The sequence below is a fragment of the Bacillus sp. VA15 genome, assembly GCF_055721145.1.
On sequence record NZ_JBVQPQ010000003.1, the window covers coordinates 57,672 to 288,357 of the forward strand.

The 230,686-nt window shown below is 43.3% G+C and carries 220 protein-coding genes, 7 tRNA genes, 4 pseudogenes and 2 riboswitches (2 of these 233 only partly in view); of the genes and pseudogenes, 72 read left to right on the forward strand and 159 right to left on the reverse strand.

From position 1 onward, the window contains the following. Positions 1 to 346, reverse strand: partial view of a two-component system response regulator YdfI gene (gene ydfI, locus AC0DBE_RS10015; protein WP_014112807.1) — the 5' portion only. 296 nt of this gene lie to the left of the window's left edge; only the first 346 of its 642 coding nucleotides appear in the window; its start codon is at positions 344 to 346; the stop codon falls past the left edge of the window. Then, the gene (locus tag AC0DBE_RS10020) at positions 339 to 1,562 is read right to left on the reverse strand and encodes a sensor histidine kinase (protein WP_087941762.1); all 1,224 of its coding nucleotides are present in this window, start codon (positions 1,560 to 1,562) and stop codon (positions 339 to 341) included. The genes ydfI and AC0DBE_RS10020 overlap by 8 nt, the downstream gene beginning before the upstream one ends. A gap of 271 nt (positions 1,563 to 1,833) precedes the next feature. On the opposite strand from AC0DBE_RS10020, the gene AC0DBE_RS10025 reads away from it, so the two are divergent. From AC0DBE_RS10025 to AC0DBE_RS10035, 3 genes are all read left to right on the forward strand, one after another. Further along, positions 1,834 to 2,004, forward strand: coding sequence for a hypothetical protein (locus tag AC0DBE_RS10025; protein WP_014112805.1), 171 nt, complete (start codon positions 1,834 to 1,836; stop codon positions 2,002 to 2,004). Beyond that, a complete protein-coding gene (locus AC0DBE_RS10030; RefSeq protein WP_072183088.1) occupies positions 2,001 to 2,177 on the forward strand; it encodes a hypothetical protein in 177 nt (58 codons plus the stop codon). The genes AC0DBE_RS10025 and AC0DBE_RS10030 overlap by 4 nt, the downstream gene beginning before the upstream one ends. An 88-nt stretch (positions 2,178 to 2,265) precedes the next feature. Next, entirely contained in the window at positions 2,266 to 2,709 is a 444-nt protein-coding gene (locus AC0DBE_RS10035) for a carboxymuconolactone decarboxylase family protein (RefSeq protein WP_014112803.1), read from the forward strand. Between the two features lie 64 nt (positions 2,710 to 2,773). On the opposite strand, the gene AC0DBE_RS10040 is transcribed toward AC0DBE_RS10035, so the two are convergent. Then, complete coding sequence (locus AC0DBE_RS10040) at positions 2,774 to 3,454, reverse strand: ArsR/SmtB family transcription factor (RefSeq protein ID WP_072183089.1); 681 nt, start codon at positions 3,452 to 3,454, stop codon at positions 2,774 to 2,776. Positions 3,455 to 3,543: 89 nt separating this feature from the next. Between AC0DBE_RS10040 and AC0DBE_RS10045 the strand changes: the two genes are divergently transcribed. Then, on the forward strand, positions 3,544 to 4,167 hold the full coding sequence (locus AC0DBE_RS10045) for a flavin reductase family protein (protein ID WP_072183090.1): 624 nt from the start codon (positions 3,544 to 3,546) through the stop codon (positions 4,165 to 4,167). 118 nt (positions 4,168 to 4,285) lie between these two features. On the opposite strand, the gene AC0DBE_RS10050 is transcribed toward AC0DBE_RS10045, so the two are convergent. Beyond that, positions 4,286 to 5,734 carry an aminotransferase-like domain-containing protein gene (locus AC0DBE_RS10050; RefSeq protein WP_072183091.1) on the reverse strand — a complete coding sequence of 483 codons (1,449 nt, stop codon included), beginning with the start codon at positions 5,732 to 5,734 and terminating at the stop codon, positions 4,286 to 4,288. A gap of 134 nt (positions 5,735 to 5,868) precedes the next feature. Here AC0DBE_RS10050 and AC0DBE_RS10055 point away from each other — a divergent pair, with 134 nt between their 5' ends. From AC0DBE_RS10055 to AC0DBE_RS10080, 6 genes are all read left to right on the forward strand, one after another. Beyond that, positions 5,869 to 6,771 carry a DMT family transporter gene (locus AC0DBE_RS10055; protein ID WP_061186276.1) on the forward strand — a complete coding sequence of 301 codons (903 nt, stop codon included), beginning with the start codon at positions 5,869 to 5,871 and terminating at the stop codon, positions 6,769 to 6,771. Positions 6,772 to 7,004: 233 nt separating this feature from the next. Then, positions 7,005 to 7,706 carry a response regulator transcription factor gene (locus tag AC0DBE_RS10060; RefSeq protein ID WP_472962228.1) on the forward strand — a complete coding sequence of 234 codons (702 nt, stop codon included), beginning with the start codon at positions 7,005 to 7,007 and terminating at the stop codon, positions 7,704 to 7,706. Between the two features lie 3 nt (positions 7,707 to 7,709). Continuing rightward, positions 7,710 to 9,161: a sensor histidine kinase gene (locus AC0DBE_RS10065; protein WP_472962001.1), complete on the forward strand. Its 1,452-nt coding sequence runs from the start codon at positions 7,710 to 7,712 to the stop codon at positions 9,159 to 9,161. Continuing rightward, complete coding sequence (locus AC0DBE_RS10070) at positions 9,158 to 10,291, forward strand: WD40 repeat domain-containing protein (RefSeq protein WP_472962003.1); 1,134 nt, start codon at positions 9,158 to 9,160, stop codon at positions 10,289 to 10,291. The genes AC0DBE_RS10065 and AC0DBE_RS10070 overlap by 4 nt, the downstream gene beginning before the upstream one ends. 248 nt (positions 10,292 to 10,539) lie before the next feature. Further along, positions 10,540 to 11,370 carry a polysaccharide deacetylase family protein gene (locus AC0DBE_RS10075; RefSeq protein WP_061186274.1) on the forward strand — a complete coding sequence of 277 codons (831 nt, stop codon included), beginning with the start codon at positions 10,540 to 10,542 and terminating at the stop codon, positions 11,368 to 11,370. Between the two features lie 212 nt (positions 11,371 to 11,582). Next, positions 11,583 to 12,470, forward strand: a complete 888-nt coding sequence (locus AC0DBE_RS10080) for an LCP family glycopolymer transferase (protein WP_472962005.1) — start codon at positions 11,583 to 11,585, stop codon at positions 12,468 to 12,470. Between the two features lie 78 nt (positions 12,471 to 12,548). Here the strand turns inward: AC0DBE_RS10080 and AC0DBE_RS10085 are convergent, their stop codons facing one another. From AC0DBE_RS10085 to AC0DBE_RS10105, 5 genes are all read right to left on the reverse strand, one after another. Continuing rightward, complete coding sequence (locus tag AC0DBE_RS10085; RefSeq protein ID WP_014112793.1) at positions 12,549 to 13,328, reverse strand: GNAT family N-acetyltransferase; 780 nt, start codon at positions 13,326 to 13,328, stop codon at positions 12,549 to 12,551. 217 nt (positions 13,329 to 13,545) lie between these two features. Further along, the gene (gene arsC / locus AC0DBE_RS10090) at positions 13,546 to 13,965 is read right to left on the reverse strand and encodes an arsenate reductase (thioredoxin) (protein WP_268393581.1); all 420 of its coding nucleotides are present in this window, start codon (positions 13,963 to 13,965) and stop codon (positions 13,546 to 13,548) included. 15 nt (positions 13,966 to 13,980) lie between these two features. Continuing rightward, a complete protein-coding gene (locus AC0DBE_RS10095; protein WP_472962007.1) occupies positions 13,981 to 15,288 on the reverse strand; it encodes an arsenic transporter in 1,308 nt (435 codons plus the stop codon). Between the two features lie 12 nt (positions 15,289 to 15,300). Continuing rightward, the gene (locus tag AC0DBE_RS10100) at positions 15,301 to 15,615 is read right to left on the reverse strand and encodes an ArsR/SmtB family transcription factor (protein ID WP_472962230.1); all 315 of its coding nucleotides are present in this window, start codon (positions 15,613 to 15,615) and stop codon (positions 15,301 to 15,303) included. Between the two features lie 347 nt (positions 15,616 to 15,962). Continuing rightward, entirely contained in the window at positions 15,963 to 16,559 is a 597-nt protein-coding gene (locus AC0DBE_RS10105; RefSeq protein ID WP_072565795.1) for an NAD(P)H-dependent oxidoreductase, read from the reverse strand. 109 nt (positions 16,560 to 16,668) lie between these two features. Here AC0DBE_RS10105 and AC0DBE_RS10110 point away from each other — a divergent pair, with 109 nt between their 5' ends. Then, positions 16,669 to 17,055, forward strand: a complete 387-nt coding sequence (locus AC0DBE_RS10110; protein ID WP_041520865.1) for a winged helix-turn-helix transcriptional regulator — start codon at positions 16,669 to 16,671, stop codon at positions 17,053 to 17,055. Between the two features lie 178 nt (positions 17,056 to 17,233). Here the strand turns inward: AC0DBE_RS10110 and AC0DBE_RS10115 are convergent, their stop codons facing one another. Further along, complete coding sequence (locus AC0DBE_RS10115) at positions 17,234 to 18,106, reverse strand: YitT family protein (protein WP_014112786.1); 873 nt, start codon at positions 18,104 to 18,106, stop codon at positions 17,234 to 17,236. A gap of 254 nt (positions 18,107 to 18,360) precedes the next feature. On the opposite strand from AC0DBE_RS10115, the gene AC0DBE_RS10120 reads away from it, so the two are divergent. Both AC0DBE_RS10120 and AC0DBE_RS10125 read left to right on the forward strand, forming a co-directional pair. Continuing rightward, positions 18,361 to 18,690 (forward strand): winged helix-turn-helix transcriptional regulator, encoded by a 330-nt coding sequence (locus AC0DBE_RS10120; RefSeq protein WP_072183267.1) that lies wholly within the window; start codon positions 18,361 to 18,363, stop codon positions 18,688 to 18,690. A gap of 83 nt (positions 18,691 to 18,773) precedes the next feature. Beyond that, positions 18,774 to 19,346, forward strand: coding sequence for an alpha/beta hydrolase (locus tag AC0DBE_RS10125; RefSeq protein ID WP_072183268.1), 573 nt, complete (start codon positions 18,774 to 18,776; stop codon positions 19,344 to 19,346). 52 nt (positions 19,347 to 19,398) lie between these two features. Here AC0DBE_RS10125 and AC0DBE_RS10130 read toward each other — a convergent pair whose 3' ends face one another. Continuing rightward, a complete protein-coding gene (locus AC0DBE_RS10130) occupies positions 19,399 to 19,824 on the reverse strand; it encodes a MaoC family dehydratase (RefSeq protein WP_014112784.1) in 426 nt (141 codons plus the stop codon). A gap of 267 nt (positions 19,825 to 20,091) precedes the next feature. Further along, positions 20,092 to 21,483: a MocR-like pyridoxine biosynthesis transcription factor PdxR gene (gene pdxR, locus AC0DBE_RS10135; protein WP_457895710.1), complete on the reverse strand. Its 1,392-nt coding sequence runs from the start codon at positions 21,481 to 21,483 to the stop codon at positions 20,092 to 20,094. Positions 21,484 to 21,644: 161 nt separating this feature from the next. Here pdxR and AC0DBE_RS10140 point away from each other — a divergent pair, with 161 nt between their 5' ends. After that, positions 21,645 to 22,508, forward strand: a complete 864-nt coding sequence (locus AC0DBE_RS10140; RefSeq protein WP_014112782.1) for a DMT family transporter — start codon at positions 21,645 to 21,647, stop codon at positions 22,506 to 22,508. A 153-nt stretch (positions 22,509 to 22,661) separates the two neighbouring features. Here AC0DBE_RS10140 and AC0DBE_RS10145 read toward each other — a convergent pair whose 3' ends face one another. Continuing rightward, positions 22,662 to 23,072 (reverse strand): Lrp/AsnC family transcriptional regulator, encoded by a 411-nt coding sequence (locus tag AC0DBE_RS10145; RefSeq protein ID WP_061186302.1) that lies wholly within the window; start codon positions 23,070 to 23,072, stop codon positions 22,662 to 22,664. Positions 23,073 to 23,341: 269 nt separating this feature from the next. On the opposite strand from AC0DBE_RS10145, the gene AC0DBE_RS10150 reads away from it, so the two are divergent. Then, the gene (locus tag AC0DBE_RS10150) at positions 23,342 to 24,103 is read left to right on the forward strand and encodes an MBL fold metallo-hydrolase (protein ID WP_472962011.1); all 762 of its coding nucleotides are present in this window, start codon (positions 23,342 to 23,344) and stop codon (positions 24,101 to 24,103) included. Positions 24,104 to 24,523: 420 nt separating this feature from the next. Here AC0DBE_RS10150 and AC0DBE_RS10155 read toward each other — a convergent pair whose 3' ends face one another. Next, complete coding sequence (locus AC0DBE_RS10155) at positions 24,524 to 25,069, reverse strand: TetR/AcrR family transcriptional regulator (protein WP_472962013.1); 546 nt, start codon at positions 25,067 to 25,069, stop codon at positions 24,524 to 24,526. Between the two features lie 333 nt (positions 25,070 to 25,402). Between AC0DBE_RS10155 and AC0DBE_RS10160 the strand changes: the two genes are divergently transcribed. From AC0DBE_RS10160 to AC0DBE_RS10180, 5 genes and pseudogenes are all read left to right on the forward strand, one after another. Beyond that, positions 25,403 to 25,678, forward strand: coding sequence for an HPr family phosphocarrier protein (locus tag AC0DBE_RS10160; RefSeq protein WP_472962015.1), 276 nt, complete (start codon positions 25,403 to 25,405; stop codon positions 25,676 to 25,678). A 249-nt stretch (positions 25,679 to 25,927) separates the two neighbouring features. Next, positions 25,928 to 26,634 (forward strand): annotated as a pseudogene (locus AC0DBE_RS10165) (SDR family oxidoreductase). Positions 26,635 to 27,050: 416 nt separating this feature from the next. Then, positions 27,051 to 27,764, forward strand: a complete 714-nt coding sequence (locus AC0DBE_RS10170) for a hypothetical protein (protein WP_072183273.1) — start codon at positions 27,051 to 27,053, stop codon at positions 27,762 to 27,764. A gap of 608 nt (positions 27,765 to 28,372) precedes the next feature. Beyond that, the gene (locus AC0DBE_RS10175; protein WP_165762157.1) at positions 28,373 to 28,546 is read left to right on the forward strand and encodes a hypothetical protein; all 174 of its coding nucleotides are present in this window, start codon (positions 28,373 to 28,375) and stop codon (positions 28,544 to 28,546) included. Between the two features lie 131 nt (positions 28,547 to 28,677). Further along, entirely contained in the window at positions 28,678 to 29,286 is a 609-nt protein-coding gene (locus AC0DBE_RS10180; RefSeq protein WP_205635537.1) for a CPBP family intramembrane glutamic endopeptidase, read from the forward strand. A 194-nt stretch (positions 29,287 to 29,480) separates the two neighbouring features. On the opposite strand, the gene AC0DBE_RS10185 is transcribed toward AC0DBE_RS10180, so the two are convergent. Then, a complete protein-coding gene (locus AC0DBE_RS10185; protein ID WP_087987659.1) occupies positions 29,481 to 30,074 on the reverse strand; it encodes a YdeI/OmpD-associated family protein in 594 nt (197 codons plus the stop codon). 385 nt (positions 30,075 to 30,459) lie between these two features. Beyond that, on the reverse strand, positions 30,460 to 30,834 hold the full coding sequence (locus AC0DBE_RS10190; RefSeq protein WP_472962018.1) for a hypothetical protein: 375 nt from the start codon (positions 30,832 to 30,834) through the stop codon (positions 30,460 to 30,462). A gap of 499 nt (positions 30,835 to 31,333) precedes the next feature. Between AC0DBE_RS10190 and AC0DBE_RS10195 the strand changes: the two genes are divergently transcribed. Continuing rightward, on the forward strand, positions 31,334 to 32,206 hold the full coding sequence (locus tag AC0DBE_RS10195; RefSeq protein WP_472962020.1) for an AraC family transcriptional regulator: 873 nt from the start codon (positions 31,334 to 31,336) through the stop codon (positions 32,204 to 32,206). A 400-nt stretch (positions 32,207 to 32,606) separates the two neighbouring features. On the opposite strand, the gene AC0DBE_RS10200 is transcribed toward AC0DBE_RS10195, so the two are convergent. The 3 genes from AC0DBE_RS10200 to AC0DBE_RS10210 all read right to left on the reverse strand — a co-directional run bounded on the left by AC0DBE_RS10200 (position 32,607) and on the right by AC0DBE_RS10210 (position 35,706). Further along, a complete protein-coding gene (locus tag AC0DBE_RS10200) occupies positions 32,607 to 33,392 on the reverse strand; it encodes a helix-turn-helix domain-containing protein (RefSeq protein ID WP_072183280.1) in 786 nt (261 codons plus the stop codon). Between the two features lie 416 nt (positions 33,393 to 33,808). Next, the gene (locus AC0DBE_RS10205) at positions 33,809 to 35,017 is read right to left on the reverse strand and encodes a CynX/NimT family MFS transporter (RefSeq protein WP_472962021.1); all 1,209 of its coding nucleotides are present in this window, start codon (positions 35,015 to 35,017) and stop codon (positions 33,809 to 33,811) included. Continuing rightward, positions 35,014 to 35,706, reverse strand: a complete 693-nt coding sequence (locus AC0DBE_RS10210; protein WP_472962023.1) for a FadR/GntR family transcriptional regulator — start codon at positions 35,704 to 35,706, stop codon at positions 35,014 to 35,016. The genes AC0DBE_RS10205 and AC0DBE_RS10210 overlap by 4 nt, the downstream gene beginning before the upstream one ends. A 434-nt stretch (positions 35,707 to 36,140) precedes the next feature. Here AC0DBE_RS10210 and AC0DBE_RS10215 point away from each other — a divergent pair, with 434 nt between their 5' ends. Beyond that, positions 36,141 to 36,602, forward strand: a complete 462-nt coding sequence (locus AC0DBE_RS10215; RefSeq protein ID WP_041521131.1) for a CarD family transcriptional regulator — start codon at positions 36,141 to 36,143, stop codon at positions 36,600 to 36,602. 778 nt (positions 36,603 to 37,380) lie between these two features. Here the strand turns inward: AC0DBE_RS10215 and cspC are convergent. Continuing rightward, on the reverse strand, positions 37,381 to 37,584 hold the full coding sequence (gene cspC / locus AC0DBE_RS10220; RefSeq protein WP_061186258.1) for a cold shock protein CspC: 204 nt from the start codon (positions 37,582 to 37,584) through the stop codon (positions 37,381 to 37,383). A 467-nt stretch (positions 37,585 to 38,051) separates the two neighbouring features. Continuing rightward, on the reverse strand, positions 38,052 to 38,219 hold the full coding sequence (locus tag AC0DBE_RS10225) for a molecular chaperone TorD family protein (protein ID WP_080490478.1): 168 nt from the start codon (positions 38,217 to 38,219) through the stop codon (positions 38,052 to 38,054). A gap of 113 nt (positions 38,220 to 38,332) precedes the next feature. Between AC0DBE_RS10225 and desA the strand changes: the two genes are divergently transcribed. After that, positions 38,333 to 39,361: a Delta(5) desaturase DesA gene (gene desA, locus AC0DBE_RS10230; protein WP_087987666.1), complete on the forward strand. Its 1,029-nt coding sequence runs from the start codon at positions 38,333 to 38,335 to the stop codon at positions 39,359 to 39,361. A 362-nt stretch (positions 39,362 to 39,723) separates the two neighbouring features. On the opposite strand, the gene AC0DBE_RS10235 is transcribed toward desA, so the two are convergent. The 12 genes from AC0DBE_RS10235 to AC0DBE_RS10290 form a co-directional block, all read right to left on the reverse strand. Beyond that, positions 39,724 to 40,098, reverse strand: coding sequence for a DUF1304 domain-containing protein (locus AC0DBE_RS10235; RefSeq protein WP_472962026.1), 375 nt, complete (start codon positions 40,096 to 40,098; stop codon positions 39,724 to 39,726). A gap of 119 nt (positions 40,099 to 40,217) precedes the next feature. After that, positions 40,218 to 40,844, reverse strand: a complete 627-nt coding sequence (locus tag AC0DBE_RS10240; RefSeq protein WP_072565783.1) for a LysE family translocator — start codon at positions 40,842 to 40,844, stop codon at positions 40,218 to 40,220. A 96-nt stretch (positions 40,845 to 40,940) separates the two neighbouring features. Continuing rightward, positions 40,941 to 41,573 carry an MOSC domain-containing protein gene (locus tag AC0DBE_RS10245; RefSeq protein WP_014112759.1) on the reverse strand — a complete coding sequence of 211 codons (633 nt, stop codon included), beginning with the start codon at positions 41,571 to 41,573 and terminating at the stop codon, positions 40,941 to 40,943. 75 nt (positions 41,574 to 41,648) lie between these two features. Next, positions 41,649 to 42,539, reverse strand: a complete 891-nt coding sequence (locus tag AC0DBE_RS10250) for a LysR family transcriptional regulator (RefSeq protein ID WP_472962028.1) — start codon at positions 42,537 to 42,539, stop codon at positions 41,649 to 41,651. A gap of 94 nt (positions 42,540 to 42,633) precedes the next feature. Beyond that, the gene (locus AC0DBE_RS10255; protein WP_472962232.1) at positions 42,634 to 43,881 is read right to left on the reverse strand and encodes a CynX/NimT family MFS transporter; all 1,248 of its coding nucleotides are present in this window, start codon (positions 43,879 to 43,881) and stop codon (positions 42,634 to 42,636) included. A gap of 154 nt (positions 43,882 to 44,035) precedes the next feature. Continuing rightward, entirely contained in the window at positions 44,036 to 44,833 is a 798-nt protein-coding gene (locus AC0DBE_RS10260; RefSeq protein WP_472962030.1) for a dihydrodipicolinate synthase family protein, read from the reverse strand. A gap of 885 nt (positions 44,834 to 45,718) precedes the next feature. Further along, positions 45,719 to 46,312: a GNAT family N-acetyltransferase gene (locus AC0DBE_RS10265; RefSeq protein ID WP_076791483.1), complete on the reverse strand. Its 594-nt coding sequence runs from the start codon at positions 46,310 to 46,312 to the stop codon at positions 45,719 to 45,721. After that, positions 46,302 to 46,733: a MarR family winged helix-turn-helix transcriptional regulator gene (locus AC0DBE_RS10270; RefSeq protein ID WP_239693173.1), complete on the reverse strand. Its 432-nt coding sequence runs from the start codon at positions 46,731 to 46,733 to the stop codon at positions 46,302 to 46,304. Before AC0DBE_RS10270 ends, AC0DBE_RS10265 begins: the two co-directional genes overlap by 11 nt. A 638-nt stretch (positions 46,734 to 47,371) precedes the next feature. Continuing rightward, positions 47,372 to 48,115 (reverse strand): SDR family oxidoreductase, encoded by a 744-nt coding sequence (locus AC0DBE_RS10275; protein ID WP_105955148.1) that lies wholly within the window; start codon positions 48,113 to 48,115, stop codon positions 47,372 to 47,374. A gap of 49 nt (positions 48,116 to 48,164) precedes the next feature. Beyond that, a complete protein-coding gene (locus AC0DBE_RS10280) occupies positions 48,165 to 48,536 on the reverse strand; it encodes a nuclear transport factor 2 family protein (protein ID WP_167559269.1) in 372 nt (123 codons plus the stop codon). A gap of 35 nt (positions 48,537 to 48,571) precedes the next feature. Next, positions 48,572 to 49,600, reverse strand: coding sequence for an NADH:flavin oxidoreductase/NADH oxidase (locus AC0DBE_RS10285; protein WP_105991452.1), 1,029 nt, complete (start codon positions 49,598 to 49,600; stop codon positions 48,572 to 48,574). Between the two features lie 151 nt (positions 49,601 to 49,751). Beyond that, entirely contained in the window at positions 49,752 to 50,171 is a 420-nt protein-coding gene (locus tag AC0DBE_RS10290) for a MarR family winged helix-turn-helix transcriptional regulator (protein ID WP_101670025.1), read from the reverse strand. A gap of 214 nt (positions 50,172 to 50,385) precedes the next feature. Here AC0DBE_RS10290 and AC0DBE_RS10295 point away from each other — a divergent pair, with 214 nt between their 5' ends. Further along, positions 50,386 to 51,033 carry an SDR family oxidoreductase gene (locus tag AC0DBE_RS10295; protein ID WP_105955151.1) on the forward strand — a complete coding sequence of 216 codons (648 nt, stop codon included), beginning with the start codon at positions 50,386 to 50,388 and terminating at the stop codon, positions 51,031 to 51,033. 441 nt (positions 51,034 to 51,474) lie between these two features. Next, positions 51,475 to 52,239, forward strand: a complete 765-nt coding sequence (locus tag AC0DBE_RS10300) for a TSUP family transporter (RefSeq protein ID WP_167559272.1) — start codon at positions 51,475 to 51,477, stop codon at positions 52,237 to 52,239. A 325-nt stretch (positions 52,240 to 52,564) separates the two neighbouring features. Here the strand turns inward: AC0DBE_RS10300 and AC0DBE_RS10305 are convergent, their stop codons facing one another. From AC0DBE_RS10305 to AC0DBE_RS10315, 3 genes are all read right to left on the reverse strand, one after another. Continuing rightward, the gene (locus AC0DBE_RS10305; RefSeq protein ID WP_326225900.1) at positions 52,565 to 53,740 is read right to left on the reverse strand and encodes a Rap family tetratricopeptide repeat protein; all 1,176 of its coding nucleotides are present in this window, start codon (positions 53,738 to 53,740) and stop codon (positions 52,565 to 52,567) included. A gap of 374 nt (positions 53,741 to 54,114) precedes the next feature. Beyond that, complete coding sequence (locus AC0DBE_RS10310) at positions 54,115 to 55,632, reverse strand: ATP-binding protein (RefSeq protein ID WP_472962036.1); 1,518 nt, start codon at positions 55,630 to 55,632, stop codon at positions 54,115 to 54,117. Positions 55,633 to 55,797: 165 nt separating this feature from the next. Then, a complete protein-coding gene (locus AC0DBE_RS10315) occupies positions 55,798 to 56,184 on the reverse strand; it encodes a cystatin-like fold lipoprotein (RefSeq protein WP_472962234.1) in 387 nt (128 codons plus the stop codon). Between the two features lie 250 nt (positions 56,185 to 56,434). Here AC0DBE_RS10315 and comI point away from each other — a divergent pair, with 250 nt between their 5' ends. Beyond that, positions 56,435 to 56,533 carry a competence inhibitor ComI gene (gene comI / locus AC0DBE_RS10320; protein WP_186437250.1) on the forward strand — a complete coding sequence of 33 codons (99 nt, stop codon included), beginning with the start codon at positions 56,435 to 56,437 and terminating at the stop codon, positions 56,531 to 56,533. A 349-nt stretch (positions 56,534 to 56,882) separates the two neighbouring features. Here the strand turns inward: comI and AC0DBE_RS10325 are convergent, their stop codons facing one another. From AC0DBE_RS10325 to xis, 17 genes and pseudogenes are all read right to left on the reverse strand, one after another. Beyond that, the gene (locus AC0DBE_RS10325; protein WP_326225897.1) at positions 56,883 to 57,389 is read right to left on the reverse strand and encodes a hypothetical protein; all 507 of its coding nucleotides are present in this window, start codon (positions 57,387 to 57,389) and stop codon (positions 56,883 to 56,885) included. A gap of 14 nt (positions 57,390 to 57,403) precedes the next feature. Beyond that, positions 57,404 to 58,393, reverse strand: a complete 990-nt coding sequence (locus tag AC0DBE_RS10330) for a bifunctional lytic transglycosylase/C40 family peptidase (RefSeq protein ID WP_326225896.1) — start codon at positions 58,391 to 58,393, stop codon at positions 57,404 to 57,406. Next, complete coding sequence (locus AC0DBE_RS10335) at positions 58,390 to 60,837, reverse strand: CD3337/EF1877 family mobilome membrane protein (protein ID WP_326225895.1); 2,448 nt, start codon at positions 60,835 to 60,837, stop codon at positions 58,390 to 58,392. The genes AC0DBE_RS10330 and AC0DBE_RS10335 overlap by 4 nt, the downstream gene beginning before the upstream one ends. Before the next feature lie 3 nt (positions 60,838 to 60,840). Further along, positions 60,841 to 61,167 (reverse strand): YddF family protein, encoded by a 327-nt coding sequence (locus tag AC0DBE_RS10340; protein WP_095292607.1) that lies wholly within the window; start codon positions 61,165 to 61,167, stop codon positions 60,841 to 60,843. 17 nt (positions 61,168 to 61,184) lie between these two features. Beyond that, entirely contained in the window at positions 61,185 to 63,680 is a 2,496-nt protein-coding gene (gene conE, locus AC0DBE_RS10345) for a VirB4-like ATPase ConE (protein ID WP_472962040.1), read from the reverse strand. Continuing rightward, positions 63,568 to 64,092, reverse strand: coding sequence for a conjugal transfer protein (locus AC0DBE_RS10350; RefSeq protein ID WP_326225892.1), 525 nt, complete (start codon positions 64,090 to 64,092; stop codon positions 63,568 to 63,570). The genes conE and AC0DBE_RS10350 overlap by 113 nt, the downstream gene beginning before the upstream one ends. Before the next feature lie 12 nt (positions 64,093 to 64,104). Continuing rightward, positions 64,105 to 64,353: a transposon conjugation system subunit ConC gene (conC, locus tag AC0DBE_RS10355; RefSeq protein ID WP_003328173.1), complete on the reverse strand. Its 249-nt coding sequence runs from the start codon at positions 64,351 to 64,353 to the stop codon at positions 64,105 to 64,107. Positions 64,354 to 64,365: 12 nt separating this feature from the next. Next, the gene (locus tag AC0DBE_RS10360) at positions 64,366 to 65,430 is read right to left on the reverse strand and encodes a conjugal transfer protein (protein ID WP_326225891.1); all 1,065 of its coding nucleotides are present in this window, start codon (positions 65,428 to 65,430) and stop codon (positions 64,366 to 64,368) included. Then, a complete protein-coding gene (locus AC0DBE_RS10365; protein ID WP_072183617.1) occupies positions 65,420 to 65,728 on the reverse strand; it encodes a hypothetical protein in 309 nt (102 codons plus the stop codon). Before AC0DBE_RS10365 ends, AC0DBE_RS10360 begins: the two co-directional genes overlap by 11 nt. A gap of 9 nt (positions 65,729 to 65,737) precedes the next feature. After that, positions 65,738 to 66,025, reverse strand: a complete 288-nt coding sequence (locus tag AC0DBE_RS10370; RefSeq protein WP_472962043.1) for a hypothetical protein — start codon at positions 66,023 to 66,025, stop codon at positions 65,738 to 65,740. 266 nt (positions 66,026 to 66,291) lie between these two features. Then, positions 66,292 to 67,350, reverse strand: a complete 1,059-nt coding sequence (gene nicK, locus AC0DBE_RS10375) for a DNA relaxase NicK (protein ID WP_326225890.1) — start codon at positions 67,348 to 67,350, stop codon at positions 66,292 to 66,294. Beyond that, the gene (gene conQ / locus AC0DBE_RS10380) at positions 67,343 to 68,785 is read right to left on the reverse strand and encodes a coupling conjugation protein ConQ (RefSeq protein ID WP_044430172.1); all 1,443 of its coding nucleotides are present in this window, start codon (positions 68,783 to 68,785) and stop codon (positions 67,343 to 67,345) included. Before conQ ends, nicK begins: the two co-directional genes overlap by 8 nt. A 54-nt stretch (positions 68,786 to 68,839) precedes the next feature. Further along, a complete protein-coding gene (locus AC0DBE_RS10385) occupies positions 68,840 to 69,199 on the reverse strand; it encodes a YdcP family protein (protein ID WP_472962047.1) in 360 nt (119 codons plus the stop codon). 47 nt (positions 69,200 to 69,246) lie between these two features. After that, positions 69,247 to 69,364: pseudogene (locus AC0DBE_RS10390) on the reverse strand (hypothetical protein). 202 nt (positions 69,365 to 69,566) lie between these two features. Beyond that, positions 69,567 to 69,827 (reverse strand): hypothetical protein, encoded by a 261-nt coding sequence (locus tag AC0DBE_RS10395; RefSeq protein ID WP_095292588.1) that lies wholly within the window; start codon positions 69,825 to 69,827, stop codon positions 69,567 to 69,569. Positions 69,828 to 69,880: 53 nt separating this feature from the next. Beyond that, positions 69,881 to 70,132, reverse strand: coding sequence for a hypothetical protein (locus tag AC0DBE_RS10400; RefSeq protein ID WP_472962049.1), 252 nt, complete (start codon positions 70,130 to 70,132; stop codon positions 69,881 to 69,883). Further along, the gene (gene xis, locus AC0DBE_RS10405; protein WP_095292582.1) at positions 70,098 to 70,328 is read right to left on the reverse strand and encodes an ICEBs1 excisionase; all 231 of its coding nucleotides are present in this window, start codon (positions 70,326 to 70,328) and stop codon (positions 70,098 to 70,100) included. Before xis ends, AC0DBE_RS10400 begins: the two co-directional genes overlap by 35 nt. 154 nt (positions 70,329 to 70,482) lie before the next feature. Here xis and AC0DBE_RS10410 point away from each other — a divergent pair, with 154 nt between their 5' ends. Genes AC0DBE_RS10410 through AC0DBE_RS10420 form a run of 3 tightly spaced genes read left to right on the forward strand, consistent with a single transcriptional unit; the run spans position 70,483 to position 72,517 of the window. Further along, complete coding sequence (locus AC0DBE_RS10410; RefSeq protein WP_003328156.1) at positions 70,483 to 70,866, forward strand: helix-turn-helix domain-containing protein; 384 nt, start codon at positions 70,483 to 70,485, stop codon at positions 70,864 to 70,866. 17 nt (positions 70,867 to 70,883) lie between these two features. Next, positions 70,884 to 71,399 (forward strand): ImmA/IrrE family metallo-endopeptidase, encoded by a 516-nt coding sequence (locus AC0DBE_RS10415; RefSeq protein WP_084992052.1) that lies wholly within the window; start codon positions 70,884 to 70,886, stop codon positions 71,397 to 71,399. 11 nt (positions 71,400 to 71,410) lie between these two features. Then, the gene (locus AC0DBE_RS10420; protein ID WP_095292579.1) at positions 71,411 to 72,517 is read left to right on the forward strand and encodes a tyrosine-type recombinase/integrase; all 1,107 of its coding nucleotides are present in this window, start codon (positions 71,411 to 71,413) and stop codon (positions 72,515 to 72,517) included. Positions 72,518 to 72,616: 99 nt separating this feature from the next. On the opposite strand, the gene AC0DBE_RS10425 is transcribed toward AC0DBE_RS10420, so the two are convergent. From AC0DBE_RS10425 to AC0DBE_RS10460, 8 genes are all read right to left on the reverse strand, one after another. Further along, positions 72,617 to 72,700, reverse strand: a tRNA-Leu gene (locus tag AC0DBE_RS10425). Between the two features lie 81 nt (positions 72,701 to 72,781). Next, positions 72,782 to 72,863, reverse strand: a tRNA-Leu gene (locus AC0DBE_RS10430). 11 nt (positions 72,864 to 72,874) lie between these two features. Beyond that, positions 72,875 to 72,950, reverse strand: a tRNA-Lys gene (locus AC0DBE_RS10435). A 27-nt stretch (positions 72,951 to 72,977) separates the two neighbouring features. Continuing rightward, positions 72,978 to 73,052 (reverse strand) — tRNA-Gln (locus AC0DBE_RS10440). 12 nt (positions 73,053 to 73,064) lie between these two features. Continuing rightward, positions 73,065 to 73,136 (reverse strand) — tRNA-Glu (locus tag AC0DBE_RS10445). A gap of 29 nt (positions 73,137 to 73,165) precedes the next feature. Further along, positions 73,166 to 73,256: transfer RNA gene (locus AC0DBE_RS10450), tRNA-Ser, on the reverse strand. Positions 73,257 to 73,260: 4 nt separating this feature from the next. Then, a tRNA-Asn gene (locus tag AC0DBE_RS10455) sits at positions 73,261 to 73,335 on the reverse strand. Positions 73,336 to 73,457: 122 nt separating this feature from the next. Then, complete coding sequence (locus tag AC0DBE_RS10460) at positions 73,458 to 73,910, reverse strand: SprT family protein (RefSeq protein WP_014112738.1); 453 nt, start codon at positions 73,908 to 73,910, stop codon at positions 73,458 to 73,460. Between the two features lie 103 nt (positions 73,911 to 74,013). Between AC0DBE_RS10460 and cmpA the strand changes: the two genes are divergently transcribed. Beyond that, positions 74,014 to 74,127 (forward strand): cortex morphogenetic protein CmpA, encoded by a 114-nt coding sequence (gene cmpA, locus AC0DBE_RS10465; RefSeq protein ID WP_003225207.1) that lies wholly within the window; start codon positions 74,014 to 74,016, stop codon positions 74,125 to 74,127. Between the two features lie 9 nt (positions 74,128 to 74,136). On the opposite strand, the gene AC0DBE_RS10470 is transcribed toward cmpA, so the two are convergent. The 14 genes from AC0DBE_RS10470 to acpS form a co-directional block, all read right to left on the reverse strand. Further along, positions 74,137 to 76,296: a Tex family protein gene (locus tag AC0DBE_RS10470; RefSeq protein ID WP_072565779.1), complete on the reverse strand. Its 2,160-nt coding sequence runs from the start codon at positions 76,294 to 76,296 to the stop codon at positions 74,137 to 74,139. 184 nt (positions 76,297 to 76,480) lie between these two features. Further along, positions 76,481 to 77,080: a phosphoserine phosphatase RsbX gene (gene rsbX, locus AC0DBE_RS10475; RefSeq protein WP_014112736.1), complete on the reverse strand. Its 600-nt coding sequence runs from the start codon at positions 77,078 to 77,080 to the stop codon at positions 76,481 to 76,483. Continuing rightward, entirely contained in the window at positions 77,080 to 77,868 is a 789-nt protein-coding gene (gene sigB, locus AC0DBE_RS10480) for an RNA polymerase sigma factor SigB (RefSeq protein WP_003240361.1), read from the reverse strand. Before sigB ends, rsbX begins: the two co-directional genes overlap by 1 nt. Beyond that, positions 77,834 to 78,316: an anti-sigma B factor RsbW gene (gene rsbW, locus AC0DBE_RS10485; protein ID WP_003234299.1), complete on the reverse strand. Its 483-nt coding sequence runs from the start codon at positions 78,314 to 78,316 to the stop codon at positions 77,834 to 77,836. The genes sigB and rsbW overlap by 35 nt, the downstream gene beginning before the upstream one ends. Beyond that, positions 78,313 to 78,642, reverse strand: a complete 330-nt coding sequence (gene rsbV, locus AC0DBE_RS10490; RefSeq protein ID WP_003225196.1) for an anti-sigma factor antagonist RsbV — start codon at positions 78,640 to 78,642, stop codon at positions 78,313 to 78,315. The genes rsbW and rsbV overlap by 4 nt, the downstream gene beginning before the upstream one ends. 61 nt (positions 78,643 to 78,703) lie before the next feature. Then, positions 78,704 to 79,711 carry a phosphoserine phosphatase RsbU gene (gene rsbU / locus AC0DBE_RS10495; protein WP_003225194.1) on the reverse strand — a complete coding sequence of 336 codons (1,008 nt, stop codon included), beginning with the start codon at positions 79,709 to 79,711 and terminating at the stop codon, positions 78,704 to 78,706. 11 nt (positions 79,712 to 79,722) lie between these two features. Further along, positions 79,723 to 80,124: a serine/threonine-protein kinase RsbT gene (gene rsbT / locus AC0DBE_RS10500; protein WP_014112733.1), complete on the reverse strand. Its 402-nt coding sequence runs from the start codon at positions 80,122 to 80,124 to the stop codon at positions 79,723 to 79,725. A gap of 3 nt (positions 80,125 to 80,127) precedes the next feature. After that, positions 80,128 to 80,493: an RsbT antagonist protein RsbS gene (gene rsbS / locus AC0DBE_RS10505; RefSeq protein WP_003225190.1), complete on the reverse strand. Its 366-nt coding sequence runs from the start codon at positions 80,491 to 80,493 to the stop codon at positions 80,128 to 80,130. Between the two features lie 4 nt (positions 80,494 to 80,497). Then, the gene (rsbRA, locus tag AC0DBE_RS10510) at positions 80,498 to 81,322 is read right to left on the reverse strand and encodes an RsbT co-antagonist protein RsbRA (RefSeq protein ID WP_003240350.1); all 825 of its coding nucleotides are present in this window, start codon (positions 81,320 to 81,322) and stop codon (positions 80,498 to 80,500) included. A 116-nt stretch (positions 81,323 to 81,438) separates the two neighbouring features. Beyond that, the gene (gene ndoA, locus AC0DBE_RS10515) at positions 81,439 to 81,789 is read right to left on the reverse strand and encodes a type II toxin-antitoxin system endoribonuclease NdoA (RefSeq protein WP_003156187.1); all 351 of its coding nucleotides are present in this window, start codon (positions 81,787 to 81,789) and stop codon (positions 81,439 to 81,441) included. A gap of 4 nt (positions 81,790 to 81,793) precedes the next feature. Then, positions 81,794 to 82,075: a type II toxin-antitoxin system antitoxin EndoAI gene (gene endB / locus AC0DBE_RS10520; RefSeq protein ID WP_003225183.1), complete on the reverse strand. Its 282-nt coding sequence runs from the start codon at positions 82,073 to 82,075 to the stop codon at positions 81,794 to 81,796. A gap of 115 nt (positions 82,076 to 82,190) precedes the next feature. After that, entirely contained in the window at positions 82,191 to 83,360 is a 1,170-nt protein-coding gene (alr, locus tag AC0DBE_RS10525; RefSeq protein WP_472962057.1) for an alanine racemase, read from the reverse strand. Between the two features lie 114 nt (positions 83,361 to 83,474). Beyond that, positions 83,475 to 84,491: a LolA family protein gene (locus AC0DBE_RS10530; protein ID WP_072181690.1), complete on the reverse strand. Its 1,017-nt coding sequence runs from the start codon at positions 84,489 to 84,491 to the stop codon at positions 83,475 to 83,477. A gap of 164 nt (positions 84,492 to 84,655) precedes the next feature. Further along, positions 84,656 to 85,021, reverse strand: coding sequence for a holo-ACP synthase (gene acpS, locus AC0DBE_RS10535; protein ID WP_014112730.1), 366 nt, complete (start codon positions 85,019 to 85,021; stop codon positions 84,656 to 84,658). 94 nt (positions 85,022 to 85,115) lie between these two features. On the opposite strand from acpS, the gene AC0DBE_RS10540 reads away from it, so the two are divergent. Further along, complete coding sequence (locus AC0DBE_RS10540; RefSeq protein ID WP_003225175.1) at positions 85,116 to 85,715, forward strand: rhomboid family intramembrane serine protease; 600 nt, start codon at positions 85,116 to 85,118, stop codon at positions 85,713 to 85,715. Here AC0DBE_RS10540 and AC0DBE_RS10545 read toward each other — a convergent pair. The 5 genes from AC0DBE_RS10545 to AC0DBE_RS10565 form a co-directional block, all read right to left on the reverse strand. Further along, complete coding sequence (locus tag AC0DBE_RS10545) at positions 85,712 to 87,193, reverse strand: PH domain-containing protein (protein ID WP_472962060.1); 1,482 nt, start codon at positions 87,191 to 87,193, stop codon at positions 85,712 to 85,714. The genes AC0DBE_RS10540 and AC0DBE_RS10545 overlap by 4 nt on opposite strands. Next, a complete protein-coding gene (locus AC0DBE_RS10550) occupies positions 87,183 to 87,662 on the reverse strand; it encodes a PH domain-containing protein (RefSeq protein WP_014112728.1) in 480 nt (159 codons plus the stop codon). The genes AC0DBE_RS10545 and AC0DBE_RS10550 overlap by 11 nt, the downstream gene beginning before the upstream one ends. Before the next feature lie 171 nt (positions 87,663 to 87,833). Next, the gene (gene cshA / locus AC0DBE_RS10555) at positions 87,834 to 89,318 is read right to left on the reverse strand and encodes a degradosome RNA helicase CshA (protein WP_014112727.1); all 1,485 of its coding nucleotides are present in this window, start codon (positions 89,316 to 89,318) and stop codon (positions 87,834 to 87,836) included. Between the two features lie 400 nt (positions 89,319 to 89,718). After that, positions 89,719 to 91,092, reverse strand: coding sequence for a UDP-N-acetylmuramoyl-tripeptide--D-alanyl-D-alanine ligase (locus AC0DBE_RS10560; protein ID WP_472962062.1), 1,374 nt, complete (start codon positions 91,090 to 91,092; stop codon positions 89,719 to 89,721). A gap of 74 nt (positions 91,093 to 91,166) precedes the next feature. Continuing rightward, a complete protein-coding gene (locus AC0DBE_RS10565; protein WP_061186244.1) occupies positions 91,167 to 92,252 on the reverse strand; it encodes a D-alanine--D-alanine ligase in 1,086 nt (361 codons plus the stop codon). Between the two features lie 153 nt (positions 92,253 to 92,405). Here AC0DBE_RS10565 and AC0DBE_RS10570 point away from each other — a divergent pair, with 153 nt between their 5' ends. Continuing rightward, a complete protein-coding gene (locus tag AC0DBE_RS10570) occupies positions 92,406 to 92,726 on the forward strand; it encodes a thioredoxin family protein (protein WP_003225161.1) in 321 nt (106 codons plus the stop codon). Between the two features lie 14 nt (positions 92,727 to 92,740). On the opposite strand, the gene AC0DBE_RS10575 is transcribed toward AC0DBE_RS10570, so the two are convergent. Beyond that, a complete protein-coding gene (locus AC0DBE_RS10575; RefSeq protein WP_079288464.1) occupies positions 92,741 to 93,613 on the reverse strand; it encodes a cation diffusion facilitator family transporter in 873 nt (290 codons plus the stop codon). 245 nt (positions 93,614 to 93,858) lie between these two features. Between AC0DBE_RS10575 and AC0DBE_RS10580 the strand changes: the two genes are divergently transcribed. Continuing rightward, positions 93,859 to 94,023: a Fur-regulated basic protein FbpA gene (locus AC0DBE_RS10580; protein WP_003225157.1), complete on the forward strand. Its 165-nt coding sequence runs from the start codon at positions 93,859 to 93,861 to the stop codon at positions 94,021 to 94,023. Continuing rightward, positions 93,977 to 94,156, forward strand: coding sequence for a Fur-regulated basic protein FbpB (gene fbpB, locus AC0DBE_RS10585; RefSeq protein WP_072565771.1), 180 nt, complete (start codon positions 93,977 to 93,979; stop codon positions 94,154 to 94,156). The genes AC0DBE_RS10580 and fbpB overlap by 47 nt, the downstream gene beginning before the upstream one ends. A 24-nt stretch (positions 94,157 to 94,180) precedes the next feature. Here fbpB and AC0DBE_RS10590 read toward each other — a convergent pair whose 3' ends face one another. From AC0DBE_RS10590 to dctS, 9 genes are all read right to left on the reverse strand, one after another. Then, positions 94,181 to 95,326: an acyl-CoA dehydrogenase family protein gene (locus AC0DBE_RS10590; protein ID WP_079288466.1), complete on the reverse strand. Its 1,146-nt coding sequence runs from the start codon at positions 95,324 to 95,326 to the stop codon at positions 94,181 to 94,183. A 129-nt stretch (positions 95,327 to 95,455) separates the two neighbouring features. Next, positions 95,456 to 95,791: a hypothetical protein gene (locus AC0DBE_RS10595; RefSeq protein WP_003225151.1), complete on the reverse strand. Its 336-nt coding sequence runs from the start codon at positions 95,789 to 95,791 to the stop codon at positions 95,456 to 95,458. A 94-nt stretch (positions 95,792 to 95,885) separates the two neighbouring features. After that, complete coding sequence (locus AC0DBE_RS10600; protein ID WP_014112721.1) at positions 95,886 to 96,653, reverse strand: ABC transporter permease; 768 nt, start codon at positions 96,651 to 96,653, stop codon at positions 95,886 to 95,888. Next, a complete protein-coding gene (locus AC0DBE_RS10605; RefSeq protein ID WP_061186239.1) occupies positions 96,646 to 97,572 on the reverse strand; it encodes an ABC transporter ATP-binding protein in 927 nt (308 codons plus the stop codon). Before AC0DBE_RS10605 ends, AC0DBE_RS10600 begins: the two co-directional genes overlap by 8 nt. Before the next feature lie 91 nt (positions 97,573 to 97,663). Next, a complete protein-coding gene (locus tag AC0DBE_RS10610) occupies positions 97,664 to 98,902 on the reverse strand; it encodes a dicarboxylate/amino acid:cation symporter (protein WP_014112719.1) in 1,239 nt (412 codons plus the stop codon). Positions 98,903 to 98,975: 73 nt separating this feature from the next. Beyond that, positions 98,976 to 99,106: riboswitch (cyclic di-AMP (ydaO/yuaA leader) on the reverse strand. Between the two features lie 48 nt (positions 99,107 to 99,154). Continuing rightward, complete coding sequence (locus tag AC0DBE_RS10615; RefSeq protein ID WP_061186238.1) at positions 99,155 to 100,207, reverse strand: AI-2E family transporter; 1,053 nt, start codon at positions 100,205 to 100,207, stop codon at positions 99,155 to 99,157. 149 nt (positions 100,208 to 100,356) lie between these two features. Further along, on the reverse strand, positions 100,357 to 101,622 hold the full coding sequence (gene dctP / locus AC0DBE_RS10620; protein ID WP_003225140.1) for a C4-dicarboxylate transporter DctP: 1,266 nt from the start codon (positions 101,620 to 101,622) through the stop codon (positions 100,357 to 100,359). Between the two features lie 120 nt (positions 101,623 to 101,742). Continuing rightward, positions 101,743 to 102,423 carry a two-component system response regulator DctR gene (dctR, locus tag AC0DBE_RS10625; RefSeq protein WP_326199791.1) on the reverse strand — a complete coding sequence of 227 codons (681 nt, stop codon included), beginning with the start codon at positions 102,421 to 102,423 and terminating at the stop codon, positions 101,743 to 101,745. Continuing rightward, the gene (gene dctS / locus AC0DBE_RS10630; protein WP_326199793.1) at positions 102,413 to 104,020 is read right to left on the reverse strand and encodes a two-component system sensor histidine kinase DctS; all 1,608 of its coding nucleotides are present in this window, start codon (positions 104,018 to 104,020) and stop codon (positions 102,413 to 102,415) included. The genes dctR and dctS overlap by 11 nt, the downstream gene beginning before the upstream one ends. Positions 104,021 to 104,089: 69 nt before the next feature. Here dctS and dctB point away from each other — a divergent pair, with 69 nt between their 5' ends. Continuing rightward, positions 104,090 to 105,142 (forward strand): C4-dicarboxylate TRAP transporter substrate-binding protein DctB, encoded by a 1,053-nt coding sequence (gene dctB / locus AC0DBE_RS10635; protein WP_472962069.1) that lies wholly within the window; start codon positions 104,090 to 104,092, stop codon positions 105,140 to 105,142. An 85-nt stretch (positions 105,143 to 105,227) separates the two neighbouring features. Further along, on the forward strand, positions 105,228 to 106,049 hold the full coding sequence (locus tag AC0DBE_RS10640; protein ID WP_014112714.1) for a manganese catalase: 822 nt from the start codon (positions 105,228 to 105,230) through the stop codon (positions 106,047 to 106,049). 36 nt (positions 106,050 to 106,085) lie between these two features. On the opposite strand, the gene AC0DBE_RS10645 is transcribed toward AC0DBE_RS10640, so the two are convergent. The 4 genes from AC0DBE_RS10645 to AC0DBE_RS10660 all read right to left on the reverse strand — a co-directional run bounded on the left by AC0DBE_RS10645 (position 106,086) and on the right by AC0DBE_RS10660 (position 108,234). Further along, positions 106,086 to 106,445 (reverse strand): YdbC family protein, encoded by a 360-nt coding sequence (locus AC0DBE_RS10645; RefSeq protein WP_014112713.1) that lies wholly within the window; start codon positions 106,443 to 106,445, stop codon positions 106,086 to 106,088. 8 nt (positions 106,446 to 106,453) lie between these two features. Beyond that, positions 106,454 to 106,780, reverse strand: a complete 327-nt coding sequence (locus tag AC0DBE_RS10650) for a cupin domain-containing protein (RefSeq protein ID WP_014112712.1) — start codon at positions 106,778 to 106,780, stop codon at positions 106,454 to 106,456. A 135-nt stretch (positions 106,781 to 106,915) separates the two neighbouring features. After that, a complete protein-coding gene (gene gsiB, locus AC0DBE_RS10655; protein ID WP_014112711.1) occupies positions 106,916 to 107,287 on the reverse strand; it encodes a glucose starvation-inducible protein GsiB in 372 nt (123 codons plus the stop codon). 128 nt (positions 107,288 to 107,415) lie between these two features. After that, positions 107,416 to 108,234 (reverse strand): EcsC family protein, encoded by an 819-nt coding sequence (locus AC0DBE_RS10660; protein WP_014112710.1) that lies wholly within the window; start codon positions 108,232 to 108,234, stop codon positions 107,416 to 107,418. A gap of 117 nt (positions 108,235 to 108,351) precedes the next feature. On the opposite strand from AC0DBE_RS10660, the gene AC0DBE_RS10665 reads away from it, so the two are divergent. The 4 genes from AC0DBE_RS10665 (at position 108,352) to AC0DBE_RS10680 (ending at position 111,014) form a co-directional block, all read left to right on the forward strand. Then, positions 108,352 to 108,804 carry a DUF2188 domain-containing protein gene (locus AC0DBE_RS10665; protein ID WP_461719652.1) on the forward strand — a complete coding sequence of 151 codons (453 nt, stop codon included), beginning with the start codon at positions 108,352 to 108,354 and terminating at the stop codon, positions 108,802 to 108,804. Positions 108,805 to 108,881: 77 nt separating this feature from the next. After that, entirely contained in the window at positions 108,882 to 109,139 is a 258-nt protein-coding gene (locus AC0DBE_RS10670) for a GlsB/YeaQ/YmgE family stress response membrane protein (protein ID WP_014112708.1), read from the forward strand. A 228-nt stretch (positions 109,140 to 109,367) separates the two neighbouring features. Next, positions 109,368 to 110,645 carry an Nramp family divalent metal transporter gene (locus tag AC0DBE_RS10675; protein WP_087987686.1) on the forward strand — a complete coding sequence of 426 codons (1,278 nt, stop codon included), beginning with the start codon at positions 109,368 to 109,370 and terminating at the stop codon, positions 110,643 to 110,645. Positions 110,646 to 110,747: 102 nt separating this feature from the next. Further along, complete coding sequence (locus tag AC0DBE_RS10680) at positions 110,748 to 111,014, forward strand: hypothetical protein (protein ID WP_041521127.1); 267 nt, start codon at positions 110,748 to 110,750, stop codon at positions 111,012 to 111,014. Positions 111,015 to 111,314: 300 nt separating this feature from the next. On the opposite strand, the gene AC0DBE_RS10685 is transcribed toward AC0DBE_RS10680, so the two are convergent. The 10 genes and pseudogenes from AC0DBE_RS10685 to lrpC form a co-directional block, all read right to left on the reverse strand. Then, a complete protein-coding gene (locus AC0DBE_RS10685; protein ID WP_472962074.1) occupies positions 111,315 to 113,039 on the reverse strand; it encodes a pyruvate oxidase in 1,725 nt (574 codons plus the stop codon). A gap of 66 nt (positions 113,040 to 113,105) precedes the next feature. Continuing rightward, positions 113,106 to 113,556: pseudogene (locus AC0DBE_RS10690) on the reverse strand (NUDIX hydrolase). A gap of 57 nt (positions 113,557 to 113,613) precedes the next feature. After that, the gene (gene kimA, locus AC0DBE_RS10695) at positions 113,614 to 115,437 is read right to left on the reverse strand and encodes a potassium transporter KimA (RefSeq protein WP_072181707.1); all 1,824 of its coding nucleotides are present in this window, start codon (positions 115,435 to 115,437) and stop codon (positions 113,614 to 113,616) included. A gap of 193 nt (positions 115,438 to 115,630) precedes the next feature. Next, positions 115,631 to 115,775: riboswitch (cyclic di-AMP (ydaO/yuaA leader) on the reverse strand. Positions 115,776 to 115,909: 134 nt separating this feature from the next. Further along, complete coding sequence (locus tag AC0DBE_RS10700; RefSeq protein ID WP_472962077.1) at positions 115,910 to 118,021, reverse strand: cellulose biosynthesis cyclic di-GMP-binding regulatory protein BcsB; 2,112 nt, start codon at positions 118,019 to 118,021, stop codon at positions 115,910 to 115,912. Between the two features lie 5 nt (positions 118,022 to 118,026). Then, positions 118,027 to 119,289, reverse strand: a complete 1,263-nt coding sequence (locus AC0DBE_RS10705) for a glycosyltransferase family 2 protein (RefSeq protein ID WP_014112700.1) — start codon at positions 119,287 to 119,289, stop codon at positions 118,027 to 118,029. Beyond that, the gene (locus AC0DBE_RS10710; protein ID WP_472962236.1) at positions 119,282 to 120,991 is read right to left on the reverse strand and encodes a DUF2334 domain-containing protein; all 1,710 of its coding nucleotides are present in this window, start codon (positions 120,989 to 120,991) and stop codon (positions 119,282 to 119,284) included. Before AC0DBE_RS10710 ends, AC0DBE_RS10705 begins: the two co-directional genes overlap by 8 nt. Positions 120,992 to 121,001: 10 nt before the next feature. Further along, positions 121,002 to 121,853: a cyclic-di-GMP receptor EpsK gene (epsK, locus tag AC0DBE_RS10715; RefSeq protein WP_472962080.1), complete on the reverse strand. Its 852-nt coding sequence runs from the start codon at positions 121,851 to 121,853 to the stop codon at positions 121,002 to 121,004. Then, the gene (locus AC0DBE_RS10720) at positions 121,834 to 122,922 is read right to left on the reverse strand and encodes a glycosyl hydrolase family 8 (protein WP_072565759.1); all 1,089 of its coding nucleotides are present in this window, start codon (positions 122,920 to 122,922) and stop codon (positions 121,834 to 121,836) included. The genes epsK and AC0DBE_RS10720 overlap by 20 nt, the downstream gene beginning before the upstream one ends. 202 nt (positions 122,923 to 123,124) lie before the next feature. After that, a complete protein-coding gene (locus AC0DBE_RS10725) occupies positions 123,125 to 125,311 on the reverse strand; it encodes a DNA topoisomerase III (RefSeq protein WP_472962083.1) in 2,187 nt (728 codons plus the stop codon). 64 nt (positions 125,312 to 125,375) lie between these two features. Next, positions 125,376 to 125,810: a transcriptional regulator LrpC gene (gene lrpC, locus AC0DBE_RS10730; RefSeq protein WP_472962086.1), complete on the reverse strand. Its 435-nt coding sequence runs from the start codon at positions 125,808 to 125,810 to the stop codon at positions 125,376 to 125,378. 185 nt (positions 125,811 to 125,995) lie between these two features. On the opposite strand from lrpC, the gene AC0DBE_RS10735 reads away from it, so the two are divergent. After that, a complete protein-coding gene (locus AC0DBE_RS10735; RefSeq protein ID WP_072565758.1) occupies positions 125,996 to 126,289 on the forward strand; it encodes a DUF3817 domain-containing protein in 294 nt (97 codons plus the stop codon). A gap of 40 nt (positions 126,290 to 126,329) precedes the next feature. Here AC0DBE_RS10735 and amj read toward each other — a convergent pair whose 3' ends face one another. From amj to AC0DBE_RS10760, 5 genes are all read right to left on the reverse strand, one after another. Then, a complete protein-coding gene (gene amj / locus AC0DBE_RS10740) occupies positions 126,330 to 127,139 on the reverse strand; it encodes a lipid II flippase Amj (RefSeq protein WP_003225092.1) in 810 nt (269 codons plus the stop codon). 505 nt (positions 127,140 to 127,644) lie between these two features. Next, positions 127,645 to 128,067 (reverse strand): pyridoxamine 5'-phosphate oxidase family protein, encoded by a 423-nt coding sequence (locus tag AC0DBE_RS10745; RefSeq protein ID WP_061186218.1) that lies wholly within the window; start codon positions 128,065 to 128,067, stop codon positions 127,645 to 127,647. A 77-nt stretch (positions 128,068 to 128,144) separates the two neighbouring features. Then, complete coding sequence (locus tag AC0DBE_RS10750; RefSeq protein WP_079288477.1) at positions 128,145 to 128,696, reverse strand: GNAT family N-acetyltransferase; 552 nt, start codon at positions 128,694 to 128,696, stop codon at positions 128,145 to 128,147. An 87-nt stretch (positions 128,697 to 128,783) separates the two neighbouring features. Then, positions 128,784 to 129,287, reverse strand: coding sequence for a D-lyxose ketol-isomerase (lyxE, locus tag AC0DBE_RS10755; protein WP_079288478.1), 504 nt, complete (start codon positions 129,285 to 129,287; stop codon positions 128,784 to 128,786). 15 nt (positions 129,288 to 129,302) lie between these two features. Then, a complete protein-coding gene (locus AC0DBE_RS10760; RefSeq protein WP_014112690.1) occupies positions 129,303 to 130,163 on the reverse strand; it encodes an SDR family oxidoreductase in 861 nt (286 codons plus the stop codon). A 150-nt stretch (positions 130,164 to 130,313) separates the two neighbouring features. Here AC0DBE_RS10760 and AC0DBE_RS10765 point away from each other — a divergent pair, with 150 nt between their 5' ends. Continuing rightward, the gene (locus tag AC0DBE_RS10765; RefSeq protein WP_472962091.1) at positions 130,314 to 130,910 is read left to right on the forward strand and encodes a class I SAM-dependent methyltransferase; all 597 of its coding nucleotides are present in this window, start codon (positions 130,314 to 130,316) and stop codon (positions 130,908 to 130,910) included. 18 nt (positions 130,911 to 130,928) lie between these two features. On the opposite strand, the gene AC0DBE_RS10770 is transcribed toward AC0DBE_RS10765, so the two are convergent. The 4 genes from AC0DBE_RS10770 to pbpC all read right to left on the reverse strand — a co-directional run bounded on the left by AC0DBE_RS10770 (position 130,929) and on the right by pbpC (position 137,941). Continuing rightward, on the reverse strand, positions 130,929 to 132,440 hold the full coding sequence (locus tag AC0DBE_RS10770) for a class I adenylate-forming enzyme family protein (protein ID WP_087987693.1): 1,512 nt from the start codon (positions 132,438 to 132,440) through the stop codon (positions 130,929 to 130,931). Positions 132,441 to 132,651: 211 nt separating this feature from the next. Next, a complete protein-coding gene (gene mtlR, locus AC0DBE_RS10775) occupies positions 132,652 to 134,742 on the reverse strand; it encodes a mannitol operon transcriptional activator MtlR (protein WP_472962094.1) in 2,091 nt (696 codons plus the stop codon). A gap of 189 nt (positions 134,743 to 134,931) precedes the next feature. Continuing rightward, positions 134,932 to 135,834 (reverse strand): aldo/keto reductase, encoded by a 903-nt coding sequence (locus tag AC0DBE_RS10780; protein WP_014112686.1) that lies wholly within the window; start codon positions 135,832 to 135,834, stop codon positions 134,932 to 134,934. A 100-nt stretch (positions 135,835 to 135,934) separates the two neighbouring features. Next, positions 135,935 to 137,941, reverse strand: a complete 2,007-nt coding sequence (pbpC, locus tag AC0DBE_RS10785) for a penicillin-binding protein 3 (RefSeq protein ID WP_472962098.1) — start codon at positions 137,939 to 137,941, stop codon at positions 135,935 to 135,937. A 151-nt stretch (positions 137,942 to 138,092) separates the two neighbouring features. Between pbpC and AC0DBE_RS10790 the strand changes: the two genes are divergently transcribed. Continuing rightward, positions 138,093 to 138,380, forward strand: coding sequence for an antibiotic biosynthesis monooxygenase family protein (locus AC0DBE_RS10790; protein WP_019257494.1), 288 nt, complete (start codon positions 138,093 to 138,095; stop codon positions 138,378 to 138,380). A 5-nt stretch (positions 138,381 to 138,385) separates the two neighbouring features. On the opposite strand, the gene AC0DBE_RS10795 is transcribed toward AC0DBE_RS10790, so the two are convergent. From AC0DBE_RS10795 to AC0DBE_RS10835, 9 genes and pseudogenes are all read right to left on the reverse strand, one after another. Then, positions 138,386 to 138,631 carry a YczI family protein gene (locus AC0DBE_RS10795; RefSeq protein WP_014112683.1) on the reverse strand — a complete coding sequence of 82 codons (246 nt, stop codon included), beginning with the start codon at positions 138,629 to 138,631 and terminating at the stop codon, positions 138,386 to 138,388. 173 nt (positions 138,632 to 138,804) lie between these two features. Next, complete coding sequence (gene lipC, locus AC0DBE_RS10800) at positions 138,805 to 139,446, reverse strand: spore germination lipase LipC (protein ID WP_472962102.1); 642 nt, start codon at positions 139,444 to 139,446, stop codon at positions 138,805 to 138,807. A gap of 63 nt (positions 139,447 to 139,509) precedes the next feature. Next, positions 139,510 to 140,262, reverse strand: a complete 753-nt coding sequence (locus AC0DBE_RS10805) for an IclR family transcriptional regulator (protein ID WP_472962104.1) — start codon at positions 140,260 to 140,262, stop codon at positions 139,510 to 139,512. A 15-nt stretch (positions 140,263 to 140,277) separates the two neighbouring features. Continuing rightward, positions 140,278 to 141,097, reverse strand: a pseudogene (locus tag AC0DBE_RS10810) (5-oxoprolinase subunit C family protein). Beyond that, entirely contained in the window at positions 141,094 to 141,816 is a 723-nt protein-coding gene (gene pxpB / locus AC0DBE_RS10815; protein WP_072181718.1) for a 5-oxoprolinase subunit PxpB, read from the reverse strand. The pseudogene AC0DBE_RS10810 and the gene pxpB overlap by 4 nt, the downstream one beginning before the upstream one ends. A gap of 45 nt (positions 141,817 to 141,861) precedes the next feature. Further along, a complete protein-coding gene (locus AC0DBE_RS10820) occupies positions 141,862 to 142,653 on the reverse strand; it encodes a putative hydro-lyase (protein ID WP_284438226.1) in 792 nt (263 codons plus the stop codon). A 5-nt stretch (positions 142,654 to 142,658) separates the two neighbouring features. Beyond that, positions 142,659 to 143,873, reverse strand: a complete 1,215-nt coding sequence (locus AC0DBE_RS10825) for an NRAMP family divalent metal transporter (protein WP_014112677.1) — start codon at positions 143,871 to 143,873, stop codon at positions 142,659 to 142,661. Positions 143,874 to 143,887: 14 nt separating this feature from the next. Next, on the reverse strand, positions 143,888 to 144,661 hold the full coding sequence (gene pxpA, locus AC0DBE_RS10830; RefSeq protein ID WP_014112676.1) for a 5-oxoprolinase subunit PpxA: 774 nt from the start codon (positions 144,659 to 144,661) through the stop codon (positions 143,888 to 143,890). 205 nt (positions 144,662 to 144,866) lie between these two features. Further along, positions 144,867 to 145,616 carry a Cof-type HAD-IIB family hydrolase gene (locus AC0DBE_RS10835; protein WP_003225050.1) on the reverse strand — a complete coding sequence of 250 codons (750 nt, stop codon included), beginning with the start codon at positions 145,614 to 145,616 and terminating at the stop codon, positions 144,867 to 144,869. Between the two features lie 132 nt (positions 145,617 to 145,748). On the opposite strand from AC0DBE_RS10835, the gene AC0DBE_RS10840 reads away from it, so the two are divergent. Then, positions 145,749 to 145,913: a hypothetical protein gene (locus AC0DBE_RS10840; RefSeq protein WP_061186203.1), complete on the forward strand. Its 165-nt coding sequence runs from the start codon at positions 145,749 to 145,751 to the stop codon at positions 145,911 to 145,913. Between the two features lie 34 nt (positions 145,914 to 145,947). Here AC0DBE_RS10840 and AC0DBE_RS10845 read toward each other — a convergent pair whose 3' ends face one another. Beyond that, positions 145,948 to 146,340: a 3-hydroxyacyl-ACP dehydratase FabZ family protein gene (locus AC0DBE_RS10845; protein ID WP_461719646.1), complete on the reverse strand. Its 393-nt coding sequence runs from the start codon at positions 146,338 to 146,340 to the stop codon at positions 145,948 to 145,950. An 84-nt stretch (positions 146,341 to 146,424) separates the two neighbouring features. On the opposite strand from AC0DBE_RS10845, the gene AC0DBE_RS10850 reads away from it, so the two are divergent. After that, positions 146,425 to 147,033 carry a dienelactone hydrolase family protein gene (locus AC0DBE_RS10850; protein ID WP_472962108.1) on the forward strand — a complete coding sequence of 203 codons (609 nt, stop codon included), beginning with the start codon at positions 146,425 to 146,427 and terminating at the stop codon, positions 147,031 to 147,033. Here the strand turns inward: AC0DBE_RS10850 and AC0DBE_RS10855 are convergent. The 5 genes from AC0DBE_RS10855 to AC0DBE_RS10875 all read right to left on the reverse strand — a co-directional run bounded on the left by AC0DBE_RS10855 (position 147,019) and on the right by AC0DBE_RS10875 (position 151,712). Continuing rightward, entirely contained in the window at positions 147,019 to 148,083 is a 1,065-nt protein-coding gene (locus tag AC0DBE_RS10855; RefSeq protein WP_472962110.1) for a tartrate dehydrogenase, read from the reverse strand. The genes AC0DBE_RS10850 and AC0DBE_RS10855 overlap by 15 nt on opposite strands. A gap of 90 nt (positions 148,084 to 148,173) precedes the next feature. Beyond that, entirely contained in the window at positions 148,174 to 149,295 is a 1,122-nt protein-coding gene (locus tag AC0DBE_RS10860; protein ID WP_014112671.1) for a mannitol-1-phosphate 5-dehydrogenase, read from the reverse strand. Between the two features lies 1 nt (position 149,296). Next, positions 149,297 to 149,728, reverse strand: a complete 432-nt coding sequence (locus AC0DBE_RS10865; protein ID WP_014112670.1) for a PTS mannitol transporter subunit IIA — start codon at positions 149,726 to 149,728, stop codon at positions 149,297 to 149,299. Positions 149,729 to 149,752: 24 nt separating this feature from the next. Next, positions 149,753 to 151,186, reverse strand: a complete 1,434-nt coding sequence (locus tag AC0DBE_RS10870) for a PTS mannitol transporter subunit IICB (RefSeq protein ID WP_461845822.1) — start codon at positions 151,184 to 151,186, stop codon at positions 149,753 to 149,755. A gap of 172 nt (positions 151,187 to 151,358) precedes the next feature. Then, complete coding sequence (locus AC0DBE_RS10875; RefSeq protein ID WP_461719643.1) at positions 151,359 to 151,712, reverse strand: hypothetical protein; 354 nt, start codon at positions 151,710 to 151,712, stop codon at positions 151,359 to 151,361. 165 nt (positions 151,713 to 151,877) lie between these two features. Here AC0DBE_RS10875 and ycnK point away from each other — a divergent pair, with 165 nt between their 5' ends. Genes ycnK through AC0DBE_RS10890 form a run of 3 tightly spaced genes read left to right on the forward strand, consistent with a single transcriptional unit; the run spans position 151,878 to position 154,738 of the window. Beyond that, a complete protein-coding gene (gene ycnK, locus AC0DBE_RS10880) occupies positions 151,878 to 152,450 on the forward strand; it encodes a copper uptake transcriptional regulator YcnK (protein WP_014112667.1) in 573 nt (190 codons plus the stop codon). Between the two features lie 34 nt (positions 152,451 to 152,484). Beyond that, positions 152,485 to 154,110: a copper transporter YcnJ gene (ycnJ, locus tag AC0DBE_RS10885; RefSeq protein WP_327816495.1), complete on the forward strand. Its 1,626-nt coding sequence runs from the start codon at positions 152,485 to 152,487 to the stop codon at positions 154,108 to 154,110. Between the two features lie 13 nt (positions 154,111 to 154,123). Continuing rightward, complete coding sequence (locus AC0DBE_RS10890; RefSeq protein WP_327816494.1) at positions 154,124 to 154,738, forward strand: YcnI family copper-binding membrane protein; 615 nt, start codon at positions 154,124 to 154,126, stop codon at positions 154,736 to 154,738. Positions 154,739 to 154,781: 43 nt separating this feature from the next. Here AC0DBE_RS10890 and gdh read toward each other — a convergent pair whose 3' ends face one another. The 4 genes from gdh to gabT form a co-directional block, all read right to left on the reverse strand. Further along, complete coding sequence (gene gdh / locus AC0DBE_RS10895) at positions 154,782 to 155,567, reverse strand: glucose 1-dehydrogenase (protein ID WP_014112664.1); 786 nt, start codon at positions 155,565 to 155,567, stop codon at positions 154,782 to 154,784. An 18-nt stretch (positions 155,568 to 155,585) separates the two neighbouring features. After that, positions 155,586 to 156,449 carry a glucose uptake protein GlcU gene (gene glcU, locus AC0DBE_RS10900; protein WP_014112663.1) on the reverse strand — a complete coding sequence of 288 codons (864 nt, stop codon included), beginning with the start codon at positions 156,447 to 156,449 and terminating at the stop codon, positions 155,586 to 155,588. A gap of 123 nt (positions 156,450 to 156,572) precedes the next feature. Continuing rightward, the gene (gene gabD / locus AC0DBE_RS10905) at positions 156,573 to 157,961 is read right to left on the reverse strand and encodes a succinate-semialdehyde dehydrogenase (protein ID WP_014112661.1); all 1,389 of its coding nucleotides are present in this window, start codon (positions 157,959 to 157,961) and stop codon (positions 156,573 to 156,575) included. A gap of 68 nt (positions 157,962 to 158,029) precedes the next feature. Then, on the reverse strand, positions 158,030 to 159,340 hold the full coding sequence (gene gabT / locus AC0DBE_RS10910) for a 4-aminobutyrate--2-oxoglutarate transaminase (RefSeq protein ID WP_472962115.1): 1,311 nt from the start codon (positions 159,338 to 159,340) through the stop codon (positions 158,030 to 158,032). A gap of 105 nt (positions 159,341 to 159,445) precedes the next feature. Here gabT and gabR point away from each other — a divergent pair, with 105 nt between their 5' ends. Beyond that, positions 159,446 to 160,885: a MocR-like transcriptional regulator GabR gene (gene gabR, locus AC0DBE_RS10915; RefSeq protein ID WP_079288489.1), complete on the forward strand. Its 1,440-nt coding sequence runs from the start codon at positions 159,446 to 159,448 to the stop codon at positions 160,883 to 160,885. A gap of 1 nt (position 160,886) precedes the next feature. Here the strand turns inward: gabR and AC0DBE_RS10920 are convergent, their stop codons facing one another. Continuing rightward, positions 160,887 to 161,201, reverse strand: a complete 315-nt coding sequence (locus tag AC0DBE_RS10920) for an ArsR/SmtB family transcription factor (RefSeq protein WP_014112658.1) — start codon at positions 161,199 to 161,201, stop codon at positions 160,887 to 160,889. Positions 161,202 to 161,341: 140 nt separating this feature from the next. On the opposite strand from AC0DBE_RS10920, the gene AC0DBE_RS10925 reads away from it, so the two are divergent. From AC0DBE_RS10925 to AC0DBE_RS10940, 4 genes are all read left to right on the forward strand, one after another. Then, the gene (locus AC0DBE_RS10925) at positions 161,342 to 161,629 is read left to right on the forward strand and encodes a putative quinol monooxygenase (protein ID WP_003240208.1); all 288 of its coding nucleotides are present in this window, start codon (positions 161,342 to 161,344) and stop codon (positions 161,627 to 161,629) included. 16 nt (positions 161,630 to 161,645) lie between these two features. Continuing rightward, a complete protein-coding gene (locus tag AC0DBE_RS10930) occupies positions 161,646 to 162,395 on the forward strand; it encodes an NADPH-dependent oxidoreductase (RefSeq protein ID WP_072181728.1) in 750 nt (249 codons plus the stop codon). A gap of 162 nt (positions 162,396 to 162,557) precedes the next feature. Further along, on the forward strand, positions 162,558 to 163,436 hold the full coding sequence (locus AC0DBE_RS10935) for a TetR/AcrR family transcriptional regulator (protein WP_041520858.1): 879 nt from the start codon (positions 162,558 to 162,560) through the stop codon (positions 163,434 to 163,436). 19 nt (positions 163,437 to 163,455) lie between these two features. Beyond that, positions 163,456 to 164,874 (forward strand): MDR family MFS transporter, encoded by a 1,419-nt coding sequence (locus AC0DBE_RS10940; RefSeq protein ID WP_014112655.1) that lies wholly within the window; start codon positions 163,456 to 163,458, stop codon positions 164,872 to 164,874. A gap of 45 nt (positions 164,875 to 164,919) precedes the next feature. On the opposite strand, the gene yclQ is transcribed toward AC0DBE_RS10940, so the two are convergent. Genes yclQ through yclN form a run of 4 tightly spaced genes read right to left on the reverse strand, consistent with a single transcriptional unit; the run spans position 164,920 to position 168,540 of the window. Continuing rightward, the gene (gene yclQ, locus AC0DBE_RS10945) at positions 164,920 to 165,876 is read right to left on the reverse strand and encodes a petrobactin ABC transporter substrate-binding protein YclQ (RefSeq protein WP_472962119.1); all 957 of its coding nucleotides are present in this window, start codon (positions 165,874 to 165,876) and stop codon (positions 164,920 to 164,922) included. Positions 165,877 to 165,897: 21 nt separating this feature from the next. Then, on the reverse strand, positions 165,898 to 166,656 hold the full coding sequence (yclP, locus tag AC0DBE_RS10950; RefSeq protein WP_014112653.1) for a petrobactin ABC transporter ATP-binding protein YclP: 759 nt from the start codon (positions 166,654 to 166,656) through the stop codon (positions 165,898 to 165,900). Then, the gene (gene yclO / locus AC0DBE_RS10955) at positions 166,650 to 167,597 is read right to left on the reverse strand and encodes a petrobactin ABC transporter permease YclO (protein WP_072181731.1); all 948 of its coding nucleotides are present in this window, start codon (positions 167,595 to 167,597) and stop codon (positions 166,650 to 166,652) included. The genes yclP and yclO overlap by 7 nt, the downstream gene beginning before the upstream one ends. Further along, positions 167,590 to 168,540: a petrobactin ABC transporter permease YclN gene (yclN, locus tag AC0DBE_RS10960; protein WP_439846181.1), complete on the reverse strand. Its 951-nt coding sequence runs from the start codon at positions 168,538 to 168,540 to the stop codon at positions 167,590 to 167,592. The genes yclO and yclN overlap by 8 nt, the downstream gene beginning before the upstream one ends. Before the next feature lie 385 nt (positions 168,541 to 168,925). Here yclN and AC0DBE_RS10965 point away from each other — a divergent pair, with 385 nt between their 5' ends. After that, positions 168,926 to 170,290, forward strand: a complete 1,365-nt coding sequence (locus AC0DBE_RS10965; protein ID WP_072181732.1) for an aspartate kinase — start codon at positions 168,926 to 168,928, stop codon at positions 170,288 to 170,290. 152 nt (positions 170,291 to 170,442) lie between these two features. Then, positions 170,443 to 170,550, forward strand: a complete 108-nt coding sequence (locus AC0DBE_RS10970; protein WP_041520857.1) for a YjcZ family sporulation protein — start codon at positions 170,443 to 170,445, stop codon at positions 170,548 to 170,550. A 98-nt stretch (positions 170,551 to 170,648) separates the two neighbouring features. On the opposite strand, the gene phrC is transcribed toward AC0DBE_RS10970, so the two are convergent. The 4 genes from phrC to yclJ form a co-directional block, all read right to left on the reverse strand. After that, the gene (gene phrC / locus AC0DBE_RS10975) at positions 170,649 to 170,771 is read right to left on the reverse strand and encodes a phosphatase RapC inhibitor PhrC (RefSeq protein ID WP_003224994.1); all 123 of its coding nucleotides are present in this window, start codon (positions 170,769 to 170,771) and stop codon (positions 170,649 to 170,651) included. Next, on the reverse strand, positions 170,755 to 171,903 hold the full coding sequence (rapC, locus tag AC0DBE_RS10980) for a response regulator aspartate phosphatase RapC (RefSeq protein ID WP_014112649.1): 1,149 nt from the start codon (positions 171,901 to 171,903) through the stop codon (positions 170,755 to 170,757). Before rapC ends, phrC begins: the two co-directional genes overlap by 17 nt. A gap of 161 nt (positions 171,904 to 172,064) precedes the next feature. Next, positions 172,065 to 173,486, reverse strand: a complete 1,422-nt coding sequence (yclK, locus tag AC0DBE_RS10985) for a two-component system sensor histidine kinase YclK (protein ID WP_072565741.1) — start codon at positions 173,484 to 173,486, stop codon at positions 172,065 to 172,067. Continuing rightward, a complete protein-coding gene (gene yclJ / locus AC0DBE_RS10990; protein WP_472962125.1) occupies positions 173,473 to 174,156 on the reverse strand; it encodes a two-component system response regulator YclJ in 684 nt (227 codons plus the stop codon). The genes yclK and yclJ overlap by 14 nt, the downstream gene beginning before the upstream one ends. A 212-nt stretch (positions 174,157 to 174,368) precedes the next feature. Here yclJ and AC0DBE_RS10995 point away from each other — a divergent pair, with 212 nt between their 5' ends. Both AC0DBE_RS10995 and AC0DBE_RS11000 read left to right on the forward strand, forming a co-directional pair. Further along, on the forward strand, positions 174,369 to 175,835 hold the full coding sequence (locus AC0DBE_RS10995) for an ABC transporter permease (RefSeq protein WP_472962127.1): 1,467 nt from the start codon (positions 174,369 to 174,371) through the stop codon (positions 175,833 to 175,835). A 15-nt stretch (positions 175,836 to 175,850) separates the two neighbouring features. Continuing rightward, on the forward strand, positions 175,851 to 176,531 hold the full coding sequence (locus tag AC0DBE_RS11000) for an ABC transporter ATP-binding protein (RefSeq protein WP_061186186.1): 681 nt from the start codon (positions 175,851 to 175,853) through the stop codon (positions 176,529 to 176,531). 102 nt (positions 176,532 to 176,633) lie between these two features. On the opposite strand, the gene AC0DBE_RS11005 is transcribed toward AC0DBE_RS11000, so the two are convergent. From AC0DBE_RS11005 to gerKA, 3 genes are read right to left on the reverse strand one after another with little or no spacing between them, the layout of a single operon-like run. Further along, the gene (locus tag AC0DBE_RS11005; protein ID WP_014112644.1) at positions 176,634 to 177,758 is read right to left on the reverse strand and encodes a spore germination protein; all 1,125 of its coding nucleotides are present in this window, start codon (positions 177,756 to 177,758) and stop codon (positions 176,634 to 176,636) included. 24 nt (positions 177,759 to 177,782) lie between these two features. Then, positions 177,783 to 179,006, reverse strand: a complete 1,224-nt coding sequence (locus AC0DBE_RS11010) for a Ger(x)C family spore germination protein (protein ID WP_014112643.1) — start codon at positions 179,004 to 179,006, stop codon at positions 177,783 to 177,785. Next, positions 178,996 to 180,630, reverse strand: a complete 1,635-nt coding sequence (gene gerKA / locus AC0DBE_RS11015; protein ID WP_472962130.1) for a spore germination protein GerKA — start codon at positions 180,628 to 180,630, stop codon at positions 178,996 to 178,998. The genes AC0DBE_RS11010 and gerKA overlap by 11 nt, the downstream gene beginning before the upstream one ends. A 125-nt stretch (positions 180,631 to 180,755) precedes the next feature. On the opposite strand from gerKA, the gene AC0DBE_RS11020 reads away from it, so the two are divergent. After that, positions 180,756 to 180,977 carry a YczF family membrane protein gene (locus tag AC0DBE_RS11020; RefSeq protein ID WP_014112641.1) on the forward strand — a complete coding sequence of 74 codons (222 nt, stop codon included), beginning with the start codon at positions 180,756 to 180,758 and terminating at the stop codon, positions 180,975 to 180,977. Positions 180,978 to 180,993: 16 nt separating this feature from the next. Here the strand turns inward: AC0DBE_RS11020 and AC0DBE_RS11025 are convergent, their stop codons facing one another. After that, a complete protein-coding gene (locus AC0DBE_RS11025) occupies positions 180,994 to 182,748 on the reverse strand; it encodes a right-handed parallel beta-helix repeat-containing protein (protein WP_061186182.1) in 1,755 nt (584 codons plus the stop codon). 279 nt (positions 182,749 to 183,027) lie between these two features. Here AC0DBE_RS11025 and AC0DBE_RS11030 point away from each other — a divergent pair, with 279 nt between their 5' ends. Beyond that, a complete protein-coding gene (locus AC0DBE_RS11030) occupies positions 183,028 to 184,506 on the forward strand; it encodes a peptide MFS transporter (protein ID WP_072183609.1) in 1,479 nt (492 codons plus the stop codon). A gap of 41 nt (positions 184,507 to 184,547) precedes the next feature. On the opposite strand, the gene AC0DBE_RS11035 is transcribed toward AC0DBE_RS11030, so the two are convergent. The 5 genes from AC0DBE_RS11035 to AC0DBE_RS11055 form a co-directional block, all read right to left on the reverse strand. Then, entirely contained in the window at positions 184,548 to 185,393 is an 846-nt protein-coding gene (locus tag AC0DBE_RS11035) for an alpha/beta fold hydrolase (RefSeq protein ID WP_372402425.1), read from the reverse strand. 67 nt (positions 185,394 to 185,460) lie between these two features. Beyond that, positions 185,461 to 185,925: a pyridoxamine 5'-phosphate oxidase family protein gene (locus AC0DBE_RS11040; protein ID WP_472962133.1), complete on the reverse strand. Its 465-nt coding sequence runs from the start codon at positions 185,923 to 185,925 to the stop codon at positions 185,461 to 185,463. Beyond that, on the reverse strand, positions 185,922 to 186,149 hold the full coding sequence (gene bsdD, locus AC0DBE_RS11045) for a phenolic acid decarboxylase subunit BsdD (RefSeq protein WP_019257455.1): 228 nt from the start codon (positions 186,147 to 186,149) through the stop codon (positions 185,922 to 185,924). The genes AC0DBE_RS11040 and bsdD overlap by 4 nt, the downstream gene beginning before the upstream one ends. A 16-nt stretch (positions 186,150 to 186,165) precedes the next feature. Continuing rightward, positions 186,166 to 187,587: a phenolic acid decarboxylase BsdC gene (gene bsdC / locus AC0DBE_RS11050; protein ID WP_326197776.1), complete on the reverse strand. Its 1,422-nt coding sequence runs from the start codon at positions 187,585 to 187,587 to the stop codon at positions 186,166 to 186,168. Between the two features lie 2 nt (positions 187,588 to 187,589). Continuing rightward, positions 187,590 to 188,204, reverse strand: coding sequence for a non-oxidative hydroxyarylic acid decarboxylases subunit B (locus tag AC0DBE_RS11055; RefSeq protein WP_029316764.1), 615 nt, complete (start codon positions 188,202 to 188,204; stop codon positions 187,590 to 187,592). 89 nt (positions 188,205 to 188,293) lie between these two features. On the opposite strand from AC0DBE_RS11055, the gene bsdA reads away from it, so the two are divergent. The 6 genes from bsdA to AC0DBE_RS11085 all read left to right on the forward strand — a co-directional run bounded on the left by bsdA (position 188,294) and on the right by AC0DBE_RS11085 (position 193,273). Next, positions 188,294 to 189,166: a transcriptional regulator BsdA gene (gene bsdA / locus AC0DBE_RS11060; RefSeq protein WP_014112633.1), complete on the forward strand. Its 873-nt coding sequence runs from the start codon at positions 188,294 to 188,296 to the stop codon at positions 189,164 to 189,166. Positions 189,167 to 189,281: 115 nt separating this feature from the next. Then, complete coding sequence (tcyA, locus tag AC0DBE_RS11065; protein ID WP_061186179.1) at positions 189,282 to 190,088, forward strand: cystine ABC transporter substrate-binding lipoprotein TcyA; 807 nt, start codon at positions 189,282 to 189,284, stop codon at positions 190,086 to 190,088. Beyond that, complete coding sequence (gene tcyB / locus AC0DBE_RS11070) at positions 190,075 to 190,779, forward strand: cystine ABC transporter permease TcyB (protein WP_014112631.1); 705 nt, start codon at positions 190,075 to 190,077, stop codon at positions 190,777 to 190,779. The genes tcyA and tcyB overlap by 14 nt, the downstream gene beginning before the upstream one ends. A gap of 13 nt (positions 190,780 to 190,792) precedes the next feature. Beyond that, the gene (gene tcyC / locus AC0DBE_RS11075; RefSeq protein WP_014112630.1) at positions 190,793 to 191,536 is read left to right on the forward strand and encodes a cystine ABC transporter ATP-binding protein TcyC; all 744 of its coding nucleotides are present in this window, start codon (positions 190,793 to 190,795) and stop codon (positions 191,534 to 191,536) included. A 310-nt stretch (positions 191,537 to 191,846) separates the two neighbouring features. Continuing rightward, on the forward strand, positions 191,847 to 192,494 hold the full coding sequence (locus AC0DBE_RS11080; RefSeq protein WP_014112627.1) for a YczE/YyaS/YitT family protein: 648 nt from the start codon (positions 191,847 to 191,849) through the stop codon (positions 192,492 to 192,494). Between the two features lie 104 nt (positions 192,495 to 192,598). Further along, complete coding sequence (locus AC0DBE_RS11085; RefSeq protein WP_472962138.1) at positions 192,599 to 193,273, forward strand: 4'-phosphopantetheinyl transferase family protein; 675 nt, start codon at positions 192,599 to 192,601, stop codon at positions 193,271 to 193,273. On the opposite strand, the gene AC0DBE_RS11090 is transcribed toward AC0DBE_RS11085, so the two are convergent. Continuing rightward, complete coding sequence (locus AC0DBE_RS11090) at positions 193,268 to 194,602, reverse strand: aminotransferase-like domain-containing protein (RefSeq protein ID WP_472962139.1); 1,335 nt, start codon at positions 194,600 to 194,602, stop codon at positions 193,268 to 193,270. The two genes, AC0DBE_RS11085 and AC0DBE_RS11090, sit on opposite strands and share 6 nt — an antisense overlap. Before the next feature lie 123 nt (positions 194,603 to 194,725). On the opposite strand from AC0DBE_RS11090, the gene AC0DBE_RS11095 reads away from it, so the two are divergent. Both AC0DBE_RS11095 and AC0DBE_RS11100 read left to right on the forward strand, forming a co-directional pair. Further along, positions 194,726 to 195,664 (forward strand): DMT family transporter, encoded by a 939-nt coding sequence (locus AC0DBE_RS11095; RefSeq protein ID WP_472962140.1) that lies wholly within the window; start codon positions 194,726 to 194,728, stop codon positions 195,662 to 195,664. 53 nt (positions 195,665 to 195,717) lie between these two features. Continuing rightward, complete coding sequence (locus tag AC0DBE_RS11100) at positions 195,718 to 196,275, forward strand: YcxB family protein (protein ID WP_014112623.1); 558 nt, start codon at positions 195,718 to 195,720, stop codon at positions 196,273 to 196,275. 14 nt (positions 196,276 to 196,289) lie between these two features. Here AC0DBE_RS11100 and AC0DBE_RS11105 read toward each other — a convergent pair whose 3' ends face one another. From AC0DBE_RS11105 to hxlR, 6 genes are all read right to left on the reverse strand, one after another. Further along, positions 196,290 to 197,516 (reverse strand): MFS transporter, encoded by a 1,227-nt coding sequence (locus tag AC0DBE_RS11105; protein ID WP_472962141.1) that lies wholly within the window; start codon positions 197,514 to 197,516, stop codon positions 196,290 to 196,292. 100 nt (positions 197,517 to 197,616) lie between these two features. Beyond that, positions 197,617 to 198,345 carry a surfactin biosynthesis thioesterase SrfAD gene (gene srfAD / locus AC0DBE_RS11110; protein ID WP_472962142.1) on the reverse strand — a complete coding sequence of 243 codons (729 nt, stop codon included), beginning with the start codon at positions 198,343 to 198,345 and terminating at the stop codon, positions 197,617 to 197,619. Positions 198,346 to 198,372: 27 nt separating this feature from the next. Continuing rightward, positions 198,373 to 202,200 (reverse strand): surfactin non-ribosomal peptide synthetase SrfAC, encoded by a 3,828-nt coding sequence (gene srfAC, locus AC0DBE_RS11115; RefSeq protein WP_472962143.1) that lies wholly within the window; start codon positions 202,198 to 202,200, stop codon positions 198,373 to 198,375. A 36-nt stretch (positions 202,201 to 202,236) separates the two neighbouring features. Beyond that, positions 202,237 to 212,988 carry a surfactin non-ribosomal peptide synthetase SrfAB gene (gene srfAB, locus AC0DBE_RS11120; RefSeq protein WP_472962144.1) on the reverse strand — a complete coding sequence of 3,584 codons (10,752 nt, stop codon included), beginning with the start codon at positions 212,986 to 212,988 and terminating at the stop codon, positions 202,237 to 202,239. A gap of 12 nt (positions 212,989 to 213,000) precedes the next feature. Then, on the reverse strand, positions 213,001 to 223,764 hold the full coding sequence (srfAA, locus tag AC0DBE_RS11125; RefSeq protein WP_472962145.1) for a surfactin non-ribosomal peptide synthetase SrfAA: 10,764 nt from the start codon (positions 223,762 to 223,764) through the stop codon (positions 213,001 to 213,003). Between the two features lie 570 nt (positions 223,765 to 224,334). Continuing rightward, complete coding sequence (gene hxlR / locus AC0DBE_RS11130) at positions 224,335 to 224,697, reverse strand: transcriptional activator HxlR (protein WP_014112618.1); 363 nt, start codon at positions 224,695 to 224,697, stop codon at positions 224,335 to 224,337. A gap of 232 nt (positions 224,698 to 224,929) precedes the next feature. Here hxlR and hxlA point away from each other — a divergent pair, with 232 nt between their 5' ends. From hxlA to nin, 5 genes are all read left to right on the forward strand, one after another. Further along, positions 224,930 to 225,562 carry a 3-hexulose-6-phosphate synthase gene (gene hxlA / locus AC0DBE_RS11135; RefSeq protein ID WP_014112617.1) on the forward strand — a complete coding sequence of 211 codons (633 nt, stop codon included), beginning with the start codon at positions 224,930 to 224,932 and terminating at the stop codon, positions 225,560 to 225,562. A 4-nt stretch (positions 225,563 to 225,566) separates the two neighbouring features. Continuing rightward, positions 225,567 to 226,124, forward strand: coding sequence for a 6-phospho-3-hexuloisomerase (gene hxlB / locus AC0DBE_RS11140; protein WP_072182406.1), 558 nt, complete (start codon positions 225,567 to 225,569; stop codon positions 226,122 to 226,124). Between the two features lie 111 nt (positions 226,125 to 226,235). Then, positions 226,236 to 227,960 carry a methyl-accepting chemotaxis protein TlpC gene (gene tlpC / locus AC0DBE_RS11145; RefSeq protein WP_079288197.1) on the forward strand — a complete coding sequence of 575 codons (1,725 nt, stop codon included), beginning with the start codon at positions 226,236 to 226,238 and terminating at the stop codon, positions 227,958 to 227,960. A gap of 173 nt (positions 227,961 to 228,133) precedes the next feature. Further along, positions 228,134 to 228,583 carry a DNA-entry nuclease gene (gene nucA / locus AC0DBE_RS11150; RefSeq protein ID WP_120698809.1) on the forward strand — a complete coding sequence of 150 codons (450 nt, stop codon included), beginning with the start codon at positions 228,134 to 228,136 and terminating at the stop codon, positions 228,581 to 228,583. A 22-nt stretch (positions 228,584 to 228,605) separates the two neighbouring features. Continuing rightward, a complete protein-coding gene (gene nin / locus AC0DBE_RS11155; RefSeq protein WP_014112613.1) occupies positions 228,606 to 229,004 on the forward strand; it encodes a DNA-entry nuclease inhibitor in 399 nt (132 codons plus the stop codon). A gap of 35 nt (positions 229,005 to 229,039) precedes the next feature. On the opposite strand, the gene bglC is transcribed toward nin, so the two are convergent. Beyond that, entirely contained in the window at positions 229,040 to 230,473 is a 1,434-nt protein-coding gene (bglC, locus tag AC0DBE_RS11160) for a 6-phospho-beta-glucosidase (protein ID WP_472962146.1), read from the reverse strand. 153 nt (positions 230,474 to 230,626) lie between these two features. Continuing rightward, on the reverse strand, positions 230,627 to 230,686 hold the final stretch of the coding sequence (locus tag AC0DBE_RS11165) for a YckD family protein (RefSeq protein ID WP_472962148.1). Its footprint extends 273 nt past the window's final position; the window shows 60 of its 333 coding nt (coding positions 274-333); the start codon falls outside the window, past its right edge; its stop codon occupies positions 230,627 to 230,629.

Genomic DNA, 230,686 nt, shown 5'->3' on the forward strand with positions numbered 1-230,686 from the left:
CATCCATTGTATGAAAGAGGGTTTCTGAACTCGTATCCTTCAATAGATATCCTTTCGCCCCTAATTCAATTCCTTCGATCATTAAGTGATCTTCATTATACGTAGTCAAAATAATGATGGGGATGTCGTGTTTTTCTTTTATTTGTTTAATGGCTTCTAACCCGCTCATCTCAGGCATATACAAATCCATGAGAATGATATCCGGTTTTAATTCATCTGCAAGGCGGACTGCTGCTTTGCCATTTTCCGCCTCTCCTATGATGGTGTAGTGATCATTCGTTTCAATTAAAAGCTTCAGACCTTCCCTCACGACAAGATGGTCATCAACGACTAAAACCTTATTCATCCTGCATCTCTCCCTGAATTGGTACGTTAATCTCGATGTGTGTTCCTATAGATTTTGTACTCTTTATATTGAATTGGCCATTCATTGCTCTGACGCGTTCTTGTATACCAAGAAGCCCATAATGTCCTCTCTTTTTCTTTCCCTTCTCAACATTAAATCCTTTGCCATTGTCCTTGACAGTTAGATGCAGTCTCCCTTTTTCATCATCCCAAATGGATACCCAGATCGTTTCTGCTTCGGCATGCTTTGCTGCATTCGTTATGCATTCTCCAATGATGTAATAGCAGTTTTCAGCTGTACGAACGTCTAACACCTGATGTAACCTGTAGTCTACAAAACAAGCCGTGCCTGTTGACTCCTGAAAATGATCCATTAAAGAGGTAATTCTTTCTTTTAAAAAACCGATTTCTTCTGATTTGCTGCGCAGATCGTCAATCGCTGAACGTGCATCAGCTAATGTGCTTTTCACTCTATTCATAGATTGTTGAACGATTTCTTTTGCTCTCTCTGTGTTGTCTTTGGCGAGATGAACATGAATCGCATCCAGCTGCATGTTTAAACTAACCAGCCCTTGAGCAAGCGTATCATGTAAGTCCCGGGCCATACGCTGTCTCTCGTTTTGCAGTGTCAGCTGTTCTACCTGCTGATGGGCAAGCTCCAGCCTTTCAAGAGTCAGCTGCGCTTTTATCTTTTCATCGACTTGGGCAAATAATGTAGCGGCATAAGTAATAATCACGCTCATAATAGGTACGGCAATGACAAGAAAATGCAAATATTCACCTTTGTGAATCTGATGTGGTACATTGATTGACAGCAGAAGCAATAAATAAAGGATGAGGAACGTCTTTCTTCTGTCTGCCATTCCTGCAATCTGTCCAATCAAAAATGCATAAAGGCCAATGATGATCAGCACTAAGAAGCCAGTCATGACATTAGCCAGTGTAAAAGTGATCAAACCTTGCAGCACAAAATATAGAATGACCCTTTTTTTAACCCAGCGATATGAATGCCAATGCAGCAAAGCAAAAATGGCGGTCAATACTGTAAACACATGAAGCAATAAAATGGACCAGCTCCCAATAATAAATTGCAGCACGATAGAGGCTATATAGATCATGAGAATAAAAGCCAGTCCTGGAACTCTGAGTGCAAGCATATTTAATGCCCGCCTATCATGTGAGTGGTATTTTTCTTTGAAAGGATTCCTTCTAAACAAACCTCATCCACTTCCTTTAACTGTTTACCGAACCGATCCTAATGACAGCGGCACACCATTTATTTGAACGTGCAACCCATACTTTTATCCACTCATTTTATAGGAAGAGCAGGAACACAACAATACCAAGATACAGTGAATAACTAGAGTTCCTGACATGTGACCATTGCCCAAAAGTACATAAGCGTTCTGCCTTTATGTACGTTTTATCTTTCCAAATTTACAGTTAAAATAATGAGGAACTCACTATTCATTGAAGGAATGATCATCATTGAAATCGATTGATCTCACAATTTTATCATTAAAAAGAAAAGGAATCCGAACTGAGAAAGTGTTAAAAAATCAGTGCCCTGATCGATTAAGCAATGTGAACCAAAAAACAGACAAGCATAGAAACAAAAATGCTCAATCAAAGAACACGTGTAAAGAAAAAGAGGAATGAATATGTATTGGTTTTTAGGCGCTTTATTATATTTTCTCATCGGTACTTGTATATTCATTGGAGTCATTAGAGACAGTCACTCAGGCTCATGGATACTCCTTGCATTAGCAGCTCCACTCATCATTGTTGGCTATCCTTACTTTTATTCAAAGCAGCTTCTTGCCAAAAGATAATGAAATAGACGCCATACAAACTGCACATTGGTAAAATGGTCAATGTCGGGATACAATTTATGTATCTTAAGGAAAGGAGTCTTGCCTTATGAGTCAAAGAGTGTCCTACTATGATGTTGCACCTGAAGGTATGAAGATGATGATGGATATGGAGAAATACACGAAACAATCTTCAATTAACCGAACGACGAGAGAGCTAATTAAAATCAGAGTTTCTCAAATAAACGGCTGTGCTTTCTGCTTAGATATGCATACTTCTGATGCCCGCAAAATGGGCGAAACTGAACAGCGAATTTACTGTTTACATGCTTGGAATGAATGTGATTTTTATTCACCTGAAGAGAAAGCAGCGCTCGAACTATCTGAACACATCACGCTCATTCCCTCTAAAAGGGTTCCTGATGAGCTGTATCATCGAGTGCGAGAACATTACGATGAAAAACAATATGTTGACCTTGTTCTCATCATCAATCAAATAAACAGTTGGAATCGCATCTCTATTGCAATGGGTAATCAAGCAACTTCGAGATAATGAGAAGGAGTAAGATTTTAACGAATCTTACTCCTTCTTTCTCATTCTCTTATTAAAAAGTTCCCTAAATATTCACTTTGAAGTATTTCTCAAATGCGGTTTTCCCGCTTTGTGTCATCCTAACCGCTCTCGTTTTCGGCATACGAACGATCCATTCTTCTTCTAACATGCGCACCAATAAGGCGTTTCCTAACGCCCCTGCAATATGATGCTGCCGCTCACTCCAATCCAAACAGCAGCGGGCAAATGCTCTCCTCTTATGTCGTTGGTGCTCTTCATTGATGCCTAACTTCGAAAAGAACAAAGAACCCTCTGAAGTCACCTCAAAGTTTAAATCGACTTTTTTTAATATTCCCTGCTCAACTAGTGAATGTGTCATTTGCACACCCACATAACCTGCCAGATGATCATAACAGGTGCGGGCGAAATGCAAGTCACTTTTCTCTTTTGAATCTTTTAAAGATGTGACTTTGGCTTTAGGCGCAATACGAAGCAATTGCTCAATCATGTTTGCAGTATCAGAGTTAGACAATCTGTAATACCGATGTCTTCCATGCTTCTCTACACTGATCAGCTTTTCTTCAAGCAATTTTTTCAGGTGAAAACTTGCGGTTTGAGGTTTAATGTTCGCGAGATATGCAAGCTCTCCCGCAGGATGTATCCTTCCATCCATTAGGGTGAGAAGAATGGAAGAACGGGAGGGATCAGATAGCAACGATGAGATTTTTGCGATATTAGGATTCATGATTTTCCTCCTTACATTCATATTTCGATGATAGTTGAAATGTTAAACCTTTACAATATGAATATAAGGATGACAAGGAGGAATAAACGTTGGACATTGAAAAACAAGATACTCTTCATTTTAAAGAAATCAAACCAAACATCATGTATTATGGTACCTCTACATTTCTTCTTACCACATTGAATGAAGATGGAACCACTAATATCAGTCCTATGTCTTCTTCTTGGGCTCTTGGAAATTATATTGTCCTTGGAGTTGGGCTAGGAGGAAAAGCCATTGAAAATTTGGAAAGACACAAAGAATGCGTCATAAACTTGCCTGGCCCGGAATTATGGGAAAACGTTGAAAGAATTTCGTCTTATAGCGGAAAAAAGAATATACCGCCTTTGAAGAAAGAGCTCGGGTTTACATATAAAAAAGAAAAATACGAGTCAGCAGGCTTAACACCTTTACAATCAAAAACAGTTTCACCAACACGCATTAAAGAATGCCCTATTCACATTGAAGCCGAAGTCAAACATATTCGGTTCCCAGAATATGAGCCATCATTTGCGATTGTAGAGACACAGGCACTACATTTTCACGCCGAGGAGAGTATCATATTGAACGAAAACCATATCAATCCTTCAAAATGGAGTCCGCTGATCTATAACTTTAGACATTATTTTGGTTTAGGAAGAGAAATAGGAAAGACCTTTCGTTCAGCAACATGACCCTTTTTAAGACCGAGCCATGATTTGATCTATTCTAGTAACCCTTGTTATTATCAGATCAAGCGATCATTAGGCTTGGTCTCTTTTTTAGTGAAACATCCATTTAAGGATATAAAAGTTACTTACTTGCCAATTCTTTTATCATTAAACCCAACTCATAAATCCCCTTTTGAAGATCTTCAAGGGATGCATAAGCATATGATAAGCGAACATAATTCCCTTTTTCCTGAGCATAGATACTGCCGAGATTGAGAAGAATCCCTTTTGATAAAGCTTTAGTATAAAGTAATTTCATTGATATTAAAGGCAATATTTTTATCCAGACAAAGAACCCTCCCTTTGGCATGTTCCATGTCGCAACATCCTTCAAATGGGTTTCTAATGCACTCAAGGCCAATTCTCTTCTCACCTTTAATTGCTGTCTAACCTTTTCTAAATGCTGCTGGTATTGGCCGGATGTAAACCACTCCGCCGCTACTCTCTGGGATAATGAACTGGATCCGTAATCTGTTTGCATTTTAATGTCAGATAAACGTTCAATCACCGGTTCTGGTCCGACTATCCACCCAATCCTCAAGCCCGGACTTAATGTTTTCGATAAACTGCCTATGTATAGCACATGCCCATTTTTATCTATTGTTTTAATAGGATAGGGCGGAATTTCATCTATCCATAACTCGCGATAAATGTCATCTTCAATAATGGGAAGCTGTGTATTCTCACTAGCTGCAATGATTTCTTCCCGCCGCTTTTGCGACATTAAAATACCGGTCGGATTATGAAAACAAGGATTTGTATATAATATAGCCCTTCCCCGTTCCCCTCTTGTGATATGAAGATTTCCCGGCAAAAGTCCCTCATTATCCATAGGAAGCCCAGTCAGTTTCATGCCAGCTGATTGAAATACGTGTAATGAATAAAGGTAAGATGGCTGATCAAGATAAACGGTTGATCCTCTTTGCAAAAGCCCCATCGATATCAGCTGCAGGGCTTGCAATGCTCCCGAAACAATTAGAATGGAAGAAGATGAGGCATTGATGCCAAAGGTTCTTAAATAGTTGCTTAATGCCTCTCTCAACGGAAAATATCCTTTTGGTTCCTCATATCCGAATGCTTCCATGTTTTGAGATACCTTGCCCATCATCTCTTTCATAGCAGTTAAAGGAAAAATCTCAGTTGAAAGTTCGCCTTTACTGAGCTGTATAAGATCCATATTTGATTCTGATTGGTTTATCTCCTGTACGATTTTTTGGCTAGGCTGCTGAATTCCAGAGGTTACATATTGATCCCAATTAGGAGCAGAATTCTTAGCTAATAGTGTCCATGTATTGTTGATAACAACTGTGCCTTTCCCCATTCTGCCTTCTATTAACCCATCTGCCATTAATTCCTCTAAGGCCGTAATCACTGTGCTTCGATTTACCTGAAAGTCTTTTGCAAGCGTGCGCTGGCTTGGAATCTGGCTTCCAATCGGCCACTCTCCATTTCCTATTTTCTCCTTAATAAAATGAACGATTTGTCTGTACTTAGGAAGTTTTTTCGTCTTTTTTTCTTCTGGAAAGCTCATGAAAGCAGTCTCCTCACAACTTAAATTGGTTGGGTCAAAATTCGTTTAACTGGTTGAAGTCATATCACCAAATCTTTATTAGTATAGAAACACATTAAATAACTGGTTGGTTTTTGTAAAGAGGAGTGAGAAATATGCGAAAGAAAACAGTTCAAATGATCATATCTAACAGTCTGATGATCGGTTTGTGGGCATCAGCTTTTCCGGGAATTCGCGCAGGTCTGGAAGGGTACACACCAGAACATCTTGCTTTATTTCGTTTGTTAATCGGCTCTATGGCATTATTGCTTTTTGCTGTTTTGACTCAGATGCGCTTGCCTGACATGAAAGACATTCCTGCCATTTTTCTGTTAGGGTTTTTAGGTTTTGCACTCTATCACATTTTGCTGAATATCGGTGAAAAAACAGTTAGTGCTGGAGTTGCAAGCTTACTCGTCACCACAGCACCGATCTTTTCTGCCATGTTATCCCGCCTGTTTTTTAGAGAGCATTTTGGATTTACGAAATGGATTGGCTCTATGATCAGTTTATTGGGTGTGTCATTGATTGCATTTGGGTCTGGAGACTATACCTATTCAATGAAAGGTATTTTGTTCATCCTGCTGGCCGCTTTTTCGGAGAGTATTTATTTCGTTTTTCAACCCCGCTATATAAAAAAATATGGCTTTATCCGATTCGTTACATTTTCAATTTGGGGCGGAACAATACCTATGCTTATATTTCTGCCAGGCTTAGGCGGAGAGATGATAAACGCTTCCATGAACTCAACACTGTCTATTGTTTATTTAGGTTTGCTGCCAACAATCGTGCCTTACTTTGCCCTTGCATATGTCACTTCACTCGTCGGCTCATCAGAAGCAACCCTTTCGCTTTATGCAACACCGGCTTTAGCCTTGCTTATTTCTTGGTTGTGGATAGGTGAAATACCCGCATTCATTTCTCTGCTAGGCGGAGTGGTGACAGTCGGCGGGGTGTGTTTCACCTATTTAAGGCAAAACAAAATGAATTGGTATGGAAACGCTCTTAGACACAAATAAAGAGAAAATACCAATATGGTTTGGTATCTTCTTCTTAAGTATCAAATAGAATTGTATCTCCCTAATGCTCTAATCCAACTCCCCCCATTATGTGAATATGGTGAAAATATCCAATTATAGTATGATCTGAAGTTATTAATAATCTATATTAAAGGATGCTATAATGAATTGATAATATACACTCCAGGATAGATATATTCAATATAATCATGAAATAGGGAATGAATGAAATGATGGATAAAACTAAAATACTTATTATTGAAGATGACGAAGCAATAGCTGATCTACTTTCATACGGGCTTGCGCAGGAAGGTTTTCAAACGTGTACTGAGGCTAACGGCGCTTTAGGGTTGAAACAGCTAGATCAATTCAAACCCGATCTTCTGCTGCTCGATTGGATGCTGCCAGATTGCAGCGGATTGGATATCTGTAAAATAGTGACCCATCGCTATAATATCCCTATCCTTATGATCACCGCAAAGTCAGACATCACCGATAAAGTACTTGGGTTGGAATTTGGGGCCGATGATTATATTACAAAGCCATTTGACTTACGCGAGGTTATTGCTAGAATTCGTACGATACTTAGGCGTCTTGAACAAGCTAACCACGTTCATGATCGAGGAACGTCTAATGAGGAACCTATTCAGTTTAAAAATATTGTGATCATCCCAGACGAAAGAATAGTAAAAAAAGACGGGATCATTGTTGATTTGACTCCTAAAGAATTCGATCTGTTTAAGACGTTGATTGACCATCGGGGGAAAATCTTTACACGTTCAGAGCTGTTGGAATTTATCTGGGGATATGATTTTGCCGGGGATACACGTACGGTAGATACTCATATTCAAAGACTCCGTAAAAAACTGAATGCAAGTGACTTGATTAAAACAGTATTTGGCATCGGATATAAATGTGAGAAGCAGGAGCAGTAGAGAGTGTTACGGACCATCAAGGGTAAATTCATTATTGGTTTTTTTCTGATTTTCTCTCTCTCTTTCCTTGTGCTCAATCAAACGGTCAAGAGCGTCATTAGGTCAAGTAATGAAAAAATTGTGACCTCAGATTTAATAGAGTTGAAAAAAAACAGTATCGTGTATATCAACCAAGCGTTTTTAATCAATCATTATAAAAACAATGAACTATACTTCGGCGATATGGCTGATGAAATAGTGGAAAGTTTAACTCATTCAACCGGAAGCAATGTAGGTGTTTATAGCGTGGATGGCAATTTGTTGTCTTCTTCTAATAAAACGGTGTTTTCGCAAGGTATTGATGAGGACCTAGAAAAAGCGATTAACGGAAAAAATGCTTATCACATCACCTATGATCGAAATAAAGCACAGGTATTTTTCTCTTATCCAGTTGTCATTGATGGTGCAAAAGTTGGCATATTACGCTTTTCTAAAGATTTTAATCTGCTTTACAAACAAAGTGGAGAGATTTTAAATATTATTTTTTATATCGCCCTTGCGATATTTGTGGCGGCGTTCCTTTTCTCTTATATACTTTCCAGACATATCACGATACCAATCGTCAAGCTGACAGAGGCTACCTCAGAAGTCAAAAAAGGAAAGCTGGATGTGGATATCCACTTTCCTAGAAAAGATGAAATTGGCCAGCTTACTATTAATTTCAATGATATGATTACCAGAATTCGAGATCAAATTTCAACCATCGAAAAAGATCGGGATCGGTTGAAGGAACTTAACGAGCAGGAAAAACGTTTTTTTGACAATATGACCCATGAGCTGAAAACACCTTTGACTTCTATTCAAGGCTATGCGGAAATCATAAAAGAAAAAGGGGAATCAGATCCGAAGTTTTTTAATAAAGGAATGAATCATATTGTTGAAGAAAGCCGGCGTCTGCACAATTTGGTCATAAAACTTCTTGAGGTATCTCGAGAAACATCTAAAGATCGTCATTTCGATAGGATCGATGCAGGAACAATTTTGAAAGATGTATGCGAATCTATGAAATTTCGTGCAGAACGATATAACAAAAGGATCATCTGTGAAATGGACGAAGGCCTCTATGTGTATGGCCAAACGAATAGACTGCGCCAACTTTTTATTAATCTTCTGGACAATGCAATCAAATACAGTTTATCGAATTCAAAAATCATGATTAAGGCTAAAGCTGTTGGAGATCAGGTTCTTTTTATATTCAAGAATCCAAGTGATCCATATGATGACACCCAATACACTAAAGTGTTTCAGCCTTTTTATTCGATTAACCAAAAGGTCACGGAAGAAGGAAGTTTAGGCTTGGGTTTAAGCATAGTGAAAACAATTGTTGAGGAACATCGGGGAACAATCAAGATGTTCTACAAAGAAAACCATACAATAATCACGATTGAACTAGCTTACATGAAGGTTGAGAAATGATCATGAAGAACAAACAGTTTATTATTTTATTAGGAATTCTACTGATTTTCGTGATTTTTGTATCCAGTTATAATATGGGAAAAAGATCGGAAACCATTATCATTCCAAACAAGGAAGAAAATCAGAGTGAGGATGATCAGAAGTCCGGCTCCTTTCAAGTGAAGAAGATATATCGCCTCCCCAAAGCTGACCAGTTGCTTGGATGGTCTTCATCGAACGCTATAGTTGGTTTTTTCAAAGGAAATGACTCAACTGAACGTGCAGCGCATCATCTTCAGCGTCTTCCCTTTCCCTTTGAAAAACCTGAAACCCTGAAGAGCATCGAAAGCAATACTGCTAACCTAAAGATGTCTCCCGACGGGAAAAGTATCGTCGGATTAACGATGTCATCGGATAAGACAACATTAAATCTGATGTCATTGACGAACAGAAACAAAAAGGAAATAGCAAGCTTTCCTAGCAAGGATGCCTATGTACAAGATGTTTCATGGTCAAATAATAGCAAATACATTTGTTATCTTGTCATTGATCCTGCGAAAAATGGCCAGACTGCGGTCAATGTATTTCATATAGATTCTGGAACTCTCAAAACGTATCCATTGAAGAATCTTGATGACAAAGAGTCGCCTACAGCAGCGGCAATTTCTGATAATGGACGCAGTTTGCTGTTTACGATGTTACACGGGCAACAATATCGCATTATGACGGGGACCATTAGCGGTGATGGCATCACCATTCAGAACAAGCGGCAGAATAGCTATGACGGGCCTGTTTGGTTAAACAATGACAAATTTGTATTTTTAGGTACCGGAGAAACCTTATACGAATACGATCTCAGAAACAATGAGCTTTCTGTCCTGCTCGAAAATGTAGCTGTTTTCAAGATCTCAAACGACCGAAAGAAAATCGCTTACTCTTTATCTAATAAGGACAATACGTATGCAGGAAAACTGCAAGGGAAAAATATCCTGTACGCAGAACCAATATACCATGGCCCCAATCCATCAGAAATATATTGGAGTCCTGATGGCAGCAACCTGCTCGTTTATAACCAGAATCAGTATGCCTCAATAGAAAATTCATCAGTGCGATTTTTTGACGCTCACTCTTATATCATTACATTTAAATAATCTATGATTTAAAACCTTATTTCTGTTGAATACGGAAATAAGGTTTTTTTATTGTGTCAGCAAGAGAATGAAAAAGTCCCGCTGCAGTATTCCTGCTTTTTTTGACATTTTGTTTACAAGTTGATCAAACTTCTGCGATATCTTCTATTTATAGTAAAAGAGCATCATTACTATCAAACTTTGTTTCCAAAGTTTCATTCTTATCTATGTGACTAGTTTTGATATTTACAATTGAGGAGTTGGAAAAAGTGTCAAATTCACCAAGAAGGGACCGTAAATTAAATCAAATAGGCAAAATAGGTTTTGGGATATTGATTATTCTGGGTGTCACTTTATTATGCATTTCTTGGAAAGCACTTGCTGGTCCAAAGCAGGAACCAATAAAAGAAAGTGCCGCTACTTCTGAGCAAATGCACAAAGATAAGAACAAAAATACAGCACAGAAAAAGGAGGAACAAAAAACATCACCTGAAATCGGAAAGGTGGTCTATTTAACATTTGATGACGGACCAAACCCTGCTGCATCAGAGAAAATTATGGATTTGCTCCATAAATACAATGCTAAAGGAACGTTTTTCATGTTAAAACCTAATATCGAGCGAAATCCTGCTCTTGTGAGAAAAATGGTAGAAAGCGGTCACTCTGTGGGGTCTCACGGCGTGACGCATCAGGTTTCCGAAATCTATAAATCCCCTGAAAGCTTTGCGACAGAAATGAACGATACGCTGGACTATATCAAAGATACAACCAAAGTCAACACACATTTGATACGAGCACCTTACGGGTCAAAGCCTTACATTACAGGCCCATTTAGAGAAGTTGTTAAGCGTGATCATTTTAATCTATGGGATTGGACAGTTGATTCAGAAGACTGGAAATACACTCACGGCGAATTTGTAAAAAATACAATTCAACAAGTAAACAATCTTGTAGGGAAAGAGCCGCTTGTTGTATTAATGCATGAAAAACCGACTACTGCGGCATATCTAGAAGAATTATTAAAATATTTCCGCGAAAGCGGCTACGACATGAAAGCAATCCATGATTCAATAAAGCCGGTACAATTCAGATTCAATTGAAGTAAAAGTCTAAAGTATCTTATATGAACTAAAAAATATCACGGAGATAAAGGAATTATTTATAAGAGAACCGTTAACCTGTATACCACAATTTCATTCCAAAAATATCTGAGATACGAAGCATAAGATACAGTGCATAACAATTTGTATTAGAATCTACCAATTGTTTAGAAAGGATTATGATAGTGAAAATCGGGAGAAGGAAACTGAAAATGCATAGTATTATATTGTTTATTCTAGCCCTCTTGTTAACCATTGGAGGCCTGACTTGCTACAGTATTTACCGCAACGTAGCAAAATCAGTCAATCATATGTATGAGCCTCTAGATAAAGATTCCAAGCAACAAGATGCTGATATCGGGCATGACCCTATATCCATTCTTTTGCTGGGAATAGATGAGCGTCCCGGTGATAAGGGACGCCCTGATTCGATGATCGTACTGACGGTAAATCCAGAGACGAAAACATCGACAATGGTAAGTATACCGCGTGATACCAGGGTATTTATGCGATCAAAGAATACCAATATTAAAATGAACTCAGCATATACTTATGAGGGAATTGAAGGTACCGTTCAAACCGTCGAACAATTTTTAAACATTCCAATCAATTACTATATCAAAGTAAATATGGAAGGTTTTAAAGATATTGTAGATGCCATTGGCGGAATAACAGTGCATAATGATTTCCCTTTCACCCTTGAAGGAGTGCATATACCAAAAGGGGAACAGCACCTTGATGGAAAGGTTGCTCTTACATATGCACGGATGAGAAAAGAAGATCCCCGCGGTGATTTTGGGCGCCAGCAGCGGCAGCGTGAAATTATTAATGAAATTATTCACGAAGGCGCACAATTAAAATCACTAAAAAACTATCAAGGAATTCTAACTGCCTTAGAAAAAAATATTCAAACAAACTTAACACTTGATAAAATGATCGATATTCAACGTTCTTATAAAGAAGCCGTTCAACATGTGAAACAGATCGAAATAAAAGGTGAGGATAAAAAAATAGATCACTTATGGTATCATGTTGTAACTGATGAAACGAGAAAGGACTTATCGAAAAAACTTCGCCAGCAATTAAATCTAGAATCTTAAAATAAATGTATTCATAAAACCGCTTATTCAGATATTGAGAAGAGTTCTTATCTCTTCTCTCTTTTTTAGATTAATGTTTTACGATTTCCCGGAATAAAAAATAGAGTATTCGCTTACTGGCTTAAAGCCTAATTTAGCTGCCAATGTAATGGACGCATTGTTGCAAACATCACAATCCCAGCTAGGAATAATCCCGTTCTTCAGACAAAATTCTATAAATTCGCTTGCTACGCAATAAGCTAAACCCATACCTCTATATTCTTCAAGTGTATAGATATCCATTTCCGCACGATTATGTCCTAAAAATATAGAGGTACACTCACTTACAACATGATTGCCATGTAATACGGCAAACCCAAAGCCTTTTGATGAAAAATGTGAGACAGAATCCCAATATTCCTCATAATAAGCTCTGTTAAATTCTGTGCTGTTTGAAATGACGTCTTCATCTATTCTTTTCAGTTCAAGCCCCTTTGGAACCATATCTGTTTTAGAAGGTTTTTGCTGATAAGAAAATGCCACTCTTTTCATTTGATTCAAATCGTCTTTCAGTATTGTGTTCATTACTCTATCCCATGTATCGTTAGAAGAAAACAAGGTAAATCGTTTTGTGGATCTCGCTTGCTCTTCATAATATCCTGCAATGAACTCATTAAAAGCTCGATTCCCTTGGTTTCCTGCAATAAAATAAATTCCTGATTCAGTCCCTATTAAAAACGATCTAGGGAATGTTTGGTCATCTACATAAACAACTCCCGGAATGGTTTGTTCTAATATTGAATAGACAAATGTTGGGCAAAATGTTTCATCAAACAATGTTTTTAAGCCGTTATATTTTTCTTTTGTTAATTCCTGCAAACTGACAACTCCTTTAAAAACAGCGTCTCCTTCATGATTCTGTTAACAAAATCAATTTTCCTCTGTCACAAGCTAAATAACTTCCCTTTTAAGCAGGCAGTTCACGGATCACAGATAAGTTAAACCAAAAACAGGTGTCTGCACTAGCCCGCAGACACCTGTTGAACAACACATTGAACTTATATAAACCAAAGAAAAAGCTGAGTATATCTATTAATTATTCCCCAGTTTCAGCAAACTGTTTTAAGCGGTCTCCAATTTCATCACGCACTCTTTGGAAAAATGCCCATTTTTCTTCGTCTGTTCCTTGTGCTTTTGCCGGATCATCAAATCCCCAGTGCTCGCGTTTTACATTCGGCGGCGTCATTGGGCACTTGTCAGCTGCATCACCACAGAGAGTAATAACTAAATCAGCATTGTTTAAAATGTTCGGATCAATTCTATCTGAGGTTTGATTGGAAATATCAATCCCCGCTTCTTTCATTGCTTTGACAGCATTAGGGTTTAATCCATGAGCCTCGATTCCTGCGCTGTACACGTTCCACTTATCACCAAGGTACTTTTTCCCCCACCCTTCAGCCATTTGACTGCGGCAAGAGTTTCCGGTGCATAAAAAGTAGATTGTTTTCTTTGACATGTTTATCTTCTCCTTTTAGAAACATGAATGGATGATCATCAGCCAAAGATACAGGCCGACAAGTGTAATAAATAATGTTGGGACTGTCAAAATGATTCCTGTTTTAAAATACGTGCCCCAGGAAATCTTCACACCTTTTTGTGAAAGGACATGAAGCCATAATAATGTCGCCAAGGAACCAATCGGCGTTATTTTAGGTCCTAAATCTGAACCAATGACATTTGCATATATGAGCGCTTCTCTCATCATTCCATGCGTATCTGTGCCGGCAATAGCCAGTGCATCAATCATGACAGTCGGCAAGTTATTCATAATGGAAGAAAGAATCGCCGCGATAAAGCCCATTCCAATTGTACCTGCGAACATCCCTTGATCAGCCACGGCTTGAATTACATCTGAAAGGACATCTGTCAATCCAGCATTACGGACACCGTACACAACAACGTACATGCCAATTGAAAAGAACACGATAGCCCACGGCGCTCCTTTCAGTACTTTCTTTGTTTGAACGGCTGGGCTCTTTTGCGCAGCAACTAAGAAAAAGATTGCAATGATACCTGCTACAACTGATACAGGAATAGAGAAAAATTCACTGGCAAAATATCCAACTATCAGCAGCCCCAAGATATACCATGATAGCTTGAACATGTTTTGATCTTTTATGGCTTCTTCAGGTTTTTTAACCTCAGTCAGATCATAACGTTTGGGTATGCTTTTTCTAAAGAAAAGGTAAAGTACAATGATACTCGCCAGTAGCGAAAACAAGTTGGGGACAATCATTCTGGATGCATAATCAATAAACGTAATATGAAAATAGTCTGCTGAAACGATGTTGACCAAATTGCTCACTACTAATGGAAGCGAAGTCGTATCTGCAATAAACCCGCTGGCTATGATAAAAGGAAAAACTAATTTTTCATTGAAATGTAATGCTCTGACCATCGCTAATACAATTGGTGTCATTATAAGAGCCGCACCGTCATTTGCAAATAATGCGGCGACGATAGCTCCTAATATAGATACATATATGAACATCCGCACACCGTTTCCTTTTGCAGCCTTAGCCATATGAAGCGCTGCCCATTCAAAGAAACCGATATTATCAAGGATTAACGATATAATAATAATTGCCACAAATGCCAATGTCGCGTTCCACACAATCCCTGTCACAGTTAATACATCATGAAAATTGACAACTCCGGCTATTAGAGCTAAAACAGCTCCTCCACAGGCTGACCACCCAATAGACAAGTTTCTCGGTTGCCATATGACCAAAACCAAAGTTTCTAAAAATATCAATAACGCCAAAATCACTGAAGTCAATCTAATGCCTCCTTACTGGCAACACGTTTGAGTTTCCTTTTGTTTGATCTGCTTTAACAATTTGTCCTCCTGATCGATTTGAAGTAAAACAAATTTCAATGTATCAAACTCAGGACATGAACTATTTATTGAATAATAGCGCCATTGCCCTCTTCTGTCCTCATTTACAAATCCTGCATTTTTTAATTTTCGCAAATGCTGGCTTATGGCAGGCTGACTCATTTCAAACATATCAACCAATTGACAGACACAATATTCTTTTTCAAGAAATAATTTCATCATCATAAGCCTTGTTTGATCACTAAGTGTTTTTAAACAGCGGGTCATCGTGGCAACTCCTATTTTTGTATCAACAGCCAAATGAACTCCTCCTTCCAAAACAATATAATTAAATCATTATAAATGAGCCAATTCATTATTTATATCACTCCGACATTATATAAGTCATTGTTTATATAAACAATAACTTATATTTGAAACATTAAATAAAATTGATTTGCTTAATGTCACATCTCATGATGAGAATCCTCACTTTGCATACCTTTCGTCATTATAAAAGCTGCATATAGCCTCTTTCATTCATTTCCCTTATGTATAAACTAAGGCAGTTTGCAAAACAAGAAAAAATCCTGTCTGATGAGAACAGGATTTCCGATAATTTTTCACACATTACATCATGATTTTAAATCAACACTCTCCAGTTGCTTTAAATACCTTTGCAGGCGAACCTTAGGGTTTAATTCTATATTTGTTATATGCTTTACATAGCGATTCGCACTTTCGGCGATTTCTTGGTCACTGATTCGATTAGCGCGATATTCAGCAAAGGAAGGCAGATAAGTCATGCCTACTAAATTGGCAGATGCTTGGAACGGCTTTGTCAGTTCGCTTATTGAAAATAAGTTATATCCTCCGGCTTGATAAGAATGTTCAGGTGAACCGATGGACATTGCAGTCACCCACTCTTTTCCATTCAATTTCGTTCCGCCAGGGCCATGAGCCCAGCCAAAAGTAAACACTTCATCAAACCACTGTTTTAACAGCGGGGGACTGCTGTACCAATATAACGGAAACTGAAAAACAATACGGTCATGGGCAAGAAGCTGCTGTTGTTCAAATTCCACATCAATCGGTTGATTGCGATATTTTTCATAGAGATCATGAACAGTTACATCCGGTTCACTTAAAACCGCTTCTTTCCACTTTTTATTTATACGAGAGGATTCGATGTTCGGATGTACAACGAGTACTAATGTTTTCATATCATCCATTCCTTTCTTTCCTTTGATGTGAATCATTATATGATGTATATTAAGATATAAAAAGTACGCACATTGATTGTATATAGTATCAAAAAGTATACTATTAGGAGTGAACAGCTTGAGAAATAGAAAACTTGGTATTGATTATTCTTCGGATGACTTTGAAGGATGCCCCGTGGAGACAACATTAGATATCATCGGGGGTAAGTGGAAAGGCATTCTCCTTTATCATCTCATTGACGGTAAAAAGAGGTTTAATGAATTCCGAAGATTATATCCTAAAATTACCCAACGCATGCTTACTCTACAATTAAGGGAATTGGAACGGGATGGCGTGATTCACCGCGAGGTTTATAAACAGGTCCCTCCAAAAGTGGAATACTCTTTAACCGAGTTTGGAAGAACGTTAGAACCTGTTATCCTGCACATGAAAGACTGGGGAGAAAAGTACAGAGACAGAATCAATAAAATTGAAACAACACGTAAAGCTGAAGAAGAAATCTAAATTCAGCAAAATGCAAAAAATACCAAGGGCGTTAAAACCCTTGGTATTTCTATGATTGAGACCCTCACCGATTATTCATCCGCAAGACCTCAATAAAGCGTTTTTGATTATATCATTGGCGGCATGTCTAAACGTATGGTGGCAAAGAGGGCTACCGTTAAAAAGGTCATTCTTTTTTCTAATGATTATTAAGCTTTCTAAAATTGCTGCCCTTCACTTCAGCTACGTCATATACGGTAACAAAGGCAGTTTTATCAATATCATTAATAATTTCCTTTAGTTTGGTTTCTTCTAAGCGGTTGATGACACATGTGATTTCTTTAAATTTCTCGTGGGAAAAACCCCCGTAAGCTTCTTTATATGTGGCGCTTCGGCCTAATTGATCACGTATGGTCTCTACCATCAATTCAGGTTGGGTTGTAATAATTTGAAACATTTTAGAACCGCTTAAGCCTTCCTCAACGACATGTATGACTTTCGATGCAATGTAGTAAGCAATGACTGAAAGCAATGCCCCTTTCAAGCCAAATACAGTGGAAACAAAAATAAACACAAAAAGGTTTAAGAATAAAATGAGATCGCTCGTTCCAAATGGCAGTTTTCGGGATAGCAGCACAGCAAGCATATCAATCCCATCTAATGCGCCGCCATTACGCAGCGCCAACCCCATTCCGAATCCAAGGATAATCCCGCCAACAACGGTGATTAACAAAGTATCTCCCTCTATAATAGCGGGTGTGTGGTGGAAAAAGCTTGTCCCCGCGGCGAGTGATATGATTCCGATAATTGATAATAACGCAAAGCTTTTCCCAATTTGCTTATATCCTAACCAAACAAACGGAATGTTAATGACAGCAATAAGAATCCCCAGCGGCAAATTGAATAGCTGTGAACCAACAATGCTGAGGCCTGTCACCCCTCCATCAGAGACACTGTTCGGAATCAAAACTGTTTCTAATCCATATGCCGCTATGATTCCTCCAATAATGACCATGATGACTTGCAGTATCTTTTTCACTTTAAATTTCTTATGTTTTTCGATTCTATTCATACCATTCCTCATTTCTCAAATATTTCGTTATATTTAAATATACCATAAGAGATATTTTCAGCTAAAAACATGCGTTTTTTTAAATAAATTAATTAACAGTAAGGTAACCCCTCTTTGACTTAGAACATTCATGTGCAGTGCCGCCTGTTGAGCAAGCGGCCCTTTCAGTTCAGATCGTGAATCGCCCTCAAACTTCAACACCGAAAATCCTAATTTATTCTGATATGATACTTAAAAAAGGAGGTTTGATTACAATGAATAGCCTGTGCCGCAGTAAACAAGCCCCATTTGAATACACCTTATCTCTTATAGGGGGCAAATGGAAAATGAGAATTCTCTATGAGTTAGGGTGTGAAAAAACGATGAGATACGGCGAGCTGAAAAGGGCTATGCCTTTCATCACACATAAAATGTTAAGCGCACAACTTAAGGAATTGCAAACTGACGGCCTTATTCATCGGTCTGAGGTTTCTCAAATCCCACTGAAAGTAGAGTATTCGTTATCTGACAGAGGGCTGTCTTTGTATCCCCTCATAGATGAAATGTGTAAGTGGGGAATAGCACAAGGAATGCCTCATATGTAAAAGCTACTTACAAAAAAGTGCGTACTTGTTTCCCAATGAGGGGAATTTTATACTGAATGAAAATACTTCGTTAGGAGGAAAAAATGACAAAACAAGTCTATATCATTCATGGCTACAGAGCCTCTTCAACAAATCATTGGTTCCCTTGGCTGAAAAAACGTCTGCTCGCAGATGGGGTCCAAGCAGACATTTTAAACATGCCTAATCCGCTCCAGCCAAGACTTGAGGATTGGCTGGATACACTCTCTTTTTATCAACACACTTTACATGAAAATACGTATTTGGTTGCGCACAGCTTAGGGTGCCCCGCCATTTTGAGATTTTTGGAACATATTCAATTACGAAAACAACTTGGCGGAATCATACTTGTTTCCGGCTTTGCCAAATCATTGCCCACTTTAAAGATGTTAGATGAATTTACACAGGGATCGTTTGATCATCAAAAAATCATCGAGTCCGCGAAGCACCGTGCTGTCATTGCTTCTAAGGACGACCAAATTGTTCCATTTTCATGGAGCAAGGATCTGGCACAACAAATTGACGCTGCGTTGTACGAAGTCCAGCACGGGGGCCATTTTCTAGAAAATGAAGGGTTTACTTCTTTGCCTATTGTTTATGATGTTTTAACCTCTTATTTTTCAAAAGAAACTCGCTAAAATCTTTCACCCATCTGCTTCACTCGAGCCCGCGAAAAACGGGCTTTCTGAGTTATTGTTTCATCAATACAGATAACTCACCTTCAAATACTTTTTCTTCTTTTTGATTATAAGTAGATAACAATACAGTGAGTATTCCCAATTCATTTCTCTTTGGCTGCTTATCAAGAACCTCAACAATTGTGTGCAGTTCATCATCAGGATATACGGGTTTTATAAATTTAATGTTATTCATTTCTGTTCCGGCAATCACATCGTCTCCATAGAAACCTTCTTCAATCCAAAGTTTAAAAGAAATGCCCAGCGTTTGTATTCCGGAAGCGATAATTCCATTAAATCTGCCTTTATTCGCTTTTTCTTCATCTAAATGCATATACTGAGGGTCAAATTCACCCGCAAACCGCATAATATCATCTTTTGTTACTTTTAGTGATTTCGTTTTGAATACCTGACCAATTGTAAACTCATCTAATTTCATCCTTACACCTCTATTTTGTCAATTATGTACTTGTTTATTTTAGCACTGCCAAAACAGTTAATAAAAAAATCGCTCCGGAATTTTTTCATCTCCCTATCCTCCAAAGCGTTTCATGAAGACGTAAGGTTATAAGAAGTATTTATTCACAATAAAAAAGAGAAAGAAAAAGATGGATCAATTGCATGAGACAATATTTCACAACCAGAGAAACCGCTATCCTTTCGAATATCAGAGTATTTTATTTTATAATCTAACCTGAAAGCACCCTCATATCTTCCAGGCAGCTTTCAGTTTTTTTATGCCTTCCTGTATGTTGAATTCAGAAACCCCTGCAAATCCAAGTGAGACCGTTTTTGTAGGAGGATGGTCTTTATAGGAAAGAGATACAGGATAAATTTTTACTCCATGTTCCTTTGCCTTCTCAATTAACTCTTTTTCACTAAATGGCAAATAAACGTCAAGTAAAATGCGAAGTCCAGAGTTTTCTCCGCGAATTCTGACATGCTCCCCTAATTCTCTTTGCACAGTTTCAAGTAAAATGGCTCTTTTTTTACGGTAAAGCTTTCTCATTCTGTTGATGTGTTTTTGCCACTCTCCATTTTTTATAAAGTCAGCTAGCGTGAGCTGACTGTGGCAGGATACCGTTTGCTTATATAATGACGTGATTTCATGGCCTTTTTTTAAAAGAGGCGAAGGAAGAATCATATAGCTGATGCGCAGCGAGGGAAGAAGAGACTTGGAAAAAGTGCCCATGTAAATGACACGGTTATGCTGATCTAGCCCTTGTAAGGAAGGAACCGGCTGTCCTGTGTATCTAAATTCCCCATCATAATCATCCTCTATGATAAAAGATTGATTTTCAGCCGCCCATTTGAGCAGTTCAATTCTTCTGTTAATCGTCATAATGGTTCCCAGCGTAAATTGGTGGGATGGCGTGACATATACAAGGTTTGGCTGCTGCTCTTTGATCTTCTGTATACAGATTCCTTCATTATCAACTGGTATAGGAAGAATACTCATACGATTGGCTTCAAAAATCTTGCGTGCTCTTGGATAACCTGGATCCTCATATCCTATAAAAATATTCGGCTCAAAAACCTGGCACAAGATTTGCAGAAGAATAGGGTTCCCGGCACCTATGATGACTTGTTCAGGGGCACAATGAACACCGCGTGATTGATACAGGTACTCTGCAATGAGTGTTCTTAGCTCAAACTCTCCTAAAACATGTCCCGGCCGATAAAGCTCGTGGCCATATTGGTCTAAACTATTGACCATGCTTCTTCGCCATGCAGAAAAAGGGAAGTAAGAAGAATCTACATTTCCATAGTGAAAATCAATCCATTGTTTATGTTCTTGGGCTTTTTCTTCACTTGGTGATGCGATTGGCATTTTACGATAGGCAAAATCAGAATCATGATAATCAGCAAACCATCCGCTTCTTGGCTTGCTTATGATATAGCCCTCAGCAGCAAGCTGTTCATAGGCACGTTCTACAGTCGTTTGACTGATGGAAAGCTGACTCGCCAGGAGTCTTTTGGAAGGGAGCTTCATTCCTTTTTGAATACGCCCCTGATGCATGTTTTCTTTGAAATAGCGATAGAGCTGCTGATAAAGCGGAATATCCAGATTTCTATTCAAAAAAGGCGTGATATCCATTTACACATTGTTCTCCTAACTGGTATGCATTTTTTTATGAAAACTGGCTGTTTATAAAAGGTCAATTCCAGTTTATAGTCATTGTAATCCTTAGATACCTTGTTTGTTAAGAAAATTCAGATCAATAGTGAAGGAAAAGAAACATATTTGGAGTGATTGTCATGAACAAAACAACAAATGGCTGGATAAATGGTTTTATAGGCGTACTCATTTTCAGCGGCTCGCTGCCTGCAACCCGCTTGGCGGTGACGGACTTCAACCCATTGTTCCTCACCGTATGCCGCGCTGCGATAGCTGGTGTATTGGCTGGATGTCTCCTACTCATCTTCCGGCAGCAGCATCCTGCCAAAAGAGACATCATTTCACTATTGGTGGTAGCATTCGGCGTGGTAATCGGTTTCCCGTTGCTGACAGCCTTAGCGCTTCAGTATGTCACATCCGCACATGCCATTGTCTTCGTTGGGCTTCTTCCGCTCGCGACGGCGATTTTCGGTGTACTGCGCGGAGGCGAACGCCCCCGCCCAGTCTTCTGGATTTTCTCAGCTGCTGGCAGCTTACTAGTAGCAGGGTTCGCTCTGATCCAAGGGGGAGGATCATCCCCGCTCGGCGACGCGTACATGCTGGCTTCTATCGTCGTATGCGGTCTTGGTTATGCAGAAGGGGCTAGGCTTTCACGGCGTCTGGGGAATTGGCAGGTGATCTCTTGGGCACTCGTTCTGTCGCTTCCTCTTATGCTGCCTTTGTCGTTCTTTTTTACACCGGACTCATGGTCAGGCATCGGCGTTCCTGCGCTGCTCAGTCTTGCCTATGTGTCCTTATTCAGCATGCTGATCGGCTTCGTGTTCTGGTATCGAGGTCTCGCCCAAGGCGGAATTGCGGCGGTTGGTCAGCTGCAGCTTCTCCAGCCTTTCTTTGGACTGCTGCTTGCCTCAGTGATTCTGCACGAGAAAGTGGGCTGGGCGCTCGTGGCAGTGAATATCGCCGTTATCATGTGCGTGGCTGCTGCTCGGCGATTTGCAAAGTAAGGCAGGCCATTTTAAAAAAGGCCGATGAGTAAAAATAAATGAAGGTATGAAAAATACCAAGGGCCGCAGCCCTTGGTATTTTTCATGCGGCCGAGAGGACTTGAACCTCATGGGTTAATTGTCCACTAGCCCTCAATACAGTAAAAGGTCTCTCTACTTGTTAATCACAATCGATAATTTATAATTGACATGCTTGTTTAATTCTACTAAAAATTGATCTAACATTTCATTAGACGGAAATCTGCATTCAAGCAGATAACAGCCATCGCCGCTAATTTTATAATTATTGATTACAAATTTCTCTTGTGTTTTGATAAATGACAGATATGGCTGATGATGGGTGCTTTTTGTATAGATATTAAGCAAAGCATGTATATAACACCCTAATTTCACTTGGTTCACTTTAATTGTATATCCCTCAATCACACCGTTGTCTTCTAATTTCGCAACCCTCGAGGCTGCTGCTTGCCCTGTTAAATGAACTTTTTCTCCTAATTCTTTCATCGTAATACGGCTATTTTTAGATAACTCTTCTAATATTTGCATGTCTGTGTGATCCAACATGAAATCAAATCCCTTCAATATTCGTTAAGAATAAAATCCTCCTGTTCATCCTCTCTCTAAAAAGGTGCAGTCCTGCACATTACTTTAAAAATTCGTTTTCTTATCCGTGCTTTAAATTACCCTGATTCTACTTTAGTGACAATTTATACAAAATAAAATACATACTTTCAAAAATCAAGTCAATCGACTGAAAGACTTGATTAGTTCCATGTATTTATTCAGCGGCTGTATGTAAACTATACACATATTAGAGAAAAGGAGTTTTATACATGAACATTCAACAAATTCGTAATGCTACACTTGTTGTCGAATATGCAGGCAAAACGTTTTTAATAGATCCAATGTTAGCTGAGAAAGGTGCTTACCCTCCATTCCCAAATGCGCCAAGACAGGATCAAAACAACCCTTTGGTTGAATTGCCAACTTCTGTCGACAATATTATCCATCATATTGATGCTGTCATTGTAACTCATTTACATGATGATCATTGGGATGAGGCAGCTAAAGAGTTATTGCCAAAAGATATCAAGTTGTTCTCCCAAAATGAAGACGATGCAAAAGAAATACGAAATGCCGGATTCAAAAACGTCGAAGTTTTAACAAAGGATACAGTCTTTGAAGGAATTCAATTAATCAAAACCAAAGGAGAACACGGAAGAGGAGAAATTTTGAAACTTGCAGGCCTTGTATGCGGCGTTGTGTTCAAGCACCAAAGTGAAAAAACGTTATATGTAGCCGGAGATACAGTCTGGTATAATGCGGTTCAAGAAGAGATTGATACACATCAGCCAAAAATCATTGTAGTGAACGGCGGAGATAATCAATTCTATGAAGGTGGTTCTCTCATCATGGGTAAAGAAGATATCTATGAAACGTATAAGGCTGCTCCAAAAGCAAAAATCATCGTGAGCCACATGGAAGCTGTCAACCATTGGGGATTATCAAGAGAAGAATTAAAATCCTTTATTCATGAAAAAGCAATCTCCTCTCATGTGTTAGTGCCTGATGATGGCGAATCATATTCATTTTAAATGTTACTGCTTTAAGGAGAGATCTGAGAAGAAAAACTATGATGCTTTCCAAGATTTCAAAATGCTAATTTAAGCGAATATGGCTGTAGGGACTGCCTTGTAGCTGTTTATTTTATACTTGAAGCCAAGCATCAAGAAACTCGATTTACTGATGTCCCTGCAAATTGGGAAATTCGTTGCATTTTCTCTTATGATTTTATTGCGTATTGAAGAGTAAAACCATTGAACAAAGATCATATCAGATGTGCACGATATTCTTCATCATCAGCTTGGCATTCCTTCGCTAGTGAGAGAAATATATCAACTGGATCAAGCAATGGCTTGGTCTTTTTTTCATCTGTATTCCCGTTGAGATCGTAAAAGCGCAACTCTTGCTCGTAATCATTCTTCGTGGCATTAATGCCCCACCATCTATTGCCATTATACAATCCTCTCTAACAATTCTCCCACTTTTTCTGCCATGACATGCGGCGGATAAGGCATTTCGTTTTTTAACCACCATTCCACTACTCCTACGTAAGCATTTGCAACAAATTCAACAATGACTTCTTCACTTTGGCCATGATTTTTTCCTTTCGTTATATCGACATCTTTCTTGAACTCTTCGATATTAAACTTAAGGAACTGACTGCGAAAATATCGAGCTCCTTCACTGGCTAACATCGTGGAAAAGAATAAATAATTACTCTCAAGGTATTCCATGCAATGTACGGTCGATTCAATCCAGTCCATTTCAGTTGCCGATTCACAAAAATTCCCCATATTGTTGATATGCTCTTCCATAATCTTTTCTAATAGATCAAATTTATCTAAGTAATGAAGATAGATAGTTCCCCGGTTCACATTTGCCCTGTCGGAAATTTCCTTGATCGTAATATGATCAAAACTTTTTTCAGTCATCAGCTCAATCAGAGCCCTTTTAATAGCCTCTTGGCTTTTGGTTATTCTTCTATCCACTTTGGACATAGCTTTTCACCTAACTTTCTTAAGATAATCAACAATTTAGAGTGGAATGTTGAATAATCAACAAATCGCTTGAATTTAACCATTGTACGCACCATGTTTCTATTTACAATAATAAACAAATGTTGATTAATGAATCATGTTTTTTTGGATGAAGTCAATGTCCATTTTAGTGACAAGAGAATTATTTTGTAAACACAAAGAAAGGGCGTTATGTCAAAATACAGAGAAAATGATGGAATGAGTCCGCTTATCTAAATTCAAATTTGACCCGCAACCCAACGATAAATCCGTCAAGAAGCAGACTTGTATCAAAAATATCTTATGAGGTGAAGAATGATTAAAAGACAATTTACGATCATTAATGAAACAGGATTTGCGAGACCAGCTACCCTATTAGTCAGTTTGGCTCATCGGTTTACATCTGATATTTTTCTCGAACATCAAGGGAAAACTGTCAACCTCAAACAAGCACCAAAATCCATCATGGACATTATGGATTTAGGAATTAAACCCGGAACCGAAATATATATATACGCTCATGGAGCCGACGAAGCGAAGGCTATTCAAAAAATGAAAGAGCATTTAATAAAAAACGCTTATATACAGTAATCAATGTTCAATTCATGCCATCATATCAAATATAGCCCAGCGTCTGTTTTGTTTTTGGTACAGCCGCAGACGGTTCTTCATATCAAAACCAGACACACAATGATCGATGGTCATAATGTTGGCTAAGAAAGCTTTTATCGTTCGACAAAACAGCTTTCCAGATCACGATTTCATTTTTCTTCTGGTTATGATTCAACCAGAAACAGAGAAACCAAAAAATGATCACAAGCAAGAATGGGGGATTTATATATGTCACAGGACAAACAAGTTGTACTTGTCACCGGCGGAAATCGCGGAATTGGATATGAACTGGCCAAGCAATTAGGTGTGAATGGGTTTAAGGTCATTCTGGCAAGCCGAGATCCAGTGTTAGGTCCTGAAGCGGCACAAAAACTTAGGGCTTCAGGTCTTGATGTTTCATTTGTGCTGATTGATGTAGAAGATAAAGAAAGCATCCGGCAAGCTGTGATTACAGTAAATGAGCAATATGGAAGATTAGATGTGTTAATCAATAATGCAGGTGTGTATTTAGATAAGAATGAAAAATTATTGTATATGGACCCTTCCATCCTAGAGAAAACGATGGCAATTAATTTCTTCGGCGCTTATCATGTCATGCGGTCCTTTATTCCTCTCATGGAAAAACAGGGCTACGGGAGAATTATTAATGTTTCTTCAGAATATGGAGCTGTGAGCGAAATGTCTGACCAAGGAGTCGGGGCTTATAAGTTATCCAAACTTGCACTAAATGGATTGACACGATTGGCCGCTGCAGAAATCAAGGGCGATATCAAAATAAACGCGGTCGATCCGGGATGGGTAAGTACAGATATGGGTGGGCCATCTGCTCCGAGAACGCCTAAGGAAGCTGCCGAGTCTATCCTTTGGTTAGCGACGATTGGGCCAGATGGACCTAAAGGGGATTCTTCAGAGACAGAAAACGAATTGATTGGTAATCAAAAATATATTTTATGATCGTTTATTATTTAAAGGCTTACCTCAATTAAAGAACGTTTAGGACGCAGTTCGGTTGCCTTTATAATGAATGCCGCCGGGCATCTTTCTGCATAAGAAAATAACCCCAAGGGCAGTTATACCCTTGGGATTGTTGGATGCCGAAAGAATAACAGACGTTTCATATCTAATCTCTCCATTTGTTTTGCATTTTTAATCCTACTTTACATTCAAAACCTGAAGAAAAAGGGGCAAAAGTTCTTAGGAATTCTTAAGTTTTGGCAAGCTAACAGCCGGGCCCTAGGATTGATCTAAAAATCGTTTCCTCTTTTTAAACAAATTTCAAAACGATCATATCTATTACATGGTAATATTTAGATACATAAACTTTTATATATTGATGGAGAGGAATGAAAGAATGAAGAAACTTAGAAAGGTATTTTATAGTAATGTTGCCCTGTTGCTTCTCGCCTTATTGCTTGTTGGATGTACGGGCAGTAAGAACGAAGTATCAAAACAATCTTCAAATCATGATGCTGCTGCACAATCTGATGAAAATCATAATGGGACTGAAGATAGCACCAAAATAGACAAAGATGAATCGGAGCCAACAACAGAATCAGAAGAATCCGTAACAAAGGCTTCAAATGAACATCCTTCAAAAGAAACCGCAGCGGATGAATCAAATGAAACTTCATCAAAAGAAGTAAAAAACGAAGAGGAAGGTAAAGAAGGCAATGTATTGGCGGCATACTCTTCTGAAAAAATCGAATATGCCCGAGTTTGGCTCCAGCTTGGACCCAATCAAGAGATAGATGAATTGAATGTTCGACACATTTCAGCTGGCGAACTGATTAATCCTAATGATGATACAAGTGCGAGCTATCCAGAAGATGTGATCCAGTTAGCTGGTTCTCGATTAGTGGATGGATCAGTCACTTATCATGGAAATGGAGATGGCACGATTCATGTATACAATGTCCCTTTACGCTGGGATTCCGCTGATGATCTCGATCAAGGCGTGATGCGGGAAGTGACTGAGAATATCATTAAAAATATAAAAAAAGTGTACGTTGATCCAGGTGACAATGAAAAAATCAAGCGACTCATTGACATCATGGTTATTCATTAATCAGTAATCGTTTGTCTACAGCAGACAACGCGCTTTTTCACCTGAATCTCCTTTTATAAATAATGGATAATAAGGAAAAAGTATGATACATTACTATTGAGCAAAGTTTGGAGTGTGATCACTTGCTGAAAAATCTACCGATTCTATTAGCTATCCTATCAGTTGGAAGCATTCTAAATGTGATGAGTCTTACCCTAAAATTATCAGAGCCTTTTCACTGGATCGTATTATTACTAGGTGTTGCATTATTATTTTATAGCGCTGTATGTCTAGTAGCATACAATATTAATCAAAAAATAACATCTTAGTAGTAAATGAATGATGTCTTAAGAAAAACAAGCATATAACAATATGCTTGTTTTTCTTCTACATACAGTAGCTAATTCCTTCAAACTCTGACTCCATATTCAGCCTCTTAGATCTTAAACGTGGTTGAACTATTACATTCACGTTATCTATAACAGCAAACTATAATTCTTTTGAGCAACATCACAGTAAAAAACGTGTTCCATTATTTGTTTGCTCGGGCCTTATTAACCTTTTTGAGATGCGGTATCCAGCAACATAATGTATAATTCTTCCTATCTACTTGCAGGAGGCATTACATCATGAAAATTAGAGTTACTGGAATTTTAGTTGGTATTACTTTATTTATTACTGGTATTCTTTTGCCAGAAGCAAAATTTGATTACCCTCAGTGTATTAGTTTTGCTGGAGCTTTTATAGCATCAACATCTATTGGAAGTCTCATGAAACTCAAAAAGCAATCGGCAACTAACTAACTTTTGAATGTCTCCTTCCTAGAAAGAGGCAGGGGGCACGAAACGGGCACTGTTTTTCGGCGAGTGCCTTCTACAAAATAGAGATATAAAGTGTTTTTCATTCATCTAAAAATACAGAAAAGAAGGTAAACATGGAAAATATAAAAGACGAAACCAAGAAAATAAAAAAGGATTTCAATCCAAAAGACGCTGTTTTCGTATTCTCTTCTTTTACATTCATTTGCGTGGCTATCATTTTTATGCTAATGGTTTATAATGTACTCACGATTCAAAATTTCCTGTCATTCGATAAACCAATCAGAATGATACTGCATGTATTTATTGCTTCATTTGCTCTGCTTTTGTTTGGTGTAATTTTATCGCTTTCCATTCCCTCCAAATATATTGACGATACAAACAAGAGCTATCAAAATTATTCACTGTTAAGTATTGTTACCTTTATGTTTGCAGGTGCGTTATTTGAAGAACTTTTGTTCAGGGGAACTATTCAAAATTTGCTTTTTATATTCATAGAGAACCAATGGATTGCAATTATAACTGCCACTCTAATTTTCTTAGGTTTTCATATCCAATACTTTCAAAAGCCTATGATGCTCATAAATATAAGCATCCCAAGTTTGACTTTCGGGTGGATATATTTTGACACGAACAATATTTTAGTACCTTTTGTTGTACATTTTCTAATGAACTTAGGCATAACGCTTTTATTTAAATACAATATATTACGGATGAAAAGATAACGCATATAACTTAATTTATTGATATTTGGGCCTTGATTAACTTTTAATTAAGGTTTTTTTACACATTCCTCGACATTTCAGCGTATCTATTTTTTCAATGCCACACACTAATTATTGCTTCTTTCGAATCTTTTTTGTTTTTAGGAATCCGAAGAGTTCGAGTAACTAGTAATACTTAGAGTTACGGAAAATTACTAATCCTTTAATCCCTTTCCATCGAGAATTTTTTGCAAATATTTTTCGACTCTCGATTCTCGGGTTTTGGATTGTTTGGCTTGAGAAAAATGAAGAATATATGCTCTTTGCCGTCCTGGCGTCAATGCTTCAAAAGCTGTTTTCAAGGCAGGGATTTCATCGAATTTATTTTGAAGTTCTTCAGGAATTTTATATTCTGTATTCTTTTTTAAATCCACTTCCAACCCGGCTTTTTCAACTTCAATGGCCTCATGAATATAGGCTTTCAAGATCGTTTCCATTTCATCAATTTCCTGAACATTGGTGAACCGGATCTGGCGTGCCGCCTGTACATTCTCCGTTTGTTGGATGAGAATCCCATGGGCATCCTGTAACAAGGCACCTTTGTGAAACAGAAGCGCACAATATTCTTTAAATCCATGTATTAAAACGATGTTCTTATTATTAAGCGTGTAGCAAGGATGCTTCCACTTAAATTCTTCGGTCAGCTCACAGTCAAGAACGATAGCTCTCAACTTCTCATATTCTTCCTTCCACTTTTTCGCTTTACTTAAAAATTCATCAACCTTAGGATTCGTTCTGCTATTTGTCATGAAGGAATTCCCCTCTTTCCAGGCATTTTTATAAAGGCTTAATGGTTCGTCATACATTTACGTGAATTAACACTAATGAAGTCCAGTTTTATTTTTGACATCTCGGTATTTATTTTATTCTTCTATAGGTTCCTTCTCTTATTATTCAATAGATTAAGCTTAAAGTGGAGATGATGCAACAACAAAAAACACAGGGATTCATATGACGGACATCTTATAAGATATGCCCGGGTACACTTTGCTTGCCGAGTATCTATATCCAAACAGCAACAGCAGTCATCAAGGGTTATATCCATGTCCACAATATAAAAAAAGAAGGCCAATATAGCCTTCTCACCTTGTTTTATTACTTCACTGTCAATCTGAAAAAGTAACAATTCTATTATTATGTAACTTTTTTATTCTTGCCAACGCATAAGGTTACTGCAACACTAGCTATACTGACTAAAGTTCCTGCAATAGAAACAAGAATTGTCAAAAAGCCATTGGGAATAAGAAATCCAATTGGAATGAGTCCCAGAAAAGTTAAAACGATAACACATTGATATACTCCTGAAATTATTCTTACAACCAAGTTACCAAAAAAGGACATGGCTAAAGGAGGGATGAATAAAAATATAACGATCCCAATTGAGATCATTAAAATAATAGGCTCATCAAATGAAATGACATGATCTCCAGGTGAATCTTTACCAGCTACTAGTAAAACAATGATAGACATAATCAGTGTAAGAAAAACCAAAGAAAACCTTTTTAACAACGTTATAACTCCTTTTTCAAATGTACTAAAAACGGGTATCCTGCTTTTTTTCAATTTCCATAACCATTTTATGTTATTCACTGCAGAATATGAATGCAATTCTATTTTTCATTAATTCTTCTAGTGAATTCTGTATTTTTCGCTTATTTTCATTATCCAAGCAATATCAATTCGTTTACATTGCCTCTTGACAACCTCACTCTCTTTTCGCCAAATTATGTATTTAAACCTTTATCTAACAATATAACAATTTAATGGAAATCAGGCAATTTTGAACTTACATCACTGCTAGATCAATAGGAGCAAAAGAAATTTCAAAATAAACAACTGAATAATTGTTGCAGTATGCACATGTCTTTATAGAATGTTTAAAAAACCTGTACAAATACAGGTGAAGAACTTACTTTATTTCATATGAGTTATCCTGCAAAACGGTGCACGGAATGTCGGGTAGATACATTTCACTCCTGTTATTCTTTTGTTAAAGGAGGTCAAATAAATGGATTCGCTTAAAAGGATGAATAGAGCATTAAAGTATATTGAAGAAAACCTCACAAATGATATTGATTTTAAAGAAGTAGCAAAGCTTGCTTTCTGCTCTGAATATCATTTTAAAAGGATGTTTTCCTTCCTTGCAGGTATTTCATTATCGGAATATATTCGTCGCAGACGTCTTACTCTTGCAGCTTTTGAACTGAAAGACAGCAATGTAAAAGTGATTGACATTGCAATAAAGTACGGTTATAACTCACCAGATTCTTTTGCGCGGGCATTCCAGAATTTACATGGTATAAACCCATCAAAAGCCAGACTTAATGGCCATTCCCTTAAAGCCTATCCACGAATGACCTTCCAGCTATCAATCAAAGGAGGAAATGAAATGAATTACCGTATTGAAGAAAAAGAGGCATTTCGCATCGTTGGCATTAAAAAAAGAGTTCCTGTTATTTTCAATGGGATTAATCCGGAAATTGCATCTATGTGGGAAAGTTTAGATGAAAAAGCAATAAATAAACTAAAAGAGCTTTCTAATGTAGCACCATCAGGACTCATTAGTGCATCCACGAATTTTTCTGAAGGTCGGATGGAGGAGAATGGAGAGCTTGATCACTATATTGGCGCAGCCACAACGAAACAGTGTCCAGATAACTTATCACGGCTTGAAGTTCCTGCCTCAACGTGGGCTGTATTCGAAGCAATCGGACCATTTCCGAATACACTGCAAGACGTATGGGGACGCATTTATTCCGAATGGTTTCCATCATCAAATTATGAACAAATAGAAGGTCCAGAAATACTGTGGAACGAGCATAAGGATGTAACATCGCCATCTTTTAAAAGTGAAATTTGGATACCGGTTTCAAAAAAGTAATATATTTTACGATGAAGTAAGAGGAATTGAAGGGTCTTTAAGGAAGGGGCTAATCCCTTCCTCTTTATGCACCAACTCGATCTGCGGCAATTTTGAAAAGCGCTGTCTGCATCTTCAAAGTGAGTAAATATTGAGATACCACTTAGAATTCGGCTGATCTTCATTTATCATCTCCCCTTTTTTATGTTTCATCTCGCCTCAATGCTCATATGATACTAATCATTTGATAGCTCTTCATTTCCACGGATAATGAAAATATCAGGTGATCTCCTATGAACCTAGGTCAGAAATATCTGTCTGTAAGCTTCCTATCTTTTTTTCTCCTCTATAATGAAAAAAGAACCTTTTTAGGCTCTTTTTAATCACGATTTTCCTGAATAAAATTGGTTAGCACCTATTATTAGAAATCATCCACTCTTTTTCTCACTTTCTTACTTAGCTTAAAACCGAATCTATTTATATACTCTTCATTTTTAGCCATGATTTGATGAGCTTCGATTATTGGCAAGGTGCGAATTAAAATGTACGCACCAATAGCGATCAAAACCACACAAACCGGATAGTAGGCATTGAAACCTGAGACTATATGTTTTCTTTCCAGAAAAAAAGGAATTCCGCCTGCTACAATTGAACAAACACCAGCAACCATGACAGCAGCATACCGTCTTTTCATATCTTTATATTTTACTGTCAGTTCTTTATGATGATTTTGGTCAAAAATCAGAGCTTCTTTCTTGAGTACCTTGTATTTATCTTCTACCGTAATCAATCCTGTCACAATAGCCCCAATGCCGAGTACAGCTATGATCATGATAAGGAGTGTATAGATGGCTGGTTCTTGTTTAAAAACCAAATAAGGGACAGTGGATAAAATAAGCAGGCTCAGTCCGAAAGAAACATATTTGGAAACTTTGCGTTCATGCAATAAAAAGCCATCTGCCATTTCCCTGCTTACATAATATCCTTCTTTATTGTCACGATGCGGCTCAACAGAATCTTTTAACAAATAATCAATTGACACTTCAAAAATGTTTCCAATCATTAAAAGTTTCTCGGTTTCAGGAAACCCTTGCCCATTTTCCCATTTGCTAATCGCCTGCCTTGTCGTGTTTACTTTTTCAGCTAAAGCTTCCTGAGACAGTCCTTTTTCTTTTCGTAACTTAAAAAGTTTTTCACCAAATGTCATAGTTTAGAACTCCTTTGCTTTGATGACTACATTTTATGAAAACAACGCTCCCCGTTCTATCTTCCAGCAAATGCACTTTGTCAACTTACGGTTGCAACGATGTTATACATTGTTGTTTATTTCTGTTCAGACCATGTCTTGAACAAAAAAGAGTAAATGTTTTCAAAAATAAACATCCAATTCCTTTTTATTCTTTAGTATAGATAAACAACTCATTATTTTCCACTTTTTATCGATTCCCCTTAACTTGTGATGTTCACTCCTAGTTATTTCATTCGTCCAAAGAAACATAAAAAAACCAAGGATCTATAACCCTTGGTTTCATTGATACGGCTAAGAGGACTTGAATTTCCACGGGGTTGTCCCCACCAGGAAATTCATGGGTTCTTAAGAGCTTTACTGAAGCAAAGCCCCTTTTATACCGTGTGATTTTTTGACGCACCCAGGCCGAATATGAACAGTAGAATGCTGACCATAAGCAACAGTAATATTGGGAAGTTCCAGCTTGCCGTGACGTCATGGAGCAAACCAAACAATGTCGGTCCTGTTGCAGCCAGCAAATATCCAACAGATTGCGACATACCGGACAAAGAAGCCGCATCGGAGGCATCTTTCGTCCGCAAGCTTAAAAAGATCATAGCCAAACTGAACGCACATCCCCCAGCAAACCCGAGTAAAATTGTCCATAACAAAATCAGTGCATTATCGCCGAAATAAAGGCCACCCAATGAAACAAAAAACAGGACAGTCATCATGACAACCAATAAACGCTGATTCTTCATGCGTCCCGCAACGATCGGTACGATGAATGATACGGGAAGCGAAGCGAATTGAAATAGCGATAGCATCCAACCAGCGCTGTCTTCACTCAAGCCCCGGCTTGCCAAGATTTCAGGTAACCAAGCGATCAAAACATAGAAAAGCAGAGACTGCAATCCCATAAAAAGTGTAATCATCCAGGCCAGCGGTGAACGCCACAGATTTCGCCGCGTCGACGTACCGCTAGTAGTTATCATGGCTGACGCGTGACTCGCCCGCACTTTAGGAAACCAGAATAGTGCGGCTACCAGAGCGAGCAGGCCCCAGATTCCAAGTGCGCCATTCCAGCCAAAACCGAGATTGCGGGCGAGCGGGACACTTACACCGGAGGCTATCGCACCGCATAAATTCATCGACACTGAATACAGCCCTGTCATAAGACCGACATTATGAGAAAAATCCCGTTTAACAAGACCTGGGATTAGCACGTTGCACACCGCAATCGCGAGCCCAAGCAAAACGGTGCCTGCAAATAAAGGGACTGTTGCGGTCAGCGAGCGGACAATAATACCTGCCATGAGAAGAACCAATGCATAAAGTATGATCCGTTCCATCCCGAAGCGGCGCGCCAAGATAGGCGCGAAGGGGGAAAGAAGCGAGAAAGCAAGCAACGGCAATGTCGTGAGCAAGCCTGCCGCGGTATGCGATAATCCAAGGGACTCGCGAATCGATCCTACCAGTGGGCCTACCGATGTTAGCGGTGACCGCATCGTCAATGATATAAGGACGATGCCTATGATGATCGGCCAACTCAATGAGAGCGAACGCTTTAACCCAGTTGGTTTGGTATCACTTTGTACGCTCATAACCGCTCCCCCTCTTCAACAGCGATAACATCCTTCGATTCCTGGATATAACGATGAACTGCTTCCACGGCACGATCTGCGTCCTGACCGACAATCGCTTCGACCAGTTGTCGGTGCATTTCCAAAAAATCCGTATCGACTTCAAAACTAGTCAGGCTTGTAATCGAATCTTGTAACGCTTCAGCGATATGGTTGTATATTTCGATCAGTATTTCATTATGCGACGCCTTGACAATGCTTTGATGTAGACGGATATCCGCCGTTACAAAGTCATCAATGTTACCGAGTTCTGCCGCTGCCTCGCAGCGTTCCAGTTGGAGAAGAAGTTCGCGGGCCTCGTCGTCGGTTCTGCGTTGTGCAGCAAGATGGGCCCCCTCACGTTCGAGAGCATACCGAACTTCTAATGTTTGCAACGTATCGGTACGCGAAATGCGTTTTTTCAACACGACTCCCAAAGCACTTGAAGAGCAGACATAAGTTCCGTCACCTTGTTTCGTCTTCAAGAGTCCTGCATGTATCAATGCCCGAATTGCTTCCCTTAATGTATTGCGGCTAACATTCAACTCGTTCATCAACTCCGGCTCGGCCGGAATGCGCATCCCGACACCCCACTTGCCTGATTCGATCAAACTTTCCATTTGTAGAGCGACTTGCTCAACCAGCGTCTGCCGGTTTGTTTTCTGAAGCATGTGTTTATCCTCCTGTAAAGCACTTATCAAACATAGGATGTTTGGTTAATCGGTATTTTATCACGCCTCTGAAATTAAGACAAGAAAATAATAAGCCAATGAAAGGGGCAGGGAATCTTGCTGCTCATGTAAAGATATTGAATTTAACAGCAATACAGAAATCCCTTACAAAAAAGATACCTAAAAAGGAGATTTAATAACTCATTTTCAATGAAAAACTGATTGATGTTAATTAGTCGGGTTTCAGGATATACACGGACCATTGCCCTTTCCTTTATTGGGAATCCTACACGTTCCCTATTGTTTTTGCTTGATATGATTTTCTAAAAAAGTTATTGACAACAAAAAATTGATCATGTTATTATTAAAAGTTTGATATTCCACCTCCATATATGGTAATCTTAAGAAGGTTACCATACATGGAGGTGGATGATATGTTTCAAATTGGCGATAACATTGTTTATCCAATGCACGGAGCAGGTATAATTGAAGCCATAGAAGAAAAAGAAATCTTAGGGAAAAAACAACAGTATTATGTCATAAAGATGACGATTAGTAATATGCAAGTTATGATTCCAACGCGTAAAATATTGAGCTCAAGTATACGACCAGTTACTGATATACGTGCATTAAAACACATTATACACATTTTTCAACATGGAGAATCAGATAGGTTACTGCCGTGGAAGCAAAGGTATATAGTAAACACGAACAAAATAAAAACGGGTGAAATACAAGAAGGCGCTGAAGTTGTACGTGATTTACTGCGTATGAAGAAAGAAAAAGCACTTAATGCAAGCGAAAAAAAAATGTTGGATAATGCATATGAATTTTTGATTAGTGAACTGGAAGTAATTAAAGGAATCACTGAAAAACAAATAAAAAGTTTTTGTTAAGGTTAATTATAGAGAATGTATCGCATGAAAATCCCGAATTTTTTGATAATATCACGATAAAAAGTAAAGCCATTTCAAAAACGTTCAACTTCTTCAACTTACTAATAAAACATTAACCTCTTTTGTTATTCCTACAATCTAATCCATTTTTATTATTTACATTTTTTCTACAACATTTGAAGTTTTATCAAAAAAACTCGATGAAATAGTCACTTGATGTTTGTAATCCTGATTCACACTGGCACGGACAAGGAGCCGTAAGGATGGAAGAGAGGTAGGGCTTTCATTGTTTTAGGTATCTCTAAGTGATTATTTCTTGTAGATAAAACATTCAATTTCCACTCTATCTTTAAGAATTTCTTATATCCACTGCGACAGTGAATAGTAATTGTGTATCTTCTTTTCATAAAAGAGATACACGGGTTGTTAACATTTAAATATATGGCCACAATAAAAAAATGACGAAGTTCTAGAACTAGAAATCATTTTTATGATTCATTTAATCTTGTAGTTAAATTAACGGGCAGGTTAGTGAAAAAAGAATGAATAAAATGCAGTTGTATTCGAAAAGAAAAGTAATTAATTTATATACATTCCGCATATTGTCAATCCAGTATGTTATACTGTAAACAAACCTTTGAAGTTTTAAATCTTTTTCTATTACCTTGTAGCATCTCCCTACTCGAACGTTGAGTAGGGTTTTTTATTGAGAATTATTAAGAGAACATAAAAAAAACAGGCCCTATAGAAAGAGCCTGTTTGTATAAACGATTGAAGATTAAGCAATTTTTTGAACGTTAGCAGCTTGAGCTCCACGAGCACCTTGCTCAACGTCAAACGTTACTTTTTGACCTTCGTCTAAAGATTTGAATCCGTCACTTTGGATTGCAGAGAAGTGTACGAATACATCGTCTCCGTTTTCACGTTCGATGAAGCCAAAACCTTTTTCTGCATTAAACCATTTCACTGTACCTTGTTCCATTTTTGTTGCCTCCTAGTGTGTAACCACACAGTGTATACTATCCTTGCCCAAAGTATCATCAAGACGAAAAGTCAATATTCATACTATCCTTTACACCGAACAAAAATAATTCTTCTTTATCATAACACGAAACGGAAATAACTGCAAATTAATATTGTCGTTTTATTCATGGCATTATTTGTTAAACATATGGATGCCAGTGCGAATAAGAGGCCTATTAATAACTATGGTTTGAAAACACTGTGAAAATGAATCACGAGTGTCTTCAAACCTTTTTCTTTGCTTAATAGTACTTCATTAATGACTGTCAAAAAGCTCAGCTGTTTCTTGTTCAAGTAAAAGATAATCTTTTAAAGGCAGGGCTGTTCACTTGTAAAACTTTGTTACTGCAGATGTTTCCAAACAGTCACTCATGGATATCCCCATTACTTCATTATCACTTTCCAAAACCTTTTCACCTCAAACAATCAATGTTCACGATCTAAATAAATCGATTCCCATAGGGGAGCAGTGAGCGAGTTTGGCCCGATAAAGAGCCGGGTATAATCTTCATACACCATTTGTATCCCGGCTGGCTCTGCTAATAAAGATGTAATTGAACTGGAAATCAGTTTATCATTTCCAATAATTTTCACAGATAGATGGGAAGAATACTTATCATATATGTGGTGTATGACGTTGGGCCTTCAAAGGCTATAAAACGTTTTCTACACTTAGAAGATCAACAGGGAAGGAGAAACTTTTAAAAATGAAAGAACAAAACCTAAGGACTTTGAGAAAACTGGTTACACCTTATGAAAAGTCCGATTTACAAAAAAGTATTTGTCAAATCATTAACACATTGGTACCATTTTTCCTGCTATGGTGTTTGGCATATAAGAGTTTGTCGATTTCTTATTTCCTTACATTAGCGATTTCTGTCGTTGCGGCAGGTATTTTAGTAAGAACCTTCATCATCTTTCATGATTGCTGCCACTATTCCTTTTTTAAGAACAGAAAGGCGAATCGAATCCTTGGAACAATAACAGGAATTCTGACTCTGCATCCCTTTGATCATTGGGCACACGACCATTCTGTCCATCATGCAACAAGCAGCAATCTGGACAAACGCGGTACAGGCGATATTTGGGTACTGACCGTTGAGGAATATAAGAAAGCCTCAACTAAGACAAAAATAAAGTACCGTTTGTACAGAAATCCGTTTGTTATGTTTATGATTGGGCCGATTTACGTCTTCGGAATTACCAATCGGTTTAACCGTAAAGGGGCAAAACGCAAAGAACGGATGAATACGTATGTAACGAACCTGGGGATCGTCGCTTTGGCAGCACTTTTATGTTGGGCTATTGGCTGGCAAAACTTCCTGCTGGTTCAGGTGCCAATTTTTATGATGTCGGGATCTCTCGGAATTTGGATGTTTTATATTCAGCATACGTTTGAGGATTCTTATTTTGAAGAAGATGATCATTGGGAATATGTAAAAGCAGCAGTTGAAGGAAGCTCTTTTTATAAGCTTCCAAAAGTCATGCAATGGCTAACAGGCAATATCGGTTTCCATCATGTTCATCATTTAAGCCCGAGAGTCCCAAACTATAAGCTTGAAAAAGTGCATAACAACACTGAGCCATTGCAAAACGTTCCGACCATTACACTGGCAACAAGTCTCAAGTCGTTAAAGTTCCGCCTATGGGATGAAGAAGGCAAAAAATTTGTTGGTTTTAGCCACTTAAAAAAAGCTTCTAAAGGCCAAGTATCAGCGCGGCTAACAACAGATTAAATAAACTCCCCATAATCGATGATAAGGGACAGTGTATCTTGCAGAATAAAAGTGCAGACTCGCGCAACGGTTTTGTGCAGAGGTCAGCACTTTTTTAGTGACTCGACAATGTGGTACATTTGTTGCCGTATTTTCCGCAAAAAAATAATATCAAAGGTGATTAAACCCTGGGTATTATTGGGATGCGGCCGAGAGGACTTGAACCTCCACGGGTTATTCACCCAGCCTTAGAATAATCAATACATACTCATTTGATTTCATAAAAAAGTTGCCAATTAAGGAACATCATAATTGACAACTCAATGCTTACATTTTCTGTACTTTTTTCAAAAAAGGGCTCTTGTTATTAAAATGCTTGGGATCTAATACATCACAGATAAAAGGGTAACTAGTGCTAAAATAGCTGGAAGTCTTTGTTTCACAATAATTGATTTATTTGATGTGAAACCTCCGAAAATGGCTGCTACTACCACACAAATTACGAAAAATAATTGAATCATATAGCCAATTGGATTGAGCCCAAGTATAAGTCCCCAAATGAGACCAGCAGCTAGAAATCCATTATATAAACCTTGGTTTGCAAACATAACGGCTACGTTTCGATCTCCTTCTAAATGCCTTGGCAATTTGAACGCGCGTTTTGCCGCCTTTGAATCAATAAAAAACATTTCAAGGATCATAATGAATAAATGTTCTAATGCTACGATCCCTACTAAAATAGTTGCGATTATTTCCACATTATTCTCTCCCCTATACTCCCTAATATTAGTTTTATATTTTTGAACTAAGGAGACGATATGACATATACTTGGACAGCTGCTTTAAGGAGTAGACATTTATGTCTACTCCTTAAAAATTATTTTTGACTAACCATCAACTTACACCCAAGAGCAATAAATACTGTTCCAGAGACTTTATTGAGAATATTATTAAATTTATTGTTGTCTTTAAGTGTTTTTGTGGCCATAGTTGAAAAGTACGTGACTAAAATGTACCACAATAAAGCTATAACGGCGAAGATGCTCCCTAAAATAAGAAATGACAATGATACAGTCGACCCTGATGTTGATGCAAACTGAGGCAAAAACGATAAATAGAACAGAATGTTTTTAGGGTTAGCGATGTTTGTAATAACCCCCTGGATATAATGTTTTTTAAGCGTCTCGTTAGCTGCATCCTTTAAAGTTATTCCGTCATTTTTCTTAAGAAGTGCTTTCATTCCAATGTAGATTAAATATAGCCCTCCCACAAGTTTTATAGCAGTAAACAGAACAACCGACTTAGCTAAGATAATAGATAATCCAACAGTAGCAAGTATTGTGTGAACAAAAGCACCGGTAGCAATTCCAGCAGATGCAGCAAAACCACTTGCTCTGCCATTTGAGATACTTCTGCTTAATACAAACACAGCGTCTATGCCAGGAGCAGCTATAAAAACAAATGATGACAATACAAACAAAAAAAGATCATGAATTCCAAACATATATTTCAACTCCTAAAATTCCACATTCCATCTACGAAAATTTCAATAACTAAATTTCAACGAATCAAATTTTTTGAACAACTCCATGCTAGGAACTCATAACAGTTTTAAAAACCTTTTCCGCCAATCCTCTGCGAGAGCATCGATTTTCAATATTTCTTCAATTGATTTTTTATCCTCTTTTTGATGAAAAAGAACTTGTGTGGCAGAAAGTACAGATATTTCACATGGGTCCTTTTCAACAAGCTCTATTTCTGAACTAGACTCAATCGTCCCTTCTTTTAGCACCCGAAAAAAATAACCGGTTAGACATGTTTCAACCACTTTCTTCAGAAAATCTCTCTCTTCATTGTATTTCGATATAGTTGCACATGGCACTCTTCCTTGTGTTACCTGAATGATGGTACTACCTATTCTATACACATCACCTATACAAACCTGTTCTTCCAACATGCCTGTTGCAGTAATATTTTCTCCAAAAATAGGCGGAGTCATTTTTTTATTAAACATTCGTTCCCAATAAGAATAATGCTCAAATGGGTATAAACATACTGCTCGATCAACACCACCGTGGAACTTGTGGTTAGCAACATCATCACCAACGAAACCGGATTTTTTCAGCTCAATAGATGATACAGTAGACTTACCTATCGCGGACATTTCTTTTCTATTATTCCAATCATATTCCTTAGGTTTTCCAACAGCTAAATGAATGATTTGTCTATTCATGATACCCCTCCAATCGCCATTTGTTGATCTGAGTTAGTTTGTCCTGTATTCAAAACAAATCAAGGTCTCCACTAGTTAATTTGAATGAAATACAGTTTCTTTAAGAGCACTAATAAAAGCGTGAGTTACAGCACTCAAATATTTATCTTTTCTATAAACAACTCCAATTTCACGAGAAAGATTAGATTTTAAAATTGGAATGATTCTTATATTAGGATGATTAAGGTACTCTAAATAAGGTTTAGGAAGTATTGTTACTCCTACCCCTTTAATAACCATATTAATTAAAGATTGCATGGTTGTAATTTCAAAAATCGGCTTAGGAAAGAACCCTAAGTCTTTACAAGCTTCATCTATAAGTTTCCTAATAAAATAATGTTGAGGGAGTAAAATCGAGGGTGTTGTCTTTAGCACCTCTACATCTAACATTTCCTGATTCTCTAACGGGTGACCTTTAGGCACTGCAAAAGCCATTTCCTCTGTGGATAAAGAAATTGATTCTAATTCATCGCCTTTCATAGGTAAGAATACAATCCCCAAATCCAACTTATTTTCTATGAGTTGTTTGTGAATGTCCCCAGTACGCAGCCCAAAAACGGATATCTTCACACCAGGGTATTTTTGATGAAAATTCAGTAAAGTAGGCGTGATAATGTAATCCTCGACTGTCAACAAAGTTCCAACCAAAATTGTCCCTCTTTGAAGCCCATTCAATTCATCTATTGAGGTTTTAGCCTGTTCTACCTCGTAAAAAATTTTGCGAGTATACTTTAAGAGAAGCTTTCCTGATTCAGTAAGTGCTGTTTTTTTACCAATACGATCGAATAAAGGAGTGCCAATTTCATGTTCCAATAATCTAATTTGTTGACTTAAAGAAGGCTGAGAAATTCCTACTTTTTCAGCTGCTCTTGTAAAATGAAGTTCTTGGCATACTGCATAGAAATATTCAAGTTGTTTTAATTCCATCTAGTGCCTCCTTTAGGAAATGAATAGATACAGTTTGAAAAGGGGCATAAGAGTGTACAATTATGCACCTGTTCTACTTTTTAGTCTGTCTCTATTATAGTGACTTTAAACTCGATCCCTTGATGGGTACAAATTCGTTTTTCGCTGCCCCTATACCCGAGATCCAAACAATAACTGAAGTAAAAACTAACATAAGTAAAGAAACAGTCCAATTATGTGTAATGTCGTGTAACCATCCAAATAAAACAGGCCCTATAGCAGATAGAAGATAACCTAAAGATTGAGCCATACCTGAAAGTTCAGCTGCCTCGTTAGCATTTTGAGTACGCAGACTAAAGAACATCATAGCTAAACTAAATGCAAATCCAATTCCGATTCCAATTATGATCATCCATAAAGGCATAAGGAGTTTATCCCCATATATGATAGCAACAAACCCAAAAATTAGTAGAGAAGCAGATGCAGCTACTAATAACCGCTGGCTTTTTAAACGTCCAGCTAAAATAGAAACGAGAAATGTTACAGGAAGCATAGCAAGTTGCATTAAAGACAACGTCCAGCCAGCTTCATGAGTGTTTAACCCTTTCTCTTCAAGAATTTCAGGTATCCATGTAATCACTGTGTAGAAAATGAAAGATTGAAACCCCATAAATAACGTAACATTCCAAGCTAGCTTTGAACGCCATAAGCTTATTGCTTTAACTTCCTCCCTAGTTTTTTCAACCTGAACAGACTTTTGTTGATATTGCAGTTGTGGTAGCCAAATGAAAATGGTGAGCAGAGATAAAAGTCCCCAACATCCAAGGGCTCCTGACCACCCCAAACCCAAAGATGACGAAATGGGAATACTTATACCAGAGCCAACAGCTCCAAATAAATTCATAGATACTGCATAAAGTCCTGTCATCATACCTATTTTCTTCATAAAGTTATATTTGATAAGACTGGGTAATAAAACATTGCAAATGGCAATAGATGATCCGATTAAAACAGTTCCTATAAATAATGTTTCTTTTCCAACAAAAGAACGTACTCCAATCCCAATTGTTAATATTACTAAAGAAATTAATAAGGTTAACTCCATACCAAAACGCCGAGCTAAATTGGAAGCAAAGGGGGATAAAAATGCAAAAGCAAGTAAAGGTATTGTGGTTATGACTCCTGCCAGTGTATTAGAAATCCCCAAGTCATCACGAATTGCAGCTACTAGCGGACCAACTGATGTTAGTGAGGCTCTAAGGTTTGCGCCAATTAGGATGATACCTAAGATAAGCCATCCTATCCTAGGCTTTAAATCCAACCGCGATTGTCCTACGTAATTTGTTAATTGTGAATTACCCATGATCAATATTGACCCTCCGTATAACCCAATGACACCTTAAGTTGCAATATGTTTACTGCTTCAACTGCACTTGTGTTTCATCAATATAATAAGATTACAAGCAGTGAAATCGTAACTGGTTTGTAAGTATATAAATACTAAATCACTCTTATAATCAATTAATTGGGGAACGACATGGCCCTACTTTTATTCCCAAAGAGTTATAGTGATTCTTTATATTCATTATTGCTTGACGGCTTGTAACTTCAATAATTAAATCGTTTAATTTCCTAAGATCAACTGGTTTATTCAAAATTAATTGATTAAATAGTTGTTTAATCTCCTTTGGATATACATTCCCAACCATACTGGACAGCCCATTACAACCATTAAGTATTTTTTCCGGAAGATTGATATCACCACCAGCGAACATCACAAAGTCATCCGGTAAGTTTGTACTTGAATGACGTTTGGCATCGCTCTCTTCTTTAAGTCCTACAAGATTTGAATGTTTTTGATTGATAAGAGTTTCAAATGATTCAGCACTTAGCTCAAATCCTGTTCTAAAAGGATTATTATAAAGCACTACATTTTTAGTTGTGTGTTGCAGCAACTCATTAATATAGCTAATGGCCTGTTTTTGAGTTGGTTGAATATAAGGTGGGAACTGAATTAGAATTGCGTCAAAGACAGAATCCTCAAGCTCCTTAATTAGTTTTATTGCATCTTTGGTTCTTGTTGCTGACACACCAAACATAAGTTCAACATTTTTGAATTTTTTTTGATTAAAATAATTAATAATCTGGATTCGTTCTTCGATGCTCATTGAATTTTGTTCACCAGTTGTAGCAGATACAAGTACAGAATCTATCCCATTTTCTGTCAAGTAGTCCAGAATGTCATTAAAACCTTCTAAATATAAACTCTCATCATTATGAAATGGAGTTGGAATAGCAACATTAAAATTTTTCATGAAATACCTCCGTGTTTTTTTCGAAATTAGCATTTAACAATTGCCTTATACCTTGATGCTTTCTAAGCAAAGTCAATTTTCAATAAAAGTATAGGTCAGCTTTACTTATAATACAATTCAATTATTTATATAGAAATGATAGGTAAAAACTATCGTTTGTAATCACAAAAATAAAGCTAAACTGACTAAATCGTTAAAAAGCGCATTGAATTCACAGGACAATCATTTTATAGAGAGAAAAAAAGAGGAGCAAACACATGGTTACTCCTCTTACTTAATATCTTTACCTTTTGCTTCTTCATAGTCTGGTGTTTTCTTTGATAAGCCAAGACGACTATTTTCGCCAGTTCTTGACATGTCTTCTAACCTTGTATATTCATCCCTTTGCTTTTCGCAGTAAGAAAACGAAGATATTTATCATTAAAATCTTTAGGCGTATAAAAAGCAACTTTATTTTTCACCACCAAAAACTTTAACCAAGGCATTATCTGTTGTTATATCGTAATTTGGATTATTCACTTCTCTGTTTTCTTTATATTGGTTAATTACATCATCCAAACAAAAGGAAACGGCTGATAAATAGTTGATTACCTTTAGGTAACTGGGCAGTAGACAATTTAAAAATAAGCACAAAAAATACCAGGGGTCTACAACCCTTGGTATCATTGATGCGGCCGAGAGGACTTGAACCTCCACGGGTTATTCACCCACTAGGCCCTCAACATAGTAAATCCGTATCATTGGTTATGGAAGCTTGTTTTCACTACAATCCTTATATTCATTTGCCATCATTTCTATACGTTTATATCAATTATGGTTAAAAAATGGTGAGCCAAAACAATATCCGTCCTAACTTTCCCATCTAGATGTAGGGTTCTTTTAATTTTATCGATTTTTAAGTGTAAATGTAGACAAAGGCACTCCGCAAATTCGATAAACACGATTGTACAAATTCCGATAAAATTTAAGCCAGTCCTGATTAGGAGGATTAAAATTGGTCATCACTCGAATAGCATAACCAAAATGACTAAACTTCACATCATCAATAAGATGAAAATCATTCCTTTGATAAAAAGTGATGCGACGAGTCTGAATCGCCAATTCTTCTTCGCTCTTCGCCGTTTCAGGGTCTTCCACTTCTAAAATGAGGCCATTCTCTGCTATTCCATTCAAACGAGCAAGAAGAACACTACCTAATCCAGTCGAACGGTACTCAGGCAAAACTGCAAGAAATAGAACATGTATACAATTCAACTTGGGCACATCTTGATATAGAGCATATCCAAATATGTCAGACCCATTCGTGAGATATACCGGGTGTAAAATACCTTTTTTTATAGCAGAGTTTATGATTCTTGAAGGAAAAGTACCCTTCAAGAAAGAAAAATCCATGTAAACATAGTTGAATAGAGTTTGGAGATTATTAATAGGCACTTTTTGAAGGTAGATATCATTGTGATTCAATACATTACTTTTCATACTTATCCCCTCTCGTATAATGCTTTTGAATAATTTCAAGCATTTCTGTAAATGCCTTAATTTCTTCCTTGCTATAAGTCTGTTCAATTTCTTTCGTGGCAGCTAGTAAGGAATCGTCAATTCTTATATAATCTTTAGCAACTGCAGGACTGACTTTCAAGTAGCTTACACGTTTATCTGTTTTACTAGGTGTTTTGATTACCAAACCTTTAGAGACTAACTCATTAATTTTCACAGTTACAGCTGAACGAGCCACATGGAGTGTATCAGCTAAAAAACTAGCTGTACAATTTTCGTTGTATAGAATCATCTCTAAATATAATAAGCTGTTATAGGTTAGGTTCTTATAGACATTATCTTTATTCATTGCACGGAGATTTTTCAAAGCCCATTCGTAATACGATTTATCTAGTGCATGCATGAGATTCACCAAATCACCCCTATAATTAAGTCAATTTAATTATAATCACTTAACTAAATTTAATCAACTGATACTCCTTATGAGACGACTTCTGTTCTAGACAAAGTTTTATCTAATTAATGATACCAAATACAGAGATTGAATAATGTAAAAGCACAAATAAAAAAGATACCAACACTGCTTGGTATCCCCTCATATATGGAAAATGATTTTCTTTCTATATATTAAAATAAAAACTCTTAAATTGGGAAGAATAATCTTCCCATTCCAAATAAAGTTGTTTTGGGATTGAATAATTATAATATAAAAAACCATACCGAGATGTTTTGGTATGGTTTTCTAAGTTAGACCCTCAATAAAGTGGAAGTATATTGTCAGTTACAAAAGCCTGTTATTTCAAGCATTTGAAGTCATTCATTACACTCATTTACATCATTTTATATTCATTTTGGGCACAAAATGGGCACTGTTTTCCAGACAGTAATCCACTGAATATTGTGTAGTTATGCATATGTCACTCAAGTCTCTTCATGGGTGTTCCTAAAGGGGCTTAATAAGTCTAAGAAAAAGAAATGATATTCCCAACAATAAAGAAACCCGTTTAAACTTAAAAAATATGTTTAAACGGGGCAATAGACTTACCACTCTTGAGCAGTAGGTGTAACTAATACATCATTTATCAATACATCAGAAGGCTGATCGACAACAAAAGCAATTGTCTTCGCGACATGCTTTACATCAATAGCTACTTCATCCAGGTTATTCAATACACCTTTCACGTCACTGTCTGTGACAGTATCTTGCCAATTAGTAGCTATAACACCAGGGGAAACCATGGATGCCTGTATGTTATACTTAACAGATACCTCTTTGCGCAAGCTTTCAGTTATTGCCTTCACAGCAAACTTTGTTGCGCTATAGACACCATGCCCCTCTCCTACTGCATGTCCTGCAATAGATCCAACATTTATGATTTGTCCTTTTCCTTGCTGTTTCATATGCGGCAGTACTGCTGCGATACCGTACAGAGTACCTTTCAGGTTTAAGTCAATCATTTTTTCCCACTCATCTACATGCGCATTGTCCCACATAGAAAACAACATGAGACCAGCGCAGTTGATTAGCGTGTCAACTCTATCGAATTTTTCAATAGCATAGTCGATTAAGGCTTGGACGTCTTCTTTATTGGTAGCGTCCGTTGCTTTGTATACAGCAATCCCGTTATTACTTGAAATACGATTTACAATCTGCTGAAGCTTATTTTCACTTCTTGCAGCCAATACAACCTTTGCACCATTTTCAGCAAGATAGCTTGCTGTTGCCTCACCTATTCCGCTTGATGCACCTGTAATGACAACAACCTTATCTTCAATATATGACATGACAAAAAAACTCCTTTTTGTACGTGATTCCTTATTTTCACAAACCCGTTTATCCGTGTAAATGAAATACCTTACCAATCACTTTCCATTCTCCATTAACTTTAAGCAACTGATGATAGTCTGTGTAGGACTCTCCGTAAGCATCATTTTCTAGGCTAATACGAGCTGTGGCAATTGTGCCTTCTACATCTAAAATGTCGATTCTTGAATTGAGATCTGGCGCGGCGCCTGCTTCATCAACAAAATCCCATAAATTCTTAATGGTGCCTCCGAGAAAACCATTAGAATTATATCCATACATTGTCGCATCTTCGTGGAAAGCTGGCTGCATAACTTCTTTCTTTCCAGTCACAAGTCCTTCTACATACTTGCCGATCACCTCAACTATTTGGTTATAATCCTTGATTGGTGTTTTACTCATTTTCTATTCCTCCTTATGTTATAGATTGAAATGAATTAAAAACGGAAACCATCAGTATACTGTTTTGGTACAGATGTCTCTTTTCTCAATTGTTTAGCAGCTTCAAGAGTCCAGTAAGGATTTCTTAGCATACCTCGTCCAACAGCGATAAGATCTGCTTCTTCATTGCCGATGATCGCATTAGCTAATTTTGGATCATCGAGTCTTCCTACAGCGATTACTGGAACTTGTAACGCTTCTTTGATTCTTCTTGCAAGTGGAGCTTGGTAAGCTGCGTGTGTTCCTGGTCGTCCCCAAGCAGCAATCTGTCCTTCACCACCAGAGGAGATATCAAACATATCCACTCCTGCTTCTTGATAGGCTTTAGCGAATTCGATGCTTTCTTCTATGCCATATCCGCCCTCAACATATTCTTTTGCAGAGATACGCATTAGTAATGGCATTTCGGCAGGCATTTCTTCTTTAGCAGCCTGAATGATTTCTCGACCAAATTTAGTCAAGTCTTTACCATATTCATCATCTCTTTTGTTTGTAAGTGGAGAATGGAACTGATGAATCAAATAGCCATGCGCCCCATGGATTTCGATCGTATCAAAACCAGCTTTGATTGCACGTCTTACCGCTAAACGGAATTTTTCTACCATTCCTTTCACTTCTTCGGTTGAAAGCGCTCTTGGTGTTTTAGATTTCTCATCAAAAGGGATTGCGGAAGGTGCAACCGGTACATCTGCATCTTCAGCTTTACGTCCAGCATGCGCAATCTGGATCCCCACTTTAGCTCCATGCTTATGAATAGCTTCGACAATTCTTGCAAGTGCCGGGATTTGTTCATCGGACCACAAACCTAAGTCATAGTCGGAAATTCTTCCATCAGGTTCTACATCGGTCATTTCAATCATGATAAACCCAGTTCCACCAACTGCACGGCTTACGTAATGCAAATAATGCCAATCAGTTGCAACACCGTCTTTCTTGTCGACAGAGTACATACACATCGGAGACATGACAACGCGGTTCTTCAGCTCCAAATTCTTAATTTTAAAAGTACTAAATAGATCTTGCATGTTTAAACATCCTTTCTTCCTAAAATAAATGTATGTGTCATACATATAAAATAACATATGCATGCATCATGCATACAATTTATCTCTAAATCGTTAAAAAGTCAAATCAAAGAGCTTTTAAAATTTCAAGCCCTTTGACAGATAAAGCTGTTTATAGTTCATTTATTAGCTCTTTCACTATTGTATCCAAGTTATGCGTTTTTAAATGCTTTTGTAAGATCTCATGGAAAACCTGAAGACTTTTCTGAAGTTTATTTTCCCCCAGTTCCGTCAATCTGGTATAGGTGCCCCTGCGATCATCTGAACAAATATGTTTCTCTAAGGCACCACAACTGTTGGCCTCCATGTTCCCCACCAGTCTGGAAAGAGCACTTTGGCTTAAACCTATCTTTTCCTGCAACTGTTGCAGCCTAAGGCTTTTGTCCGGTGACTTAGAAAGATAATAAAGAACATAGAACTCTTTAATCGAAAGGCTGAATTCAGCCTGTAATATGCTTTCCAATTCCTTTTTTATTGTATTTTGTATAGTATCCAGCGATAACCACTGATCCATGAACTCATTTGTATTCATAACTTAACTTCCCACCAGTCGCTCAAGTATATTCTTTTTTAAGTATATGACAAGCAGACTTTTTACTCAAATCATTAATTATATGTATGCAGCAAGCATATATTTTGATACATTTGTATTTACATGGGATATTGGAAACAAAAGAAGGAAAATCTAACTTTAAGTTCTTCTTGGGAAGTTATGCTGAATTTTTTATTTGAAATGAGGGATTAATTTGAGCAAAGTATTCATTATTGGAGCGAACGGGAAAGTTGGTAAAAATCTAGTCAATGTCTTGAACGAAAAAAAGGAACATGATGTAGCCGTCGGATTAAGGAAAGAAGAGCAATTTTCTTACTTTGAGGATAAAGGTGTTCAACCAATTCACCTAAATTTAGAAGACGATATAGAAACAATAACCGAAGCCATCAAAGAGTTTGATGTTGTTGTCTTCACAGCAGGATCTGGCGGACATACAGGTCCAGATAAAACACTTATGATCGATTTAGATGGAGCAGCAAAGGCTGTTGAGGCAGCTGAAAAAACTGCTGTAAAGCAATTCATTATGGTCAGCAGCATTGATTCAGACCGACGGGATTATTGGAAACCAGAGAGTATGAAACCTTACTTTATTGCGAAACATTATGCTGATAGAATTCTTAAAGAAAGTAATCTGAACTACACCATCTTACGACCAGGTGTTCTTTCTGACGAAAGAGGAACTGGAAAGATAACCACTGACCCTGCTGGTTCAGAAACCTCTCGTATATCCCGAGAAGATGTGGCACGCGTTATAGAAGCATCAATTGGAAACGAGAGAGCATACAGAAAAATCGTAACGCTTTTAGAAGGAGACACCCCCATAGAATCATTGTACAAATGATTTAAAATACTTGGGAAAAAGGGCCTTATGCTGGGCTCTCTTTTTCTGATGATATAAATAAATGATTATCTCAAATTCTTTTAATACTATACACTAATTCCAACCTTGGTTGGCTTAATATAAACTTTCAAGGGGATTTTGTTATGAAAACTACCTGTTCTTTAGAAACGCTATATTATCTTACAACTGAACAGAAATCACTTCTCTCGAGATGCTATCCATTGTGGGTGAATTGTCTAATAACAAGTAGGGATTTTGCTAACAAGCTAAAGGTAACAAAAGCTTGTTTTGAAGAAATCATCACGGTTTACGATTCTCTTGTATAGTTTACCAATTCTGATAATACGTAAGATAGGCTAAATTCTGAAAGTCCGTGAGACAGAAAAAGCAGAAATAAGGATATGCTTAAAACCATTTCAAACTTTCTAAGGAGGAAAAGTTATGGAGGACATTAACATTTACACAGTGCTGCTTGTCATTTGTTTTGGTTTTTTAGCTGCGTTTATTGATTCTGTTGTAGGAGGAGGCGGATTAATCGCATTACCTACATTGTTATTCTTAGGATTGACCCCAGCTCAGGCTGTTGCTACAAACAAATTAGCCGGAACAATAGGATCATTAACAAGTACATTTATGTTTTACCGTTCTGGAAAGATTGACTTTAAATCCATTTCCAAGTTATTCCCACTCGTTTTCATCGGTTCGATGGCCGGGGCATGGACAGTCCATTTAATGGACCCCGAATTGCTTAAACCTTTAATGCTGGTTATGCTGGCAGCTGTCGCAGTTTATACCATCCTTAAAAAGGATTGGGGAAGTATCTCAACCTATAAAAAACTATCTGTCCGCCATTTTATTATTTTTATCCTTTTAATTTTTGCAATCGGTTTTTACGATGGATTTCTCGGACCAGGAACAGGTTCATTTTTAATGTTTGCTTTCTTAATGATCGGATTTGATTTTTTAAAAGCTGCAGGCAATGCAAAGTTTTTGAATTTCGGCAGTAATATTGCTGGCTTGCTGATGTTTATGTACCTAGGGCAAGTCAACTATACATATGGTTTGCTAATGGGACTTGCACAAATTGCTGGCGCAGTTTGTGGCTCAAAGTTTGCAATTAGAAGAGGTAGTAGTTATGTGCGTACTTTATTCATTGTGGTAACCTGCTTGCTGTTAGTTAAAAACGTGTATGATTATATTCATTGAAAGTCTCTCGTTACTTAATAAAAGAGGCTTTCTCTTTCAAAAAGGCAACGCCCCCTTTTTTAATACAAGGTCTTCTAATTGCACTTATTTTGAAAAATACGCCATAGACCTTTCATTTGCCTACTGAATAATTTACGACAAAGCAAGCAACCTCTAAATCCTTTAATATGGTTGAAGTAAGGACCCTATTTCAATATTTCGTTCAAATAAAAGAGGAAGGGTTCTAATCCCCCTACCTCTTTATGCACCAACTCGGTCTGCTGCAATATTGAAACCACCATTTGAAGCATTGTCTGTATCTGAAAAGTGAGTAAATGCTAAGATGCTACTTAACACCATTACTGTCAATAGAATTCGGCTGATCTTCATTTATAATCTCTCCTTTCTTTATTTTTCGTCTCGCCTCAATACTAATACGATAATACTCATTTGATAGCTCTAAATTTCCCCGATGATGAAAATAATGCCCAATTTCGGTTGCAAAATTTTCAACGTCAGCAAACATTTTTCTGTCTGCAAGATAAGAAAATGCTTCATTAATTAAATGATATTCACCATTAGTAAAATAAAGTCCTTCCAAAATTTTAAACTTTGCTGTGTATTCCTTATCATTGTGCTTTTCAGCTACCTCTTTACCCTGCAAGTAATACTCCTGAGCAACATTAAAATTATTTCTTTTCGCCTCAACATGAGCCATAGCAAATAAAGCTTTCGTTAAAAAACTGTGTTCAGATTTTTCAAAAATTTTAATTGATAAATCCAGATGATTAGCAGCATTATCGTAATCCTTTAATTCCTCATAACAAATTCCAATATTCATGTGAGACATACCAATCAAATGATGAATTTTTATATCCTCTGCAATATCTAAAGCCTTTAAAAATTGCTGTAAAGCCATTTCAAACTCCAAAGAATCAATTAAATTACCTGCAACAATAAATTGACATCGTAATGTCTGGACAGCATATTCATCATATTTTTTAAATATCTTTAGCGCGCGATTAGCATAGTTCATTGAGAAATAAGTCTGTTTCATATAATAATAAACGTACGATACTTTGAAGAAAAATTCTGCCCTTTCTATCTCATCCTCAACCTGGTATAACTTAGTTTCAGCAATCCTATAAGCACTTATAGCACTTGTTAATTCTTTTCGTCTAAATTCGTACATACCCAAGAAAAAGAAATAATAATATTCAAGCATTCCTGTCAATTGCCCCTGCTCTTCTATTTCCTTTATTGTCTCATAAGCACTATTTAGGTCATCTATTTCTTTGGATTCCATATAGGATAGCATTATCTCATGCCTGAATTCTAACAGTTGATAATATAACAGAGCGTCTTGGTTCTCTTCCATATTTACTAATTCCACTTCTACTTCTTTTTTTATTCTCTCTGCTTTTTCAACTTGATCATTCTTTATCGAAGTGTACCAAGTATTTAATTTTTTCGTAACTAGATCATACGGAATTTTAGTTTTATCTAAAAGAAACGGACGCAAGAAATATCCCCCACCCTACATAAATTATTATATTTTTTACATTAATTGTATTATGTCAGATCAAACTTTTCTTGACAAAGTTAAATTGCAAAAGGGTACGAATTGTCTATTGAACAAATTATTCTTTTCGTCATTATTGCGGTTATTGTAAGCCTTTTGTTTCTTGACAAGGGTTCATAACATAAAAAAAGAGCAGACACATAGTCTACTCAAAATAACCTTCCCCGTTTGTCAATCTAGTCCGACTTCTTGTCAAGGGAATTCACCTCTCCCTCAACACTGTTTACGGCATTTGCATTACAACTAAGTTTTGATAAGACACAAAAAGACAAGAGGCTTAGTACCCTTGGTTTTGTTACAATGACTAAAATCGCTTACGCATGATTATTTTTTATATCTAAGATTTTGAGACAGTGTTGCAGAACTGATTTATTATCAATAATAATAAGTTTTAACTTCTTTCTTGCTCTAGTGACAATTTGAAAGAGCATTTTAGTAGGGTGATAATATGGATTATTACCCCACCCCTTTGTCGATAAACTTCCATCTTCAGTATAATAAAAGTATTCATCGATTACTGCTATAACATTATCAAATTCTTGACCAATAACCTTATGGGCATTACATCCGTTACGTACCAAGTAATGATCATATGGATAAACAACACGGGACGATTCAGTGTAATCAATTATTTGCCATTCACTATTCGAAAGATGGTTCTGAAGATAGAGTTTTGCCTTAGTTGGTGTCGAGAAATATTGAATTTCTATATTTGAATACTTTTGTTTTTTACTAACTCTCTTGCAATTAAATAAGTTTTTAACAAACTCTGCAAGCTCCTTATTAGTTCTAATCTTTTCAGACAGTGTAAATGAATGTTCATTAGGAACAATGTCTTTTATTAAATTTGGGATGTTATTTCTTATTTCATTACTTCTTAGACACTGTTTAGGGTCGTAAGCAAAAAGACATTTACATCCTGACTCAGAATTTCTTATCTCATCTACGATGTTATTAAACTGATTCAAATAAATTCTCTGTACTTCATCTAATAGAACCAGTTTATATCTATTAAAATCGTAGTTAGCATAGTTTTTTATAGAGTCAATATTCCATCCTTTCTCTTTTAAATATCTATGACCATCATTCAAAATTCCACAATGAAGCACTAATATTTCATACTCTCTTAGTTTTAATTCCTTTATAATATCATACGCTAACAAGGACTTACCCGTACCAGCATTTCCTTCAATAGAAAAAAAATCTGAATTGGGCAGTGCAATTTCTTTCAAAATGAATTTCTTAATGTTCTCTTGATGATCTGTTAAAAAATAGTTGTTTGTAAGGAATTTCTCAGTTGAGTTAAAAGGTGAAACAAGATAATTTGTTGGATCAAATAAAGAATTAATATCTTTAATATCTTGTAAATCTTGATCTTTTAATTTTGATATTAGAACATCAATGTCTACTTCCCCAATTTCATTATTCTCACTTAATAAAAATAACTTATTTTCATCGACAACATAAGTGAAATTATGTATTTCTTTATCTAAAAACTTCAAGTAATATCTATTTTTAACAAGCTGATCTTTCATCTTCTCCCCTGTATTTTTACTTTTAAGTTCAACATTAACAATACTATCCTTTCCTATTCTTAACAAATCAAATTCTTTACTTATTTGATCAATTGTATATCCCCAAAAATAATTATCTACTAAACTTGTTTCGGTCGAATGTCCCAGAATTTCTTTTGTTAATTTTTTTATACCTTCCCATTCCTGATCTTTCACCTTACTTTGGTCAATTCCAAAATTAGCTAGGTATGAGTTGAGCAAGGATACCTCTAAATCTTTTTTTGCATTTATTAGTGACACCAAATTAACAGATTTCATAGTTACTGTTAATAATCTCCCTTCGGATAATAAAATTTTAAAAACTCATCCAAAAGGATTATAACACAACCATTTATTGTAATATCAAATCACTCTAAATTTTATGAGCCCTCTTTGTATTAAATAAATAAAACTAACCCTAATAAAAAAGAGCAGACATAATGTCTACTCCTCTAACTTTGTCTCTTCACCTTTTGCTTCTTCATAGTCTGGTGTTTTCTTTGATAAACCTAGTCTATCATTCTCTCCGTTTCCAGGCATGCTATCCATTTCTTCATATTTATCACCTAGTTTTTCAAAGTAATCATATGGTGAAAGTTCACGAGAATGATCTTCTGGAAGATAAAAAGCAACTTGAATATACTTTCCTCCATCATACACACATATTAAAGCATTTTCTCTTGTATATATACTGGTATCAGCGCCCAATTCTTTTGCGCTTTTTTTGTCTAGATTAATAACTTCATTAATCGCATCATCATACTTGTTTCCACCACATGCAGTTAGAACAAACATCATCATCAAACTAAGAAAAATAAAAAGGTTTTTCAAAACAATCATTCCCTCCTTTTTCAATATTTAGTATAAACAAACAATTCGTTCTTTTCCACTTTTTATCCAGAATGATGACACGATTGAGTATGTCTTAAAAGACATGATTGAGTAATTCTGAGTATTTGTAAAAACAACTTTGCTACTTGTATTCTCCATTAAGTTCCTATAAAGTAAAACTTAGCGATAGATCGGCTTTTGTAGGGGCGTTCGGCTCACCTCCACGTTTGGAAAGAAGGGAGGTGAGAATATGGCAGTAGAAAGTGCAATTCAGTTGATGCTTTCTTTTGGAATCCTAATTGTAGCGATTCTGACGTTAGCCTATAATTTCACAAACAAAAAAAAGTAAGAACGCCCCAGACTCCTACATCTTAGCGTTCCTACTCATAAATTAGACTTTTGGAAAAAAGCCGACTCCCTTGCAGGAGCTATTCTATTGCAGATCGGAGATGTTACCAGCATCTTCGATCTTTTTTATTCACAGTATACTCATTAAAACAAATTATATTCCCGACACACTGTATATTATAAACCTATAAGCGTGTACTGACTGTCATTACACTATATGATATCATAATTATATCATAACGATGCTGTAATTACAGTGTACCCACATTGAATATACATTGCAACAATTAGTTCTCTAAGAGAATAAATTCCCTTAAGAGAACTTCGCTCTCTGACAGACCGAGGAAACTTTATCCATTCCCCTTGACCTGCACATTATCAACTAACCAACCATCTTTTTCTTTCTTCATAGTCGTTTGAACAATCAACACTTGATTCGTAGTGACTGAATTTGCAGTCGTTGAGATTTCAACAATGTTTAAAAACAATTCCCGGGACTTATCTACCGGCTTTGAATAGCTCTCTAATGAAAGTAATTCACTTTGCACGCTGACTGTGTGTTTTTGATCAGAACGAGAAGGGAATGCATAGTCAAATCCTTTTTCAGTTGTATACTTCTTAACTGTCTCATATCTCTTATCTATGTCCGAGTAATTAAAAAATGCTTCAAAAAATGCCTTGTTTTTCGAAGCACTGCTTGTTGATTCTATATGGTTCAATTCCTTGATTTTTTCTGTCAAAACTTCATTCTTATCCTTTAACTTTTCAATCTTATACGTTTGCTGTCCATTCGTGAAAAATCCAGTTAACATGACTAATAATAAACAAGCCAAAACCCATGCAATATGTGTTTTCATATTTTCACTCCTAGTTATTTAATACGTCCAAAGGATACAAGGTGATCTCTCCAATAACCAGATTTCAGATCAGAATATTCGATTCCACTGTCATTTGAATTAAACATTCTGCCATTCCCTACATAGATGCCAACATGAGTAATAGCTTTGCCTTCATATGTGCCGCCAAAGAACACTAAGTCTCCCGCAGTCGCTTCTTTTTCACTTATTTTCTTAGTCGCTCCATGTTGTTCTTGTGCTGTTCTTGGAAGAGTAATTCCGGCTTTTGCAAAAGACCACTGAACAAGGCCCGAACAATCAAATCCAGTTTTCGGGTTTGAACCGCCCCAGGCATACGGTTGCCCTTCATACTTCAAAGCTTCTTTCAAGACTGTTTCATAAAAGTCCATAGAGCCATTCACAGGCGCTACATTCTTATCAGAACCTTTTACATATCTCATGACGTGATCAACATAACTTGGATCACCATAGCTTTTCCAGCCCATTTTAAATGCTTGCAATCGGCTAAAATCAAGTGCCAATTTCTTTGTGTATTTCCCGCCATTCTTTTTCACATAGTCTATAAATCCAGAACCGAAGTTGTATGCCTGTAAGGTTAAACGAACATCACCGCCAGCCTGTTTAAAAACCTTCTTAAAATGTTTAATGCCGACTTCAATTGAGTATTCTGGGTCAGTTATGGAGTTAGGAGGTAAGCCGATACTTTCGGAACTTTGCATAATATCTAAAGAACGCCCACCACTTTCTTGCATGGTGAGCGCCATAATAATATTCACTTGATCAAAAACACCTTCCTGACGGGCGTACTTCTCAAATACAGCCCTAAATCGTTCGACTTCCGGCGCAATGCCAACTGTTTCATATTCGCCATCCCCGCCGCCTATAAAATCGTCACCCACTTGATTTTCTCTTGAAATTGTCATAACCACTACGATACATAAAACAAAAAAGAAGATAAAAGGAGCCGAGAACACCAAAGGAAGAACTACCTTTTTACTTATCATCTTGTTCTTTCATCCCTTCTCAGTCGATCTTCAACTTTTGACGAGGGGCGCCTTCCAATATCATTTAAAGACACTTGCTCAAATGTATTAACACTTTGTTCAGTCCGTTTAATACTTTGTGATGAAGGCTGTTTTTCTCTTGATACAGCCTTACTTTCACCAGCAGGAGCAACAGCCTGTTTTTCCTCAACACGAATACCATCTGAATGAATTTTTGCGGGTTCAGATGGTCTGATTTTACGTTCGTTATTGGCAATAGGCTGATTTTCTACTTTTGTAGATTGAGAGCTTTCAAAGCCGAGCTGCGGTTCAGGTTGATTCGTCATGACTTTTTGGTCTGATCGTTTGATGTCTGCTGTTTTCTCTTGTGCTACAGGCTCACTCTTTGAAGCTGAATCATCCTTCTGAACTTCAAAGTCATGATGTTTATCAGTTTCAGTATTCTGGTTTAGTCCTTCATGAATATATTCCTTTTGGTCTGTACGTTCTGTATCTTTCTCATTCTCTTGTAAGACTGGTGCTCTATTAGAAGTAGTTTCTTCATGTTGTAATGATGCATCATCAGTTTGTTGCTGGTTATCAGGCTGTTTAAAAAGCTGTTCAACATATTCTTTTTGATCTGTTCGTGCTGATTCATCCTTTTTATCCTGTAAGATAGGTGCTCGTTTGGATAAATCCTCATTTCCTTCATTCAAAGCATCTTTCAGCATAGGAGAGTTTATTCCATCTTTTCTCAATCTATCTAAATGGGATTGCTGTTTATTTTCTTTTGCATTTGCAAATGTTTCTTTTTGTTTTTGCTTTTCTTGTTCTTTCGATAGAGTTTGAGGATTCCGTTTCAGGCTACGGCTGTTATGACTAGCTATTCCATTAGCTGTCTCTTTTTGCGGAGTTCTGGAAATAGCATGAGTATTACCATATCCCATAGCAGCCCCACTCGGAGAATTACCGCCGCCACTTGGAGCACCAGTTACGCCATCAGTATTTGAACCATCTTTTCTCCCCCTAAAATTCTTAGCAAAGTCAGTAAATACGCCCCCTCCGTTACCCAATGTGCTTCCTATTTTCTTCGCATTTTCCCAAGCTGGTTGAACAACATTTTGTCTCATGTTTTCCATCATATTATTATCAACTGAAACAACTTTTCCAGCAGTCACAAACTTGATAATAGCATCCCTCTTGTGAAAACCAATCCACAATATTGAGGCAAGAACAGCGACATTTAAAAGATACATTCCGAAACCGTTTGGAGGAATTAACTTGTCAACGATAAAGCAAGTTACGTACACAAACAGAACGATAATACCTAACATTGCTTTCAGTAGATAAACACTCCCTAACCGTCCAAGCGTAACGAATCCCGAATAAGCTAATTGGGGAACATACGCCAATATGAAAGCAAATGGCACAAAAAATACAATCACTAAAGCGATAATTTGAAGCAAGAAATTAAAGAACGCTAATGCTAAAAAAGGTATCCCAATGACAATAGAAGCGACCACAGCGATAAAAGATTCTCCAAGTTGATTAAAGACATTCCCAGAGGTCATAGACTCATTATCGTATTTTTCAATTTCAGTGTCCTTTATATATTTCTGTTTTGCTTTTTCTCCGTCGTTTGACAGTTTGTATGAAAGCAATTTATCGACCCTTGATAATTTATCTTTCGAATCACCTTTCTCATTAATTTTTGCTTCGCTTGTTTCTCCAAAGTTCACGATTAAAAATGGTTTCATTAAAGCAATATCAAAGTAAAGGTTACGCATAACCGCAACTGTGCCTTCCATTTCCTTTCCTTTTTCAATCGCTGAACTGTCTGCAAAATTTCCTTCATCTTGAACAATGCCAATCAATCCATTCCCCGCAGTTAAAAGCTTTCCTTGTATTTCAATAGATAAAGCATTAAAAGCCTTCATATAATAGCCTGAGTTAGACATCCAGAGCCCACCGATCACCATGACGCAAACAAAAAGAATACTTCGTCTCATTGCTTCTTTTACGCTACCTCTCACACAGAACAGGTAGACAACATAGGCGCACGTGAAGATGAATAAGGCTTCACCGAAATTCTTTTTCAGGGTTTTATAAACTGTTTTAGAGACGTTTGTAATAGAATTTGCGAACTCGTCAATTGGTTGCAAGTTATACAAAATATCCATTCCCGCATCAACCACACGGACAATATTGCCTGCAAAAGAAAAAGTGACGTTTGTCAGTCCAACAAACGCCCCCTTGATTAAATCGTCAGATGCTTCATTATTCGCTTGATAGCGTGAGATAGGAAACCTCTTCACCTTCAATTCCACGCCGCCAGCTTTTTCGACTTTTGGCTGTGTCGTTGTATCTCCATCAGCCGAAATAACAGTGACAGCTGAAGCGACAGTTAGAAACAATAACACGATAGCCGACACAATCAGTATCCTTTTCTTTTTCATTACAGCCACCTCCTAATCTAATCGAGTTAATAAATAAAATTGGTATCTGGCTTTCTCTAAGTCTCTTTGTGTTAGCAGCACGTTTTCGGGATATCGTTCATACAGAGAGAAACAGATTGCTTTTTGATATTTCATATGTCTGAAAGTCTTTCGGTTTTGTTCAATCTTGATGCCTAATAATTTTTGAAGAAACTGTGCCGTTGATTTATGCCCAATAAAACTTTTGTATCGTCCGTCATAATGTCTCAACCATTGTTTAACTTCGTCCAATGTGATTTTTTCAGCTTTATAAAAGCCTGGACTCGTGACAACAAGAGAGTTTAAGAAAGCTATTTCCATGTACGATTCAACCCCTTTTACAAATATTTTTCTTCCGCATATGCGACGGCTTTTTTCTCAACTGTTTTCAGAGCACCTTGCCATTCTTCGAATAAGCATTCAATCGAAATTTTGGAGGTGCGGCCATAGTAATCTTTAAATAAGCATTGACCTTGGAACATGGATTCCATCATTTTTTTGTTTTCTTTAGTGACCTCCATATTCATCCACTTCAACACTTCTTCACGTTCGTTTGGTTCGTCAAAGGCAAAGGCAACACCGAAGTTTCCGGAATCTTCTTCTTTCAAAGCGTCTTTTGTGGATTGGGAAATGAAGTATTCCGCATTGTTGTATGAACGACCAATCCGGCGCATTTGTCTTTCTACTTTTTTTCCTTGTTGGGAAGTGGTGAATATCCATGCTTCATCTATAAATTCAACAGTTTGTTCATCTTGATTCATACCGAATAGTTCGCAGAACTTACCAAGCGCAAACATGACGGCACTAGACTTTAATTGTGATATGGTGTAGTTTTCAAGTCGCTCAGCATGATCAGGCAAATCCATATTTTCAACCTCTAAAATGGTGATTCGTTTTTCAAGTGACAATGCAGGGTTTGAACCATCATGAATACAAAGTTTCAAAATGGAATCTGACACAACCTCATTTAAATAGTCGCCAGCTTTTTGTACAGCTTCTTCCGGATGGTTCTGCATCCTCCGAATAATATCAAGTGAGCCGACCTGTTCGCCTTTTTGCTTCAACTCAATTACTTCTGACGTAGCACGAAGGAAAGCTGTGTTCACATCGTCTTTCCCTTTAAAGTCATATACTTGTTCAAAAATGACTTGAACTAGCTCTTTTGCTTTCATAGGAGGGAGGAAAGAAACAGGATCAAGCGCTCCCCAGTTGTGCGTATTTTCATGATCTAGCGTGATATAGTTGTATTTCTCTAAATGTGCAATATATAAGGGAAAATTCTCTCGAATGTACTCATCATTCAAGACTCTTTGAATCCACTTTCTCATTTCTTTTTTAGGGTCTATATACAGAGATTTGATGTTTAACATGCTGATATAGTTAAAGATCAATTTCGCCAGATATGACTTGCCGTTTCCTGTGTCTCCTGTGATTAAGCAGTGGGGAGAACGTGTCTTTGAACCTTTTAACTGTTGATTCGCTAAGAAAGGGTGGAATAAGACAAAATCACGGCTGGACATAATGGCACTTTCTAAGTATGTGTGCTCTTGAAAACGATCAACCCAACCAAGAAAGAATCCAATTTTCGAACCAATATCAGAGTTAACAGCGAAAAGACCTTCTGCAACTCCATCTTGTGTCGTTTTTTGAATCCAGTTCTTATCGGTTATATCTAACTTTTCACCAGGGAGCATTTTATAAAAAAGGTTTAGTTGATCAGCCACCGGAAGTCGGCATGTAATGCCAGCGCCTTTTAAATGCCTTTTGACAATCGTTGCTTTCCCCACACATTCTTTTTTTGTCTTTCCATGAACGACTATCACAGACAGCCAGTTCATCACGTGCACATCTTCTTTCTTTATTTCATCTTGTAAATGCCTTATCATTGTGGCACTTGTGACAGTAGAAACATCACTTCGATCGCCTGTGCTTTGTTGTTCTTTTTGTTCTTCTTTCAATTGCTGTCTTTTGAGGTTGAGGGCAGGCTTGGTAATGGACTTTGATTCCGTTTGAATTTTCATCTGTACTTCAACAGGGAAGGGAAGAGCCTGCGCTTCATAAAACAAATCACTTTCCGACATATTGTGAAGAAATTCGTCAATCACGACAAAAGCTGAATAGCCTTCATCTTGGTCACTATGCAGATGTAAAACGGATGGGTCAGTGGGGTCTATGATCGTGTTTGTAATAGAGCGAACATCCTTTATCTCACTTTCTTCATTCGTTTGGTGCTTTAACCCACGTACAAAGTGATAACGGTTAATGTATGTCATTTCGGATTCTGAAAGCCGTTCTCCGCGAACAGAAGCCATGATATTGGCTAATGTTTCTTCAACTTCTTCATATTTTTCAAAATAAGAGGTGGAAACATTTTGTTCCCACCCGAGCATTTTCACAACTGTATCAGTCGCCGTATTGAAAAAAGATAGTATATTGTCTTTAAGTTCCACACTAATATTGACAAGACTGCTTTTCAGTTTTACACCTAAAATGAAATCATACTTTGTCAGCCTTCCTAATCGCTGTTCTAACAGCCTTACGGTTTCTTCATTGTAGTAACGTGCCACATCCATTGCATCTGCCGCAATATCTGTTTCTAAATCCTTAAATCGTTTTTCTAATTCATACTCACTTGGATACATCATCAAGTGAAAATCCTCATAAGATGTAATTTCTTCAAAAAGATGCTGCCATTTCTTTTTGTACGACTCAACTTTTTCTTTATTTTGCATAGGAATCGAATTGCTCTTTATTCGGTAGTACGCCCACACGTCGCCCGTTCTTGTTAACAGCAAATTCTTGTGTATTGCCTTCATAGGCGTTTTTAGTCTCATTTGAATAATCCACCACCTTCACAAGTTTTCGAAACTCAATTTGTTTTTCATTACTTAAATCAACCTTTCGGTCATTGCAAAACTTCTTTTGTGGAAGCTTAATGAAGAAGTAATACTTTGCAAAATCAAAGAAGTATAAATAGATGTTTTTGCCTTCCGGCTTTATTTTCGTTACAAGCATCGTTAAAAAAAATGGTATCCCAAAAATCACGATGACGTAACTGTTATCAAAAGCGTGAGGGAAAATCATCCTCACGCCGTACCAGAATCCAAAGCATAGACTAACAAAAATGAAATAGTTAATAGCCGGTATTAACTCAACTGCAAAGGGTAACGAATAATTTTCGGTTAATTGCTGAATTTTTTTCGGCTCTCTCATTGCCTTCCGGTAGTTGAACACCAGACGCCCCATTCATATGCCCCCTTACAATTTTTCCATTAGCGCATTGATCCAGCCGGAGAATTCTGACCAGTGTTTAATAACCCACGTCACCGCACTACCAATACAGCAAACAAAGATAATGCCGCCCATTTTTAATTTCATAAGATTCTTTGCGGCTATGAACATGACCACAATCGTAATGAATTGGATAACAACATCTGATGCCCAACCTTTTACCCCTCCAAGTGTTGGAAGGTCTGCGCCAAGAATAAAGAAATTCATGAAATCCATATTTTAAACCTCCTATTGATGTTTGAGTTTATTTACATAAAACTGACCGCTGTTTTCCGTAATCTCTAAACTAAATTTTTCATTTACCGGAATATCATTTTCTTTTTCCTTAAATAGAACAGCACAAAAAACCTCGAAACCTTTTTTCGTCTCGAAGATTTTCATTGACTGCACTTCTCCAAATAACAAGTTTCCTTCCAACGCTTCCGGCTTTTTCATCATATAAACCATTTCTTCTTTCTTTTCAGAAGCGTATTTCTCAAAGAAAGTATGAAGGAATGATTCGATAGATTCTTTTTTCTCGCCTGCATATTCGTCTCTAGTCTCTTCTTTACTCTCAGAAGCAATATTGCCTTTCAGATCATAAATCTGTGTAAAGTAAGGGACAGCAGACACCGCAAAGGAATCACCTTTATTTGTGACTGGAATATTCAGCAACATTTGTTTTTCAGATTTCTCGTTTGTTTTAACCTTTTCTTTCACCTTCTTTTTCTTCTTTCCGTCTTTAACTTCTTTTTCAACTTCCTTTTCTACAGGGTATAGATTTTCATATGTGACCTTATATTGAAAAAGGCTGTTTTTATCACCTTCTTTCACGTTATATAAGCTGTAACCCTTTAACTCTCGATCACCTTTTAAGCCATCTACATTAAAGCGATCTTCATCCTCAAAATGGTTATCTTCATGTTTCACCATGTAGCTTTCAAGGCTCTGCATACGTTTTTCAATAGATTCTTGATCGTTCTTCACATTCACATATTCATTGATGAACCCTGACAAAAAGTTTTCAGCAGCAGTCACCGAAATTTTTTGTTTATCGTCATTTGTTGGCTTACTCGCTTCGTCTTTCATGTCATTAAGTTGGGAGCGAGTATTAATTGACAGAAGAACAGCAAGCAGACAGATAAACAGCAAGCCCCCTACACAAGACCATAATGTGACGGCTATCAGCTTTGACCTGTCACGAGGAACTTTCTGTCTGTCTTTTTCCGGTCTTTCAATTCGTTTCAGTTTTTGAAAGGCCGACCGAAAAAAGGATTCTTCCTTCTTATCAGAGCCAATTTCTTTATTGAGCAACTTTTTCACACTCCTTCTGTTCAATTTGTTTCGTTCTTTCCAAGAAAGATAAAAAGGATGCTACACGATGTAACACCCTTTTTATGCTTTGATTCTCAATATAAACTTTTAAGCTAGTCATTCGACCGTCCGGCAAATATCTTGTTTTATAGAATGTGTAACGATATTCAGCAAATCCTTTTACTCGTTCGCCCTCGACAATCAACATACAATCTCTGCTTAAACTTCTTACAAAGACTAAAGAAGGAATACCAACATTAAAGCCCATTCTTTTGAAGTGATTATCTACTGCTGACATCTAACCACCTCATTTTGGAAAGCTATCATACGACCTCAATATTTCAAACTCAACATTAACTTCCTCTGTTTCTTCCTCTTTATCTTCACTTTCAGGAATGAAAAAGACAGCAGATACAAAACGTATAATATCATCCTTTAAAGGAGATTCAGATTCAAGTAAAATCCTTTGGCCTTGCTCATAATAAGGTACTGTTTCTAGCAATTTTTCAATAAATGTCTCAGCTAATCGTAATAAACCGACCTTCTCTAACTCACTTTCTAAATATGCACGATTTAACAAATTTACGTTTAACATTTAAACACCTCTTTTTAAATTTCTTGGGCTTTGCCCAAACCCACCAACGTATGCACGTTGGATTGCTAATAATCTAACCCCCTATTCCCCCAAATCATTGGGGGACTCCCTCGCCGGTAGGCAAGAACAAACGGTTGTTTGTTCAATGCCAAGAGGGTTTTGGTGGCGCTGAATCTGTCAACTCCTTATCCTCACTTCGTTCCGGTACCGTTGACACATACGTTTAATCGCATCACCTGTGTTTATAAAGGTTTAGCAGCTTGTTTTTAAATGACCATGTCAGTAACATCAGCAAGAAACACATCTAACATTTTTTGGTGTTTGTCTGCCAGTTCAGCTTCTGCAATCATATCTGATAGATCGGTTTTCCCTAAATGTTCATCAGCTTCAAGTACCATTTTCATAGTAGGAGCACAAGAGTTACGAAGCCAGTTTCTTGATTTCTGATAGAAGTCTTTTTGTGGTTTGACGTACAAAGGAAGTCTTCCAACATCACCTATAAAATCAGACCAAAAAAGGCTCGTTTTCCAATGCTCTCTAGTGATGTTTTCATCAGCATCAACGAACCTTACATAATTATTAATGATTTGCATAGCGATTAAGGTTAAATCCTTTGTTTTCAATAAAGCATCTATGGCAACTTGTGCACGTTCATTTTTAAGTCGCAGTTCATAACGATTCCAATCGCCTAGTTCTTCCAACGGAATGTTATACTTTTCTGCTTGTTCATAGTTTTTTTCGTAAAAGCAAAGGTACGCCTCTGACTTTTTAGAACCAAAATATATTGTCGTTCCACCTGTAATGCCATCAGATAGATCAAAGGAGCCATTGAAATCCGATTTTCTAAACCGTGAAATACATTCGCCCTTTTGGGCTTTTTTCAACAGTTCTGGTATAGAAAAGTATGTCTTTTTGTCATCAATCGCCAAATCAAAGCGAGTAAATGAACCGCCTTGCGCCATGCAATCTTGAAAGAAGTCGTACCATGTTTTCTTCCGGCATTCCAAGAACGATTCAAACTGACGGCAACCTTGACCGGACATTTCTATCAAAACACCTCTGTTATCATCTGGCGCAGAATAAAAGACTTTGATATAGTCCAGTTCGTACGTGCCAACGTAGCCATAGAAACCAGATTGTTTCTCAGTCATAAAGTCTTTGCTAAGGTGAAGAACCTCTTCAATAATTCGGTCAACATCATGAGTTTTAAAAGAGGCTCGAATATAGTCAACCATTGATACCAAAGGACTTTCAATGGTTTCATTTTCTTCTTTTACGATTACTACCCCCCTGTTAGCGTGGGGGGGTTGTTTTAGCTCATCCATTCGCTTCGCTCACTCCTTCGCCGCTGGCCGTCTGGTCGCTTACGCTGCCGCTGGCGACTGCCGTCGCCTGCGCTCCCTCGACTCCAACCAGCGCATTTTTAATAGATGACATAAAATCATATCCTTTCGGCACAATAGGACTATAAAATTCCAACACTGAACCTGTGCCGACATTGGCATATCCTCGCCCTGTCTCTTTTTTATTCACATATGCTTTATCAACATCGCCAAACATCATCCCATAACCCGTATCGGACATTAAACCTAATGACACACGGAAGCTAAACTGATCACGAATACCGTCAGCTAAATATTTTGCATCTGGACGTTGTGCGCCTAAAACAAGAAAGTAACCCGCCTGTCTCCCCTTCATGACTAACTGTTTCATGTAAGAAAGGGCTTCATTTCTTTCTTTCATATCTAAAAAATCCATAAACGCCACATATTCATCAAAGAAGATAAACACAGGCTTTAAGCCTAAATAGGCATAGTTTTCACCTGTCTTATAGTTGGGCATCTGTTTCATTTCATCCATTCGTTCCATCATGCCATCTACAGACTTTCTTAGGCACATGAGAATGCCGTTCTTTTGGGAATATACCTTTTTCGGAAGCACTTCTTCCAAGTCTGCTAAATCTGCATTCTTAGGGTCCAATATTCTTACATCTGCCCCAAGTCCAACACACGCCTTGATAATCGTTAGCATGAAATATGTTTTTCCTCCACCTGTACCGCCAGAAATTAACATGTGCGGCAACTTATCAAATTGCCATGAAATATGCTTCATTAACGGAAGGACTCCATTCTCAGCTACTGCATCATCAATGGAAATACGATTCTTTTTCACATCATAAAGAAGCTTAAAGCAAACAAAACCTTCTTCCATTTGCTTATCAACCAAGTCACAAAATAAGCCGTTTTCCAAATCCTTTCCTAAGTCTAGGAAGCGATTCTGAAAACGGCTCATGTCCATAGCAATACGAATATAAATGTGATTGTTTTTAACCTGGTAATACATTCTAGGAAAGTATGTGATCTTTTCTCTTGTGTCAGTTTCATTCGAAAAGAGTTTTCTTACTTTCACATTATCTCTTTCGTAAAACTTATTCGAGAAAATCATTTTTGCAAGCTTTTGCCTGTGAAGGATTTTCTTATAGCTGTCAAAGAAAAGAAAGTAAGATGCAACTATACTTCCAACAGCAATTAACAGAGAGCCTAAAACACTTTTAATGATTAAAGGTACATTCCACTCAAAATGTTTTATAACACGGTTAAGATCAAAATGAACCAGTTGTTCTCTCCAAAAGATCAACATAGACAATAAAAAAACAGGCACAAATATAATCGCGCCTGCTAATTTTACGTTATTTCTCATGTACGGGCGGATTCGTTTGCCCCTGTATTTCCAAAATCTTTTGTTTAAGAAATCACTCATATATATCACCCGCCTGCCGATATGAGAGCATCACGTTATTTCTTTTCATTTCCACTAGTTACCGCGGGCTGGTTTTGAGGATACAGCAGACCCTGCGCCTTTTAATACCAGATCTTCTGCTTCAACAGTCCAGTTAACATTAGCAAAATTCCCATTTGCTCTAGCAGAAGCCATGATTTTCGGATTTTTCAATTCAACATCCTTAAAGAAATCAAATTCCTTTAAATCAACATAAGCAGGAATTGTCACTTCAATCTGCCCGCCTTGTACACTAGATCCCAAATTATATATCCTTGATTCCAATGTATCTGTTCTTTTACCATCTACATAGGCATAGCGCTCACGGTTTAAACCTAAAAATTTCAGTTCACCAAAAGTCATATTGATATCCGGTACAATAAAGTTTAAGTTCATATTTCATATCCCCATTTCATTTTTTATTATTTATTTTCAAAAGATCATTAAATTTCGATTTTATTTTTTTGGATTCGCTCCGGTTCTGTATCCATCTTGGCGCTTATCAGTTGCTAACGGCGTTATGCCCTCATGGCAACCTAGTAGGCTAATTATAGCCATCAAGCTGACTACAGCTATTCCGCACGCTTATTCTAGCCTGCTACAGCATTTAAAGTGATTGCTGTTCATCACTCAAATACTCACGCATGACATTTTTATAAAAGTGCCGTATAATAAAGGTGTCTAATCTTTACACGGCGTTCTTGATGATCATTCGTCAAGGCGCTTTTTTTGTCTATATGTAGTTTTCAAGGAACAAACACTCCTAGCGACATAAGTTATACAGATCATCGTTATACAAAGTAAACACTTGGTTATCCTTCTTACTCAATGGACGAGTAGACCAGATACACCACCAATTCCAGCCTTTTAACAGCCCAGATATTTCTTCATTAGCCTTCAAATAATTATCAGCATCAACAACAAATGTTTCACAAGTGGCATAATCTTTAAAGTGCTTCAAATCCCTATCAGCCTTTAAAGCTTCAACATCAGTGATGATTGTTGCATTCACCCTTATTTTCATCGCACCCCCCCTTTCAAAGAGTTTATAACGGCTCCCTATAGTGGTATATAGCGTCACACTATGGACGGTTGCCGCAGCTTTTCAATGTCTTTTCTTCCAATACCATAATGCTTACATATCCTGCGATACGAAACGCCTTTCCGCAGTAGTTCATTAACATTTTCATTTGTTAAAGGAAGGTTTAAATAATGATCTATGATGACCGAATTAAGAGCAATCTTCATTCTCGCTATCCAATCACCTTCCATTTGTTTGGCCAAAGGAATTGCTTTACGCATAAATGAATGAGTTTGGCTTAGGTTCATGATGATCATCCTGTTCCTGTCTTCTGCTTTTATAACAATAACGTTCTTCAAATTTTGCACGATTAACTTTACCTTGAATGACCATATAGCCGTCATTCTCCATTTCTTTATTAAGTGATCGAATTATTTCATATGCCTTTGCTTGCTTTACACCTAAAATATTTTGAATATCCTTTGCAGTCAGAAACTCATTCAAATTATCACCCCCAAAAAAATGCGTATAATCATTAACTACTTATATAATAAATGACTATACGCATAGTGTCAATACAAAAAATGCGAAATACGCATATTTTCTTTTAAAAAAATATGACTAGTTGTAATATAAAAATAAAAATGAGGTCTTGAAAATGAGTTTTGGTCATAAATTAAAAACTTTGAGAAAACAAAGAGGATTAACCCAAAAAGAATTAGCTGAAAAATTATTTTTAAGTCAAAGTTCCATAACAAGGTTTGAGAAAGACGAAATCCTACCTACAAGTGAAACATTAAGTAAGATTGCAAATTATTTTGATGTATCTATTGATTTCTTATTAGATAGACCTCAACCTCCACAAAAGAAAAACTCTAATCTAGAAAAAGCATTTAATGAAGCAATTGAGGAACTTAAAGACGAAGAAACACTTCTCTTTATGAAAAATGGTGATATTGACGAAGAAACAGCTGAATTAATAAAAAAAGCATTAAAGAATGGAGTCCGGTTTGTTAACGAAATGAAGCGCAAAGACAAATAATAAACATTGAAAGAGTGATGAACATTTACACTTCAAAAAGTATAAAACACAAAGCACAAGAAATTATTAAAAAAAATAAAACAAACAATGTAAGTATCATTTGTAACAATTTAAGAATTTTTCATTTAGAAAGTAACTTAGGCAACGTAAATGGCTTCCTTCAATACTGTGAAGAGGAAGATGAGTACATTATTCACATCAATGAAAATGCCAGTTACAGAAATTTTATTATTGCCCATGAACTTGGGCACTTTTTTCTCCACAAGAAATTGAATTCTTTTAAATTATCAAATTGTTCACTCATTTTGGAAGAAAAGTTAGAACATCAGGCCAACATATTCGCTTCTGAACTTTTGGTGACTGATAAAATGATTCAAGATGCAAATATCAATTTCAATGAATATACGTTAAACGACATTGCAACTTATTTTAAAGTCCCTACTTTTGTAATCAAACATAAAATTGAGCAACTGAAATTTTCTTCTTCAAGAGGTTTCAACGTTTTCGATAATAAACTAATAGCACAATTCTAAGGAGCAAAATAATGTCTATAAGGAAAACTAAAGATGGGAGATATAGAATCGACGTTAGTCTTGGTTTTGATCCAGTAACAGGAAAACGCAAAAGAAAAACAATGACCTTAAAAACGAAAAAGCATGCTGAAGAAATGTATCATGCAATAAAAAAAGCACACAGTGATGGTTTGCTAACAAGCCATAAGGAAGTCAGTTTCTCTACACTAGTAAGTATTTATTTGGAGCAATGTAAGCTTCACCATAAGCCTAATTATTATAATATTGAAAAATATACAATAGAAAAACATATCATACCTCATTTTGAAAATTGTATTGTCAAAAAAGTTACTCATAACGAAATTCAAGACTTTCAAAAGTCACTAATTGATAAAGGACTTGAAAACAAAACAATTAACAACACAATGATTATTCTCAGCAAAATTTTTGATATAGGTATCGTTGAGGATGTTTTAATCAAAAATCCATGTGCAAAGGTAAAAAATTTAAGTGTTGTAAAAAAACAGATGAAATTTTGGACTCCCGATCAGTTCAAAGAATTTATTAGTCTCATAGAAAAAGACGAATTTATTTTTAAAGTATTCTATACTACTGATTATCTGACAGGAATGCGCTTAGGAGAAATTTTAGCGCTTCAATGGAAAGATTTAGACAAGTTTAGAAGAGAAATCAATGTGTACAAAGCTTTAACATATATAAATCAAGAATATATAATTACACCTCCAAAAACTAAAAATTCTATTCGCCGTATAAGTATCAATTCAAAACTTATAACATTGCTTGATGAATGGAGACAACACCAGAAGGAAATCTTTGATGAATTAGGAATTCATCAATCAGAAGAAACTTATATGTTCCAATACAAAGACAGACCACCTACTAAAGATATTTTCAGCAGGAAAATAAAACAAATTTGTAAAAGAGGAAATGTTGAGCCTATCCGTTTCCATGATTTGAGGCATTCACATGTAGCCTTGCTTATCCATCAAGGGGAAGATTATTTAGTAATTAAAGAACGATTAGGGCATAGTTCCGTTTCTTTTACAATGAATACTTACGGACACCTTTTTCCTAATAAACAGAAAGAAACCGCCGACCGTTTGGATGACTTACTTTAAGTAACTGGTGAGTTTTGGTGAGCAAGTCTTCTCCCATAGCCGTATTTTCCTCACAAAAAAATAATACCAAAGGTGGTTAAACCCTTGGTATTATTGGGATGCGGCCGAGAGGACTTGAACCTCCACGGGTTATTCACCCACTAGGCCCTCAACCTAGCGCGTCTGCCATTCCGCCACGACCGCGTGATCATTAAATTGTGTTTGTGCTGGTTTAGTAGGCTCTTAAGCTAGTAAAACCAATTTGCGTGCACTTTGTAAATAAAGTGCGGGTGAAGGGACTCGAACCCCCACGTCGTAAGACACTAGATCCTAAGTCTAGCGCGTCTGCCAATTCCGCCACACCCGCAAAAAGACAAATGGTGAGCCATGAAGGACTCGAACCTTCGACCCTCTGATTAAAAGTCAGATGCTCTACCAACTGAGCTAATGGCTCTTACTATTAGATTTCAAAAAATAAAAATGGCTGGGCTAGCTGGATTCGAACCAACGCATGACGGAGTCAAAGTCCGTTGCCTTACCGCTTGGCTATAGCCCAACGAAAATGGAATGACCCGTACGGGATTCGAACCCGTGTTACCGCCGTGAAAGGGCGGTGTCTTAACCGCTTGACCAACGGGCCGATGGTTGAGAGCTTATATCGAAATCTTATGGCGGAGAAGGAGGGATTTGAACCCTCGCGCCGCTTACGCGACCTACACCCTTAGCAGGGGCGCCTCTTCAGCCACTTGAGTACTTCTCCAATATGGCTCCACAGGCAGGATTCGAACCTGCGACCGATCGGTTAACAGCCGATAGCTCTACCACTGAGCTACTGTGGAATAATGAGACAAGACTTATTATATCAGCCTTGATTTTCAGTGTCAAGAGGTAAATGTTTTTATTTATCTCACGTGACGACTTTTATAATGTAACATAGGCTTGCCATATCCGTCAACCTTTTTTACGAAAAAATTCTTTTTATTTTTCCGCGGCATTTTCCGCATCTGTATCTGTCAGGATTCATGGCACGCTTCTTTATATACTGTTGGCCGCACGCCGTACAGATATACATATAAGTTTTTTTGTTTTCTGTTTTTTTCTTAAGGGGTGTACAGAACCTTGGCGCGTTGACCTGCTGCAGCAACACTCGAAAATCTCTGTCTCTGTGCTTGTACCCCTTTCCTTCAAGGTGAAGATGATAATGGCAGAGCTCGTGCTTAATGATGCCGATCAGTTCCTCCCTGCCATGTTCAATCAGATATTTTCTGTTCAATTCAATGTTATGGGAGGTTAACAGGTACCTTCCGCCCGTGGTTTTAAGCCTGTCATTAAAAAGCGCCTGATGGCGGAACGGCTTGTTAAAATACGTTTCGGAAATATCCTCTGTCAGCTTTTGAAGCTCTTTGTTATCCATGGTGCACCTCACTTAAAAAACATTGAACGGGACAATTCACCGTTCGCATACAATATGGTAATCACCGTCCCTCATATGATAAAAGCTGAGGAGGAATGAGCCTATGCCAAATTGGCTTAAAAAACAGATGCAAAAAGCGTTCCTTGAAAAAGATAATTACCAAATTAAACTGCTGAATCAATGCTGGTATTTTTATAGGAAAAAACACTGCTCGTAAGCAGTGCTTTTATTTTACCATAGACAGCGATACTCTGCCTTTTTGTACATCTACGCCGTCAACCCAAACCGTTACAATATCGCCGACGGATACGACATCAAGAGGATGCTTGACGAATTGATTGCTGAGTTTTGAGATATGCACAAGCCCGTCTTGTTTGACTCCGATATCAACAAACGCTCCGAAGTCCACTACATTGCGCACGGTGCCCTGCAGCTCCATTCCCTCTTTCAAATCTTCCAGCTGAAGGACGTCTGTTTTCAGCAAAGGCTTAGGCACCTCATCGCGAGGATCGCGTTCCGGCCTTGTCAGCTGTTCACAAATATCTTTCAGGGTGATTTCTCCGATTCCCAGCTCTTGTGCCGTTTCAGAAAGCGCCAGCTGATTGATTTTATCCTTCAATTCCGCCGTGCCGATTTGTTCTGTTGAAAGGCCGAGCTTTTTCAATAGTGCTTTTGTTTCTTTATAGCTTTCCGGGTGGATGCCTGTTCTGTCCAAAGGCTCTGTCCCTTCCTGCACTCTTAAGAAACCGATACATTGCTCATAGGTTTTCGCACCGAGTCTCGGGATGTCCTTCAGTTCTTTTCGATTCGAAAACTTACCGATTTCCTCACGTTTTTTGACAACGTTGCCTGCGACAGACTTCGATAATCCCGCTACATATTGAAGCAGCGCGGCGGATGCTGTGTTGACGTTTACTCCCACCTGGTTAACAACAGTTTCGACGACGAACCGCAGAGATTCATTTAAGCGTTTTTGGCTGACATCATGCTGGTACTGTCCGACACCAACAGATTTCGGATCGATTTTCACGAGTTCCGCCAGCGGATCTTGAAGTCTTCGCGCAATAGATACGGCACTGCGCTCTTCAACCTGAAGCTCAGGGAATTCTTCTCTGGCAAGCTCAGAAGCCGAATATACGCTTGCTCCCGCTTCATTAACGATCACATAATAAATTTTCCGCGGCATGTCCTTCAGTACATTGACGATGAATTGCTCTGTTTCTCTTGATGCCGTGCCGTTTCCAATCGCCACCATCTCGACTTGATGCTGCTCGAGAATCGCTTTGACTTTTTCATGGGCTTCTTTTGTTTTGTTGACCGGCGCATGCGGATAGATGACATCAATATTCAAGACTTTTCCGGTCTCATCTGATACAGCAAGCTTACAGCCAGTTCGGAACGCTGGGTCAACACCGAGAACGGTTTTGCCTTTCATCGGCGGCTGCAGAAGAAGCTTTCTCAAGTTCTCAGAAAAAATGTGAATTGCCTGTTCATCCGCTTTTTCTGACAGCTCTTTTCTGATTTCACGCTCTATTGCCGGCTGGATCAGCCTTTTATAGCTGTCTTCAATCGTTTCCTGCAAAATCTCTTTTACGGACGTTGATCGGTTTTTGATGATTTGTTTTTCTAAATACGCCTTAATGTGATCCGCAGGCGGTTCGATAGACACCTTTAAAATGTCTTCTTTTTCGCCGCGGTTCATCGCCAGCACCCTGTGCGGAACGACTTTTGCAATTGGCTCTTCATACTCGTAATACATTTCATACACATTTTTCTCGTCTGTGTCTGCCGATTTTCCGGCTGCAGACTTAATGCTTCCTCTTTTAAAGGTTTCCTGGCGAATCCACTTTCTGAAACTCGGCTCGTCTGAGATTTGTTCCGCAATAATATGCTTGGCGCCTTCAATCGCCTCTTCCCGTGTGAACACTTCTTTTTCTTCGCTGATGTATTGATCTGCGGTTTGTGCCAGACGGTTATCTCGCGGAAGTGTCAGGATATAGTCAGCAAGCGGCTCGAGGCCTTTGCTTTTTGCGACTGTCGCCTTTGTTTTGCGTTTTTGTTTATACGGGCGGTAAAGGTCTTCCACTTCCTGAAGCTTCACCGATTGCTCAATTTTTCGCTTTAAGTCATCTGTTAATTTATCCTGCTCTGCAATGAGCCGGATGACTTCTTCTTTTCGCTGATTCAGGTTTTGTATGTATTGCCAGCGTTCAGAAATCGTCTGAATCTGAACCTCATCCATTGACCCCGTCTGCTCTTTTCGGTACCGGGCGATAAACGGGACTGTGTTGCCGTCCTCAAGCAGGCGGATGACACTTTCAACGTATTTTTGTGACAAACCTATTTCTTTCGCAATTTGCTGTTTTAAAAGGGCTGACGTTTCCATGTAACCAAAGCCTCCAATTTTGTCGTTCTTTCTCTAGTGTATCAAAAACCGAAAAAAACACATAAAAAAAGACAGCTGGTGCTGCACGTCTTTATTCATTTTTCAAAAGAAGATTTCTGGCTGTTTTCAAACACACATCGCGCAAAAAAAGAAGCCGGATGTCCAGCTTCTTTTTTTTGATCTCTTAGGACAGCTGTCCAAGAATATAGGTCAGATCATCTTTTCTCGATGTCGTATACATTTTCAGCGAATTTGATATTTCTTCTACCGATTGGCCTTTTTTCAAATGGGAGCGGATGTCGGGCACGTTGAGTCCATCTGTATGTATAATGAACCTTGAACCCTTTTCATAGGTGGCTGTGTGCGTTTTGTATTTTTGCGGCTTGCCTGATAAATAGCCTGAAATCGGCAGAGGATAAAAGCTTTCACCAGACGGGGAATGCAGAATAAAACGTACGTTTCCGACAGAGCAGTACGTAAACTGCCTTTGTTCAAAATTGATTTTCAGGATAGATGCTGTAGCGCCTCTTTTGTTTTTCATCGCCTGATTACAGCGTTCGATAATGCTTTGTACATCTTCATTTGCATAGTTTTCCACTAAGTCTTTGATGGCTGCAGAAGATTCGTTGGCAAGCGATCCGCTTCCAAGTCCGTCAGCTACCGCACAAATTAACTCCTTATCATCAGCTTTCATAAAAAAGCTGTCGCCGCAAATCGATTTTCCTTCTTTATTCAGTTGGTATACAAGAGTTTGAATATGCTCGTTTTCTTCAACCTGGATCATTACATTAACTCCATCGAGGGATCTTCAATCAAGGCCTCTCTGAGCTTCTTCACAGCTTTGCGCTGCAGACGCGAGACGTGCATTTGAGATATACCGAGAATGTCCCCAGTTTCTTTTTGGCTTTTGTTTTGAATATACGTAAGGTCTATGATTTGTTTTTCACGGTCAGAAAGGACGTGAAGCACGCTTTGCAGCATCATTTGCTGGTTGACCCGCTCATATCCGTCCTCCTGTGATCCGACGATATCAAGAATCGTGACGGTGCTTCCGTCCGCATCCGCTTCAATGCTGTGGTCAACGGATAAGGCTTGATAGCTTTTGCCCATTTCCATCGTTTCAAGAACCTCTTCTTCTGAAACATCGAGGAATTCGGCAATCTCTTCTACTTTCGGTGACCTTTGTGTTTCAGTCGTCAGCTGATCAACCGCCATTTTGATTCTTGGACCCAGTTCTTTAATCCGTCTTGGCACATGAACGCTCCACGTTTTATCTCTGAGGAAACGTTTAATTTCACCGATGATTGTCGGAATGGCAAAAGCTTCAAACGATTTGCCGACGACGGGATCGTATCGCTTAATCGCGCCGAGAAGCCCGATCATGCCGACCTGACGGAGATCCTCGTGAAAGCTTTTGCCTTTTGAATATTTTTTCGCAAGCATATCAACAAGATTTGTATACACCTGCACAAGCGTTTCTTGCGCCTGTTCATCTTGATTCGTTTGGTAATCGCTTATGAGCCGATCGACTTCATCCTTAGTTAGTTTCGTAGTTTTTGATGGTTGTGTCATGATCAACTCGCTCCCCATTTAAATACTTTGTCATCGCTACGGTGACGCCGGAGTGGTTTTGCACTCTGACTTCATCCATGAGCGTTTCCATTAAATATAGACCGAGCCCTCCTTCTGATAATTGATCAACTGTGTGCGAAGGTGTGTACGGCCCTAGATCCTGCTGCTTTTGATCGAAATCAAAGCTGTCTCCTTCATCCGCCACAATGACCTCTAAACGGTCTTCGAACACACCGAATCGGATTGACACTTCCCCATTTTTATCTTCTTTGTAAGCGTGCTGAACTGCATTTGTACACGCTTCACTGACTGCGATTTTCAGATCTTCGATTTCATCGTACGTATAACCCATTCTGCTCGCGACGCCTGACAGTGTCAGCCTTATAATCCCTACATATTCAGGTTGGGCCGGCACTTTCATTTCGATGTAATCTGCGTTATTCTTCATTGCACTCCACCTTCTGACTTTGCAGAAATATCAATGATGTCCTTTAAGCCTGTAATCTCAAACAGGCGGATCAGCCGCTCAGAAAGATTTTCAAGTTTTAGCGAACCGCCTTGTTTTTTGACTGTTTTAAAGATGCCTACAAAAACACCGAGCCCAGTACTATCCATGTAACTGACATCTTTCAGACAAATTCTTAAATCAGCGCCTTGTTCTGCCAGAGGAACGAGCTTCTCTCTGAGCACCGGAGCTGAATACACATCAATTTCTCCCGCAATGTTTACTTGTATATCATTCACATTTTGCTTTACATCAACATTTATATTCATTCGTATCACCTCAAATTTTCCTTCAAATCACTAATTGTCTTATACCCCCGGCTGGCTGACGCTAAACCTTTCTTCGCAAAACAATTAACGTAAAATCATCATGAAGCTGAAAGTCCTGCAATTTGAGGAGGCTGTCATAAATATTTTTGACCATTTCCTGCGCGGAGGAACACATATGTTCTTCAATAAGCTTTTGCAGATCAGGGCGCTCCAAGAAACCATTTTCCGTTCTGCATTCTGTGACGCCGTCAGAAAATAAAACAATCATATCACCCTTATCGAGATGCTGATCGAATTGTTTGTAGTCATAATCCTGTGAGATGCCGAGAACGAGTCCTTTGGCCTCTAAATCGTAAAACGTGTTGTCTTTTTGAGAATAATAGAATCCCGGTTCATGTCCCGCTGAAGCATATGTAAATTGATGCTTATCCATATTGTAATTTGCATAAAGCATCGTAATAAACATACTGGCATCCACATTTTGTTCAACAACCCGATTCAAATTTTTCAGCACCTGAGAAGGGTGTATGCCCGTTTCCGGCAAAGAGTCCATCGCGTATTTGATCATGGACATACAAAGAGCCGCCGGAATGCCTTTGCCGATCACGTCCGCGATTGCGATATTAATGGATTCCTTGTCTTTGACAAAGTGGTAGTAATCACCGCTCATCTGTTTAGCGGGCACACTGATGGCGCCGATATCCAGCGCTTCTTCCTGCGGAATCTTTGTTCCGAGCAGCGTCTGCTGGACATTTGCTGCGATTTCAATTTCTGATTTGATTTCCTGCTGTATCCCCCTGAGGGTTTGATGCTCCTGATAAGCCATTCCATATCCAATCATGACTTCTATTAAAAAATCCAGCGAATGAAAAACATCTTCCGGGAGACTCGGATACAGCTCCTTCAGCACTTTTCGGTGAATGCTGATGATTTCTTCCGGAGGAATTTGATGCTCGATTGTTTTTCGGCTGAATTTTTGGGCTTGATATAAAGATGTTTCTGTTAATTCGGCTATATATCGACTAAGCAGCTGATGATACCGCTGCTCAATAACCTCCCTAAAATCCACTTTCTTACCTCCTACCGAAGCCATTTAATGGCTTGTATCTCTGTTCCTTCCCCCGCTACGGAATTTAAACTGAATTCATCCATCAGCCTTTTCACGCCGGGAAGTCCCGCCCCGAGTCCGCCAGACGTTGAAAATCCGTCTTCCATGACCTTGCGGATATCAGGAATTCCCGGTCCTTGGTCTTCCGCTATGATTTTCAGGCCCTTTTTTCCTCTGTCAGAGACCTGTTCAATTCCAATCTGGCCTTTACCGGCATATAAATAAATGTTCCTGGCTAATTCTGAAATAGCCGTTGTAATTCTAGCCTGGTCTACCGTGCCGAAACCCAGTTCTTTTGCAACGTTTCGTCCCAGTTGTCTGGCGGCCACAATATCCCATTCTGTCATGATCTTTACACAGGATTGGTCGTTCATTCGCTATTCCCCCAATTCCCGCTTCAATGTCTCAAGCCCCTGCTCTAAGTCGAGCGCAGTTTCAATTTCCTCAAGTGCGATTCCGAGTTCAATCAGCGTAACTGCCACAGCAGGCTGAATTCCCGTTAAAACCACTTTTGCGCCCATTAGTTTAGACATCGTGATCACGTCGCCCAGCACTTTAGCGATAAAGGAATCAATCATGTCCACAGATGTCAGGTCAATGACAACTCCATTAGCGCCTGTTTCGTATATTTTATTTAATAAGTCTTCTTGAAAGGTTAATGCAGTTTGGTCATCGAGTTCCCATTGAATGGACACTAATAAGCAATTATACAGTTTCAAGATCGGGATTTTCGGATGTCTCAAAATGTTATTCCCCCAATGAAACAATTTTTCGATCTGTCATTTCCAATGCTGTTTGAATTCCTTTTTGCAGGGTATTCTTAGTAATAACTTGGGATAAATCAATCCCAAGGTTAACGATGGTCTGAGCAATTTCCGGACGGATTCCGGCAAGCAGGCATTTCGCTCCGACAAGCCTTACCGCTTCAGACGCCTGAATAATGTGATGGGCAACCATCGTATCGACAACAGGTACACCGGTAATATCAATCAGCACGACTTGGGAACGGTGTTTAACAACACCATTAAGCAAGTTCTCCATAATTCGTTTAGCACGTTCGGTATCAATTGTTCCGACAAGCGGCATCACGGTAATGTTTTCAAACACCGGGATGAGCGGAGCTGATAACTCCTGCAGCGCGATTTTTTGCAGGGATACTGTTTTCTCCCATGAGATTGAGTATTGGTTAAAGATTTCTGTATTAATCGGACTGAAAAAGCGGTCGATCTGCCAGATTAATTCCGTACTCTCTTGATCTGGCAATCTCTTATCGTTCATTTTCGTGTAGAGACGCTTCCAGAATTCAGCCAGCGCCGTAGCCAAAAACTTCAAAGAAAGCCCTATTTGGACGGCTCTAAGCGCCAGTTCGCTAATTTGGCTTTCAGCAGCGCTGTCATCCTTAACAGATGAGAGAAGAATGTCGATATACTCTTTAGATATATTTTCATACACTTGGTCAGTCAGCTGATATGATTCTTGTTCGCTTAATTCTTTTAGTGTGTCAGTCCACAGTTGGAGCAGTTCATTTTGATTCTCGGCAATGAACTGGTATACAGTCTGATTCGACATCAAATTCGCTTACCTCCCAATAAAAAACAACATATTTTTTTACGTTATTTCACTATTATATCGTTTATGTTTTTTGAAAACAAAAAAAGTTGCTCTATTTGAGCAACCTGCACATATGTCTAAAAATCAATGAGTGCCAAACTGATTTGTAAGGCTTCATCAACCTTATCCATCATTTCATCATCCAGATGAGTAATCTTATCCGTTAACCTTTGCTTGTCAATCGTCCGAATTTGCTCCAGCAAAATAACGGAATCTCTTTCAAAACCGTAGCGTTTTGCATCGATTTCGACGTGGGTTGGTAATTTCGCTTTCTGTATTTGTGCTGTTATGGCTGCAACAATAGCAGTTGGGCTGAAGCGATTTCCGATGTCATTTTGGATCACTAAAACCGGGCGCACCCCGCCTTGCTCTGAGCCAACAACAGGAGATAAATCAGCAAAATAAACATCGCCGCGTTTCACAATCAAATGATTATCCTCCGCTGACTAAGCGCTCAACTGTCGTTTCAGCCTCGCACTCCGCAAAGTGAGCCTCAGAAGAAATATTCAGGTTGATTTTCGCCATTTCCATATAGCCGCGTCTCATCAAATCACGGTTGTGACGAGTTGTTCGTTCGCTGACATACGCTCTCACTGCTTGTGATATCAGTTCGTTTCTGCTTCGTTTCTCCCGCATCGCTACACCATCCAATTCAGCTACTAGGTTTTCGGGCAAGCTGATTTTCATTTCGGTTCTTGCGCTGGATTCAGACAAAAAACATACACCTCCACCAAACTTACGGATACGACTCTTTTATCCATCCAGTGATAATGATACCATTATTCACTCTGCAAGCAAAGCTGTTTTATGAATTCTCCATTGAGATGAGCTATTTGCTTGTATTTTCCTGCAATAAAGGATTTCTTACTTCCATTATACTCCCATTTTCCAAAAACATACGGGGAACACGGGAACTAATTGTACAAGACACCTCGTAGTTGATGGTTTCGAGCCTGCCTGCAATCTCATCCATGGAAATGTATTCATCCCCTTGCCGGCCTATTAATGTGACTTTTGTGCCTGGCGGATATTCTTGATCCAGCTCCACCATAAATTGGTCCATGCAGATTCGGCCCGCGATTTTCAGCCGCTTTCCCTTCACAAGAATTTCGGTTCCTTTCAATTTTCGAAGCCAGCCGTCCGCATAGCCGACAGGCACCGTCCCGATCCATGTGTCTTTTTCCGCTGTGTATTCCGCTCCATAGCTGACGCTCTCGCCTTTTCTGATCAATTTGACATGAGACAGCGTCGAATGCAAGGTGAATGCAGGGCGTAGCTCAAACGGTATTTCATCCGTAATGTCGGCTGACGGACGGAGGCCGTACATGCCGATGCCGAATCTGACCGCGTTAAAAAAGCCTTTTTTCAGGCGAAGGCCGGCGGCGCTGTTCGCGCAGTGCACCATCATTTTCTTTAGCCGGAGTGGAGCAATCAGTTCTTTAAAGCGCTCAAACTGCTTTAAAAAATAGCCTCTTTCTTTTTCATCCGCTGTCGCAAAATGGGTAAATACCCCTTTGCATTTTAAACGGGGGTTGCGGTCAAGAATCGCCATCACGTGATGTACTTCTTCTTCTGTTTTTACGCCTAGCCTGTTCATCCCCGTATCGACCTTCAAATGAAAATGAAGAGAACCTTTTTTCATGTGGCGGGCGGCTTCCTGAAGCCATTCAACAGAAAAACCTGTTAATGTCAGGTCATATTCAGCCGCGATTTCCGCATACTCCGGGGGAACCGCGCCGAGCACCAATATAGGTGCCTTCAAGCCCTTCTTGCGCAGCGAAATCGCTTCATCCAGAATGGCCACAGCCAAGCATGAAGCACCTGCGTCAAGAGCCGCCTTCGCTGTTTCTGCGTCACCATGCCCGTAGGCGTTCGCTTTTACAACTGCCATCAGATGGACATGTTCGCCGATGTGTTCTTTCATATTGCTGACATTTTCTTTTATCGCGGACAAGTCGATTTCCGCCCACGTATCTCTGTAAAAAGGTTTTGTGCTCATTATGACACTTCCTAGCTTTTATTCAATATCATTTACATATCATACTAAAATTAAAGGACAAAGGGAAACGATGCCTAACGAAAAAAAGGCCAAATCATGTTTGGCCTTCGGCGGTTATTTAGATGATTGTCCCTGCATGCTTTTCGCGACTGTCACCATTTCCTCTTTAGAAAGATCTTTAGAGGAGAGAAGGTAATCTACACCGTCATAGGTCCATGATAATGATGCATCCGACAAGGCGCCGATCGTGTAGCCGAGATTTACCGGTTCGCCGTTCATCGTAACTGAGGAAGAAGCTTTGGCAATCTGGGCTTTTTCCTGAATTAAGGTGAATGATTTTTCTCCTCCGTAGGTCATGATGATCCGCTTCCCGTCTTCAGTAGAAATATCTTTTTCTTCAAGCAGCTTTACGCCCAGCGGCAGTTCTAGCGGCGTTTTGACCGCAAACGTATCGGATGGCTTCGCGCTTGTGGCGACATCCATTTGGGAAAGAGTCATATTTTTCTTTTCATCAAATGATTCTTTGTCGAATTGTTTATTAAATTCAAAGCTGCTGAATTCTACTTTCACCATGACTTTTCGGTCTGTATCCATGACTTTGACAGATGACGGGCTCATATCTTTTTTGTTAAACGTGATTTCTTGCGTTGGCAGCATTTTGTTATGCTGATAGTTCGTTTTTGTTTCGAATACGTATTTCTTTTCTTTGGCAGTAAAAACGGCATCCGAATCGTTTTGAACATCCTTTACGAGCGATTCAAACAAGTAGACCTGGCTGCTGTTGTTCGGCCAGTCGCTTTGAAACCTGAAGCTCTTATTTAAAGACGGCGTGAGAACAAATACTCCGTTTTCGTTTCGTAAAATGACTTGATTTTGGTCCTTTTTCGGATTTTCTAAATAAACCCTGTACAGAGACGGCTTTTTGTGCCAGATTTCCACATTGTATACTTGAGGCTCACTCCCTGTCTCGATGGTCATTTTTGCTTTTGCTTTGTACGAGGTGTATTCTTTCGCCTTTTCATCTAAACCGGTCACAATATCTTGCTGCGTTTTTTGCCCGCAGGCAGAAAGAATAAGGACAGCAAGCAGTCCCGTTAAAAGCAAAACAAAGCTTTTTCTCACCTTTTTCAACCCCTTTTTCTCAATTGATGTAAAAGGAAGAAATCGCTTGTTTGACTTTAACGGTACGCTCGGTACACGTTAGGCAGAACGGATGCGTACCATAAAAGCCTCAAACAACTTGTCTCCCTTAATGCACTATCAAATATATGAGCGGGGTTTCCCTAATATGCAGACTAGCTTGACAACCTTTCAATGACAACCTGCGCGGCTGCATATTCCTTTGTATGAGTGATCGATACGTGAACGGCGGCCTGACTCAGCTTCGCGCAAATGATATAAGGCTTGCCATTTTGGTCTTTCTTAATTTCAATGTCCTGAAAACTGAGCTGCTTCCCTATACCAGTGCCATATGCTTTCGAGAATGCTTCTTTTGCCGCAAATCTGCCCGCGAGAAATTCGATTTTTCTTTTCTCTGAAAGCTCATGATATTGGTCAAGCTCGCTTCGAGTTAAAATCCGTCCAGCAAATCTTTTTTGACGTCCAGCCATAGAAGCGATCCGTTTAAGCTCTGTGATGTCTAGTCCAATGCCGTAAATCATGTGTGATAACCTCCTTTGCGTACGTACTATTTGAAAGGTTTGTCTCATAAACGTGTTACTATAGATATACCAAAATGAAGAAAAGGGGCTCGGAATGTTTATACGGACCGAAAATTTTCAGACGTTTATCAGGCTTTATCCCATTGTCACCTTTATATTGGCCTTGCAAGCTGTTCTTTGGCTGTTTTTTTCACTTCCTGTCCATTCAGTCGTGTTATGGAGAGATGCGGTCACAGGCTATAATTTAGGCGTCGCAAACGGTGAATGGTGGCGGCTGATCACTCCCGTTTTGCTGCACGCCGGTTTTACCCATCTGCTGTTTAATTCCATGTCCATCTTTTTATTTGCCCCGGCTTTGGAACGCATGCTGGGAAAAGCGCGTTTCCTTCTTGTGTACGCTGGCTCCGGCATCATCGGCAATATCGGCACATATGTTACAGAGCCGCTTGATTACGTGCATGTTGGGGCTTCCGGCGCGATTTTCGGGCTGTTCGGCGTGTACCTGTTTATGGTTCTTTTTCGCAAAGAACTGATCGGGCAAGAGCATTCCAAAATGATTCTCACACTGCTCGCATTTGCCGTTCTCATGTCGTTTATCAACTCCAATATTAACATGATGGCCCATCTGTTTGGACTTTGCGGCGGGTTTCTTCTCTCGTTTTTATGTGTGCAAAAAAAAGAGCGGCGGTATTAACCGTCCGCTTTTTCATATGAATACCAATTTAAAATGAAGTCTGCATCCTCTTCACCTACATCCCTCACCGTTAATTCTTCCATATGGCTTGATGATTTTACCGAGGTAGAAATGGTATACAGGCGGCCTTTCTTTTGAAAATAGGATTGGCTGAACTTGCAAACCTGCATTCGCCTATTCAACACAATCGCGGTGGTTCTGCCGATAAATCTTGAGGTCAGCTGAAGCCGGTCCTCGTTAATCGTCCATGCTGTATCCTTAAATGCGAGGTAGCCGAAGATCAATTCAATCGGCAGCAGGATGATCGACAGATAGCCCCATGGCTGAAAAAAGATACATAATGGGATAATCAAAAAGAGTGAAAAAATGACGGAACGGAACAGATATCGTTTCAACGCGCGCCGCGGCAGGCGGCGGACGTTTTCTTCCAGCGTATATTCCGGCGTAAATGTCCGGAGCATGTGCGGAAGCTTTTTTTTATGAATCATCGGAAAAAGAATGGTCAAAGCGCCCTCTTCTTTTTCCCGGTCGCCTCCGCCCGCGCTGACGATGGACACCGTCACAAAGCCGAAAAGCTGGCGGATGATGTTTTCTTTTATTTTAATGGCTTGTATTTTTCGAAGCGGAATCGTGACTTGATGTTTTTCAATAATTCCCCTTGAAATCACCAATTCCTGCTCTTTTTTTATGATTTGAAAGTTCGCGTATTTAAACATCATACCGGCGATGCTGAACACCCAGGCGATAAATAAACCAATAAAAATGAGTACCGCATAAATGCCGATGCTCGCGTGCTGAAGGAAGGAAAATTTATCAAAGAACCAATCCATCGGCAGCACTTCGTCAAGCTGGGTAAAAAGCGCAAATACAGCGGAGATAATCACTCCGATTCCCCCAGATGTAGAAGCGGCCATGAGCAACTCTTTCACGTTCATCCGATAGTGCTCTTGCGGCTCAACGGCCGGAATGAACTCCTGCACAGCTTCAAGCCATTCTTCCTCTTGTTCGCTTTCGTGCCTTTGCGCTTTTTTCTTAAAGACGGCTTCCTTGATGCGTTCGGCTTCTTCAACAGAAATAGCAGAAAGAACAGCTTCCGCCTCCTTGCCTCCGCCTGCCGTTTCAATTTGCAGCTTCACAAGCTTAAAGATTTGCTGGACCACGCCCGCGCTCGTATTCATCGTTTGAATCCGATCGATCGATATGTATCGCTTTTTCGTGACAAACAAGCCTTCTTCGATTCTGAATTCATCATCTTCAATTCGATAGGTAAACCTTCTCCATTTGATGATGCTTGCGGCTATAAGCCAGATGAACAGCACACCGAGCGCAATGGCTCCGTAAAAACGGACAGTATTGTTTGAATTGACGATATACACAAAAAAGAATGGCAGAATGATATTTTTTATCGTTTGAATAATGGTATGGCATAAATTCAAAATGACTGCCGCCGGGTGCAGGCGTTTCGGTTCAGACATCATCGTCAGTCACCCTTGCCAGACGGGAAATGGAGTCTCTCAGCCGATCCGCTTCCTCCATCGCCAAAGCGGGGATCGAGTGAACGGTCGCGGCCGTGGAAATTTTTACGGTTGCCAGGTTGTACTTTTTCAATAACGGCCCTTGTGATGTATCGACGTGCTGAACTCTGACCATCGGGACAATCACACGCGTCACCACAAAAATACCTGACTGAATATCTATTTCATGTTCATGGACTTCATAGCGCCACACTTTATGACGGATCTTTGGAATGATAAAGACCGTCACAACCGAACCCAGCAGCCAAGCAGCGCCGAGCCCGCCGCTGATCCAGTACGGCCAATGAAAATAATAGCTTAATACCGCAACTGCTATGACGATAAGCAAGCAGACAGCGGATATGATGATCTCTTGAAGTCGCCAAACCTTTAATCCGTCTGGACTGATTTGGTTTTTTGGCTGGTCTCTCAAAATACCTACCTCCCGATTTTTCGTCGTTACTTATACGTCTCTTATACAGAAAGGTTTCATTCTTAAGCATACAGAGAAAAATGGCATCCGTCAGCTGAAAGTTTGCTGAATAGCCAATCGCGAACATAAAAAAGCCCAAAACGTCATGTTTTGGGCTTTCAATCGATAGAATTAGTAAGATTTTTTCTGGCGTCTGTCACCTGAAGAACGGCGATCGTTTGAACGCTTTTTGTCATAGGAAGAACGGTTGTTGTTTTTCCCTTTTCCGCCGCGGTAGCCGCCGCCTTGTCCGTCTCTGCGTTTAGAAGTGCGCTGGTTCTTGTAGCGTTTGCTGACCATCGGCGCTTCGTCTGTTAAGCGAACTGGTGTGTTGTCCGGCTCTTTTGTAGACATTTTGATAGCAGCCGCAACCACTGTTACTGCATCATGATCTTCAAGCAGCTCAGCTGCCGCTGTCATGTAGAAGTTTAGGTTGTTTTCACTGATTGCCGTGCGAAGACGTTCAACAGTAACCTGCTGCTGGCCTTCTAACGCTTCATCAAGTGTAGGCTCCTTCATGCGGTCCATTTTGCGTTTTGTTGTTTGTTCAATTGCGCGAAGCATGCTTTTCTCACGCGGTGTAATAAACGTCATCGCCATACCTGTTTTTCCTGCACGGCCAGTTCTTCCGATACGGTGAACATAGCTTTCAGGATCTTGAGGCACGTCGAAGTTGTACACGTGTGTGACGCCTGAGATATCAAGTCCGCGAGCGGCAACATCAGTTGCAACAAGAACTTCGATTGCACCTTCTTTAAATTTACGAAGCGCAACCATACGTTTTGCCTGCGTTAAGTCACCGTGAATTCCTTCAGCCGCATATCCGCGAAGGTTCAGGGCTTCAGCCAGCTCATCGACACGGCGTTTTGTACGTCCGAATACGATCGCAAGCTCAGGAGACTGAATGTCAAGAAGGCGAGTCAGTGTATCGAATTTTTTGCGTTCTTGCACTTCCAAATAGAACTGCTGAATGTTAGAAACCGTCATTTCTTTTGCTTTTACTTTTACGTGTTCCGGCTCAGTCATAAAACGCTCTGCAATGCGTTTGATCGGCGCTGGCATTGTAGCAGAGAACAGAAGTGTCTGATGCTCGCTCGGCACGTTTGAAAGAATAGATTCAATGTCGTCAATGAATCCCATGTTCAGCATTTCATCCGCTTCATCCATTACAACAGTGTTTACATTGTTTAAACGAATTGTGCGGCGGTTGATGTGGTCAAGAAGACGTCCAGGTGTTCCGACAATAATATTCGGATTCTTCTTTAACGCCCGGATTTGCCGTCCAATATCCTGTCCGCCGTAAATAGGAAGAACCTTCGCACGTTTATCTTGTCCGATTTTATATAATTCTTCAGATACTTGAATGGCTAATTCACGGGTTGGCGCGATTACGATTGCTTGAATATTAGGAGACTCGGGGTTAATTTTTTCAACAAGGGGTATACCAAACGCAGCTGTTTTACCTGTACCTGTTTGCGCTTGTCCAATGACGTCTTTATTTGAAAGTCCGAGCGGTATCGTTTGTGCCTGAATCGGTGTTGCTTCTTCAAATCCCATACGATTAATTGCTTTCATGAGATCAGAACTTAAATTAAAATCTTGAAACGTTATAGTCAAATTATTCAAACTCCTTCTAATTGCTGTTTCAGTAATGTCGTGATTTACCACTTATAAAACTGCCCTTTAGACAAAAAGGACAGGATCCATCCGTATACAAAGCCCGAATTACTTTAAGTTTTATCTTACCATTACACTAGTTGTTTTTCAATAAGATGAGAAGCAGATCGGCTTCTCGAATATGCCGGCTGCTTCTCCATCCGCTCCCCTGTATCCGGCGGAGAACTTCGGGTCAGCGGATGAAAAGTCCGGGCGAATATGTTCGTATCGCGAAATAACCTATATATATTGTATCATAGCCGCAGCCGGCCAGATATACATAATTTCCGTCCGGCATACATTAGTGTTTGCACATCATGTTATTTTATGATGCAATATGCGGTTTTTCCGCAAGATTTTTTTACGAAAGCGGGCTCTCTATTAAATCTTTAACGATTTCTTCAAGCTTCATACCTCTGGACGCTTTGAATAAAATTAAATCTCCTTTTGACGCGTTTTCCTTCACAGCTTGGAGGAGATCTTTTTTCTCAGTGTAATGGCTGACGCGTTCTTTCTCAAAGTGTTTCAGTGCGCCTTCCGCGATAAAAGCTCCCAGTTTTCCGTACGTAAAGACGCGGTCAATTTTCTCAGGGCTGATCACAGCGCCGCACTCTTTATGAAACGTTTCTTCAAGATCGCCGAGTTCAAGCATATCGCCGAGCACGAGCATTTTTTTCCCGTAGCCTTCAAGACTTTCTGTCAATTGAATCGCAGCCTTCATGGAAGTCGGACTCGCATTATAAGCGTCATTGATTATCGAAATGCCGCTGTCTGTTTTGATGAGTTCAAGTCTCATGCCAGTTACCTTTAGACCGCTCAGTCCTTTTGCCGCATCCTCAGGCGTGATGCCGAAATAAACCCCAGCAGCAATCGCAGCCATGGCGTTCATGACATTATGCTTGCCAAGTATCGGAATAAAAAACGTTTTTTCCATCCCTTTGATCGTAAAATTGGTTCCTTCCTCGCTCTGGCTGACATCCTGAAGCTGATAATCATTATGCGCTCCCGTACCGTACGTTTTCGTCTGGCAGCTGTATGCATTTTGAAGGAGCGGTTCGTCTCCGATATAAATCAGCACCCCGTCTTCTTTTAGCCCATTAATGATTTCAAGCTTCGCCTCCGCGATACCTTCTCTTGAGCCAAGGTCTTGCATGTGGGATTCGCCGATATTCGTAATGACTGCAGCATCCGGGTTTGCCAGGCGGGACAGAAGATCAATTTCTCCTTTGGCGCTCATTCCCATCTCCAATACAGCGATCTCCGTATCTTCAGGCATGGCTAAAACCGTCAGCGGCAGACCGATGTGATTATTGAAGTTTCCTCCTGTTTTGTGGACACGGTATCGGGTTCCCAGGACGGCGTGAATCATATCTTTCGTTGTCGTTTTGCCATTGCTTCCAGTTACCCCGATGACACGGGTGCCAAGCTCCTGCAAATAAGCTTTTGCAAGCCGCTGAAGAGCGGAAAGGGTGTCGTCCACTAAGATCACGGCTTGATTCTCGGGCGGGTTTGGTTCTGACCGATCCCAAAGAACGGCCGCTACACCTGCTTCAAAAGCCTGCGGCACAAAAGTGTGGCCGTTGAAATGTTCCCCTTTCAGCGGGATGAAAAGCTGCTGTTGTTCCAGTTTTCTTGTATCAGTTGCCACTCCATGAATGACCGTTTGTTCATATTGCGGATTTGTCAGTGTGCCTTTGACCATCTCCGCAATGTTCTTTACTGTTCGTTTAATCAAGTGAGGTCCCTCTCTTTCTTTTGTATATACGGGAAAAGACACTGCCCTCTGACCGGCAGTGTCCATGTTTATTATTAAAATGTATGCTTAATCAATTGTTTTTCAGCATGGCGTTCTTTTGCAAGCTCCACAAGCTGTTCAATCAGGTCAGCGTATTCCACTCCAGCCTCTTTCCAGAGGAGCGGAAACATGCTGAAAGGTGTAAAGCCAGGCATTGTGTTGACTTCATTGATCAGAACTTCGCCGTCAGCTGTCAGGAAAAAGTCCGCTCTGACGAGTCCTGAACCATCGATCGCTTTAAACGCCTTGATCGCCATATCACTGATTGTTGCGTATTCCTCATCGGTCACAATTGCCGGAATCATCAGATCAGTATCTCCATCCTCATATTTCGCTTTGTAATCGTAGAAATCTGTCTTCGGTGCGATTTCTCCCACAACAGAGCATTTAGGATCGTCATTTCCAAGAACACCGATCTCGATCTCGCGGCCGTTAATTCCTTCTTCAACGACAACTTTGCGATCATATTGGAAAGCAAGCTCAAACGCTTTTTGCAGTTCTTCACGGTTTCGGCATTTGCTGATTCCGACACTTGAGCCAAGGTTCGCCGGTTTTACGAAGCAAGGATAGCCTAATTCCTGTTCGACCTGCTCACAGCTTTCTTCCGGAGAACGAGTCCAGTCTTTCTTAAGGAAAGCAGCGTATTTAGCCTGAGCAAGGCCGGCTTGCGCGAATAAATGTTTCATGACAACTTTATCCATGCCAGCTGAGGAAGCAAGCACACCGTTGCCGACATAAGGAATATTCAACAGTTCGAGCATTCCTTGGATCGTACCGTCTTCTCCGTTCGGTCCGTGGAGGAGCGGGAATACGACGTCGATGGCTTCATTTTGCTGTGACGCTTCCTGCGGAAACATCTCCTGGTTTAGGGCAGCTGGAGAAAACGCACTGCCTCCTTGCTCAAATTGAAGCATTTTCACGTTTGAAACAGGCTCAGTTAAACGGGCGCCTTTTACCCATTCGCCTTTTTCTGTTATATAAATCGGATGTATATCAAACTTCTCAGTATTTAGCGCTTTGATTACAGCCAGAGCTGTCTGCAGGGAAACATTATGTTCTGCCGACTTTCCTCCGTACACTAATCCTAGACTTGTTTTCAATGGATACTCCCCCCACTACAATTCATCTTTACTATCTTATCACTTTCACAAGAAAATGATCTAATTATTTTTGGGCATGCTGATGTTGAATGCATTTGTATGTAATTCCTTTTTATTTTATATTAAAATGGCATTGAAAAGGAGATGTGACATATGAAAAAAATCACGACAAACGAACAATTTAACGAACTGATTCAATCTGATAAAGAAATTATCGTAAAGTTTTATGCTGATTGGTGCCCAGACTGCACGCGCATGAATATGTTCATCGGCGATATTTTGGAAGAGTACAATCAAAACGATTGGTATGAGCTGAATAAGGACGAGCTTCCTGAACTGGCTGAAAAATACCAAGTAATGGGTATTCCTAGCTTACTTATCTTCAAAAACGGTGAAAAAACAGCTCACCTTCACAGCGCCAATGCCAAAACGCCTGAAGAAGTGACTGAATTTTTATCTGAACATATAAGCTAATTCGTTAAACAGCCTTATTTTATGTCGTCAGGCTCTACATGAACATGAACATGAGTCACATCGTGTTCATGTTTTATTTTGTCTTCTACTTCATCCGCCACTCCATGGCCTTCTTCTACTGTAAGCTTCGGATCAACCGTAATGACCATTTCGATATGAACTGTGCTTCCTAGATACCTCGCTTTCACATCTTTTAGTCGATGTACATTCTCGATCCTGCCGACGGTCTGTTTGTAAGGCTCAAGATCTTTTAAATGAAAACCGTCTGTTAAAGAATGTGAAGCGTCTTTAAAGATGTCCCATGCCGTCTTGCAGATGATGATACCGATGATAAAAGCCGTTACCGGATCGATCCACGGCAGCTGCAGCTGGGATGACATCACACCGATAAATGCTCCGACACTTACAAAAGCGTCTGACCTGCTGTCCTTTGCCGCTGCCATCAGGGCAGAGCTTTTAATGGACGCTGCCAGCCTTTTGTTATATAAATAGATGCCATACATAAACACAGCACTGCCTAACGCCGTCCATGCAGCGATAAGGCTTGGCGTTTCCGTTGTTCCGCCCGCAATCGCTCTTCCTCCGCCGATTAACACCTCAATGCCGACAACCATCATAATAAAAGACGCAACAAGAGACGAAATCGTTTCAGCCCGATAATGGCCATATGGATGATCGCTGTCAGCCGGCCTTTGGGAAATACGCAATCCAATCAGCACAGCTACTGACGCAACAATATCTGTTCCATTATTTAATCCGTCTGCTCTCAGCGCTTCGGAATGATATAAAATCCCGATTACAAGCTTCACAACAGCAAGGATGACATATGCCAAAATATTGAGGAGCGCTCCTTTTTCTCCTTTTTTTAGATTTTCTGTCCGCTCCATGAATACCAGCCTCCATTCTATTACATAGTATGGTTCAAAACATAAAAAATAGAGCGGCAACATTCATAAGAGGGACATTTCGACAGCAAATTATTGCCCGGGAAACTTTTTGTCGATCTGTTGAATGTTTGCCAATTTGCGAAAGAATAGGACTGTTTTCACCTTTACAGGCTATTGTGGACATTGTATACTGGGGTTAATTGATAATGATTATCAATATCGTTTGATTGGAGGTTGGTGACATAATGACACCTCAGTCTGCAGAAATCAGAAAAAAACAGCTCATTCATCTGTTAATACAGAATGGTATATACAAAAAGTCAAAGCGTCATTTGTATGAATTGTCGCTAACGGAGTTAGAAAGTGAATACAAACATGTCAGGAGGGCACCGGAGCATGCCGAAGCGTAAAGTAAAAACTTACCAACAGCTGATCCAGGAAAACAAAGAGGCGATTATGGGCAATCCAAAGCTGATGAACGTCATTTATGACAGGATCGACCGCAAGCATCAAAAAAATCTGCAAGAGCAAAACAATACATAAAAAGAGCCGGGATGGCTCTTTTTTTCATGACTCAAACGCTTCCGTAGCCAGCTTTTGGATCACCGCGTCATCCATCGGCGGGTTATGGAGACCGGCGCGCACATCACGGTAATAGCGCTGAAGCGGGTTGGTTCGTTCAAGGCTTTTGGCTCCGACAATTCTCATCGCTTTATCGACGATAGACAGCGCAGCATTTGTGACGATATGTTTCGCCGCACCGAGCTCGCTTCTCAAGTGAGGGCGGCGCTCCGGATCGTCATATAATTGAGCGATATGGAAAAGAAAATGTCTGGCATTGAGCAGTTCAAGCTCCATTTCGCCTGTTCTTTGCTGTACGGCCGGAACATTCTTGATCGGTCCCTTCAAACTGTTTGGAGAATACTCAGATGCAAATTGCACCGCATAGTCTCGCGCCGCTTGAGCAATGCCAAGATAAATCGCCGGGATGTGAAGCAGCCAGCCATTCGGCTTAGCTCCCCGAGGTCCTTGAAGCCATTCCACCAGTTTCTCCTCATCAAGCGTTACCTCATTCAGTACAAGGTCATGGCTTCCAGTCGCCCGCATCGCGATCATATCCCACGTTTCTTCAATCGACAAACCGGGATCATCTTTATGAACGAGAAACACGCCTGTTGTTTGTTTTTCCTCAATCCATGCCGTCACTAAAAAATAATCCAGTGCTTGTGACATCGTCGTAAAGGTTTTTCTTCCGTTTACTGCCCATTTGCCATCCTTTTTGACGGCGTTTGTACCGGGACGCCCTCCTCTTGTCGGGCTTCCGGTTTTCGCTTCTGTCGCCGCCCTGTTGATGACGGCTCCGTTTTGAACTTCCTTTGCAATATACGCAAACACGTCTTTATCCCAGCTATTGCCTTCTCCAAGCTCTCCAATTACGCTCAAATGCCAGCCGATGCTCAGTGCTGCAGGAGCATCTCCCCGTGCCAGCCGTTCTTGAAACAGGAGCATATCGTAAACAGAAATGCCTCCTCCTCCATGAGATGCCGGCAATGTTAATGCCGTATACCCAGCATCACGCAGTTTTTGTATTTTTTCTAAAGGAAAACGTCCTTGTTCGTCATCTTCAGCTGCTGTTTGCTGAAATTCATCCGCAATCCGTCCGATTTTCTCCATCCATTGCCGCTGTTGATCGTTTTGTATAAATAATGACATCCGGCAGCCCCCCAAGTTTTAATTCCGATAAATTTAATATGTATTATAGATTTCCTGCCATTATTCCGCAACTGTTAACCTTTTGTCCGGTATAGAAAAACACGCCGTTCCCCCAAGGGAACAGCGCGCTTACACAGGATTTGCATCCCGGTCTTGTTTCATGCCGAGATAAATCAGCATATATGTCAGGTAACCCATTGTCATCACCAGGCCGCCAAAGAAAAAGCTCGAGAAAATTGGCTCTTCAAAAGCAGTCACTGCCGCAAGCACAATCCAGCTGGCATACAGATAGATGATAAAATAACGGATGCCCGTCTTCATTTTATATATCATGTACAGCCCCACGAGAGAGAACAACCCAAGCGCGAGTCTGAAATAAACAAGATGTTCAAACTGAAACATGAATGACACAAATGAGAATCCAAGCAGCAATACAATCGGTAAAGCGGTAATAAAGTTCCTCAATCGAGACACCTCCGTCAGTACCTTTAGTATAAACCAAAATATCAAATGATATTGATTTACGTGAGCTTTTTCACAAAAATGTCATTCCTTGCCTTTACACCCGGACATCCCGTTTACAGAAGCACCACCAGCCAACGGCGATGAAGAATATGGCATGTATGATGATAATCCCTGCTGAAAATAATGGTGTCATGCCGGAAAACAACGCTGTTGCTCCGCTTCTGTATTGCGTAAAGTCAGTATTGGCAAAAAGCAAAAAGCTGCCCCATTTGTTTTCAAAGAGCTTCATGAGCTGGACAAGTGTACTCGCTCCGTATAAAACGACAAAAGAAACGACAACTGCTACCGCGCTGTTGCGGAACAGTGAAGAACAAAGCAGCCCGAATAATCCCATCATTACGGCTTCAAGCCAGTTTGAGCCGATCAGCGCTAAGGTGTTGATCAGCAATGTCTTTGATTCCGCGCTCACGGATGTGCCGAAAAAGACGAGACCGAATAATAATGCCAAAATGTAGTATGCCAGATACAAATAAAAGCTGACCATTACGACTGTGATTAATTTTGACCAAAAAACCTTTTGGCGTTTAACAGGACGGATGAGCAAAAATTTGATCGTCTTTTTATCAAATTCCATCGAAACAATTGTCGCTGCAATCACGATCGTTAAAGCCTGCAGCAGGATGTTCAGACTCGGTGTATACGATAAATAGCCGATGAAGTTTTCATCCGTTCCGGCACTGATGACAATCCGTTTAATGATCAAGGCCATGAAAAATTGAAAGACCGCCATCAGGATAAGAGATACCAACGTGACCTTCCGATTAAAAAGTTTCATATGTTCATTCCAAATTAATTTAGACAAGCTCTTCTCCCTCCTCTTGATGAACAGTTGTCGCTTTTATGAATTCATCTTCAAGTGATTGCGTATAAGGCGTAATGGAAAAGACATTCAGGTCTTGTCCGACAAGTGAACGATTCAGCTCCGGAATGTTTTCTTTTGCTACCTCAACAACAATCGCCCCGTCTTGCCGCTCTGCTTGATATTGATTGCCTGCCAGCCAATTGAGCGCTTTTTCTTCCGGCTGCACTTCAATGATCGCTTTTTCTGTTTTTTGATCTGTTCCATGTAAGCTGACTTCCGCTTTGATCTCGCCTTTTTGAATGATGATGACACGGTCACACAGATCTTCAACCTCACGCAATAAGTGAGTGGCGAACAGGACTGCTGTTCCTTCCTTTTCTGCGAGCTCCTTAATATGATCGCGAAAATCCTTCATGCCGGCGGGATCAAGACCGTTTGTCGGTTCATCTAAAATAAGAAGCTTCGGCCGGTGAAGAATCGCTTGTGCAATACCAAGACGCTGGCGCATGCCAAGGGAATAGGTTTTCACCTTATCATGAATCGCTGATGTCAGCCCTACACGTTCCACTACTTCATCAAGCCGTTCATCCGTTATTTTTTTGTGCATATTCGCAAAGTGCTTGAGGTTTTCCCATCCTGTCAGGTACGGATAGAACTCAGGATTTTCGACGATCGCTCCAACCGCTTCCATCGCTTTTTCAAACTCTGTATCATGCTGAAATCCGCTGATTGTCACACTTCCGCTGTTTTGTTTTAATAACCCGACGATGATACGGATGAGTGTTGTTTTTCCGGAACCATTAGGACCGAGCAGGCCGATGATTTCGCCCTCCATGACGTCCATGCTGATCTGTTTTAAAATCTGTTTAGACCCAATCTTTTTATCGAGGCCTTCAATATGTAAAATCGGCTCAGCCATAAAGCCTTCCTCCTTTTTCGACAAAAAATAAACAGTGCCCAAAAATTAGGCACTGTTTGTATTATAGCATTTGTTGCTTCCAAATGTTTGGTTAAACCGATAGAGTCGGCGTTTGCTCAGGCTGTTTGTTCTTTTCTGTTTCTGTAATAATGACGGCGCAGGCCGCGTCTCCTGTTGTGTTCACCACTGTACGGAGCATATCAAGCAGACGGTCAATTCCAAGAATTAATCCGATTCCCTCGACAGGCAGGCCGACAGATTGAAGCACCATGGCGAGCATAATCAAGCCGACTCCAGGAACACCCGCGGTACCGACACTTGCTAACACTGCCGTCAGTATCACCATCAGCAGCTGAGTGAATGTCAGATCATGCCCGAATACCTGCGCAATGAAGACAGTGGCTACCCCTTGCATGATGGCTGTTCCGTCCATATTAATTGTAGCACCGAGCGGCTGGACGAAGCTGCTGATCGGCTCAGGCACTTTTAATTTTTTCTGGGCCACATCCATGGATACCGGCAGGGTCGCATTGCTGCTGGAAGTACTGAATGCAACGACCATAACCTCTGAGAAATTTTTAAAGAACGTAATCGGATTTCTTCTGGCTATAAGCGCAACCGTAGATCCGTAGGTAACGACTGCATGTATCAGTAATGCAAGGGTTACCACAATCATGTACAAGCCCATCGCTTTCATTGCGCTGAACCCTTGGCTTCCGATAGCTGTCGCAATCAGACCGAATGTACCATACGGAGCGAACTTCATTACAAGATTCACCAGGTACATCATCAATTCATTTCCTTGTTCAACAACTTTGAGAAGCATATCCGCTTTTTTTCCTAGCATTGTAATCCCAAGCCCTACAAAAATAGCAAAAGCGATAATTTGCAGCATATTTCCTTCCGTCATCGCTTGCACAGGGTTGGTCGGAATAATGTTTAACAGGGTGTCCGCAATACTTGGCGCTTTTTCAGCAGTGAATTCGGCAGACGATGTATCATACGTTCCAAACTCTCCCGGTTTGATGACAAGAGCTAAAATGATGGCAATGGTAATCGCCACTGCTGTCGTGACGAGAAAATAAGAAATCGCCTTTACACCGATTCTGCCAAGCTTCTTAGGATCGCCCAGCCCGGCTACTCCGAGTGTCAATGAGAAAAAGACAATCGGAACGACAAGCATTTTAATGAGGTTTAAAAAGATGGTGCCCAGCGGCCCGAATACAAACTTATTTAAATTTTCAAATAATTCAGGTGATGTTACGTTAAGAATAATCCCCGTCACCGCACCTAGCACCAATGCAATGATTATCTTTGTAGCCAGTTTCATCCGCATTCCTCCCTTTTTTGAAAAAAAGCCCGCGAGAGACTCCCGTGGGCTTTGGCTGTAACTTCAAACCACAGGACTCTCTCTTCACGCTGATGAGGTTAGCTGACGGGTTCGGACGAAGAGATGTCCGTTTTTCAGATGAAAAATTAACCCCAAAAGATTGGGTCCCCCACTCCTTATAAAAGGATTAAGCGTGTGGCTTACTATTGTATGATTTAGTTTATTTATACAGAAAAGATCCAATTTTGTAAACTATTTTTTGTTACTTTTCTCTTGGAATCTTTTGGGTCCTTCTTCCTTGTTGGTGACATCAAGAATATCTAGGAGAAACACAAAGATCGGAATCCCGATAATTAGACCCCAAATACCGAAAAAGTGCTCAGAGAAAATGAGTACTGTGAAGGTGAAAAAGATCGGCAGCTCCGTTTTCGCAGACATCAGCTTCGGATTTAAGAAATACGTTTCGATCGCATGTATGGCGAATATGACAAGCACAATGTAGAGCACATACATTCCGCCGCCAGTGCTGTAAGCGATAATACTGAGCGGGATCAGAGAAATGACGACGCCTGCTACAGGGATCAATCCAAGGAAAAACACCATAATAGAAAGCCCAAACAGCTGCGGGAAATGCATAATCCAAAGCGCGATAAACGTCAGAATACAGTTGACGAGCGCAATGATGAATTGAGCCTCAAGCACCTTGCCGAACGTTCTTGCAAATTTGCTTCCGAAAAAAGCAATTTCCTCATAAAAGACCGCCAGTTTGCTCGTTTTAAATTTCGCCATGAATTCAGAAAGCCGTTTTTTCTCAAATAAGAAAAACATGCTGAGAATGAGCGCCATTACGATCTGCAAGCCGAATGTGCTGATATCGGCCAGATACGTATACACCACATTGAAACCCTCTTTGACATATGAACTGACATTAATATCTCCGAAAACACTGGTGATCTCATCGAAGAAAGGGATGGTGTCCGGGTGATACGCAATATGTTTAATCTGCTTTACCAGCTGCTGAATCTGCGCCGCGACGACAGGATAAAATACAAACCCCCCGACTGTAAGCAGCACAGCCAGCAACATGTAAAGAAACGTAATGACCACCCGCTGGCTCACACGGAAGAACTGGCTTAAAAACTGCCGTACGACAAGCTCCAAACGATCCATAAGAAATGTGAAAATGAAAGTCAGCAATATTAAGTTGATCATGCTCTTAAATAGGTATAACACACCAGTTAACACGACAAAGACGGAAAAACGCCTTACTCCCGGGTGCTGAAAAAATTTAACTAAAGCGGCCATTTATACACTCCTGTTAGGACAAACGTCCTTCATTCAATATAGTATCCATTTGTAAATTATATAACAAAAAAATGCTGAGGTCTCTGTCCTCACCTTAATTATTCTTAAACAATTAAAAAAACGGCCCCATGAATGGGCCGTTCTTTTTTTCAGACTGCTGTTTTCATTTTTTTCATGCCTTCTACAGCCTCTATGCTTTTTGCTTCATCGAATTCATTTTCGCTTTTTGCAACAATAATCGTGGCGATTCCGTTTCCGATCAGGTTCACAATCGCTCTTCCTTCACTCATAAAACGATCGACCCCAAGCAGGAGTGCAAGACCCTCCAGCGGAATGACCTGAAGCGCTGACAGTGTTGAGGCAAGGACGATAAATCCGCTTCCCGTCACACCGGCTGCTCCCTTCGATGTCAGCATCAGAACGAGGATAATTGTAATTTGCTGGCCGATGCTGAGGTCTACTCCAAACACCTGTGCCAGAAAAACCGTCGCCATTGATAAATAAATGGATGTGCCGTCAAGGTTAAATGAATAGCCCGTCGGAATAACAAGCCCGACAACCGATTTCGAACAGCCGTAGCGCTCCATTTTATCCATCATTCGCGGAAGCACCGATTCTGAAGAGCTTGTGCCAAGCACGATCAGAAGCTCATCTTTAATGAAGCGCAGGTAATTCCACAGGCTGAATCCGTAAAGCTTGCAGATGAGATTTAAAGCAACAAACACGAACAGGAACATCGTAATATAAACAGACATCATTAAGCTTGCCAGAGGCTTGATAGAATCGAGACCGAAGTGCCCGATCGTATACGCCATCGCCCCGAATGCCCCGATTGGCGCGGCACGCATGATGTAGCCGATGATTTTGAAAAAGACGTGAGAAATCTTGTCGAAGAAATCAATCACGCTTTTCCCCTTTTCACCTAATGCTGCAAGACCGACTCCGAAAAGAATAGAAAAGAATAAGACCTGCAAAATGTCCCCTTTTGCGAAGGCATCAACCATGTTGGACGGAACAATGTGTGTGATAAATTCAATCCAGTCGATTCCCTGACCGCCATTTTGCGTGTATTGTGATACATCTCCCTTTTCAAGCTTGCTGTAATCAAGACCCGCGCCCGGCTTCATGATATTGACGACAAATAAACCGATAATGAGTGCGAGGGTAGTGACAACCTCGAAATAAATAAACGCTTTTCCCCCTACTTTTCCAACCTTCTTCATGTCGCCCATTTTTGCAATCCCGAGAACGATTGTGAAGAAAATGATTGGGGCGATCACCATTTTAACAGCGTTGATAAATGTATCGCCAAGCGGTTTCATTTCTTTGCCGACATCCGGCCAGACCAGTCCGACAATGACCCCAATGATGACCGCAGTTATGACCTGAACTGTTAAATTTTTAAACAGTTTCATATCCTGCATTCCCCCTGTCCTATTCACCTTTGTGTCTTTCTTACTAGAATGATAGCGTTTTCATACAGTCTGGGGAAGTTTATGATCATAACGGACATTTTGGTCTTTTTGGTCTCAGGTTTATCCTTTAAACACGTAGCGGTTGACGGGCCTGCCGACTCCGCCGTATTGAACGTCCAATTTAATGGTTCCGGTTTTTTCAAGATAATCAAGGTATCGTCTAGCTGTCACTCTGGCGATGCCGAGCGCCTTGGCGACCTCTTCCGCAGAAAGAGATGCACTTTGCTGTTTCAAAAAAGCAGTAACTTCATTCATCGTAAAATGATTCAGCCCTTTCGGCAGATCCTGTACGGCCTGCTGCGGAATATTCAGGATCGCATCGAGCTGTTCCTGGGACAGCGTATCGCTCGCTTCTATTTTTTGTTTATATTGCTTGTACTTTTCAAGTGCCTGTCTCATTCGCTCAAGCTTAAACGGTTTTAAGATATAGTCAGCCGCTCCATTTTGCAGCATAAGAGAGATCGTTTCTTTGTCTTTTGCAGCGGAGACGACGATGACATCCACTTCAAGTTTTTGCTTTCTGATCTCCTGCAAGGTTTTGATTCCGTCTTTTTTCGGCATGTACACATCGAGAATGACGAGGTCGGGCTGTTTTTCTTTAATCAGCTTAATGCCTTCTTCTCCGTTTCCCGCTGTTGCACAGACAGTAAAGCCCTTGACAGTTGTGATGAAATCCTTGTTTACCTCTTGAACCATCGGATCGTCTTCAATGAGCAGAACCTTCCATTCCTTACGAGCCATGCTGTGCTTCCTCCCCCTTCATTGGAAAAACGATAGAAAAAGATGTTCCCTGTCCCGCGTGTGAATCAACTTCTATCGTGCCCGATCCTTTGTCTGTGATTTGTTTTACTAAATACAGGCCATAGCCTGTGCCGCCTGTTTTATTGACCGTAAATCCTTTGTCGTAAAGGTGCGGCATGTGTGTCGGTTCAATCCCGCAGCCGTTATCTTCTATTAAAATAGCAAGGATATCATCCGTTTGTTCGATACTAATGTCAATTCGCTTGTCATCAGATTGAACGGTTTCAAATGAGCCGAAGGCATTTTCAATCAGATTCCCCAAAAGCACGACGATATCATGCTGGTCAACATGCTCGGGAAATTGCTGAAGGCTGCTGTTTTCATCAATATGAACAGCAATGCCGAGCTCCCTTCCTCTTCTGATTTTACTTAATAGAAGGCCCGCCGCGGCGTCATTTTGAATCGAGCGGTGCAGAAATTCAGTCACATTTTCCTGCTCAGTTGATGCCTGGAATGCAAGCTGCAAGGCTTTTTCAGATTTCCCCAGCTGGATGAGGCCGGCGATTGTATGCAGCTTATTCATATGCTCATGGTTTTGAACGCGGAGCGCCTCCACAAAGTTTTTGACGCCCGTCAATTCCTCTGCCATCTTGGCGGCTTCCGTTCTGTCCTGAAAAATAGCGACGGCGCCGATGACTTTTTTCTTCATGACAATCGGAATTCTGCTGCTCATGATGACCTTTCCGCTGACGCGAATTTCTTCATTATAAACCGCTTTGTTCCGCTCCACGATTTCGGGCAGGCGCGAATCCTTGAGAACGTCCCAAATCACCTTCCCGACCAAATTCCCCTGCACCTCAAAGATCTGTTTCGCTTTTTCATTGAAAATTGTAATGATGAGCCGATTGTCAATGGCAATTACGCCTTCATTCATTGAGTGAAACGTCGCTGTCCGTTCTTCATACATTCGGACAATCTCATGTGGCTCAAGCTGAAACATTTGTTTTTTGATATGGCGCGCCAGCAGAAAGGACCCTGCAAGGCCGAAGCCTAGTGTCAGCACAACGATGAATGTAATATCTCGCTTTAAATGAAGCAGGATGTCTGCGATCCCCGGCAGTGTTTTCCCGACAAGCACCACGCCAATCTGGTTCAGATCATGATCCTTCACCGGATAAAAAGCCCGGACCGCCGTGCCGATCTCACCCTTTGCTTCTGAGAAATAAATGTGCTCCGCAAACGCCGCCTCTTCGTCTGCACCCTTAGATTTCTTGCCGATGCTTGTGCTGACAGGATGCGTATAGCGGATGTGATTCATATCCATGACGACAATATAGTCTGCTTCATTAATCATCCTGATTTCTTCAACCGCATGGCGAACCGCTTCTGTTTGTTTGTTTCTCGCCAAGGCCTCTTTCACTTCTGTCATCTCTGACACCGTCCGGGCCGTATTCATCAAACGTTTTTTCAGCTCCCGCTCCTCTGTATGCTGGATATTGCCAATGAGCACAATGCCGCCGATCAAAAAGGAGAAAATGACGAGTATATAGGATAAAATCGTGATTTTCCAACGGATTGAGAGCTTCTTTTTGTTCATCAGCTTCTCCTTTCAGGTCTTTACGAATGGCATTGTCCCCACTATCCTTAATGAAGGGGAGGGGTTTTCATGAAGAGTTTGCTTGCATGTCTCGCACTGATGATCGCCGGAATTGCAACCGCTTTATTTATCGGATTCCATGATCATACCGGCAGTGAAGAGATTGTTTATGATGACGACCAGGAAGGCTTACAGGATCAAATCGTGTTTAAATTCAGCCATGTGGTTGCCGAAAATACGCCGAAAGGGCTGGCCGCCAATAAATTCGCCGAGCTGGTGAACGAAAAATCAGGCGGGAAAATTAAAATTGAAGTGTTCCCGAATGGTAGCCTGTATTCGGACATCGAAGAAATTGAAGCATTGCAAAACGGCGACGTTCAATTTATCGCCCCCTCCACATCGAAGCTCGGCATGCTCTCGCCTGAATGGGGCGTGCTGGATCTTCCGTATGCATTTACAGATTACGATGCTGTCAAAAAAGGGCTGAACGGCAGCATCGGCACACAGCTGTTTGATTCTCTAAAGAAAAATCAATTAAAAGGACTCGCCTATTGGACAAACGGCTTTAAGCAAATCACGACAAATCAAGGACCGGTCAAAGGCCCGGATGATTTAAAAGGACAAGATCTCCGCATTATGCAAAGCGATGTGATAGAGGATCAGTTCAAGCTGCTTGGCGCAACACCTCATCAGGAATCCTTCAATTCTACCTTTCAGCTGTTAGAAAACAATGTAGTCGATGGCGAAGAAAATACAATCTCAAACATCTATTCTAAAAAATTTTATAATGTTCAGGACTATTTGACAATAAGCAGCCACGGTTATCTCGGCTACGCTGTCATGACTGATGAGCATTTCTGGAACGCGCAAACACCGGAAACAAGGCGCATTTTGACTGAAGCGATGAAGGAAACGACGGAGTGGAACGAAACGTATGCCGAAGAAATGAACAAGGAGCAGCTGGAAGAAATCCAAAAACATTCATCTATTAAAATCTACGAGCTGTCAGATAAAGAGAAAAAAGAATGGATGAAGCGCCTTGATCCTGTTTACCGGCAGTACGAGCCCATCTTCGGCCGGAAGCTGATACAGGAGCTTTTAGAGCTGCGAGAGGATTCGTAATCCCCATCTCGATACGCTGTTTTTCGTTTATCTTTCAATTGATCGGAAATATAAATAGAGATAAACGAAAAAAGGAGATGGAAACATGTTTAAGCATACGAAAAAGCTGCAGCATCCTGCTAAACCAGATCGTCCAGATCCATTATTCGCTAAAAAAATGCAAGAAATTTTAGGCGGGCAATTCGGAGAAATTTCTGTTGCCATGCAATACTTATTTCAAGGCTGGAATACAAGAGGAAATGAAAAATACAAGGATTTGCTGATGGATACGGCAACTGAGGAACTCGGGCATGTTGAAATGATCGCTACGATGATTGCCAGACTTCTTGAGGATGCCCCGCTTGATCAGCAGGAAAAAGCCGCTGAAGATCCGGTCATCGGCTCCATCCTGGGCGGCATGAACCCTCACCATGCAATTGTATCAGGACTTGGCGCCATGCCGGAAAGCAGTACAGGCGTACCTTGGAGCGGCGGCTATATCGTAGCAAGCGGAAACCTGCTGGCAGACTTCCGCGCCAATCTGAATGCGGAATCACAAGGCCGTCTGCAGGTTGCACGCCTGTTTGAAATGACGGATGACAAAGGCGTTAAAGATATGCTCAGCTTCCTGCTGGCGCGTGACACGATGCACCAAAACCAATGGCTCGCCGCTATTAAAGAATTAGAAGCACAAGAAGGCCCGATTGTGCCGGGGACCTTCCCGAAAGCACTTGAAAAACAAGAGTTCTCGCATCAGCTTATCAATTTCTCTGAAGGCGAGGAAAGCGCCGAGCAAACCTGGCTGAACGAAAAAGCGCCGGATGGAGAAGCCTTTGAATATGTGAAAGAAGCTAAAGCTTTTGGAGAAAAACCGGAATTAAAACCAGCACCGCCTTTTGTTCATGATACGCTTCCGGGACGCGAGTAAAGACACAAGCCCAAAACATGATGTTTTGGGCTTTCATTATGCCTTCAGAACCGTCCAGTCTGGTTCGTGCCGGATGTCAGAGTTATGTAACAGATCGTGAATGAACGGTTCACCCTCTTCGTACAGCTTCACTTCTATCGAAAGAATCATTGCCTTCTGTTCATTTTCCTCGTATATGCTGTCATGTTCGTTCTCCATAAAATGATCATAGGCAGCTCTGTTCTCCCAAACGCTGATGATTTCTGCGGTGAACAGTCCATCTGCTGTTTTCCGCCAGCCGCCGGCCTGTTTGATGAAGCCACTTACATGTGATAATGCTCCCCACTGTGACTGCGCTTTTGAAAATGCTTCAGTGTTTGCAGCGTCTACTTCACATACAATCCTTTTGATTAGCATGGCAATTCCTATATGATGACTGTTTTCGCTTGTGTATGCTCGACACAGAGATTCACCGTTCTGACGTAAGAGCGCGTGCGGTGAATCGTTCCTTTTGGGATCAGCAGGCTGTCATTTGCTTTGAGTACCGCGGTTTCTTTGTCCTTAAAATCGATCAGCAGTTCACCTTCAAGAACAATGAATAATTCATCTGAGTCAGGGTGATGGTGCCAGTCATATTCTCCTGTAAACACAGCGAGGCGCACACAGTGGTCGTTGACCTCTGAGATTGGAAAATTGGCGTATTTTTCTTTGACTTCATTGGCGATGGCGAGCAAATTTTGCATCTCGGACATTAGCGAAAACCCCTTTTTTCACTTATTGTATCGTAATACCGGCATAAATTGAGAAAATTCCTAAAATAAAAAAGCGATCCAGCTGATGTGCCGGATCGCTTTTTATCTACAGGTTGTCTGCCTTTATGCTTTTGATTAGTCGTTGTTGCGGGCGTTTCCGCCTTTTGAGCCAATTTCTTGATAGAATTCTTTATCGTGATTTTTGCTTGTTGCCTCTCCGCCTTTACGGCCGATTTCTTGATAGAATTCTTTGTCATGATTTTCGCTAGTGGCTTCTCCGCCTTTTTCGCCGATTTCTTGGTAGAACTCTTTGTCATGGTTTTGGCTAGTGGCTTCTCCGCCTTTTTCGCCGATTTCTTGATAGAATTCTTTGTCATGGTTTTCGCTAGTGGCTTCTCCGCCTTTTTTGCCAATCTCTTGATAGAATTCTTTATCATGGTTTTTGCTTGTTGTTTCTCCGCCTTTTCTACCTGCTTCTTCTCTGCTCATTTTGTTATCGTCTGCCATTTTGAATTCCTCCTTTAATTGGTGTTGGTTGTTGTTTTCCCGCTATCAATTCTTTTAAACAAACAAAGCACATTGGGTGTGTTTCCACTAAAAAAAGCAGGCGGAGCGCGTTGTCCGTCTGCTTTCTTCTATTCCATCTCTTGTTCTGTTTCTTTCAGCCGCTCAAGAATGCGCCTCTTTTTATACAGCATCATGCCCGTTTCGGTAATGTCGTTTAATGTTGAGCGATTGGCTGCCGCGCCAAAGACCATTCCCGCGACCGGCACTAGTTGAAAAAGCTTTTTCCAGCCAAACGTGTCGCGATATCCTAATACGACTTCACGCCAGCCTTGGATTTGAGAAGCGACATTCTTATATGTACGATCTTGATCATAGTCTTTTAATTCTTGCAAAATCGATTTTTTGCCGACAACATCAGCCGATGTCAGCTGCAAACATTTTACGATGAAGACACGCTCTTTTTTCTCCTTTGGGTCATAGCCGTAAGCAACAGCGATATCCTGCAGCGTTTTTAACGACAGACCAAGCACGGCCGGAATGTCTGCCGCCAGCGTAAACACACCGCCCACACCCGTTGTCGCGCCTTGTACGGTTGCCGTGTTGATTCTGTTTTTGCCCATTCCTTCCGCAATTTCATCCATGACAGGCAGAGGCGCTTTTCGGACGTCCTCCAAAGACTCAAAGGTTTGCTCCGGCAGCTTCTTTTGAAACGTTTTGATAATCTGTTTTTCCGATGTCAGATACTGTCCTCCTGTTTGAACAAAGCTGCCGACCTCATCCAAAAGCTTGCCGATCTTTTTCTGAATGAATTCCGGCGTCAGCTTGTCCAGTAGCTGAAACGGGAGACGGCTGAGCTTTTCCCAAAACCAGACTTTTTGCTGATCTTTTTCCCATTTTTCTATTTCTTTTAATTGCTGATGTAAGTCTTCTTTAAGTTCAGGTGTCACCCAACTCGCACTTCCCTTCCGTTTTTTCTACTATATAGTATACCTTCATTTTCTCGAAAACGTTTTTATTTTTCACCTGCGGGTACCATTTTTATAAAAGGAAAAGGAGTGATGGACATGCCTTGGTCGATGAAGGATTATCCCGCTTCATTAAGAAATCTTGAGAAGCCGGTACAGAAAAAAGCAATTGAAATTGCGAATGCGATGATTGATGAGGGCTATGAGGACGGACGCGCGATTCCGATTGCGACAAGCAAAGCAAAGGAATGGGCGGAAAACGCCTCTAAAGAAGAAATTGATGATTTCCTCAAGCATGATGATGAGACAGAACGCGATGAAGATTCAAGCAGTGACAACGGCCCAGAGCTTATGGATAAAGCTGAGCATGTCATCAAGCATAAAAACGGCTGGGCGGTCAAAGCCGAGGGTGCCAAACGTGTCTCTGAGATCAAAGATACAAAGAAAGATGCGATTGAACGGGCAAAGGAAATTGCAGCACATAAAGGCACTGAGGTGATTGTTCATTTGGCTGACGGCAGCGTGCAGAGAAAAATTAAAGCAGAATCATAAAGCGATATGCTTTTCGGTGTTTCAGGTTTGGCATAAGCGGTTATTGATTGATAAATCATTTATGAGAGGTGAGTATAATGATTAGCTTTTTGGTTTCATTAGTTGTTGCGATCGTAATCGGATTAATCGGAAGCGCCATCGTAGGAAACCGGATGCCGGGAGGAATTTTCGGTTCTATGATTGCCGGGCTGATCGGTGCTTGGATCGGACACGGACTCCTTGGCACTTGGGGACCGAGCCTCGCTGGCTTTGCTATTTTCCCAGCCATCATCGGGGCGGCCATCTTCGTGTTCTTGCTGGGCCTCGTATTCCGCGGGCTGCGTAAGGAAGCCTAGACTCATTTCATACAGGAGGCATCGTTTCGAACTGAAACGATGCCTTTTTATATGGGACCTAATCCGAATCCCTACATATCATGTTACATAACAGGGAAAAATTTATGAAAGTACTTTGAACATTTTCGGTTGACAAGAAACCGGGATGGTCATATGATGTAGATAAAATAATTTGCCTTAAGGAAACTCTTTGTTGTTCGGCAAAAACAATCAGAATTCAGGTGAGACATGATGAACAAGGACATCACAGCACAATCTCCCCGTTCCAAAGCAGTCCAAGATGCGCTTGACGGGAAAATCAAAGGATTCAGAGGGCTGCTTCCTTTTCTGGGCCCAGCATTTATAGCAGCCATCGCCTATATTGATCCCGGCAACTTCGCAACGAATATATCAGCGGGTTCTAAATACGGATACATGTTGCTATGGGTGATTTTATTTTCGAATATCATGGCGCTTTTAATCCAATCACTATCCGCCAAACTCGGTATTGCCACAGGCAAAAATCTGCCTGAGGTTGCCCGCGAAGAATTTCCAAAACCCGTCTCCATTGGATTATGGATTCAGGGCGAGCTGGTCATTATCGCAACTGATCTGGCGGAATTTATCGGGGCGGCTCTGGGACTGTATTTGCTGTTTGGCATCCCGATGCTTGAAGCGTCTATTATAGCGGCGATCGGTTCTTTCGCGATATTGGAGCTTCAGCGCCGCGGTTATCGCTCACTTGAAGCCGGCATTGCCGGTATGCTATTTGTAGTGGTGATCGCCTTTGCGTTGCAGACCTTTTTCGCAAAGCCTGATGCCGCGTCAGTGATGAAGGGCCTTTTTGTCCCGGCGTTTCATGGCACTGACAGTGTGCTTCTTGCAGCGGGTATTCTCGGCGCAACCGTTATGCCGCACGCCATTTATTTACACTCTGCCCTTACACAGCGGCGGGTGGTTGGCAAAACTGATACTGAACGGAAAAAAATCTTCAGATTTGAATTTATTGATATTTTAATAGCGATGCTGATTGCAGGAGCTATTAATGCAAGTATGCTGATTGTGGCTGCTGCATTATTCTTCAAAAACGGCCTGTTTGTCGAGGATCTCGATGTGGCATATCAACAATTCGGACATCTTGTCAGCCCTGTGTCAGCGGCTTTATTCGGAATCGGGCTGCTCGTTGCCGGACTATCCAGTTCGTCAGTCGGCACACTTTCAGGCGACGTGATCATGCAGGGATTTATCAACTATCGCATCCCGCTGTATGTACGGCGGTTTATCACGATTATTCCGCCGATCTTGATCATCGCATCAGGCGTCAATCCGACGACCGCTCTCGTACTGAGCCAGGTCGTGCTGTCCTTCGGCATCGCCTTTGCCTTAATCCCGCTTATTATGTTTACAAGCAATAAACGGATTATGGGGTCACTGATCAACGCCAAATGGGTCACAGTGGTTTCTTGGCTGATTGCTGTATTGATCGTTGCTTTGAATATATTTTTAATTGTTGATACGTTTCGTTAAAAAAACCGGCTGCTAAGCCGGTTTTGATTTTTCGCAAAAGCTCATTGATACCCTTTTTGACAGAAATTTGTTATGATAGAAGAAAAAATCGGAGTTTTGATGATGTCAGTATTTATTCTGTTTTATTTGTGGATTGTTCCTATTGTAATCGGAATTTTATGTTCTGTTGTTGCCTATAAATCCAAAGGAAAAATGAGAGTCGCGCCTGGCATTGCCATGATCGTGCTCAGTATCATTTCCTTGATCACCGCGTTTACGGCCGGACACACGAATTTCCACGTGTTTATCGGCGGAATGTTTTTATTCGGCACCTTTTTGGTTGGTTCTGCTTTTCCTTTCTTTTTCGGGCTTAAGAAAAAAGAGAAATAAACTTATAAAGAAGAGAACTCTGCAAGATTTGAAAAGAATAAACATACGAAACATAAAAGGACAAATGCGCTGATCTTTTTGCTTTGAAAGAAGATGCATTTGTCCTTTTGTCCGTTTTGAGCATGGCGAAAATCATGACAGGCTGCATAAATCATTCCTGCTGATCCTAATAAGTACACCACTAATTTTATGGATTCAAACATACTTTCCTCCTTTATTTGCAATGTAATGTTATGATAACTAAAAATACATTTGTTTCCAATGCATAAAAACAAGGGCCTCAAAAGACCCCTGTTTTTTTTAGAATAACCGCTTTAAACTTTTCTTCAGTGACGGCATTTCAAATTTTTGGTTTTCGAAGAAGTTTTTCAGCATGTATTTGCTGAAGCCTTTTGCCTGCCCGTAGGTGATTTTGCCAGGCAGCGGCGGTTCGTTTCCAATCATGACATCCACAACGACCGGTTGGTCAGCATGTAACGCCTCGTGGAAAGCGGGTGCAAGCTCTTCCGCTTTGGTCACCTTGATGCCCTTTGCTCCGCAGCTTTCTGCAAATGCGGCATAGTCGACATTTTGAAGCTTTGTGACATAGTCGATATTGCCTTTGACCTGCTGCTCGTACTCGATCATACCGAGGTTTTCATTGTTTAAAATGACGACGGTGATTGGGAGCTTGTATTTGACGGCGGTCGGGAGATCCTGCATGACCATGGAAAAGCCCCCGTCACCACAGACGGCGATCGCCTGGCGCTCCGGTTCGGACAAGCTTGCTGCGATTGCTCCCGGCAGGCCGCAGCCCATTGTCGCAAGCCAGCTGGAAACGATGAAATCCTGGTTCGCGTTCATTTTGAAATGCCGCGCCATCCAGACTGTCACAGTGCCGACATCTACAGAGAGCACCGCATCATCGGCTGCCGCTTCCTGAAGACGTGCCACGACCTGCTGGGGTTTGAGCGGTGTTTCCGCCTCGGTCTCATCTTTTTCGATTTCGTTCCACCAATGCTGCATATGTTCCGTGCAGGCATTCAGGAATCTTCTGTCTTCCTTCCGTTCAATATACTCCGTTAACTCACGCAGGCCGAGAGTCGAATCACAGACAAGTCCCGCTGTCACCGGATAGCGTTTTCCGATTTTCGCCGGGTCTGAATCGAGCTGGATCGCCGGCGTGTCATCAGGCAAATAATCGCGGTACGGGAATGAAGTCCCGAGCATAATTAATAAATCACATTCCTCCATTGCCTCGTAGGCCGGCTTTGTGCCGATCTGCCCGAGGTTGCCGAGAAAATGCGGGTGCTTATCGGGGACGACGCCTTTTGCCGGGAGCGTGACAACGATCGGGGCTGCAGCTTTGTCCGCAAACTCCTGAAGCTCCCGTTTCGCCTTTTTCATTCCCTGCCCCGCCAAGATAATCGGCTTCTTGGCGTTATTTATATATTGCGCGCAAGTGACAAGCTGTTCTTTTTTCGGTTCAATGTTCCCTTCAATATACACTGGTGAGGTGTACACGGGCTCATGTTTGATTTTCTCCGCAAACAAATCATCAGACACGCTTAATACCGCAACGCCTTTTTTGCTGTAGGCGGTGCGGATCGCCTGATTCAAGAGATCCGGCAGTGATTCCGCACTATGTACCTCTCTATTGAACACAGCCACGTCTTCAAACATTTGCTCAAGCTTGATCTCCTGAAAATAATCCCGTCCGACTTCGCCTGATGAAACCTGTCCTGCAATTGCCAGCACAGGGGCGCCGTCCGCTTTTGCATCATATAAACCGTTTAATAAGTGCACTGCACCCGGCCCTGCGATTGACAGGCAGACGCCGATCTTGCCGGTGAGTTTTGCCTCAGCCGCGGCCGCCAGCGCTGCTACCTCTTCATGGCGGGTTTGAATGAATTTCAATTGATTTCTTTCATGTCTTAATTCCTCGATAAACTCATTTATACTGTCTCCAGGGATGCCGTAAACATGATCAACTCCCCATTGTTCAAGCAGTTCTGTCATTGCTTGTCCTGCAGTTTTGTGTGCCATGCCGTATCCTCCTTTTTCCTTTTTTCAATACCACAGGAGAAACACTTTAAAACCCGGAGACCTTTATCACTTGCCCAGTCTTCTTTTCAACAGGTCGATCACCGCAAGCATGCCTCTGTCCTTGAGGGTGATGGTTGTATCTAGAGCGCCATTCACGAAATCTTTGATTTGCCTTTTTCGGTTCGGCACCATAAAAAGCGGCAAACGGTGCGGAGAAAACCACTTCAATTCCGCTATCTCCATCCCGTTCGCTATCGCTTGTCCGCCTGTTATGTGTCCGGCAAATACATGCTGCTCATCTTGAAACTTTGGCCTTTTGGTAGACACCTATTTTCGCAGAAAGCGTTGCGCTGTATCCCGTTTCTTCCAATACCTCCCGAACTGCCGCTGCCTCAGCCGTTTCCCCGGGATCGACCCTGCCGCCCGGCAGATCCCATAAAGGGACATCCTTTCGTTTAACCAGCAGAATCTGCTGATTGTTGTTCAACACGATCACAAATGCACCTTGTGTATACATTGCATTTCTCCTTTTCCCGCAAAAAAAGACCAAGGTGATTCCCTTGGTCCTAGAGCTTTACTTTTTAAAATGATACGGCAGCGTGGCAACCATTATGTCCTTTTTCCAGAACAGCCGGACTCTGAGGAGGAAAGCCGATTGGTTGTGAAGGATGGTGTGCCAGCGTTTTTTCGTAATAAATTGCGGAAACAGCACCATGACGGAAAACTGCTCCTTCTTCGCTTTTGCCTCAACTGTTTCCAAAAACTTATCAAACGGATGGACAAGGCTTCTGTACGAGGAGTGAAGCGTAACGAGACGCACTCCGTTATTGAGCTCTTCCCAGCGTTTTTCGAATTTCTTTTCCTGTTCTCTGTCAAATGACACGTGAACGGCGATCACCTGATCGGACAGTGATTTCGCATAGTGAATCGATTTTTGCACGACGGTGGTGACACCAGCTACAGGCACAATCACAACCGTACCTTTGATTTCTTCTGGCTCTTTGTCTACGATGCGAAGCTGTTCACCGACAGCTGTGTAGTGATTTTTAATCGCAAAAAACAGCAAAACGACGATAGGCATAAAGATTAACACAGGCCATACAACATTAAACTTCGTCACAAACAGGATCGACAGAACCATAAACGAAATCAAAGCGCCGCAGGAGTTGATCAGCATTTTTCCGATCCACCCTTTTGGTTTTTGCTTAATCCATTTGATGCACATGCCGGTTTGCGAAAGCGTAAATGGAATAAATACGCCCACAGCATATAAGGGGATTAAATGCTCTGTCTGTCCTCCGAATAGCAGGATGAGCACAATCGAAGCAACGCCTAAAAAGATAATCCCATTTGAGAAGCCTAAGCGGTCGCCTCTGACTGTAAACATACGCGGCATGTACTGGTCTCTCGCCAGGTTGAAGGCAAGCTGCGGGAAGGCTGAAAATCCCGTATTTGCCGCAAGGACCAAAATAAGTGATGTGACACCTTGGATCACATAGTAGAACACATTCCGCCCGAAGGTTTCAGACGCAATTTGTGAAACCACCGTTTCATCGGGCTTCGGCGCCGTTCCATAGCCGTATGCGAGCACCGTGATCCCAGAAAACAGAATCGCCAGCAAAATGCCCATCATTGCAAGAGTTCTAGCCGCGTTTCGCGCAGGCGGGTTTTTGAAAGCAGGAATCGCGTTAGAAATGGCCTCAACCCCGGTCAAGGCCGAGCAGCCCGAAGAAAAGGCCTTGAGCAGCAAAAACAGCGTAATGCCGGCTACAGGTGTACCGAGCGGTGTATGATGGACTGGCTGGTCTATTTGCCCTGTCATGAGTTTAAACAACCCGACTGCTATCAAAACCAAAAGTGCCACCACAAACAGATAAACCGGATAGGCAAGAATCGATGCTGATTCCGAAAGCCCGCGCAGGTTCAAAATCATAATGACTAAAACGAGTAAAACAGCAATCGGCACATGATAATCATGCAATACAGGAAAGGCCGACGTGATAGCGTCCGTTCCTGCGGAAATACTTACCGCTACCGTTAAAATATAATCGACAAGCAGTGAACCGCCTGCGATCAATCCCGGCTTTTCACCGAGGTTTTCTTTCGACACAACATACGCCCCGCCGCCCTGCGGGTAAGCGTAAATAATTTGCCTGTATGAAAGAATCAGTGCGAGCAGCAATATGAGGACGCCAATCGCAATCGGAATGGAGTACCAAAATGCAGCAGCACTGATTGTTGCCAAAATGATTAAAATTTGTTCTGTGCCGTATGCGACAGATGAAAGTGCATCTGAGGAAAGCATCGCTAAGGCTTTTAATTTCGTCAGTTTTTGCTCTCCAGCTGCTTGAGATTTTAGTGGTTTCCCAATCAAAAAACGTTTGATTGAATGATACATCGATGTCTTCCCCTTTTAATTTCTCATTTTTCAATTAAAACAATAAAAACATCAGCATCTAGCTCTCACATTTTGTAATAGTCCTTTCTGCTATGATGTCTCTGTATGCGATTTGCATTCTAAAAATGAACAGCAAAAAACACAGAGGCAAACGGATGCCCCTGTGCCATCACATCGAACACAGGTTTCATTCATCTCCTCTCACGAACGCTTACGAGGTTAGCTGACGGATTCGGGCATATGAGAGTTTGCCCTACCTAAAAAGGATTCACCCCAACGGCAAAAAAGCCGTTCTAATGGGTCCCCCGCTCTGATTTCAGATTAAGCGATTTGTTTTCTAAAAGAGATCATACTCCCGTTCCTGCACGTTGTAAAGAGGCTTATTGGCCGGGCGGAAAAAATAAAATGATAGGTTCCACAAATGGAATTTACATACCAAAAATAAAAAAACAGAGGCTAGATTGCCTCTGTTTTATTCTGTATCTGTCTTTCTTTTTCTTCGTCTTACGGCAACCCAAATGAACACTGCCGCAATCACCATAATAAGTGCCAGCACACCAATATACAGCCATTTCTGGCTATTATCCTGTGATGATTGCTCTGTGCTGGAACTGTTAGTTTCAGATTTAAGCTGCTGGTGGTTTGTAAACACCTGCTGGCTGGTGGTTTCGTTAACGACGGTTGCCGAGTCATCGGTACTATTCAGATAACTGATGATCTCTTTCGTGACAGCCGCGCCAGTTCCTTTTGATGGTGCAAAGACAGCCATTGTGTATCGTGTATCCCAAAGAGATGCTTGAGTAAATGCCACTCGTTTTGTTGTCTCATTCAGCATCTCAAAACCTGATACATCAAACGAGCCGTTCTTTGTTTGCGGAACAAGCAGATCTGATGATTTCTCCTTCAGAAGAGAAAATTGATCGATACCCCCTATGAAAATGAGGTTCCGCCCTTTGGCATCATTTGCTGTTACATCAGATGATTTTTTCACCGTATATGAGTGCTGCGCTTCACTGCCGAAGGACTCCGTTACGAGAGAAAGTTCCGCAAGCTTCGATTGGCTTACGGTGTCAGGAAGAACGATTAACGTTGTTTGTTCCTGATTTCCAGCGTAAGGAAGCGGCCACTCTTGGAAATCCGCTGACGGAGACATATCTTTGATGGCGTAAGACAATGTACTGCTTTTATCGATAAAGACCCACTTTTCTTCATCAGTGGTGTTGCAAGGATTGTTTTCCTTTAGCCCAGTCGTAACGAACTGAATATCAATGTAGCGGTTTTTTTGCAGCAGTTTAGGGTCCACTTTTACCATGACATGATAGAATCCGTTTTTATCTTCTTTTCCTAAATCATCAAGCCGGACCGAGTGCGGCTGGCCATTGATCATGATCTTCAGTTCTGCCGCCTGAGAAACCGATTCGTTTTCCGCCGTTAAGGCTTGAATTGTTTCGGACTTCTTCAGCTTGAGCGACAGCTTTGCTGATTGGTTTTGGTCTAAAACCGCCGAAGCTGGATAAAAGTAATGTGCAGAAGAAGTTTTGTCAGCTCCAATTGTGATATCACCCGCTCCAAAATTCTCGAGAGTCAGCTTATTGCTTTCTTTTTTTTCTGCCTGCTTCAGCTTGCTGATTGAGAGTGTGTCGCCGCTGAGCTGGCCTGTATAAGTCTGATCCGTGATGACACTGATTTTTTCAGTGAGCACATCATCGGATGACGCTTCCGCAAACAGAACCGGCTGCTGCTTGCCCTCTGCTTTCAGCACCCGCTCCGCAAGCAGGAGCTTGTCTCCTTTTGCCTGTAAGCCGGCTTGTTTCATCAGCTTTTTCACCTTGCCGTCCCAATGCTTGTCCACGCCGATGAAAATCGTTGGCTTGTCGATTTTCTTCAGTTCAGATTCCGTAATATACGAAATGCTGACACTGCTGTCCGCCGTTTTCAAATAGCCTTCTGTTTTAACTGCAGCTTCGATTTCTGCCGAACTTGGGTCATCCGGAATGACGATGGCGGTTTCTTCCGCTGTATTTCCCGATTGGGCGAAAGGATATGGATAATGATCCAGCGACGTTCCCTTCGCTTCACTGCTGTCCGCCAGCGTCAGGCGGCTGTCCGGATAAATTTTGATCCAGTTGCCGGACGTATCCTGTCTGACGCAAACGCCCTCTTTCATCACGCCGTAAAATTTCAGCGATACGTTGTGATAGCCTTGGGCAGACTGGCTTTTATTCAGGTTTAGCTTTACTGTTTTCCGTTTGGAATCACCATCAAGCTTTAACGTTTTGACCGGTTCATCGTCAATGACAGCCGTTAACGATGATGGAGAAATTAAAAGATTTGATGCCTCGTATTCAATCACCAATTGTTGGTTGCCGGAAGAGGCGCCTGCCGGGATCTGATACGTCAGCTCCGCGCTGTCTTTTGATCCGTACAGTGTAATCAGGTCGCTTGTCAGCACCTGCTGTTTAGCTTGTTCTTGGCTGCTTTTTCCGAGGAGCGAACCGCTGACCTCCACCTCTTTGGCAAAAGCCGTTTGTCCGGCCATCGCCATGAGCATGAAGCTTGTGAGAAAAATCATTATTTGTTTCAAAAAGGTCACCCGCTTTTATGTTGATTGTATCGTTCTGTTTTGTACCATTTGACCTCCTGCTTGAATAAACGGTGCTTGATTTCTACGAATAAAGAATAGATGACCAGCACAATCCATGCCTGCGAGTATGTAAAGTACATGAGAAATACGATAAAAAAGTTTTGCCTGTTCATTTCTGTTTTTTCAATGCTCAACGTAATCATGACCTCTGTCATAAATAAGAAGAACGCCAAAATCCAGAGAATCATTGCCAAAAAACCGACCGACAAATGCAAATCATAAAACAGATTCACTACAAATATCGTATTTGACATGATCACGCCAAAGAAAAACAGAAAGTACGTAAAGAAAAAATAAAACAAATCAAAGATAATCCGTTTTCGTTTCAGCTTGAAAAACTGCGCCAAAAATTTCAGCACAACATATTGATTGCCGCGCGCCCATCTGGTGCGCTGGCGCCACCACACCTTCCACGTTTCCGGCTCCTGCTCCCAAGTGATGGCGGCAGGGAAAAAGCGGATGTGGTAGCCAAGGTTATACACCCGGATCGTCAGCTCGGTATCCTCAGCAAGCGCTTTGTCATCCCAGCCCCCGAGCTTTTCGATAATGCTTCTGCGGATCGCGAAGTTGGTGCCTGGGATAGTGGCGATTTTGAACCACTTCCATCTGCCTCCCTGGGCCATCCATTGAAAACAGATCGTTTCGATATTAATAAACTTCGTCAGCAGCGTCTTTGCCGCATTGATGACGCGGAATTTCCCAACCACGGCGCCTGCCTTTTCGTCATTCATCAGGCCGAGCACAAGGTAGTACACGGCCATTTTCTCAGGCGTGTTGTCGGCGTCATATACACAGATCACATCGCCGTTTGATTCGGCAAAACCAGAGTTAAGTGCAGAGGATTTGCCTTTTCCTGCGTTTGGCGGCTTCGTAATCACCATTTTGATGAAATCGTATTTCTCGGAAAATTCATTGACGATATCACCCGTCCGGTCTGATGAATTGTCATTAACGACGATAATCTCCAGACGGTCCTTCGGATAATAAAGGTTGACCATCGCCTTCAGCGTCTGCCGAATCACAACCTCTTCGTTATGCGCCGGGATGAGAACACTAACCTTTGGCAGCTCCTTCATGTTTTCTCTCCACTTCGGGATGTCCCGTTCGAAGGTCATATAGTGGCGAAATCCGCCCTGCATGAGAAACATGTGGTAGAGAAGCATAACCCATATTAAACTTAGCGAGATAAAGAACAGCGTATTACCCAAGGCTTCTTCTCTCCTTAAAAATTCGTTTTTTCAATGTGGCTCTCAAGTAAAACGTATAACTGACAAACATGACGACAAATAAGAGCACGATTGCGGAGAGAATCCATAACGCCTTTTCCAGAGGGGTTTGCCGATGATGATCGAAAAACTCGTCAATGGCGCTTACGCCGTTTTTCACCTGAATCGTTCCGTCACCGCTTGTATGGATTTCCACTTTGTCTGTTTTGACGGTTTGTTTCGTTTTCTTTAAATCAAGCCATTCACTGTCTGGAATGCGTTCCATTTGATCAACCAGCTCCGGCAGATATTTCATCCCGAGATACGGGTGATAAAATCCTCCGGCTACTCCACCTTCAAAATCAATCATCTGGGAGATGTGCTCCTCCATATCGCCGAGCGGGTTTTGCTTAGATGTATCGACAAAGCCGATTGTTTCCGGATACAGCGTCATGCCGTGCAACATCGAAGGAGCACTCACAAACGGGGGTGCACCGGATGTTTTCCACGTTGTGCTACTGAGCTGAACCTGGCCGAATATGCTTGTAAAATACTGCGAGGCGATCTGATAGCCATATTCGGACATCGTGTAATGCGGGGCTTCAAATGCAAGCGGGTAGAGACCCGATGATGTCAAATCCTCAATAGCGCGCGTCAGTTTTTGCTTTGTATACGTTTCTTCCTTTTCACGAAATGGTTTTAGATAGCTGTTATAGGCGTGTTCGTTCGGAAAGTCCTGCTCTTTTTCCAAAATGGATGGGGTGTCTTCGGCATTTCCAGATGTAATCGGCTGATCCGCCTTTGCATCCCAAAATTCAAAGCCCTCTCCTGTTTCACTGTAGCGATAGGCGTGTGTATAGCCGTGAACAATGATACTGCCACCCATGCTTTGCAGCTTTTTCAGCACCTGGACCATCTTCGGTTTATCAGACAAATACACTTTGTCGCCTGTTTCCGGATTCAAGTAAACGGGAATCACTGCCAGGATAAAAGGAACATGCCTCTTATGCAGATATGTACCGGCTTGAAGCAGCAATTTTTCATCAGACATCGGGCTGATATCCTCGAGACGCAAATACAATAACGTCGTCCCCGCCTTCTCACCGAAAACTTCTCTGAGCTGTTTCGCCACGATCAAATTGTCATTCAACAAATTCGTTAATCCAATGTACACATTGTCTTTTTTTGTTTTCCATATAAAAGAATGCGTTTTGCCGTCACCGGCTTTGAAGGTATAAAGCGCCTTTCCTTTCAGGCCTGATACGCTCAGCACGTGAAGCCCGCTCTCCAGAGATACCTCGGCCTTTTCCGACCTGATGTGGACCTGGTACACATTTTCTTTGCGGGCTAATGAAAGCCCGTAAAATTGGCTGATTTGGCCAGCGTTATAGCCGATGGCGACAACAGGTTTTTTTACGTTGCTGATAAGAGACACTAATTTTTTGCTGAGCTTTCTTTTCGTTTGGCCGTAATAAATCACATGGTCTTTGCCTTTGAAATCCGACTCTTCCACGTCTGAATCTTTTTTGACGGTCACATGGGGTGTGAAGTGACCCGCAAGCAAATCGAGCATTTTGACTTGAGACGACTCTTTGCCGTCCAAGGTTGAATAGATGATGAGGATGCCGGCATCCTGCTCTTTCGCTTGTGCGGAAACGGGAAAAGATGCAATAGCCGAAAGCAGAAGCATTGTGACGCAGAGCAGCGTGATTCCTTTATAATTCATTCATCATCATCTCGTTTTCCAGTTCTTCTAAAAATTGATCAGCTGTTTTGATATCTTTACGGTAAGGCAAGTAGCAGACGTGGAACGTGAGCGACACATACTTTCCATTTTCCAGCTGATACGTGTCTAATTGTTTTTTCAGCTTTGTCAGGACGGCCGGCATATGTTCAGCTGGCGTGTGCGTCAGCACGATCCCGATACGCTCGTCAGAGGGGCGGAATTTCTTATCCGTTTCCCTGACGCTTGACCTGATTTGCTGACTGACATATTGGAAGAGGCGGTCTGTTTCTTTTTCACCGTACAAAGACTTAAACTCTTTGAAATAATGCATATGCAGCAGCAAAAACACGAAAGAATTGCCGTAGCGCTCCGCCCGCTTGATTTCCTCTGAAAGTTCCAGCTTCATCCTCTGCTTGTTATCAAATCCGGTCACTCTGTCCACAGCGACAAAGCTTTTGATTTCGGATTGAAGCCGTGTAACTGATCGCCGAAGCTCTACTGCAATATCGTGGATTCTTCCTGATATAAAAGAAAACAGCAAAAGCGCAATTCCCCACACGACAAGCATTCGCAGCCCTTCCTCAGCCGGAAACAGCGCAGCCTGTCCAGTCTGGAAAAACATCATTAAGGTACCGAGAACAAAGAGTACGATTAAGGTCACTGCCAGCGCGTAAATCGGGCCGAACCAGATGCCTGCGGCGATGACGGCAAACGTGATGCAAATGATCAGAGCGCCTTCCGATTGCTGGGCTGACACATAATAAATAAACAGAGACAGGGCTGCAATGAGCCCTGAAAAATAAGCAAATAATTTTTGTGATTCATTGAATGATATTTTCATTAAAAAGCTTCCTTTCGGCTAACAGCGGCAGCAGATTGTCAAAAGAATGCGTCTGAGTGCCGCTCATATAGCCTCCATAATACGATTTCACCGGATCATGAATTTCAAAGTCACTCATTCTGTCATATATGGCTTTGATGACAGAGCTGTCTTCATGCTGTTTCGTTAAAAATAATACGGCTAATGCGTATACGGATGGCGACTCATATTGGACGGCAGGCTCCTTCGTATCTGCCGAATATCGTCCGTACAGCTTTCCGTTTGTCTGAAATTCCTGCTTGATCCAGTCCGCTAAAACAGCGGCATTTTCATTCCCTTCCGGCAAATGCCAAGCAGCGTACAGCTGATCAATCAGGTTGATTTCACTATCATACGTGTATTCCTTCGTGACAGAGCTGTATGTTTTCGGCAAAAAGCCATTTTTTAAAGGAGCTGAATAGAGAACATTGGCATTCCGCTGTTCCGTTTCTTCGTCTATGATTCCATTCTTCTTTAAGACAGCTAATGCATCAGGCATGACGTATGAAATCGTCACATCCTTTGAAGCGGCCTGTGAGTCATAAAAGTCTGTAAATAATCCGTTGTTCATATTGTATGTCTTCAAAGCCGTGCCGATATCCCGGGCCGTTTGCGCGTAGTCGCTGCGGCCCCATTTTGCGGCAGCTTGGTCAAGAGACAGCATAATTCTCATATCATCTATCAGCGCATTCGTCCCGCTCGCTTGGCCGTTTTGGATCTTCCACGTTACCAAGTGATTGCTCAGCAGAAATGAATCCGTCAGATGCTGATATTGATCCTGGAAATGCGGGGCATCATTTTTGCTGACCAAAAACTCCATCCACAGGCCAAGAGATTCTGATAGATACGAAGGCTGTTCTGAAAAATCGGTTTTGATTAACCCTTGGTCATTCATTAGATTGTGATAGATGAAATACTCTGCCGGCTGGAGCGGGCTGGTGTTCATTTCTGCTGTTGACTGATTTTGGGTCTTGTTTCCAGCTTCAACACACCCTGCGGAAAGTCCGATAGATAAGAAGAATAAGATGACAGCAATTAACAGATGCCTCACAGGCAAATCCCCCTTTGTCGCCCGAAACGAATCAGACGCTCACAAATATATATAGACGAAAATATGACTGCCATGTTACAAAGTACATTTACTATAAAAGAAAAAAATGCAGATTGCTAGCTTTTTTTCCCCTTTTTGATCAATAAAAAAACGGGACCTAAGTCCAATAGAAAAACCTGTGCGATATGCACAGGTTTTTCTATTATTTATCCAAACCGAGTTTCTTCAGCTGTTCTGCCAGCGCGTTGTTAATCGGCTCTTCTTTATTATTTTGTTTTTTCATATAAGAGGAAACGTCCCGTTTGGAAGCGCGCCCTTTGTCTTTGTTTTTTCGTTTTTCAAATACGGAAAGCTTCTCACGGTGCCCGCAGACACACGCGAAGGTCTGGCCCTCGCCTTGGCCGCGAAGCTCCATTTTTTTATGGCAGTTCGGGCAGCGCGCGTTTGTTTTTCGGGCAATCGTTTTTCTGCTTCCGCATTCACGGTCTTGGCACACGAGCATCGTGCCGCGTTTGCCGTTTACCTTCAGCATCATTTTGCCGCATTCCGGACATGCCGTTCCCGTGACGTTGTCGTGTCTGAAGGTTTGGCTGCTGTTTTTGATTTCTTTTACCGTTTGGTTAGCATAAGCCTTCATGTCTTTAATAAAGACAGATGATTTTAATTTGCCGGCGGCGATCGTAGACAGCTTTTGCTCCCATTCTGCCGTTAAGGCCGGTGATTTCAGATCCTCCGGAACAAGCTGCAGGAGCTGTTTTCCTTTAGAAGTGATAAAAATATCTTTGTCTTTTTTCTCTATTAAAAAGCTGTTGAACAGTTTTTCAATAATGTCGGCACGTGTTGCCACTGTGCCGAGGCCGCCTGTTTCTCCAAGCGTTTTGACGAGGCCTTTTTCTTCTCCCTGCATAAAGGCGCTTGGGTTTTCCATCGCTGACAGCAGGGTCCCTTCGTTAAAGCGGGCAGGCGGCTTCGTTTGGCCGTTTGTTTCAGTTAACATGCGGACGGTAAGAGCATCGCCTTTTTGAAGGGCAGGGAGTGTCTGATCTCTGTCATCCTCCTGCTCATCATCCTCATCCGCCATGTCATAAACGGCTTTCCACCCTTGTGACTGCACGGTTTTGCCTTTCGCCGTAAAGGTTTCTCCGCCGATTTCAGCGATGACCTTTGTTTCCTCATATTCAAATGCCGGCATTAATACAGCAAGGAAACGTTTCGCAATCAGGTCATACAGCTTCCGTTCTTTATCACTCAGACTGCTGAGAACGAGCGGCTCTTCGGTCGGGATAATCGCGTGGTGGTCTGATACCTTCGCATCATTGACGTAGCCTTTATGAGATTTGATGCCGCGTTTTTTAATTTGGCTGACATATTGGGCATACGGTTTTACTTCCATACCTTCCAGACGGTCTTTTAACGTCGGGACGATGTCACTGGATAAAAATCTTGAGTCCGTCCGCGGATATGTGACGAGCTTATGCTGCTCATACAGCTTCTGCAGCACAGAAAGCGTTTCTTTGGCTGAAAATCCGAAGCGCTTGTGGGCGTCACGCTGAAGCTCCGTTAAATCATAAAGCGCAGGTGCAAAGCTTTTTTTCGCTGTTTTTTTCAGCTCAGCAATGACCGCTTGTTTTCCTTCGAGGTCTTTTAGCAAACGGCTAGTTACGTCTTGATTGAACGTTCTCGTCTGTTTTGATTTTTTATCCTGCCACGTCAGCGTCATGCCATCGACCGCCGCGCGGATGCCGTAATATGGAACCGGCGTAAACGCTTGAATGTCCGCCTCCCGCTTTGCAATCATAGCAAGCGTTGGGGTCTGTACACGGCCGCATGATAGCTGGGCATTGAATTTTGTGGTGAGGGCACGGGTCGCGTTAATCCCCACAATCCAATCCGCTTCCGCTCTGGCGACGGCAGAATGATACAGGTTTTCATATTCTTTGCCGCTGCGCAGCTTTTGAAAGCCTTCTTTGATCGCTTTATCTGTCACAGATGAAATCCATAGCCGCTTGATCGGCTTACGGACATTTGCTTTTTCAATGATCCAGCGCGCAACAAGCTCCCCTTCCCGGCCTGCATCAGTCGCGATGACAATCTGATTGACGTCTTTACGGGTAAGCTGCGATTTGACCGCATTGAACTGTTTTCCGGTTTTCTTAATCACAACAAGCTTTAAGGGTTCTGGGATAATCGGCAGATCCTCCAGCCGCCATGATTGAAATTCTTTTCCGTAGCCTTCCGGATCAGCAAGTGTCACCAAATGGCCCAAAGCCCATGTAACAATATATTGATCGCCTTCGAGATAACCGTTTCCTTTTTTATGGCACTTCAGCACCCGGGCCAAATCCCGGCCGACTGAAGGTTTTTCAGCTAATACAACTGTTTTTGACATGCTTGATCACTTCTCTTTCTTTCACGCTCATCCTTTTATTATAACAGACTTGAACAAGCACTCTCTAACTGCACCCGTTTTTCGTGTCAATTTCTGAGAAAATAATGTGAGTGACGGTTTGCGCGTAGGGCGATGTTTTGTTAATGAAATCTTCTATCGCTTCGAGGCTTTTAGCGTTGATTTTCAGCATATAGCAGGCTGCGCCCGCAATCCGGTAGCAAAATTCGATATTCTGCAATGTTTGAATATAGCTTTTGAACCTCTCGTAATCCGCGTTTTTGACGGTTGCTTCCACAATGCATGAAACGGGAAGCCCCAGCTTTTTCTGATCGACCTCCAGCGTGTATTGCTTAATGATCCCGAACGATTCAAGCTGCCTCACCCGTTCTGTCACAGATGGCGGCGACAGCTTAATTTTCCTGCCTAATTCCCTCATTGACAAACGGCTGTCCTTCTTCAGCTCCTCAATGATATTCAGATCAATCTGGTCAAGTTTCATTTCAACATCCTTCTTTTATGATTTTGTACACATTATCTCGGGTATTTTTGTAAATGACAAGTACAGTCCCCTAGAAATAGCATGTAAAAATGAATGTTTTCCGAACATTTTCTGAAAGCTGTCATATGCGCCCTCTGGATTGTTTATAGTATAGAATGAAAACGTGTCCACAAGGAGGGCGATTTATGCTGCAAACGCCGATCGGAAGACTTCGCACGATGGGTTTTATTGAAGGAATGTCACTCTTAATCCTGCTGTTCATCGCCATGCCGCTTAAATATTGGGCAGGCCTTCCGCTGGCGGTGACAATTGTCGGTTCGGTTCACGGCGGGTTGTTCATTTTGTATTTGCTTGTCTTGGCGTATGCAACCTTCTCAGTCAAATGGTCGCTGAAATGGTCAGCCGCCGGCTTCATCGCCGCTTTTGTCCCATTCGGAAACTTTTTGTACGACCGCGGATTACGGAAAATAAATAAGTAAGCGCGAAAAAGGCTGGATCTTTATGATCCAGCCTTTCTTATCAAAACCACTTTGTCAGCCACGCGATATAGTAGGCGCCCGGAATAAACATCAGCTGGGCGAGAAGAGTGCCTGCCACCCTTGATGTGACCATTGTGACAGAGGTCCATTTTAAATACGTATAGCTTCGTTTTCCTTTTGCCACATCATCGGCAAGAACGGATACCTTAGGATCAACAAAAATCGCCAGCAGCATCGTCGCAATTCCGTTGATCAAGCCCGATGCCATGACGGCTGTCGTGCTGCGCTCCGGCGCCAGAAGGCCTGCGTACAAAGCTGAAAGCACGCCAATCGTATAAATCGATGTGATCAGCATGTTGATGACAAACAAACGCTTCGGAATCAAGCGGATGTGAAATCCCTTTACATATGAAAGAGACGGCAGACGCAAATAGGAAAGGGCATTTTTGAATCCTTGTTTTGAGAACCCCTTTCGAAACACTTGAAAAACGGAGCCGCCGCCGCTCGCCAAGTGAATAATCGCCCGTGAAAAAAGAGCGACAAAAGACGGGAGCAGGATAATGCCCAGGATGGTGCCGACTGTCGATCCGAAAATCAAGAAGCGGAACTGTTCGCCTACAATCGCCAGTGCGTTTTTTCCCGCATCATCAATTAAATGTCCGGTAAAGGGCTGCTGCACCATGTTCGACATTCTGGACACGATGACCATGACATTAAAAAGGGAAAGCGCGGACGCAATAAATCCCACGCGGGCCCCGGAAAGCCTTGTGGCGTAAGCTAAGGTTTCTATCGAGTGAATCAGTAATAAAAAACAGAAAATAAAAAGTACTTGTGTTGTCATGACATGCACGTTATTCTTCCTCCAATTTCATCCTAGAGATAAGACTCGAAAGAAGACAAAGAGGTTTCAGTGCGATGTGTTTTTTAACAATAAAAAAACCGCCGGCATACGCCGAGCGGTTTGTCTTATTCTTTTCTATACGCAAATAAAGATTATATCATCCGCCAAGTCGGGCGGGTTAGATTCATAAAGCATTGTTCCGAAGAATCATTCTGGAAAGTAAACACCATGGAAATTTCTTGAACACAAGACAACGAAAGCCCTACCTCTCAATCGTCACTGCGGCTCCGAAGCCGCGCCGGTGTGAATTGTAAAACAAAAAAGTCTTTTTTCCATCTCATCGTTAGGGGCGATTTGTTATGAAGGAAAAGAATAAGGGCAGCTGGTTATGCTGCTTGGGAAGCGGTAAGCTTCTCTCTCAAAACAGAAAAAAGAAGTTTACTTTCTTTTTTATTTGCTTATTTTTCTTACTAGCTATTCATGATAACATATCGCCCTTGAAAACACAAATTTTTTATAGTTCGAGTGAGACCGGTGTTTTCTCTCCTGCATTCATTAATCTGATATCCTCCGGTTCAATTTCAAGAATCACCAGATTCGGATCATCCTTACCGTCAAACCAGCGCTCTAATTTGGAACTCCATATTTTGTCCTTCAGTTCTGCCGAATTGTTGATTTTTGCTTTCCCGGAAACCTCAACATACGCGTCGCCAAAGCCTTCACAATCATAGCCTAATAAAATGTGGACATTGGGGTTGTTTTCAATTTCTTCCGCTTTATGAGTTTCCTTGCTTGTCGGTGTGTAGATCGTCAGCCCGTCATGGAAAAAAGTCATGTAGCGGGAATGCGGCTTGCCCTTTTGAACCGTTGCGAGCGAGCCTACTTTATGGTGATCTAGAACATCCAGCACTTTTTGTTTAATGTCTTGCTGATTCATCTTGAATCACTCCTTTTTAACGTCTCCGCTGTTACTTTTCCACATCCGGGGAAGATTTAAACAAAAAAATGCGCGCTTTATTTTGATCCTTTCCATTCATGCTTCAGCAAGCTGTAATAGACAAGGTCATGATACCTGCCATTAACGAATAAGCCGTCCCGTGCCTTTCCTTCCTCTTGAAAGCCAAGCCGCTCCGGGATCGCTCTGCTTTTCTGATTCCCTACAGCAGCACAGAGAGCAACGCGATTCAGTCCAAGCTCTTCAAAAGCATACGTGATGAGTGTTCGGCAGGCGGCGGTAACGATGCCTTTGCCCTCATATTCTTTGGCAATCCAGTATCCGATTTCCCCTTTTCGATTCACTTGATCAAGGTTATGCAGACCGATCATGCCGCATAGGCTGCCGTCAAAAAGGAGCCCCGCTTCGATGCTGTTCAGGTCGGCATACTCCCGCCGCCAATCTGGAATGATCGTTTCTCTGTACGTTTCAGCACTGCTTGGATTTTCCGCAAAAAACAGCCACTGGCCGAGCCGCTGCTGATTTTGGATAATGAGTTCGGCCAGCCGCTCCGCATCCTTTGGCTCCAATAATCGAATGGTGATGTGCTCATTTACCTTGCAGGTGAACATTCCCTCGCCCTCTTTCCTTTTTTACCCATTATAACGATGATTCCCTTTTTTTCAACACAAAAAAGGATGGGCTGTTACGCCTCATCCTTATATTCTTGGATCGGTAAAGATATCATGTTGATCTGTGCTCGTCGAAGACATTTCCGTCACCACGGCACCTTCCTCCCCGGCCTGGAACCAATGCTTTGTGTTTGGCGGAATGGTATATTGTCCGCCCGGTTCAAGTTCAATTTCGTGCCAGACCGTATAGTGTTCTCTATCCTCCTGCGGAGGGAGAACCTTTGGAAGCTGCGTTTTTTCTCCTTCTACGTAAAGATACACTTTTCCGTAGCGGCAACGGAACGTCTCCTGCTTGCCTTCCTGGCCGTCGACCGGCGGATGGCGGTGTTCCGGGCAAGTCTGTCCCGGAAACAGCACCAGTTCCTTTGAGCAATAACGGTCCGTATTGACGTAGACAAAGAGCTGGAGCCCGACTTTTCTTTCTTTTCCTAAGCCGTAGTCCATCAGCTGGATTTGGTCTACTTCCTCATCCGTTAATACAATACCGGCTTTTTGATAATAGCCGTTTACTTCCTCTTTCGTGATATCCATATGTCTCACTCCCTCTTACGTCGTTACAAAGTCTCCGCCGTTGACATGCAGCGTCTGGCCTGTCATGTAAGATGACTCATCTGAAGCCAGCAGCACATAACAGCCGACGTGCTCAACAGGCTGACCCGGACGGCCCATCGGCGTATTTTGCCCAAATTGAGCAACTTTATCTTCAGAGAACGTAGACGGGATTAATGGTGTCCAGATTGGTCCTGGCGCGACTGCGTTTACGCGGATGCCGTCTTTCACAAGCGCCTGCGCCATTGTTCTGGTAAAGGCATTGATTGCGCCTTTTGTCGCTGTATAATCAATCAGCGTCGGGTTCCCGCGATACGGGTTGATAGATGTCGTGTTGATAATCGCGCTGCCCGGTTTCAGATAATCAATTGCTTTTTTAGTCAAATAAAATTGAGAATAAAAGTTTGTTTTGAATGTGCGGTGAAGCTGTTCGCTTGTAATATCTTTGATGCTTTCCTTCGGATGCTGTTCACCGGCATTATTTACAAGGATGTCAAGGCCGCCTAGTTCCTTGACCGTTTTTTCAACCGCTTCATTGCAGAATTCCTCTTCACCTACGTCACCAGCGATCAGCAGGCATTTTACGCCTTCTTGTTCTACACGCTTCTTCGTCTCTTCGGCGTCCCCATGCTCATCCTTATACACAATGGCGATGTCAGCGCCTTCCTTTGCGTAAGCAACGGATACCGCGCGTCCGATCCCGCTGTCGCCGCCCGTAATGAGCGCTACTTTTCCTTTTAATTTGTCCGCTCCTTTATAATCCTCATACTCATACACCGGACTTGGATTCATTTCGCTTTCAATTCCCGGTTGGCGATTTTGGGTTTGGGCCGGCAGTTCTTTTGGATAATTGGCCATGATGATTCTCCTCCTTTGTTTTCATGTCTATTTGTTGTGTACCTCACACGTTCTTTGGATAAACATGGATTGGCACCTTCACATTGCTTTATCAGAAAAATGTTTCACATGAAACGCAAGGAGGAAATAACTTGCAAAGGGGGTTGCTGAATGATTAACATGCTTTCTAAAAAATTCAGCAGGCCAAAGGGCGTAATCGGCATGATTGCCGGGTACATCATGGCTGCTGAAAATCAGACACTGAATCAGTGGACAATAGATCAGCTGGGGATCACACGCGGGGACAGCATTTTAGAAGTGGGGTTTGGGCCAGGATACTGCATGCAGCAGATGCTGAATCGTGAAAAGGACATCCGTCTTGATGGGATTGATGTGTCAGAGGCCATGCTGAAGCTGGCCGCCCGCAGAGTAAAAACGAAGGAGGTGCGCCTGATACAAGGAAGTGTCGAGACATTTCCTCTTAATGCCTCGTTTTATGATAAAGTGATTTCCGTTAACAACTACACCATTTGGAATGACCAAACAAAAGGCATGAAACAGATATTTCGGGCGCTAAAGCCCGGCGGAAAAGCAGCGATTACGATGCAGCCGCGGGAAGCGGATGCCAGTCCCGAGAAAACCAAATCATTTGGAAAACAGATGATTGCTGACTTCAAAGCGGCCGGCTTCCAAGACATTGAGTTGCAATTTAAAAACATGAAGCCTGAGCTTTCTGTCTGTGCAACTGCAAAGAAGCCCGCCATATAAAGTGGCGGGCTTCTCTTTTTACGAATGTACGGCCTGCTTGCGCAAGACGTCTTTTTTCACCTTGCCGAGGTTATTTTTCGGCAGTTCTTTAACGAACTCGACTTCTGGTATTTTGTAAGCGGAAAGGCGTTCTTTACAAAATGCGATGACATCCTCTTCCGTTATACGCTGGCCGCCGTTTGTCACGATAAAAGCTTTCGGCTTTTCCCCGTACAGCGGGTCAGGAATACCGACCACCGCTGTTTCAAGGATTCCCGGAATCTGCTGGATGACTTCTTCAACCTGATCCGGATAGACGTTATCGCCTCCGTAAATAATGACATCCTTGTAGCGTCCAGTGATGAAAATAAAGCCATCTTCATCTACATAGCCTGAATCTCCAGTTCTAAACCAGCCGTTTTGCAGCACTTTCGCTGTCGCTTCTGGATTGTCTTCATAGCCTTTAAATAAAAATGGGGTGTGAACAACGATTTCGCCGATTTCTCCTTGAGGGAGTTCTTCTCCCGTCTGAGGATCTTCCACTTTGACTTTAACACCTGCCACAGGCTTTCCTGCAGAGGCCGCTTTATCCATTCCCATGTCAGGCGTCCATGTGCTGATTCCCCAAGCCTCAGTGCTTCCATACCCGTGCGCGAGCGGAATGCCGATATCAAGATAGCGGCGGATCAGGCTGCTCGGCACTTTTGTTCCGCCTGTCATTAAAATCACAAGCGAAGATAAGTCGGTTTGGTGCGTTTCCCACGCTTCAAGCAAATACGTGTAAAACACAGGAAGAGCCATCACACTCTGAATTTTTTCTTCTTCAATGACCTTCAGCATATGAACAGGATCTTGGTCCTTTGTAAAAATGAAGGTTGTGCCTGCGAAGGTTCCAAGCATGATGCAAATGAGCGCACTCGTATGGTAAATCGGGTGGCACGCGAGAAAACGAAGGCTCTTCATACGTGTTGTTGAGCTGTTGGATCTTGTTACGTATCTGTATATGCCGCCATGTGTGATCATGCATCTTTTCGGGTTTCCCGTTGTTCCAGACGTAAACATCAGAAGCGCTGTATCATCAGGGGAAACCATTTCAGTTTCGGGCAAATGATCAGGACCAGCAAACAGAGCTTCAAATTCAGCAGATGTTTCGTAAGCTGTCCCTGTATCCATTGTTAAAGACAGTGAAGACAGTTCAGGAAGAACTTCGTCCAGTGTCTCTTTAAACTCCGCTCCATAAAACATCGCTTTTGGTTCACTTGCTTTTAAAATACCTGTCATTTCATATGGTTTCAGCTGCCAGCTGACAGGTACGACAACAGCACCTATTTCAAGCGCAGCAAACATAACAGTTGATGCGGGATGACCGTTTTTGCAAAGCAATGCAATACGGTCGCCTTTTTGAATTCCTTTTTGCAGCAGGGCATTCGCCAGCTGATTAATCCGTTTGCGGTAACCTTTATATGTCAGTGTATGAGCTCCGCTTTTTACAGCTTCTATTTCTTCGCTATCCGGCATGTCATGCAGAATCAGATGCTGTAATGTTTCCATATCGTCATCTCCTATATTCTCTTGAATCTTCAATTATTTGTTAGATTTTCTTCCTTACCTCACCCATTTTAACCCAAAAAAGATAACTTGTAAAACTATTTCATTTTGGAATTATTCCATTACTGAATGATAAAATAGTCCCACTTTTTCTTATTTTGTACCCTATCCACATAAAAACACACGCCAATTTTTTGACGTGTGCCATGCCGGATTACAGTATGTTTTTTCCCTTCATCCATGTGAAAAATATGCGGTTTAACCGCTGATACAGTTCTTGTTCTCCCTCTCCCTGAAACCCCGCCATACTCTCTCTGCTCTCGATAATAGCGGAGCTGATCGCGCTTAAAATCTCCGATCCTTCAGCAGATAATGAGCTAGGCGCCATCATCACAAGGATGCGTGTCATGCTGAGGGTATTTCCGTCCATGCCATTCACTTCATAAGAGGTGCTCAGATCATACATTTTGAAAAAAGGCAGGACGATTTCATCATTTTTGAGATGATAAAGCGCCATGTTCGTCCCCGGGATTCCCAATCCCCCTTGTTTCTCCCGCTCCGCCAGGCAAACCGCTGCTTTTTTCGGATCACGGATCAAGCCATCCTTCTTCAGCTGTTGAAAAAGCTCTAACAAGAGCATACTATGATCCGGGTTTGTTTTGAGGTGAGTAAGTGTAAAGTGGCGCAGAACATCTTGAATGACGGCCATATACCGCCCCATGCTTTCCGCCGCTTTCAACATGTCAGGTACGTCATCTTGCTGCACCTCTTCCTTCGGGCTTCTGTTTTTCTCAAGAATGAGCGGAATTTTCCGCTTGATATACTGTTTCACCTGGTTTGCATCTTCCTCGTTTAAAAGCGGGCTGACCATAATGTAATCAATGTTTTCGTAAGGAATCGGAACGGTGGAAACGATCATATCATAGGCTTGGACGTCCTTGCCCTTCAGCTCGATCAAAGATGACATATCAAACGATTGAATTTCCGGCAGTTCTTTCTTCAGTCTGGAAGCAAGCATTTTCGAAGAGCCGATCCCGCTCGAGCAAACGACAAGCGCTTTCACTTTTGCTTCTTCTTTTTTGATTTCAAGGGCAGACCCGAAGTGAAGGACGATAAAAGCGATCTCATCATCAGAAAAGGACATACCCGGAAAATACTTTTCCACGCCTTCTTCGATCGCCATATAAAGCAGAAAATAATCGCGCTTGATCTGTTCCTTCATCGGATTATATATCTCGATATTCTCTTTTATGCGGCTGACGGCCGGCTCCAAATGGGCGATCAACCCTTCATATAAAGAGTAGTTTTTCGTGAGATCCATTCTGATTTTGTCTGAAATAAAAGCAATGAGCCGCTTTGTTTGCAGGGCTGTTTCCAGTTCGATTTCCTGTGCTTTGTATTCTGTTTTGTATTTTCGATTGGCGCTTCGAAGGTGGATTGTAATATAGCCGACCTCCGCTTCTGGAATCGTCACGCCGAAGGCACGTTCAAGCTCGCCAGCGATTTCAAGAGCGGAGCTGTATTCTTTCGCATTTTTCAGTTCCTCAAGCTCATTTTGCTCCATGGTGATGGTTTCCCCAAGCTTGATCCGTTCGATCGCAAACGTCAGATGGACGACGAGCGCTATATAAGAGCTGTCGGACAATGAAAAGGCGATTTCTTCTTTCAGCTGAAATAGGATACGCTCCATTTTTAACAGCTCGCCTTTGCTGACTACACCAAACATTTTCTCTGACTCTGAAGAATCCGCTTTACCTTTGATGTTTAATTCAACCGCTTCCAAAAACATTTGGATGTCGAGGCGGTTCACAATCAGGTTGCCGACAATTTTACGTTTTGCATTCTCCGGTCCTATGAGTTGGATGCCAAAACCTCTTTTACGGATCAGTGTCAATCCGAAGGGAGAAATCCATTTCTCCAGCTCGTCTAAGTCATAACTGACCGTGGCATTCGTCACCTGCAGGTCATGAGCTAGCGTGTACAGCTTGACGGGTTCCTGAGACTCTAATAACGAACAGAGAATAAGCAGTTTCCGTTCGTCCGCGCTATATTCATGCTGTTCATATGATAAATCGGTAAGCAGCTTTTGTTTATCTTCGGGACTTCCCACTGCCTTCAGCCCTTTTCCAGGCTGCTTATCGAGCGTAAGCCCAACAGTTTCCATCAGCGGCTTAATTGATTTGAGCTCCCTGTGAATGGTTCTCGTGCTGACTTCCATCAGCTCAGCAAGCTCAGTTACGGTTACATATCGATTTTGTAATAACAAGTGCTTTAAAAGCTTTTGTTCTCTGGCAGTCATATACATAAAAAAGGCCTCCTAGACAGTCATGATGTGCGGATGAAGTCGCAAGGAGATACAGGAGAGGAAAAAGAGAGGTTTTCTTTATAATATAAAACGCTTTCAAGTGAGTTTCAATCACTTATAAATGGTAATTTGGCACTAAGCGGTGTGACAATATTGAAAAAGCACCAGCTGCTAAGCTGGTGCTTTTTGTTAAGGAATATCGTAACCCTGTACGGCTGTAAAAATACGGAACCACTGATCATGGTCAAGCTTGTATGCCAAAGCATTTACTGCGGCGGAAATCCGCTCGCGTTTTCCGCTTCCGACAATCGGCATGATGCCGGCCGGATGCGTGAACAGCCATGCGTACATCACCTCGTCCAATGAAGCGGCGCCGATTTCCGCCTGAACAGATTCGAGCGCCGAGCGGACACGGCGGTCTTTTTCCGTGTCACCAGTGAAAACTTTGCCGCCTGCCAGCGGTGACCAAGCCATCGGCGAAATCCGTTTTTCTTGGCACAAGTTCAAAGTGCCGTCCAGAACATTTTCTAATTCATATGCAGAAAGCTCAATTTGGTTGGTCACGAGCTTCTCAGGCAAATACGATTCCAGCATGCGATACTGGTGATCTTTAAAATTTGAAACGCCGAAGTGCCTGACCTTGCCGGAGCATTTTAGCGCCTGAAACGCCTCTGCTACTCCCTCCGGATCCATGAGCGGGTCAGGTCTGTGAATCAGCAGTACGTCGATATAATCCGTTCTAAGGTTTAAAAGGGATTGCTCAACGGATGCCAAAATATGTGATTTGCTTGTGTTATAATGATGCGATTTGTGTGCGGGACGTTCAGGTGATTCAAGAACAATGCCGCATTTTGTGACCAGCTCTATGTTTTCCCTTAATCCGGGCGAAAGGGCAAGGGCATTTCCAAACAGTTTTTCGCACGTATAGCCTCCGTAAATATCCGCATGATCAAAGGTTGTGATGCCGTGATCGATACACCATTCAATGAGGCTGAGCAGCTCGGCATCTGAATAGTTCCATTCATTCAGCCGCCAAAGCCCGTGTACGACTCTTGAAAATTGAAGATCCTCCGCCAATTGAATACGCTGCATGCAAAATCCCTCTTTTCTTTGTATAAACCGGGTTTTGCCCCTTATTAGTTCATTCGGCCTCAGATCCCCTTTTTCCTTTCGCTCCTGTCAAAAAGGCATTTTAATTCGATTGAAATTGCTTTTTCGCTTTCTCAACAACATAGTGGCTGCCACCGCGGTCCTGCACATTTTGGATCATCATGGCGACAAGCAGGTTTTTGTTTTTATAATCGTAGCCGACGAACCAGCCATTTTCAGCGCCGTCTTTATCATCTTTAGATGTTTTCAGCTCGGCTGTTCCTGTTTTTCCGGCAACGGTGATTCCTTTCACGACAGGCTGATACGCTGATCCACGCTCGTCTTCCACAACGCCCTTCAGTCCTTTTGTAATGTCTGCCGCTCCTTCCTTCGTGACAACTTGCTTGTGCCAAACATCAGCTGTTTGCGAATCTTTTTTGATTAGCGTCGGTTTGACAAGATCTCCGTTGTCGACAAATGGCGTGTAAGCAGCCGCCAAGTGAAGCGGAGACATTTGCATTTGCCCTTGTCCGTACCCCGTATCAGCAAGCAAAATGTCTGAATCGAGCTTGTCATTTGCGATAGACGATTGCTGGATCGGAAATTCATATGGAATATCCTCTGAGAAGCCGAACGTTTTCAATCCTTTTGTGAAGGTGTCCGCTCCCATATCAAGCGCGTTCTGTGCAAAATAAATATTGTCTGACGTAATGAGGGCATTTTCAAGATCAACTTGCTGAAGGCTCTCTGACACACGTGTCACTGAATAGCCGCCCCAGCTCGAATCTTTTTGCCACTCTTTTCCTTTGATTGTTTTCTTCTCATCCGCTTTTAGGGTGCCGTTTTTGATCCCGATGGCAGCCGCAATCGGTTTAATTGTAGAACCCGGTGCGTATGTTTTGTTGAATTTCGCTGAAAATGGATTGTTTTTATCTTTGTTTAGTTTTTTCCATTCCTTATCGCTCCAGCCGAAAATAAATCCGTTTGGATCGTAAGAAGGCGCGCTGACAAGTGCGAGTGTTTCGCCTGTCTTCGGCTGCAGCGCGACTGCCGTCCCGCTGTCATCCTTCAGTTCATCATACAGCTTCGTTTGCGTTTTGATATCAATTGTAAGATGAAGATCCTCGCCGTCCTTCGCTTTCTTTTCAGCGATGACTTCTCCAGTTTGCGGCACGTAGATTTTCCATCCGGTTGTGCCTCTTAGCTTGTCTTCATACACATTTTCAAGTCCGGCGATGCCGATGTTAGACGTATCGCTGTACATTCCGTCTTTCTTTTTCTTCAGTTCTTCCGCAGTGATGGCGCGGACATAGCCTGTCAAATGGGCTGTCTTTTCGCCATACGGATAATAGCGGGAGCTGACATTCGTTCTTGTTACACCTTGTAATGTCGTCGCCTCAGACACTAACTTTTGCTGGTCCGGCTTAACCTTTTTGACCGGCACAAACGAATCGTCCTTCACCCAGCCTTGATCCAGCTTTTTCTTGATATCGTCTTCAGTCAAATCAAGTTTTTTCGCGAGCTCTTTTATGACTTTTTCTTTTTTGTCGCCAAGCTCTCCGGGAACAATCCCGATTTCTGGAACATCTGTATTGATGGCTAAGCCTTTCCCATTTTTATCGTAGATTTGGCCGCGTTTTGGTTCAATGCTCATAATTTGTACCGTTTTGTCATCAGCCAGCTGCTTGAAAATAAACGATGGGTCCCAATCTATATTCCATGACTCCTCGTCATCTGTTTTTTCTAATTTCAGCACGGCGGTATTTTTGAAGCTGACCTTGCCCGCATTTGTATCCATGCTGACTTTATACGGGATGTGCTTCATCGTCTTGTTGTCTTTATCGTCTTCATCCACTTCTCCCGCAGTGACTTTCAGATGTTTTACGCCTGCCTGCTCATAGATGGTTTTATACCTGTTGACGAAATCTTTTTTGGAGATTTCTTTTTTGACATCTTTAGTCAGGCTTTGATACATGTCATCGAATTGCTGATCGTTCCACTGTTTTACGAATGCTTCCATGCGATCCTCTGGTGAATCTGTCTTGGAGCATCCGATTATCCCAATCAATCCGACGCATAGAAATACTAGTAGAATACACTTTTTTAACATGACTTTCCCCTGCCTTCCACTTATTATTTTCTCTTAAATGAATTGGTGCGTGCAAGATTTTTTTGAAAATGAAGGAAAAGGTTCTTCGATTTTGCAGAAATCTCCTGTCATTTGCTGTAGACTATTTGAAAAGAAGGAAAGAAGGGATGACATGGTCAGAGAGGCAGCAATGCTTCACATTAAAGAAGGGCTTGAACAAGAGTTTGAGGAGGCGTTCCGGCAAGCGGCGCCGATTATTTCCGGCATGAAGGGCTATATCACTCACTCGTTATCAAAATGCATGGAAGAAACACATAAATATCTGCTGCTTGTGGAATGGGAAACACTTGAGGACCATACGGAAGGCTTTCGCGGTTCTTCAGAGTATCAAGAGTGGAAAGCCTTGCTTCATCGGTTCTATACCCCGTTCCCGACGGTCGAGCATTTTCAGGATGTGTAATAGATTTATATAATATGAAGTGTAAAACCGATGAGAGAGACAGACCATACGAAAACGGCGGTATAAATATTGAAAGCGCCTGAGCCGTCGTTTTCTTTTTTGCGCTCTTCAAGCCCCTGCATAAACATGACGGCGCCAAGAAAGACGAGCATGACCGATTGGATAACAGAGGTGTGTTCCGTATATTTAAAAGCAATAAGCGCCAGTACAATAATGATAACCGCAAAAGACATTTTAAAAATCCGAAACAAAAGGACCATCCTTCCTTATATACGAAATATTGAACGTTATGGCTATTTTTGCCTACGTCCTCCATTATTCTAGCGCACTTTTTTTGTCTGTAGAACAGAAGAAAGGGAATTTTAAGTTTCTTTTAATATTTCATTCACACATAAAAAACGCGCCCTGTCATAAGGCGCGTCTTCTATGAAACTGACAATTCTTTATAGCCTAACTTGTGAACTGCTTCAGCCATCGCTTGATAGCCTTTGCTGTTCGGATGGACACCGTCAAAGGACAGATATTCCTGTTCTTTGCCTTTGAAGATGTTGTAGGCATCCGCGATTTTGACATGGGGTGCTGATGCAAGTGTTTCTAAATGTGAATTAAAGGATGTGATCCATTTGCCAGCGATATCAATTTCGGGAAACGGATTGTATAAGTTGAACACACGGATGGCGTACGGGGACGGGTTTTCTCCTTTGATCTCATCGATTTTGGCAATCATCTTTTCAAAATTCTCATGGCAATGGGCGGATACACGGCTGAAAATCGTTTCATCCTTAGACGTTTGGTAGGCTAAGACCGAATCGATGAGATCGTTTCCGCACCCTGTGATGGTTATCATGCCAGCATCTTGAATGCATTTTTGCACATAGGGATATGACAGGAGCCCCAGAATTTCTTCTGTATTTAAGCCTGATTTGGCAAAGATGGATATTGCAGTTTTTGTTTTCAAGTCGGCTTCCATCATGTCTCCGAAACGTTGGACGAAGCCGGGAGAAAACAGCCCGGAGCCTCTCCCCGTCGTCAAAGAATCCCCCAGTGCTATATATCGAAGCACCATGTTCTTTCCTCCACTCCTGAACGTCGATACGTTAATGTACGCAGCGGAGAAAAGATCGGCTACTTATGAATACCCTATTTTTCTGGAAATCTGTAAAGCGGCATCCTTCACCTTTTCTGTTAAATAAGGCAGCCTGTCTTCTGTAAATCTCGCTTCAAAGCCTGCAATGCTGATGCCGGCTGCCACCTGACGCTTATGGTTAAAGATCGGGGCGCCGATGGCCGCTGTATAGTTTTCGAGCTCTGAATAGCTGACGGTATAGCCATTTTGTATAGAGGCATCAATCTCCTGCAGCAGTTTTTCGGGATCGGTAATCGTGTCGGAGCCAATTGAAATGAGCTCCGTTTGTTTGATGTATGTTTCGATTTCTTCACGGGGAAGAAAGGACAAAATGCTTCTGGCGCACGCTCCAGCGTACAGAGGAGAGCGCCTGCCGATCGCCGTGTACAACCGCACAGTCTGTGTCCCTTCTATTTTCTCAACGTATATCGCTTCATTGCCGTCCCTCATGATCAATTGCACGGCCTCATCCACTTCCCGGCACAGCTCTTCCATCACCGGTTTCGCTATTTTTCTGATATCCAGCCTGTCAGCAACGAGCTGTCCGAATTCCAAAAACACCAGTCCCAGCGAATAAGCGCCGGACAAATCCCGATTGAGGAACCCCATTTCCTCCAAAGAGCTGACCATCCGGTGAACAGAGGTTTTCGGCATACCTGACAGCGATACCAGTTCACTTAAGGTAAGACTTGGTTCATGCAAAAACAAATTAAGCAGAGCCATAGATTTGACTACGGTTTTGTTTTTATTCTGCATCATTCATCTCCTTTGTTATGTCAGCCATTCCATCTTCATTCTCGTTTTCAGTTCTTTTATATGCTGTTCCCGTTCAATCGCAAGCGCTTCCGCTTCCTGAAGGGATACAGGCTCAAACTGGACGTGCTCTCCCGGCATGATTTGGGAGACAATCGGAAGATCAGCGGATATGATATGCGCGATCCTCGGATAGCCGCCGGTCGTTTGCCGGTCTGCAAGCAGGATAATCGGGTTGCCGTCAGGCGGCACCTGAACTGTTCCAAACGAAACCGCTTCTGACACCATCTCTAGCGGTGCCTTCAGTTCGAGCGGTTCTCCTTTGAGCCTGTAGCCCATACGGTCGGACTGTCATCTCTTTCGCAAACCATTCTTTCCCGATTAAGCCCGCAGCTTGGAAAGCAGGGATTTGCAGCGCCGAAATGGTCGGTCAGCCGCGGGAGGTTTCTGCCATTGAAAAAGAATCCTGTCATTCGGGTGCTGGAAGGAAAACAATTCGGCTTTTTTACAGAAAAATCGAAAACGCGTTTTTATGAAGAAACATTCCGTGTCACGCCGGCTTCCATAAAGGCGCTTCTTCGTCATTAATACGCAAAGTGAAGTCCGCCCCTGTCACCGCAATCAACGTCGTTTTTGAAAAATAAAACGACGGACCGGGCCCCATCAGCGTAATTTCAAGACCGGCTTCATTTTCGCTGTTGCCGATCAGCAGATTGGCAATGCGCAGCGAAACCGTGTCCATGGCTCCGCTTGCCAGAACGCCGTATTTTTGATACCCCGTTCTGCCTATATCCTGAACCGTTGTGAGCAGTCCGGGCTTTACCACTTTCATGCTCAATTGGACTCCTCCTTATAGGCGTGATAGTCATCCTCTGAGATGCGTACGAATTTAACAATATCTCCCGCCCTCAATAACGTCGGCGGGTTTTCCTGCGGCCGGAACAGAGCCAACGGCGTTTTGCCGATCAGCTGCCAGCCGCCCGGCGTTGAAATCGGATACACCCCTGTTTGCATTCCCGCAATTCCAACTGAACCGGCGGGAATCGACGGCCTTGGCGAAGATTTCCTTGGAGCGGCAATACGTTTGGACATCCCGCCTAAAAAAGGAAAACCAGGTGCAAAGCCAAGCATATACACCACATATTCGCCGTTTGTATGAATGGCGATGACTTCCTCCTGTGACAGCTGATTGATCTTCGCCACCTCTTCTAAATCCGGCCCGAATTCACCGCCATAGCAGACGGGAATTTCTACAATGCGGCGGTTGTTCTCATAGTCTGTGGCTATTTCCTTCAGCCGTTCTTCGACATCGCGCTTGACCTTCTCAAAAGGTGAGCTTATGCCTTGAGGCAAATGCTTGTACACTTCATACATATCATAAAATACCGTCAGACTTGTAAAAGCCGGGATGCATTCAATGAATCCCGGAAATGGCTGTTCTTCTATGTAAGCGGCCGCGGCATGGACAAGGCCGTTAACCTGCTCGTTTATTTCTTCTCCAAATCGGATCATCATTGCAGAATCACCGAGCTGCTCGATTTGAAATCGTTCAGTCATCTTTCTCACCTCTTTTTATTTCTCGTTCATTTGGAGGACGAGAGGTTACAGCACCGCAAGCGACTCGTCTCGAATATCTGTGATGAGCATGTGCCCCGGCGCATGTGTGATGACCATTTCAGGTTTTACATTCATAGCCACGGCTTGTGGTGTCACCCCGCACGCCCAAAAAACAGGAACCTCGCCTTCACGAATGGAAACGGCATCTCCGAAATCCGGCTTGTCCAGATCGCGAATGCCGATTGCTCCCGGATTACCGATATGGATCGGTCCTCCGTGCACAGCCGGAAAACGTGAGGTCACTTGTACAGCGCGTACAGCCAGCCGTTCTGGAACGGGTCTCATGCTGACAACTATCTGTCCTTGAAACGCTCCTGCCGGAACACAATCGATATTCGTTTGATACATCGGGACGTTTGTCCCCTCATCAATATGCCGGACAGCTATTCCATTATTGATCAGCGCCTGTTCAAAAGAGAAACTGCATCCGATCAGAAAGCCGACAAAGTCATCCTCCCAGTATGGCGTAATATCAGATACTTCTTCCGTCAAGATACCCTGCCTGTAAATACGGTATTTTGGAAAGTCCGTTCTGATATCAGCATCCGGCGCGACCAGCGATGGCACTGGCGAACCCGCTTCTGTCACATCCAGCACAGGACAGGGTTTTTGATTCCGCTGGCAAAACAGCAGGAAGTCAAACGCAAGGTCTTTCTTCAAAATCACAAGATTCGCTTGGGCATAGCCGCCGGACATTCCTGCAGTCGGCCCGGTTATTTTTCCCTCTCGTATCAAGGCGCGCACATCCTTCGGCGCCATTTTGTTTAATTGCTCCACCTTTATCAGCTCCACAATTGAGGAAGTTGTGTAAATAACGTGTAGACTCCCATAATCGCCATTACGACCACAACAAGTGCACCTGAAACGGTCAGCCAAAGCGGATGCTTATAATCACCAATAATCTTTTTCTTATATGCAGCAATAAGCAGCGTTCCTAGCGCAATCGGCAGAATTAAGCCATTTAGTGATCCGACAAGCACGAGAATTTTCGCAGGCTGTCCGATTGTGACAAAAGCTAACGTAGAAATCACGATAAAGCCGATAATAATGCCGCGTGAATTCCTTTCAATTTTCGGAGAAAAGGTTTTAAAGAACGAAACAGACGTATAAGCTGCCCCGATAACAGAGGTAATGGCCGCAGACCACATGATCAATCCGAAAATTTTATAACCGACATTTCCCGCTGCCAGCTGGAACACTGAGGCCGCCGGGTTGCTTTCGTCAATATGCAGGCCTTTTGAAACAACGCCGAGCACAGCTAAGAAAAGGGCAATTCGCATAACAGATGTAATTAAAATTCCGGCAACCGAGCTTTTTGTCACCTGCGGAATCGCTTCCTTTCCTTTAATGCCAGCATCCAGTAAGCGGTGTCCCCCAGCAAACGTGATGTATCCGCCAACTGTCCCGCCGACTAGTGTTACAATTGCGAATATACTGATTTGTTCAGGGGCAAAGGTGTTTGCCACAGCCTGTCCAACTGGCGGTGCAGACGTGATTGCGACGTACAGCGTTAAGATGATCATGGCAAAGCCCGCAATTTGCGTAAAGCGGTCCATCGCTTTTCCTGCTTCTTTAATTAAAAAGATGAAAATGGCAACGACAGCACTGATCAAAGCGCCTGTTTCTGGTGTAATGCCGAACAGCACTTGGAGTCCGAGACCGGCACCTCCGATATTCCCGATATTAAAAGCTAGTCCGCCAAGCACGACGAGAATGGCGATGAAATACCCCAGTCCCGGAAGCACCATATTCGCAATTTCCTGACCGCGTTTTCCAGACACTGCGATAATGCGCCAAACATTGGTTTGGGCGAAAATATCTAAAATAATAGAGATTAAGATGACAAAACCGAAGCTTGCCGCGAGTGTGTTTGTGAATGTTGCGGTTTGTGTCAGGAAACCTGGGCCGATCGCCGAAGTGGCCATTAAAAAGGCAGCACCCATCAGCAATGACCAGCTGCCCGCTTTTTTTTCTGCTGTTTTTTTCTGTTGCCCCATCTATTGTTCCTCCTTTATGTTGACTTCTGTGCTGAAATAGCTGTCACTTCAATTCCTGCCGCTTTGAGCTCTTTTCTGATTTTTTGCGCAAATGTCAGCGCGTGGGCTCCATCTCCATGGATGCAAACGGTATCTGCTTTTAATGACACATCATGCCCTTGCTGAGATTTGACCGCCCCTTCTTTCACCATTTTGATCACCTGGGTGACAGCGGCATCATCACTTTCAATGAGTGCGTCCGGCTGCGAGCGCGGTGTCAGCGTGCCGTCCGCTTGGTATGTTCTATCGGCGAACACTTCATTTGCCGTCTGAAGTCCGATCCGTTCTCCCGCTTTTACGAGCTCGCTCTCAGCAAGACCGAAAAGAATCAGTCCAGGATCAACCTTATAGACAGCTTTCGCGATGGCGTCCGACAGCTTTTGATCGACTGCCGCCATATTATATAAAGCGCCATGCGGCTTGACGTGCTGCATGTGAAGTCCCTCTGCTTTTAGAAAACCAGAGAGCGCGCCAATTTGATAGACGACGAGATCATACGCTTCCTCAGGAGAAATCGCCATATTGCGGCGCCCAAAGCCGAGTAAATCCGGCAAGCCCGGATGTGCGCCAATTTTCACGCCTTTTTCTGCCGCAAGCGCGACGGTTTTCCGCATGACACCGGGATCTCCTGCATGAAATCCGCATGCGATGTTCGCTGATGTGACATACTCTAAAATATCTTGGTCAAGGCCTATCGTATAGGCTCCGAAGCTTTCTCCTAAATCACAGTTCAAATCAATCTGAAACACAGAATCCCTCCTGCCAAAGCATACGATATGCTTTATGTATTTATTGTTCCGAAATTCGGAACGACTATTCCGAATTTTTGAACTTTGGTTCATTATAATTCAATCATATCAGTTTGTGAAATACTTTTGTCAGAAAACCTACCATGGTCCCACAAGCAAACCTGCCAAACTAAAAAAAGAGAGTCCATCTTAGGACTCCCTTTTTTTATAGTACCCAATGGCGAATCGCTTTAGCGACACCATCCTCAATATTTGTATCCGTGATCCAATCAGCCGTTTCTTTCACGGTGTCTTGCGCATTGCCCATCGCGACGCCCAGACCCGCTTCTTTGATCATCGCGATGTCATTAAGACTGTCACCCATCGCCATCACATTCTCCATCGTAAAGCCGAGTTTTTCAGAAACCTTCGCAAGCGCTGCGGCTTTGTTGATGCCAAGCGCGTTGACTTCAATGTTTGTCGGGCTTGAATTTGTGATTTCGAGCTCTTTGTTTTTTCTCAGCTCCTCCAGCACTTCGTTTCGGATGTCGTCATCCTCAATGTCAAAGCCGAATTTGAGCCATTCATGGTCCGTAATATTTTCCGGGAACTCACCTCTCCATACCTTATTCACCGTAGAAGCCCAGAAATTGGTGTTGTGCTTATTCCGCAAATCCCACATCATTTGAATATGATCTGTATGGAGCAGCTTGCGTTCCACCAAATTAAAATTCGAATCCCATATTTCGCTGCCATTTGCCGTGATTAAAAAGGATGACAGCTTCAGCGATTCCGCCAGCTCCCGGCACGTCATCAGTGTCCGGCCCGTGCTGATCACCACGTACACGCCCTTATCCTCGGCTTCACGAATGGCTTTACGGTTTTCATCCGAGATCAGCTGCTCGTCATTAAGCAGCGTTCCATCCATATCAATTGCGATCAGCTTGATATCTACATCTTCTCTTTGAATAGACATATATGTACCTCTCTTTGCCTTTTAGTTGTTCTTCTTTCTATTCTAATACATTATACCCAGCGGAACAAAAAAGCGATTTCACATGTTTGAGGTGCGCTGATAAGAGGAAAACAAACGGTGAGGTGATTAAACATGACAGAAAGAAAACAGCAAAACAAACCAAACGAAAACCCCGAGCACAACGACTTAACCGATCCGATTCCGAATGAAGAGCTGAAGGAAAATATGAATGATGAAAAACACAAACGCCAGCAAAGAGATGACTCACAGAGCGAACGGGATTACGATACGAAATAATAGAACCCCTCACAAATCGTTGTGAAGGGTTTTTTCATTTTTCAATATAAATGCCGATTTCAGCTTCAGCAACAGGCTGCCCGCCTACTGACGCCTTGGCATGTCCAAACACAAACCCGCGCCGATTGCGCGTGACATCAAACAAAAGATCAAGCCGGTCACCGGGCACGGCCGCGCCCAGCTTTTCCGCTTTCTTCACAGAAGACAATAACCCCAAGCTGTTCTCATCTGTAATCCCTGTAAAAGCCGCCGTTTGCGCAAGTGCTTCAATCACTAGTGAAAACGGCATTTCTGTTTGCGTGTCAGTGATAAACCAGTCGTTCTCACTAATCAGCTTATATGCGGCCGCATGTTTGCCGGGCTCGCTTTCCGTCACGCCATCAATAAACAAAAACGGATAGCGGTGAGGCAAAGATAATGAATTCATTCTATTTCTCCTTTTTTGACTATTATATATCAGCCTACAGCTCAACGATAGGATATAATGGAAAAAACGCAAAAGGAGCCTGTTATGTCCCAAAAACCGCTCATCATTCTCGCACACGAAATATACGGTGTAAACATCCATATGAAAAAGATGGCCCGGCTGATCAAAATGGCTGGATATGATGTGATAACGCCCAACCTGGTCGGAGATGGTGAAGTCTACTCACTGCAAGAGGAAAAAACAGCATACGAACAGTTTACAAAACATGAACGGCTGAAAACAGGAGAAACCATCATTCAGAACGTGATCAGGCAAAACACGGGACGGCGCATCTTTGTGATTGGATTCAGCGCGGGCGCGACGATCGCATGGAAATGCAGCAGTATGCCTGAGGTGAGCGGAGCTGTTTGTTATTACGGTTCCCGGATACGCGATTCTCTTCATCACGTGCCAGCCTGCCCGGTCCTATTGTTTTTCCCTTCATATGAACCGTCGTTTGATGTTGCGGTTCTTATCAAAAAACTGAGGGAAAAACAGCATCCCGATTTGGAGATTTATCAATTCGATGCTCTTCATGGCTTTGCCAATCCTGAGTCGGTTTATTTTGACAGGGCACTCTTCTTCAAAACGCTTTCCATCATAAAAAACGAGGCAGAAAAACTGCCCCGCCCTGTTTCATCAAAGTTTTCTTAAACGCATACAGATTTCGTCCGTAACCTCAGCCGTTGTGCTTTGTCCGCCAATGTCGCGTGTTTTGATGCCGTCAGCTGTTACTCGTTCCATCACATCTAGGATCTTTGCTCCCAGTTCTTCCTCTCCGAAATGGTCAAGCATCAGCTTCGCTGTCCAAATCTGGCCGATTGGATTGGCAAGGCCCTGGCCGGCAATGTCGGGAGCTGAGCCGTGAACCGGTTCGAACATGGACGGATATTTGCCGGACGGGTTGATGTTCGCAGACGGCGCAATACCGATACTTCCCATCAGGCTTGAGCTGATGTCGGTTAAAATATCACCGAACAGGTTGCTCGCCACAATGACGTCAAACGTTTCCGGACGCGTTACAAAAAAAGCGGCCAGCGCATCAATATGCTGGGATGACGTTTCGATTTCGCTGTAATCAGCGGCAGTCTGCTGAAAGACTTCATCCCAAAACGGCATCGCGTGATAAATGCCATTAGACTTTGTCGCACTTGTCACATGCCCGCGCCGTTTTTTTGCCAATTCGAAGGCAAAACGCATGACACGTTCTGTCGCTTTTCTCGTAAATACGGCATTCTGAATGGCGATTTCATCATCGCCTCTGTGAATGCGTCCGCCGACTTCACTGTATTCACCTTCACTGTTCTCGCGAATCACCACGAGGTCAAAATCATTTGGATGCAGAAGCGGCGACGTAATGCCCGCCATTTGTTTGGCGGGTCTCATATTAATGGAGAGCTCAAGCTCCCTCCGGATTTTCAGCAGCAGCCTCCATAACGAAATATGATCGGGAACCAGCTTCGGATTTCCGACGGCTCCCAAGAAGACCGCTTCAAATTGAGTAAGCGTATGTATTCCGTCTTCAGGCATCATTTCGCCGTGCTCCATGTAATAATCACAGCTCCATGGAAAAGCCGTGAATGAGAATGACAAACCTCCGTGTACCTCAGCCGCTGTATGAAGCACTTTCTCAGCAGCCGCTACAACCTCTCTTCCTACTCCGTCTCCCGGTATTGCCGCAATCTCGAATTGTTTCATCGTCATTCTCCTTCCCCTGTTGTCGTAAGCGTTTTCTATTATACTAGATTGCGAGATGGTAAAAAAAGCCCGTGACATTGTGTCACGGGTGGTCGGTTATTGATTGAGTTTTTTTAAAACAATGGCGTGCAGCGGTTCATGGGACTGAATGCCGCACACCTCTTGAAGCACGCCGCTGTATCCTTTTTCTTCGATCAGCGCTTGCAGTTCAACCGCTTCAGGGTCACCGGTGAAATCGAAGCGCAATGCTGCGGCAATCCCTTCCGCCAGTGCATTCGGCTCTTTTATTTTCTTTGCCGGGCCTACGAGTCTATCATTCTCTCCCAGTTTTCTGAGAGGTGATCTCGCCACGCGGGTTACATCGTCCGTAATGAATGGATTTTCAAAGCGTCCGATGATTTTTTTGATATATTGTTCGTGTTCGGTTTGCTTAAAGCCATACGTTTTGACGAGATAGTCACCGGTTTCAAGCAGCGCCGAATGAACGACACGGCGGATTTCCGGATGATCGATTGCTTCTTTGACCGTTTTGAGTCCGCGTTGATAGCCGACATACGCTGTCACCGCGTGTCCGGTGTTGACTGTAAACAACTTTCTTTCGATGTACGGCGTCAGATCATTAACAAATAGCGCGCCGTTTATGACTGGTGTTTTCCCTTTAAAGCCTGATTCATCAATGACCCATTCAAAAAATGGTTCAACCGATACTTTGAGCGGATCTTCATGATGCTGAATCGGCACGATCCGGTCAACGGCGGAATTCGGAAAACCGACCGTTTCACTGACGGACTCCTGCTCAGCTTCTGTTAAATGGCTGTATATCTCTTTCTTCAGGAAGCTGCTCCCGCCAATCATATTTTCGCAGGCAATGATATTCAGTGTGTTTGAAGCGTCTCTTCGTCTTAACCCTTCTGCGATAGACGGAGCAATCAGCTTCAGCACGTTCGGGCCAACTGCTGTTGTGATGAGCGCCGCCTCATTGATCAGCCGATACAGCTCCTCCAGCTGGCTGCCGCTATTGATGGCACTGACCGGACCGATTACCTCTGATGAATGCCCCTCTTCTGCCAGCTCCACTGTGTATTCCCGTTTTTCATTGAGGAGGCTGACCATCGTATCGTTCACATCCGCAAACACCACATCATAGCCGGAGTGGTGAAGCAGTGCGCCGATAAACCCCCTCCCGATATTTCCCGCACCGAAATGTAAGGCGATCATGTCAGTTCACCTCGTTGAAAATGGCGATCAAATCTTCTTCGCTTTTAGCAGAGATTAGGCGTTCAATATTTTCTTCTTCTGAACAAATGATGGCGATGTTAGACAAAATGTCTAAATGCTCATTATTTTTGCCCGCAATGCCGAATACCACTTTTGCCGTGTTGCCTTCTCCGTACTCGACACCATCAGGAATCTGTATAATTGAGATTCCTGAGTGAAGCACCTCGCTTTTCGCTTCTTCGGTGCCGTGTGGAATGGCAATGAAATTCCCCATAAAAGTAGAAGACGTTTCTTCCCTTTCAAACATTTTGCTAATGTAATCCTCTGTCACATAGCCGTTGTCAATCAGCGTCTGGCCCGCCATTTTGATGGCTTCTTCTTTTGAAGATACCGTTTGGTTGAGTTTAATATTTTCCTTTGCGAGTACTTGCATGAGTATCACTCTCTTTCTATGAGATTACTTTTTAAGCTTTTCAATCAGCTCGTCATATTTCGGGCTGTTTAAGAAGTTATCCACTGATATGTGCGTCGCGTTCGGCAGCTTTGCTTTCGCGCGATCTGTTAAATCTTTGTGGGTGATGACAATGTCAGTATCGCTTGGCAGATTGTTAATGGCCGTATTGGTCACACTGATGTCAAGCTCTGCTTTTTTCACTTTGTTTCTTAAGATGGATGCTCCCATGGCGCTCGATCCCATTCCCGCATCACATGCAAAGATAATTTTATTTACGCTTTCAGGAGACAGCTCAGACGCTTCCTCAGCTTTGGTTTGTTCCGCTTCTAAAGCTGCGGCTGCTTGGCTTTTCTTCCCCTTCATGGACTGCATTTTTTCAGTTGCGGCAGCGAGGTCTTCTTCGCTTGCTTTTGAAGATTTCAGGATCACTGCTGATACGATGAACGAAACAGCCGCAGCGACCAATACACCCGCCAATACGCCGAAGTAGCCGCCTCTTGGCGTCATCGCCATCAATGCGATAATGCTTCCCGGTGACGATGCTGCGACAAGTCCGGCATTAAAGATCGTGAACGTTAAGAGTCCGCTTGCTCCGCCGGCAATAGCTGCCAGAATCAGGGCCGGTTTCATCAAAATGTACGGGAAGTAAATCTCGTGAATCCCGCCGAAGAAATGAATGATCGCCGCTCCGGGAGCCGTTGATTTTGAAGAACCTTTGCCAAAGAACATGTACGCCAGCAAAATGCCGAGTCCCGGTCCAGGGTTGGCTTCTACTAAAAACAGAATTGATTTTCCCGTTTGGGCTGCCTGCTCGATTCCGATCGGGCTTAAGATTCCATGGTTAATGGCGTTGTTTAGGAACAACACTTTCGCCGGTTCCACAAAAACGCTGGCTACAGGCAGTAAATTAGCGTGTACAATAACTTCCACACCGGCCGCCAGCAATTTGTTTAACGTCAGGACAACTGGGCCAATGGCGTAAAACGCGAGAATCGTTAAAGCCGCGCCGACAATCCCTGCCGTAAAGTTGTTGATCAGCATTTCAAAGCCTTGTTTGACTTTATCCTTGAACAATTTATCCGTCTGTTTAATGAGGTATCCGCCAAGCGGCCCCATGATCATTGCACCTAAAAACATTGGAATATCCGACCCGACAATCACCCCGATTGCCGCTGTTGCCCCGACGACTCCGCCGCGGTGGTCGTAAATCATTTTTCCGCCTGTATACGCTATCAAAAGCGGCAGTAAATATGTGATCATCGGGCTGACAAGTGTATTCAGCTGTTCATTCGGAAACCATCCCGCCGGAATAAACAGCGCGGTAATGATGCCCCACGCGATAAACGCGCCGATATTCGGCATGATCATTCCGCTCAAATAACTGCCGAAGCGCTGCACTTTCACTTTCATGCCGCCTTGCTGCTGTTCTTGCTGCATATATAAACCCTCCCTGTTTTGTTTGTCGCTGTAAGATATAAAAAGATGTTCAGAGAATGATGCTTCCCTTTGACTCTATGTTAAAACGCTTACAGTCCCTATACAATTGAAAGTAAAGAGGACTTTGGCACAAGGGTGTGACAATTTTTTAAAAATAAAAAGGCCCCTGATATCAGGAGCCTTTTCTCTTTCCTCTATAAATAATGTTCCCGTTTTGAATCACGTACTTGGCGATCATCCGCTCACTCACAATGAAAACGGGATAGGCACACACAAGCGCAAAAACAGCCATCGGCACGTGCTGTACGGCCGGCAGCATTGTGCCTGCCGCCTTGCGGAGAAGCAGCAAAAGATAAATGAGCAGCACGATGACTGCTAATGACACCAGCATAATCGGAGCTGATACTTTATATTCATGAAGCCGTTCCCGGCAGTGTCCGCAGCGAAATTGACAAGGCACATTTGATGATCTGACCATGTCGCCTGTCAAAGGTTTGCCGCAGTTCGGGCATCGTGTTTCTTTCATAGGGTATTCCTCACTTTCCATTCCATATGTCTATTATACCAGAGTCCCTTCTGTTTCGTTTTGTTGCTGTTCAACACATTTTCACATTTTTTATCATCAGCTTACTTGTCTCTGTCTCTAAAATCCTCTACGCTTAAATAGATCTTATTTGGAGGGGATGTATGAATGCTTCCGATTAATAGACAGCAACACATCCTGAAGTGGCTGAAAGAAGAAGGCGCGCTCAGAATTTCTGATATCAGCGCAAGGTTCGGTGTTTCAGAAATGACAGTATACAGAGATGTCAATCAGCTTGTTCAGTCAAATCAGGTCATTAAAACAGCCGGCGGCATCACGCTCCCAGCCCGAACACCTCAAGCGGATCATATGTGCAGCTATTGTCTGAAGCCGGTCAATCAAGCCCATTCGGTTCAGCTGATTACGGTAAACCAAGACATTGAACAGCTATGCTGCGCACATTGTGCGTTTTTGCGGTACGCAGATAAAACGGAAGAGGTTTCACACTTGATTTGCAGAGATTTTCTGTTACACACAACAGTCAGTGCCGGTTCGGCTTATTTCGTCGTAAATGCTGAACTAAACCTGCACTGCTGCCAGCCTCAGGCGATTCCGTTTGCGACACTCGACCATGCCGAACGGTTTCGAAAAGGATTCGGCGGAGCCGTCCGCACCTTCGACCAGGCGCTGGAAGACATGCTTCAAGACAGAAAAAAACGCTGCACCTGCACCAAGAAATAACACAATATATACAGCGGAAGGTGGTGTCTGAGTGATGAAGCGAAACAGATGGTGGATCATCCTTCTGCTTTTTCTTGTTTTCCTGCCGAAAACAAGCTTTGCTCACGCCTATATTGTCAAATCTTCACCTGGTGAAAACAGCGAATTAAAAAGCGCCCCTTCACAGGTGGAAATCGAATTTAATGAACCGGTTGAAGAAGGGTTTCATTACATTAAAGTCTATAATTCAAACGGCGATCGGGTGGATACAGATAAGACTGAAATCAAAAAAGATAATCATCACATCATGACAGTGAAGCTGAAAAAGAATCTGCCGCATGATGTGTACAGAGCGGAATGGAATGCCGTGTCCGCGGACGGGCATCCGGTTTCCGGCGTCATTCCGTTTAGCATCGGGAAAGCGGACGGCGGATTCAGCAGCCAAAAAGCCGCCGGTTCAGCGCTGAATCCGGCAACAGCCGCAGACCGCGCGATTCTGTATACAGCCTTATCTCTGTTTATCGGGACGGTTTTCTTCCATCTCTTCTGGTATAAAGGAGATCCAGAACAACTCGCCAAACGGACGAGACGTATCCTGATCGTCTCGATCACTGCATTGGGGCTGGCGCTTTTGCTTCAGCTTCCCATTCAGACAAAAGCTAACGCGGGCGGCGGCTGGGGCAGCGCCTTCCAGCCGGGCTACATCAGAGAAACTCTGTTTGAGACAGCAGGCGGCACCATTTGGATCATACAGGCCCTGTTGTACGTGCTGCTTGCACTGTCTGCGATCCCTGTGATACGCAAAAAACGCTTTTCGTCCTTTGGCTATTGGACAGCGCCGCTCATTTTCTTTTTCGGTCTCCTGCTTGCCAAAGCGTTTACCGGACATGCTGCTGTCGTTGAAGAAAAAGCGGTCGGCATTTTGATGGATTTCCTTCATTTATCTTCCGCTTCCATCTGGGTTGGCGGAATAGCAGCACTCGTTTTGCTGCTCGCAAAAGAATGGAGGCAGCCTGACAAAACGCTCGCATGGGAAACGGTAAGCCGGTTCTCCCCATGGGCGCTTACTGCAGTCGGCGTCATTTTGTTTTCAGGCTTGCTCAATGGATTTTTCATCATTCGATCAATGGATTCGCTGTTCCATACAGCGTACGGCCAAGCTCTTATAGTAAAAAGCGGACTGTTTGTGTTGATGCTGGTCTTAGGCGCGCTTCATTTTCTGCTCACCAGAAAGCAGCGCCGCACAGGAATCAGCCGAACGCTCAAAATGGAATGGGCAATCGGCATCGCTGTATTGATCACAGCGGCCGTGTTTACAAGCCTGCCAAGCCCACCTGAGCCGGCGCCGGAACCGTTCTTCCAAACGAAAGCGATTGAGAACGGACAAAGCGTGTCTCTCAGCATCAGCCCGAACCAACCAGGGAAAAACGAATTTGAGCTGCGGATCACTGACCATAACGGCGAACCGGTGAAAAACATCCAGCAAATCACGTTAACCATTTATAAAACAGGCCTGTCAGGCAGCGAAAACAAAAGCACGTTTCAATTAAAAGAGAAAACAAAAGGCGTCTTTCAGGATGAAAACCTATCCATTAATGAAAAGGGAAACTGGAAGATCAAAGTCCACGGGCTGACCGGAGACTTTAACGAAATCAATATCATGTTTACAAAGACCCATTAAAGGAGTGTTTGAATTGTTGAAGAAAATTGCATTCACGCTATGTCCGGCTATCGTCGGCTCTCTCTTATTCTTTACGGCCCCTGCCAGTGCGCACGTTACGGTAAAGCCTGCTGAATCCGCTGCAGGCTCTTGGGAAACTTATACGATGAAGGTTCCTTCTGAGAAAAATCAGTCGACAACAAAGGTTGTCCTCAAAATGCCGAAGGATGTTGAATTCCAGCAATACGAGCCAATTCCGGGCTGGAAGGTATCCACCCAGAAACACGACGACAAATCAGTGTCCGTGACGTGGGAAGCGACTGACGGCGGCATTCAGGAAGGACAGTTCCAGCGGTTTACCTTTGTTGCCAAAAACCCTGACAAAGCGGAGGAAGCAGCTTGGGACGCATACCAATATTACAAAGACGGCAGCATTGTCGAGTGGACAGGTGACGAGGATGCGGATACGCCTCATTCCATTACAAACATCACCGCTGCAAAGCAAGTGACAGATGAGCACGGTGCTACGAAAACAGAGGACGATTCCAAAGAATCGGGCTCTTCTGCTCTGGACATCACAGCGATTGTGCTGTCTGCGGCAGCCATTATTTTATCTATAGCAGCGCTTGTAAAGAAAAAGCGTGCGTAATAAAAAAGCGATCCAGATGTCATGTCTGGGTCGCTTTTTTTGTTTAACCGCGTCCTGCTTGGAATGAGGGATATTGTGTCATACCGCCGTCCGCGAATAACGTGATGCCTGTGACGTAGCTGGCTTCCTTCGAAGCAAGCCAGGCTGCTACTGCGGCGACCTCCTCCGGTTCGCCGATATATCCCATTGGAATCATGCTTTCTACATCAGCTTTCTGTTTAGGGTCAGCGAATTTTTCAGCATTGATTGGCGTGTTGATCGCGCCTGGCCCAATATTATTGACGCGAATGCCCTTCGGCGCGTATTCCAACGCCAATGTTTCTGTCATCAACTTTATCCCGCCTTTACTTGCCGCATAGTGGACAAATAACGGCCAAGGAATCACTTCGTGCACACTGGACATGTTGATGACATTTCCCTTGATATCATTTTCTACGAAATATTTAATCGCTTCACGGCTTCCTAAAAAGGCGCCCGTTAAGTTCGTGCTGATGACTTTATCCCAATCCTTCAACGGCATTTCGTGAGATGGCACAGGATTTTCAAGTCCCGCATTATTAATCATAATATCGAGTGTGCCGAACTCTTTAATGGCAGTTTGCACAATATTTTTTACATCTTCCTCTTTCGTGACATCTCCTTGGACGATAACTGCTTCACCGCCCGCCTTGATGACCTCTTCTTTTACCTCGTTTGGATCCTGTTTATCACTATAATAGTTGATAACCACTTTTGCCTGCTCCTTGCCGAAGCGAAGGGCCATGGCTTTCCCAAGACCTGATGCAGCGCCTGTAATGGCGACGACTTTTCCTTTTAAATCTGGATACATATACATCCTCCTCAATTGTTATGAATTCGTTTTGGCGATTCCTAAAAATACAGCGGCCGCAATAATCAGTGCAATCCCTATGGCAATCGCAATAAGCTGGCGTTTTGTTTTCTTTTCACGCAGGATGAAAATGCCGCCGAGCGTTGAAATGACAATTCCCATTTGAGAGAGAGAAAAGCTTGTTGCGACACCGACTCTCGGCTGAGAAATAAACAAAAACATATTTCCGCCTGCCCAGATTAATCCTGGGAGAATATTTCTGATCGCATATTTGTTAAAGGGTTTGTGTCTATAGGTTAAAACTAACCCTCCAACCACCATGCCAATCGCCTGTGGCAGCAGCGCGGACCAGCCGGACACATTGAACAATCTCGCCACGACGACATAAACCAAATAACCAAGAGTCGAGACAAGGAGAATCAAAATGCCCTTTTTCAAGTTGCTTGGCTCGCCCTCTGTTTTATCCTTCTTATCTTCCAAAGATGTGAGAATGATTCCCACAATGATAAAGATCAGAGCGAGAATGCCAAGCGTAATCGCAATCGGTGTTGACCATTCGCGGAACACGATCACACCGAACAACGATGTGGAAACGAGCTGCATTCCTGTGGAAATCGGCATTGTTTTAGATACACCCATCAATTCAATGCTTTTCAGCTGGTTGGCCTGCCCAAGTGACCAAAATAAGCCGGATACGATTCCAACAATAAAAATCCGCAGTGACAGAACGGGCTGAACAAAAAAGTAAATAACGATAGAAACAATGAGCGCCCCGATCGTCGTTCCCAGTGTCTGGCTGTACGGCCCGCCGCCTAATTTCACATTGAAGAGAACAATGCTCCCCCAAAACAAAGCCGGGAGAAGAGCCAATAATAAATCCATTGTTGGGGAACCTTCTTTCAAAATGTATTTGCTGTTATTTTGTCTGGAATGGCTGGGTTTATTCGCCGGAACAGCAAAAAGAGCTGCCGGAAGATCCGGCAGCTCTCAGGAGCTTGCATTCTTTTACAAACCGATGGACATATATTTTGTTTCAAGATAAGGCTCGATGCCTTCCGAACCGCCTTCGCGGCCGATGCCGCTTTCTTTCATTCCGCCGAATGGCGCTTGAACCGCTGATGGTCCGCCGTCATTCCAGCCGATAATCCCGTACTCAAGGTTTTCGGAAATATAGATGCCGCGGCGGTAGTTTTCTGTGAAGAAGTAAGCAGCCAGGCCGTACGGTGTATCGTTGGCAAGCTGAATCGCTTCATCAATATCAGAAAACGTGACGATCGGTGCAACCGGGCCGAATGTTTCCTCATGCATGATATTCATGGACGTATCGACATCTGCGAGAACTGTCGGGTTGACGAAGTAGCAGCCTTTGTCATCGTTTCGGTCATACGTGCCCCCAGCGAGAACTTTCGCACCTTTTTCAACCGCATCATCAATTTGGCTGACAATTTTTTCGAAACCTCTTTTGTTGATAATCGGGCCGACATTGACGCCTTCTTCAAGTCCATTTCCGACTTTTAGCTTAGACACTTGCTCGCTCAGTTTCGCCGCAAATTCATCTTTGATGGATTCATGGACGATCAGGCGGTTCGCACATACGCATGTTTGGCCCGCGTTTCGGTATTTAGACACCATCGCCTGTTCAACGGCAAGGTCTATGTTTGCATCTTCATCCACGATCAGCGGGGCATGTCCGCCGAGCTCCATGGAAACATGTTTCACGGTGTCCGCACTATTTTTCATGAGGATTTTCCCTACCGGCGTTGATCCTGTGAACGTGATTTTGCGGATTTTCGGACTGCCTGTGAACACATTTCCAATTTCTTCTCCATCGCCGATGACTACCTGAAGAACGTCCTTCGGAATGCCCGCTTCATATGCGAGGCGCGCAAGCTCATAGGCAGACAGCGGTGTGTCCGGCGCCGGCTTGATGATAAACGTACAGCCGGCAGCAAGAGCAGGTGCCGCTTTGCGTGTAATCATCGCATTCGGGAAATTCCAAGGCGTGATGGCAGCAACAGGGCCGACTGGCTGGCGTGTGACGACAATTCGTTTACCGGTTGTCGGAGCAGGCACAGTTCTTCCGTACACACGCTTCGCTTCCTCTGCGAACCATTCGATATAGCCTGCGCCGTACAGGACCTCGCCGACCGCTTCCTGATACGGTTTTCCGTTTTCCTTTGTAATTAAATCTGCAAGTTCTTCTTTATGTTCAACAATCAGCTCATACCATTTTTTCAAAAGAGACGCTCTTTCGTTCGCTGATGTTTTAGACCACGTTTTAAACGCTTGATGTGAACGTTCAATGGCTTCTTCTACTTCTTTGGCTGATTGCTGAGGAATCGTTTTGATCTCCTCGCCCGTAGCCGGGTTGTAGACCGTTAATTGATCTGGCATATTGAACATTCCCTTCTTTTCATGATTACTTAAAATGATAGCAGACCCAGCCGTTTTCTTTCCAATAATTAAGCTCGCAGGCCCGCCTCCAAAATGCTGAGTCCTTCATTCAGAAGGCTGTCTGAGATGACGAGCGGCGTCAGAAAGCGGATGATATTGCCATTAATTCCCGCAGTCAGCAAAAGCAATCCGTTTTGATTCGCATACGCCGCGATTGCTGCCGCTTTCGCTTTATCAGGCTCACACGTGTCAGGATCCTTGACGATTTCGATTGCGGCCATTGCTCCGAGTCTGCGGATGTCACCGATAAACGGGAATTCTTGTTTCCACTCATACGCCTTGTTTTCAATCGTTTTGCCAATTTTTTCAGAACGCTCATTCAGCCCTTCTTCTTCAATAATATCCAAGACAGCCAAAGCCGCCGCGCACCCGAGCGGGCTGCCGGCATACGTGCCGCCCAGCTCCCCTGGCGCTGCTGCATCAAGCATTTCCGCACGGCCGATCACACCGCTTAACGGCAATCCCGCTGCAAGTGATTTAGAAACCGTGATCAGATCAGGAACAACATCAAAATGTTCAATTGCGAAATAGGTGCCTGTTCTGGCAAAACCCGTTTGAATTTCATCAGCCACAAAAACAATGCCGTGTTCTTTGCAAAAAGATGCGACATGCTGCACAAATCGTTTCGAAGGAATAATAAAGCCGCCTTCTCCCTGTACAGGCTCCATCACGACACATGCGACCGTTTCCGGCGCGACTGATGCGATGAAGAAATCATTGAACGCTTGGATGATCATGTCATCATAGCTTTCATCACTCATGCCGGCCGGCTTCTGATAATAATAGGGGAATGGTGCTTGATAAACCTCTGACGCAAAAGGTCCGAAGCCGAATTTATAAGGTTTTACCTTGCTCGTCATGCTCATCGTCATATTCGTGCGCCCATGAAACCCGCGTGTAAACGAGACAACCCCTTGGCGCTTTGTATACTTTCTGGCAATTTTTACAGCGTTTTCGACCGCTTCCGCTCCTGAGTTCAGAAAGATCGCTTTTTTCTCATGGCCGCCCGGTGCAATGCCGCACAGTTTTTCCGCTAATTCGATATAAGACGGGTACATCATGACATTGAAACCCGGGTGAATCAGCTCCTCCGCCTGCCGCTTCACAGCCTCAACGACCTTCGGATGCGAGTGTCCGACATTTAACGTTCCGATGGCGCCTGCAAAATCAATAAATCTCCGGCCGTCCAAATCGTACAGCTCAGCCCCTACTCCTTTTACCGCCAGACTGCGATTGCCGTTGCTCACACCTTTGGACACGAATTGATCCCGTTTTTGCTGCCACTGGGCAGTCGTGATGCTTGCTGTTGTTTGACTCATGTGTATGTCCCCCTGTCGCTATTTTCTTACCATTCTGACTTCTCTTTGGTATGATGAAAAGTATCAATTATAACTTTTTGATGGTACCAGAAGGAGAAACTGCAAATGGACATCACAATCACACTCGATCGCTCAGAACAAGCCGATTATATCTATCAGCAAATTTATCAAAAGTTGAAAAAAGAAATTCTCAGCCGCAATCTGCTGCCACACTCGAAGGTTCCCTCCAAGAGAGAGCTGGCTGAGAAGCTGAAGGTCAGCGTAAACTCAGTGAATTCAGCCTATCAGCAGCTTCTGGCTGAGGGATATTTGTACGCCATTGAGCGAAAAGGGTTTTTCGTGGAGAAGCTCGACATGTTTTCTGCCGAGGAGCACCCCCCATTTTCATTGGCGGATGACCTGAAAGAGGTTCACATCGATCAAAGCAATTGGATTTCGTTTTCACACATGAGTGCCGATACAGACCATTTTCCGATCAAAAGCTGGTTTCGCTGCGAGCAAAAAGCGGCCTCACGCTCATATCGAACACTTGGCGATATGTCGCATCCACAAGGGATCTATGGGGTGCGCGCGGCCATTACCAGGCTCATTTCCCTGACGCGGGGCGTAAAATGCCGGCCGGAACAAATCGTCATAGGGGCAGGCACACAGGTGCTTATGCAGCTATTGACTGAGCTTTTGCCTAAGGAGGCGGTGTATGCGATGGAGGAACCCGGTTACAGGCGCATGTACCAGCTTTTAAAAAATGCCGGAAAACAGGTGAAGACCATCATGCTGGATGAAAAAGGCATGTCGATTGCTGAAATCAGCAGACAGCAGCCTGATGTACTGGTGACGACTCCGTCGCATCAATTTCCGGCCGGAACGATTATGCCTGTATCCAGAAGAATTCAGCTGCTGAACTGGGCAGCCGAAAAGCCGCACCGCTATATTATTGAAGACGATTATGATAGTGAATTTACATATGATGTAGACAGTATTCCAGCGTTGCAAAGCCTCGACCGTTTTCAAAATGTCATCTATATGGGCACCTTTTCAAAATCCCTTCTCCCTGGCTTGCGGATCAGCTATATGGTTTTGCCGCCTGAGCTATTGAGGACATACAAACAGCGAGGCTATGATTTGCAGACATGCTCGTCTCTTGCGCAGCTCACCCTGCAGGAATTTATCGAGTCCGGAGAATATCAGAAGCATATAAAAAAAATGAAGCAGCATTATAAAGAAAAGAGAGAGCGCCTGATCGCCGCTTTAGAAACAGAGTTCAGCGGAGAGGTTACCGTAAAGGGGGCAAATGCGGGACTGCATTTTGTTACTGAATTTGAAACCAGCCGCACCGAACAAGACATCCTGGCACATGCCGCCGGCCAGCAGCTTGAAATCTTCGGAATGAGCCGGTTTGATTTGAAGGAAAAAAGAAGGCAAACAGGCAGGCCCGCTCTCATTATCGGATTCGCCCGGCTTAAGGAAGAAGACATTCAGGAGGGTGTCGAGAGGCTTTCCCGTGCTGTTTACGGACATAAAAAAATCCCCGGTACAGGGGATTGATTCACCAGCGGTCCTGGTCCACATTCAGCACGGCTTCAAGCAGGCCCGGAAATGCCTTTTCGAGGTCTTCAGCGCGAAGCGAATAATACCGGCGCTTTCCTTCTATACGAACTTGAGCGATGCCTGATTCTCTCAATACTTTAAAATGATGTGACAAGGTCGATTTGGCAACCTGTACATCCGCACAGGTGCCGCACGTTTTTTCTTTCGCTCCAGCTAATTGCTTTACGAGCTCTAAACGAAGCGGATCACTCAGTGCGTGAAGGACCTTTGTCAGCTGCAACGTTTCTGTTTCTGGATGGTTTGGAATGTTCATGACACAAATGTATCACACAACAATTAGAATGACAATTTTACTATTTAAGGGTTTTTCCTTTACCTCATTTTGATTACATGTTACAGTTAGTTCGATGAAATTCGAACAATAAATTCAGCATAACGATGGAGGAGATTGACATGATCGTATTACAAGCTTACATCAAAGTAAAACCAGAAAAACGCGAGGAATTTTTGAGCGAGGCGCAATCGCTTGTTCAGCATTCAAGAGCTGAGGAAGGCAACGCGCAATACGACCTATTTGAAAAAGTAGGCGAAGAAAATACATTTGTAATGCTCGAACAATGGAAAGATGAAGCGGCGATGAAATTCCACAATGAAACCGCGCATTTCCAAGGATTTGTAGCAAAAGGAAAAGAACTACTGAGCGCTCCTCTTGATGTTGTCCGCACAGAGCTTAGCGAGTAAGGAAAGGGTGTCCCATATGAATGAAGTCATCAAATCATTAACAGACCACCGCTCGATTCGCAGCTATACAGATGAACCTGTAGCTCAGGAACAATTAGACCAAATCATTCAAGCGGTGCAATCTGCCCCAACTTCTATCAACGGGCAGCAAGTGACTGTGATCACAGTACAGGATAAAGAGCGCAAAAAGAAAATCTCCGAGCTGGCAGGCGGACAGCCTTGGATTGACCAGGCTCCTGTTTTCTTGCTGTTCTGCGCAGACTTCAACCGGGCCAAAATCGCGCTTGAAGATCTGAATGATTTCAAAATGGAGATCACAAATGGCTTAGAGTCTGTTCTTGTCGGTGCTGTAGACGCTGGTATCGCCCTCGGCACAGCGACAGCAGCGGCTGAATCACTTGGACTTGGCACGGTTCCGATCGGTGCGGTTCGCGGAAACCCTCAAGAGCTGATCGAACTGCTTGAGCTTCCGAAATACGTGTTCCCTGTATCCGGCCTTGTCATCGGCCATCCAGCTGACCGTTCAGCGAAAAAACCGCGCCTTCCGCAGGAAGCAGTCAATCATCAGGAAACATATTTGAATCAAGATGAGCTGACTTCTCACATTCAGGCATATGATGAGCAAATGTCTGAATATATGAATAAGCGGACAAACGGTAAAGAAACAAGAAATTGGTCACAGGGCATCGCTTCCTATTATGAGCGCCTGTACTATCCGCACATCCGTGAAATGCTTGAGAAACAAGGATTTAAAGTTGAAAAATAAGCCTCACCCGGCCTGTCGGATTTTCCGGCAGGCCTTTCGATTGTCCGGTTAAAATCCATTGACTTCTATTTAGTTTATTTGGTAAAATTTTTTCATTGTTACTCATTGGTTTTCTGTGAACCAATGGGTTTTCTAATGTTCAAGAAAGAAGGAAGCCATGAGATGCTTGATAAAAAAACAGATATCTTGTTAGCTGCGCGAAAGCTTTTTTCGGAAAAGGATTTTATGTCGGTTTCCATGCAGGCGATCGCAGAAGAATGTAAGATGTCAAAAGCTTCGATATATAAGCTGTTTCAATCTAAGGAAGATCTGCTTTTGGAGCTGCTGTCATTTAACCAGAAACAAATGGTGGCCGCGGCCTCAAGACTTCAGGAGAATACCGCCCTGACACCGGAGGAGCGTTTGACGCAAAAGGTCAAAATGGAGCTGGAAGGCTTCAGGCGGAATCAGCAGTTTTTCAATATGCTGACCTACGGAAATCCTAAGCTTCATAATAACCGGGTTAAACAGCATATCCATCAGACCAGGTCAACGATTATTTGCTGGCACCGTGATTCGCTGATCCAGGCGTATGGAGAAAGCATTCTTCCGTTTGTGTGGGATCTGGTCATCATTCTTCACGGCATGATGCGTGAGTTTTTAATGCTGATCAAAATAGAGGAAAAACCGCTTGAGCTTGACCCGATTGCAGAGTTTATCATCAGCACCCTCAATCAGATTGTCAAAAACAAGGAAACCCGGCAGTCTCTCCTTCCGCCCGAAGCCATCGAGCTTTACATTCATTCAGCATCCTCCTACAAGCCAAAGGATAAATCAGCCCTATTGTCGGAAAGCCTGAAGGAATTACATAATGGCATCTCTTCCCTGCCCGCCGCAGACTTTGACGTAGATGAACTGACATCCGCAGCCGCCATGCTGGAGGAAGAAGCGAAGAAGGAAGAACCCCGCGCTTTTTTGCTCAAATCACTGATTGGCTATCTGGAACAAACCGGTGTTTTAACACAGCCCGTTTCGATGTTAAAAACACTGTTAATTACTTAAAGAAAAGAAGGGATATGTATTGGACAAAAGTATCGAACCAAAACCTTTTAACCGTTCTGTCATTGTCGGCATTTTATTAGCCGGGGCGTTTGTCGCGATTTTGAATCAAACGCTGTTAATTACTGCACTTCCCCATATTATGAGGGATTTCAATGTAGATGCCAACCAAGCGCAATGGCTGACAACTTCATTTATGTTAACCAACGGGATTTTAATTCCGATTACCGCGTTTTTAATTGAGAAATTCACGAGCAGGACGCTGCTTATCACAGCAATGAGCATTTTCACTGCCGGAACAATTGTCGGGGCATTCGCGCCGAACTTCCCGGTTCTGCTTACAGCACGTATCATTCAAGCGGCCGGAGCCGGCATTATGATGCCGCTCATGCAGACCGTATTCCTGACGATCTTTCCGATTGAAAAGCGCGGCCAGGCTATGGGTATGGTCGGATTGGTCATCTCGTTCGCGCCTGCGATCGGACCGACTCTTTCCGGATGGGCAGTCGAAGCTTTCTCTTGGAGATCATTGTTTTATATCATTCTTCCGTTTGCTGTGATTGATTTAATTCTTGCCAGCATCCTGATGAAGAACGTGACGACTTTAAGAAAAACTAAGATTGATATTTTATCAGTGATCCTTTCGACATTTGGATTCGGCGGCCTTCTGTACGGCTTCTCAAGCGTCGGCTCTTACGGCTGGACCAGTTCAACCGTCTTGATTTCATTGCTGGTGGGTGTCATCGCATTGCTCCTGTTCATCACAAGACAAATGAAGCTTGAAAAACCGATGCTGGAATTCCGCGTATTTACATTTGGTGTCTTCAGCTTAACAACCCTGCTGGGAACACTTGTCTTTGCCTTATTGATCGGTACGGAAACCATCCTGCCGCTTTATACACAAACCGTCAGAGACGTTACAGCCTTTGATACAGGTCTTATGCTTCTTCCAGGAGCCATTGTGATGGGCTTCATGTCACCGATTATCGGAAGAATTTTTGACCGTGTCGGCGGAAGAGGCCTCGCGATTGCAGGTTTCTGTATCATCTTCCTGACATCACTGCCGTTTATGCAGCTGACTGACCATACGTCACTCGCTTGGATTGTCGTTTTATACACCGTTCGTCTCTTAGGTACCGCTATGATCATGATGCCGGTGACGACAGCCGGAATCAACGCGCTGCCGCGCCACCTGATCCCGCACGGAACAGCGATGAACAATACGATTCGCCAAGTCGGCGGCTCAATCGGAACTGCACTATTGGTATCCGTCATGAGCAACCAGGCGGCTCACGCAGGCACGACAAATGTGAAGCATGCCGCCCTGCACGGCATGAACGCCGCATTTATCGTGGCAGCCTGCATTGCGCTTGCCGGCTTCCTTCTATCCTTTACATTAAAGAAACCTCAGCGCCCTGCCGAACAGCAGCCTGCACGCTGATCCATAAAAAAAGAGCCCCGCTTTTAAGCGGAGGCTCTTTTTTGTTTACTTCTCTAAACCGTCTTTCACTTCTTTAATCATTTGCGTCATAGACTCAAGTCCGCCTCCTGATAAGTACCAAGTAGCAGAATCAAGGTAGACGACATGATCATTTTTCACTGCGTTTACGTTTTTCACATAATCATTTTCAACGACTTGTTTAGTAGATGATGTTTCACCGATCGCTGTACCGCGGTCAATGACAAACAGGTAATCCGGGTTTGTTTTTGAAATGTACTCGTAAGAAACACTTTGTCCGTGAGTAGACGCTTTGATGTTTTTATCAGCCGGTGTTACGCCGAATACGTCATGGATCAGGCCGTATCTTGATTTAGAACCGAACGCGCTGATTTTTCCGTCGTTCGCCATAATGACAAGACCGTTTTTGTTAAGCTTTTCAGCTTTTTTCTTAAGATCCGCAATTGAATGATCAATTGTTGCGAGTTCATCTTTCACTTCGTCTTCTTTATCAAAGATCTTACCGATGGTTTCTGCGTCTGATTTAAATGATTCCATGTATTTCGCTGTGTCTACGCCAAGGTAAATCGTCGGCGCAATTTTAGAGAATTCTTTGTAAGACTCAGATTGTCTTCCTGAAATAATGATCAGATCAGGGTCTAAATCCGCCACTTTTTCGAAGTCTGGTTCTTTTAAGCTTCCGACATCAGCATATTTGTCATCCTCGAATTTAGACAGATACTTTGGAAGGGCTTGTTTCGGCAAGCCTGCGACTTTATCATCAAGACCGAGTTTATCTAACGTGTCTAAGCTTCCAAAATCAAATACAACAACTTTTTTAGGGTTCTTTGGTACTTTTGTGCCGTTTTTGTCCAGCTGGTGTTTCACTGTGATTTGTTCATTCTTTGAATCAGAACCTTTGCTGCTGCTTGTGCTTTGGTTTCCACATGCAGAAATGACAACTGCCGTCACCAAAGCGATGAATAGTAATGCGAACTTTTTCATGCTCTTCACCTCTTCTATATATTAAGAAAAATAAACACCTATTCTTTGATTATCAATCGTCTGAATCGGGATAGTCATATCATAGATTTCCTCAAGCACAGAGGTTTCTATCATGTCTTCAGGCGGCCCCTCTTTTACGATTCGGCCGTTTTTCAAAGCTACGATATGGTCCGAATAGACAGAAGCAAAATTGATATCGTGAATGACGATCACGATCGTTTTTCCAAGCTCCTCTACCAATCGTTTCAGCAATTTCATAATTTCAACTGAATGTTTCATATCCAGATTGTTCAGCGGCTCATCCAGAAAGATATAATCTGTATCTTGGGCAATGACCATTGCGATAAACGCCCTTTGGCACTGTCCGCCGCTCAGCTGATCCAAGTATTTGTCCTGAATATCTTCCAGTTTCATATAGCCGAGCGCCTGGTTGATATGAACCCAGTCTTCCTCTGTCAGCCGGCCCTGTGAGTACGGAAATCTGCCGAAGCTGACGAGGTCTTTGATGGTGAGCCTGATATTGATTTGGTTCGCCTGCTTTAAAATGCTCATTTTTTTGGCAAGCTCTTTGCTGTCGCAGGCTCCTATCTCTTGTCCGTCTATGAAAATCTCGCCGGAATCCTTTTTGATCAGGCGGCTCATAATAGACAGCAGCGTACTTTTGCCGGCGCCGTTAGGACCGATAAACGAGGTAATTTTGCCTTTTGGAATCGTGACTGACGTCTCTTCAAGGACCACTTTCCCGCCATATTGTTTGCTTACATTTTTGACCTCTACCATGATTTATTCTCCTTTAACAGCAAGTAGATAAAATAAATCCCGCCGGCAAAATTAATAATGACGCTCAGCGTCGTTGAGAAGGTAAACACTTTCTCAACCACAAACTGCCCTCCGACCAGCGCAATGATGCTGATGAAAACGGATCCTGCGATTAAGTATGAATGCTTATACGTTTTCAGGAATTCTCTCGCCAGGTTGACGACAAGAAGGCCTAAGAACATAATCGGCCCGACTAGCGCAGTCGAAACAGAAACAAGGATCGCAACCACGATCAGCATCTGCTTCACCACTTTGTCGTAGTCGATGCCCAAATTCACGGCGTGCTCGCGCCCGAGAGAAAGCACGTCGAAAAACTTTGTAAAACGCCAGACATAAGCGCCTGTCAGCAGGAAGATGATGAACGCGAGCCATAACAAATCCGTATTGATGTTGTTAAAGCTGGCAAACATCTTGTCCTGTACAACTTGGAACTCATTCGGATCAATCAGCATCTGCATAAAGGAAGACAGGCTGCTGAACAACGTGCCAAACACGATTCCGATGAGCAGAAGGAAAAAGATATTTCTCCCCTCTCCCTTGAACATGATCTGATACAAAACAAGGGAAAACAGTATCATCAGCAGAACAGAGATGATAAAATTGATGTTTTTATTCATGATGACAATATTCGCAGAACCGAACAGAAAGATAATGCCGGTCTGAATCAGCATGTAGAGAGAATCAAGGCCCAAGATGCCCGGCGTCAGGATGCGGTTGTTCGTAATCGTTTGAAAGATCATAGTCGAAAACGCAATCGCTCCCCCAGTCAGCGCAATGGCAGCGACCTTTTTGATTCTTCTCGGCAAGGTGTAATCCCAATTGCCTAAGTCATAAAACAGAAACAAGCCAATACATATGATGGCTAAAACAACGAGCAACGCAATTTTCATCTGGTTACGCATACGCTTTTCTCCTTAACAGCATAAACAGGAAAATGCCGCTGCCGATGATTCCGACCATCAGGCCAATCGAGATTTCGTAAGGGAAGATAATGATTCTGCCCAGTATATCGCAAAAGAGCACAAAAACCGCTCCCAATAGCGCCGTGTGCGGCAGGCTGTTCTTCAGATTGTCTCCTCTGTAAATCGAGACAATATTCGGGATGATTAAACCGAGAAACGGCAACATACCGACAGTCAAAATGACAAGAGACGTGATCAGGGACACGATAATGAGCCCGATGTTCACAACCCGTTTGTACTTCAGGCCGAGGTTGACAGAAAAACTTTCTCCCATACCGGCCAATGTGAATTTATCCGCATACACATAGGCAATGATAACGAGCGGAATACTCAGATAAAGAAGCTCGTATCTTCCTTTTACCACTAAAGAGAAGTCTCCTTGGAGCCATGATGACACATTCTGGATCAAGTCATATTTATATGCGATAAATGTCGCGATTGAACTGACGATATTCCCGAGCATTAAACCGACAAGCGGAATAAAGATGGTGTCGTTAAACTTGATTTTTTCAAGGATTTTCATAAACAGAAAATTTCCTGCAAGGGCAAAGACGAACGCGACCAGCATTTTCATTAAAGGACTGGCGGATGTGAACAGCAGCAATGAAATTAAAATGCCGAGCCGAGCCCAATCCATCGTGCCCGCCGTCGTCGGTGACACGAATTTGTTTCTGCTGATCTGCTGCATAATCAAACCGCAGATGCTCATGCTTAATCCCGCGATGACAATGCTGATCAATCGCGGCAAACGGCTTGCAAACAGCGTTGACGCCTCTTGTTTGCTTAAATCGAAGAGATCAAGCGGCGACAGATCTTCTACGCCGATAAATACAGATGTGACTGCTAATATGATAAGTAGAATAAATAAGTAACGTAACTTCATGCTGCCTCCTTACATCCTTACAGCAAAAAGAACGTATCTCCTACTCCGCAAGGACTCAAAACAATATGGCCATATAGTAATTGATTATCATTATCATTTACATATTACCATTTTTCTAGTGTTAGTCAATATTCTTTCAAAATATTAACCTAGTCATGTATTTAATTTTACTAATCATTCTAATCATTTTCCATCCCAAATCGTTAGGTTGTTTACCATATTTATCTTCAGAACGCATGTATACGGTCAACACACCTGACATTATTCCTTGTGGAAAATACAAATGTTCACGACAGAAAGAAATTCCCCCTTGATTTACAGGACTGAAAGAGAGATAATAAATACTAAATTTGTGTGAAAATTTTAAACATTAGGAGATGTAAACATGAAGGTCGTTAAATTCGGAGGCAGCTCACTCGCTTCAGGCGCCCAGCTTGAAAAGGTGTTTCACATCGTAACCTCAGACCCGGCACGGAAAGCTGTAGTCGTTTCAGCTCCGGGAAAACGCTATGCTGAGGATACGAAAGTGACTGATCTCTTAATCGCATGTGCAGAACAATATTTGGCATCAGGCAGCGCCCCTGAACTGGCGGAAGCTGTTGTGGAACGGTATGCCCTCATCGCAAATGAGCTTCAGCTAGAGCAAAGCATTATCGAAAAAATCCGCGATGATCTGTTTACGCTTTTAGAAGGAGATAAAAGCAATCCCGAGCAGTATCTTGACGCAGTTAAAGCCAGCGGGGAGGATAATAACGCCAAGCTGATCGCCGCCTATTTCCGCCATAAAGGCGTCAAAGCGGAATATGTCAACCCGAAGGATGCCGGCCTTTTTGTGACAAATGAACCCGGCAACGCGCAAGTACTTCCTGAATCCTATCAAAACCTCTATCGTCTTCGGGAACGTGACGGTCTCATCATTTTTCCCGGTTTTTTCGGATTCAGCGAGGCTGGCGATGTGATCACATTCTCACGGAGCGGTTCTGATATTACCGGCTCGATTCTTGCCAACGGGCTTCAAGCGGATTTATACGAAAACTTTACGGACGTGGACGCAGTGTACTCTGTCAATCCTTCCTACGTTGAGAATCCAAAAGAAATCAGCGAGCTGACATACAGAGAGATGCGAGAGCTTTCCTACGCGGGCTTTTCAGTGTTTCATGATGAAGCGCTCATTCCGGCATTCAGAGCGGGGATTCCTGTTCAGATCAAAAATACGAACAACCCCTCAGCCGAAGGCACCCGCGTCGTCAGCAAGCGGGATAACACAAACGGGCCTGTCGTCGGCATTGCCAGCGATACCGGTTTTTGCAGCATTTATATCAGCAAGTATCTCATGAACAGAGAAATCGGTTTTGGCCGCAGGGCCCTTCAAATCCTGGAGGAACACGGTTTAACGTATGAGCATGTTCCATCGGGAATTGATGACATGACCATCATCTTACGGGAGGGTCAAATGGATACCGCCACTGAACGCAGCGTCATTAAACGGATTCAAGAGGATCTGCACGCCGACGAAGTGATTGTCGAGCATCACCTCGCACTGATTATGGTTGTAGGAGAAGCGATGCGCCACAATGTCGGCACAACGGCAAGAGCGGCCAAAGCATTATCAGAGGCAAAGGTGAATATTGAAATGATCAACCAGGGCTCTTCTGAGGTAAGCATGATGTTCGGCGTGAAAGAAGCCGAAGAAAGAAAAGCCGTTCAAGCGTTATACCAGGAATTTTTCGCTGGCGTGCTGATCTCTTAATATACAAAAATAGCGGGCGCAAGCGTCCGCTATTTTTGATACGATCTGAATCATAGCCGAATTGTTCATTTTTTCTCTTGTCCACTCTTATCCCTGCCAAGCTGATCGTTTCTGCATACCTTATAGTATCCTTCATAGGGAGGTGAAGCCTTATGTCAGGATATTCTAACTGCGGCGGTTACGGCAATTCTTTCGCTTTGATCGTTGTATTGTTTATTCTTTTAATTATCGTAGGGACTGCGTTTTTTGGCGGCTTCTAAGCTGCTGACCGTCTCTGCGAGCGCCGTAAGGTCTACATCTTGCGGCGATGTTTTAAAAAAGAAACACCCCTTCTCACGATGAGAAGGGGTGTTGTTTCTTACGTCATTCCTCTTTCCGTCACATGAAAGTCGAGTGCTTCCGCATTAGCAGAAACGCCAGCCGCTGTAAAAATCGCGGCTGCGGCCAAACAAATAACAAACAACTTAGATTTCAATTTCATACAAACCTTCACTCCTTTGTATTTGTTTTCTTGCCTCTTCAACTTGTAGAAAGTAGGAAGCAGACAGTTTAAACCATTTCTGTTCATAGTAATATTTTGCTACTTCTAGGGCTAAATCCTCTATATCAGCGTACATATTTTTATTTTTTAAGTATTGGAAACATCGTTCGATTCCTTCTTCATTGGGCTGATCCTGATATAGGGATTGTAAAAACTCGAATTTTATCGCGTAGTCTGCATCGTCTGTTTCTTTAGCATATTCATAGCCCCGCTTGTGATATGCCGAAGCTTTATCATGTTTTCCCCGCTTATAATAAATCAGGGTGATTAAAAAATATGCTTGCGGCAGCGAATTGATGATCCTGCTGCTTTCAAACGTGGAGACCGCTTTTTCAAAGTAGTCAATAGCAGGGTCAAGAAGGTCTTGATTGTAATAGCATAATCCAAGGTTGTAATATGCTCTTCCGACCAGCTGGGCTTTTTGTTCTGCTTCGGCCATATCGAGCGCCAATTTGAAATGGCGTGCGGCTTGTTCGAAATTCCTTTCATCCATCAGGTTGACCCCGAACACGAAATGGCACTGAATGATTCTCACATTATAGGTTTCCTGCTCCACGTAAATTTCATAGGCGTTTTTTATATTGATCAGTGAAAAGTACGTTTGCTTCATATAATAATAGGCTTCCGCGATTTTAAAATAGAATTCAGCCCGTTCAATATGGTCTGCGACAAAGGAAAGCTTTTTCTCCGCCTGTTTATAATATGTAATGGCAGAAATAAATTCCCGCTTATCAAACTCATACATTCCGCGGAAAAAATTCACATAATAGTCAAGCAGCCCTTTGAGATCTGCCTGGTTGCTGTCAATGTTTCTTGATAATTCAGACAGGCTCGGCTGGTCTTCGATATTTAATTTCTCTAACGGCTCTAGATAATCAAGCATAAGCTGGTGGCGGAATTCCATTAGTGAATAATAAAGCAGCAAGTTGGAATCGTGCTGCATGTGTTTCAGTTCCTGCTGGATTTCAGCTTTTAACACTTCGGCATCCGGTACGCTGAATGTGCGGATATATTTGTACCACTCGTTAATTTTTTGACCGACCGCTGAAGAAGGAATTACCCCGCTCTTCATTCCTTCACCCTCTCCCATCAAAAACTGTTTATGTCATATTTTATCATGTTTACAGGCCGTCCCAACCCGAAAAACACGCAATCTTTGTTTCGGGAGCACGCAATAAACCGAAGCGGTATGCAAAAAAGGCGGCTGCATTTGAGATGCCGCCGCCCTGTATATTATTTCTGTTTTGCCGTTAAAGGAAGGCGGATGATGAATTTTGTACCTTTTCCTTTTTCACTCTTGATTTCTACTGTGCCCTGATGCATCTCAACGAGCTGCTTAACGATGGAGAGACCGAGTCCGTATTCCCCGTATGCCGTGTTCGTTCTTGAAATATCAGCTTTGTAGAACCGCTCCCAAATATGCTCAATATCCTCTTTTGAAATGCCGATTCCCGTATCTTCGATTTCGATAATCGTCTCTTTATATCCTTCTATTCCGCGCAGCCAAATGTCACCGTTTTGCGTAAATTGGATGCTGTTTTTCGTAATGTTGACGAGGATTTGAATGAATCGGTCGTAATCGGCATGAACGATGACGTGATCCTCTACCTGGATCATCAGCTTGTTTTGTTTTTCTTCCGCCTGCTGCTCCAAGTGCTCTTTCACGATTTCAAAAACCTCGATCAGCGGAACATCAAGCTTATTCAAGGTAATTTGCTGGGATCTGATTTTTTCATAATCCAGATTTTCTTTTACGAGCCGCAGCATGCGCTTCGTTTCCTCACTGATAAGCGAGAAGCATTTATCCTTCTTATCCTCAGGAATCGTATGGCTGTTCAGCCCTTCAACCAAACCGTTGATCGTCGTCAGCGGTGTTTTTAATTCATGTGATACGTCTGCGATAAACTGCCTTCTCCGCTTCTCAAGGCGATCGATTTCATCCCTTGATTGCTTTAATTTTTTCGCCATGATATTAAAGTCAGACGCCAGCACGCCAATTTCGTCCCCGTAGCTGTTTTCCAAGTGGATGTCATAATCGCCGGAAGCCACTTTATCCGTCGCTTCTCTCAGCTTTTGGATCCGTTTGACATGGAATTTGGACAGAAGCCAGCTGACGAGAATGGTAATGACGAGCGTGCTGATCACAGCGTAAAACATATAGAGGTTGACTTGATTGACCATCTGTTCAACGCCGCTGATCGGAGAAATCAGTAGAACGGCGCCTTTAAATTCGTTCTGAACAAATATAGGCTGCGCCACAAGGGACACTTCATCATCAAAACGGCCATCTGCCCTGATCATGACAGTCTGCCCTTTTTTCAGCTTATTCCATTCTGATTTCTTCAGCTTTTCCCTTGGTTGATGGTGAAAGCCTTCAGGAAGAAAATAAGGCTGCTGCTCTTCATTAAAGATGATAAACTGTGTCTTTCTTGTGCTTAAAATATCCTGATACGGATACAGTCTGCGCATGTCAACCTGGCCGGCTTGGAATTCGTTTGCGATCTGCACCGCATATGACGTTAATTCCTCTACTTTGTTTTGATAGGCAAACTCTTTTACAAAGTGGGAAAACAGAGAAATGATAATGACAAACGCTAAAATCAAAATGCTGATATGGCTCAGCAGCAGCTGATATAAATATTTAATCTTCATCAAATTTATACCCTACTCCCCACACAGTGTATAGGAAAGACTTGTCTTCGCTGGCAAGCTTTTTTCGCAGCCGTTTAATATGAACGTCAACCGTTCGTTCATCTCCGTAGAACTGATAGCCCCATACCTGCTCAAGCAGCTGTTCTCTGGAGAACACCTGCCGCGGGTTTTGGACAAGGTAATAAAGCAGATCGAATTCCTTCGGCGTGAGGTTTTCTACAGGCTCTCCGTTTAAAAATACTTCTCTCGTCTTCTTATTAATTGTAAAGCATTCCGATTCGATCATATCTTCATCAATGACCGCCTTGCCTGTCGCCTGGTATCTTCTGATGACGGCTTTGATGCGGGCAACCAATGTCAGCGGACTGAACGGCTTTGTGACATAATCGTCCGCTCCCATCTCAAAACCGATGACCTGATCTGATTCAGTGTCTTTGGCAGTCAGCATGATAATCGGCACCGTGCTTGTCTCTCTTATTTTTCTGCAGATGGTCACGCCGTCCATGGATGGAAGCATGATATCCAAAATGATCAGATCCCAATTTTCCTCCGTAAAACGCTGGTATCCCTCTAATCCGTCATGAACGAATTCCGCTTCAAAACCTTCCTTAAAAAAGAACATCTCCGTCATCGTACATACACTAACATTATCTTCTATCATTAATATTTTCATTATATCCTCCGGTTGTTTTGACGCTTTTTTATATATTAGCACCATTTTATACAGAAGGTTTTGTGTTTCACAATTGTTAGTTTTTATTTCATCAACTAGAAATAGATTGTTCATAGTTTTTTCATACCTTTGGACTACTATTAATTTATCAACAAGCGGGTCCGCCCCACAGGCGGTCTTATCAATAAAAATACCTATACGGAGGAACATAAATGAACTTTATCAAACGGGCCTTTTGGAATATGAAGGCTAAAAAGGGAAAAACGTTATTGCAATTATTTGTGTTTACAGTCATCTGTGTCTTTGTTCTGTCAGGCCTCACCATCCAGTCCGCAGCACAAAAATCAAGTGAACTGGCCAGACAGGAGCTCGGCGGAAGCGTAACGCTTCAAGTTGACCGCCAAAAGCAAATGGAAAAACAGCAGGACAGCGGAGAAAAACGCAGCTTCGAATCAACACCGATCACAGTGTCTGATGCAAACAAGCTTGCTGCACTTGATCATGTGAAGAGCTACAACTACATTACATCAGCTTCAGCCAACGCGGGAAACTTTGATGCGATTGAAAGCTCAAGCTCTAGTTCAAGTGATTCCAGCTCAAGCAGTTCAAGCTCAAATGCTAAAAACAGCCAAGGCGGCGGACAAGGCGGACCGCAAATGGTTCAAGCCGATCTTTCGATTGAAGGTGTCATCAGCACAGCGTTAGTCGATGATTTCTCTGACGGAGATTCAAAGATCACTAACGGACGCGCAATTACAAAATCTGATGTCGGCAAAAAGGTAACAGTGATTAACGAAACATTAGCGGAAGAAAATGATGTAAGCATTGGAGATTCGATCACAATTGAATCAGCAACAGACGAAGATACAACAGTGAAGCTGAAGATTGTCGGTATCTATAAAACAACGTCTTCAGGCGACGACCAAGCCCAAAATTTCTCTTTCTTAAATCCTTACAACAAGCTTTACACGCCTTACACAGCAACAGCAGCGCTGAAAGGCGACGGCTATAAAAATACGATTGACTCAGCTGTTTACTATATGGACGATGCGAAAAATATGGACAGTTTCGTAAAAGCAGCGAAGAAAACATCAATTGACTTCGATACGTACACACTGAATACAAACGATCAGCTTTACCAGCAAATGGTCGGCCCGATTGAAAATGTAGCTTCTTTCTCTAAAAACGTCGTGTATCTTGTATCAGTGGCAGGCGCTGTCATTCTCGGCCTGATTGTCATGATGTCAATCAGAGAGCGCAAATATGAGATGGGCGTGTTAATGGCCATCGGTGAAAAACGCTGGAAATTGATCGGACAGTTCTTAACTGAGATTCTGATCGTGGCCGTTATCGCAATCGGCCTTGCATCGGTAACGGGAAATCTAGTCGCGAACCAGCTCGGCAATCAGCTTTTATCCCAGCAGATCAGTTCATCAACTGATTCAACGCAAACCGCAAACGGACAAATGCCTGGCGGCGGTGGCGGCATGGGCGGCGGAATGTTCGGCCACAGCTCAGCAAACGTGAACGTTATCGATTCACTGAACGTCGCGGTTTCTATGAACGACATGCTTGTTCTTGGCGGAATCGGCATCTTAATCGCCATCATTGCAACATTGCTGCCGTCTATTTCAGTACTGCGGCTCCATCCGAAAACGATATTGACAAAACAAGAATAGAAAGAGGCGAAACCTATGAGCTTATTAGAATTTCAACAAGTCGGCTACTGGTATAAAGACAAAAGCCAGCCATTGTTTCAGGATATCAACATCAGCTTTCAAAAAGGAAAATTCTATACAATCGTCGGCACATCAGGGACAGGGAAAACCACTTTCCTGTCTCTGGCAGGCGGACTTGACGCACCAAAAGAAGGAACGATCCTTTACGATGGAAAAGCGGTTTCCAAAATCGGCTTAACAAATTTCAGAAATCAATATGTATCAATTGTCTTTCAGGCGTACAACCTGCTTCCATATATGACGGCTCTGCAGAACGTCACAACCGCCATGGAAATCACAGGTTCTAAAGAAAAGAACAAAGAAGCGTATGCGCTGGAAATGCTGCAGAAGGTTGGCATCAGTGAAAAACAAGCCCGTCAAAAAGTGCTGACATTAAGCGGCGGACAGCAGCAGCGGGTATCGATTACAAGAGCTTTCTGCTGTGATACGGATCTCATCGTAGCTGATGAACCGACTGGAAACCTTGATGAGGATACATCAAAAGAAATCGTGCGGCTCTTTCAAGGTCTGGCGCACAAGGAAAATAAATGCGTCATCATGGTAACGCACGATGAGCAAATTGCAAAAGTATCAGACATCAACATCAGGCTTTCAAGAGGAAGCTTTACTGTGAAGGAAAACGTCGCAGTCGTATAACAAAAGCGCGCCTCTGCCAGTGCAGACAGGGGCGCAACCTATATCCCCCTTTTATATAGAAGTGAACATAAAAAGAGCGGTGGCTGCATCCCCCCGCTCTTTTTATTGTTTCTTTTTTTCTGATCCCTTTGATTTCTCTCTTCGCTTCTTTTTCCAAACGGCTATTATAAACAAGAAAAGCGGAAATAAAAGCTGAAAGGGCAAATGAATATACAGCGGCACCACCTTCAGGCCTTCGTTCAGATGCTCCGAAAAATTAGTCGCGATGGTAATGGAAAGGATTAAGATACCCAGTCCCATCGGATATGCCAATTGAGAAGGGTTCTTTTCCTTAAAGAGCGTGGACGCGCCCACCACCACTGCGTATAAGTAGAGGCTGACCTTGAAGAAACCGCCGATGATCAGCGCCAGCATAAAAAAGACATCGAGACGGTCTAGAAATTCTTCAACCTTAATCGTCTGAATCGTACTTAAAAGCGGAAACTGGGATCTGAGTGTAAGATCAACATCAAGCACGCTAATATTAATCGCCACGGTAAGCGCCACAACCAATCCGCTGATGGCTATGGCAGCCATTCCCACTTTCTTTACATCTTTTCGGTCATTAAGATTAGGGAATATCATCACAAATAAAACAACTTCACCAAACGGAACGTACATGGTCTGTGTGAAAACAGAGTGAATGACAGGAACAATGCCGTCTTCTAAAACCGGTTTTAAATTCTGCGTATCTATGGAACCCGAGACAATAATCAGCACAAGGCCGAGAGCGCCCAGTAAATACATGGCTCCGAAAAGAAGCTCAGCCGCACGTGCGAGCACTTCAATTCCTTTTCTGACGGCATATATGCTAACAATCATTAATAAAGCGTTCACAATCAGAATCGGTGTATCATGATAAGCAAACGTCAACAGCATTTCCCCAAAATCCCGCAGCACCCGTGCTGCAATATAGGCAAAGTACAGGATATACAGAAATGAAAACAGCCAGCTCAGCTTGGTTCCGAGCATATCATCCATATATTCTTTCGGTGAAGATTCGGGGTAACATTGATAAATGCCTTGATACAAATAGTAAAGAAACAAACCGGCCGCACAGCCCAATAGAACCGCTATCCAAGCATCCCTGCCCGCCATTGAACCCGGTGTAATCAATAAGGAGCTGCCCAGCTCAAAAATAATAACCATGACAAACAGCTGTCTTATGCTGATTTTGGCTTTTTCCACCTGGCATGTCCCCTTTCTCCAGACCTATTCATCTTCAAGCTGGTGTTGGATTGGATTGTTGCGCAATCCCGTTCTTCTGATATACGTCTCTGCCTTCACATCGACTGGCAGTTCGGGCAAATACTCTTTATCCCAAGTGTCTTTCATTTTTTCCCACTGCTTCGGATACTTTCTGTATATCGTGTCACCAAATCCGATAAAGTCAATTTTATTCTTCTTGACCATTTTCACAGTGTTGGTGATTTCCTTTTCCAACTCTTTGTTGAGAGCTTTTTCAATGGCAGACAGCACCTTTGGATCAGACAATTGGAAAGGGTATTTGACAGCATCTATAATTCCTTCAACCGCCACACGCACGTGGATGTGCGGACGTCCGTTCCGCATCTCAGGTACGAGCTTTGTGGTTTGATGAGTGACCTGTAAGCTGACCGCGTCCTTTGTCTTGTCCCAATCAGCATTAATAAACGTATGCTGAACCTTGTTCATAAGCCAGACAGCTCCAACGCTTTCTTTATCCTCGATCCAATACTTTAAATGGCCTGACTTATTAAAAACCGCCAAACCGTCTGCCTGAAGAATGGCTTTCGGATCTGTTGCCTGCGTGTTTTCCATGCTGATTCCTTTTTTTTCGTCGCCAATCATCATATATCCCGGGATAACCGGTGCTCTTGTGTTGGTGGCAAGTTGTTTCAGGACGTCCTGAATATTGGTTTTGACCACCCGTCCGTATTGCGCCTCCGTGAAGTCGAGTGTTTTATTGACTTTATTTGACGGGATTTTATCAATCGGCGTCAGGATTTTCACGATGTTTTCCGCTTTCGTTTTATGAGCGATGACAACTGTGGCCGTTGTCCTGAATTCTGTGTCGCGATCAAGATTATCTAACACAAAATCCAAGCCTTCCTCTCTCGCCAGCTTTTCACTGATCGCAACGAGATTGGTATGGGCAAAGTAAAGCCGCCGGGATACTTTCATGGAGGCTTTTCTGAGAGCTTCCGTCATGTTGTCGCCTTCAATTGAATAAACGGATACAGGCGGCCTGTCTCCAGCACCGCCTCCCTGAAGCCCGCCGGCAACATTTCCGGGATTGATAATTTGAAAATGTAGCACGTAGTTGCCTTCGTTTGTCCGATCGATGCCAATCGCCGAGATAATCGCAAGGTCCGTCAGTTCCCGCTTATCCCAGCAGCCAGGCAGCACAATCACGCTCAAAAGCATGAGGACGGTTAATACACGTTTACGTACCATTCTGATCCCCTTCTTCCAAATCTTTGTTCACCATTCCGCGTGAACCGTCAGGCTCTGGGCGTTGATCATCCCCCTGCCGCACCTTATCTTGCTTGCTGATTGATTCCGGCCTTTTTTCATCAGCCCACCATGGCACCCTGAACAATGTGTCCTTTACCCCTTGAGATGAAAAAGGAGCGAGCGGCGACATATAAGGAACACCGAATGAGCGCAGGCTGCATAAATGGACAAACATCATAATAATGCCTAAAATCAGCCCGTAAAACCCCATAATAGAGGACGCAATAATAAAGATAAATCGAATGAGACGGGCTGAAATCGCCATGGCGAAAGCCGGTGTCGCGAAGCTGGCAATCGCGGTGATCGCAACGATAATGACCATGGCCGGAGAGACGATACCAGCCTGTACAGCAGCCTGTCCGATAACAAGCGCACCTACGATCGATACTGCCGAGCCGACGACACGCGGCAGCCTGACACCGGCTTCTCTGAGAATCTCAAAAGCAACCTCCATCGTAAGTGCTTCGACGACAGCTGGAAACGGGACAATTTCCCGCTGGGCTGCAATGACGACTAACAGCTGCGTCGGGATCATTTCCTGGTGAAACGTCGTGGCTGCCACGTAAACAGCCGGAGCCACGAGTGAAATAAAAAAGACTAAAACCCGCAGAACCCGTATGCTTGTCGCAATGTCAAAACGCGAATAGTAATCTTCAACAGACTGAAAGAATTGAACAAATAAGGCCGGGGCAATAAGCACAAACGGTGTTCCGTCCACAACGATCGCAAATCTTCCTTCTAACAGATTTCCCGCTACAACATCAGGGCGTTCTGTATGATACATGGTCGGAAACGTCGTAAAGGTTTCATCTTCAATCAGCTGCTCGATATATCCGGATTCTAAAATACTGTCTATGTCTATTTTTTTCAGGCGCTGCTTCACTTCCTTCAGCACCTTTTCATCACAAATGCCATGAATGTACATGAGCGCGACATCCGTGTGGGTTACAGACCCGATTTTCATTTTCTCTACCCATACATTCGGATTTTTGATGTATCGGCGGATCATGGAAATATTGGTTTGAAGAGACTCTGTAAATCCTTGGCGCGGGCCGCGGAAAGACACCTGGGTGCTCGGCTCTTGAATGGAACGCTGCTCGCCCCCTTGAGTGCTGCAGATAAGCGCTTCATCATAACCATCAGCAAAAACGAGCGCATTGCCGAGCATTAATTCAGAAAAAAGCTTGTCCCAGCTCTTTTCCGCTTTCACTCCGCCTAACGGGAGCGTTTTTTCAAGAATCTGCTGGATCGGATGAGGGTTTTGGATAGACTCATCCTGTACCAAAGGCTCGATTAACGATTCATGGATCGTGTTATTATCGACCAGCCCTGCAATATAAATAACAGCTAGATGGATACGATCCTGCTCCCCAATTTTAATCTCGCGAATGATGACGTCCGAGCTGCTTCCGACCTCCTTCTTCGTTTCCGCTATATTTTTTGCCAAACTTGCGGAAACGAGAACCGGTCTTTCATTTTCTTGCTGCTGATCCTGATTCTTTTCTTCTGTTTTCTGTTTATCTTTCGAATCGGTCTTTTCCTTTTGCTTAGAAAATAAAGGCATACACAAAATACCTTTCCTAGTTATTTTCTCATATTCTTCCTTTTGGAGTTCAGATTATGCATGCTGATGGCTGCGGTATAACTTCTCCGATAAAGATAGACACTAAAAGTGGAGGGTGATGAAGCATGAAGATATTAGGCGTGACAGGGGTCATACTGATTTGTTTATTAACCATTTCTGTTTTTATGGACATGCTTCAAGGTTTCAGTTTGACAAAAGCCATTTATAACAATGTGTCCAGCTTTAAGATGACGACGTTTGCAGAATGGGTCGTGCTTTTATTTTTTGTTTTCATATTAGTGAGAGAAATGTACGTGATCTATAAATCGAAAAAAAAGAACCCCTAAAGCGGGGCGCTTTTTTTCAAGCGATAATATTGCCGTCTGCTGTATCGCTGCTATGTCTGTTGATGGTTCCTTTGAAGATTCGATTGCCGATGATTTTGGAATTGGTTGAGGTGTTTGTTTGAATAGCTGTCGCCGTGCCTGCGGAGAGGTTATTGATGGTGTTTCCAGAGATGATAGAGCCTGCAGAACCGTTGATATAAATGACAATCGGGTTTCCGGCTGTTCTGTTGACAGAAATGGTGTTATCAAAAATTTCATGCACACCGGCGTTAATATAGATGGTAACCAAAAGCGGAGATCTCTCGAAATGGTTGCCGATAATTGAGGTTTTCGCACTTGTGGAACAGTAAATCGGGTAATTTTTAAACTCTTTACATGTGTTGTTTTTGATGATAGCGCTGGCATTGTTTGTAACAGAAACAGCATATGATTCTGGGGCTGCTTCAAACGCGTCAGGATTCAGTGTATTTCCTTCAATCACCGCGTTTCCTTGAGCGATCCAGATCCCCCGGCTGAATTTTCTCAGCACATTATCTTTAATGATCATATCGCCTCCGGAAATGTTCACGCCGTCAATGACTTGAATGAGGCAGTTATTCAGAAATGCGCTATCATCTGACAGCACTGCGCGAAGGCCGGTACTGCGCCTTGTTTCAGACAGTCCGTTTTGAATCTGGTTGCCATCTACCTTTACGTCGGAAGACTGATAAACCAATATCCCTGTGTTTTCAAAGTTGCTGATTTTATTGTTCGTGACAAGAACGCTCTTTCCCCTGACATCAATCCCGGTTGAAAACCCGGTAATGAGATTGCCTGCGATGACCGCATCACTGCTCTCTTTTCCTTGTGACACACCGAGTCCGGTAATCCCAACTCTAGGCGCAGCAGCAGCGCCTTCCGCCCGTCTGAGAATATTTCCTTTAATTACCGTTTGCGTTCCATACCCATAACTGATCGTATTGTCTGAGTGGTTTCCTTCTATTGAAATGCCGTACCCGTTAAAATTGGTCACAGAACTTGAAACGTTTCCGATAAAATGGTTATTGCGAATGGATACATTGATCGGTTCTTCATAATCAATATCACCTTCTCCATATCCTTCTATGTCTATTCCGAATCTCGGTGCTGTTCCATTCCCCGTTCCGGCATCTGCAATCACGCAGTCCTCCACCGTGACCATATCACATCCGGTAATGGAAATATTATTTCTTCTCGACCGCCGAACCTCACAGCGGCGGATGATAATTTGCTCTGACGTTCGATAATCATGATTTGTCTTTAATCCCCTCGGACTGACAATGATCCCGTCCCCGGTAAAATCAGAAATTTTGACATCATCAATGACAACATTCGAGCATCCTTCAATGCAAATGCCAAAGCCCCATTCATGGGTTGATCTTATTCCTGCGGACGCATACGTATGCTCATCGCGTTCACCGATAAGTTGTCCCCCGGAAATGGTTATATTCTCTTGCTTGCCTACATAAAATGCGGAATAACCCCACGAACTGTTCGGGATCACTTTGATGATACACTCGGGGTCCATCACAATCTCAAGGTTGCCGGGAACAATGATCCCGGCGTTTCGAAACTTCTGATTGGGATCTCCTCCAAGCGTTCCGTCTATTAAATATGTTCCCTTTGGAAACCAGACAGTATGATATCCTTTCGAAACAGCCGTACTGAGGCATTGATTAATCAGTTCTGTTGAATCCGTTTTACCATCTCCTGAGATACCGAAATCCGCCGCATTTAATATGAATTCAGCCAATTGCGAGCCTCCTTCTCTATGATTACTATCATGATACTCACAAAGGCCCGATCCGCTTGTACATTTCTCTAAAATTTTATTAAAAAAATATAAAGGAATAGTTTTGTAAGCAAACCTTACAAAAAAGGACTTAATAATTAGGATGAAATCACTATTTTTATACATTTATAATTTTTCCATTATGGAACTGTTTGAAATGAGTATAAATTATATTGACACAAGTATTATATAAGAATATGATTTTTATAATACACTTTTTTAAGAAAGGGTTTGGCTGACATGGCTTCGATTGATAACGAAAGTATCATTAAAAGCGTCCCGCAAAAAGGGTTCTTTGGTCACCCGCGAGGACTATTTACACTATTTTTCACCGAATTTTGGGAGCGTTTCTCTTACTATGGTATGAGAGCAATCTTGCTTTACTATCTGTATACAGAGACGGTAAACGGAGGGCTTGGCTTTGACAAAGGCACAGCAGTTGCCATTATGTCGATTTACGGTTCTCTCGTATACATGTCCACTATTATTGGCGGATGGCTTGCTGACCGGGTATTCGGAACCGCAAACACCGTGTTTTACGGCGGCATATTCATTATGTTCGGCCACATTGCACTCGCCTATCCGGGCAGCGCGACAGCATTCTATATCAGCATGGTGCTTATCATTATCGGAACAGGCTTATTAAAACCAAACGTTTCAAGCGTGGTTGGAGATCTTTACACGAAAGAAGACCCGCGCCGCGACTCAGGTTTTAGTATTTTCTACATGGGGATTAACCTTGGCGGTTTACTCGCGCCGTTAATTGTCGGAACACTCGGACAGAAGTACAACTATCATCTCGGCTTCGGAACTGCCGCTGTTGGAATGCTTCTCGGACTTATCGTATTTGCTCTGACAAGAAAGAATAACCTCGGGCTTGCAGGCTCAAATGTGCCGAATCCGCTGTCTAAAAAATCTGCGATTGGTACTGGAATCGGTGTTATCATTGTGGCAATCGCAGTGATTATCTCTGTACAAACAGGCATGCTGACGATCAATGGTTTCATCAACCTTGTAAGTATTCTCGGTATTTTGATTCCTATTGTTTATTTCATCATCATGTTTACAAGCAAAAAAGCGGACAAAACAGAAAAATCTCGTCTTGCCGCTTACATCCCTTTGTTTATCGGTGCTGTCATGTTCTGGGCCATTCAGGAACAGGGAGCGACCATTCTTGCGGTTTACGCTGATGAACGCATAAGGCTTTCATTGGGTGGATTAGAACTTCAGTCATCTTGGTTCCAATCATTAAATCCATTGTTTGTTGTCATTTTTGCGCCAATTTTTGCGTGGCTATGGATGAAGCTTGGCAAACGCCAGCCGTCCACGCCAGTTAAATTCTCAATCGGAATTATTCTAGCTGGCTTGTCATTTATCATTATGGTTTTCCCTGCAATGCAAGGAAAAGAAGCACTCGTAAGCCCGCTTTGGCTCGTTCTCAGCTTCCTGCTTGTCGTGCTTGGAGAGCTGTGTCTGTCTCCAGTCGGTTTATCCGTAACAACGAAACTGGCGCCAGCTGCATTCTCTGCACAGACAATGAGTATGTGGTTTCTGACTAACGCAGCAGCCCAAGCGATCAATGCCCAAGTAGCCGGATTATTTGATAAAATTCCTGAAACAACTTACTTCGGCACCATCGGTTTGATATCTATCGTACTTGGCGGCATCCTCCTGCTGCTTTCGCCGATTATCAAACGTGCGATGAAAGGGGTCTTATAATAAGAAACAGCCCGCGGATTTTGATCTGCGGGCTGTTTTTTTTATTTGTCCATCCATTTGCTGAAGCTTTGATCAAAGGCTTGCGGTTCTTCCAGCATCGGCTGATGGCCGCTCTTCTCAAAAATAACCTTCTCCACATGGGGATATAAACCGGCAACAGCATCCCAGAGTGTAACAGGCGCAACTAGATAATCATATCTTCCTAAGCCGATGTAAACCGGCACTTGAACATCAGCTAACCTCTGAATAAGATCAAGCTGGGCAAATGTATGCCCCCATAATTCATCAATAATCGGCATATTCGTGAAAACACCGTCCCATAAAGAAGCAGCATGCGGCCGCTCTTGATAAAAGCTTTTCGCTTCAGCGCGAATACACATGTGCACAAAGCGTCTCTCGGGATCTTTTTTGATGTCCAGCGGCAAATTCACGATATCTTTTTCAAAGCGTTTTTTTCTCTCAAGACTGGCTGTCTCCATGAAAAACGATTCACTTTTTCGCTGTCTTGCTTCACTGTTATCAGGTGCAGTGTTGAAAAGCGCAACCTTCCGGACATGTTCAGGATATGTCCTGGCATATTCTAAAGCCATAAATGCGTGTCCAGAATGACCCAAGATGACCACATCCTCAATCTGAAGAGACGTTCTCAGCCTTTCAATATCGGCCAAAACGGCTTCAAGCCTCAGATCTTCTGTCCGCAATTCCCGCTTTGGCTTGGCAAATCCTCTGTGATCAGCAAATATCCATTGATATTTCTGTTTGATATCTGAGGAAAAAAGACGCGGGTAGTAAACCGCACTTCCGATCACAAGGATGGGTGCGCCCTCTCCCTCGATTCGATAAGATAAATCAAAACCGTCTGAGTGACAGATTCCCGTACGTTCCATTTCTCACGCCCCCTTTGTTTTCATTATATAAAATAAAAGCCTGACGCATGGCGTCAGGCTTTCGATATTACCGTTTTAATTCCTCAAGCGTCTTTTCCCATCTGTTCAGCACCTCTTCAGGGCTGTGAAGCTGGATACGGACACCAGAAGTCAAACCAGCATATTTCGCCACATCCTCCTTCATTGAAACGATGCGGCAGGCAAAACGGTCTCTGTCATATTCGGCTTCTTTCAGAGGCGGCAAAGGCTCGCATTGCAGCTTCACATAATGAGCGGCTCCCTTCCACCATGCCGTGAACTGCGCTTTTCCTGTGCAAAGGATGTTGGCTGCAGTCGCTGTGTTTTTCCACAGAGCGATTCGGATATCTGTTCGGCTCAGAGCGATGATTTCTCCCGCGCTGATCATAGCGGCGTGCGGCCAGCCGTCCTCCGCTACCGTTTGCAGAACGAAAGCCTCATGCTGCTTCTCATTCAAGCGATTCCCGTCAAGCAGCTCAAAGAGGCGGTCTGACATACAGTTCACGCTGATCAAGCCTTTCGTTCCGGCACAGCCGGAACTTCAATTGCTGTTTCTGTTTCCTTCGGATCAATTTTAAACGCTGGATTGTATTTCGCCGGATTTGTAATGCTTTCCGGCTCACAGGATCTCCATGTGAAAAAACATGTTTGACACTGATAAACTTCCCATGCGCCTTCTACAGGCGATTTGCTCATGACTTCTCCCTTTTTCGAATCGCAACGAGGACATGTATGCATTTCGATCATCCTTTCCTTATTTATTCATTAAGTCCATTAATTTTTGTTCCCATTCTTTCGTTGTTAATGGTGAATCAAGCGGCTGTGAATAATGGCCTCTTGTTTCCGGCGCAACCGGTGTAGTGGCGTCAAGAATCATTTTGTGAGTGATTCCTGATGGATTAGATCCCGGGTCAAGCGGCAGGACAGATAAGTCTGGAATGATGACCGCATCGTGCTTCGGATGCATTTTGGTCGAAAGCGCCCACATGACCTGCGGCAGGTTGAATGGATCGACATCCTCGTCAACGACAATGACCATTTTGCAGTAGCCGAGTCCGTGCGGTGTTGTGAGCGCGCGCATGCCGACTGCTTTCGCAAATCCGCCATAGCGTGTTTTTGTGGAAACAATCGCGATCAAACCGTGTGTGTACATGGCGTTCACAGCCACAATTTCATTCGGATACGCTTCTTTTAACTGCTGATAAAGCGGCACACAAGTGTTAATGCCAATCATGTAATCGCATTCTGTCCAAGGCATGCCTAAGTATAAATGTTCAAAAATCGGATTGTTTCTATGATACACTCGTTTAATTTTAATAATCGGCATGCTGCGTCCGCCGGAATAATGGCCTGTGAACTCACCGAACGGGCCTTCATATTCACGCTCTCCGGCAATGATTTCACCTTCAAGCACTACTTCAGCGCCCCATGGAACATCAAGATCAGACAGCTTAGATTTCACGATGCGATATGGTTCACCTTGAATTGCGCCTGCCATTTCGTATTCTGATTGATCATAAAGAAGCGGAGTCGATGCCGCCGTTGTTATGACCGGCTCACAGCCGAGCGCAATGGTGACCGGAAGATTGATGCCGCGTTCTTCAGCTTGACGCAGATGGATCGCAATATCGTGCTGCGGCACAGGCTGAATGCCAAGGCGGTCTTTTCCTTTAACCTGCATTCTGTAAATCCCGACGTTTTGTTTGCCGAAATTCTCAGGATCTTCAAGGTCGCGGGAAATGACACATGCTTTGTCTAAATAGTAACCGCCGTCTCCTTGGTTAATTCTGAAAAGAGGCAGTATATTGAACAAATTGATATCTTCTGTGATTTCATTTTCATGAAACGGCGCTGATTCCTCACGTTTGACTGGCATCGGAAACTGGTCATAACGTTTCGCAAATTCAAAAAACTGTTCTTTCACCGGCGTGTCTTTCGGCATGCCCAGCATCATTGCATGGTTCGGCCAGGAGCCGATCACATTCATCGCAATTTGCGCGTTGTGATAGCCATAAATGTTATTAAATAAGAGCGCGGGGCTTTTATCGCCAAGATTGCTGGCTGCGCGTGCTGCAGCCCCTATATCCGGCTCCGGCTTTACCTCTTCATTCACTGTTAGCAGCTGTCCTTCTTTTTCAAGGGCAGCGAGAAATTCTCTGAAATCTTGATAAGCCATGATCAAGCTCCTCCTTTTTGTTTTTCAATCCCATTCCAGCGTTTCGCTTCAGGAAGGCGAATGCCGAATTGGTCCAACGTTCTGAATACAATATGGTCAACCATTTCCTCTAAGCTGCTCGGCTGATTATAAAATGCCGGCATCGGAGGAAGAATGATGGTACCCATTTTCGTAAGCGCTAGCATATTTTCGAGATGAATCTGGTTCAAAGGCGTCTCTCTCGTTAAGAGGACGAGTTTTTTTCTCTCCTTGAGCATGACATCCGCCGCACGCGTCAGCAGATTATCCGCCATCCCGGTGCGAATGCTTGCGAGAGATTTCATGCTGCATGGCGCAACAATCATTCCATCGGTATCAAACGACCCGCTTGAAATGGCTGCCGCCTGGTCCTTATGCGAATAAGTGTATGTGGCCAGTTGTTCTACTTCTTTTAAGGTATAGCCTGTTTCGTGTTTGATCGTGACGTTAGCCCAAGGAGACACGACGAGATGGGTTTCTACTTCGGCCGCCTTCAGCCACTCCAGCAGCCTGACCCCAAAAATAGCCCCTGTTGCCCCTGTCATTCCGACAACGAGTTTCACTTTGCCCCCTCCTTTACGCTTGAATTCTGCTTTCATTTCCATCATACTCCTGATATATCCATATGAAAAATATCTGTTAAATCTATATTTAATACCTAAAAGGTATAGTTAGGAGGCACTTTCTTTTGGACATTCGCCAGCTTCGATATTTCATTACCATTGCCCAAGAACAGAAAATCACGTCCGCCGCCAAAAAACTCCACATGGCGCAGCCGCCTTTAAGCAGGCAGCTGAAACAGCTGGAGGATGAGCTAGGTGTTGTTCTGTTTGACCGGAATAAGAAAAAACAAATGACGCTTACATATGAAGGAACTGTTTTTCTGAAAAGAGCCAAGGAGATTCTGCATAGGTTTGAGGATGCCGTCATCGAGGTACAAGAGCTGAAGGAGGAGGTAGCCGGCACGCTGGCAGTGGGTTCAACGATTTATTGCGCGGCTCTGATGCTTGAAAAAGTAACACAGATCAAAGAGAGATACCCGCACCTCACCTTTAATATTTGGGAGAATGAGCCTGCGACACTGTTAGAGCTGCTGGAAAGCCGTCAAATCGATGCTGCGGTCACGACGACACTGATCAAAAGCGATACAGTTCAATTCAAACAGCTTGATGATATTCCATGTGTGCTCGTGCTTTCAGAAGAAGCCGGGTATCCGTGTGGTGACACCATTAAAATGGAGGACATTCCTTCTTTTCCGCTGATTCTGCTGCGGCCTGTCAACGGAAAAGGCGTCTATAATCAGGTCATGAATGAATTTCATCGTTTGAATCTGGAGCCGCGCATTGTTTGCGAATGCCACGATTCCGCAACTTTGCTCAGTCTCGTCTCATCCGGATTCGGCGCGTCCATTCTGCCCGTCACGATGATTCCCGTCCATATGAGAAACCACGTTCACACCGTCCATATCGAAAACAATCCCTTCATTATGACACCGGCAGTCATGTGGAGAACAGACAGTTATTTGCCAAAACCGGTACAGCAATTTTTGGATTTGTTTTAAAAGATTTTGCCTTATGAAAACCAAATACTTGACTCATACTAAAAAAAAGTTATCCTTTAGATTTGTAAGCTAATTTTTTATTTCAATAAAATCAACCAGAAAAGTGGGGAATAAGATGAAAAAAGCATTATTGGCTTTATTCATGGTCGTAAGCATTGCCGTTCTCGCAGCTTGCGGAGCAGGAAATGACAATCAGTCAAAAGATAACGCCAAAGATGGCGATCTTTGGGCTTCTATTAAGAAAAAAGGTGTGCTGACAGTCGGTACGGAAGGAACATATGAACCGTTCACTTACCACGACAAAGACACTGACAAGCTGACTGGCTATGATGTGGAAGTCATCACAGAAGTCGCAAAACGCCTGGGACTGAAAGTCGACTTTAAGGAAACGCAATGGGACAGCATGTTTGCCGGCCTGAATTCCAAACGGTTTGACGTCATTGCCAACCAAGTCGGAAAAACAGATCGTGAAGACAAATATGATTTCTCAGATAAATACACAACATCAAGAGCCGTTGTCGTGACGAAAAAAGACAACAACGATATTAAGTCCGAAGCAGATGTAAAAGGAAAAACATCAGCTCAATCACTGACAAGCAACTACAACAAATTAGCTACAGATGCGGGCGCGAAAGTAGAAGGTGTTGAAGGCTTGGCACAATCCCTTCAATTGATCCAGCAAGGCCGCGTCGATATGACATACAACGATAAGCTTGCCGTATTGAACTACTTAAAAACATCAGGCAACAAAAACGTGAAAATCGCGTTTGAAACAGGCGATCCTCAGGAAACGTACTTCACGTTCCGCAAAGGAAGCGGCGAGGTTGTTGATCAAGTCAACAAAGCTTTAAAAGAAATGAAAGAGGACGGGACTCTTTCTAAAATTTCTAAAAAATGGTTCGGCGAAGATGTTTCTAAATAATCTGCCGGCATTGACGCTTGGCACGGCGATCCCGTGGGATCTGGTGCAGCAGTCATTCTGGCCGATACTTTCAGGGGGAATCTACTATACGATTCCCCTTACCATTCTTTCCTTTATATTCGGAATGATACTGGCGCTGATTACGGCGCTTGCCAGAATGTCGAAAGTGAGACCTTTGAGATGGGTGTTCAGCATATACGTATCCGCGATACGGGGCACTCCTCTTCTCGTTCAATTGTTCATCATTTTCTATCTGTTCCCGGCCTTTAACATCACATTAGATCCATTTCCAAGCGCAGTTATCGCCTTTTCATTAAACGTCGGCGCCTATGCATCTGAAATCATTCGGGCATCTATTTTATCCGTGCCGAAAGGGCAATGGGAAGCCGGCTACACAATTGGCATGACACATCAGAAAACACTGTTCCGCGTCATTTTGCCGCAGGCGTTTCGTGTGTCGATCCCGCCATTATCCAATACCTTTATCAGTCTGATCAAAGATACATCCCTTGCCTCTCAGATTTTGGTCGCTGAGCTGTTCAGAAAAGCTCAGGAAATCGGCGCGCGGAATCTTGATCAGATTTTAGTGATCTATATTGAAGCAGCCTTTATTTATTGGATTATCTGCTTCCTGCTTTCACTCGTCCAGCATGTCATCGAACGGCGTCTTGACCGCTACGTGGCCAAATAAGGAGGTTCCGAGTATGCTTACCGTTAAAGGATTAAACAAATCATTCGGTGAAAATGAAATTTTAAAAAAGATAGATATGAAGATTGAAAAAGGGAAAGTCATCGCCATACTTGGGCCTTCAGGTTCAGGGAAAACGACGCTGCTCCGCTGCCTGAACGCGCTGGAGATTCCGAATCGCGGGGAGCTTGCATTTGATGATTTCTCCATCGATTTCTCCAAAAAAGTGAAACAGGCAGATATCCTAAAGCTGCGCCGGAAATCCGGAATGGTATTCCAGGCGTATCACCTGTTCCCGCACCGCACAGCCCTTGAAAACGTGATGGAGGGCCCTGTTCAGGTGCAAAAACGGAACAAAGAGGAAGTCAGAAAAGAAGCGATTCAGCTTCTTGAAAAAGTCGGATTGAAGGACAAAATGGATTTATATCCGTTCCAGCTCTCCGGCGGCCAGCAGCAGCGCGTCGGCATCGCCCGTGCATTGGCGATTCAGCCTGAGCTCATGCTGTTTGACGAACCGACCTCAGCGCTTGACCCCGAGCTTGTCGGAGAGGTGCTGAAGGTTATCAAGGATTTGGCCAACGAAGGCTGGACCATGGTCGTCGTAACTCACGAAATCAAATTCGCCCAGGATGTGGCGGATGAAGTCATCTTCATCGACGGCGGCGTAATCGTGGAACAGGGACCGCCGGAGCAAATTTTCTCCGCACCAAAGGAAGAACGGACGCAGCGGTTCTTGAACCGGATTTTGAACCCGCTGTAAAAAGAAAAACAGGGCGTCAGCGTCCTGTTTCAGATTGTTGACAAAATCCTAAAACGATTTCGTTTTAGGATTTTGTCATTTTCAGCGTGATTGAAAGTCTAGGAAGGGCGAGCATTGGAGCACAGCGAATGTTAAATTCGTGAGCACCGAAGCGCAGGCCTGACAACGAATGCAAGGGTTTGCCAATACGCTGAAACAGGGCGCCTGCGGCGGCCCTGTTTTTTCGTTGAGCCCCTTTCGCCTATTCCGCCCTTCTGTCAGATGTGCTACAATGACAATCGACTGATTTTTACGAAAGAAGGGACCTCACGTGAAGCAAGAACTTGTTCTGCGCTGGACATTTTATTTTGCCGGTTTGATCATTTTGGCTTTTGGTGTATCCCTGACGATAGAAGGAAAAGCACTCGGCATTAGCCCGTGGGATGCATTTCATTACAGCCTGTTTCAGCACTTCGGGCTTACCGTCGGCCAGTGGTCCATCATTATTGGAGCGCTCATCGTCGGATTAACGTCATTGTTTACGAGGGCTTGGCCAAAAATTGGGGCGATCCTGAATATGGTGCTCATTGGTATATTTATAGATTTTTTCAATTTCATTCTGCCTGCCCCCTCGACCTACACGGGCTCCGTCATCGTCTTCTCTCTCGGTGTGCTCCTGATCGGCTACGGCGTCGGTGTTTATGTATCAGCAGGCCTTGGCGCGGGGCCGCGTGATTCACTGATGATGCTGATTACAGAAAAAACCGGCTGGAATGTGCAATGGGTGCGGAACGGCATGGAAATAACAATTTTATTTGCGGCATGGGGCATGGGCGGCCCGATCGGTTTTGGCACTATTTTGACCGCCATCCTCACCGGACTCATTTTGCGCTTTTCATTGCCCCAGTCAATCCAGCTGCTGAATTATGCTGTGGCAAGGCGGACAGCCGCTGTGAAAGCATCTCCGCCTATACACTAAAACAAAGCCGCCTCGGCTTTGTTTTTTTATTTTCTCCTCTATATGAGTCTTGTTGAAGTATGATAGGATGGTTTTGACAATCTTTTGCAGACGGAGGATCTAGAATGAAGATTTACGGAATGTATATGGACCGCCCGCTTTCACAGGAAGAGACTGAACGGTTAATGTCTTTCATATCGCCTGAAAAACAGGAGAAATGCCGGAGATTTTATCATAAAGAAGATGCTCACCGCACCCTGCTGGGAGATGTGCTCGTTCGCTCAGTCATCAGCGGACAGTATCAGCTGGACAAAGCCGACATCCGATTCGGCGCGCAGGAATACGGGAAGCCCTGCATCCCTGATCTTCCTAACGCCCATTTCAACATTTCTCACTCTGGCCGCTGGGTCGTTTGTGCGTTTGATTCACAGCCGATTGGCATCGATATTGAAAAAATGAAACCGATCAGCCTTGAGATCGCCAAACGTTTCTTTTCAAAAACAGAGTACAGCGACCTTTTGGCAAAAAATAAGGACGAGCAGACAGACTATTTTTATCATCTATGGTCAATGAAAGAAAGCTTTATCAAACAGGAAGGCAAAGGCTTATCGCTTCCGCTTGATTCCTTTTCAGTGCGCCTGCACCAGGACGGGAAAGTATCCATTGAGCTTCCGGACAGCCATACACCGTGCTATATCAAAACCTATGAGGTGGATCCCGCCTACAAAATGGCTGTGTGTGCCGCGCACCACGATTTCCCCGAGGATATCACAATGGTCTCGTACGGAGCGCTTTTATAAGTGGCTCATCAGCAGCTTGACGCCATGCTCAATATCTTCCGTTTTCACATTGGAAATACTGATTTTTAATAGATTTTCTTTCGGATAATCTGATAAATAATGACGGTCTATCGCCTCAAGGAGAACCCCTTGTTTTTTCAGCCTTTGAATCACCCTTGAGGCTGGCAGATCCCGAGGAAGCACCAGATGGGTGTGCATGCAGGGTGCCTGTCCGCTGGAGAACGTAAAGCGGCCGCTTCCCAGCTGCCTATGTGTTTGGATGGCTTGATGAAGCCTCAGTGACCGTTCCTTATAGGAAGCGCGGATCTTCTTCTTATGCCTGCCGTACATGCCGCTTTTCAGATAAATCTCCAACGCTGCTTGAGAAATCATCGAGCAGTCGATGTCGTTCAGCTTTTTGTACGTGTGAAACGTGTCAGCCAGCGCATCCGGCAAAACAGCGGCCCCCACGCGAAGGCCGGGGAACATCATTTTCGAGAAGCTTTTCAAATAAATGACATGCGAGGACAGATCATATGCGTACAGCGGATCTGCCTTTTTATTTTCCTCCAAATCACCGAGATAATCATCCTCAACGAGATAGACATCATACATTTCTGCCAGTCTCACAAGCTCTTGTTTATCTCGCTCTGACAAAGAGCAGCCAAGCGGGTTATGGAAGCGCGGCATCGTATAAAAAAATTTGATCGATTCTGTCTGAAACAGCCGCTCGACCTCGGCTATATCTAGCCCCTCTTCTGTTCTTCTCACTCCGATAGCAGGAATCCCAAGCGTCTCAAGCTGTTCAATCATCAAATGATAGCCCGGCTGTTCAATGGCGATCTTCTCTTTCCCATTTGGAAACGGCATTGCACAAAGCAGGGACAACGCCTGCTGAACACCTGATGTGATGAAAATATGCCGTTCATCCGCAAATACCTGCTGATTGGCCAGCAGCTTTCGGAGTACGCGAATGAGTGATGGAAGCCCCTTTGGCGTTCCATAAATAAACAAATCATTTTTGTATGTATCAATCGCTTTGTTGATGCAGTGCTGAAAATCAAGATATGGAAACACCTCGGGGTCCGGTGCAGATGTGGCAAAGTCGATGGGGCCCGGCTGCCCGCTTTTTGATTTTCCCGTCTTTTTCACAATATAATAGCCGCTTTTCGGAACCGAGTAGATGAGGTGGCGCTTTTCCAGCTCCTGCAGCGCGCGGATCACTGTGCTTTTGCTGACTTGGCAGCGGGCGGACAGCTGACGGATGGACGGGAGCCTGTCTCCTTCTTGATAGGCGCTGCTTTGCATCATCTCCTCTATCCTCGTTAAAAGACTCATATATTTCTCCATGCTTCTCCCCCTGTTTTGTACCGGTACAGTTCATTGTTTTTCTCATTGTATCGTTCTGGTCACAGCCATACAATAAAATAAAGCGACCGGCGCTGCAATTCAGATAAAGGAGCACCTCCCATTATGGTTAAAAATCAGCAAGCCTCCGCTTATATGGCGGCTATCTTATATTCGTTCATTATCGGTTTATCCTTTCTATTCGTAAAAATCGCACTGCAAACAGCTGAACCGTTTGATATTCTGGCACACCGGTTCACCATTGCGTTTGCCGCGGCCACTGTACCGGTCTTATTTGGCTGGGTAAAGCTATCAATCCGTGTAAAGGACGTCATTGCCATTTTGCCGCTCGCCCTGCTGTATCCGGCATTGTTTTTCAGCTTTCAGGCATTCGGCCTTGTGTACTCCTCCTCCTCTGAAGCGGGGATTATTCAGGCAGCGATTCCGATTTTCACGATGGTCCTTGCCGCCTATGTTTTAAAGGAACGCTCGACATGGACGCAGAAGGGCTTTACGGTTTTATCCGTTGCCGGCGTCATGTTTATTTTTGTGATGAAAGGCGTTGACGTGGAATCAGCCAGCTTAAAAGGATCTCTGCTGATCCTGCTGTCCGCTTTGTCCTCCGCGATGTACAATACCGCTGCCAGAAAAATGACGCAGCGGTTCAAGCTGACCGAGCTCACCTACATCATGTCAGCGATCGGCTTTGTCGCCTTCAACGCCATCGCCCTTGTGCGCCACGGAGCGGCTGGAACTGTCGGCACTTATGTTCAGCCATTCCGGGTGCCCGATTTTGTTCTCGCGATTGTATATTTGGGCGTGCTGTCTTCACTCGTCACTTCGTTTTTGTCCAACTATACGCTATCGCGGATTGAGGCGTTTAAAATGAGCGCTTTTAATCATGTGTCTACCATCGTGACGATGATTGCAGGAGTGGTGATTCTAAACGAAAGCCTGGCCTGGTATCATCTTGCCGGAGCGGTTTGTATTATTATTGGCGTGCTGGGGAGCAATACCAATCTGCAGAAAAAGACAAATCGCCATAGGGCCCCTGCAAAAAAATGAGAAATTATGCTAGACTGGTAGGAAAAACATGGTTTGAGGTGTAAGGTTACCGTATGACTCAATATGCTAGTGAAAGTATTAATCTTCCAGGAGAGATTACTTTTAAAGACGTAAGAGAAATCTTTTTTTATCAACTCGGAAAAATCTCATTCTTTTACTTTATATTGTTTTGCGCCATTTTTGCTGCAGTTCATTTCATTAACGGATGGCCCCGTATTGTTTATGGCAGCGAAGCGCTTAACTTGTTTATGAATAGTATTTTCATTATCGTGATGTCTGTTCTGTTTACACTGCTGCTCCTCCTTCTTCTATATGTAAAGTTTTTCAGAGCATACAAGAAGAACGAACGGATCAAATCCAAAAGAACGTATACCCTCAATCAAGAAGGAATCCGTATATGTTCTAAAAAGTATGACCTTATTTTTAATTGGAATGAAATCACGGCTGTTTTCGAATATAAAAATATCTTCCGGATCAATACATCCAGCAGCCAATATATTGCGATACCAAAACATTTTTTTCATTCCAAAGAGGAGATGAACAGATTCCGAGGAATTATCCTTAATCATACCGAAACAAAAAAAGTAAAATTCAAAAAGGATCAGCGCTAACAGTGCTGATCCTTTTATATTGATTGATGCGTTTCTTTTGCCTTCTGTTTATCTAAAAACGGCACCAGCTCTATTCCAGCCGATACACCTACAAACACGATGCACACAACAACAATCAGCAGATAATCATGGGCCATGTCAAAAAACAACCCGCCTGCATACACGCTGAGAGCTCCGGCGATCTGATGAATAAAGAAATTGATGCCTAACAGCGAGCCGATCAATCCTGTTTGATAGCTTTCTGAAATAGACGCCGCCGTCAGCGGGATCACACCTGTGTAACTGAGCCCGAATAACAGGATAAAACTGAAGTACCAAAGTTCGCTGTGATGGATTCCGAGAATGGGAATGAGTAGGCAAATCAGGCTGAGCAGCCGAATGAAAAATAAAATGGATAACATCATGCTTCTGCTGCCGAGGAGATCTGACAGCCAGCCTGCCAGTAATCCGCCAATGATAATAAACGCCCCGAACGCGGCCATCATTCCGTTGACATGAGAGACATGTGCATCCTTCAGCATCGGAACGAGATGAGCATCAATGATTCCCATTGTAAATCCGCATGTAAACACGCCGAAGTAAAGGATATGAATAAGACGAGACTGCTTTACCACGTTCCAAAATCCCCGCCAGTCATAAGATTTTTTCACTGACGGCGCTTGCACATGTGGCGGGTGTTTCATCCCGAAGGCAAGGAGCGGCAGCAGAACTGCCGCCATGACGATGCCCAATAGGGTATAGGTGTTTTGCCAGCCGGCATGATACGGAGCCGCGGCCCAAATGGGCGAGAGCAACAGCAGGCCCGCTGAGTTGGCATTGGTCAAAATAGCGAGCGCCAGACCTTTGTGTGTGTCAAACCAGCGGCTGATGAAATACTGGGTCGTCACGCCGACTGCACACGAATAGCCGATTCCACCGAGCACTCCGTAAATGGCAGAAAACACATGAACATTCGGTGAATACGGAAGCACCAAAAAGCTTGCGCTGATACAAACAGCTCCGAGCGCCATAATTTTTCTGACGCTGAACCGGTCAATAAAAAAACCGACAAAAAACTGAACGATGCCCGTTGTAATCATAAAAATGCTGACTGAAACCGAGATCAGCGACCTGTCGGCATGAAAGGTATCCGCCATCGGCAGCATAAAAAATTGAAAGGAATTTCTGAATGAGTTCATTCCGATGGCGAAAACAAACGTAAACAGCAATACAAACCATTTCATCTTGGGAGACACGTGCATGTTTCGACCTGCCTTTATTTGAGTATTGCGACTATTATATCATGTAAAAATTGACATTCCATGCAAAAAAAGCGGAACAGCCAGCGCTGTCCGCTTTTGATCACGATTGAATGATCGGATGCTGATTCAATATCGCAAAAATCCGTTCTGCCACTTCTTCCGTATGTGACAGCAGAAACATGTGCCCGCCGGCAAATTCATGGAATGTGATGTCTTTCGCCCACTTCTTCCAGCCTTCCGCATCCCGTATGCATTTTTCATCATCATGCCCGTTAAAGACATGAACAGGCGATTGGATCGAGGCCACATCGTGAAGCTCAAATTGTTCAAGAGCCCGGTAATCTGATCTGAAGGAAGGTAAGAAAAAGGACATGACCTCCTTATTTTCCACAAGCTCCGCAGGCATCCCTCCTAATTTGATAATATGATCGAGAAACTGATCATCTGGCAGATGGGACACTTTCTTCCGCTGAATATGCGGCGGCTGTATCGCAGAAATGATAACCGCCTGCGGAAATATGCCTTCCCGCTCCAGCTTTTGCGCCAGCCTGAAGGTGATCATTCCGCCCATACTGTGTCCGAACAGCACAAACGGCCGATCAGGACGAAGGTTCAATTCTTGTTTGTACAAATCGGTCAGCTCTTCGAGATCCTCAATGGCTGACGTTTGATTCGTTCCGTGTCCCGGCGGCTCGGCAGCGAGCATCTCACATTCCCCTTGCAAAAAAGCATGGAGAGGGCGAAACGATGCCGAGTAGCCGCCGGCAAATGGAAAACAGATGAGCTGCGTTTGTTCCGACGCATCAAATGATTTGAAGAGTTGGCTCATTGGCCGTCTCCTCCTTTCACACTTCATTTAGGAAACCGTTATGGTTTGTGTATTAAGAAATTCGAGCAAAATCCCTGCATTCCTATCTAGCGTTTCGCCCTGCAGCATTTCAGCGTGTGTTCCGAAGCCTCTTTTCACACGATAAGCACCTGTTGTTGCCTCTTCCCACGATGTAAGCCATTCCGGCATGTCAAAATCAGCGCCAGAAGTCAGCAGATCAATATCCGCTTTCACCTGACCTGTGCTGATCAGGTTGACGTAGTAAGAGTAGAAAGCGTGTGTTTTTTGCTTGAGGCCCTGTTTGACGGCTTCGCTGTTGAGCGCTTCATTGTCCCGGTTGACATTCATCAACGCTTCAACATCACTCTCAACCGTACGTCCGTCCAGATCACTGACACCTTGTTTTTTATAGGAATCCACCATGATGATCCGCTGAACAATGCGTCCTTGTTCCTCAAGCCTTTTGGCAGCTTCAAACGCCAGGCTGCACCCCGCTGAATACCCGAACAGTGTCAAAGGCCCTTCCGGCTGAAGCTTCTGAATCAAATCCGCATAGCGGTCAAGCCGGTCTTCCTCCTCAATAAAATCAAAGGCGTACAGCTTGTATGACGGCAGACGGCTGGACAGATTTTGGTACATGAGGCCATAGCCCAAAACCGGCGGAAATGCGAAAATGATCTGCTCCTGATCCTGATTCATTATCGTTACATCCTGCAATCCATCTGGGCCCCCGTTTTTCAAATACGCTGAAATACTGGCGATCGTCGGCGCTTCAAACAAAACCTTTACCGGGAGATCAATCCCGAGCTCTTTCTTGATGCGGGAAGCGGCGGTCATTGCCTTCAAGGAGTGCCCACCGAGCACAAAGAAATCATCATGAATGCCGACTTGCTGTCTGCCAAGAACCTCAGACCAGATTTGTGCGATCGTTTCTTCCGTCTCATCTCGTGGCCCGATCCATTCTTCCGCCAGCTGATCCTGATCCGGTTTTGGCAGCAGACGTTTATTGACCTTCCCGTTTGTCGTTAAAGGAAGCTCGTCCAAGAAAGTAAAGGTTTGCGGCACCATGTAAGCAGGAAGCTGTTTTTTCAGGTGCGCCTTTACGCCTTCAGCTGAAAGCTGCGTCCGGCTCACGAGGTAGGCGTTGATTGATGCATCGCCAGACTCATGGCGATCTGCCACAACGACCGCATCTTTCACACCTGGATATTCCTGCAGCTGCTTTTCGATTTCTTCAAGCTCAATCCGGTGTCCGCGTATTTTGACCTGGTCGTCAATCCGGCCAGCATATTCAATCGTTCCGTCCGGCAGCCAGCGTGCTAAGTCCCCTGTGCGGTAAAGCGTTTCTCCCGGTTTGAACGGGTTCGTGATAAATTTTTGCTTCGTCAGGTCATGACGGTTTACATACCCTTTAGATACGCCCATTCCGCTGATGCACAGTTCACCGACCGCCCCGAATGGCTGGAGCTGGTTTTGCTCGTTGAGAATATAAACACTGGCATTGCTGATCGGCTTTCCGATCGGCAATGAGGAGATGGAATCCGGTATATCATGCACGACGTGAGCGGTCGCAAACACCGTTCCCTCAGTCGGCCCGTAGCAGTTAATCAGCTTGCCCGGCCCCATGATTCGCAGCGCTTTTCTGACGTGAGGCACAGACGCACGCTCTCCGCCAAATAACACGCAGCGAAGGCCTCTCATCCAATCCTCTCCCGCATCTATGAGAAGATTGAATAGAGCAGTTGTCGCAAACATGACATTGACATTCTCCTGCTGGATCAAATCTGTGAGCCGTTCTGTATCAAGCAGCGTATGTTCATCTGCGATAATGAGCCTTGCCGCATTTAATATTGAAGCGTAGAAATCAAAGGTAAACGCGTCAAAGGCATAATTCGAAACAGATAAGAACGTATCTTTTTCAGAAAATGCCATGTAGTCTACGTGCTTGACCAATCCTTGAATATTGGCATGAGTGGTGATATTGCCCTTCGGCTTTCCGGTTGTGCCGGACGTGTACATGATATATGCCGGATCATCGGGTTCAATCGCGATTGCTGGGTCGCTTTCCTGTTCTGCAAACCGTGTTTGATCATCGATGAAGAGCGTTGTTCCTGTATACGGCAGCTGAGCCGCTTTTTCTTTCATCTCCTGATGTGTCAGCAGACAGGCTGCCGCACTGTCAGTCAGCATATATGAAATTCGGTCCTCAGGCAGCTTTGGATCAACCGGCAGATAAGCCGCTCCTGCCTTTAATACGCCGAGAATGCCGATCACCAGTTCAAGCGAACGCTTCGTGTACAACGCTACAACGGAGCCTTTGCCCACGCCTTGCTTTTGCAATCGGCGTGCAAGGCGGTTTGCTTCCTCATCTAATTCGCGATAGGAAAGCGTCTGGCCGGAATACGCAAGCGCCGGTGCGTCCGGATTGACGTTCACCGCTTCCTTGAACCACTTCGTCAGAGGCTTTGCCTCATGAGTTTGAGCCGGCGGGTTTAAGCCAGTAAGCAGAAACGCTCTCTCCTTGTCGTCAACGAGATTGATCGTGCTGACAGGCTGATCCGGCTTTTCGATAAGCTGCTGAATCGATGTGAGAAGCTGAGATTTCAGGCGCAGGATAAACGCCTCATCAAACACATTCTCGTTATAGGCTAGCTTAATCAGCATCTCATCCCCCGGGGAAGCCATCAGGTTAAGATCATAATTCGACTTCTCAAAAACATGTACATCCTCCATATCAAAGCCGTTTTCACTGTTTTCTTCATTTTTTGCATCCTGTAGCGGATAATTTTCAAAGACAATGATGTGGTCAATCAGTTTTGGCTGATCGGCCTGTGTTTGGATGTCATAGAGCGGCACATATTGATGCGGCTCAGACTGAAGCGATTGCTCCTGCAGCTGCTTGAGCAAACCGTTAAATGTGATATCCTCAGACAGTTTCACACGTCTTGGGACAACGTTGATAAACAGCCCGACCATATGTTCAACGCCTTTGATTTCCGCGGGACGCCCGGAAACGACTGTGCCGAAGGTCAAATCATTAGACTGCTGATAGCGGCTGATCAATACGCTCCAGACTGCCTGAAGTGCTGTACTCATAGTGGTATGCTGCGATTTAGCAAGCTCGGTAAAGGCCTTTGTTTCCGCCTCCGGCAGTGAGAAGAGCAGTTCTTTCGGCTCGTAGCCGTCTGTTTGTTTCTTTCTTTGCTCCGCGAACGTCGTCTGTCCTTCAAAATCCTCTAAGTACTCTCGCCAGTAACGCAGTGATGCTTGTTTATCCTGCTTTTCAAGCCACTTGATATAGTCTTTATACGGTTTGACAGGCGGCAAACTGTACGGCTTTTGTTCACGCAGGGCATTGTATACCTTGAACAGATCCTGCACGACGATGCCGAAGCACCAGCCGTCCAAAATAATGTGGTGGTAGCTCCACACCCATTCAAAGCTTTCTTCAGCTTTTTTGAAAATGGCTGCCCGCATGGGAATATCCCGCGTCAAATCAAAACCCCTGATCTTATCCTGTTCTTTGTATTTATTGATTTTGGCTGTTTGCTCGCTGTCCGTTAAGTGTGTCAAATCGATTTCTTCTATATGAAACTGGCGTTTTTTCAATACGACTTGGACAGGCCTTTTTACTTTTTCGTGAATGAACACGGTACGAAATACATCGTACCGGTCCATGATCACATTCATGCTTTCTTCAAGACATTTGATATTCAAGCTGCCTTTTACTTTCATCGTGATTTGTTCAAGGTAAAAGCTCTGGCCGGGATTCAGGATGGTATGAAACAGCATCCCTTCCTGCATCGGCGATAGGTAATACATATCTTGAACCTGATCCTTGCTAAATTGACTCATATGCTTCGCTCCCGCCTTCTGTAATTCCCTTGCGTTTTATTTTAAATTCTCCTCAAGCATGTCAAAGATATCGCCCATCTCGTCCATTCCAAGGTCTTCAGCACTGAAGTCGCTTGGCGTGAATTCCTTCTCTTCTTTTTCCGTACAATGGCGGATCAGCATCAGGAGATTTTCTTTAAACCGTTCCATTTGCTCCTCGACTGTAGCTCTTTCAAACTCCTTCTCATTGTAGGAGCAAGAAAGCACAAACCGGCTGTTTCTGACCATGCCGCTGAAGCTTAAAGCGTACAGTGCTTCTGATTCCTCGCTTACTTGGCGCCCCATATCGAAAGCGGACGGCTCAAAGAAGTCGGTTTTCACCTCACTGTCGAATTGGCCTAAATAGTTGAAGCTGATTTCTGGCGTGAAGCCCTTTGTTTCCGCTGTTTCTGTGACATAACGGAGAATGCCGTAGCCAACACCTTTGTCCGGAATGCGGCGCAGGTTTTCTTTGACTGTTTTGATCACGGCTGAGGCATCTGCTTCAGACATGTCGAGCACAACAGGATATTGTGCCGTAAACCAGCCGACCGTTCTGGAGATATTCACATTCGGGATGATGTCCTCCCGTCCGTGTCCCTCCAGGTTAATGCCGATTTTGGCACCGTCTGTCCATTCTTTCATCGTTAAACCGAGCGCGCTGAGAAGAATATCATTGATCTCGGTTCCATATGGCTGATGAACATCCGTTAAGAGATGTTTGGTGTCCTCTTCCGTTAATTCACAAATGACGGATTTTGTATGCTTGACGATCCGCTGCTCTGTTTCGTAGTCCTTCGGCACAGGAGAAACCTGTTCAGCGTCAATTTGCGACCAGTATTCAGCCTGCTGTAAAAGATCTGCTGATTGGCTGAATGCCGCCAGTTCTTCCGCCCAATCCTTGAAGGAATTTGTTTTTTGCGGGAAGACAATGCTCCCTTCCTTTTCAGCCTGCACGTAGCCTGAAGCAAAATCTTCAAGCAAAATCCGCCATGATACGCCGTCGACCACGAGATGGTGTACAGCGATGAGCAGGTGATCGCCAGCTTCCGTACGGTATTGCTCCGCCTTCAGAAGCGGTCCGTTTTGCAGATCGAGACTGCTTTGCAGCCTTTCCGCAAGAATCTTGATCTGGCTTTTCAGCATCTCTTCATCAGTGCCGTACAGATCCACGATTTCGAAGCTGACCTTGCTTTCGCCGATTGGTTTATATGCTTGAATGATCTCTCCGTCTTCCTCACGGTAGACCATGCGGAGCGCGTCATGATGTTCGATCAGCGCCTGCAATGTTTTCTCCACCCGTTCAGGATCAAAGCCCTTCGCGGCGTGAAGCATCACTGATTGGTTCCAGTGGTGCTTGTTCGTGAAGTTCTTTTCAAAGAACCAGCGCTGAATCGGCGTCAGAATGACTTCGCCCTCCACCGGGCCTTGGTCTGCTTGTTTGCCTTCTGCACGCTCCACGTATTGGGTCAGCTCCTCGATCGTCGGGTGCTGGAAGAGATCTTTCATCTCCAGCTTCCAGCCGTGCTGGTTCAAGCGGCTCGCCATTTGGATTCCTTTGATGGAATCTCCGCCAAGCGAGAAGAAATTGTCGCTGACACCGATCTCCGAAATGCCGAGCACGTCCTGCCAGATGCCGGCAAGCAGCTCTTCCATATCCGTTGTCGGCGCTTTGTATTCTCCGCTTCCCGCTTCGATATCTGGCTCAGGCAAGGCTTTGCGGTCAACCTTTCCGTTTGCCGTAACTGGAAGCTCGTTCAGCGTCACCCAGAACGCCGGAATCATGTAGTCCGGCAGGGTTTCTTTCAACGAAGACTTTAATGCTTCTATGTCAGCTGTTTCCGGTGTGACGTACGCCGCGATCGCTGTATTGCCGCCTTTATCCTTCACGGCTGTTACCGCCGCATCCTGCACCTCAGAAAGCTGGGCGAGCTGGACTTCGATTTCCGAGAGCTCGATCCGGTAGCCGCGGACCTTGACCTGCTGGTCGATCCGGCCGATGTATTCGATGCCGCCGTTCACCCATTTCACCAAATCGCCGGTGCGGTACATGCGTTCACCCGGCACAAACGGATCAGCGACAAACCGCTTCGCGGTTTCGTCTTCTTTATTCAGATAGCCTCGCGCCAATCCGCGTCCCGCCACGCAAAGCTCTCCGGCTACGCCTTCCGGCTGTACCTGATTGCCCTCGCCAAGAATGTACACTCTCGTATTGGCGATCGCCTGCCCGATGGAAAGCGAGCCTTCCTCCGGATTGATCTCTGTACTTGTGGCAACGACCGTATTTTCAGTCGGCCCGTAGTTGTTAACGAGCGTGTACGGCTGTTTCACGGCACGCTTCAGTTTGTCTCCGCCTGTCAGCAATACGCGGAGTGATGTGTTCTCAAGCTCCATGAACTGTTCCGCCAGCTGTGTCGGCAAGAAGGTGATCGTTACGCCGTTCGTTTCGAAATAGTCGTTCAGGCGAACGATATCAAGTCGGATGGCTTCATCTATGACGTGAAGCTCGGCGCCGATCGTCCAGGTCGGGAACATCTCCCAAATGGAGGCGTCGAATCCGAAGCCCGCGTACTTCGCACTGCGGTCCTCCGCTGTCATGCTGAACGCGTCGTGGTGCCAGAAGCACAGGTTCACAAGCGCATGGTGCTCGACCATGACACCCTTCGGCTGTCCGGTCGTTCCAGACGTGTAAATCATGTACGCCAGGTTCTCGGCGTTTGTATCCGTCTCTGGATTTTCCTCATCGTTTTCATCAAGCGGCAGGCTCAGAATCGTACGGTTGCCATCAAGAAGAATGATCTCTCCCGTATAGCTGTCCGGCACTGCGATGCCTTCCTGTTTCAAGAGAAGCTTCGCACCGCTGTCTTGTAAAATATAGTCAATCCGCTGATCCGGATAGTCAGGATCAATCGGCACAAACGCCGCTCCCGCCTTTAAGACGCCGAGCACCGCGGCGGACATTTCCAGCGACGGCTTCGTGAGAACGCCGACGCGCTCATCCGGGCTGATACCGCAGTCGATCAGAATCCGGGCAAGACGGTTCGCCTTCGCATTCAGCTCGCCGTACGTCCACGACTGGCCGTTATATGTAACAGCCGGGCGGTCTTTGTGGCGCTGGGCAGTCTCTTCGAATAGCTGATGAACGGTTTTGTCTGTCGGCACAGGCAGCGTTTTGCCCGTCCATGCCTCGAGAAGCGTTTGTTTTTCTGGTTCAGTGACGAGTGACAGGCTGGAAAGCGGCTGGTTCGGATTTTCCGCGACAGCTTTTAGTAAACGCAGAACGTATTCGCTCCATTTCTCAGCCGTTTCTTTTGAGAACAGATCAGTCGCATATTCGAGCTGCAGACCGATGCCGTTTTCATCAGTGAATCCGCCTAATGTCAGATCAAACTTAGACGTTCCCTGATGGGACTCGTAAGGTGAAATGCTTAGATTCTGCAATGTAAGCTGTTCTTTATCAGGATTTTCTGTCGTCACCATCACGTTAAACAATGGATTTCGGCTCATATCCCGAGGGAGATCAAGCTGATTGACTAAGTCCTCAAACGGATATTCCTGATGCTCCAGCGCTGACAGGTTCGTCTGCTTCGCTTGCTCCAAGAGCTCTGCAAATGTTTGCTGTTCTTCCGCTTCCATTCTTAAGGCAAGCGTATTGACGAACATTCCCGGCATGTCTTGGACATCAGCATTCATCCGGCCGGCAGTAACGGAGCCGATGACGATATCCCGCTGTCCGGAAATTTTGCTTAAAAAGACGTGGAAAACAGCGTGAAGCACCATGTGCAAGGTCGTTCCGGTTTCTGCGAGCAGTTTTTCTACCGCCTTTGCCGTCTCGCTTCCCGTACGGAAACGGACCGTGTCCCCTTTAAAGCTTTGCACAGGCGGACGGGCGAAATCGAGCGGAAGATCAAGCTCCGGCAGCTCGCCTGAAAGAACCGAGAGCCAGTACGCCTCATGCTCCTTCATCCGTTCCTTTTGCTCAGCTTCATTTTGCCAAACGGCGAAATCCTTATAATGAAGCGCCGGCTCTGGAAGCTGCTCTCCTTTGTAAAGCAGCGCCAATTCTTTTACAAAAATGCCTCTTGATACCCCGTCTGCGATGATGTGATGCATATCTAAAAGCAGCAAATGTTTTTTCGCTTCTATGCGAAGCAATGCTGCGCGAATGAGCGGTGCGCCGTTTAAGTCGAATGGCCGGATAAAGTCCTTGATCTTTTGTTCCGCTTCATCTTCTTTCGCTTCAAACACATGAAGATCAATCGCCGCCTTCTCAATAATGCGCTGAACAGGCTCACCGTTTGCTTCCATAAATGATGTCCGCAATGACTCGTGGCGGTTTACAAGCTGATTGAGTGAGTCGCGCAGACGTGAAATATCAAGCTCGCCTTCCATCAGAAGAACAGATGGCATATTGTAGCTGATCGTCTGCCGGTCAAGCTGATTCAGTACATACATCCGTTTCTGCGCGGATGACAGTGGGTACATATCCTGTTTGTCAGCCGGTTTGAGCACGTGATGGCCGCCTGAAACTGACGATGCCTCCATGCAAGCCGCAAGCTGGCGAACAGTCGGCTGCTCGAACAGCGCTTTAAGCGGTACGGTTTTCTCCAATTCAGCCTGAATGTTGGCAATGAGCATCATCCCTTTTAATGAATGGCCGCCTAAATCAAAGAAATTGTCGTCGATGCCGATCGCTTCTATGCCAAGCGTTTTCTTCCAAATGCGGCATAGGCTCTCTTCAAGCTCTGTTTCCGGTGCGGCTGAGGTCCTGCGTCCGGATTGTTCCGTGTTCGGCTTCGGCAATGCGTTTCTGTCGGTTTTCCCGTTTGCCGTCAGCGGAATGGCGTCCACCTGCACAAAGAAAGCAGGAATCATATGAGACGGCAGTGTTTGTGAAAGCTGGTTGCGGAGCACTGCTTTTTCAATGGCTTGATCCGCCGTATAATACGCACAAAGCTCTTGAAGCCCGCCCTCGGAAACTGCTAGTACAACCGCTTCTTGAATTCCGCTGAGGCTGAGCATGACCGTTTCAATTTCTTTCGGCTCAATGCGATAGCCGCGGATTTTCACCTGATCATCAGCCCGGCCGATAAATTCAAGCGTACCGTTAGAAAGTCTCCGTACGACATCTCCGGTTTTGTACATGAGACTGCCCGGCGAATATGGATTTTCAACAAATCTCTCGGCTGTCAGCTGAGGCCTGTTGAGATATCCTCTAGCAAGCCCCTGTCCCGTGATATAGAGCTGGCCGCTCGCTCCCGGAGGCACAAGCTTTAACGCCTCATTTAAGACAAGCGCACCGGCATTCGCAATCGGCTGCCCGATTGTCGGGCATTGCGCGAATGCATCCGGTTCAGACAGATTAACCCGTCCGGCGATGGCGCCGATTGTTGCTTCAGTCGGGCCGTAATGATTGATAAATTCGGTATGTCCATACATCTTGCGGAAGGCCAGAACATCATTCGGGATGATTTTTTCTCCTCCCAAGACGATCAAGCGCAAGGATTCAAAGTTTGGCTCTTTTGTAAAGCTGGCCGTGTTCACCACCGTATGGAACAGAGACGGTGTCAGTTTGATATATGTGATCCCGTGTTCCTTGATATAACGCCCCATTTCATCCGGCGCCGTATAGGTTTCCTTCGGCACGATGTGGAGCTCGCCCCCTGCCAGAAGCACAGGGAACATGCTCGTATAGCCTAGGTCGAATCCGTAAGACGAAAGCAATACAGTTTTATCGGTTTCCGTCAGGCCCGCCTCTTCACTAAACCAAGAAACATAGTTTGTCAGATTGCGATGCTCGATCTGCACGCCCTTCGGCTTCCCGGTCGTACCGGACGTATAAATGACGTATGCAAGATTGCGAGATCCGGAGATCGGAGAGGGGCGCTCCTTACTCTCATTTCTCCATTTTGCATCATCAAGGTTGATGATTGTCCCTTCATATTGCCCAATGGCCGTCATGTTTCTTTCGTTCACGACCGCAATTCTCGCACCGCTGTCCTCTAATGAATAGCGGATTCGTTCCTCAGGCGTATCAGGATCAATCGGCAGGAAAGCTGCCCCCGCTTTCATGACACCAAGAATCGATACCATAACCTCAGCTGACCGATCCATGACAATTGCGACGATGTCTTCACTTCCTGCCCCTTGCGCACGAAGATGGTGCGCCAGCTGGTTCGCCTGTTCATCAAGCTCGCGATAGGTCAGCAGATTTCCCCCAGACCTCACCGCAGAATGATCAGGTGTTTGCTGGGCCTGTTCTTCGAAAAGAGCTGCAAAGGTTGCTTCAGTAATTTGAGTCATATGTCTTTCTTCAAGCAAAGCAGCCGTTTCTGCTGGGGAAAGCAGGTCTACATCAGACAGCCGAACGTTCGGATTAGCTGCGGCCGCTTTGATGATATTGACAAAGTGGCTGCTCCAGCGCCTAATCGTCTCGTCCTTAAACAGGGCAGTCGCATAGTCAAAGCTCAGGCCGATATCCTCTTCTCGCTCGACCGCTTCCAAGGAGAGATCAAATTTCGCCACGTGATGAAGCATGGAGTATGAAGAAATCTTCAAATCTCCTAATCGCAACGATGGAATCTCCATGTTCTGCATATTGAACATCACGCTGAACAGCGGACTTCGGCTTGTATCCCTTGTAAGCGGAAGCTTTTCAATCAGCTCCTCAAGGGGATAGCTCTGGTGCTCGAATGCTTGAAGGCTTGCTGTTTTGACTTCTTCAAGGAATTGCGCAAAGGTTTTATCTCCCGCAGGCGCCGTTCTTAGTGCGACCGTGTTGACAAACATCCCCGGCACACCTTGCAGATCAGGATGTGTTCTTCCCGCAGTCGGCGAGCCGACAATGATATCGTCCTGTGACGCGTACTTAGAAAGGAGTACATTGAACGCCGCCAGCAAAAACATATACATTGTCGTATCCGTTTCTGCCAAGAGTGACTTGATTTGAGCCGACATCTGTTTATCAAGCCCAAACATCACGCGCTCTCCAGCAAAGCTCCGTTCAGCAGGCCGCTCGAAATCCGTCGGAAGATCAAGAATCGGCAGCTCCCCTTTAAAGGTATCGAGCCAGTATGCCTCATCCTTTTGATGATCAGCATGTTCTTTATGCCAAACAGCGTAATCTTTATAGTGAATTTGCGGCTGCTCAAGATCAGCGCCTTGATACATTTTGGCGAGATCACCGATCAGAATGCCTGTTGAACTGCCGTCAGTAATGATATGGTGCATATCAATCAGCAGCAGGTGGCGTTCTTCTTCAAGCTGGACAAGCTTCGAACGGACGAGCGGCGCGCGGTTTAATTCAAACGGCTGAATGAACGCTTTGATCATTTCCTCCGCGTCTTCTTCCCGTCCCTTGGCAGCCTCCAGCTGGAACGATATGTTTTTATGAACGGTTTGTATAACTTCTCCGTCGATCATGTCAAACGATGTACGAAGGATTTCGTGCCGGTTGATTAATTGCTGAATCGCTTTTTCAAGCCGGTCTTTATCTACTTCTCCCTCCAGCAAAAGTACAGCGGGGACGTTGTAGCTTGTGTTTGCTTGTCCAAGCTGATTGAGGATATACATTCTCCGCTGGGCCGGGGATACAGGATAATGCTGCTGATAAGGTGCTTGCCTGATCGGTTCAAACGTCTGCTCCTCCTTGCTTTCATTCTCGTCCAAATACAGCGCCAGTTCTTGAATGGTCGGCTTTTCAAAGAGCACTTTAATCGGTACTTCCTTATGAAAATGCTCTTGGATTTTCGCCGTCATCATCATCGCTTTCAAAGAATGACCGCCGATCATAAAGAAGTTATCGGTAACGCCTGCTTTGACGCCGAGTATCCCTTCCCAGATCTCCGCTAATTTCTTTTCATTCTCTGTTTCTGGTGCTGCGTACTCCGGCTGCACGGCTTCTGATTGAGGCGCAGGCAGTTCTTTTTTGTTGATTTTTCCGTTTGGCGTGAGCGGCAGGCTGTCCATCTGAATCAAATGGGCAGGAACCATATAGTCAGGCAAAGACTGGGACAGCGTTTTTCTCAGCCAGCTCACAGACACTTCACGGTCCGCCGTAAAGTACGCGCAAATTTCATTTTCATCTGCTTCGTTCTTGCGGATGATCACTGCAGCCTCTGTCACATGCTCTGCCATGTTCAGTTCTGTTTCAATTTCGCCAAGCTCAATTCGGAAGCCGCGCACCTTCACTTGATTGTCGATTCTTCCTAAAAATTCGATATTGCCGTCCGGCAGCCATCTCGCCAAGTCGCCAGTGCGATAAATCCTTTCACCCGGTCTGAACGGATCTTCAAGAAATTGCTTCTCCGTCAGCTCAGGAAGATTGACATAACCTCGCGCTACCCCGTTTCCTCCGACACACAGCTCGCCGGGCGCGCCAATTGGCTGCAAACGCTGCTGCTCATCCATGATGTAGGCAGTCGAATTTCCGATAGGCTTCCCGATTGGAATAGAGCCGCTAAACTCACGGTCGATCAGAAAACTTGTTGAAAATGTCGTGTTTTCTGTCGGGCCGTATCCGTTCCACAACGAAAGCGACGGCGATGCCTGCTTCACTTTGCTGACAATATGCGGCACGAGCGCATCTCCGCCGATGATTAAATGGCGCAGTGTGCCGAACATGCCGGCATCCTTTGAAGCAAGCTGGTTGAATAAAGGTGATGTCAGCCACATGGTCGTGATTCTCTGCTCACGCAGGAATGCCGCAAATTGTTTCGCATCAAGCAACGTCTCTTTTTTGACCGGATAAAGCGCGGCGCCATTCAGCAGTGCGCCGAATACCTCAAACGTGCCGGCATCAAAGCTGACAGCTCCCGTTTGCGCCATGCGGTCCTCCTCATGAACAGGAACGTAACCGGCATTTTTGACGAGACGAAGAATACTTTTATGTTCAATCATGACGCCTTTCGGTTTGCCCGTCGAACCAGATGTATACATGATGTATCCCAAATCAGACGGTGCGGAAGACAGATTGAGATTGTCAGCAGCTTCGCACTCTTCAAAGCCGATATCCAGTGTAAGAACCGGCACTTGCAGCTGATGCGCCTGGTCTGTATAAGACTTTCCGGCCAATACCATCCGAATCGAGCTGTCCTCCGCCATGAAACGAAGACGATCTTCAGGAAGCGCTGGATCAAGCGGCACATAGGCGGCGCCTGCTTTTAACACAGCCAGCATGCCGACAACGGTTTCTGCTGAGCGATCGTTCATAATCGCAGCTGTTTCCCCTTTTTGAAGACCTTGTTCGACAAGCTTTCTCGCCAGACGGTTTGCCGCTGTATTCAGCTGACGGTATGTCAGCTCGGCTCCTTCATATACGACGGCAGTGCTTGCCGGTGTTCGCTGCGCTTGCTCTTCAAACACTTGATGAACGGCCATTCCTTCTGGAAATTCGGCTTTCGTCTGATTAAACACCTCGACAATTTGCCGCTGCTCTTCGTCTCCCACAAGCCCGTACTCACGGACAAAAGCGTCCGGCTGATCGACAGCCGCTTCCATCATGCGGGTAAGGTGCTCCGCTGCCCGTTCGATAAAAGCAGAATCAAAGGCGGCACCGTTATATTTGATTTTGACAGTCCACGTTTTGCCTGGATACACAATCAGATTGAAATCGAAGCTCGTTTGCTCAAATGCGCTTTCTACCTTGATAGAAAATCCGAGGCGGTCTTCCATGCTGCCGTTTTCAAGCTCTTGGTCAAGCGGATAATTTTCAAACGCGACCAGATGGTTCAAGAGATTGCCATCAAGAGCTGAGCGTTTTTGAATCTCATAGAGCGGCACGTAATCGAAGCGCTCCGCCTCAACTGCATGCTGCTGAACAGCTGAGAAAATATCAGCGAAAGCAGCATCACGATCAACTTTTACCCGCACCGGAATGGTATTGATAAACAGTCCTGCCATCGTTTCAATCCCGTTGATTTCAGATGGCCGGCCTGATACGACCGTGCCGAAGACAACGTCATTCGTAAAGTTGTATTTGCTGAGAACAATGCCCCAAACGGCCTGAAACAGGTTAGGTCCTGTCACTTGATGGCGGTTTGCGGTTTGCTGAATGCGGGCAACCAGTTTTTCGTCCCATGTAAATGAATATTCTTTGTTAACGTATTCGTCTTTTTTCTCAAGCAGGCGGCCCGGGAGCACGCTCGGCTGTTCAAAACCAGCCAAGCGTTCGCTCCAGTAGCTCTCCGCTTCTTCATTGTCCTGTTTTCCAAGCCACTTGATGTAGTCGGAATAAGGCTTTCCCTGACCGTTTGCCGGTGTTCGGCCTGCTCTGAGCACTTCGTAATTTTGGAACAGGCTTTTCATGAGTACGCCCATGCTCCAGCCGTCCATCATAATATGATGATTACTCCAGACAAGATACAGCTGATCTGCATCAAGACGGAAAACCGCCACCTTGAACAGCATGTCTTTTGCCAGGTTAAAACCTTGGCGCTGCACGTCTTGTTTATAACGCTCAATATGCTCTTTCTGGCGGTTTTGGTCCGCATGACTAATATCTTCATAGTGCACCTTTGTTTTGCGTTCCGCTAACACGACCTGACGCGGTTTTTGCAGCTGCTGATGCACAAATACCGTACGGAGAATATCGTATGACCGAATCAGTTCATTGACGCTTTTCTCAAAGATTTCAAGATCAAAAGCACCGTGAATTCCAAGCTCTAATTGTGTAAAATACGAGGATGAATGCGGATCAAGCATCGCATGATACAGCATTCCCTCCTGCATCGGTGTCAGTGCGTACACCTTTTGAATCGATTTTTTGCTCATATGCCACCTCTATTAGAAAATTTCCATTAATTTATCCAGTTCATCCAGCGTCAAATCGTCGTCGCCAAGGTCACTCGGCGTCAGTTCCGTTCCATCTTGAGATAGGCAATGTTCAATGATTCTGAGAAGATGGGCTTTAAAGCTGTCGCTGAATGTCTTTATCGTTTTTTCATGAAATTCAAGAGAATGATAGGCCATTGACATCGTCAGTTTTCCGTTTTCAATGTATCCGACAACATCGAGCGCATTCGGTTTTTCTGTTTCCGGGCTTAACGACTGTCCTGACGGCAGCTCTGATCTCTTGAACAAGCCTGCATCCGACATGTCATCGAACTGTCCTAAGTAGTTAAAGCTGACATCCGGCTGAATCGAGAACGCCACATCTTCTTTATGTTCCGGCGCCGTCAAATAGCGGAGAATGCCGTACCCGACTCCCTTATTCGGTACATGTCTGATATCTTCTTTCATTTGCTTCAGCTGGTAGCCCAGATCATCCGTATGCTTCATATCGAGCACCATCGGGTACATACTCGTAAACCAGCCGACTGTCCGGGAAATGGTCAGGTCTTCTATGATTTCTTCACGTCCATGCCCCTCTAAATGAACACTTACTTGATCCTGACCTGTCCACTCCTTCATCGCCAATCCGAATGCTGTCAGTAAAATATCATTCATTTCTGTGTGATATGCCTCATGCACCTTTGTGGTGAGCTGTTCTGTTTCTTCAGCAGTCAGCGAAAATTCGATTGTCTTTGTATGTTTCATTCGCTGATCACCAGATTCGCGATCCTTCGGAAGCTTTGCCGCGACAGTTTGTTCTTCAAGCTGTCTCCAATACTCTTTTTCTTTCAAAAAGGCTTTGGAATTCGCGAAGTCTTGTAATCTCTCTGCATACTCCGCAAATGAATGTGTTTTCTGCGGGAGAACCGGTTCATTGCTTTGCTCAAGCTGTGTATATACCGCGGCGAAATCCTCCAGTAAAATCCGCCACGACACGCCGTCAACCACTAAGTGGTGAATGGCAAGAAGCAAATGGTCTCCGTCTTCCGCTTGGAACAAGCCTGCTTTTAACAAGCCGCCTTCCTGCAAGTCGATGCTGCTCTGCAGCCGTTCCGCTTCTCTCTCTATGCGGTCTTCATGATCTTTTGCTTGGCCCTCGATTTGGATGATCTCCAATTGAGCTGAGTCAACTTCAAGTCCTCTGTTGTATTGAACGACCTCTTTCGTTCCCTCACGATAAACCATGCGGAGCGCGTCATGGTGCTCGATCAGTGCCTGCAATGTTTTCTCCACCCGTTCAGGATCAAAGCCCTTCGCGGCGTGAAGCATCACTGATTGGTTCCAGTGGTGCTTGTTCGTGAAGTTCTTTTCAAAGAACCAGCGCTGAATCGGCGTCAGAATGACTTCGCCCTCCACAGGCCCTTGGTCTGCCTGTTTGCCTTCGGCACGCTCCACGTATTGGGTCAGCTCCTCGATCGTCGGGTGCTGGAAGAGATCTTTCATCTCCAGCTTCCAGCCGTGCTGGTTCAAGCGGCTCGCCATTTGGATTCCTTTGATGGAATCTCCGCCGAGTGAGAAGAAATTGTCGCTGACACCGATCTCCGAAATGCCGAGCACGTCCTGCCAGATGCCGGCAAGCAGCTCTTCCATATCCGTTGTCGGCGCTTTGTATTCTCCGCTTCCCGCTTCGATGTCCGGCTCAGGCAACGCTTTGCGGTCAACCTTTCCGTTTGCCGTAACTGGAAGCTCGTTCAGCGTCACCCAGAACGCCGGAATCATGTAGTCCGGCAGGGTTTCTTTCAACGAAGACTTTAATGCTTCTATGTCAGCTGTTTCCGGTGTGACGTACGCCGCGATCGCTGTATTGCCGCCTTTATCCTTCACGGCTGTTACCGCCGCATCCTGCACCTCAGAAAGCTGGGCGAGCTGGACTTCGATTTCCGAGAGCTCGATCCGGTAGCCGCGGACCTTGACCTGCTGGTCGATCCGGCCGATGTATTCGATGCCGCCGTTCACCCATTTCACCAAATCGCCGGTGCGGTACATGCGTTCACCCGGCACAAACGGATCAGCGACAAACCGCTTCGCGGTTTCGTCTTCTTTATTCAGATAGCCTCGCGCCAGTCCGCGTCCCGCCACGCAAAGCTCTCCGGCTACGCCTTCCGGCTGTACCTGATTGCCCTCGCCAAGAATGTACACTCTCGTATTGGCGATCGCCTGCCCGATGGAAAGCGAGCCTTCCTCCGGATTGATCTCTGTACTTGTGGCAACGACCGTATTTTCAGTCGGCCCGTAGTTGTTAACGAGCGTGTACGGCTGTTTCACGGCACGCTTCAGTTTGTCTCCGCCTGTCAGCAATACGCGGAGTGATGTGTTCTCAAGCTCCATGAACTGTTCCGCAAGCTGTGTCGGCAGGAAGGTGATCGTTACGCCGTTCGTTTCGAAATAGTCGTTCAGGCGAACGATATCAAGCCGGATGGCTTCATCTATGACGTGAAGCTCGGCGCCGATCGTCCAGGTCGGGAACATCTCCCAAATGGAGGCGTCGAATCCGAAGCCCGCGTACTTCGCACTGCGGTCCTCCGCTGTCATGCTGAACGCGTCGTGGTGCCAGAAGCACAGGTTCACAAGCGCATGGTGCTCAACCATGACACCCTTCGGCTGTCCGGTCGTTCCAGACGTGTAAATCATGTACGCCAGGTTCTCCGCGTTTGTATCCGTCTCTGGATTTTCCTCATCGTTTTCATCAAGCGGCAGGCTCAGAATCGTACGGTTGCCATCAAGAAGAATGACCTCTCCCGTATAGCTGTCCGGCACTGCGATGCCTTCCTGTTTCAAGAGAAGCTTCGCACCGCTGTCTTGTAAAATATAGTCAATCCGCTGATCCGGATAGTCAGGATCAATCGGCACAAACGCCGCTCCCGCCTTTAAGACGCCGAGCACCGCGGCGGACATTTCCAGCGACGGCTTCGTGAGAACGCCGACGCGCTCATCCGGGCTGATACCGCAGTCGATCAGAATCCGGGCAAGACGATTCGCCTTCGCATTCAGCTCCCCGTACGTCCACGACTGGCCGTTATATGTAACAGCCGGGCGGTCTTTGTGGTGCTGGGCAGTCTCTTCGATTAGCTGATGAACGGTTTTGTCTGTCGGCACAGGCAGCGTTTTGCCCTTCCATGCGTCTAGAAGCGTTTGTTTTTCTGTTTCAGTGACAAGTGATAGGCTGGAAAGCGGCTGGTTCGGATTGCCGGTGACTGCATCTAGAAGCTGCATCCAGTATTGCTTCCATCGTTCGATTGTTTCAGGTTTAAACAGCGCTGTATTGTATTCAAGTACGAACGTAAGCCCTCCGTCCGTTTCGTCAGCCGTCAGTGTGATGTCAAACTTGGCCGTTTTCCGTTCAAACGGATGCGGCTCCAGCTGAATCCCTTTCATCGTTAGATCCTTGATATTCGCATTTTGCATCGAAAATACTGCGTCGAATAACGGATTTCTGCTCGTGTCACGCTGAACCTGTACGTTTCCGATCAGGTCCTCAAGCGGATAATCCTGCGCTTCAAAAGCATTGAGCGCGGTTTCTTTCACTTCGCTAAGATAGTCAGCAAACGTCTTTTCACCTTTCGGATACGTTCGCAGCGCCAACGTATTGACGAACATTCCGATGACGCGGCTGACGTCAGCTTGGGATCGTCCGGCTACCGGTGAACCGACGATGATATCGTGTTGTCCGCTCAGTTTTGATAAAAACGCACTGTATGAAGCCAGAAGCACCATGTACAGTGTTGAATCCGTTTCTTTTGCTAGTCTGCGCAGAGCATCAGCTTTTCCTGCTTCTAATGAAAATGCAATGCGGTCTCCCTCAAATGTTTGAACCGCAGGCCGGCTATAGTCAGTCGGTAGCGTCAGCACCGGCAACTCTCCGCCCAGCTCCTTCAGCCAATGCTCCTCTTGTTTCTTGTAAAGCTCAGACTGAATGAACTGCTGCTGCCACACGGCATAATCCTTATATTGAATGCGGAGCGGCTCAAGGGTTTCTCCGTCGTACAGCTTCGAAAGTTCATCAATCAGCACACCGACAGACGCACCATCAGAAATAATATGATGCATATCGAACAGCAGCACATGCTCAGTGTCTGAATGCTTGATCAGACCCATTCTGAACAGCGGGAGCCGATCCATTTTGAAAGGCCTGATAAACTCAGAAACGATCCGCTCTGTCTCTTCTTCTGCGGCTTCGAAATATGCCATCTCACAATCAGCTTCTTCCCAGATCCGCTGCACCGTTTCTCCATCTTTTATTTCAAACGTGGTTCTAAAGGCTTCATGGCGCTGCATTAACTGCTGCATGACGCTGTTAAGCCTTTCAACATCAAGCTCACCTGTAAGGCGCAGAACCGCCGGCATGTTATAGCTCGTTTGCGCTCCTTCAAGCTGCTGGAGCACGTACATCCGTTTTTGCGGTGAGGAAACAGGATACGAATCTTGTTTCTTAGCCGGGCTGATGCTGATGGCTGTCCCTTTTTCAGCAGAGGCAATTACCTGTGCTAGGCCCTCAACCGTAGGTGACTGGAAGAGATCTTTGAGTGACAGCTCAACACCCAGTTCCTGATGAACTAAGGCAAGCATCTTCATGCCTGCTAATGAATGTCCGCCGATGTCAAAGAAGTGGTCATAAACGCCGACCTGTTGAACCTGAAGCACCTGCGCCCAAATGTCTGCGAGTTTTTGTTCCGTTTCATTGCGAGGCGCAACATATGAAACACCTCTTGAGACGCTGGCATCAGGAAGCGGCAGCGCTCTCCGGTCGATTTTTCCGTTCCCGGTCAGCGGCAGCTCGTCCATTTGGATAAACACCGCAGGAACCATATAAGCGGGCAGGTCCTTTGCCGCATGTTCTCTCAGCTCTTGAGATGAGATTTCTCCCTCTCCGACAAAGTACGCGCAGAGCAGCTTGTCTCCCGCTCCTTGATCAACAGCAAGCACAACAGTCTCCTGAACGCGGTCATGGGTTTGCAGCTGATGTTCGATTTCTCCCAGCTCGATGCGCTGTCCGCGGATTTTCACCTGATGGTCGATCCGCCCGATAAATTCGATGTCGCCACTCGGCAGCCATCTGGCGAGGTCACCCGTTTTATACATGCGTTCGCCGGATGTGAACGGATGCGGAACGAATTTCTCCTCAGTCAGTTCAGGACGGTTGTAATATCCTTTCACGAGCCCTTCGCCGCTGACGCATAGCTCCCCGGCGATCCCGGCAGGCTGCACGTGTCCCGCCCGGTCAAGGATGTATACTTCCGTATTGCTGACCGGTTTTCCAATCGGAACAGACAGCGTATGCTCCTCCAATTCATCAACCGGATGATACGTCGCGAAAACCGTGCTTTCAGACGGCCCGTACATGTGAAGGAGCTTGCCTTTTCCGACAATTTGCAAAGCTTTTCTTACATGCTCGACCGAAGCCCGCTCCCCACCGAACATAATCTTGCGCAGCGTTGACAAGCACGCCGGATTCAAGTCCACAAGCAGGTGGAACAAAGCAGTTGTAATCATAAGAATGCTGATGTTCTCCCGCTCAATAACGCGAGACAGGCGAGCCATATCCAAAACTGTTTCTTTCGGTATCAGTACAAGCTTGGCACCGTTTAACAAAGAACCGAACATATCAAACATAAACGCGTCAAACACGTAATTGGAAAGTCCGAGAATCGTATCCTGTTCTGTAATGTTGAGATAATTCGTTTCCTTCACCGTGCGCAGAATATTGGCATGTGTCACGATATTTCCCTTTGGTGTTCCTGTCGTTCCGGAAGTATACGTCAGGTTGGCCATCGCCGCTGAATGAAGAGGCAGTGCGAGATTTTGCGCATCGGCATGATAGCTTTCTTCCTCATCTGCAAGCACGATAACGCCGTCGAATTCCGCTTTTTCTGCTAAGGCCTTTAATTTTTTCTGCGTGAGAAGCACCTTTGCTCCGCTGTCACGGAAGAAATGCTGCATCCGCTGAATCGGATGTTCCGGATCAATCGGAACATAAGCCGAGCCAGCTTTTAAAACTGCGAGGATCGACACAATCATGTCCATTGACCGCTCGCACAAGACAGCCGCTGTTCTGCCTTCGCCTGCCCCGAGAGAAAGAATGCCGCGCGCTAAACGATTGGCCCGTTCATTCAGCTCATGATAGGTAAGTGATTTGCCTTCATATTGAAGTGCCGGATGGTCTGGCGTTTTCGCCGCTTGCTCTTCAAACAGCTGAACAATCGTTTTATCTTTCGGATAAGGTGTTCTGCCCGGGTTAAACTGCTGAATTTGCGATGCAGCCTCCTCTTCAGAAAGAAGCTTGTACTCAGAAATCTGTTTTTCAGGCTCAGCCGCAGCATCTTCAAGCAAACGCGCAAAATGGTTGAGCAGCCTGTCAGCCGTGCTTTGTTTAAACAGCTTCGTGCTGTAGTCCAAATCAAGTTCAATGCCTACATCGGTCTCTCTCGCCTGTATCGTTAAATCAAATTTGGCAATCTTGAAGTTGGTCTCATGAACAGACACGGACAGATCGCCGACAGCCGGAATACCCTCTGTCGCATTTTGAAGACTAAACATCGTGTCAAACAGCGGATGTCTGCTTACATCACGCGGAATGTTCAAATCTTCAACAAGCCACTCAAACGGATAGTCCTGATGAGAAAAGGCATCCAGCACCTGTTTGCGGACACGGGTGATCAAATGGGTAAACGTCTCGTCCTGCTTCACTTCACTGCGAATCGCGAGCGTATTGACGAACATCCCGACAATACCCTCTGTATCGGAGTGGTTTCTGCCCGCAGACGGTGTGCCGACAATGATGTCATCCTGTCCCGTATACTTTGACAAAAGCGTATAGTAAGCGGACAGCATCACCATATACAGCGTGGCGCCATTTTGTTCAGCCAAACGATTTAAACGATCCTTTAATCCCGCATCCAGCTTGATTGATACCCGATCTCCATCAAAACTTTGAACAGGCGGTCTCGGGTAATCGGACAGAAGCTGAAGCACCGGAAGCTCACCCGCAAAGGCTTCCTTCCAATACGCCCGGTCCTTCTGGTACCCTTCAGCAGCCTGGCCGCTTTGCCACACAGCGTAATCCTTATATTGAAGACGAAGCTCAGGAAGCTGTTCGCCTTTGTATATCCGTGCTAACTCCTCCAAAATAATGCCGATGGACACACCGTCAGAAATCAAATGATGCATGTCAAACAGAAGCATATGACGGTTCTCTTCAAGCTCCATCAAGCCGATTCTGAACAGCGGTGCTTTCGCCAAATCAAATCTCCGGACGAATGAAGTCATAATTGCCTCATCTGAGCGGCCGCCTCTTTCAATCATCTCGATGTTGAAATCGACGCTGTCATGAATTTTCTGTCTCGGCGTACTGTTTTCAAGAATAAATGACGTTCTCAAAGACTCGTGGCGGCGGATTAACCCTTGAAATGCGTGCTCCAGCTTTTGAATCTCTAAAGGCCCTTCCAAAATCGCTGCCGCTGGCATGTTGTACCCAACACCCGCATCCTCGAACTGGCTGACGATATATGTTCGCTGCTGTGCTAAGGAAAGCGGGTAATGCTCCTGTTTTTCAGCAGGTTCAATCGCTGCAAATTCCCGGATTTCTCTGTGTTTGGCTTCCTCCGCAAGAGCCGCAATCGTCGGATGCTCAAACAAGTATTGAAGCGGAATGTCAGCGCCTGTTTCCTTATGAATCTTTGTTAAAAGCGTCATGGCCTTCAATGAGTGTCCGCCCGTTTCAAAGAAATTGTCAAAGATCCCCGCCTTCTCAACATTCAGCACGTCTTGCCAAATGGCTGCGATTGCTTTTTCCGTATCATTGCGCGGCGCGGTATAGGCCGTTCCACTGACCGCCTTCACCTCTAATGCAAACAGCTTGCGGCGGTCCACTTTACCGCTTGGCGTGAGCGGAATTTCTGTCACTTCTGTAAAGTAAGCCGGCACCATATAGTCTGGAAGCTGTCTGGCCGTATGCTCCCGCAGGCTGGCCGGAGTAAATTCACTGCCAGTCTTCTGCACAACATATGCGCAAACCTCAAGATTTCCCTGTTCATCAGGACGTGCCAAAACAACGGCTTTCATAACGTTTGGCGCCTGCTGAATCACGGCTTCAATTTCTCCAAGCTCAATCCGGTATCCGCGGACTTTGACCTGGTCATCCTCTCTGCCTAAATATTCGATTGTTCCATCTGGCAGCCAGCGCACCACGTCTCCGGTCCGGTACATGCGATCGCTTGGCACAAATGGATCTTGTAAAAACTTCTCAGCCGTCAATTCAGGCAAATGTAAATAGCCTCGGCCAACACCGTCACCTGCGATATAAAGCTCGCCAGCCACGCCTTCCGGCTGCAGCCTGCCTTTTTGATCCAAAATATATAAGCGGTTATTCCCCAGCGCTTTCCCGATTGGCACATATGCTGATTGAACGGCACTCTCTGGGATAACCGGATGAACGGACGCGTCAACACACGTTTCAGTCGGCCCGTATACATTGGTCAAACGCGGTGCTGTGCCTGCTTCTTTAAACAGCTTCAGCAGCTTGTCCGCAACAACAGATGATAGGCCCTCTCCTCCGATCAGCATATGCTTCAGCTTAAGGCCTTCAAAATCGCCCGCCGCGATCAGCATTTGCAGATGGGCAGGTGTTCCGTCCGTCGCTTCAATGCTGTGCCTGCGATAATATGCAGCAAGGGCAGATCCGTTTGTCACTGTTTTCTTAGGTACGATATAAAGGGTTTGTCCCAAAAGAAGCGACGCGAAAATCTGCTTCACTGACGCATCAAAGTGAAACGGCGCAAGCAATGCCATCCGCAGTGTTTGGCTGCTGCTTTGATAAATCGTCTGCTGCAAAGATTCAACCAAGTGTTGAACCTGGCGATGCTCGATCATAACACCTTTCGGACGCCCGGTTGTTCCCGATGTGTAAATAATGTAGGCAAGGTTCCGTGCGTTCACACCTGCATTCAGGCTTTCGTCTGCACCTTCCGCAATCGCCTGATCAAAATCAATCAGTTCCGCATCGGCTGCAGGAGCCGCAACCTTCGATTCAGTCAGGATGAAGTCCGCACCGCAGTCCTCTAAAATATATTGAATACGCTCCGCCGGAAAAGCGGGATCAATCGGCACATATGCCCCGCCGGCTTTTAAAATCCCCATGATAGACGTAATCATCCGTTCAGAGCGTTCGATTAGAACCGCGACAGGACTGTCCGGGCCAACTCCTTTCTGTTTCAGCACATTGGCGATGCGTGCAGATTGTTCATGTAACGTTTGATAGGACAATGTGCGATCTTCAAATACAACCGCTGGATAATCAGAAAGTTGCTCAGCCTGTTCTTGGAACAGCTCTGGAATCGTCATATCCTTACGATAGCTGACAGATTCACCGCCGGCCCTCGCAAGCAGCTTCTCTTTCTCCGCTTCAGCAATCAGCGTCAATTCATCAATTGCATCATCTGGATGCGATAACGCGTTCTCCAGCATCGTAATCATGCGTTCACAAACAATTTTGATTTCTTCACGTGAAAATAAATCAGTTCGGTAATCAAAATCAATGGTGAGTTTTCCAGTATCCCATCGATCCTTTACATGAATCGAGACATCATTTAATCCGCTGCCGCTGAAAATCGGCTCAGTCAAAAAGGCAAGATCCTCTTCTTTCTGCCACTGCATCACCTGATATTCAAGAGAAACCGTAAACAGCTTGGTCAGAGAGCTCTTTGTTTCACGTAAATCGTTGATCAGGAGGTTATACGGATACTTTTGGTGACGAAGCGTCTTCATGAGATCCTTCATCCGGTCTTTGACAAAATCTAAAAACGACTGGCCGCCGTCTACGTTTGTACGAAGCGGCACTGTCGAAACAAACATGCCAAACATCTGCTTCTCTTTCGCATTTGTCCGGTTGCCCATAAAGGTTCCCGTCACGACATCATTCTGGCCACTGATTCTGTACAAATAGGCAGCAAGCACCGATTGAAACACTGAAAGAACACTGACCTTGTTCGCCTCACAAAACGATAGGATCTGCTGATGAAGCGCTTCAGGCACATCCTTAGAGAACCTCTCAGCATCTAAACTTCCTCCTGCGGAAGTATTTCGTTTCAGGGAAACAAGTTCAGGCACCGATTCGAATTGCTTGTTCCAAAACGCCTTATCCTTTTCAAACCGCTTCGATTGAGCATAGTCCTGTTCAGATAAAACATGATCGATAAATGAATGCGAGATTCCTTCTTTTGTTTCTGAGCCGCCGGCTAATTCTAAATAAATGTGCATAATCGCATTTCCGAGAATATTCATAGAGATTCCATCAGAAATCACGTGATGAACATTTGCGTAAAACCACACTTCATTTTCCTTTATGGTGAATATGGAAAAACGGAATAAGTCACAATCGTACAGCGGTAAAGGTTTTTTCGTTTCCTCCCGGCTCCATTGTGAAATAGACTCAATCGCATTCGGATCTTCAGTGGTGTCAGTATGTTTTATATCAACAGGCCGATACTCGCTTATATATTGAACAGGCTCTCCGTTTTCATCGAGCCGCAAACGAAGGCGCATGGCGTCATTTCTGCGGATAAACTCTTGAATCGCCTGCTCAACAAGCACCCAGTCAACCTTATCAGTTGAAACCAGCTTACCAATCCCCGCAAGATTCGAAATACTAGTGTGAGGATAAAATTTTTCTGTATACCAAATTCGTTTTTGTGCATCCGTTAAAGGATAAAAAGTTATTTCCATATTGTCATACCTCCCCTAATCTTCAATAAGCAGTGAACATGTGCAGCGTGTTTTCCCTTTCTTATCCATAAAACTTTTAATCCTTATGAACTAAAAGCCAAAAAAGCCCAAAGTACTACACTTAAAAAGCAGTGCATCCAAATAAAAAAACAGATTGCCGCTATCAAAACGGGCTGCCATCATCATTGCGGCGTTTAACATAAGCGGATAAAGACCGCAAGATCCCTCATCCCAACAGGAAACAAATTTGGCTATTTATTCATTGTTTTCAATATTTTTTACCTTGCTACCGTTCACTTTAAATGAAAAAAATGTTTTTATCACCGAAAAATGGGTGAAAAGTTTCATGCGGGATACCGAAAGATTCCAGTTTATTTACTGGGATATTTTTGCGGTATGCCGCAATAATTTCCACTAAACATTATTTACAGAAAAATAAAAATTTTCAAATCAGTCCAACCTAGTTAATCCTCTTTATTGTTGAAGCCATTTACAATCTTTACATGACATCTATTTACCGCGCAAAAACCGAAAAACAAGCAAAAAAAAGACACCCTTGCGAAGAGCGCCTTACAACGATTCCTTTATGACATTTCTGTCAATATCAATCAATTCCATATAGCCTTTCCCCCACTCATACATGGCATCAAGAATAGGCATGAGGCTTTCTCCTTGCGGGGTCAAGGAATATTCAACCTTCGGCGGGACAACCGGATACACTTCCCTGTGAACAATCATATCCTGTTCAAGCTCTCTCAGCTGGTTCACGAGGATCTTCTGCGTTATATCAGGAATCAAAGTTTTTAATTCATTGAACCGTTTTGTGCCTTCTTTTCCTAAATGCCACAAAATGAGCATTTTCCATTTACCGCCGATCACTGCAAGCGTTAATTCCTTCTCACAATTAAACCTTTTGTCGTCCATCCGGCTCAAAAGAAATCCCCCCTTAGTATACTTTTTGTATGTTAAATACGTATCATCACTTACTTACTTTTTTTGCAGACTCCTTTTTATTATACTCACTCATAAAACCAAGCGAAAGAAATCTGATTGCCTCTCCTCACAGTATCCTCCAAGTAACTAGTTGACTTCAAAGTGCCTACTTCTCATCAAAAGAGGGAACCTATAGAATGAAAAATAATTCGAAAAAGGGAGTGGATCAACAATGGAATTACAGCTAGCATTAGACCTCGTAAACATCCCGGAAGCCATCGAGCTCGTCAAAGAAGTGGAACAATATATCGACGTGGTTGAGATCGGAACACCGGTTGTCATTAATGAAGGCCTCAGAGCCGTTAAAGAAATAAAAGAAACATTTCCGCAATTGAAGGTTCTAGCAGACCTGAAAATCATGGATGCCGGCGGATACGAAATCATGAAAGCGTCGGAAGCGGGCGCTGACATCATCACCGTTTTAGGCGCTACAGACGACGCAACGATTAAAGGCGCAGTAGAAGAAGCCAAAAAACAGAAGAAGAAAATCTTAGTTGATATGATTAACGTAAAAGATATTGAATCCCGTGCGAAAGAAATTGACGCACTCGGTGTTGACTACATCTGCGTCCACACTGGATATGATCTTCAAGCAGAGGGCAAAAACTCTTTCGAAGAATTAACGACAATCAAAAATACCGTAAAAAACGCAAAAACCGCAATTGCGGGGGGCATCAAACTTGATACACTTCCTGAAGTGATCAAACAAAAGCCTGACCTTGTCATTGTTGGGGGCGGAATTACAAGCGCAGCCGATAAAGCAGAAACGGCTTCAAAAATGAAACAGCTTATTGCCCAAGGATAACGTTATGAAAACGACTGAATACGTAACGGAAATTCTCAATGAGTTACACCGTTCAGCGGCTTATATTTCTGATGAAGAAGCTGATCAGCTTGCCGATCACATTCTTTCATCCAATCAAATTTTCACTGCGGGTGCGGGGCGTTCTGGCCTGATGGCAAAATCCTTCGCGATGCGATTGATGCACATGGGCTTCAACGCTCATATTGTCGGTGAGATTCTCACTCCGCCGCTCAGCGCAGGAGATCTCGTCATCATCGGCTCAGGATCAGGCGAGACAAAGAGCCTGATCCATACAGCAGCAAAAGCAAAAAGCTTACACGGGGTTGTTGCCGCTTTAACCATCAATCCAGAATCAAGCATCGGAAAACAAGCCGATCTCATCGTCAAAATGCCCGGTTCTCCTAAAGACCAGTCAAATGGAAGCTATAAAACCATACAGCCAATGGGATCATTATTTGAGCAAACTTTGCTGCTGTTCTATGATGCAGTAATTTTAAAACTCATGGAGAAACAAGGGCTCGATTCTGATACCATGTTCACCCACCACGCAAACCTTGAATAGCGTCACACAACCGGCCTGGAGATCAGGCCGGTTTTATTATTTCTAAAATCAAACTTTAAACTCAAAAACCCGATAAGTAATATGACCTACAAATCATAAAAAGGAGGAATTATGGTGATAAAACAACTAAAGCTTAAGCTAGGAACAAAAATTCTCTGCTTGGTTTTCGTGATTATTCTTTTGTTTTCACTGTCAGTTGGCACTTTGATGCTTAAGGAAATTACAGACAGCATGAAACAAATGGCGACTGAAAAAGCGAAAGGCGATCTGGCTTTAAGCAGTGCTTATATTGATGATGTCATTTCAGGGGAATGGCAGGTAAAAAACAATAAGCTTTATAAAGGCCAAACACAAATCAACGGAAATGAAGATATCGTTGATCTGCTTGGCGAAAAAACAGGTGATACCGTTACAATTTTCCAAGGAGATACTCGTGTAGCAACCAATGTCATGAAAAATGGCGAAAGAGCTGTTGGCACTCAGGCTTCTTCTGAAGTTACTGACGCTGTTTTAAAGAACGGAAAACCATTCAACGGGCAAGCAGACGTGGCGGGCTCTTCCTATCAGACGGCATACATGCCTTTAAAAGATCAAAACGGAAACATCATCGGCATGCTGTATACCGGAGCCAATCAAAGCATTTTAGCATCACTTACGCAATCACTTTTCACTCAATTCGCTATCGTTCTTGTTATCGTCATTATTGCATCAGTCATCCTTGTCCTGCTTTTCACAAGAAGAATCAATAAGCGGCTGAACGCTTTAAAATGCGCCTTTGAAAGTGCCGGAAACGGAGATATGACAATAGAGGTGTCAGACAAATCCGGTGACGAGCTATCAGAACTGAGCGTCTATTACAATAAGATGAGAATGAAACTGAACGATACCATCCAAACCGTACAGCAATCAGCCCTTCAGCTTGCGTCTGCCTCTCAGCAGCTCTCAGCCGGAGCAGAGGAAACAAATCAAGCTTCAGAAAAGATTACAGAAGCTGTACAGCAGATTGCAAATGGAGCCCAGGATCAGATCACGCGAATTGAAAACAGTGAAAGTTCATTAAAACAAGCTTCAGCAGACATCCGGGATATTTCTTCAAATACTGCTGCTATTGCTGACAAAGGGCAGCTTGCGCAATCAAAAGCCGCCATTGGGCAAAAGGAAATTTCTAATGTACAGGCACAAATGGATGCGATTCACGATTCGATCCAGAAAAGCGGAGAAATCATACACCAGCTGGACGGCCGCTCTAAACAAATTGAGCAAATTTTATCCGTCATCACCCAAATTGCCGATCAGACAAACCTGCTTGCGCTGAATGCAGCGATTGAAGCTGCCAGAGCCGGTGAACATGGCAAAGGTTTTGCTGTTGTTGCCGATGAAGTACGTAAATTAGCGGAAGAGTCTCAACAGTCTGCGGGGCAGATTTCAAAACTGATCACAGAAATCCAAAATGATATGAACCAATCTGCAAGATCTGTTGAGCATGTGAAAACAGAGGCTGCAGAAGGTGTCACCATGATCCAGCGCACGAGAGATGCATTTAAGGAAATTGCAGCTGCAACAGGCGAAATCAGCGCTGAGATCAGTGATCTATCAGCATCTGTATCAAACATTTCATCCAGTGCACATAACATAAACGAATCCTTTGCAGCCAATACGGCTGGTATTAAAGATTCTACAGAAAATACCCGGCAGGCGGCTGCATTAACAGAAGAACAATTTGCTGCAATGGAAGAGATAACTGCAGCTTCTGAAACGCTATCTCAATTAGCTGAGGAGCTTACCGGTATCATAAGCCAATTTAAAATGATTGATCAACCCAAAAACGGCCGATGACTTACTATCATTATTGTATATTGGCAACGGTATTTTACTGAAAACAAATATTTCGACCTGCTAAAATTACGTTTTCAGCAATAAACTGATTGTAAAACTAAAAATTTCAACCTTTACACCAAACGCTTTCTGGATTACTCTTGGGGCAGTTTTAAAGTTGCTAAAAGCGGGAGGTGAACATCACGATGGACATCATAAAAACAATACTTCTCGTCATCGTCGTCATAGCAGCTGCAGCTGTCGGCCTGATAAAGGGAGACTTTTTCTCAGCTGATCAAAAAACGTCTCAAACGAAAGAATATGACGAAACGATCGCCCTCCCTTCTGACCGTTATCCCGAAACGGCCAAACATATTAAGGATGCGATAAATGAGGGGCACTCAGATGTGTGCACCATCGACAGAGACGGAGCTGAGGAACGCCGCGAGCAATCATTAAAAGACGTACCGCCAAAAACGGGGTATGACAGAGATGAATGGCCAATGGCCATGTGCAAAGAAGGCGGTGAGGGAGCTTCTGTAGAATACATTTCTCCTGCTGACAACCGCGGTGCAGGCTCTTGGGTTGGGCATCAGCTTACCGATTATCCAGACGGCACAAAGGTTTTATTCACGATTCAGTAAACAATAGAGGAGGAACAGCACATTGATCAAGTCATGGAAACCTCAAGAACTGTCGATTTCTTATCATCAATTTACTGTATTTCAAAAGGATTCTGCACCTCCTGTTATGGATTGGACTGACGAAGCGATCGAAAAAGGATTTGCGGCGGCGGACGGAGCGATTTCGTTTGAGGCACAGAGAAATACAAAGGCCTTTATTCTTTTGCGCCTGAACAGTTCAGAAACTGTAAACTCCTATGAAAAGAAAGTGACTGTTCCTTTTCATGTCACAGAAAACGGAATTGAAATTGAAAGCATTATGTCTAAAAGGCTGTCCTTTGATCTTCCTAAAGGAGAATATCAATTGACATGCTGGACTGTGCCGGCTGAGATGTCAGATCTGCACGCCGACACTTATATTATTGATGCTGTTTCTGTGTAATGAAAAAGCCCTGAGAGAAGACTCTCAGGGACTCTTTATATACTTTCTCCGTTCGTCTTGATTACATCCTGATACCAATAAAAGCTTTTTTTCTTCAAGCGTTTTAAATCATGTGTATTTTCTTCATCGCGATGAACATAAACGAATCCGTATCTTTTTTGGTAGCCATTCAGCCAGCTTAATAGATCAGTAAACGACCAGCTGCAATAGCCGATCAAATCGACACCGTCGCTGATGGCCTGTCTGCATTGCTCAAGATGCGAATGCAAATAATCAATTCGATAATCATCCTGTACAGTGCCATCCTCAACTTTATCAAATTCACCCAAACCATTCTCTGTGATAAACACTGGAAGCTGATAGCGGCTTGTAATTCGGCGAAGACCGATACGCAATCCGATTGGGTCAATTGTCCAATCCCAGTTGCTCGTTGTCAGGTGCGGATTTTTTTTCGTTTTAAACACTCCGGGTATCCCTGTTTCCTGGTTGGTCCCCTTTTGGCCTGTCGTATTCATTTTCCCTTCCGACACACCATTAAGCGGATTTCGTTCGTAGGTGATGGTCTGATAATAATTGACACCTACAAAATCAGGCTTTCCTTTGGCAAGCAGCTCCATATCTCCTGCTTCGATTGTCGGCGCCCAGCCTTGTTTTTCTAAATAGCGGAAAGGAATTTGCGGGTAGGTTCCCCAGCAATACATGTCCAGCCACCAATTGTTCATAAATTCTTCAGCGTTTTCAAATGCCAGTATATCCTCTGGATGGCTGGATAAAGGGTAAGCCGGAGAATAAGCAAAGCTTGGACCGATTTTGCCTTCAGGCACATATTCCCTAAAAGATTCAATAGCTTTTGCATTAGCCAGAAACGCAATATGGTTTGCTTCGTAAAATCGTTTTCTGTCTTTCACTCCAGGCGGGTGCATGGCTGTAATAAAGCCGTGATTAAAATTGTAGTTCTGTTCGTTTAACGTAACCCAATATTTCACTCTGTCTCCAAAACGTTTATAAAGAGTAATACAGTAGTTATTAAAATCCTCTATGATATTTCTTGATTCAAAACCGCTGTACTCGTCCATAAGCGCCTGAGGCAAATCCCAATGATATAAAGTCAGAACCGGCTCGATGTTATGAGAAAGCAACTCGTCAATCAGGTTATCGTAAAAAGCTAGGCCTGCTTCATTGATCTCCCCTTTTCCTTTTGGAAAAATCCGCGGCCAGCTGACGGAAAATCGATACGCTTTTAAGCCCATCTCAGCCATCAAAGCGACATCTTCTTTAAAACGGTGATAATGGTCAACCGCAATATCGCCATTGGTCCCTTTAAACGTTTTGCCCGGTATTTTCGTAAATACGTCCCATACAGAAGGACCTTTGCCATCTTCGTTCCAAGCGCCTTCAATCTGGTACGCTGCTGAAGCAGAGCCCCACAAAAAATGTTTCGGAAAAGATTCTGGATGCTGGTGGATCATAGTGTTTATCACTCCTGAAATATTTGATAAACCTATCATAGGTTATGAAACGCGTTTCATATCAACTCGATATTAATCGCGGAACAGCTCAGCCAATATTGCCTACCTGTAAATAACGCAAAAGCACCCAATTCCCATTGGATGCTTACCGTCTTAATGTCTTTTTTCAAATTTATGCTGATGAGGATGGGGCTTTGGAACAAAGCCGTTTTG

Coding starts and splice junctions, on each gene's coding strand:
- AC0DBE_RS10030 (WP_072183088.1), top strand. CDS start 2,001: ATGAATATGTATTGGTTTTTAGGCGCTTTATTATATTTTCTCATCGGT.
- AC0DBE_RS10035 (WP_014112803.1), top strand. CDS start 2,266: ATGAGTCAAAGAGTGTCCTACTATGATGTTGCACCTGAAGGTATGAAG.
- AC0DBE_RS10040 (WP_072183089.1), bottom strand. CDS start 3,454: ATGAATCCTAATATCGCAAAAATCTCATCGTTGCTATCTGATCCCTCC.
- AC0DBE_RS10050 (WP_072183091.1), bottom strand. CDS start 5,734: ATGAGCTTTCCAGAAGAAAAAAAGACGAAAAAACTTCCTAAGTACAGA.
- AC0DBE_RS10055 (WP_061186276.1), top strand. CDS start 5,869: ATGCGAAAGAAAACAGTTCAAATGATCATATCTAACAGTCTGATGATC.
- AC0DBE_RS10060 (WP_472962228.1), top strand. CDS start 7,005: ATGGATAAAACTAAAATACTTATTATTGAAGATGACGAAGCAATAGCT.
- AC0DBE_RS10070 (WP_472962003.1), top strand. CDS start 9,158: ATGATCATGAAGAACAAACAGTTTATTATTTTATTAGGAATTCTACTG.
- AC0DBE_RS10080 (WP_472962005.1), top strand. CDS start 11,583: ATGCATAGTATTATATTGTTTATTCTAGCCCTCTTGTTAACCATTGGA.
- arsC (WP_268393581.1), bottom strand. CDS start 13,965: ATGTCAAAGAAAACAATCTACTTTTTATGCACCGGAAACTCTTGCCGC.
- AC0DBE_RS10100 (WP_472962230.1), bottom strand. CDS start 15,615: ATGACCCGCTGTTTAAAAACACTTAGTGATCAAACAAGGCTTATGATG.
- AC0DBE_RS10105 (WP_072565795.1), bottom strand. CDS start 16,559: ATGGATGATATGAAAACATTAGTACTCGTTGTACATCCGAACATCGAA.
- AC0DBE_RS10115 (WP_014112786.1), bottom strand. CDS start 18,106: ATGAATAGAATCGAAAAACATAAGAAATTTAAAGTGAAAAAGATACTG.
- AC0DBE_RS10120 (WP_072183267.1), top strand. CDS start 18,361: ATGAATAGCCTGTGCCGCAGTAAACAAGCCCCATTTGAATACACCTTA.
- AC0DBE_RS10125 (WP_072183268.1), top strand. CDS start 18,774: ATGACAAAACAAGTCTATATCATTCATGGCTACAGAGCCTCTTCAACA.
- AC0DBE_RS10130 (WP_014112784.1), bottom strand. CDS start 19,824: ATGAAATTAGATGAGTTTACAATTGGTCAGGTATTCAAAACGAAATCA.
- pdxR (WP_457895710.1), bottom strand. CDS start 21,483: ATGGATATCACGCCTTTTTTGAATAGAAATCTGGATATTCCGCTTTAT.
- AC0DBE_RS10140 (WP_014112782.1), top strand. CDS start 21,645: ATGAACAAAACAACAAATGGCTGGATAAATGGTTTTATAGGCGTACTC.
- AC0DBE_RS10145 (WP_061186302.1), bottom strand. CDS start 23,072: ATGTTGGATCACACAGACATGCAAATATTAGAAGAGTTATCTAAAAAT.
- AC0DBE_RS10150 (WP_472962011.1), top strand. CDS start 23,342: ATGAACATTCAACAAATTCGTAATGCTACACTTGTTGTCGAATATGCA.
- AC0DBE_RS10155 (WP_472962013.1), bottom strand. CDS start 25,069: ATGTCCAAAGTGGATAGAAGAATAACCAAAAGCCAAGAGGCTATTAAA.
- AC0DBE_RS10160 (WP_472962015.1), top strand. CDS start 25,403: ATGATTAAAAGACAATTTACGATCATTAATGAAACAGGATTTGCGAGA.
- AC0DBE_RS10170 (WP_072183273.1), top strand. CDS start 27,051: ATGAAGAAACTTAGAAAGGTATTTTATAGTAATGTTGCCCTGTTGCTT.
- AC0DBE_RS10175 (WP_165762157.1), top strand. CDS start 28,373: ATGAAAATTAGAGTTACTGGAATTTTAGTTGGTATTACTTTATTTATT.
- AC0DBE_RS10180 (WP_205635537.1), top strand. CDS start 28,678: ATGGAAAATATAAAAGACGAAACCAAGAAAATAAAAAAGGATTTCAAT.
- AC0DBE_RS10185 (WP_087987659.1), bottom strand. CDS start 30,074: ATGACAAATAGCAGAACGAATCCTAAGGTTGATGAATTTTTAAGTAAA.
- AC0DBE_RS10195 (WP_472962020.1), top strand. CDS start 31,334: ATGGATTCGCTTAAAAGGATGAATAGAGCATTAAAGTATATTGAAGAA.
- AC0DBE_RS10200 (WP_072183280.1), bottom strand. CDS start 33,392: ATGACATTTGGTGAAAAACTTTTTAAGTTACGAAAAGAAAAAGGACTG.
- AC0DBE_RS10205 (WP_472962021.1), bottom strand. CDS start 35,017: ATGAGCGTACAAAGTGATACCAAACCAACTGGGTTAAAGCGTTCGCTC.
- AC0DBE_RS10210 (WP_472962023.1), bottom strand. CDS start 35,706: ATGCTTCAGAAAACAAACCGGCAGACGCTGGTTGAGCAAGTCGCTCTA.
- AC0DBE_RS10215 (WP_041521131.1), top strand. CDS start 36,141: ATGTTTCAAATTGGCGATAACATTGTTTATCCAATGCACGGAGCAGGT.
- cspC (WP_061186258.1), bottom strand. CDS start 37,584: ATGGAACAAGGTACAGTGAAATGGTTTAATGCAGAAAAAGGTTTTGGC.
- desA (WP_087987666.1), top strand. CDS start 38,333: ATGAAAGAACAAAACCTAAGGACTTTGAGAAAACTGGTTACACCTTAT.
- AC0DBE_RS10240 (WP_072565783.1), bottom strand. CDS start 40,844: ATGTTTGGAATTCATGATCTTTTTTTGTTTGTATTGTCATCATTTGTT.
- AC0DBE_RS10245 (WP_014112759.1), bottom strand. CDS start 41,573: ATGAATAGACAAATCATTCATTTAGCTGTTGGAAAACCTAAGGAATAT.
- AC0DBE_RS10250 (WP_472962028.1), bottom strand. CDS start 42,539: ATGGAATTAAAACAACTTGAATATTTCTATGCAGTATGCCAAGAACTT.
- AC0DBE_RS10255 (WP_472962232.1), bottom strand. CDS start 43,881: ATGGGTAATTCACAATTAACAAATTACGTAGGACAATCGCGGTTGGAT.
- AC0DBE_RS10260 (WP_472962030.1), bottom strand. CDS start 44,833: ATGAAAAATTTTAATGTTGCTATTCCAACTCCATTTCATAATGATGAG.
- AC0DBE_RS10265 (WP_076791483.1), bottom strand. CDS start 46,312: ATGAAAAGTAATGTATTGAATCACAATGATATCTACCTTCAAAAAGTG.
- AC0DBE_RS10270 (WP_239693173.1), bottom strand. CDS start 46,733: ATGCATGCACTAGATAAATCGTATTACGAATGGGCTTTGAAAAATCTC.
- AC0DBE_RS10275 (WP_105955148.1), bottom strand. CDS start 48,115: ATGTCATATATTGAAGATAAGGTTGTTGTCATTACAGGTGCATCAAGC.
- AC0DBE_RS10280 (WP_167559269.1), bottom strand. CDS start 48,536: ATGAGTAAAACACCAATCAAGGATTATAACCAAATAGTTGAGGTGATC.
- AC0DBE_RS10285 (WP_105991452.1), bottom strand. CDS start 49,600: ATGCAAGATCTATTTAGTACTTTTAAAATTAAGAATTTGGAGCTGAAG.
- AC0DBE_RS10290 (WP_101670025.1), bottom strand. CDS start 50,171: ATGAATACAAATGAGTTCATGGATCAGTGGTTATCGCTGGATACTATA.
- AC0DBE_RS10300 (WP_167559272.1), top strand. CDS start 51,475: ATGGAGGACATTAACATTTACACAGTGCTGCTTGTCATTTGTTTTGGT.
- AC0DBE_RS10310 (WP_472962036.1), bottom strand. CDS start 55,632: ATGAAATCTGTTAATTTGGTGTCACTAATAAATGCAAAAAAAGATTTA.
- comI (WP_186437250.1), top strand. CDS start 56,435: ATGGCAGTAGAAAGTGCAATTCAGTTGATGCTTTCTTTTGGAATCCTA.
- AC0DBE_RS10325 (WP_326225897.1), bottom strand. CDS start 57,389: ATGAAAACACATATTGCATGGGTTTTGGCTTGTTTATTATTAGTCATG.
- AC0DBE_RS10330 (WP_326225896.1), bottom strand. CDS start 58,393: ATGATAAGTAAAAAGGTAGTTCTTCCTTTGGTGTTCTCGGCTCCTTTT.
- AC0DBE_RS10340 (WP_095292607.1), bottom strand. CDS start 61,167: ATGGAAATAGCTTTCTTAAACTCTCTTGTTGTCACGAGTCCAGGCTTT.
- conE (WP_472962040.1), bottom strand. CDS start 63,680: ATGAGACTAAAAACGCCTATGAAGGCAATACACAAGAATTTGCTGTTA.
- AC0DBE_RS10350 (WP_326225892.1), bottom strand. CDS start 64,092: ATGGGGCGTCTGGTGTTCAACTACCGGAAGGCAATGAGAGAGCCGAAA.
- conC (WP_003328173.1), bottom strand. CDS start 64,353: ATGGATTTCATGAATTTCTTTATTCTTGGCGCAGACCTTCCAACACTT.
- AC0DBE_RS10365 (WP_072183617.1), bottom strand. CDS start 65,728: ATGTCAGCAGTAGATAATCACTTCAAAAGAATGGGCTTTAATGTTGGT.
- AC0DBE_RS10370 (WP_472962043.1), bottom strand. CDS start 66,025: ATGTTAAACGTAAATTTGTTAAATCGTGCATATTTAGAAAGTGAGTTA.
- nicK (WP_326225890.1), bottom strand. CDS start 67,350: ATGGATGAGCTAAAACAACCCCCCCACGCTAACAGGGGGGTAGTAATC.
- conQ (WP_044430172.1), bottom strand. CDS start 68,785: ATGAGTGATTTCTTAAACAAAAGATTTTGGAAATACAGGGGCAAACGA.
- AC0DBE_RS10385 (WP_472962047.1), bottom strand. CDS start 69,199: ATGAACTTAAACTTTATTGTACCGGATATCAATATGACTTTTGGTGAA.
- AC0DBE_RS10395 (WP_095292588.1), bottom strand. CDS start 69,827: ATGAAAATAAGGGTGAATGCAACAATCATCACTGATGTTGAAGCTTTA.
- AC0DBE_RS10400 (WP_472962049.1), bottom strand. CDS start 70,132: ATGAACCTAAGCCAAACTCATTCATTTATGCGTAAAGCAATTCCTTTG.
- AC0DBE_RS10410 (WP_003328156.1), top strand. CDS start 70,483: ATGAGTTTTGGTCATAAATTAAAAACTTTGAGAAAACAAAGAGGATTA.
- AC0DBE_RS10415 (WP_084992052.1), top strand. CDS start 70,884: ATGAACATTTACACTTCAAAAAGTATAAAACACAAAGCACAAGAAATT.
- AC0DBE_RS10420 (WP_095292579.1), top strand. CDS start 71,411: ATGTCTATAAGGAAAACTAAAGATGGGAGATATAGAATCGACGTTAGT.
- AC0DBE_RS10460 (WP_014112738.1), bottom strand. CDS start 73,910: ATGGATAACAAAGAGCTTCAAAAGCTGACAGAGGATATTTCCGAAACG.
- cmpA (WP_003225207.1), top strand. CDS start 74,014: ATGCCAAATTGGCTTAAAAAACAGATGCAAAAAGCGTTCCTTGAAAAA.
- AC0DBE_RS10470 (WP_072565779.1), bottom strand. CDS start 76,296: ATGGAAACGTCAGCCCTTTTAAAACAGCAAATTGCGAAAGAAATAGGT.
- rsbX (WP_014112736.1), bottom strand. CDS start 77,080: ATGATCCAGGTTGAAGAAAACGAGCATATTCAAACTCTTGTATACCAA.
- sigB (WP_003240361.1), bottom strand. CDS start 77,868: ATGACACAACCATCAAAAACTACGAAACTAACTAAGGATGAAGTCGAT.
- rsbW (WP_003234299.1), bottom strand. CDS start 78,316: ATGAAGAATAACGCAGATTACATCGAAATGAAAGTGCCGGCCCAACCT.
- rsbV (WP_003225196.1), bottom strand. CDS start 78,642: ATGAATATAAATGTTGATGTAAAGCAAAATGTGAATGATATACAAGTA.
- rsbT (WP_014112733.1), bottom strand. CDS start 80,124: ATGAACGACCAATCCTGTGTAAAGATCATGACAGAATGGGATATTGTG.
- alr (WP_472962057.1), bottom strand. CDS start 83,360: ATGAGCACAAAACCTTTTTACAGAGATACGTGGGCGGAAATCGACTTG.
- acpS (WP_014112730.1), bottom strand. CDS start 85,021: ATGATTTACGGCATTGGACTAGACATCACAGAGCTTAAACGGATCGCT.
- AC0DBE_RS10540 (WP_003225175.1), top strand. CDS start 85,116: ATGTTTATACGGACCGAAAATTTTCAGACGTTTATCAGGCTTTATCCC.
- AC0DBE_RS10545 (WP_472962060.1), bottom strand. CDS start 87,193: ATGATGTCTGAACCGAAACGCCTGCACCCGGCGGCAGTCATTTTGAAT.
- AC0DBE_RS10570 (WP_003225161.1), top strand. CDS start 92,406: ATGAAAAAAATCACGACAAACGAACAATTTAACGAACTGATTCAATCT.
- AC0DBE_RS10575 (WP_079288464.1), bottom strand. CDS start 93,613: ATGGAGCGGACAGAAAATCTAAAAAAAGGAGAAAAAGGAGCGCTCCTC.
- AC0DBE_RS10580 (WP_003225157.1), top strand. CDS start 93,859: ATGACACCTCAGTCTGCAGAAATCAGAAAAAAACAGCTCATTCATCTG.
- AC0DBE_RS10590 (WP_079288466.1), bottom strand. CDS start 95,326: ATGTCATTATTTATACAAAACGATCAACAGCGGCAATGGATGGAGAAA.
- AC0DBE_RS10605 (WP_061186239.1), bottom strand. CDS start 97,572: ATGGCTGAGCCGATTTTACATATTGAAGGCCTCGATAAAAAGATTGGG.
- AC0DBE_RS10610 (WP_014112719.1), bottom strand. CDS start 98,902: ATGAAACTGGCTACAAAGATAATCATTGCATTGGTGCTAGGTGCGGTG.
- AC0DBE_RS10615 (WP_061186238.1), bottom strand. CDS start 100,207: ATGGCCGCTTTAGTTAAATTTTTTCAGCACCCGGGAGTAAGGCGTTTT.
- dctP (WP_003225140.1), bottom strand. CDS start 101,622: ATGAAACTGTTTAAAAATTTAACAGTTCAGGTCATAACTGCGGTCATC.
- dctR (WP_326199791.1), bottom strand. CDS start 102,423: ATGGCTCGTAAGGAATGGAAGGTTCTGCTCATTGAAGACGATCCGATG.
- dctS (WP_326199793.1), bottom strand. CDS start 104,020: ATGAACAAAAAGAAGCTCTCAATCCGTTGGAAAATCACGATTTTATCC.
- dctB (WP_472962069.1), top strand. CDS start 104,090: ATGAAGAGTTTGCTTGCATGTCTCGCACTGATGATCGCCGGAATTGCA.
- AC0DBE_RS10640 (WP_014112714.1), top strand. CDS start 105,228: ATGTTTAAGCATACGAAAAAGCTGCAGCATCCTGCTAAACCAGATCGT.
- AC0DBE_RS10645 (WP_014112713.1), bottom strand. CDS start 106,445: ATGCTAATCAAAAGGATTGTATGTGAAGTAGACGCTGCAAACACTGAA.
- AC0DBE_RS10650 (WP_014112712.1), bottom strand. CDS start 106,780: ATGTCCGAGATGCAAAATTTGCTCGCCATCGCCAATGAAGTCAAAGAA.
- gsiB (WP_014112711.1), bottom strand. CDS start 107,287: ATGGCAGACGATAACAAAATGAGCAGAGAAGAAGCAGGTAGAAAAGGC.
- AC0DBE_RS10665 (WP_461719652.1), top strand. CDS start 108,352: ATGCCTTGGTCGATGAAGGATTATCCCGCTTCATTAAGAAATCTTGAG.
- AC0DBE_RS10670 (WP_014112708.1), top strand. CDS start 108,882: ATGATTAGCTTTTTGGTTTCATTAGTTGTTGCGATCGTAATCGGATTA.
- AC0DBE_RS10675 (WP_087987686.1), top strand. CDS start 109,368: ATGATGAACAAGGACATCACAGCACAATCTCCCCGTTCCAAAGCAGTC.
- AC0DBE_RS10680 (WP_041521127.1), top strand. CDS start 110,748: ATGTCAGTATTTATTCTGTTTTATTTGTGGATTGTTCCTATTGTAATC.
- AC0DBE_RS10685 (WP_472962074.1), bottom strand. CDS start 113,039: ATGGCACACAAAACTGCAGGACAAGCAATGACAGAACTGCTTGAACAA.
- kimA (WP_072181707.1), bottom strand. CDS start 115,437: ATGTATCATTCAATCAAACGTTTTTTGATTGGGAAACCACTAAAATCT.
- epsK (WP_472962080.1), bottom strand. CDS start 121,853: ATGAAAATATCATTCAATGAATCACAAAAATTATTTGCTTATTTTTCA.
- AC0DBE_RS10725 (WP_472962083.1), bottom strand. CDS start 125,311: ATGTCAAAAACAGTTGTATTAGCTGAAAAACCTTCAGTCGGCCGGGAT.
- lrpC (WP_472962086.1), bottom strand. CDS start 125,810: ATGAAACTTGACCAGATTGATCTGAATATCATTGAGGAGCTGAAGAAG.
- AC0DBE_RS10735 (WP_072565758.1), top strand. CDS start 125,996: ATGCTGCAAACGCCGATCGGAAGACTTCGCACGATGGGTTTTATTGAA.
- AC0DBE_RS10745 (WP_061186218.1), bottom strand. CDS start 128,067: ATGAATCAGCAAGACATTAAACAAAAAGTGCTGGATGTTCTAGATCAC.
- AC0DBE_RS10750 (WP_079288477.1), bottom strand. CDS start 128,696: ATGTTCACCTGCAAGGTAAATGAGCACATCACCATTCGATTATTGGAG.
- lyxE (WP_079288478.1), bottom strand. CDS start 129,287: ATGGATATCACGAAAGAGGAAGTAAACGGCTATTATCAAAAAGCCGGT.
- AC0DBE_RS10760 (WP_014112690.1), bottom strand. CDS start 130,163: ATGGCCAATTATCCAAAAGAACTGCCGGCCCAAACCCAAAATCGCCAA.
- AC0DBE_RS10765 (WP_472962091.1), top strand. CDS start 130,314: ATGATTAACATGCTTTCTAAAAAATTCAGCAGGCCAAAGGGCGTAATC.
- AC0DBE_RS10770 (WP_087987693.1), bottom strand. CDS start 132,440: ATGGAAACATTACAGCATCTGATTCTGCATGACATGCCGGATAGCGAA.
- mtlR (WP_472962094.1), bottom strand. CDS start 134,742: ATGTATATGACTGCCAGAGAACAAAAGCTTTTAAAGCACTTGTTATTA.
- AC0DBE_RS10780 (WP_014112686.1), bottom strand. CDS start 135,834: ATGCAGCGTATTCAATTGGCGGAGGATCTTCAATTTTCAAGAGTCGTA.
- pbpC (WP_472962098.1), bottom strand. CDS start 137,941: ATGTTAAAAAAGTGTATTCTACTAGTATTTCTATGCGTCGGATTGATT.
- AC0DBE_RS10790 (WP_019257494.1), top strand. CDS start 138,093: ATGGTCAGAGAGGCAGCAATGCTTCACATTAAAGAAGGGCTTGAACAA.
- lipC (WP_472962102.1), bottom strand. CDS start 139,446: ATGGTGCTTCGATATATAGCACTGGGGGATTCTTTGACGACGGGGAGA.
- AC0DBE_RS10805 (WP_472962104.1), bottom strand. CDS start 140,262: ATGCAGAATAAAAACAAAACCGTAGTCAAATCTATGGCTCTGCTTAAT.
- pxpB (WP_072181718.1), bottom strand. CDS start 141,816: ATGACTGAACGATTTCAAATCGAGCAGCTCGGTGATTCTGCAATGATG.
- AC0DBE_RS10825 (WP_014112677.1), bottom strand. CDS start 143,873: ATGGGGCAACAGAAAAAAACAGCAGAAAAAAAAGCGGGCAGCTGGTCA.
- AC0DBE_RS10835 (WP_003225050.1), bottom strand. CDS start 145,616: ATGTCTATTCAAAGAGAAGATGTAGATATCAAGCTGATCGCAATTGAT.
- AC0DBE_RS10840 (WP_061186203.1), top strand. CDS start 145,749: ATGACAGAAAGAAAACAGCAAAACAAACCAAACGAAAACCCCGAGCAC.
- AC0DBE_RS10845 (WP_461719646.1), bottom strand. CDS start 146,340: ATGAATTCATTATCTTTGCCTCACCGCTATCCGTTTTTGTTTATTGAT.
- AC0DBE_RS10850 (WP_472962108.1), top strand. CDS start 146,425: ATGTCCCAAAAACCGCTCATCATTCTCGCACACGAAATATACGGTGTA.
- AC0DBE_RS10855 (WP_472962110.1), bottom strand. CDS start 148,083: ATGACGATGAAACAATTCGAGATTGCGGCAATACCGGGAGACGGAGTA.
- AC0DBE_RS10860 (WP_014112671.1), bottom strand. CDS start 149,295: ATGATCGCCTTACATTTCGGTGCGGGAAATATCGGGAGGGGGTTTATC.
- AC0DBE_RS10865 (WP_014112670.1), bottom strand. CDS start 149,728: ATGCAAGTACTCGCAAAGGAAAATATTAAACTCAACCAAACGGTATCT.
- AC0DBE_RS10870 (WP_461845822.1), bottom strand. CDS start 151,186: ATGCAGCAAGAACAGCAGCAAGGCGGCATGAAAGTGAAAGTGCAGCGC.
- AC0DBE_RS10875 (WP_461719643.1), bottom strand. CDS start 151,712: ATGAAAGAAACACGATGCCCGAACTGCGGCAAACCTTTGACAGGCGAC.
- ycnK (WP_014112667.1), top strand. CDS start 151,878: ATGCTTCCGATTAATAGACAGCAACACATCCTGAAGTGGCTGAAAGAA.
- ycnJ (WP_327816495.1), top strand. CDS start 152,485: ATGAAGCGAAACAGATGGTGGATCATCCTTCTGCTTTTTCTTGTTTTC.
- gdh (WP_014112664.1), bottom strand. CDS start 155,567: ATGTATCCAGATTTAAAAGGAAAAGTCGTCGCCATTACAGGCGCTGCA.
- glcU (WP_014112663.1), bottom strand. CDS start 156,449: ATGGATTTATTATTGGCTCTTCTCCCGGCTTTGTTTTGGGGGAGCATT.
- gabD (WP_014112661.1), bottom strand. CDS start 157,961: ATGCCAGATCAATTAACGGTCTACAACCCGGCTACGGGCGAGGAGATC.
- gabT (WP_472962115.1), bottom strand. CDS start 159,340: ATGAGTCAAACAACAGCAAGCATCACGACTGCCCAGTGGCAGCAAAAA.
- gabR (WP_079288489.1), top strand. CDS start 159,446: ATGGACATCACAATCACACTCGATCGCTCAGAACAAGCCGATTATATC.
- AC0DBE_RS10920 (WP_014112658.1), bottom strand. CDS start 161,201: ATGAACATTCCAAACCATCCAGAAACAGAAACGTTGCAGCTGACAAAG.
- AC0DBE_RS10925 (WP_003240208.1), top strand. CDS start 161,342: ATGATCGTATTACAAGCTTACATCAAAGTAAAACCAGAAAAACGCGAG.
- AC0DBE_RS10930 (WP_072181728.1), top strand. CDS start 161,646: ATGAATGAAGTCATCAAATCATTAACAGACCACCGCTCGATTCGCAGC.
- AC0DBE_RS10935 (WP_041520858.1), top strand. CDS start 162,558: ATGCTTGATAAAAAAACAGATATCTTGTTAGCTGCGCGAAAGCTTTTT.
- yclQ (WP_472962119.1), bottom strand. CDS start 165,876: ATGAAAAAGTTCGCATTACTATTCATCGCTTTGGTGACGGCAGTTGTC.
- yclP (WP_014112653.1), bottom strand. CDS start 166,656: ATGGTAGAGGTCAAAAATGTAAGCAAACAATATGGCGGGAAAGTGGTC.
- yclO (WP_072181731.1), bottom strand. CDS start 167,597: ATGCGTAACCAGATGAAAATTGCGTTGCTCGTTGTTTTAGCCATCATA.
- yclN (WP_439846181.1), bottom strand. CDS start 168,540: ATGAAGTTACGTTACTTATTTATTCTACTTATCATATTAGCAGTCACA.
- AC0DBE_RS10965 (WP_072181732.1), top strand. CDS start 168,926: ATGAAGGTCGTTAAATTCGGAGGCAGCTCACTCGCTTCAGGCGCCCAG.
- AC0DBE_RS10970 (WP_041520857.1), top strand. CDS start 170,443: ATGTCAGGATATTCTAACTGCGGCGGTTACGGCAATTCTTTCGCTTTG.
- phrC (WP_003224994.1), bottom strand. CDS start 170,771: ATGAAATTGAAATCTAAGTTGTTTGTTATTTGTTTGGCCGCAGCCGCG.
- rapC (WP_014112649.1), bottom strand. CDS start 171,903: ATGAAGAGCGGGGTAATTCCTTCTTCAGCGGTCGGTCAAAAAATTAAC.
- yclJ (WP_472962125.1), bottom strand. CDS start 174,156: ATGAAAATATTAATGATAGAAGATAATGTTAGTGTATGTACGATGACG.
- AC0DBE_RS10995 (WP_472962127.1), top strand. CDS start 174,369: ATGAACTTTATCAAACGGGCCTTTTGGAATATGAAGGCTAAAAAGGGA.
- AC0DBE_RS11000 (WP_061186186.1), top strand. CDS start 175,851: ATGAGCTTATTAGAATTTCAACAAGTCGGCTACTGGTATAAAGACAAA.
- AC0DBE_RS11010 (WP_014112643.1), bottom strand. CDS start 179,006: ATGGTACGTAAACGTGTATTAACCGTCCTCATGCTTTTGAGCGTGATT.
- gerKA (WP_472962130.1), bottom strand. CDS start 180,630: ATGCCTTTATTTTCTAAGCAAAAGGAAAAGACCGATTCGAAAGATAAA.
- AC0DBE_RS11020 (WP_014112641.1), top strand. CDS start 180,756: ATGAAGATATTAGGCGTGACAGGGGTCATACTGATTTGTTTATTAACC.
- AC0DBE_RS11030 (WP_072183609.1), top strand. CDS start 183,028: ATGGCTTCGATTGATAACGAAAGTATCATTAAAAGCGTCCCGCAAAAA.
- AC0DBE_RS11035 (WP_372402425.1), bottom strand. CDS start 185,393: ATGGAACGTACGGGAATCTGTCACTCAGACGGTTTTGATTTATCTTAT.
- bsdD (WP_019257455.1), bottom strand. CDS start 186,149: ATGCATACATGTCCTCGTTGCGATTCGAAAAAGGGAGAAGTCATGAGC.
- bsdC (WP_326197776.1), bottom strand. CDS start 187,587: ATGGCTTATCAAGATTTCAGAGAATTTCTCGCTGCCCTTGAAAAAGAA.
- AC0DBE_RS11055 (WP_029316764.1), bottom strand. CDS start 188,204: ATGAAAGCAGAATTCAAGCGTAAAGGAGGGGGCAAAGTGAAACTCGTT.
- tcyA (WP_061186179.1), top strand. CDS start 189,282: ATGAAAAAAGCATTATTGGCTTTATTCATGGTCGTAAGCATTGCCGTT.
- tcyB (WP_014112631.1), top strand. CDS start 190,075: ATGTTTCTAAATAATCTGCCGGCATTGACGCTTGGCACGGCGATCCCG.
- tcyC (WP_014112630.1), top strand. CDS start 190,793: ATGCTTACCGTTAAAGGATTAAACAAATCATTCGGTGAAAATGAAATT.
- AC0DBE_RS11085 (WP_472962138.1), top strand. CDS start 192,599: ATGAAGATTTACGGAATGTATATGGACCGCCCGCTTTCACAGGAAGAG.
- AC0DBE_RS11090 (WP_472962139.1), bottom strand. CDS start 194,602: ATGGAGAAATATATGAGTCTTTTAACGAGGATAGAGGAGATGATGCAA.
- AC0DBE_RS11095 (WP_472962140.1), top strand. CDS start 194,726: ATGGTTAAAAATCAGCAAGCCTCCGCTTATATGGCGGCTATCTTATAT.
- AC0DBE_RS11100 (WP_014112623.1), top strand. CDS start 195,718: ATGACTCAATATGCTAGTGAAAGTATTAATCTTCCAGGAGAGATTACT.
- AC0DBE_RS11105 (WP_472962141.1), bottom strand. CDS start 197,516: ATGCACGTGTCTCCCAAGATGAAATGGTTTGTATTGCTGTTTACGTTT.
- srfAD (WP_472962142.1), bottom strand. CDS start 198,345: ATGAGCCAACTCTTCAAATCATTTGATGCGTCGGAACAAACGCAGCTC.
- srfAC (WP_472962143.1), bottom strand. CDS start 202,200: ATGAGTCAATTTAGCAAGGATCAGGTTCAAGATATGTATTACCTATCG.
- srfAB (WP_472962144.1), bottom strand. CDS start 212,988: ATGAGCAAAAAATCGATTCAAAAGGTGTACGCACTGACACCGATGCAG.
- srfAA (WP_472962145.1), bottom strand. CDS start 223,764: ATGGAAATAACTTTTTATCCTTTAACGGATGCACAAAAACGAATTTGG.
- hxlA (WP_014112617.1), top strand. CDS start 224,930: ATGGAATTACAGCTAGCATTAGACCTCGTAAACATCCCGGAAGCCATC.
- hxlB (WP_072182406.1), top strand. CDS start 225,567: ATGAAAACGACTGAATACGTAACGGAAATTCTCAATGAGTTACACCGT.
- tlpC (WP_079288197.1), top strand. CDS start 226,236: ATGGTGATAAAACAACTAAAGCTTAAGCTAGGAACAAAAATTCTCTGC.
- bglC (WP_472962146.1), bottom strand. CDS start 230,473: ATGATCCACCAGCATCCAGAATCTTTTCCGAAACATTTTTTGTGGGGC.